The following is a 230,686-nucleotide window of genomic DNA, read 5'->3' as shown; positions in this document are numbered from 1 at the left end:
AACTGCAAGGAGAGAACAATGAAAGACTTACAAAAATTAGTGGGTAATTTAAATAAATCAGGCGCGCTGAGTGGTTTTTTAGGGGGTGTTGCTGGGGGTGGACTAACAAGTTTAATGGGCGGAAAAAGTAAAAAGAGCAGTAAAAAAGTCGCTAAATATGGTGCGCTAGCTGCTGTCGGTGGCCTTGCTTGGAAAGCCTATAAACAATACTCAGATCAAAAAGCGGCTCCCGTACAGCAAACTAGTTCACGTGGTTTTGATTTTACCCCCGCCACGCTGCCCGAGCAGTCATTTAATGATGTAATCGACGATAATCATAGTGATGGGCAATTATTACTGATGCGCGCTATGATTGCAGCCGCCTATGCAGATGGCCATATTGATGAAACCGAAAGACAAAAAATCTTCGCACAAGTAGAAACAATGCAATTGTCTGTGCAAGAAAAGGCCATGCTGTTTGATGAGCTAAGAAAACCAATGCAACTGTCAGAGTTAGTTGCCGCTGTGCCTAACGCACAAATGGGCATTGAAGTATATGCAGCCAGTGCCAGCGCAATTGATTTAAACCAAGCAATTTCTAAACACTACTTAGACACGCTCGCTAACCAATTATGCATTCCAAGTGAACTGGTAATGAGCATTCACAGAGAACTTGCCGAATACCAATAAAAATGGGGCGTCTTTGCCCCATTTTTACAATTAAATCAGTGATAATTAATGCGGCTTTTTAGTGCCGTAACGCACCATATCTTTACCGTTTTCATACACTTCACTTGTCACGTAACGGCCAAGTAAAAGTTGATGTTTATCATCAAGAACCGCAATAAATGGGCGGCCATCACTATTATTGGTTGCAAGAGCAACACCGGTTACGTTCTCTAACCCTAAACCGCCAGTTTCAACTAGGCGTAAAAATGTTTCTAACTCGTCTAATGTTTCAATTACATCGTTATCGTTAATCATCTCAAATACTCTGTGATTGCTAATGGGCGTAGCATAGCAGGATTAAAAACAGGGTGCGAATAACAGCCCCTAAAGTAGCTTAGTTTTGGACTAAAAATTGACACAACGCTATTCAATTGATGATACTTTCACTATCGACAGAGGCAGTAAAGTTTAATGAGTAACCATTTAACGCTCGAATTAATGACTCCAGAGGGCAACCTTGCCGATAGCATACAAGCTATTTGGTATGCCTCAGCGCACACTCAAGGTGAACAATGGCTTGCCTGCGACGGTGCAACGGGGCTTGTGTTTCCTGTTACCGGTGACATTTTACTGGATGACAAGCCGCTTGCTGCCCCTTATGCAGTGCAAGAAACATCCACTCATGCATCTAAAATCACATTTTCACACGATGCACAGTTTTGTGGTATTCGCTTTAACCCAACGGTATTGTCTGAACTAAAGCGAAACGCTCACCCACTCCTTGCAGAGCAGTCCCTATGTGAAATTGCACAAGGTCTGCAAAATAATGCCAGCTTAGCCGCGTTTGTTACGCTTATTAGCCGCTACTTTACTGATAATAAAAACATTAACCACAGCAACAGGCACTCAAAGCACCTAATCCGTAATCTTATTGAGTTAACGCCACTCGAAACAGCTTACCAACTTGCCCCACTCAGTCAACGACAGCTCGAAAGGCAAGTTAAGGAGCAATGCGGTGTCACCCCTAAGTATTTTGAGCGTATCTACCGGGTAAAACTTGCTAAACAAGCAATTAAAGATAACCCTGAAATGAGCTTTGCAGATATTGCACTTGAATGTGGCTTTACCGATCAACCTCATTTAATTAAAGAATTCAAAGCGATAATGCACATCACCCCAGCAAAATACCGCAAGTTATTAAAAGACTCTCAAACTAAACAAACAAAGCTTATTTTGCGCTAATCCCCGAAATAACGAAGCCAATAATTAAAGTACCACTGGGCTGTTTAATTTTCTGTGCTAGACAGACTTGATACTGAGCGATTTTATTTGCGCTTGGCATTTATCCATAGGATAGTTAAGGCAAGCCTACTAAACGTGCTGTAACTAAATAGGATAATCATGAAAAAAGTTTTACTTGCCACCAGCTTAATTGCCTCGTCATTTACTGCATTTGCAGCCAATTTAACCGTTGAAGAACTGCGTATTGAAAAAGCCAGCAAAGCCATGCCAAAGGTGTTGAGTGCTTTTTCTGATGAAGTGAACCAATTTGAAAAACAGTGGCAAGCTGCCGCTAGTTATCAGCAAGCAAGTGACCTTATTGATGATTACGCTAAACAATTATGGCGCGATGCCAAAGCGCGTATAATTAAAACCAACAGCTTCGACGACCGAGAGCTGTATTGGGCGCGTTTACTTTCAAGCAAAATTATTCGTACCAGCAACCCCCAGTTTGCAATGACCGATAGTGAACAAACCGCGTTATTAACAATGCTTGAAAATGGCAGTCGTGGCCGCACCGACCTTGATTACAGTAAAAAAACCGACAAACGCATTTTAATTACAGGTTTTGATCCGTTCTTATTAGATAGAAATATTAATCAAAGTAACCCATCAGGTGTTGCGGCATTATTACTTGATGGCCAAGTGATTAATTACAATGGCATTAGCGCTGAGATCAATACGGTGATGGTGCCAGTACGCTACGAAGACTTTGACCAAGGTATTATCGAATCATTACTTGCGCCATATTACGCACTTAACAATGTCGATATGATTGCCACTATCAGTATGGGCAGCAAAGACTTTGATCTTGAACGCTTTCCGGGTAAACGCCGCAGTGTAACGGCGCCCGATAACGCCAATATTGTGTATGGCGGCACTGCCACTGCACCGAAAATTTCGAGCCTAAACGACCGCCCTCTTCCGGGCAATGAGTTTGTGACTTTCAGCTTACCAGTTAAGCAGATGCAACAAGCCAAAGGGCCATTCCCAATCAACGACAATCACAAAGTCGTTACGCTTGAAAAAGCATTTGAGCCACAATCACTTAAAGAATTAGAAGGTGCGATTGCAGTAAAAGGCGGTGGCGGCGGCTACTTATCAAATGAAATTTCGTATCGTAGTATTCGCCTACGTGATGAGCTTAATTCAGACATCCCTACAGGGCATATTCACACCCCACGTATTCAACAATTTGAGCCAGAAACAGAAGCAAAAATTGTTAAGCAAATTAAAGCAATGCTTGAGCAAAGCTTAGTTGCAATTTAAAGCGTTAAGCTCAGCTATAAAGTAATAGCTGAGCTTCACCCAACAACGCAGCAGTTGCGGCCTTGCTTTTTCGCTTTATAAAGCGCTTCATCTGCTATTTTAAACAAGCTATCTGAATCAAACGCCTCATTAGCAGCCTTACTGGCAACACCTATCGATAAAGTAACATAGCTTAAGTCTGTGCGACCATGGTGGGTAATGTGAGCTGATTCAACGGCGCTTCTTAGCGCTTCAGCCACTTTAAGTGCCTCCTGCTTATCGGTATTGCTGAGGACAATAACAAACTCTTCGCCGCCATACCGAGCAACAAAATGATTACTTGGTTGGGTATGTTCTTTAAGAAGATTGGCGACTTCACAAAGCGCTTTGTCACCTTGATCATGCCCATAATAGTCATTGTAGAGTTTAAAATGATCAATATCGGCGACAATCATTGAGATAGGCTGCGATGCTAACTCTGTATCGCTGGCAAGCTTTGCAAAATGTTTATCTAATGCCCGACGATTGGCAAGCATCGTCATTGAATCGGTGTTACTGATATGTTTTAACTTCTGGTGGCGCTCTAGTATTTCTGCGCGTTGGTTTTCTATCAAAGTAAATAGTTCATTCATACCTCGCCCGAGCTGGTGCAATTCGTTATTGCCAAAGTACTCATCCCGAGCGCTAAAATCGTTATTACTGATTGCTGAATTCACCAATGTATAAAGCTTTCTGAGTGGCCTTAAAACCTGTTGATTTATATATAAATAAAACAAAATAAACACAGATCCAGATATCAATAAACCGGTAATTAAAGAGCTATCAAACAAGCTTCGGTCGTAAGTCCGTTCACGGGATGCGATAGATAACACAAATAGTAAGTCTCCTGCTTGATCATTGACTCCTAAGTAAAGCCGTCGATTGTGTTGAGTCGTCTCGGCTGCACTCCTTTTTTCATCAAACACCCTAATTAGATGCTCCCTATATTTAGGTGCTTCATCAATGCCATAAAAGCTAATATCATTTGCTAACCCTGGTGTTAGATTTTCGACAAAGTCTTCATCAATAATGCTCCAAAGCAATAATGTCGCCACAAATTCACCAGTGCCATCGGACTTAGTTACATTGTAAGCGACGGTGACGGCAGGCGTTTTATCTATGGTAATAAACCGGACTTTATGAGTTAACTCAGATTGGCTATTGTCTATATCGCCAGATAAGATTATTAGGTTGTTTTCTATCAACAAATTTGGGGTTTCTAAAATCGTTGGTGAGTAAGGTTTATAATCATTATTAAAACTGCCACCGCCGATAATATTTGCCTGTGTATCATATAAATACCAGCCATTTACGTCTAATCGTTGTAATGCGTCTGCAATAACATAGTCACTATTAAACCACTGAGTATCACGTTGCTGTGCAGCTTCATACATGGTATCCCAAGCAGCGCTGTCAAAGACCATTTTTGACAGCGCATCAAGCTCTTGCTGAAGCTGTGACTCCACTCGCTGAATATCAATCCGATCATTTTGTTTTGTCATCGCTTCAAAAGTTGGCAATATCCAAAAATGCCTGATGATTGTTTGCGCCAATAAAATAGCAAAGCACGCCGCGGTGAAAGCAAGTAATAAGCGTTTTTTGAGCCTCGCACCAATCACCATAAAATACCAAACCAAGCAGAATAAAAAGTACATTAGTATTAAAAAGTATAACCACGTTTACTCAGTTTGCTTGCCAAGCTTTAATAAATCAGTCTCATAAAGGCAGAACCTCTACTAAAGTTGGTGACTGAGAAATTGTAAAATCCCTGTTTATATCTAAACTTTTAGTATGAAGTTTTGAAGGGCTATTGTATGAAAGGTATCGTCTTTACCGAGTTTTTAGAAATGGTCGAAAATGAGTTTTCTTATGTGGTCGCAGACAAAATCATTGAAGAAAACTCGCTTGCTTCAAATGGAGCCTATACCAGTGTTGGTAATTACGACAACGCTGAAATGATCATGCTTATTACTTCGTTAAGTAAGCACGTAAATATGCCTGCAGAACAATTAGCCACGCACTATGGTAAGTATTTGTTAAATCGTTTTTTTATCCTTTTTCCTCACTTTTTCACCAGTGTTTCAACTACGTTTGACTTTTTAGACACCATCGACCGCCATGTTCATGTAGAAGTTAAAAAGCTTTATAGCGATGCTGAGTTACCAAGCTTTGAAACAAAGCGTATTAGTGAGCGCAAAATGCAAATGTTCTATCGTTCTGGAAACCCATTCGCCTGTTTAGCTGGCGGATTAATTGAAGGTGCGTGTGAAAAGTTTAATGAAAAGATTACGATTCAAAAGGATATAAGCGCTGATCATATGTCGGCAACCTTTACCCTAACAAAAGAAGCTTAATGTGGATGAAGAACTCTACAAACGTAGAATAGAACGAGAGCGCCAGGCTCGAAAACAAGCCGAAGCGCTTTTAGAACAGAAGTCCTTAGAGTTATATGAAGCCAATATGACGCTAAAACATGCCGCCGAAAATCTAGAAAAAGAAGTTATCCTTCGCACCCAAGATTTGAATAAAGCAAAAGAGTTGGCCGATGCAGCCAATCAAGCTAAATCAATGTTTTTAGCCAATATGAGCCATGAAATCCGCACCCCTATGAATGCAATTTTAGGCATGGCACACCTCGCCCTCGATACTGAATTAACCGACAAGCAATATGATTACGTCGAGAAAATCCAACTGTCGGCCAAATCACTGCTTGGGATTATTAATGACATTCTCGATTTTTCTAAAATAGAGGCCAACAAGCTTGAACTTGAAAACAATGATTTTAACTTAAATGACTTTCTTGCGAACCTTGCTAATTTAGCCAGTAGCTTAATTGAGAAAAATAACATCGAAGTCATTTTTGAAATTGACGATGACATACCCGAGTTTTTAATCGGTGATGCACTTAGACTCAATCAAGTATTATTAAATTTACTAAGCAATGCGATTAAATTTTCGAACCAGCAAGATGTCACGCTAAAAGTAACAAGAACATCACAAACCGATACCTCTATTTGTATTAATTTTCAGGTCATTGACCAAGGCATTGGTATGTCTCAAGAGCAAGTTAATAGTGTGTTTAAGCCTTTTTCACAAGCCGATGTTTCAACAACTCGTAAATTTGGTGGCACGGGTCTTGGTCTTGTTATCAGTAAAAAAATTATCGAGCTTATGGGAGGTCATATTGAGGTTAAAAGCCAATTAAACAAAGGGAGTTGCTTCAGTTTTGATGTGTTATTTTCGATATCGGTTATGCAAAGCTGCCACGACACAGATATTTTCAAACATAAACGCGCTCTTATTATTGAGCAAAGCGACCAACCTGAAACTATTTTAAACACCATGCTCAATGCATTAAACATTAATGTGCAGACGATTGATTGCCAGGATGAAAAGCTTTCTAACGTTGATATTAGCCACAACTACGATTTTATTTTTTTAGACTGGCACGTACTAAACTGTGAACAAAATAACATTTTAGAGAACCTCAAAAAGCAGCTTTCTATCGGCATTAAAAATACCATTATCCTCGCTTCTTATGAAAACCAAGAAGTTAAAGATACCCTGAATACGCTTGATAAAACCGTTGAAGAAATATTACTAAAGCCGATTATTAAAGGAAACTTACTAAAAACCCTCGAGCATGTGATGGGTATTGCCACGAAAAAAGATAACAGTGTCGACAACACATGCTTTAAAAAGCTCGCTGGCTCAAAAATACTCCTTGTTGAAGACAACCCACTTAACCAACAAGTTGCATCGCAAATTCTACGCTCAAATGGCTTTGTGGTTGATATTGCCGAAGATGGCATTGCAGCGATTGAAGCTGTAGAAAAAGGCACATTCGATTGTATTTTGATGGACTGCCAAATGCCAAGAATGGATGGTTATACCGCGACGAATAAAATTAAACAGCAATCAAAGTTTGCCCATATTCCAATCATCGCCATGACCGCCAACACTATGGAAGCCGATCTAACTAAAGCGAAAGAATCAGGCATGCAAGGCTACATAGCCAAACCAATAGAAGTGCAAACCATGTTTGAGGTCATTGCTGAGCATTTAACGCAAAAGCCACTGTAATTTCTAGTCAGTGAACTCTATAATTTTTTGTTCAACTAATGAGTTACTCTGCTTACGAAACTCATTTGGGTTAACTCCAACAATGCTTTTAAAAACACGGTTAAAGGTAGCAAGCGAAGAGAAACCACTTTCCATTGCAATACTCAAAATACTCCAATGACTTGCTTCGTCTTTAAGTAACAGCCCTTGTGCATGCTTTACTCGGTACTGATTAATAAATAAATTAAAATTAGTTGCTTTAAAATGATAGCGAATAGCGCGGCTAATCTTATACTCAGGTACAGCTAATGCTTGTGCAAAGTCGGAAATTTTCAAATTAGTTTGCAAATAAACCTGCTTATTGATGAGTGCTTCTATGCCAGTAATAAGCTCAGCCTCTACCTCTTTATTTTCAGGTTGTTCAGCCTGATTGGTAGCTTTCACTACCTTTTCAGGGTTCAACACTTCAATATCAGCAGATTCAGGCACGCTGCTGTGGGCACGTTTTTGCAAAAACATCACGAACTGCATTGCAAGTACAATTAACAATGCAGATGAGGTAATTATAAGCGGTTCAAATTGTTGAAATTCGCTTTCACTGAATAAAAACTTAGGCAGAATGCTGGCATTAAATACCGCTAAAAAGTAGCAACTAGCAAAAATATTTGCCTGCAACTTTTGTGTTTGTGTTTTCTCTTTATAACCCCGTAATGCTTCCCAAAAAGACAGCACCAAAATACTAGACGATAGCAACACCGTTATTTCGGCCATACCTTGCTTTAAACGCCACATGAATTGGCTATCAGGGAAAACTTGCACATCAGCACTCACCAAATAATGCCAAGTTTGGTTGAACATAATTAAACCGGCAATAGTGCCTGCTACAGCAATATGTACCTTAGAAATAGGCTTATGCTTACGAAATAAAGTGCGTGATATAAGCCAAGACATATTACAGGTTGCGCAGGTAAATAAGCCAATTAAATAACTATAAACACCAATACTTGGTGCACTGATTTTTTGCACCCCAACCATGCAGAGCGAACCACAAAATACAGCAAACAGATAATGAATAAGCTGCTTCTCTTTTTTCATGCCATTTAGCAGCATTAGCCCCATACAAACAAAAACGAGTAAGTAATAAGGGGAAGTATTTTGCATAACCCGACATACCTTACATTGGGAGTGTGATGAATTATTTACCAATCTGGTAAGTTTACTTTTTCAAAATCAACATAGCAAAAAGAGTTTGTTAGTGAATGTGTCAAACCCTGTGTGAGTTCTCATAAATAAACACAACATTTCGTAGATCAAATTTCAAATCTGAGAAGAAATCTTGCTCTAGCCCTTTATATTAGCGGCATTAGAAAAATATAATGGAATTGATGATGTTTAACAAAAATAGCAAACTCACACCTTTTAAAGCGCTCGAATACAGTAAAAAGCTTTGGTTTATTAGCCTGCTAATGGCGCAAACTTGCTTTGTGATTTACCTCATTCTTGGTTATGGAATGACAGGGTTAACTACAGGTCTATCAGGTTGGAACCGACTTAATAACACCGCCTATGTTGCTAATGATGCCACGGGGAATTTTATGTATGCAGTGCATGTATTATTTGCGGTAGTGATGATCCTTGGCGGAAGCTTACAGCTGATTGAAAAATTGAGAACAAAATACAGCGCATTTCATCGCTACAATGGCCGCGTATTTGTTGTGTTAGCTTGCTGTATTTCATTTGCTGGCATGTATTTAATGATAGTAAGAGGCACCGTTGGTAATACCTTGATGCATTCACTGACAATGTTTGGCGGCTTAGTGGTTATTGTATCAAGTATATTTGCGGTGAAAACTGCAAGGGCTCGTAACTTCAATGCTCATCAAAGGTGGGCTATACGCTTATATCTTGCTGCTAATGGTGTGTTGTTTTTTAGATTAATGATATTTGCATGGTTTTTAGTATTTGGCACTTTAGGCGTTGATACCGCTACATTCACTGGGCCTGCCGTGCTTGCCGTTAGTCTTTGCTCATACTTAGTACCACTTTTAATAGCCGAACTTGTCCGCTATGCAGCTCGCACAAATATTACGCTTATCACTATCTTTACTGCCTGTTTAATGACGCTAATATCAATCGTGTTCTTAATCGGCTTAGCTGGGGTGACTTTAGCAAACTGGTACCCTGCAATTGTTGGCTAACTAACTCTCATACTATAAAGCCACCTGAGTTGGTGGCTTTATATATAAATTTTGCGTCACTATAAAATTAATACAGTTCAAATAGCGGACGACCATTTTCGTCGTACTTCACTTCCATAACACGAGCATGACGGTTTGGATCGTAAAGCGGATCTTTTACAATCTCTTCAAGTGGACGAGTGTCTGTTTTTGGCACCACACTGGGCTCACCTACTGCGTGCTCATAGTCACGAGCATGGTAAATACACAGTGGTGTTTCACCATCTTCAGCTACTGTAAAACAGTTATGACCTGGGCCGAAAATGTTCTTTTCAACGCTTGTTTCAAGCACAGGCATACGTGTTTTAGTCCACGAATTACGATCAAGTAAATCGCTATTTTCATCGGCTTCCATATAACCCATGCAGTAACATGCACCTGTTGCGCTTGCAGAGAAAGCAATGAAGATTTTACCGTTATTTTTAAGCACTGCCGGGCCTTCGTTTACCCAAAAGTCGACGCGCTCCCAATCGTAATCTGGTGTCGTCAGCATAAACTGTGCTGTTTTTAGCTTAATAGGTGATTCCATCTCAGCTAAATACAGGTTTGATGCAGCAAATTGGCCGCCAGTTTTCTCTGCCCAACAGAAGTAACGCTTACCGTTATTTTCAAAAATAGTGGCATCTAAAGAAAAATCGGTGAACGACTTTTCATCGCCCTCAGCGGCTTGCATCATGCCAAGTTCAACCCACTCATCATTTAGCGGATCTTGGCCTTTACACTCAAGCACATACGGGCGTAATGCCCAAATATCATCTTCTTCACTGGCTGCGAAGTAGATGTACCATTTGCCATCGAGGTAATGAATTTCAGGCGCCCAGATATGGCGACTCATTGGGCCGCTGTCATGTTTAAACCAAATATCAAAGGTTTCAGCGTCTTTTAAGCCCTCTAATGTCGCAGACTTACGAAGTTCAATGCGATCATAAGTTGGTACAGAACCTGTAAAATAATAAAAACCATCACTGTGCTTATGCACAAATGGATCGGCACGCTGCTCTACTAACGGACTATTTGTTTGTAATGTCATCTTGAAACCTGATCGTTAAATTTTAATTTGTATTATTTTATTACTTTTAAGCAAGAGCACAAATATAACATTATTTTTAACAGACAGTGAAAAGAAATGTAAGCTTGAGCTGTGAGTTTCAAGATATGCGCTCTGAGCAAAGGAGTTAAAGCTAGCTCGTTATCGAAAGCATTTGGAAAAAAGGGGGCTTCCCCCTTTGTTTGGGATCACTAAAACAAGCTTTATTTAAAGCCCCTCTTAGATTTTTTAGATAAAACGAGGTCAACTGGCATAACATCGCCCGATACCTTCTTCACAATTAAAGTATGTGAGCCAGCTGATAAGTCATGTTTTTCGAACACAATACTTTGTACTTGGCGATAATTATTACCATCGAAAATAGAGAATATGCCTTGTGACTTACCATCTAAGATAACTTCAACATCGCCATGGTTAACTCCTTTTGAAGTCGCAAAAACAATGCTTGAACCACTAAAGTCATAACTAAACGACGCACCATTAACGGTTGTCATGTGTAAATCTTGTTGGTATTCGCCAGTATTTGTGTGCTCAGACCTCATCCAGTTGCCATTTTCACTATATTGAATTCGAGGGTCATTATCGTTTACCAGCTCGAGGCCTGAATAGGTTATATCACTTGTTGTGCCGAGGGTATTACCGATAGTCTGAATTTGCACCAATCGATCGGCAATCCAGCTACCATCAGGGTTAATTGCCACATCTAATGTTATCAACCCACCTTCATCTGCAATTTGTTTTACCCTATTTGCTATATCTGTGTTCGAATATCTTAAGCTGCTCTTTAAGCCTCCCCATCCTCCGTCAGAAGTGTAGGTAAATCCATGCCACTGCACTTTTGTATCCAAAGCTGTTATGACTTTTTTAGAAGAAGGAGCCTTAGGTAACTCGTTAGTTTTACCTGATGTATATTGACTGTGTGGATCTTTGGGGATAAAGCTATGCTCGTCACCAGCATGAAAACTAATCGTCGCATTTGGGTTGCCACTTCGAGCAGACTGAGCAAGTTGGTCTGCAACAGGGTAAGCATTCTTTGCCTCGAGTTTTTGTTTCGATTCATCTGCTTTAAACCAATTATCAAACCACCAGCCAGCGATGTTAGCTCCCCAAGCCTGCGATCTTTCGCTGACAAAACCAGTTATAAACCAATCAGGGTAAGGTACTTTCTTTTTTGTGCCCGTCCATCTATCTCCTGAGTGCGAAGGTAGGTAAGCAATTAGCTTAATACCTTTTAGTTTAAGTGCTTTCGCTAAATCCAAAACAAGGTCACGGGTAGGCGTGTAATCAGCCTGATTTGAGTTAACTTGAGTAATACAACCTGGTGCAATCTGTTTGCTCGGACATGCCGGTGAGTGTAAATCGTAAATGTCACTCATCGTCGACAGGTAACCACGGTTTTGAGTAATGGTAAAAATTACATAAGCATAACCAAGCTTGGCTGCTTTATCCGCATAATCGTCAACATCAAAACCATTTACATAGTTATTCCACTCGTTATAGTCTGTGATTTGATACCATGCATTATCTAAAGTGCCACCAGCAAGATAGTGATGACTAATCCCCCACTTTGCATCTTGCATCCAATTAACTTCGCTTGCTCGCAGGAACACACTCGTGTGTAAAATAGTAATTGCTACTGTTATACCAGATACAATTTTATAGGGCCGACTTTTCAAAATAACCAAACCAGATGAAAGCTAAAACTTGTTACGAGTTTAACTATTTACATTTAATCAACAATAGGATTGCTCTGGGAAATCGTCATTAAACCCAACACACCACTCAACATAAAATGGTTAAATATATGAAATTTAAAAAATAAAAAAACTTTTACTATGTGAATTTTCTGATTCGCAAAGAAACAATATGTTAGCGCTTTATATAGAATATTGATTTAAATTCGTCTTAAAATTCGCCAATACGCTTTAGTTAATAGCTGAAGTTCTAAATAATTATGTTGTAGATGATGAACCTAAACCAAAGCCTCTTTCTGGATGCTTTTTTGGATTATAAAAAAAGCCGCTACAAATGTAGCGGCTTACGACTAAGCAAGTCTTATTTAATCAAAACTATGTTTAATTAAACGAGTGATGATGCCATCTCTTTTTAAACCATAAAACTGATTATTAACATCAAGTAAATGTCCGCTAGACTGAGAAGAGATACTGTCTTGCTCAACAAAATTAGCAAGGTTTAGACGAATGACTTTTGAGTCAGTTAAAACCAGCGCAAGATTTTTTGTTTCATCGAAAACAACTTCAATGATATCAGAATCTAACCCAGCAATAGCCATACCGTGGGTCATGTCGCTACTGTAAAACACATCACCGCCGCGACTTATGACGAACTCACCATTAGGTGTAACCCAAACACGGCCATTTATTTCATAGTCACCATGATAAGGGCTGTCTCCCAATGCTTCTATATCATCACTACTAATGTCAAACTTTTCAAAATCTGATGGGTATGATCCAGTATCGGCGGCGAAAACAGTATTACCCGTTGGGTGTAAATCTAAAACCCCTTTTTGGTAAATATCTGTGTAACTGAACACATTACCGTTAAGCCCGTTAAGTGCGTATATTCTAGTATGTTGCCCTGATCCTGATGAGACAATGAGTTTGTTTTGTTGATTAATAACAAGATCAAATGGGTCAGTTGGTACTGAATACACGTTTATTTTCGCTTGTTCAGCCAAGTCAAAAACAGCAATGTAACCACTTTGATCTTCTGTATACCAATACATGCTATGCTCTTGTTTAAGCAAAGATACATAAAGTCGCGAGCTATCTTGAGACACCGTCATATTTTCAGGCATAAAATCAAACTCAAAATACTTCTCAGTTTCGCCTGTTAATAAGTCAACTAAATACAGTCGCTTTGCTTGTTTATCTGTGACATATAACTTTTGTCTCACCGAATCAACAGCTGTATCTGTCACTCTAAATTGCAATTCAAAGGCCGTGCTATCAGTCACTTGTGTTCCATAGTCAGTGCCTTGAGCTACCTCAAGTGTGATCATTTTAATATTGGAAGCACCTGTAGAGTCTTTGACTTGCAGAGTAATATTTTTGCTACCAGAAAGAGTATACTTTTTGCTGATGAGGGGATCTGAGCTAAAGTCAGTATCCCATAGATTATCGCCGTCAAGATCCCAGCGATATTGTAAGTTTGCGCCATCTTCTGAATCGGTACTTACTGAAGCATTAAATTCATAGTTATCACTTGTTGTGCCATTTTCTGGTGTATAGGTAAAATCAGCAACAGGCGCCATGTTAGTGCCGCAGATGGTGCAAGGATGCTCAATCACAACCATAGTTGTTAATGCTGACTCTGCACTCAACACTATTACTTGGTCATCATTAACAATCACATCAAATGCATTTTCTACTTCAATACTGCCAGCTTTAAACCACGTAGACAGATTAAAATAAGACACTTCACCTTTATCTGTAACAATAAAAGCTAGATTCTGTTGAGAGTCAAAGCTCAGTGCTGAAATGAGCTCATCCCCTTCTTCAAAACCTTCTAGCGTTTGTACGTAAGTCAGATTGTCAGTGCGGAATACATGACCACCACGGCTGATTAGATAGTTACCATCAGGCGTTATCCAAACACGGCCTCCTATTGTGAAATCACCATGATATGGAGAGTCTCCAACAGAGGTGATGCCAGCTCCACTAATATCAAACTTTTCAAAATCAGATGGAATTAAGTCAGTATCTGCAGCAAATACATAATTACCCGATGGGTGTAATGTTAAACGTGCAGCCTGATAAATCGAAGCACTACCAAGAACATCACCATTTTCAGCGTCAAACGCATAAATGTTCGTCCATTGCCCTGAACCTGAAGATACAATAAGTTTGTTCTGATCATTTATGACTAGATCATACGGGTCAGTTTGTATTTCAAATAAATTAACTTGGCTTTGCTTTTCTAAATCAAAGACCGCAATGTAGCCATTTTGTTCTTCACTCCACCAATATGAACTGTGATCTTGAGTAAGAAGAGCAACATAAAGTAGCTTGCCATCAGGTGATAATGTCATTCGCTCCGGCATAAACTCAAATTCGAAGTACTTTTCAGTTTCACCATCCGCTATGTCTACAACATATAATCGCTTAGCTGATTTATCTGTCACATAAAGCTTTTGTCGAGGCACGTCGGTAATTTTTGCTGTTATATTAAATTGTAATTCGTACGCAGTGCCATCAGTTACGTCATTGCCCGCATCTTCCCCTTGTGAAACATTAATTTCAACTGTAACGCTGTCTACAGCACCAACTGTATCCATTACCTGTAGTGTTACGAAATGTGTCCCTGCAGTAATGAACTTATTACTTGTATCAGAGCTCGTCGTAAAATCAGTATCCCATTGACCGTCATCATCAAAGTCCCAGCGATATTGCAGCTCTGAACTCTGTGTGTCATAACTACTCGAAGCATCAAATTCATATATATCAGTTGTTAAACCAGTATCTGGTGTATAAGTAAATTGAGCTACAGGAGCAGTATTGTCGATACAATCAGCGCATAGATAAGGTGTTTTAATCACATAAAGAGTATTATCGTTTTCGGTTACTGAGTATGTGAATTGCTCAGCAAGAAACACCTGCTGAACATCACCAGGTTGAGTAACCGTTCTGAAAACTTCTAATGACTGGAGGTTTATTAAATATATATTTCCGTTTGAACTTGCAAAAGCAACCTTGTTCTTCTCATCAAACTGAATATCATCAATAGTAAACATCCCTAATACTTGTGAAACGTGAGTCATATCAGAGACTTTAAATATATTGCCCCAACGAGAAAATACATAATCTTCTGAAACCCAAATACGCCCTCCAATACTATAATCACCATGATACGGAGAGTCACCGCGTGAAATAATCCCTTCACCGGAAATATCAAACTTTTCAAAATCTGCTGGTGATAGATCTGTATTTGCAGCAAAAACATTATTTTGTGAAGGATCTAAGCTGAGGTAAGATTGGTGTCTGATCGACTCATTACCCGTTTGATACCCTGTTTCTGCATTGTATGAAAGGATTGAGGTCCATTGATTCGATCCCGATGAAACAATCACTTTTCCCGTATTTGTAGCAACAATATCAAATGGATCTACAGCAACGCTAAAACGTGTTTTTTGCTGGAATTTATTTTGCGATAAGTTGTAAATAACAACTTCGCCACTCCCCTCTATTTCTGAGTAATATTCAAAGTCTCGATCAAGTAGCGACACATAAAGGGTATTATTTGCAATTGACATTCTTCTTGGCATTTTTGCATATTGCAGGGTTTGGATAACCTTTCCTGTATCCGGGCTAACAATATACAAAGATTTATTAATTTGGTCGGTAATGAATACTCTATTTGTAACTTTATGATAGACCATATGAGTAATATTTTTGATCGATGAATCAAGTACATGACTCATACTCAACGTCGTATCATTAATATCATCTATACCATCGTTGTCATCATCAGAATCAGCATTATCGCCGATACCATCTAAATCAAAATCAGCGCTCTCGCTGTTATCCCATGGAAATAAATCATCCCCATCAGGAACACCATCATTATCATCATCTGTATCGGAAGCATTGCTGATGCCATCTCCATCTGAATCGATAACTTTAGATGTAGATAAAGTGTTTGAAAAGTGAGATATCGCAAATTCTTTCGTTACAAAATCAGTATCAGCAATAGATGAAAAAAGACCTTTTTGTATTAATAATTGAGCAAATTCCTCAGCTGGCAACGCTAGATCAGCATTTGAAATACCTGCGCTTTCTAGCTTTTGAACAAGGTCACTATCAAGGTTTATTGAATTTGATGGGTCTTTATCTTCATCTAAAGATTGCAACAATCTAATCGTATTAAGCACCATCGGGCTGTATAAGTTTTGGCTGTCTAGAATATCAAGGGGTGTGACTACGGCTGCAGCGGTAATTGCAGGAAACTCAATACCAGCAAGAGAAAACGTAACATTATCATTTTCTTTGTATTGATATTCACCAGCGCTATTTGTTACGCCAGATTCACCTGAACTTGTCGAATAGTTCAGGCCTGCAACAGCCGAATCTAAAAAAACGCCTGTCATTAGGACTGGATCTGGCGTTGTTGTTGGGTTTTCAGTTGTAGGTTGTTCTGATTTAGAGTCTCCACCACCGCCGCCACCGCATCCGGTAAGTAAAGCAACGGGGAAGATCAACGAAAAGAGTATTTTTGAACGAGTTCCATTCATAAAACGATTCCACTTTATATAATTATTATCGGCCAATTAGTATACATTTGTTCCTAATAAAACGATAGCAATTTAACATTCATTAACAGTAACGTTTCATTTTTCGCACAAGTCTTACTGTTAATTCTATTTCATTGAATAGTGAAGAGTTCTGAAAAACTATTTCAGATTATACCTATTCGCTTAATTAAGTGGCCCATTTTGAGGCAATAAAACCTTGTTGATAGCAAGGCAAAAATTTTGTTATTTAGTTGTGCTCGGCAATTGCTCCTGCATTGCTCTACCTTCTGCATCCATGCAGTCGTAAATCAGAAAATTTTAACGCAGTTAGTAATAGGTTTAATCCCTCAAAATGATTAAGTATTATTGCGGATTGGTATTACCTATCATCATTTGTGCATTATTAACTTCACGGCTTGTTTCAGAAAGCCCTACCTTTGTGGCACCACCCACTAGCCAAACTTGGCCGTTTAACGTGACGGCTCCTAAACCGTGACGAGGTGTTTGCCATTCGAAAGTTTTGTGCCATTGCTGTTTGGTTAAATCATAGCTAAAAACCTCACGGTCTACTCCCTTGCTATGTTCACCGCCAAACACATAGATAGCATTATTAATAACAGCTGCCGCATGCCCTGCTCGTGCTTTAGGGAGTGCAGCGTTCGCTTGCCAGGTGTTTGTATCGGGTAAGTATTCGAGCATGTCAGAGATAGGCTCGCCGCCAACCGTTCTGCCACCTAGCACAAACCAACGACCGTTTACTTGTGCACTCGCTGCACTGTTTCTCGCTGAAGGTAATGGCGCGGCTTCTGTAAATGTGAAGTTGTTAGGATCAAAAACTAAATGCGCACTCACATCTAAACTATGATGCCATTGCCCATTTTTTTCATTGTTTGGGCTGCGGCCACCAGCTAAATGCACTTTACCATTAAGCACTGCGCCCACCGTTTCACTCAACGCAAAAGGTAAACTCGCCACCTTTTGCCATGCGTCAGCGCCTTCATTGAGCATTAACACATCACGACTATTGGTCCATTGCCCTCGGCTATTAACAAAACCACCAAAGGCAAATAGTCTGTTTTCTACAGCAATTAAATACGTGTGATGACGTCCTTCAGGCAAACTCGGGGCTGATTGCCAACTTGCATACTCGGGTGACCAAAAATGGACTTTTGCGGTCATCTTACCCGCTGATGCTGGCAGCTCGGTAGAGATACCCCCTGCAACCCAAATCTGTTGATTCATGACTGTTGGGTAAATTTCTTGAATAGCCTCAGGGAGCTCAGGTGCTAGCACCTCCTCTGCCGATAACGTATAAGGCAAACACGCCATAAAAAGCGGCAACAGTTTGGTTAATCGCATATAAATCCTTAATAAGCAGTTGATTAGCTAAAGACTAAGCCAGCTGTACCTATTCGTACACTGCCAAATAGTCTTACTCGAACAACGATTACTATTCCTAAATGACACCAAATTGATATATTATAACAAAACATTTGGCGTATTTTGTTTAATCTTATTAAGGGTCACTACTATGAGCAAACTTCCCGTCACCGTGCTCTCTGGCTTTTTAGGTGCAGGTAAAACCACTGTGCTCAGCCATATTTTAAATAACCGTGAAGACAAAAAAGTAGCTGTAATCGTCAATGATATGAGCGAAATAAACATCGATGCAGCAACAGTTAAAAACGATGTTTCGCTTAGCCGCGGCGAAGAAAAACTAGTAGAAATGAGCAATGGCTGTATCTGCTGCACACTACGTGAAGACTTACTCATTGAAGTACGCGCTTTAGCGCAAACAGGCCAATTTGATTATTTAGTTATTGAATCAACGGGTATTTCAGAGCCCCTTCCTGTTGCCGAAACATTTACCTTTGCTGATGAAGATGGCGTGTCACTTTCTGATGTTGCAAGGCTTGATACCATGGTCACGGTCGTTGATGCCGTTAACTTTTTAAACGACTTTAACGAAGCCAAATTTTTACAAGAAACCAACGAGCATTTAGGCGATGAAGATGAGCGAAGCGTTGCCGACTTACTCATCGATCAAGTTGAGTTTGCCGATGTCATTTTAATTAGTAAAACAGACCTAATTAGCACCGATGAACTTGAGAGTTTAAAAGCCATTTTAAGCTCATTAAATACCTCTGCAGAGCTAATTGCTATTGAGAATGGCAAAGTTGATATCAACACAATTTTGGGCACGGGCCTGTTTAACTTTGAAAAAGCCCAGCAAGCACCTGGCTGGCTAAAAGAACTGCGCGGCGAGCATATCCCAGAAACCGAAGAGTACGGCATTAGCAGCTTTACTTACCAAGCCCGCCGCCCTTTTCATCCCGAGAAGTTTTATAACTTTATTCATAACAATCAACGCGAAGGCAAATTACTTCGCTCTAAAGGCTATTTTTGGTTAGCCTCTCGACCACAATTTGCTTGCCAATGGAATCAAGCTGGCGGCATAGCCCGCTATGGTTTTGGCGGGATATTTTGGAAAGCCTTACCGAAAGATCAGTGGCCAACAGATAGCGATTACTTAGATTCAATTAACCAAGTATGGCAAGAACCCTTTGGTGATATGCGCCAAGAGCTGGTTTTTATTGGTCAAAACCTCAATCAAGCAGCGATCATTCAAGCTCTCGATAACTGCTTACTCAGCGACGATGAACTTTTAGCAGGCAAAGCGCTTTGGCAAACCCTGCCCGATCCATTTCCTGTTTGGGAGGAAGCATAATGACCGCCTACGCATTAGAGCATGACACTGATAACCTACCAACAACAGTAGCAACGGCATTAAGCCCTGTGGTGTTTTCGCAAATTTATAAACCAGAGCATAACATTGCAATTTGGCAGCGCAGCTTATCAGAGCAGCTGCAAGCAGAGGTAGCCGAGAGTATTGCAGCCAATCCTGATCTCAGTATTAACGCGGTGATCAACGAAGATTCTATTCGAACTGACATTGATAAAGCCCTCGAAAAACTTCCATCAGCGCAGGAGTTAAAAGTTGATTTAGCAAAGTTAGTTGATATGTTTTGTTATTTATTTGAATTAAAGCGCACCGGATTACGCCTAAGAGTACTTGAACGCGCCATGTGCCCACGTTTTCATGTTGACAGAGTTCCTTGCCGTTTAATCAGCACATATTGTGGAAGTGGTTCACAGTGGTTGCAAAATGCAGGACTTGATCGCACTAAACTTGGCGCAGGGCATCAAGGATTAAGCGATGAAGAGTCTGGGTTAATGACAGCAAATACTAAAATCCACTCTCTTAATGTCGGTGACGTAGCACTGCTTAAAGGCGAAACTTGGCAAAATAACGAAGGCAAAGGCCTTGTGCATCGCTCACCAGCACTTGTTGCTGGCGAAAAACGGCTACTCGTAACCCTCGATTTTATTGCTTAGTGAATGGCAAGCAGCCGTTCAGGAATCAAGGGTTTTAAACAACAAGGAAGTTGTTGCAGTAATCAAAGCTTAGGTATAATTAGTTTTTCGACTCGATTTTGGTTTTTAAATGAAAAAGCTTTCTAAAGTACAATTAAAACAGCAAGCCCTTGTATTAAATGTTGCCGACGCCCTTGAAGAGCAAGGTCGCGCAGAACTTGAAGGCATGCTGCAATGCTGGTTTGATGTGGAATACCACTTATTCCCAGGCTCATTGCTTTTGTGTTTTCAATTTGAAAACCAACAATCACTCGATGCAGCGACCCCTGAGCTATTAAAATGGCAAAAACGCCTTAGTGGCGCAATGCTAAAAAAAGGCGTGATTTTAAAAGACATGCGCAGGCATTTAGTTTTTACCCTAAAAGGCCCAGACGATTAAATGGAAGAGAGTTGCAAGTTAGCAAGTTAGCAAGTTAGCAAGTTAGCAAGTTAGCAAGTTAGCAAGTTAGCAAGTTAGCAAGTTAGCAAGTTAGCAAGTTAGCAAGTTAGCAAGTTAGCAAGTTAGCAAGTTAGCAAGTTAGCAAGTTAGCAAGTTAGCAAGTTAGCAAGTTAAAAACACTAGAGTGCCTACCACTTGTGTCAAGTAACTAGCTAACTCGTTGAGTTTTAATCTGACTTCTAACGACTGATATCTAATAGCTCCATCTTTGTTCAGCGTTGAAACGTCTCGTCCCTCGAAACTCGCTAACTTGTTGGGTTTCACTCCGTTCTACCCAACCTACCAGCATATAGCTTAAAGCTGCTTTTCCACCCCTGCTTGCTTAACATGCTCAATCAGCTCAGGAAAAAACGCTAAAAACACCGCGTCTAATTGTTGGTAGTGACGAGCAATATCGTCAGCGGCCCCTGCAAAGTTGTTGGCAAAGCGAATACGCTTGGCGATGTTATCAAGGGCAAGGCCAACCCCATCGAGGGTTTCATATTCTTTAAACCAATCATTGTTGGTCATACTAGTCACAACTTGCTGCATGCGTGAAGGCATCATGGCTTGGCGTGCATTTAAAAGACCATAACTGTGCTGTTTGAAATCAGCCAATGGTTGGTCATTAAAGCGCTGCCAATGCTGAATAAGAAAATGATCGAATGCTACATCAATCGCGACACTTGCAAAGCGTTTACGTGCTGGTGAAAAGTACTGCTTAGCCTCTTTTACAAGGGGGTGTGAGTCGGTAAACCTATCAACCAGATAATGATTCTCAAGGCCATTTTTAACCGCGTCAGGTAACTGCCCTGAATACCGACGCCCACCAAAATCCCCCAACAGATTACCAAAATGTGAATCAGCCGTCGGTTGTGCTAAATAAAGGTGAGCCAAGTAATTCAACGCATTCTCTAAATTAAATCATTTTATGCATTGTAAAAGAATACAGGTGAAAGGGTCTAGGGGCACAAGGTGCTAGTTAGCAAGATTGTATATCGAGTAGGAATGAACAATTTAATCTGAGAACACGGGGTAAACCCGCTGCTACCAGTTCGGCGGTTAAAACGCCTCCTACAACTCGGATTCAAAGACCTGCACAATCAACTAAAAACTTACAGCTTAAAGCTTCTTACTCTTTCCCCAGCAACTCGCTAACTTAGGTATTTTCAATCTAACTTCTAACGACTGATATCTAATATCTTCTAACACCTCGTATCTCGTCCCTCGAAACTCGTACCTTTCCCCTTTACTCTTTAACCTTGAAACTCGCTAACTTGTTGGGTTTCGCTTCGCTCCACCCAACATACGATAAGAGCGACCCTTTACTCTCCCGCAAACTTCAACATTCGCGTTTGGTCGGTAAGCTCAATATCCACCAGCTCGAACGGGGCTTTGGCTACTTGAGTGACTGCAAAAGGCATGGTGAAGCTGCCGTAACTATCAATCTGTTTTGCTACTTCAACCGTTGCCAGTTTGATGCGCTCACCTTTATTACCTTTGCCAGTTAACGTAGCACGAATAGCGTAGCGGCCTGAGTCGGTCACTTGCACTGGCACCTTGGCTTGGTATTTGTTATTGCCAAGCGCAGTGACTTTGGCTTTATCCATACTAATGGTTTGTGAGCTATGTACAAATGGCATTTTTATAGAGCGTTTTACCGTTTGGCCATTCACTTTAGTGTCTATACTGGCCTCAAGCTCATAGTAACCATTTGCGGCACCCAAAGTTTCAAGCGGGTAATTGAATACCGCTTCACCATTTTCGTAACGTACATCTAGCTTTTCGCCATCAGGGCTTGAAAGCGTTAACTTCACATCACTATCTTTAAAGCGCTTTTTACCCATACTAAGCTGCATAGCGACACGTTGTTGCTGATCTTTAACTTTAAACTGCGATTTAGCATGTAAAGCATTGCTCGAGCCTTTTTCAATCACGTGCAGCAAGTAGGTGTCATTATCGTTAAGCGCTTGGCTTGTTCTTAACATTGCTTTGCCATTTACCTGACCAAGCGTCAATCCAACACTGCCATCGCTAAATCCTGCATTTTCCATTTGCTCACGTGCAACCATGGCTTGCATTGGCATTTGTCTAAAGTTGTCATCTCGCACCGACAGCTTATCAAGCTGTAAGCCATGAGGCTTAAATACTTCGCCACTATCAAAGCGTGCTTTTGGTGCAATGCGAATAAAGTTATCAGCTTGGTATACAAAAACAGGCACACCGCGCTTAAGCTCTTTACCCGAAACCTTCTGCCAATATTCAACACTGTCTTTTTCAAGTGTTTGCAGTTGAGCGCTCGATGCTGGTTGAACTTGAGGAAACTGATAAACCGTTTGCTCATTTGCTTTTGCTGCGTTGCTTATAAGCATTATTGCAGCTGCGAGTGTGGTTAACTTTTTAATCATAGCTAGCTCCTAAATTCGATTTTTAAGCATGTTTGGCAAGCCAAAGCAGTTGCGTCGACTTTGCTGATGACTCAAAGGCTCACCACCTTGGGTTCGTGATTTATCGGTAAACCACACCACCCCAGCTAACGACTGAGAACTGCAATTTAAAAAACCATCTGAACAGCTATCTAACCAGTTTTGTGTTACTTCAAGGCCAACTTGATTTTGATAACCGCCACAATAGCTGTCGCTATCCCATACTGCAGATTCAACATCACTGCCTATTACGGTTTCGAATCGAGACGGTAAGCTTGGGCGGTTCGGTGTGCCATATAGCCACTGTGCGTTATACGATTCCATCCAAGATACTTGCTGTTGTTTTACTGCATCGCTGCCGTAGCCTAAAAGCCAGCCTAAACTTTGCTCAAACGAATTACCCGCAATAACTGCATCAGCCAACGGCGTGCCACCACTTGAAGGAGCTAGAGCGATGGTACGCGTGACTTTGCTAATAATATTTGGATAACGGCTATCCCATGTTGGGTTAGATAAAATCCAACGCACCACATTGCCACCGTTAGAGTGAGTGATCAGAGTTAAATCTGTGATGTTTTTATTATTGATAAATGTAGTGAGCTGCCCAGCTAAACAGCCAGATGCCGCATCTGCCCACATGTATTGATCAAAGTCACAATTAATGACCGTGTAATTACTACTATTTGGCAAACCTTGGCGAACTGTGTCGACAAAGCTGCCTGTCCAATAGTCATTATACGCATCGCTTTGCTGGCCTGTACCGTGCACAAATGCGACTCCTTGCGCAGCAAAAGCACTGTGGCTGATACCCGCTGCCAACATTAAAGCTGGCACTAGTGAGAGTGTTTTTATTTTCATGTGTGTTCCTGTTGATTGTCATTTTATCTATCAGGTTGGAGGAGTGACCTCCGACCAAAAACATAGACCAAACAGGTACGAAAGCAAGAATAAATTTACATTAATTTAACTTATGTGCGTTTTTTAAGTACAAATTATTAGATTTTAGGAGAAAAAAGAGATGCGAGGTGCTAGGTGCTAGGTGCTAGGTGCTAGGTGCTAACAGCGTAGTGTTAGTTGCGCCTCCCCCATGACTTTTTTCGGCGTTAAAACACCTCCTACGTCTCGCATCTCGCCCCTCGTATCTCGCTAACTCGTTGGGTTTTTAATCTAACTTCTAACGACTGATATCTAATATCTCCTTTTTTTGTTCGGCGTTAAAACGCCTCCTACAACTTGTATTTCGCAAACATTCCCCTTTACTCTTGCTAACTTGCTAACTTGCTAACTTGCTAACTTTTCAATCTGATAGCTGACGGCTGAAAGCTGATAGCTCTTTTGTTCATCGCGCGAAATAAATTTCACGCCTACAGTGCTAGCAAAATATAACGGTACACATTGCACAATGCGAAATAGTATCGCTGCACGAAAGTACTATATCCAGCCCTGTTTAAATTTCATACGTTGTAAACCAAATGTTAAACAGGAGAACACACAATGAAACGCCTATTGACGATGATTGCGCTATGCGCAGGTATGAGCACAACTGCTTTTGCAGCATGTAGAGATAACGTTGTACTGGTACATGGTAATACCGCCTCCCCTTCGAGTTGGAATAACACACTCAACGAATTAAAACGAAATGGGTATGTCGACAGTGAAATTTTCACCCCAGATTGGGGCTCTAAATCTTGCGCGAGTTGCAACGATCATAACGGCAGTGAAGAAACGCCCGTACGTAACGCCATTCTTACTGCAATCAACCAATCTTGCACAGGTAAGATCGATATTATCGGCCATTCAATGGGAGTTACACTCGCAGCCCAGCAAATTTATAAGCTAGGCATGGCATCAGATGTCGATACCTTTGTTGGTGTTGCAGGTGCCGCGCGCGGCCTGCTTAGTTGTGGTGTTTACCCATACAATGTGTGGAATAACACATGTGGTTACTATGGTTTATCGGTTGGCAGCCCATTATTAAATAGTATTTATGGAGAAGCATTAGGCGACAAAGTGTATTCAATAAAAAGCTACTCTGATCAAATCGTCTGCTCAACTGGCACTTGCTATGTGTACGGCATTCACAGCAGCCGATTATGGAATGAAAATGCCACCTACACCTACGTTCTCGGCCACTTTGGTTTGCAAACCGATACGTATGTAAAACAAGTGAGTTTGATTCAGTAGCTGCAAGTTAGCGAGATTGTAGCAGCGATCTTATATCGCGTAGGAATACTTATAAGGGCTAGGTGCTAGGTGCTAGGTGCTAGGTGCTAGGTGCTAGTACTCTTTCACATATATTTTGATCAGTTGCCCCTACTTAAATTCAGGTAACTGATCTTTTTCAATCAATAATTCAATACTCCTGCTTTTTCCAGTAACTGATGTTATAAATTTCTTCTTCTTAAGAACTGAAATCATTGAATGAACACTTGAAGATGCGGTTCCAAAGTAGCGCTCAAAATCACTTTCAGCAGGCGCAACCCCATTCACTTTTGTGTAGTAAAAAATAAATGCTAAATACTGACCTTGCTTTGCTGTAAACCGTGGCGACTCTTCTTTATTCATAATGAACTTTTACCCTAATCAACGATCCTTTAACTCATATAAACTTACTTAATATTGTTATGAACCGAAAGTATATTGTTGAATTATCAGAAGAAGAAAAACAAGAATTAGTAGACTATTGCAAAAAAGGCATGGTCAATGTTCGCAAGTACAAGCGGGCTGCTATTTTGTTAAAAGCTGACCGTTGTAGATATACAACAGAGCAAATATGTGAAGCTGTTCAAGTAAGTTCTTCAACCGTATTTCGAGTCAAACGCCAGTTCGTTGAAGAGAATCTAGCGGCAGCTTTGAATGAAGGTGCACGAAGTGGTGCAATGAGAAAAACTTCTGCGAAAGATGAAGCAGCGTTAATCGCCACAGCTTGCACTAAGCCACCAACAGGTCACGCTAGATGGACATTATCTTTACTTGGAGAGCAATTAGTTACGTTAACCGATTTAGATAGTATCTCGTATGAAACAATACGGAGGCGCCTTAAAGAGAATGCACTAAAACCATGGCAAAAAAAGATGTGGTGTGTGGCGACAATGGATGCTGAATATATCGCGCGGATGGAACATGTGCTCGAGTTGTATGCTGAGCCTGCAGATGAATTAAACCCTATAATTAACTTTGATGAGGCGATGAAACAACTGGTAGATGATACTCGACCAGCACAACCAATGAAGCCGGGGCAGACTAAGCGGTTAGATTATGAATATAAACGTGTAGGTGTGGCTAACTTATTTATCTTCTTCGATCGCCATCGAGGGTGGCGGCATGTTAAAGCAACAGAAAGAAAAACGAAAATTGACTTTGCTAATTGTATGAGGGATTTAGTTGATCTTCATTATCCACATGCGAACAAAATAAAAGTTGTGTTAGATAACTTATCAACTCATACAGAAGGAGCGTTATATAAAGCATTTTCTCCACAGGAAGCACGCCGGATTTTAAATAAACTAGAATTACATTACACACCAAAACACGCGAGTTGGTTGAATATGGTCGAGATAGAAATTGGTAATATGAATAAGCAATGTTTAGATAGACGTATAGCAAGTATGGAAGAACTAAAGACAGAACTCGCGGCCTGGGAATGGAGCCGGAATAAAGAAAGAACAAGTATAAACTGGATGTTTAATGTTGAATTAGCTCGTGAAAAACTTCAGAGGGCTTATGGTGCCCTCAACTAGTCAGAACTTGTGTGATGAAGTACTAGGTGCTAGGTGCTAGGTGCTAACAGCGTAGTGTTGGTTGTGCCTCCCCCATGACTTTTTTCGGCGTTAAAACGCCTCCTACAACTCGCATCTCGCAAACTTTCCCCTTTACTCTTTCTAACTCGCTAACTTTTCAATCTGAAAGATCTTATGCTCATCGCGCGAAATAAATTTCACGCCTACGAATGAGCATTTCAATTTAACTATGCACAGGCACAATCTAATCTAACTTCTAACGACTGATATCTAATATCTCCATTTCTGTTCGGCGTTAAAACGCCTCCTACAACTCGCATCTCGCAAACTTTCCCCTTTAGTCTTTCTAACTTGCTAACTTTCAATCTGATAGCTGACGGCTGAAAGCTGATAGCTCCTTTACCCTTTCCCCTTGTAACTTGCTAACTTGGGTATTTTAAATTTGAGAGCGCGGGGTAAACCCGCTGCTACCTGTTCGGCGTTAAAACGCTTCCAACAACTCGCCCCTCGTATCTCGTAACTCACTAACTTATGCTTTTATGAACCATACAGCGCTTTCATTAATTGACGCAGGTTCTTTTGATTAGTTTCCGTCTTAACAAGCGCTTTTAAACGGCTTTTAACCTCTGGTTTTGACTTCGCTTGTTGACTTAACGCCGATATAGCGGCACTGCGAATATCTTTCGGGTTACTAGCGTCAGCAAAGGCATAAATACTATCTACTTGCTTTGCGTCTAACTCATTATTACCCATTGCTTTTAAAATCGCCCCTTGCGTTTTACTATCAGTTTCTTGATTTAGTTGATTACTCAAGTAATTCAAACTGGTTTTACTTGGCATTTTTGCCAAGGCCTCTGCCGCATTTAGACGTAATCTTGGGCTGTCGCCAGCTAAATAATCACCAATAAGCTGTTGATGATCATAGTCTCCACTATTGCCCAGTGCGGTGATTAGGGCAGATGCTTTTTTATCTGTTGCACTCGAACTCAATGAATCAGCTAACTTTTGGGTTAACTGACTCGAAAACTCACTGCCCTGCTGATTTTTTGCTATAGCCCCCATTACCATTAAAGCACTGTGAGCCAGCTTAGAATTTTCTTCATCAAGACCATATGACATGGAATACTCAAAAATAGCCTCAACCTGCATATCCGTTAAAGGCTTTTCACTGTATTTTAGTGCCATTAAACTTCTAAAGCGCTGATTTGCTGAAAATAAACCAGGCTCAACAAATACCTCAGTTAGTAACTGTTTTGAATTAACTGAGTCATGTTTACCTAGGTACATAAACAATTTACTTTCTAGGGGATCAGCAATTGCCTTTGTTGAAATAAGCTCTTTTAAGCTCTGCAAATACTGATCATTGTCATAAAGAAATTGCAAAAGCGCTTTTCGATCTCCCTCTAGCCAATCCATACTTTTTAAAGCAGTGATAAACGCTTCTGTATTTTTTAAGGGTTGAGGCGGCGCTTTAGGGTAAACCCAATCTGTGCTTAAATTTTTCCATTGATTAGGGTCTTCGGGTAATTGTAGTAACCTTGCATCATCGGGTATCGATTGATTTGAACGATTTAAACTTAACGTTTGCAGTACTTCTATATTCATATTTCCATCACTACTACTGACTTGAATATGACTATTTCCGAGGGTTTTTGTTAACCAGCACTTATCGTTTTCAAAAGTAAACTCATCACTAATAATGTTCGCCGTTTCCAATTGCATTAGCTTTTTCGCAGCATTAGCGCTTTTTCTAGTGTCAGTTGGTTCTATATAGCTGAGTTTATTACGCTTTAGTTTGTTATCAGCTAAAACCGTGTAGAGTGATTTGTACTGACCAATATCATCACGTTCTTTAACCCAGTACTTATCACCCTGTAAATTTTCAGGGTGTTTTGCACGGTGAAAGGCACGGTATAAAGCAATCAGCTTCTGTTGATCGGCCGGTTTTAATTTAGCATTAAACCGATAATCTAAAACTTCACCTGAGTTATTGTTAATTTTCACGGCAAAAGGCACAGCATATTCATTGCTTGTACTTACCGTTTTATTTAACTTTGCTTGAGCTTGGTACAGCTCAAAACCCAACCAGTGAGATTTCTCTTCAACCAACAATGGCCGATAAATCAACCGCCCTTGCAAGTCAAACTGACTTTTTGAAGGGCTTTTCATCGAGATAATATTCGTATCTGCTTTTGATTGAAGTTCAGCCCAAACAGTACACTGAGGCACTGCATAAGCCGCCGAAGCATAGCCTAATAGAGTGCCAAATAATAAACTCATGTTAATTAAACGCATTATATCTTAGCCTTCAAACTAATAGTTTAAGGTTGCTGATTCGTCTAAAATTGTCCAACTTTTATCGTACAAAGTGCTGGTATCATAAATCGTTTGAGTTTTAGTTTTCGTCTTAACCGTACAACACCACTTATATTTAGGGTATTTAACATAGACATAAAATTCACCCGAAATTGCCTCAATATCATTTGTTACATCAATTCCTAAGGTTATTTTAGAATCAGTGATAGCTTTAGCTAAATCTGCATAAAGTGTGGCATTAAATGTATCTGCAATAATCAAGAAATCGATACCAACACCGCCACTTGCTATGCCTAGGTTTATTTCAGCTGTCGCATACGCATCCATGCTAGCAGTAACAATATCTCCCCCTAGGTCAATACGGCTATTGCTATAAGTTAAACCAACTCCTAAATCTAAACTTCCGCTAACACCTGCCTCAACAGTCACCGGAACAATCACAATGGTGAACGTCGTTTCAACCACTTTTTGCTCTTCGCTCCAGCTATATCCTAAAGATTTGTCTAAGGCCGATAACGTATCGCCCTCGTCAATTAACGTATCACCCAGCACACTAAAGTTTGCTGCATAAGTAATTTCACCATCACTTACATTGGCACTCGCTTCAGCACTAGCACTTACCAAACTTGCTGATTTATCAAATAAATAAAGGTCTAGATCTGCTTCAACTAACCCCTCAGCTGAACCACCATTACTAGAAGAAACATTCATATAGCTATAAAAAGAAGGGCTGATAGCCACAGCATCACTGTCACCATAGGTCGCACTCCAACTACCAACTTTAGCCAAGGTTGTTGCTGCTGCAGCTGTAGTCTGCATCGCTGATACTGAAGCTATTGTAGTTTTATTACTATTTAGTTCTGCCGATTCTGCGGTACTCACTTCATCATGATAAAGCGCATAAGGTACCTCAACGGTAATACTATTATTGTCACTGTGAGCTTCAATTTCTTCTGAGTTATCATGGAAGGTAAATGTCATGCTAAAGCTGTTTTCGCCACCATCGTGATCAAAATTATCGTGTATCGCTTTGAGCAATACACCATTCACAGCAACATCCCAAGGAAAGTAATGAGATTGCTCATGATCAGGAAACTTAATACGCATCGTCTCCATATAAGCTTGCGCTTGCTCATTCCATAAGTGAGCATGATAAGTGGTTTCGCCGATGGTTATCGTTGCACTGATGTCAGCCTCATTGACAGAATTGCCAAATTTGGTGGCATTAATAAAGCCGATTAAATCAGGTATTTTTTGCGTAGGTTCACCAGTTCCTGTGGTATCTCGTTTACCCGGACCAGGAAAAACAGCATAGCCGTCGCCAACTTTAAGTTTATCTAAAACAAAATCATGATAATGACCATCGCCAATGACTACCGAGCTATAGGTGCTTTCGTCACCAGACTCAATGCCCCGCGACTTATTATCTGTTACATCAACTTCATTTGAGATCACCCCGCTTGTGTCAACAAAAGCGGCAATGACAAATTCACCCGTAGCGAGATCTTCGTTTGGCAAAATTAATGTTGCACTATGGTTTTGCTCGCCTTCTTGTAACTGCTCGATATCAAACTCACCTAAATCGTAGCCATCTGGCTCATCTTCAGTTTCAAGCTCAGCGACTTTACTTCTTTCAATCAAAATAAAGGAAACACCTACATGCTCATTCGTTAATAAGGTTGTTTCTGTGCTGAAATCAACAGTAATCTGTTGCCCTGGTTGATAAACGTTATCAGACACTGGGGTCATCGATTTCAACGCTACATTAGCAACAGCTTCTTGTTCAGTAGAGTCATCATCAGAACACCCAACTAGTGAAAGTAGGGATAAAGCCAATACAGCACTAATCCTTTTAGACTGATTCATATCACGATTCCTAATTATTGATTGTAATTTCGACAAACTATTAATTAATAAAACTCATACTTCTACTCAAAATCCGACAGACTTATTTTCGAAACGGTTAAGCTTTAACCCACCCAAACTGGGGTACAAAAGGTTCATATTTCAAAGGGTAAATCACAATAATGGATGAATTATGGAGGGATGCAAAACAACCAAAATTATTAAATGCGAGGGACGAGGAAGGAGATATTAGATATCAGTCGTTAGAAGTCAGATTAGATTGTGCCCGCACATAGTTAAATTGAAATGCTCATCCGTAGGCGTGAAATTTATTTCGCGCGATAAACATAAGAGCTATCAGATTAAGAACAAAAGTTAGCGAGTTACAAGGGGAAAGTTTGCGAGTTCGGGGAACTTTCCCCTTTCTCCTTTCCCCTCGCTAACTTATCGAGTTTCGCAGTGCTCTACCTTACACGCTGTTATTAATACCCTTCAAACCTTGTTGCACAACCAATGCCTATGCACTCAACACCACTGTCGAGTTCTAACAGCTCTAAACTATAGCTTTTGCTAACATCTACCTTTTGTAGTGGATTATTAAAAAGACTGATATCTACTAAATTTTCATGCTCACGTAAATCAATGTTTTTTAACTTGTTATTCGGCAAAAAGAGCACTTGGAGCATGGGGTTTGCTGTTAAATCGATAGTGCTTAAGTGGTTATTACCGGCGTAAAGTGCAGTTAACTTTTTATTATGGCTTATGTCTAAAGCGCTAAGCTGGTTGGCATCTAGGTTTAGTTCGCTGAGCATCTTGAACTTGCTTAAATCTAGGTTTTTTAACTGATTATTTGCAAGCTCAAGGTTACGAATACCACTCGGTATATTTACTTTTGTGAGCTTATTGCCCGACAGATTAAGTTGATACAGTTCAGAATTAACAAGCGTCAATTCGCCTGTCAGCTTATTATCTTTAAGATCAAGCCATGTAAGTTTACTGTTAGTGCTTACATCAAGCTTTGAAAGCTTATTACCACTCAGCATTAAAGTCTCTAACTCTTCGTTGTTACTTACATCAATACTCGTAAGGCTGTTTTGGCTTAAATCAACACGGAAAAGCTGGCTGTTGTGACTTATGTCGATTTCGGTCAGCTGGTTTGGCACTTTCTTATCGGCAGGTCTACTTGTAATGCCACCAATTTCACCAACTATGAAGCTATCCCCTTCATTGCTGAGGTTGAGTTTTATTAAGTTACTAAAATACTCAAGCCCTTTGGCTGAGGTAATACCGCGATCTCTGCAATGTATTTTTGTCACCTCACCCACCGTTTTATAGCCACTTTCTTGTAAACACGCTAAGAAATTAGCATCAGCAACCACAGTCTCTATTGGTGTATCGTCATTAGCCGAAGCACCAGCAACCCCAAGGTTTAACACAAGCAAACCGGCTAAAGCCCTTTTAATGTGCACAAAGTTCCCTTTTAACATTATTTCACCTTAAATTTTCAACAACATAATCAGGTGGTTAAGTAAGAGGTTTCACCACCCAACAACAAAGCATGCATAATACAGGTTATTTGATTGTTGTACCCATATAAATACAAGAAAATATTCCTAAGTTGTCATTTAAGGCTTTTCGCGCGAAATAAATTTCACGCCTACGATACCGGGGTGAACCGTAATAATGTAAGGCACAATCTTACTTAAAACTTGTGGTTTAAAGCTCCTTTACTCTTCCCCCTCGAAGCTCGCTAGCTTGAGTATTTTTAATCTAACTTCTAACAACTTATATCTAATAACTCTTTGTTCGGCGTTAAAACCCCTCCTACAACTCGAAACTCGCTCCTCGTAACTTTACCCTAGTAACTCGCTAACTTGTTGGGTTTCGCTCCGCTCTACCCAACCTACAAGCTAATAGCCCCCTTTACTCTCGCTAACTTTTTCCAACAAAAAAGCCGTTACATTCCTGCAACGGCTTTTTGGCATTTGAATTTAATTGTCACACTCTAATAAAGCTTGTGACTAAGCAGATGCTACCAAAGGCTTTCAGAGCAACATTTTCGAATTAAGTTTGTGAGTTGGGGAGAATTTCTAAAATTGTATCTGAGCAAAGCTTAATAAAGTTTGTGACCAATACGATGTGATCGATAGCTGAAAGTTTACCTACTTTTCGTAATGCCCATGTTTAATATCCTTTGATATGTTCAACTTAATGCAAAAGGTAACTTGGTGGATTACATAAGTTTTGATTGTTTAATGGGCAGCTATGAGTGATTAGCAGACATTAACGTAACAATCCTAACCAAGTTATTTCGGGGTCTGAAGGTATTATCCCTGTAGGATTTATATGCCTATGAGATACATAATAATGTGTTTTCATGTAGTCTATATTAACGGTCTCACGAATACTCTTAAAGCTTACCAAGTCTAACATGTACCTATAGAGGTTTTTAAATGCCTGTAGGGGTTTTAGATTTGCTTTGAAATGAAGCTCATAAACAGCTTCCATTCGAACTAAGGTTGGTAATAAGTAAAAATCGGATAAAGTTATCTTGTCTCCAAATAGATATGATGATCTTCCTAATCTCTTATCCAAATCATCTAAAGCTTTAAAAAACTCAAAGTTAGCTAAATCATAATCCGATTGATTTGTTGCAAACCCAACGTGGTATACCTTTCGGTTAATATGACGATGTAACCAGATGTTCATTTCTCTAATCTCGCTTTCTAATGCTTCTGGCATTAAAGAAACTCTATTCTTGGCCAAAGATAGCCAGTTTGAAGCTATATTTTCTGCGATAAATGCGGAGTCAGTCTGGACTATTACGTTAGAACTCTTATCCCATAAAACAGGTACAGAAACTCTTCCTGAGTAATCACTTTTTGTTTCCAAGTACAGATCAGTCAAATGACTCTTTTCATTCAATGTGTCAGGAAAGTCTTCATTAAACAGCCAACCTTCGTCATAACGCTTAGGAGCAACTGAAGATAGAGAGATGGCATCATTAAGACCCAAATAATTTATAACTAACAAAGGACGATGAGCAAAAGGACATGCAAGCGACATGTACAGATGATACCTATCTTCTTTAGTAACTATTTCCGCTGATAAACTATCTTCAAAAGAAAGTTCAGTCGCATCTTTATTGTTTTTCCAGATACCTTTGTCTAAGACAGCCATAACATACTCCTATATATAATTTTATGAAAATCAAGCGGAAAGCATTGAGCGGAGCATCCAAGCTGTTTTCTCATGTTCTCGCATCCGATCCGAAACAAGTGACGCTGATGATTCATCTTCAGCACTTTGTGCTAGATTCAATGCAGTGCGGCAAGTTTTCACTAACTGTTCATGACCTAATGTTAAGATTCTGACCATATCATTAGCCTTTGGGATTTCTTCAAGTTCAGCAATAGAACTCAAATTAGCAAACGCTTTATATGATCCCGGAGCTATTTCACCAAGAGAACGTATGCGCTCTGCAATTTCGTCAACAGCTACCGCTAGTTCTGTATATTGCTCTTCAAACATTAAATGTAACTCCCTAAAATGCATTCCAGTTACATTCTAGTGAAAGTTGTGGGTTAGCAAATAAAGGGTGTATGAATCCGCTAGAAAATATTTAAGCGAATCAGCAGCTTATGCACATCTTTCTTCTTTAATTCCGATATCTATATTCATTTTCATTTCGCCATATTCAAGGTTGAAAGTATGAGTTAACTATAGAAATCTACTTAAGATAGATAAACAGTGGTTTAGTGATATAATTATTTACCAATGGTAAACAATGAGTGAGTTCAATGGATAAATTAAGGGCTATAGAGGTATTTAGGCGTGTAATAGAGCTTGGTAGTTTTAAAGCTGCCGCAGAGGACTTAAATTTATCCAAAGCTGCTATCAGTAAAAATATTAATGAATTAGAGGACTTTTTGAAAACAGCTCTAATCAATCGAACTACGCGAAAGCTTCATATTACTGAGAGTGGTCAGATCTATTACGATCAAGTTAAAACCATACTAGATAATTTAGCCAGTGCAGATTTGTCTATTATTGAGTCATCTGACGTACTTAGAGGCTCTCTTAAAATCAGTATTCCTATGACGTTAGGAGTACTGAAAATAAATCCAATCATTTGCGACTTTATGAAACAACACCCAGATGTTTCAATAGAAGTTGTTATGAGTGACAGCTATATAGACTTGGTAGAGCAAGGCATAGATATCGCAATTAGGGGTGGAGGATTACTTAAAAATTCAAGCCTAAAATCACGTAAGCTATTAGACATTGAAAGAGTACTATGTGCGGCCCCAGAGTATTTGAAAAATTCTCCTAAATTGGAGCTTCCAGAAGACATATCATTTCACAACTGCCTAATCTACACGCTTTCATCTTCTAAAAGTTGGAAATTTAATAAAGGTGAGGAGACGCAGATAATTGATATAAGTCCTAGCTCATACGCTGTAAATAATGGCTTGGGCTTAAAGCAGGCAATTATATCTGGATTAGGTATGACGCTAACTCCTAGGATGTTTGTAGCAGATGAGTTAAGTAATGGTGAAGTTGTAGCGTTACTACATGATTGGGAAGCAGAAACACATGCTCTTTATGCTGTCTATCCATTTCATAAAGAGCAGTCACCTAAAATAAGAACTTTTATTGATTTTTTGGTTGAACACTTATCTAACTAAAATGATTTGGCTTTCGCTGTACTAACTTTTTGTAAATAAATATAGGTTTTGTGATAACACCATTTACCAGTAGTAAACAAACAGCCATCATCTCGGTGAATAAAACTAAGCTTTTTTGATTTATATTTTATCATCAGTAAACTATAAGTTAACTAGGATCGGGTTTTTCTCTAGTTAGTCTGCTTCTAAACTGTTTCGTGTTAAATGAACCGCATCAAATTGATGCCATATCGGAGCAATTATTATGAAGAACTTATTGAACATGGTTTTTATAACCATACTTACAACCTTGAGTGTATCACCAGCATTTGCAAGTCAACCTTCAACTAAAGGTCAGTTAACCTTATCGTTTAGTGACGGCAGAGCTGATGTGAACGGTATTGAAGCCGTTAACCAACACCTTTTAAAAGTAGGGGTGAGAGTGAGTACTTTGCCGCTACCTAAAGAAGCAAAGCCAATTCTTAAAGCTTCAACTAAAAGAGCTGTAACTGAAGAGGAAAGTGAAAAACTATTATCTTTGTTTTCTCTTCATAGAGGCCAGTTATTAGATGAAATAAGAAAAGCAGGACGCAAGCCTGAAGTACACCGTGGCGGTTATTTGTCTACTTCAGAGATAGGCGTGGCACCGTACCCTAAAGTGTACGATATGAACGCTATGACAACTGATATTAAACAATACCTACAGAAAAAGTTTGGAAAACTTCACGTTAACAGTTCTAATTCTGGTGCTGGAATTGATGAGGTAATGACTATCGTTTCAGGTGGTTCTTGGACTTGGTTCTTTGTTTTACCTGATAATGTAGTAGGTAAGTTGACTCTTGGCTACGTGGGCTTGGATAGCAAAGCTTGGCGAATCAGCTACCCCGGCTTAGTCTCTCATGGTGGTTACTTAGACTCAGATTATGGGTTAGTAGTTGCGTACGCTCACGGACCAAAACACTTTGTCATGCGATATGAAGAACCGAGTATAGAAGGCACTGAGACACTAAATGATAATCCTTGGATCGATTTTTCAGGTGACAAACCTAAACTGCTAAATGTCGCTAAGTAATTTTCTGAATTTATTTAAAATAAAGCGGGTCGTCTAAAGACCCGTTTTTTTGTAAAAGCTTACAAGGTCCTCTATTGGCACATCAGAGCCACCCAGTAAACATCAATTTATCGATTAAAATTGCTCAGAAAGCAAAAAAGGTGGCAAAAACCACCTTTTTAAAATCTACCGCTCACAAACTTAATTCAATTCACAAACTCTATTAAATCGCTCACAAACTTCATTAAGCATCAACATTAATCAAACCTTAGTCACGGTATGTCTCAACCGCTGGGCATGAACAAACTAGGTTACGGTCGCCGTATACGTCATCGATACGGGTTACTGTAGGCCAGAATTTGTCTTTTGCTACGCTTGGTACTGGGAATGCTGCGTAGAAACGGTCGTATGCACGATCCCACTCATTGCCTAGTACGTCTGCTTGTGTGTGCGGTGCAAACACGAGCGGGTTGTTCTCAATTGACCATTCGCCAGATGCGATACGGTCGATTTCTGACTTGATTGACACCATTGCTTCGATGAAACGGTCGATCTCAACTTTAGACTCAGACTCAGTTGGCTCAATCATTAGTGTGCCAGCTACTGGGAATGACATAGTTGGTGAATGGAAGCCGTAATCTTGTAGACGTTTAGCTACGTCCATTTCTGTTACGCCTGTTTGCTCTTTGATTGGGCGTAGGTCAACAATACACTCGTGCGCAACGCGGTTGTTACGGCCACGGTATAATATTGGGTAGTGCTCGCTTAGCTTCTCAGATAAGTAGTTAGCGTTCACGATAGCCATTTCTGTTGCTTGTTTTAAGCCTTCAGAGCCCATCATGGCAATGTATGCCCACGAGATTGGTAAAATAGCTGCTGAGCCGTAAGGAGCAGCAGAAACAGCACCGTTACCGATGTTTGTGCCAGCAACATTAATTACGCTGTGGTTAGGCATAAATGGCGCTAGATGAGATTTAACACCGATAGGGCCAACACCTGGACCACCACCACCGTGTGGAATACAGAATGTTTTGTGTAGGTTAAGGTGCGATACGTCAGAACCGATTGAACCTGGGCTTGTAACACCTACTTGCGCGTTCATGTTTGCGCCGTCCATATACACTTGACCGCCGTGCTGGTGCACGATGTCACAGATTTCACGAATTGTTTCTTCGTAAACACCGTGTGTAGATGGGTATGTGATCATGATACAAGATAGGTTTTCAGATACCTCTTCGGCTTTCGCTTTAAGGTCTGCCATATCAACGTTACCGTTTTTATCACAGTCAACAACCACGATTTTCATGCTTGCCATTTGTGCAGACGCTGGGTTTGTACCGTGCGCTGAACTTGGGATCAAACATACGTTACGGTGACCTTCACCGCGTGACTCGTGGTATTTACGAATCGCGATTAAGCCTGCGTATTCACCTTGTGCACCTGAGTTAGGTTGTAGTGAAACTGCATCGTAACCTGTGATGTTTACTAACCAATCATGTAACTCAGTCATCATGATTTGGTAACCCGCTGCCTGATCAAGTGGGCAGAATGGGTGTAAGTTTGCAAACTCAGGCCAAGTGATTGGGATCATCTCAGCTGTCGCATTAAGTTTCATCGTACATGAACCTAATGAGATCATTGAGTGGTTAAGCGCTAAGTCTTTGTTCTCTAGGCGCTTGATGTAACGCAGCATTTCAGTCTCGCTGTGGTACGAGTTGAAGTTAGGGTGCGTTAAAATTTCGTCATCGCGTACTAGGCTTGCAGGAATAGAGTTGCTGCCGTTTACTTCGATTTCGTTTGCTAGTGCGTCAACGCTTAGGCCGTGGTCTTCACCTAAGATGATGTCGAATAACTCAGCTACGTCTGCACGGGTTGTTGTTTCTGATACAGAAATTGAGTATTCACCTGCGCGGTTAGACGCAAAGTTAACGCCGTTTGCTACTGCACGTGCAACGATTTCGTCTTTGTTATCAGCAACAACAGTCAGTGTATCGAACCATGTGTCGTGCTTAAGGTTTACGCCTTTCGCTTTTAAGCCTGCCGCTAAGATGTCTGCAAAACGGTGGATACGCTCAGCGATAGTTTTAAGGCCTTGTGGACCGTGGTAAACCGCGTAGAACGCTGCCATGTTCGCTAGTAGAACTTGCGCTGTACAGATGTTTGAGTTGGCTTTTTCACGACGAATGTGTTGTTCACGTGTTTGCATTGCCATACGTAGTGCGTCGTTACCTAAACGGTCTTTAGAAACACCAATAATACGACCTGGTAGTGAACGCTTGTACTTGTCGCGTGTTGCGAAGAATGCAGCGTGTGGACCACCGTAACCCATAGGTACACCAAAACGCTGTGCTGAACCAAGCACTACGTCTGCACCTAGTTTACCTGGTGCTTTAAGCAGTAATAAGCTCATGATGTCTGCAGCAACACAGGCAATTGCTTTTTTGCTTTGTACGCCAGCGATTAAATCAGTTACGTCAGTGATTTCACCGGTTGTTGATGGGTATTGGAATAACGCACCAAAAATGTCGTGGTCTAGTGCTTCTGCTGCTTTACCAACGATAACGTCAAAACCGAACTGCTCTGCACGAGTTGCAACAACGTCGATTGTTTGTGTGTGTACGTCTTCAGCGATGAAGAATGTGTTTGATTTAGACTTAGCAACACGCTTTGCAAGGCCCATTGCTTCTGCCGCAGCCGTTGACTCGTCAAGTAATGACGCGCTTGCTAGATCAAGACCTGTTAGGTCTAGGGTCATAGTCTGGAAGTTTAATAATGATTCTAAACGACCTTGTGCAATCTCTGGTTGGTATGGTGTATACGCAGTGTACCAGCCTGGATTCTCAAGTACGTTACGTAAAATTACGTGTGGTACGTGAGTTGGGTGGTAGCCTTGACCGATGTATGATTTGAACACTTTATTTTTGCTTGCTACTGATTTTAAGTAGCTTAGTGTTTCAACTTCAGTGCGGCTTTCGCCAATTGATAAACCTTGCTCTAAGCGAATGCTTGCAGGTACCGTTTGACCGATCAGCTCTTCAACACTCGATACTCCAAGAGCGCTCAGCATGTCGCTTACTTGCGCTGGGCTTGGCCCAATGTGACGGCGAATAAAATCTTGCTTTTGCTCTAATTGTTCAAGAGATTTGGCGTTTGACATTTGTCCAGATTCCTATGATCCAAAAAAGTGGTTACTGCCAATGGGTAACTGGCAATAACTTAAAAACGTGTTGATTTAGTAACTTACAGCGTATGGAAAGGTAAGCTATAAAATCATAAAAGCCCCTGTGAAACCCAAGCTACGCATTTAATTAGCTGGGGATCTAGACGGGGCTTTTAGTCGGCGTGACTAATTAATTAGTCTTCGTCGATTGTGTTAGCGTAGCCTTCAGCGTCTAACAGGTTATCAAGCTCTGATGTGTCAGATGCTTTGATACGGAATAACCAACCGTCAGTGTACGGGTCGTTATTTACTGTTTCAGGCGAATCTTCAAGATCTTCGTTGATTGCAACGATTTCACCGCCGATTGGTGCGTAGATGTCTGATGCTGCTTTTACAGACTCAGCTACTGCGCAGTCTTCACCCGCGTCAACTTCATCACCAACTTCTGGTAATTCAACGAATACCATGTCGCCAAGAAGTTCTTGTGCGTGCTCAGTGATACCTACAGTAAACGTACCGTCACCTTCGTCGCGAACCCACTCGTGTGAAGTAGCATATTTTAATTCGCTTGGGATATTGCTCATCTTTTTGTTCCTTTGGTTTATATTGGGTGATAACACCAAATTTTTTATAGTTTAGATAACTGATTTGCCGTTACGTACAAAGCAAGGTTTAACAACCTTAACGTTAACCAGTTTTTTACGCATCTCTACTTGGGCTGTTTCGCCAGTTGAACGCGGAACGCGTGCTAGCGCAACACTGTGACCAAGAGTTGGTGAGAATGTACCAGAGGTAATCACCCCTTCACCACCTTCAACGATGACTTTTAAACCGCTACGCAATACGCCTTTTTCTTCAAGCACTAAACCAACTAGTTTATCTGTGCTCTTGTCAGCGCGTTGCTGTTCTAATACTTCACGACCGATAAACTTACGATCTTCTGGCTCCCATGCGATTGTCCACGCCATGTTTGCAGCAAGTGGAGAAACACTTTCGTCCATATCTAGGCCGTAAAGGTTCATACCCGCTTCAAGACGTAACGTATCACGTGCACCTAGACCCGCTGGCGCTACGCCTGCGTCTAGAAGTTGTTGCCATAAATCAGCAGCTTGATCGTTAGGTACTACGATTTCATAACCATCTTCGCCAGTATAGCCTGTTGTCGCAATAAATAAATCACCTGCTTGCACACCAAAGAAAGGCTTCATACCTTCAACAGCAGCTTGTTGCTCTGCGTTAAGTACTGTTGCTGTTTTAGCACGTGCGTTAGGGCCTTGAACGGCAATCATTGCAAACTCAGGACGCTCAGTAACTGTTACTGCGAAATCAGCCGAAACGTTAGCTAAATGCGCTAAATCTTTTTCACGTGTCGCTGAGTTAACAACTAAACGGTAGTTTGTTTCTGAGAAGAAGTAGATGATAAGGTCGTCGATTACGCCGCCTTCTTCGTTAAGCATACCTGTGTAAAGTGCTTTACCCGGTACAGTTAACTTAGCAACGTCGTTTGCAACTAGCTTACGTAAGAACGCTTGTGCTTGCTCGCCTTGAACATCAACAATTGTCATGTGAGATACGTCAAACATACCTGCATCTGTGCGAACCGCATTATGCTCTTCGATTTGTGAGCCGTAGTTGATTGGCATTTCCCAGCCGTGGAAATCAACCATTTTTGCGCCAGCTTCAAGGTGCTTAGCATGTAAAACTGTTTTAGAAGTCATAATATTCCTTCACTTTTAAATTAACCCACAAGTTGTGGGGCGTGGCCTCAATTTAATGAGGGGGAATAACATGGGCGGCGATTATACATTAGTTGCACAGTTGTCACACCCAAATTGCGATTTTGTAACTAAAAAACAGCTAAACACTCAAGTGCGTAGCTGTTTTAAAAATTTTATGTTTTAAGCAACGTTGGCTAAGGCTAAATCAAAGCCGAGCTGCTGTAAGTGCGTTTGCCATTTATCAAGCTCTGCTTGGCGCGCCACCAGCTGAAATTGCTGTGTTGCTTGGTTATCTATGGCGGTAATAAATACCTCACCGCTTTGTGCACCATAGCAGCTGCGCATGTCTGATAAACGCAGTCCCGGCGTTAGCTTAAAGCTGTCGACCAAGGCGTCAAACGCTTGCTCACCACTTAGGGTTAGCGCGCTTAAATCGTCACGCATTACATAATCAATGTCGTAACGTAGTTGTTGCTCATTAATAAGCGACTGTAATTGCACGCTGGCATCTTTACCTAATACAAAACGAAATGCGGTTTCGTTAAAGTAGTACAGGGCATAAGCGTAGCCGCTTGTTAGGTCATCGTCTAATGAACTACGTAAGCCTAAACCGCTGGCGGTTAGCTTATTAATATCAAGACCTAAAATAGCCGTTAAAAATGGGATTGCTTCAGTGCCACTAAAATCCATAATGGCAGTATCGCTATTAGCTTGTAGCACGTTGTCTGCTGGGGTCTCAGCTTGGCTGTGGCGAGCAAACATTATTGGCGTAAAAGTCATATGTGACACCTATCAATCATTAATGGCTGAAGTATATTGCGCCGTGCTAGCAACAACAAATTGTAATTATTTATCAATTGATAAATAATGCTTATATATACAGCCCTATAAATAGAATTTTTTAATGAAAAACATTTCTACCGATAGTTTACGTACTTTAGTCACCGTTGTTGAAGTTGGTGGATTTGCCAAAGCGGGTGAATTATTAGGGCTATCGCAACCGGCTGTGAGCTTACAAATAAAGCGCCTTGAAGACATGCTGGGCCATAAGCTGTTTAAAAAGCAAGGTCAGCGCCAAGTGCTTAATCAATATGGCGAATTGCTTATGCCATTAGCAAAGCAAATGCTGCAACAAAACGATGCCATTTTGCAGCAGTTCACCAGCGAAAACGTGACCGGTAAAGTGCGCTTGGGGATCCCCAGTGAATTTGCTGCACGTATTTTACCGTCGATCATTGGTGACTTCGTGGCCCTCTACCCTGACGTATCGCTCGAAGTGCGTTCTCGTTTGAGTAAGCATTTATTGTCGGTCTCGCGCCAAGATCAATTCGACTTAGTGTTGGCATTAAACGAAGAGCTCGAATCAGCCAAGTTCCCAATTTTTATGCAAGACCAACTAGTATGGGTGGGTGATTTAAACCTTGCACAAAACGATGTGGTAACGCTTGTAACCGCCCCAGAGGGATGTATTTATCGCCGCCGCGCAATCGAAGCACTACAAAGTGCGGGTATTAAATACCGCATTGCCTACAGTAATGCCGACTTAACCGGCCTAACTGCGGCATTAAAAGAAGGCTTAGGCATTACGGTACTCGCAAAAAGCACCGTACCGAATGAGCTTAACTACCAACTACAAACCAAAGACCTCCCCGAGCTTGGTCAAATCGGTATTAGTTTAATTAAACGCACCGACGACCCCGGCACTGCCGTAGACAAACTCGCTGAATTCATCGCCCTACGCTTGACGTAGGTGTGAGTTGCGAGTTAGCAAGTTAGCAAGTTAGCAAGTTAGCAAGTTAGCAAGTTAGCAAGTTAGCAAGTTAGCAAGTTAGCAAGTTAGCAAGTTAGCAAGTTAGCAAGATTATAACTGCGAATTTATATCCCGTGATTCAAGGAATAATCACAAAGAGGAAAAGAGACGCTACGCTTTAGAGGAAAGTAATTATTAGTTTTTTGGGTTACTCATTCACTTCTCATGGTCTTCTCTTTGTGCAAAAGAATACTGAACCACATAGAAGAACTGTAAATTACGCGGGGTAAACCCGCTGCTACCGGTTAGGCGTTAAAACGCCTCCTCCACCTCGGAACTCGTACCTTTACCCTTTACCCTTTACCCTTTACCCTTTACCCTTTACCCTTTACCCTTTACCCTTTACCCTTTACCCTTTACCCTTTACTCTTTCTAACTTGCTAACTTGCTAACTTGCTAACTTGCTAACTTGCTAACTTTTAATCTGATAGCTGACGGCTGAAAGCTCCAAGCGTTAAGTTTTACTTAACACCTTCCCAAATCCAATATCGTAATACAATACTACTGTATTTCTTATACCTTATTTAATTCAAAAGCTTACAGTTCAGACCTGTTTTAGTACAAATAGGATTGATTCGCATTATTTTACATGTTTAAATTGCGCCCGTTAAAAATATCTAAACACTACAGGACACACAATGACACCTAAGTTTATTGTTTCTACGCTTTCGACTGCGGTCGCTTTATCTCTAAGCGCTAATGCTTTTGCAAAAGATGTAACTAAAGAAGAGAAGAACTTCGAACAAATCACTGTAATTGGCTCTGCATCTGCAATTAACGATATTCCTGGCTCTGCTACTTTTATTGGTGAGCAAGAACTAGAAAAGTTTGAATATACTGATATCTCACGTGTTTTAAGTGCTGTACCGGGTGTATATGTACAAGAAGAAGACGGCTATGGCCTTCGTCCTAACATCGGTATGCGTGGTACGGGTACGGGTCGTAACGACAAAATCTCAGTAATGGAAGATGGTGTACTTGTAGCACCAGCACCGTACTCTGCGCCTTCTGCTTACTACTTCCCTACAATGGGTCGTATGGAGTCTATCGAAGTACTTAAAGGTGCGGCGTCTGTTAAGTATGGCCCACGTACAACAGGCGGTGTTTTAAACTTAGTTTCTCGTAGCTTACCGACTGAAGGTTCTAAAGGTTTACTTAACGCTGAACTTGGTAGCGACGGTTTCTATAAAGGTCATGCATACTTTGGTAAAAAGAAAAACAATGCTGCGGGCCTTGTAGAAGTATTCACTTACGGCGCAGATGGCTTTAAAGATTTACCAGTTGGTAGCGATAACACTGGCTTTGAAAAGAACGATTTCTTATTAAAGTTTGGTTTTGACTTTGGTGATAACGAAGCCCACAGCCTAGAAATGAAGTTAAAGTACTCAGATGAGCGCTCTGACGAAACGTACATGGGTTTAACAGATGCTGATTATCAAGCAAACCCATACCGTCGTTATGCGGCTTCGCAAAAAGACGAAATGAACACGCAGCACAATGCATATCAAATTAACTATGCATACCGCTTTGGTAAAGGTTACGAGTTACTTGCTACAGCTTACCTAAACGACTTCCACCGTAACTGGTATAAAGCAAGCAAAGTGGGTGTAAGCGATTTAGAAAAATACAGCGAGTTTGAAGCAAACCCAACGAGCGAAGGTATTGAAGGCGTTGCAGTAAAAGCAAACAACCGTGATTACCAAGCAAAAGGCTTACAAACTGAGTTCCATATTCCTGCTGGCGATCACTACATCACTGTGGGTGCACGTTACCATGAAGATGAAATGGACCGCTTCCAATGGCAAGACAAATACACGCTTAATCAAGACCTATCAATGACGCTAACTGAAAAAGGCGTACCGGGTTCTGATAGCAACCGTGTAGACAGTGCAGAAGCGACGACCCTATTCATTCAAGATGAGTGGACAATTGATGCGTTAGTTATTAGTGCAGGTCTTCGCTACGAAGACATCACAATCAAACGTGTTGAATGGGCAAAGTCTGATCCATCACGTGCTAACGGCTTAACAAAAGATATCAGCAACGACACTGAGATCTTAGTACCATCACTAGGTGCTACTTACACTGTAAGCGATAACCTAACGCTTCTTGCTGGTATTCAAAAAGGTTACGCACCAGCAGCCCCTGGTAATGCGGATCAAGAAGAAGAAGAGAGTGTTAACATTGAGCTTGGTGGTCGTTACGATTACGCGGGCATTCAAGGTGAAGTGATCTACTTTAACTCTGACTACACAAACATGCACGGTAACTGTACTGCCGCTGTTGGTTGTAACGACAACAACATTGGCGACCAATACAACTACGGTGAAGTATCTGTGTCTGGTTTTGAGCTAAGCGCAGGTAAAGTATTTGCTACTAACGCAGCTTCATTCCCAGTACGCTTAACTTACACTTACACTGATTCTCAGTTTGACAATGCGTTTGAATCAGATCTTTGGGGTAGCGTAGAAAAAGGCGATGCAATGCCATACGTGCCTGAAAACCAGTTAGCGCTTTCAGTGGGTGCTACGTTCTCAAGCTTCGTATTCGATACGCAAATGCGTTATGTGTCTGATGCACACGCAGATTTAACAGACTCAGGTCGCAATGCAATCGACAGCCGCGTGGTATGGGATTTAGCAGCTAAATACCTCATCGATGACAAACAAAAAGTATACCTAACAGTAGATAACCTGTTTGACAAAACCTACGTTGCAAACCGTGCAAACGGCGGTATTCAACCAGGTAAACCACGTACCCTACAACTAGGTTACAGCTACTCGTTCTAATAAAACGACTTAGCGAAATATCAAAAGCCGTGTGATGAAAATCCCACGGCTTTTTTGTGGGTGAGAGTTGCGAGTTTTCAAAATTGTAGCAGCGATTTTATATCGCGTAGGAATGGTTAAAGGTGCTAGGTGCTAGGTGCTAGGTGCTAGGTGCTAGGTGCTAGGTGCTAGGTGCTAACAGCATAGTGTTTTTTTTGGGGTTAGAATACCTCCCCCTTTGACTTTTTTCGGCGTTAAAACGCCTCCTACAACTCGCATCTCGTAAACTTTCCCCTTTACTCTTGCTAACTGGCTAACTTTTCAATCTGATAGCTGACGGCTGAAAGCTGATTGCTCTTATGTTCATCGCGCGAAATAAATTTCACGCCTACGGGTATGCATTTCACTGAGACTGCGTGCAGGCTGATCTGACTTATAGCTTAATGCATAAGGCTCTGTTGATTTAATCTAACTTCTAACCACTGATATCTAATATCTCTTTTTCGGCGTTAAAACGCCTCCTACAACTCGTATCTCGTCCCTCGAAACTCGCTAACTTGTTTATTTACACACAAAAAAGCCGCGGTGATGGGCGTACCGCGGCTTTGCCTAACTTGAAAAATTAGTTTGCAGGGTTATTTCCAACTTCTCATCTTATGGCCTTTTAAGGCGTAGAATAAAATGAATACATAACTTGGGATCATCACAATGTAAGCGCCTTGTGCGCCTAGGCCTGCTACGTTTCCTAAACCGATTAATAATGGGCCTAGTGCACCACCAGCAATACCCATGATCAATAAGCCTGATGCAGTGCCTGTTAAGCGACCTAAGCCAGCTAAAGCCAGTGGCCAAATTGCAGGCCAAACCATGGCATTAGCAAAGCCTAATAACGCAATGCATAACAATGGGTCTGGTAATTGTGGGCCACCAAATGGCACTAATAATAGGTTTGAAATAATGAACGAGTCATTGCTACCAAGTACCACTAACAACACGGTGATAATACCGGCAATACACGACATTAATAACGCCGTTTGTTGGCTCATAAAACGTGGAATAGTCAAAATACCAATCGCGTAACCAATCAACATACACGCCATGGTGTAAGAGGTCATAACTGAGTAATCAGCAACGCCAATTTGTAATGCGTACGAGCCAATGGTGTCTGCTGCAATAACTTCAACAGCAACATATAAAGCAATACCCACCACACCTAAAACTAAGTGAGGGTGCGCAAGGGCTTCTTTAATTTCGCCTTTACCGTTTGATGTTTCGTCTTCATCAAACACTAAGTCTGGTAATGGTGCAAATTTCGCAAACGCAGCAAATAACATGATTAAACCTGCAATCAATACATAAGGCATAATCAGGCTATTTGCCATCATGTCTTTTTGCTCTTGCGATAATTTACCTGCACCATCAACAACGCCGCTCACGACTACAGCAGCAAAAATAACAGGCACAATAACACCCGCAAATTTGTTTAATAAGCCCATGATACACACACGTACAGCGGCTGATTTCTCAGAGCCCATTTTCACCACGTATGGGTTAACAGCCGTTTGTAGCACGGTTTGTCCAACACCTATCATTAACTGTGCGAACAAGAAAATTTCGATCATTTGCAGTTTTGCAGCGGGAATATACATCAGCGCCGATAAAGCCATAATCGCACAGCCAATCGCCATGCCATTCTTATAACCAACGCGTTTGATCAGCATCGCCGATGGGATGCCTGCAACTGTTACTGCAATATAAAAAGAAGAGATGATAAACGAAGCTTGTAACGGCGAAAGCTCAAGCATTTGCTGCAAAAATGGTGTGATTGCACCATTAAGCCACGTTATACACCCTAAGATAAAAAACATTGAGCCGGCCAATACCATTGGCAGCCAGATGCTTTGTTTTGTGTTGTTGTCACACTCAACCGTTGCTTCCATAATTGTTCTCTTAGTTTAATTATTTTTATTTGGTTGGAGATTATAGCGCGATAAAGCTGCTTAATTTCCATACCAATCACAAAAATTTAATCATACACTAACAAAAATGACAGCGCTATCATTTTGCGTTCATATAAGTGCAAAAAAGCCGCAGCTAATTGCTTAGCTGCGGCTTAAACTAAATAGTAACAACTAGTTAGATGTTATTTACCAATCGCTTCTTTTGCGAACAAATGTTTAATTGGGCCAAGGTTATCAACTAGGCTTAAGCCAACGCCACGTACGAGTTTTTTCAGTGGGTTAGCGCCTGCAAATAGCTCTTTTAAGCCTTGCATCATGGCAATGTGTTTTTGCGCATCAAGCTTGCGAGTACGTTCATAATCACGCGACTGTGCGTGCACTAGCAAACTCACCTTGCTCATTACTTAATAGCTCAATCAAATAGGCGGCGTCTTTAAGGCCAAGGTTCATGCCTAAACCGGCTAATGGATGAATGGTATGCGCTGCATCGCCCATTAAAACCACTTTGCCCGACACCCACTGCTGGGCATAACGCATCTTAAGTGGAAACGCCATGCGCTCACTTTGCACTTCACATAAACCACATTGGCCATCGAGTGCTGCCATAACCGCTTTATTAAAGTGGCTATCATCAAGCGCTAAAAGTGTGTCGCAATGCTCTGGGCTTGTTGACCAAACAATTGAGTGCGTCTGTTTATCTGGCAAGGGTAAAAACGCCAGCGGCCCGGTTGGCAAAAACACTTGGCGTGCCGTGTTGTTATGCTCATCAGCGGTTTTGACCGTGGCAACAATGGCGTGATGGTCATAATCTTTAAAAGTAATTGGCATGTTGAATTGCTTGCGAATAGCCGAGTTAGCACCATCAGCCGCCACTAATAGTTTAGCAATCACAGGCTCGCCGCTTTCAAGGGTAATAAACACATCAGAGTCGGTTTGATGAATTTGCTGATAGCGGGTTTCGAACAATAAAGTGGCATTACTTTGCTTTTCAAGTTCGCTAATTAACGCGTAGCGAATAATGTCGTTTTCGACGATATGACCGAGCTGCGGTAAGTCGAGATCGTTATGATCAAAATGAATTTTGCCAAAGCTGTCTTGATCACGTACATCCATCGACGTATAGGGTGTAGCACGTTGTTTAATGATCTCTGGCCATACATTTAATGACTCAAATAAACCCTGACTAGCCAGGCTCAATGCGCTCACGCGAAGTGCATAATCATCACCCGGTAAGGTTTGATTTTTACTCGCATCAATCACCACAACGCTGATATCTGCTTTTGCTAACCCAAGTGCTAGCGTAAGGCCAACACAACCACCACCGACAATACAAACTTGTGCTTGTTTCATATCCGTTTACCTTGCTTAACCTGACCCATAAGCTGTTTTGCCAGCGGGGTTTTTAACGAGGAGAATAAATCCATTGAGAAAAGGCCAATGCTGCGACCCAGCGCGAGCAATCGCGATGAGTTTGAAAACAAACGCACTAGGCTGTCTGTGAGTGTCATCACGGTCGTAATATCTTTACTGCGAGTTTGGCTGTAATAACGGGTAAAGCCGTAATCACCAAGATCGCTTCTATTTGCCATATCACACAATAATTGCACATCACGCAGGCCTAAATTAAAGCCCTGCCCGGCAATTGGGTGAATAGCATGCCCTGCATTACCAATTAATACTGTACGATGGCTACTCAATGATTCGGCTTTACCATACACAAGCGGATAACTTGCACGCATACCCACTTTATTAAATGAACCGCCGCAGTAACCAAATGCTTTTTGCAACTCAGCTAAAAAGGCATCGTCTTCAAGTGCCATATGGTGCTCAATTTGCTCAGGTTCCATGCACCACACCAGTGAGTATCGGTTATTGCTCATTGGCAACAATGCCATTGGGCCGTGCTCAGTAAAACGCTCAAAGGCATGATGATGATGACCACCAGCCACTTCGATGTTGGCAATAATCGCCGCTTGCTGATATGCGCGGGTATTAAATTCAATATTAGCTAGTTTACGGCTTTGCGAATGAGCACCATCGGCAATCACCACAAGCTTTGCGCTTAACTGCTCGCCCGAGCTCAGCGTGATGTTGGCACAGTCGCTTTGGTATTCAAGCTTGGCAACCGTATCAGGGCAAAACAAACTAACATCAGTACGCGTAAGTTGCTGATGAAGGCTGCGCCCAAATGGGTTCACTTCGACCACATAACCAAGGGCATCATGACCGTATTCTTGGCAATCAATATGCGTTTTACCAAAATGACCACGATCAGATACAGTGACTTTTTTAATCGCTGCCGCAAATGGCGCTTGGCAATCAAACGCATTGATTGATTTTAAGTACTGAACAGACTGTTGAGCAAGCGCAATGCTTCTATCATCAAAGCTAGGGTGATAGTCTGCGCTTACTTCATTTGCCTCAATTACAGCGATTGATAACTGCTTATTGCTCTGTTTTAGGCCCAGTGCACAACTTGCACCCGCCATTCCACCGCCGATAATGACAACATCAAACTGCTTTGCCACGCTTGCTCCTAGCCTTTGTTTGCTTGCATCACTGCTTCAATGTCACTAATGGTTTTAGGAACCGAAATGGTCAGGTTTTCATGGCCATCTTGAGTGACAAGTAAGTTATCTTCAATACGAATACCGATGCCTTTATATTGCTCTGGTGCTTTTGCATCTTCGCTAATATATAAACCCGGTTCGATGGTGAGCACCATGCCCGGCTCAAATACTCGCTCTTTTTCATCAAGCTTGTATTCGCCAACATCATGTACGTCTAATCCTAACCAATGACCAAGACCATGCATGTAAAACGCTTTACATGCTTGGTTTGCCATAAGCTCATCAAGCTCGCCGGTTAAAATACCTAAATCAATAAGCCCTTGCGTTAATACCGTTGAAGCCAGTTCATTTGCTTTAGATAAACTACCGCCCGGCTTAACTTGGCTAAATGCTGCTTCTTGAGCTGCTAATACAATGTTGTAAAGCGCCGCTTGTGGTTCGCTAAACTTGCCATTGATTGGGAAAGTACGTGTAATATCTGCCGCATAACCTTCAAGTTCACAGCCAGAATCAATTAATACTAAATCGCCATCTTTTAGCTCAGCATCATTTTGTGTGTAGTGCAAAATATTGGCGTTATCGCCACTGCCGACAATCGTGCCATAAGCAGGATGACGAGCACCATTCATTGCATAATGATGATGAAGCTCTGCTTCTAATTGGTATTCAGTTGCACCAGGTTTGGCAAACTGCATAGCGCGAATATGGCCTTGTGCACTAATTTCGCACGCTGTACGCATAATGTTTAATTCTGCGTCAGATTTAAACAAACGCATCTCATGCACTAAACCACGAATATCTTTAATGGTATGTGGGGCTTTATAGCCTTTTTTAGGTGCGCCGCGAAGGGTACTTAATAAATCCCAAATTTTTGCATCAAAATTTGCGTAAGTGCCTTGTGCATAAAATAAAATCTGCTGGCCGTTCACCAAATCTAATAATTGTTCATCTAGTTCACTAAGTGGACAAGTTGCGTCGAATAAGTACTCAGATTTAGCTTTTTCGAAGCCAATTCTACGGCCATGCCAAATTTCAGCTAGTTTGTCTTTGTTACGGCAAATTAGGGTACTTGGTGTATCGCTCGACGGGCAAAGCACTAAAACCGCATCCGGTTCGTTAAAGCCTGTTAGGTAGAAAAAGTCACTGTCTTGGCGAAATGCATATTCAGTATCACGGCTACGTGTTACTTCTCCTGCCGCAGGAATAATAGCGACACTGTTTTTATCCATCATCGCAAGCAAGCGCTCGCGACGGGCTTTAAATTCAGCTTTATCGATTGCAATAGACGACATGCTAAACCTCTGTAATTTGATTAGTGAAGAGTCTTCTTAGGGTTTTTATCTGCTGGTTCTTTACCTAGCTCAGCAAAACACAACAGCGCAGAAACACGTACATACTCAATCACTTCGTGCAGTGCTTGGCTGTCTTCTTCGGTCTCTTCAAACATGGTATCTAGACGGGTAATTTCACTAAAATCGCTGATCACTTCTTTCACATCAGCTGATAACTTGCCGTAGTCTTTTTGCTTTAAACCAAAACCAAGCATAAAACCCGATACCCAAGATACTAAGCCATTGGCTTGATCAAGCAGTGTTTCATCATCGCTTGGTAAGAATAGGTCAAACTGAAATTCTTCATCACTAAAGCTGGCAACAACCTGAGAATACACGTTAGCAAAAAAGGCTTTTAAATCTTTACTGAAGGCAATGCCGTCGTTGAATACATCGCTTAATAAACCTAAGTATTCGTCGGCTTCAATATTGATGCCACAGGCTAATAAACCACTGATCACACCATGGGCTTCGGCTGGTGCGACAAAAATTTCATTCTTTTCTAATAACAATTGGGCTTGTTGGTAATCAGGTAACGTGCTCATAACTTTTTCTTTGTTCGGCTAAGTAACGTCATGCTACCACTCGATAAATCTCAACTCCAATTAATTGTATGATTGAGGTCAAAAAGCAATCTGAAAAGTAAATAAGCAGTTAAAGGTGGGGAAAAACTACGCGAACGATCCGCTTTTTTTGCTTATATGGTTTAAGGATTGAAACTTGTCTTATATACTGAAGGTGTTCCCTAGGGTGCAGGAGCTTGGTTAAGTCCCTGAGCCGATAAATTTTATGTTAGGGTTTCTGTTCGTTTGCTATTGTGCAGGCTCGGCATGTACCGAGAAGCCTACGGCATACCGCAGATTCCCGCCCTGAAACCTCAAGGTTTCAGGACTGACACCGGGCACCGCATACTTGGGGAACACCATTTCTATTTAGTTTCAAGTTTCAAGTTTCAAGTTTCAAGTTTCAAGTTTCAAGTTTCAAGTTTCAAGTTATCAATACTTTCCCTATATTTCACTTTTACAAGAAATTTTAGTTTTCGGCGTTGAAACGCCTCCTACATCTCGGCACTCGTTAACTTTACTCTTTCCCCTTGCTAACTCACTAACTTTATTCTTTTAAAACAAAAAACGCGGGATAAATCCGCTGCCACATCGTTACCTGTAGCAGCGGGTTTACCCCGCGTCCTAGAACCTAGCTCCTAGCGCCGAATCTCAACCAAGCGCTAACTGTTAACTTCGAACCCTACTTAAACCATCCCTGAAAGCGCTCCATTAATAGATAATTAACTGGCACTAATAGCAAGGTAATAAGCGTTGCGAAGATGATCCCAAAGCCCAGGCTTACGGCCATTGGAATAAGGAATTGTGCTTGCGTTGCTTTTTCAAATAACAGCGGCATTAAACCAATAAAGGTGGTTAAACTGGTTAGCATTACTGGACGAAAACGTGCCGCACCGGCAAGCTTAACGGTTTCAAGTAAATCGCCGCCCTCTTCGCGCTTCTTATTGATAAAATCGACCAATACTAGTGAGTCATTCACTACAACACCTATCAAGGCTAGCATGCCAAGTAGGCTCATAATGGTTAACTCCATGCCCATTACCCAGTGACCCATTACCGCACCTATCATGCCAAACGGAATAACACTCATCACAATTAATGGCTGCATATATGATTTAAACGGTATCGCTAATAACGCATAAATAATAAAGAATACAAACACCAAGCCCCAAGCGAGTGAACCAAATGATTCACGCTGCTCTTTAGCTTCACCTTCGAGCGAGTAATCAACACCTGGGTATTGCACCATTAGCTCATCTAAGTAGGTTTTTAAGTCTGCTTGCAGTACCGTCATATTGGTATTTGATTTTTCAACATCGGCTGTTACGTTCAATGTGCGATAGCGATCAATACGATAAATAGACGATGGACTTTGCCCCGGTACTAAGGTCGCCACATGCGACAATGGCACTGTGCCACCCGTTGGGGTTTTAATTAAAATATCAGTTAAATCAGCAACTGAACGACGCTCTTCAATTGGCAAACGCACCATTACACGCACATCATCGCGACCACGTTGAATACGTTGAACTTGCGCACCAAAGAACGAATTACGCACTTGCTGCGATACATCAACACGGTTTAAACCAAGTGCCAAACCTTGCTCTGTTAGCTCAATTTGCAGCTCGTCTTTACCATCGGACATGCTATCAGCAATTTCGTACACAGTTGGGTAAGTTGCTAAACGCTCTTTTACCTTTTCTGCCACAGCTTCAAGGGTGTCGATTGAGCTGCCGCTTAGCTGCACATCAATAGGGTCTGAACTGCGACCAAATTCAGCACGGAAAGTCACACTCTCTGCGCCCGGTATAATACCGATAAGGTCACGCCATTCACTGGCAAGCTCTCGAGAGCCAATATCTGATTCACGTTTTTCGGCTGGTGTAATTTCAAAGCGCACACTACCTGTATTTGACGAACCACCTCGGCCACCCGTGGTTGCCAAAATATTTAAAATCACGCTTTGGCCATCTTCATCACGATACTTGTCTTGTAGCTCTTTGGCCTTATCTGACATATCGATGATGTATTTGTTGGTCACTTCAAACGGTGTTCCAGCAGGGAATGTTAGCTCTGCGCGAACAGTTTCACTTGGAATACGCGGGAAGAATATAAACTTGGTCCAACCGCTGGTGATCAGGGTCAAAATGATAAAGAAAATACCGACGAACAAGCTGACCGTTGCTAATTTATTCTTTAGCGCAACATTTAGTAGCGGCTGATAATACTTCATAATGGCGTGTTCAAAGCCATCGGCAAAACGCTGCTGAAACTGCTGCAGTTTTGACGGATTTGCTTTTTCACTACGTAGTTTTAAGTACTTTAAGTGAGCCGGCAGAACAAATTTAGACTCAATTAAAGAGAACAGTAATACTGGAATAACGACAACAGGAATTTGCGCAAATAAGGCACCACGGTTACCTTCGATAAAAGCTAATGGTAAAAATGCGGCAACCGTTGTTAGTACACCAAAGGTAACGGGTGTCGCAACTTCTTGCGTACCACGAATAGCAGCTTGTTCACCATTTTCGGCTGTTTTTAGGTGGGTGTAGACGTTTTCACCGGTCACAATGGCATCATCAACAACAATACCGAGTACCAAAATAAAGCCGAATAAACTCATTACATTAAGCGTAATACCAAAAATTGGCATCGCTAAAAACGCGCCCATGAATGACACAGGGATACCAATAAACACCCAAAACGCAATGGCAGGACGCAAGAACAAGGTAAGTAATGCAAGAACTAAAATACCACCTTGAATAGCATTGGTTGTTAGCGTCGCAATACGGCTTTTCACGATTTCAGAGTCGTCATCCCAAAAGCTTAATTCAAACCCTTCAGGCAGCTGGCTTTGATGCTCGGTAATGTAATTTTTTACTGCATCAGCAACTTCAATCGCACTTTGCGGACCAATACGGTACACATCAATAAACGCCGCTTGCTTACCATTGAAGCGAGTACGAACTGGGGTTTCTTCGAAGTCATCGGTAATACGGGCAATGTCGCCTAAGCGAATAATGGTACCATCAGCTTGGTACTTCACCACAACTTGAGCAAACTCATCTTTACGATAGGCTTGGCCTTTTGAACGAATGAGTACATCACCCCCTTCCGTTTTTAAGTTACCTGCTGAAACATCGGTACTTGAATTACTAATTGCTGAAGAAATGTCCGATAAGCGTAAATCGTATTGGCGCAATGTATCTTGGCTTACTTCAATGGCAATTTCGTAATCTCGCACCCCACTTAGCTCTACCTGAGTGATTTCTGGCAAGCGTAATAAGTCATCACGTACATGCTCGGCATATTCTAAGGTTTCTTTTTCGCCGTATTCACTCGACACAGTAACCGCGATTACTTCACGAGTGCGGCTGCGCGAGTGCCACAACTGGTTTTTCGGCATCAACCGGAAAAGTATTGATGGCATCAACCCGGCTTTTAATATCGGCTAATAGCTCCCGTGGGTCATAGCCGGTATCGACTTCAATTGATACAGAGGCAGAACCTTCTGATGAGCGGCTAGTGATACGCTTGATCCCTTCGAGATCTTGCACCGCTTCTTCAATACGGATAGCGACACCTTTTTCAACATCTTCAGGTGTTGAGCCACGTAGGGTAACACTTACACTAATGCGGTCTGCTTCAAATGACGGGAACACTTCGAGTGGTATTTGCGTCGATACGCTAAATAGCCCCGCTAATAAAATGCTGATCAGCAATAAGTTTGCTGCAACATGATTTTTTGTAAACCAAGCTATCATTATTGCGCTCCTTGCTCACGAGCAGCGCGGCGTTGTTCAATTAGTTTTTCAACTGTAATACCTTGCTCTTTTGCTTGCTTTTCAAGCTCTTCACGGCTTGGACGCTGTGCTTTACCACGTGTAGCTTGATACGCTTCGCTTCCCATTACCGTCACTTGGGTACCTGAGCTAACTTGACCAAGCGGCGTAATCACTAAATGATCCCCTGCCGATAAGCCTTCGGCTACCATGGCATGATTAGCGTTTTGCCAAGCTAGTGAGATATTTTTACGACGCAGTACACCTTGCTCTTCAACATACACATAAGTGCCTTGGTAAATTGCGCTGTTTGGGATCACAATGGCATTTTCCACCGCCTTGCCGGTAATTTGCGCTTTGATGTACTGACCAATTTTAATTGGGTATTGATTCGCAGAAGTGGCTTTGTAAGGGTCATTAATTTGTGCAACCACGTAAAGCTGCTGTGCGCTTTCATCAATGGCCCCTTCGGTGCGAATAACTTGACCTTGCCATTGCTGTTTACCAACGAGATCTGAGCTAAATTTAACGAGTGAACCGGCACTATTTTTAGCACCATCACGAAATTGTTCTGGTAAGTTAATGAACGGCAGATCTTTATTTTTGATTGGTAAGCGAATTTCAACGCGGTCAATGGCATAAATGCTGGCAAGTTCCATGTTATTACTCACCACTTGCCCTAAATCTACGTCGCGGCTTAAAACTCGCCCCGCGTATGGAGCTGTAATTTTTGTACGCTCTAAATCAAGTTTCGCTTTTTCAAGCGTCGCTTGAGCTGACAATACACTTGCTTCGGCTGCTGCAAGTTGTGGCTTACGCAGTACCAGGCTACTTGCTTGTTCGCCCTTACCTAAGCGCTCCCAATCGGTAACTGCTTGGCGACCACGAGCTTGCTCTTCGAGTAGGCTTTGCTCAGCGGTTAATAAAGCCGCTTGTGCTGATTTTACTTCGGCGCGGTGATCTCTATCATCTAGTTGCAGCAACACATCGCCTTTTTCAAAAAAGCCACCTTCACGAAATTGCTCACTAATTTCGATAATTTGCCCTGAAGCCTGCGCGACTAACATACTTTGCGTACGTGGCTTTACGGTGCCAAAGCTATCAATCATCACCTGATAGGTTTCTGGTATTAGGGTTTTAACAGCCACATTCACTTTTGCTTTTGGCGGTGAAGAAAAGCGGTTTGCTTGAGGCGGGTTGCCTTTTATAAACATGATAAGCAGTACCGTCACAACGATCACTACCAATGGAATTAAAATTTTACGTGTCTTGCTATTCATGATTATTGCTCTGCTACTTCGCTGTTTGCTTCACTAAAATCACCACCAAGGGCAATATGTAAGTTGATTCTGTTGATAATTAATTGGTTTTTAATTTCAATTACCGAGCTTTGCGCATTAAACGAACGGTCTTGTGCATCGAGTACCGTGGTGTAGGTAACCAAACCACTTTGATATTGTTCAAACGCTAATGCCTCTGCGGTAATGGCATTTTCTTGCGCTTCTAAGGTTTTTTCGTAGCGGACTTTAAGCGCTTGCTCTTGGCTGATGGCTGTTTCAACATCGTTAAAGGCATCATAAAGTGTGGCAAGATAAGCCTGCTCTTGGCGCTTAACGTTTAGCCTTGCTTGTTCTTCATTGGCTTTTAAGCGGCCACCTTCAAAAAGCGGCATCGAAATGCTACCAATCAGCGACCACGCTAAGCTTGAAGGCGAAAATAAGTCGCTCACTCTATCTGTGCTATCACTCATTGATGCAGAAAGATTCAAGCTCGGAAAACGCTGTTTATGCGCATAAGCAAGACCAGCATCGGTGCTAAGTAATTGATACCAGCTTGCCATTAACTCAGGTTTGCGAGTAATAAGCTCTGAAGGTAAACCAAGCGGAATAGCACTATCGAGTAGTGGTAAATCTGCGCTAACGCTTAACGCGCCAGTTGGGTATTGGCCTGTTAAACGCTCTAAATCGCGAATCGATTTAGTTAACGTTGCTTGCTGCGCCGCAATGTTCGAGCGCTCAGTGTTTAGCTCATTACGAGCAAGGTAAACATCAAGCGCTTCATTTAAGCCTTGCCGATATCCTGACTCAATAATATCTAAATTTTTCTCAGCGTTTTGCTCACGCTGCTTATATAGCTCAAGTAATTTGTGGTTCGTAATAACATCAAACCAACCTGCTACCACATCAGCGACTAATTGTTGTTTGCTTTGTGCAAAGGTGGCTTTTTCAGCTAGGTATTCTAGATTTGCTTGTCGTTCTGAAGCTGATAATTTACCCCATAAATCAACTTCGTAGCTTAATTCTAGTGACGCTGAGCTGGCGTTGTTATAACTAACAGGGCGGTTATCTTTACTACGACTCGCACGTGTTGATAAATCAAGGCTTGGCCATAAATCTGCCCCAGCAGCAATAAGCTGCTGCTCTTTAATCGCAACATCGTAACCTGCTTGTAAAATAGCTTGATTATGGGCTAATGCTTGCTCAACTAAATTAAAAACTTGAGGGTCGTGCAATTGCTGCAACCAGTTATCTTCAACAGCAAGCGCCTTATCGCCCGAAGGGAGTTGCTGCCATGCACCCGGTACGGTCTTAAGTTCAGCAACTCGTTCATTGTGAGTCGGCTGGCTCGCACATGCACTTAGCAAAATTACACTTAAAGCCAATAAACTCGGCTTATATTGCCAATTCATTCTAAAAACCTGAAAAACATCTATTTATGAGTGTAATTCAAGCACCACGTTAAGTTTTGCTCAACTGACTTTACATAACATTACACTGCCTGACATTTGGGGACGATGAATGGTAGATAAATGGAGATAAGTTGCAAACTATCAGCTATCAGCTATCAGCTATCAGCTATCAGCTATCAGCTATCAGCTATCAGCTATCAGCTATCAGCTATCAGCTATCAGCTATCAGCTATCAGCTATCAGCTATCAGCTATCAGAACTTTGATCTAGCTTCTCTCTTTTACAAGAGTTTATTAGCGTGTAATAAATTTAAATATACGGATGAGCATTTATCTGAAACTGAGTGTAGGCACTTTTCAATCTGACTTCTGACTTAAGGCTTCTTTACTCTTTCCCCTTTCTAACTCGCTAACTTTTCAATCTGATAGCTGACGGCTGAAAGCTGATAGCTCTTTAAATTTCACGCCTACGGGAAGTAAAATCGTGATTTGGAGGGGACAGAAACAAAAAAGCCTCGCGATTGCGAGGCTTTGAATTAATGGTGCCCAGAGGCGGAATCGAACCACCGACACGAGGATTTTCAATCCTCTGCTCTACCGACTGAGCTATCTGGGCGATATGTAGTTTTATGCAGAATATCCACAAGGATTTTCAATGCAACTCCCGATGGCTCTACCAACTGAGCTATCTGGGAAAAACAATTAGCTAAATGCTAACTATTAAATAAATGGTGCCGACTATCCGAGTTGAACGGATGACCTACTGATTACAAGTCAGTTGCTCTACCAACTGAGCTAAGTCGGCACACTAGAGTCGTGTGCGTTTTGCACTTAATCACGTTGTGATTATAAATAATGGTGCCCAGAGGCGGAATCGAACCACCGACACGAGGATTTTCAATCCTCTGCTCTACCGACTGAGCTATCTGGGCATTTTAAACTTTCGTTTAAATATAAATGGTGCCGACTATCCGAGTTGAACGGATGACCTACTGATTACAAGTCAGTTGCTCTACCAACTGAGCTAAGTCGGCACACTAAAATCGTGTGCGTTGTGCACTATAATCACTTTAAAAGAGATTATCAAATAATGGTGCCCAGAGGCGGAATCGAACCACCGACACGAGGATTTTCAATCCTCTGCTCTACCGACTGAGCTATCTGGGCAATATTTAGTTTTATGCAGAATATCCATAAGGATTTTCAATGCAATTCCCGATGGCTCTACCGAGTGAGCTATTTGGGCATAACAAAAAGCTAGAAGCTTGATGTTTAAATAAATGGTGCCGACTATCCGAGTTGAACGGATGACCTACTGATTACAAGTCAGTTGCTCTACCAACTGAGCTAAGTCGGCACACTAAATCTGTGTGCTTGGCACTATACTGATGTTTAAATCATAAGTTAAACACCAATATACTAAATAATGGTGCCCAGAGGCGGAATCGAACCACCGACACGAGGATTTTCAATCCTCTGCTCTACCGACTGAGCTATCTGGGCAAATTTTAAACGCATTTATGAGCAACAAATTTGGTTGTCGCTGTCTGGGCGTGCGGCGTATTAAACGGGTTTTGCCCTCTCAAGTCAACTTTTTTTTGAGGATTCTAACTGTTTGCACAGTTTTCAATCAAGATTGCTGTTTTTAATAGTTTTTAGCTTATTTAATCTACAAATTTTGTACTTTTTGGTTGACCCTCATCATAAAAGAGTTACCTATGTTAAAAACGTGGTGAATTTTTCTTCATAGATGGTAGGATTGTCTAATAATCAAGAATATGCTTACTGTTGCTGTATAATTAGTTGGACTAAAGCCATGCCAAGTAAATCGAATTCACCTGTAAAAGGCCTATTACCGCTTTTTATAATCACGAATCTTGTCATCACCCTACTTGCGGTTGTTGCTTATTCTTTTTATCCAACGAGTGAATCGTCTCAGCAAGTTAGCAAACCAACCATCACAACACAGCAATTATCGAATCAGCTTTCCGCACCTCTAATTAGTGCGTTAACTATGCCTGGCCAAGACAAAGTAAAAGAAGTGCTCGATTTAAGTCAGCTACTTAATGATGGCTTTGATTACTATTTATATCGCTATGAATTTAACGGCGATGTATCGCTTGTATACGCTAGCAATAAAGAGCTAGTTGAAGCCAGTAAAGTTAATCAAAAACTAGAGCAAAACACCCTTATTCATACGGTGTTAGAGTTTAATGATCAACCTGTTGGTGAACTAATCATTAAACAACACCCGATTGTAGAGCCCATTGCGCAGTCGGCAGGTCTTGCATACGGTTTAGCCGCAATTACTTTAGTCGCACTGGCTATTTTGTCTTTTGCTTTAAGTATTTTTATTAATAAACGTTTTACGAAAAGCAGTGAGTCATTAAGCACAGAACTGATGGCTATCACTAACAATGCTGACTACCAAGCTCAAGTGAACGAAGGCCTAGATTTTGGTTTGGACTCAGTAGCAAAAAATATCAACTTGCTGCTAAATAAAGTGCAATCAGCCATAACAGAAAACAAAGCAGCACAAGCCGATTTACAAGCATTACAAAGTGGCTTAGAAACCGAAGTGCAAAATAGAACGTTGGCACTTGAGCAAGCAACTTTAAAAGCAGAACAAGCAAACGAAACCAAAACGACTTTCTTGGCAACCATGAGCCATGAAATTCGTACCCCAATGAATGGTGTTATTGGCACAATTGATTTACTTCGCCAAACAGAGCTTGATGGGGCGCAACATAGATTAAGTACAATTATTCGCGACTCTGCATTTTCGTTATTAGGGATATTAGATGACATTCTTGATTTCTCGAAAATCGAAGCGGGTAAACTGAATATTGATAACATTCCTTTTTCAGTATCAGACACCATTGAAGAAGTAGCTCGTGTTTTATCTTCAGTGGCCAAAAAGCGTGACCTTGAACTAGAGTTGGCTATTGCCCCGGATATTCCGACCAATTTGATTGGTGATACGGTGCGTGTTCGCCAAGTACTTTATAACCTATGTAGTAATGCAATTAAGTTCACCAGTACTGACGAAAAACACAAAGGCCATGTGAAAATTTCGGTAGAGGTAGCCCAAAACACCACTGATCACTATACCCTTCGTTTTAGCGTATTAGATAACGGTAAAGGTATGACCCAAGCGCAGCTTCGCGAAATCTTTAACCCGTTTATACAAGCTGAGGGCTCAATTACCCGCGAATACGGTGGGACGGGTTTAGGGTTATCGATTTGTAAGAGCTTAACGGAGCTAATGCTAGGAACGATTTCTGTTACCAGTGATTTAGGTATCGGCAGTGAGTTTGTTGTTGAACTCCCATTTAGTACTCAAGGCAAAGTTGAGTACGCACACAAACAAGTAATGAAAGACCAACGCGTTGTCGTTGTAACCAACCATGATGGTCGTAAAAAACTACTTACCCGCTATTTGTCATTTATGGGTGCTACGCCTGTCATTGCAGACAGCAGTGATAAAATCGAAGCTGAGCAAGATAAAAAAGATATTATTTGGATCCTCGATGGTATTGAAACCATGGAAGATATTAACTATATCTTACGCCGCCTACTATACACCCTAGAAGACAATAAACAGCAAGTTATTGTGTTAAGCAAACTCGATGAAGCCGCTGTTAATCATAAAAATATCTTTTACTTAAACGCTGCACCGCTATGTAAATCTAACTTTATGATGTCGTTACTTGTGGCAGCAGGTTTACATAAACCAAAACAGATTGCTTCTGCTAAGTCATTTAACGACTACCTGAGTGTTGATAAAGCCCGCGAAGAAAACAAACTTGTATTGCTTGTCGAAGATAACGTATTAAACCAGCAAGTGTTGACCGATCAGCTACATTTATTGGGTTATGGCGTCGAAATGGCTGAAAATGGTGAAAAAGGCCTCGAAGCATGGCGAGAAGGCAGGCACTCAATTATCTTGACCGATTTACACATGCCGAAAATGTCAGGCTACGATATGGTTGAAAAGATTCGTCATGAAGCATCGCAACTTGAAGATATCAATGCTCAACCATATGTGATTGCTATAACCGCCAATGCCCTTAAAGGGGAAAAAGAGCGCTGTTTAAACATAGGTATGAACGATTACATTACCAAACCTGTAGAACTAAATGTGCTGGAAGCAACGTTACATAAATGTGCTTACAAAACAAATCCAGAGGCTACCAAGCTCGAAGTTAAAAGACCCGCAGCCCCGATTGATATGACCATGCTGGCTAACTATGTAAACAATGATGAAGCTAAGAAACTACGCTTTTTCAAAATGTACTTAGAGCAAAGCAATCAACTGAGCAAAGAAGTTAACAGCGGTGTTATTGAACAAGACTTAGAGGCCATTAAATCAGCCTGTCATCAGCTCAAATCTATCTCAAAAACGATTGGGGCGATGAAAGTAGCAGAGCTTGCTGCTGAGTTTGAAGGGCGTTGTAAAGATAACGAACAACCACCTACAAGTGATGAATTAATTGCGCTAAGAGACAGCTACGAAATTGAATACTCTAAAGTGGCACAGTTCTTAAAAGAGCAAATTCAAAAAGCCGAACAAGAAACAACAAATTAAAAAAGGGCCGATTGGCCCTTTTTACATTTAATATCTTGGTTTATTTTTCTGGTGGACGGTAGCCTTCGATTTCTACCTCTTTACCTTCAAATAAGAAACCCACCATTTGCTCTTCTAAAAAAGCACGGTGCTCTGGGTCCATCATGTTTAGATGCTTTTCATTGATCAACATCGTTTGTTTATGTTGCCATTGGCCCCATGCTTCTTTACTAATGTTGTTGAAAATCTTTTCACCAAGCTCACCTGGGTATAGTTGGAAGCCTAAGCCTTCAGCTTCTTTTTGTAACTTTTGACAAAATACTGTGCGTGCCATAATTGCTCTCTACTCTTATTGCGTGATGCTATTGTAATCTATTGCGCTTAATTGTTTAACCAGCTTTTTCGTTGGCGCTGCAAGACCCACCTCGACAGACTCATCAAGCGGATACCAAACTAGTTGCCGTTCATTGATAAGATCTGGAATACTCGGCAAGGTTAAAACATATGGGTTGATAGTCAGCTCAAAATGCGAAAACACATGGGTAAAGGCCTCCAGTGCCAGCGTATTGCTAGATAAGCCATGCTGAGCTAAAAATGATTCGAGCTCAGTTAACTCGCTAAACTCAAAAAAGCCAAATAAACCACCCCATATCCCTGAGCTTGGGCGCTTTTCCATAAGTACTTTATTATCGCAAGCCAGAATAAGCTGATGACATGACTTTTTCGGCACTGCCTTTTTCGGCTTTGAATGCGGAAACTCTTTCACTTTACCTTCGTTATAAGCAAGGCATTTGCTATTTAATGGGCAAGGCTCACAGTCAAATTTACTACGTGAACAAAGGCTTGCACCTAAATCCATCATTGCCTGATTAAACTCAGTGACCGACTCTTTAGGCGTTAATTGCGATGATAATGACCAAAGCTGATTTTCGACCTTTTTCACGCCATACCAGCCTTCAACCATAAAAAAACGAGCTAATACGCGTTTAACATTACCGTCTAAAATTGGATGGTGTTGACCAAGCGATAAAGACAAGATAGCCCCTGCCGTTGAGCGACCAATACCCGGCAAGTCCATCACCTCTTCAAGCGTACTTGGAAACTCACCTCGGTATTTATCACGGACTATTTTTGCCGTTTTATGTAAGTTACGTGCACGGGCGTAGTAGCCAAGGCCAGTCCAGTGATGCAATACCTGATCTTCATCCGCATTGGCGAGCGCAATAATGTCAGGAAAGCTTTGCATAAACTTTTCGAAGTAAGGAATAACAGTGACGACTTGAGTCTGCTGTAGCATGACTTCAGAGATCCATACCTTATAAGGGGTTTTATTTAACTGCCATGGCAGCGTTTTACGGCCGTGAAGGTGATACCAGTCAACAACTTGGTTCGCAAACCAGGTTGACTCCTTATTACTTAAATTCAAAATAACATCTTTACTTACTGAAGCTCATTGCGGCCAAGTCTATTGCAGTTAGTTAGGCCAAGCAAGTCGAACGGGCTTTGCCATGCCCAAATAGCCAACGCACTGGCGCACAATTAAGCTAGAAAGATAAACCCTACTATTGTACTCAAGGCGCTGGTCAGGGATAATACGCAACCTTTTTCTATAGTCAGTGTTTTTTATCAGGCCAAATTATATGAGTGACTCAAGTAACCCAAACCTCGAGCAAGCAAAGCTAGAGGGTAAATATATCCGCACTATTCGTAGTTTCGTTAAGCGCGAAGGTCGCCTAACAAAAGGCCAAGCAGCTGCCATCGAAAAGTGTTGGCCGACCATGGGCCTTGAGCACAAAAATGGCTTGCTCGACCTAGCACAAGTGTTTGGTAACGATAACGATATCGTACTAGAAATCGGCTTTGGTATGGGTAAGTCGCTCGTTGAAATGGCTAAAAACGCACCTGAACTTAACTTTATTGGTATTGAAGTTCATCGCCCAGGTGTAGGTGCTTGTTTAATGGACGCCGATGAAGCTGGTATTACTAACCTACGTGTGTTCGAGCACGATGCTATTGAAGTACTTGCTGACTGTATTGCTGATGAAAGCTTATCTAAACTGCAATTATTCTTCCCTGATCCATGGCATAAAAAGCGTCACCACAAGCGTCGTATTGTGCAGCCTGAGTTTGCACAAAAATTACGTAGCAAATTAAAAATTGGCGGTGTTTTCCATATGGCGACTGACTGGGAAAACTATGCAGAGCATATGCTAGAAGTAATGCAAGTTGCTGAAGGTTACCAAAACCAGTCAGAAACTAACGATTACGTTCCTCGCCCAGATTCACGTCCATTGACGAAATTTGAGCAACGCGGTCACCGTTTAGGTCACGGCGTGTGGGATTTAATGTTTGAGCGTACAAAGTAAGATAAGGTAAAAGCAGCATGAGTAAGTTAACCAACCCAAGTTTATTATTACTTCGAAATGAAGACGAACTTGTTGGAAAATCAATTTTAGTGGTTAACTTTGAGCAAGATGGCTTTTTACGTGAACTTAAAACGCTTAACCCTGACGCAAAGATTATTGCGTTCAGTTATAACCACGCAAATGCCATGTATGCTAGCAAAATTGCTGGCGTACATGCTGTGGTTGATCACACCATCCCCCATGGTAACTACGATTTAGTAATCTACTATTATCCAAAAGCAAAGCCAGAAGCACTGATGTGCCTTGATAACATTCGTGCTGTTTGTCATCAAGATGCGCAACTTTTTGTGGTAGGTGAAAATAAAAGTGGTGTTAAATCAGCAGAGAAACAACTAAAAGACCACTGTGGCTTTAGTAACAAAATCGATAGTGCCAAGCACTGTATTTTGTATTTATTCTCTGAGCTTACGCTAAACGATAACTTTGCTATCAGCCGCTACCACAAACAATTCCAAGTGAAAGCCGGTGATATTGAATTTACTGCTATCAGTGTACCGGGCGTATTTAACCATGGTGCGCTTGATGTGGGCACTGCAGTACTACTTAATAATGCGCCGAGGATTAGCCAGGGTAAAGTACTCGACTTTGCATGTGGTGCAGGCATTATTGCTACTTACTTAGGTTTAAAAGCGCCTGAACTTGAATTTGTGTGTAGCGATGTAAGTGCCCTTGCAACTTACGCCACTGAGCAAACCCTTGCGCTCAATAACCTTAAAGGCGAAGCGGTATTAAGTGATGGTTTAGCAGATATTAGTGGTAAGTTTGATTTAATTATCAGTAACCCACCGTTCCATACGGGGATTGCCACAGATTACACCATTGCAGAAGCATTTCTTAGCTCAGCAAAACAGCATTTAAGTAAGCAAGGCAAGTTAACCATAGTCGCAAATAGCTTCTTGAAATACCCACCCATTTTAGAAGCGCAATTTGGTCAGTACAGCACCGACTTTAAAAACACTAAATTTGCCGTTTACTCAGCTAAGTAAAAGCTGAGTAAATAGCTTATTCGTTGCAAAAATATTTTTTAAAATATTTAGTTACTTTTTAATGTCTTTGCTAGACTAAACTCTTACTAATAACAAAAATTCTGGCCTACTATAGCGCATGTCAATATTCTCGACACAAACAAGTATTCGTAAAGCGTTGACTAACGCGGTAATGCTAGTCACTGCGTTATGCTTGTCTTTGTCTATTTCTATATCGACTTACCTAGATGTAAAAGAGCAAAAAGCGCTGATTGTCGATAAAATCTCTATCCTATCGAAAATAATCGCCTACAACGCCCAAATCACCGTGTTGTTTGACGATAACGAAACCGAATCCGAGCGCTTAAAGTCATTCGAATCTGTGCCCCTTATTAAAAATATCCACATCTATTCAATCGATGAGTTATCAAACGAGCCAGTGTTTTTTAGCAGCTTTAATGCCAATAGAACCCCGCCTGTGCCTATCAAAGTCAGTAGTATTGATAATTTATTAGAGCCACGCTTTAAAGATAAAGATATTGAGCTTATCACCCCGATTGTCTACGAAGGCAATACCATTGGTTATGTGTATGTTCGCGGTGGCTTAGACAGACTCAATCAATATATTAATCGTAAAATTATCATCGATATTTTACTTACCCTTTTCGTTTTAGTGTTGGTGTACTTTGTTGCTCGACGTATTCAAAAACGTATTGCAAACCCTATTGATGAATTAAGTAACTTGCTGCAAGACGTGTCGAAAAACCATAACTATGAAACCCGCGCGCAAAAAACCAATATCGATGAAATAAACCAGCTTGCAAGCAGCTTAAACATCATGCTTGCGCGTACTCAAAATCAAATTCAGCGTCACGAAAAAGACAAACAAGAAATTAAACAGCTCAACCAAAGCCTTGAAGAAAAAGTAAACCAGCGCACTATCGCCTTACGGGAAGCAAACCAAGAGCTACTTAATACCCTTGAGCGAATGCACCAATACCAAAACCAAATCGTCGAGAACGAAAAGATGGCATCATTAGGCCAAATGGTTGCCGGTGTTGCTCATGAGGTTAACACGCCTATTGGGTTAGGTATTACAGGCTCAACACTGTTACGTGACAAGCTGGCAGAAATACACGCACAATTTGAACAAAAAACCTTAACATCGACGCACTTAAAACGCTTTATAACGGATGGTATCGAAAACCTCGACCTAATCTATCGCAATCTAAATCGCGCCGCAGAGCTGGTATCTAGCTTTAAGAAAGTAGCCGTTAATCAAGATGTCGAGATCTCCACCAAAATCAACTTACATAACTTATTAAGTGATGTAGTCATGTCGATGCGCTCAGAAATTCAATACCGTAATCCTAAGGTCACGATTAACTGCAACAATGATGTCAGTATTGAAACCAAATCTGGACCGTTACAACAAGTGTTACAGCAGCTGTTAAGTAACTCTGTGATCCACGCATTTAGCGATGATCAAGATAACGAAATCACCTTCAATGTTGAGCGCAACGAAAGCAGTTTAATCATTCACTACTTCGATAACGGCAGTGGTGTAGACAAATCGATCCGCAAACGAATTTTCGATCCTTTCGTGACCACCAAACGGGGTGAAGGTGGCAGTGGTTTGGGCATGCACCTCGTTTATAATTTAGTGACCCAAGCACTTGGCGGTAGCATCATATTTGATGAGCTGGCTCAACAAGGCGCACATTTTATTATTACTCTGCCATTGCAAGAAGGTACAGCGTAATGAGATTTGTATGTTGTATCTTATTAGCTTTACTTGTCGTTTGCCCTGCATTTGCCAAATCACCAGACCAAGTTAAGTCAGCGTTTTTATATCAAATAGCGAAGTTCACAAAGTTTAATGATCAACTGGATCCACCTGCTATTACGTTTTGTTTTTATGATCTAGAAAAAGGTCCAGGCGCCTTCCTCAAAGATAGAAATGAACTGCAAATTAACAAAAAACCTATTCACGTTAAATTAGTGAAAAAAACCCAGCAAATTTCTGAACTTTCTCAAGTTTGTGATATCACATACATTGATGAAACATTAGAAAATGATATACTTCCACTTTGGACCGATACAATTTCATTGGATACTTTAACAATAGGTGAAAGTATCAGCTTTTTAGAAAATGGCGGTATAGCCTCACTGGTTCAAGAAGGAAATAAAATCCGACTGTATATCAATAAGCAGCACGTATTGCAGCATAACTTTAAAGTGCAATCTCGATTGTTAGCTATGGCTAAGTTTTATCCAAATTGATTTTACTTGTTAACAATTGGATCTAATCCTATAATCTCTAGTATTCGGTTTTGCTTGATAATACCGAATTTTTGTAAATAAAATTTCCGAAAAGGTTAATATACAATGCAAACGCCAGTCATTCTGATCGTAGAGGATGAAGACGTAACTCGACTAAACCTCGTTAGTTTATTTGAAGCTGAAGGTTACAAAGTTATTGAAGCCATTGATGGCGATGATATGCATGACAAGCTTACAAATAATGATGATGTGAACCTTGTAGTTATGGACATCAACCTGCCAGGTAAAAACGGGCTAATCTTAGCGCGTGAATTACGTCAAAAACGTAACGTTGGTTTAATATTCTTAACAGGTCGTGACAACGACGTTGATCGCATTTTAGGTCTTGAAATTGGTGCTGATGATTACATCACTAAACCATTCAACCCTCGCGAATTAACTATTCGTGCTCGTAACCTTATTTCGCGCACAGCCCTTGGTGGCGAAGAAGCGAATATCGAAACAAATGGTGTTATTACATTTAACGGTTGGGAACTTGATGAAAACAGCCGTTGTTTAACATCTCCAAGTGGCGACGCTAAACGTTTACCTAAAGGTGAATACCGTGCGCTACGCTTAATGCTTGACTCACCGGGCCGTATTTTCAGCCGTGAGCAATTAATCAAGCACATGACTGGCCGTGAGCTTCGCGCTAACGACCGTACTGTAGACGTAACAATTCGTCGTATCAGAAAACACTTTGAAAGCGATAACAGCACATCTGAGCTGATCAGCACCATCCATGGTGAAGGCTACCGCTTCATTGGTAAAATCGACAGCTAATTAGAATTAATCTTCTAACTGCTGTAAGAATAATTGGAGGGCGTCACGCCCTTCATTTATTTTCACTGCTAATTCATCCAGCCACTGCTGTAACTCTTCACTACTTTCTTCAAGCGCGCCGTGTTCCATCTTCTTAGCATGTAATTGCACATCGTTTAAACCTACAGAGCCAGCTGCACCTTTTAATTTGTGTGCCACCGATTTGTAGTCTTCTCTATCATCTGCCGCTAAGGCATCTGCAAGCTCAGTTTGATACTGAGGGTTTAACTTGCTAAATAACTCACAACTACGATTAAAGATCACCAGCCCCATTGAGCCTACAAAATCTTCGATAGTTTCAATATCAAGTAACTCAACACGAATACCCGATAAATCTTTTTCAGCTACCGCTTTTATTGGCTCTGGCTGACAGTTTTTCTGCTGTTTAATATCGAATAGCTCGCTGAGCATTTTATCGAGTTTAGTGGTGTTGATGGGCTTAGCGAGTGCACCTTGAATATTAATACCTGCAAGCTCTTCTTCGGCACTACGCACGTTGGCAGTCAAAGCAACGATTGGCAGGTTATCAAAATGCTCATCGTCACGAATTTGACGAGCCACTTCATCACCATTGATATCAGGTAACTGCATATCAAGCAGAACAAGGTCTAAGTCATCTTCTGTGTAGACAAACGACAGCGCATCTTCACCGGTTTCAGCCCAAATAACTTCGTAGCCACGCTGCTCAAGTAAGTTAGTAGCAATTTCGGCATTTAGCGGTACATCTTCAACTAACAGAATGTTTAAGCTGCGCACTGCATAATTTTGCTCTGTTGGCGCAATACAAAGCTTAAGCGGTATTTCAACAACAAAAACACTGCCCTCACCTTCCGTACTACTGACATGGATTTCACCTTTCATAGCACTAACAAGCGCTTTTGTTACCGCAAGGCCGATACCAGAGCCAATAGCATTGGTGCCGTTGATATCTGGCGCTTTGTAGTACATGTCAAAGATACGATGTAGCTGCTCTTGTGGAATACCTTGGCCCGTGTCGCTAACACGCATCACTAACCATGGACCATCAGGACGATTCTCACGACGACACTCAAGCTCTACATGACCTTGCTGAGTGAACTTAACGGCATTGTTAATCAGGTTCCAAACAACCTGACGTAAACGAGTCGGATCAAGGGACGCATATACATCTAGCGTTCCCTTACGTTTAATATTGAACTCTAGTCCCTTTTGTTCTGCAATTAAGCCAGCGAAGTTCACTACGTCATTAATGAAGTCAGCCACATTGACTGAGTCAGCAACAATATCGAGCTGCTCACGGTCAATTTTATCCAAGTCGATAATATCGTTAAAAATATTGCCAAGGGTTTCGGCGCTTGAAAATACCGTGTTACACCAGCTTCGTTGTTGTTTATCAAGTTCTGTATCAAGTAGCATGCGAGTTAGACCCACAATACCGTTAAGCGGTGTTCTTAATTCGTGGCTCAAGGTTGCAATGAACTTACCTTTATCTTTATAAGCTGCTTCAAGGGCTTGAGCCGCCTCTTTACGACTGGTGATATCACGGCCAAAGGCAAGCAAACCAATATACTCACCTTTTTCATTAATGAAGGGTAACTTACGCATTTCAAACCAGCGCTTTTCACCATCAACGGGGTATTCAACGTCGAGCGTCAAGGCTTGATGGGTTTGAGATACTTTTTTATCGGTGCGCAGCACTTCTGGCAAATAATCGCTTGGGTAGATGTCTTCGACACTCTTGCCAATTAGCTCATCACTGGTTTTTCCGATCACTTGTTCAAACATTTTATTACAGCCAGCAAACACGCCGTTGTTATCGCGGTAATAAAATAAATCGGGAGACGAGTCGACAATAGATCGCAATAACATGCCCTGTTGTGCAAGCTCTTGTTGGGTTTTCTTACGCTCGGCGATTTCGCGTCTGAGTTCTTCAATCGCTCTATGCTTGGCATGAAACGCCATTTTACGCTCATCAATCTCTTCGTTTAAGCGACTGATATTGTCTTTTAGTGTTTGGTTAAGCAGTTTTTCTTGTTTGGTTGCGCTATCTAAATAACTGTAAGAGGCTTCTAACTGACGAATCGAATTAAGCAGCACAGTAATTAAAATCGGTGATACTACTGCGGTAAAAAACATCACCGCCAAAACATCAACTAAAGTCACCGTACCAACCGCTACATAATAAAACATGCACGATAAGATCAGCGACATGACCAATAATAAGGCGTAACAGGCAGCGGCAGTTTTAAACTCACCGTATTTAGAAATAAAGCTTGAGAGTGTGCGAGCCCACGGACTCAAAGAAGAATCAATCATATATTAAAGCTTAGGCACATAATCGAAAAAAAACAGCATAGCTAATTTTATCACTATTCCTTTAGAAATATTCATATTGTGCGATAAACATAGAATTTTTTCATCAACGCCGCTTTTTTATATTTTTTCATGTAAAATACCGCGCTTTAATAATTGCAAAGAATGAGTATTACCATGCAAACCACAATGCCAGATATTGCTGATACGGCTCCCGCCTTACAAACAGGTAAATTAGACTGGGTTGGCATGGGCGAAATTGAACTTCCTTTCATTTTTGAAACTCGCAATATTGCCCCTGTAAATGTAATTGCCAAAGCGCGCGCTTTTGTAAACTTGCATAAAGAAGACGCCAAAGGCATTCATATGTCGCGTTTATTTCTAGCCCTTGATACCTTATCAACCGAGCAGCAAGTTAATCCGCAAACACTTGCGCAAGCACTTGATGCCTTTATTAGTAGCCATGATGATTTAAGCGACCAAGCGCAAATTGAATTTAAATTTGAGCTGCCATTACGTCGTAAATCGTTATTAAGCGGCAAAGTAGGCTGGAAAAACTACCCTATTCATCTGATCGCTAAAATCAATCAAGGCGTTTTAAGCTTTGAGCTGATGGTTGATGTAACCTACTCATCAACATGCCCATGCTCAGCGGCCCTTGCGCGTCAGTTAATTCAAAATGCATTTAGTGAAAAATTTGCAGAGCAACATGTTGATAAGCAAACTGTTCTAGAATGGCTAGGCACAACGGATGGGATTGTTGCTACACCACATTCACAGCGTTCAATTGCAAACGTGAAAGTAAAACTCGACAGCCAAATTGACAGTTTTGATGTGGTTGGCTTAATTGATGCTTTAGAAGCTGAGCTAAAGACGCCTGTTCAAGCGGCAGTTAAACGTGAAGATGAGCAAGAGTTTGCCCGCTTAAATGGTCAAAACCTCATGTTCTGTGAAGATGCTGCGCGTAAAATTAAAGGCTTACTTGAAGAGCAAAACTACGCAGATTACTGGCTGCAAATAAACCACTACGAATCACTTCATGCCCATGATGCCGTGGCAATCGCTGTTAAAGGTATCGCAGGCGGATACACAGCTTAAAAATTTCGGGTAACTTCTCACTTAGGCACGCTAATTGCTATTTATTTTCAGTGTCAATTTGTTGTTGTGGAGTTACCGTATGGAATTCGCTTTATTATCAATTTTAGTTTTAGTCGTAGTAGCCTCTGTTGTTGCGTCAAAGTTTACCGATGAAGGCGGAAACCCTTACCCTTTCACTCGTAAACAAACTGTTTTTACGCAAGTGGAGAGTGCATTTTTACATCTTCTTGAACGTGCTGTTGGCGATCAATATAAAATTGTTAGCCGCGTTAAACTCATTGATTTAATTGACTGTAAGCAAGGCTTATCTGTCAAAGCTAAGCGTGCAGCAATGGCAAAAGCCAAAAATAAACAGCTCGACTATGTGCTCATCGACAAAGACAAACTCACCATTGTTGCTGCTGTTGATTTAGTAAATAACACCAACCGCGACGGTCACAAGGCCCAGCGTGATTGGTTTGTAAGTGGCGCATTAGAAGCTGCCGGTATTCCGCATATTCGTATGAAAGTGAAATCTGGCTATCAACCAAGAGAAGTGCGTGATGCTATCATGTTTAAACTTGGTAAACCTGCAGCAGCACCAATTAGACCTTCGCGTAACCGCGTAACAAAACCAGCTGTATTATCACCATCTCAAGCAAAAGCACACTCAACGGCGCTTGCTGAAATATAGCCCGTCATAAATTTGGCAAAAGCAGACTTTAAGGTCTGCTTTTTTGTTTGTTTTAGACATTTTTAGGTATAATCACCCTATTCAACCTAAGGAATCAAATATTATGCACGTTGGTATTATTGGCGCGATGGAGCCAGAAGTAAAAATCTTACGCGAAGCGATGGTAAACCCAAGCATCATGACTAAAGCTGGTTTTACATTTTACACGGGTGAATTAGCAGGTAACAAAGTTACTTTAGTTCAATCTGGTATTGGTAAAGTAGCCTCTGCTGTTGCAACTACACTGCTAATCGATAACTTCAGCCCTGATTGTGTGATCAACACAGGTTCTGCAGGTGGTTTTGAGCCATCATTAAATGTGGGCGATGTCGTTATTTCTTCAGAAGTACGCCACCATGACGTAGACGTTACTGCATTCGGTTACGAAATCGGCCAAGTACCACAAATGCCAGCTGGCTTTGCTGCACACCCTAAACTGATTGAAGCAGCAGAGCAAAGTGTTAGCCAGATCAGTGATGTTAAAACCATGATTGGCCTTATTTGTACTGGTGATTCATTCATGTGTGACCCAGTACGAATTGAAAAAACACGCGCTGAATTCCCAACTATGCTTGCAGTAGAAATGGAAGGCGCAGCAATTGCACAGGCTTGTCACGTGCTAGAAACACCATTTGTTGTTATTCGTTCAATGTCTGACATTGCTGGCAAAGAGTCGCCGCAATCATTTGAAGAGTATATCGAAACTGCATCTATCAACTCATCTAAAATGGTTGTTGCTCTTTTAGAGAAACTGACGTCGGTGAGTTTATAAGGTGATTGCAAATATTGTTCAAAACCATTTGGACATTATTGTATTTTTTGTAGCGCTCTTTGCTGAGCGCTTTTTTCCTTTGGTAAGTTGGTATCATCCGAATACCTTTTTAAGCGTTATTTTCTCTGCCCTCGGCGAGCGTTTATACAGCCCCGCGAACCCCAAAAGTTATCAATATTTAGCCTCAACACTGGCTTTTAGCTTCACTGTTTTAGTTATAGTCACCTTGGTTGTGCTGTTTTTAGAGTTTGCCTTTTACCCCGAGTTATTAAATGGTTTAATTTTATATTTGTTACTCAGTAGCCGCGCTCAAGAGAAGAAATCATTACGTATTGCAAGGCTACTTAAGCTCAATCAAAAAGCCACCGCCAGAGAGCTAGTAGCTAGCCTTGTTGCCCGTGATGTATCGCGTTTATCTGCCCCAGGCATTTGTAAAGCAACCATGGAATCGCTGGTGCTACAAAGTGCGCGGCATTATTTTGCCGTTATATTCTTTTATCTGCTAGGCGGCGCTATCCTTGCTTTGGTTTATCGCTTACTCACATTAATGCATCAAGCATGGCGTAAGAATCGTAAGCCAAATAACCCGTTTTTAACGACCATTGCTAAGTTACTGTTTGTATTGGAGTGGTTACCCATTCGGTTAGTTGCATTAACTATTGCGGCAACCAATGCCAGCAAGCAGAGCATTCATTATATTAAGCACTATGGCAGACACTTTTATCAAACCAATACAGGGTGGCTGTTAAGTGTTACATCGGCTGCCTTGCAAGTGCAGTTAGGTGGCCCAGCCCTATACCAAGGTGAGCGCTTTAATAAAATGCGCGTCGGTACTGACCGCCTACCAAATGCCGATGATATTCCCGCTTTAGTGAATCGTTTAAATCAAGCGAAAGCATTTTGGTTACTGCTTATCATTGCCATTGAAGTCGCTACGCTGTTTATTAGCTGAGAAAAAGCACAAAAAAACCAGCCGCAGCTGGTTTTTTATACTAATTAACTTACTTAATTAAGCTAAGGTGATTTTAGCAAACTTACGTTTACCAACTTGGTAAATCTGTGTTGTGCCTTTAGCAACTTCAAGCTTAGTATCCGTTACTTTTTCTTCACCATTAATCTTTACAGCGCCTTGTTTAATCATACGCATAGCTTCTGATGTACTTGCTACAAGGTTAGCTTCTTTTAGTAAATTAGTGATGAACACAGTGTCTTCAGCAATAGTTACTGTTACTTCTGGGATCTCATCTGGCAATGCATTTTTTTGGAAACGCTTGATGAAATCTTGATGTGCACCTTCAGCAGCGTCTTCACTGTGGAAACGTGCAATCAGTTCTTTTGCTAATTCAATTTTAATGTCGCGCGGGTTTGCACCATCAGCAACACGTTGTTTAAGTGCAGCAATCTCTTCGATTGATAATGCACTTAATAAATCGTAGTAACGCCACATTAGCTCATCGCTGATAGACATAACTTTACCAAACATGTCGTTTGGCTCATCAGTAATACCAATGTAGTTACCTAATGACTTAGACATTTTTTGAACGCCGTCAGTACCTTCAAGCAGTGGCATCATGAGTACTGTTTGTGGCTTTTGGCCTTCGTCTTTTTGTAATTCACGACCCATTAATAGGTTAAAGCGTTGGTCTGTACCGCCAAGCTCAACATCAGCTTCTAATGCAACTGAGTCCCAACCTTGTACCAGTGGATATAAAAATTCGTGGATCGCAATTGATTGGCCGCCGGCATAACGCTTTTTAAAGTCATCACGTTCTAGCATACGTGCTACTGTTTGACGCGCAGCCAGTTTAATCATACCTGCTGCACCTAAGTTCTCCATCCACGTAGAGTTAAATGCAACAGTCGTTTTTGCAGGATCAAGAATTTTAAATACTTGCTCTTTATATGTTTCAGCGTTAGCTAATACATCTTCACGAGTTAATGGCTTACGTGTAACGTTTTTACCCGTTGGATCACCAATCATACCGGTGAAATCACCGATTAAGAAAATCACTTCATGACCTAGGTCTTGGAAGGTCTTCATTTTGTTGATAAGAACTGTGTGGCCTAAATGCAGATCAGGCGCAGTTGGATCGAAACCCGCTTTGATCTTAAGTTTCTTACCAGACTTTAGCTTTTCGACTAATTCGTCTTCAATTAATATCTCTTCTGCACCGCGTTTTATCTCAGCTAGAGCGGTTTGTAAATCCACTGTGTATTACTCCAAAAATTCAGCTACCGGGGCGTGGTGGCCTGTCAGGGTTATAAATATAGAGCTAAAAACTTTAAAATTTAGCTAGTTAGCACCAAAAAGCGACACTAGAAAAAAGCCTAACTTAAATAGTTTAAGAAACAGCCCTGAAGGCAGCGCGCATGATTGTTCTTTATACCGCGTTATTGCAATTTAATGAAGGTACTTTAGTTAACTAATGTTGATTTAGTTTAAGCCAAGGCATCTGCTGCAATTTTAACCAAAAAAGTTTAACGCGCAGGCCAATTCTAGCGTAAATTTACGCCAGTTTAAATCTACAAAACACTGGTATTTGCTCTATTTTAGGTATATCCTGCGATATTAGTATTTAAATTTCTTGACAGCAGAAAAGGCACGATATGGTTCACGTAGTGCACAAACTTCCCAAAAAACACAAACTGCTCATTCTCGGTTTGGTTTCTGCTATTGTCGGCTTGGCATTATTGCCTTCTGAAAAAGCCACCGCATCAAAGGATAACAGTGCTAACGCACTTGAAATTGGCAAACGCTACGAATTACAAGTTAAAGTTGATGATAACGAAAAACTAACTGAGCTGAATTCGGAGCAAGCAGCAGCAAAACTTCCAGAATACGAGCTTGTCGACCATGAAGTACGTAATGGCGATAATTTAGCACTTATCTTTAAACGTGCGGGTTTCTCAGCGCAAACATTACACAAATTAGTTAATACCAACGCTGAAACACGTAAGTTAACAAAAATTCACCCTGGCGAAATATTAAGCTTTGCAACCGCTGAAGATGGCTCTTTAGCGCAGCTTCGTTATGTGATTTCAAAAACAGATACCTTATACGTTACCTTAAATGACGAAGGGAACTACGACACCTCTATCGATAGCAAAGAGATTGAAACGCTGAGCAAATCTGCCGGTGGTGAGATCACAAATAGCTTTTGGACTTCGGGTATTGCCGCAGGTTTAAGCGAGCGTCAAATTATGAATTTTGCTGACATCTTTGGTTGGGATGTCGACTTTGCTAATGACATTCGTAAAGGTGACCAATTTGGTCTTATTTACGAAGCTCACTATGTTGATGGTGAATACATTGGCGACGGTAAAATTATTGCCGCAGAGTTTATTAACCAGGGTGAGCGTTACACTGCTATTCGTCATACCGATGGTAACTTCTATACGCCTGAAGGCCGCAGTATGAAAAAAGCTTTCTTACGTGCGCCAGTTAACTTTAAGTATATTAGTTCGAGCTTTAACCCTCGCCGTTTGCACCCAGTTACTAAAACAGTAAAACCTCACAACGGTATCGATTACGCAGCGCGTACAGGTACACCGGTTGTGTCATCGGGTAACGGTAAAGTAATTAAAGCAGGTTACAGCAAATACAATGGTAACTATGTATTTATTAGCCATGGCACTCAGTATGTAACTAAGTACTTACACTTAAATAAGAAAATGGTTAAAACTGGCCAGAAAGTAAAACAAGGTCAGAAGATTGGTACTGTTGGTGCGACAGGTCGAGTAACTGGCCCACACTTACATTATGAATTCTTAGTAAACGGTGTACACCGTAATCCGAAAACGGTCAAACTTCCTAAATCAGAGCCATTACCGCGCGATGAGTTAGCTAAGTTTAAACCGATTGCTGATAACTTCTTAGCGCAATTACAACGCAACCGCGAATTGCAATTAGCGTTAAATAAGTAAGCTTCTAATATAAAAAAGCCGCTCCAGGAAACTGCAGCGGCTTTTTTAATATCTTTAATTTTACTGCTTCCAAAGCAGTACATAGATAAGCTGTATAACTAACGAAATCATCACCAAGGGCCAAACATACTTGGCATATTTAGTTGCTTTATCAAGCCCCGTTCTAGCGCTGTACTTTTCAAGCAGTGGCACCAAAATCACTAACGCCACAAACAAACACAGCAAAATCACAAATACATTCACTAGGCTTCCTTTCTTGTAGAATTTTAAGGTTCACTATACCTAAATTGAAGGCAAAAAAAAGCGCAGTAAAATTACTGCGCCAGTCGGTTGGAAGTAAAACGACTTAATATACCCAAACCACCTCTAGGTGCGAGTTTCAGTTGGAATTAAAAGCGATTTAGGCAAGGCATTGATTGCAAGTAATAGTGGTTCTATTGTTAAAATCAATAACGCAGTATAAATCGCTTTTAAACCAACCCTTTAGGCGCTTCACAGGCACTTACTCTCATCGTTGTTACTTCTTAAAAGGGACTACCATTCTTGCAAAGTAACGCCTTGATATTAAGCACCTGTGAAACGCTGAATTCTGCATCTTGAGGCGGCTTGGGTATAATGTTGTTAGCCAACAATTGCTAACAAAATACCTGCTGCAACGGCACTTCCTAATACCCCTGCTACATTTGGTCCCATGGCATGCATCAACAAGAAGTTATGCGGGTTGCTCTCAAGGCCTACCTTATTAACCACCCGTGCGGCCATTGGTACCGCTGATACACCCGCTGCACCTACTAACGGGTTGATTGGCGATTTAGAGAATTTATTCAGGCCCTTCGCCATAAACACCCCTGATGCTGTACCAATTGCAAAGGCCAGTGCACCTAATACCAAAATACCAATCGTTTCTACGGTTAAGAACTTATCTGCCGCAAGCTTTGAGCCTACCGCTAAGCCTAAGAAAATAGTGGTAATGTTGATGATTTCGTTTTGTGCACTATTACTTAAACGATCAACCACGCCCGATTCACGCATCAAGTTACCTAAGCAGAACATACCTACCAGCGGTGTTGCTGCAGGTAAAAACAAGATGGTTAAACTAAGCACCATTAACGGAAAAACAATTTTCTCTTTTTTCGATACGGCACGAAGTTGCGGCATTTGAATTTCGCGCTCTTCTTGCGTTGTTAGTGCACGCATAATTGGCGGCTGAATAATTGGCACTAGCGCCATATAAGAATAAGCCGCTACAGCAATCGCCCCCAGTAAATCAGGTGCTAGCTTAGATGCTAAGAAAATAGCTGTTGGACCATCTGCCCCACCAATAATGGCAATTGCCGATGCGTCTTGTAGTGTAAATTCAAAGCCAGGAATATAGTTAAGTAGTATTGCACCAAATAAAGTTGCGAAAATACCAAATTGCGCAGCCGCGCCTAACAGCAACATACGCGGATTTGCTATCAGGGCACTAAAGTCTGTGAGTGCACCCACGCCCATAAAGATCAAAAGAGGGAATACCCCAGAGTCAATCCCGATATGGTACACGTAATACAAAAGACCACCCGGGTCAGATAACCCAGCAACTGGGATATTAGTTAAAATAGCCCCAAAACCAATAGGTAATAACAAAAGTGGCTCAAAGTTACGGGCGATTGCTAAATAGAGCAGCAAGCAACCAACCGCAATCATGATCAATGCCGGAAAAGTAAAGTTAGCAATACCCGTGGCATGCCAGAGGTTTAAAACACCATCCATCCTCTGTCTCCTATGCCAGCGCGATTAGCGCATCGCCAGTGGCAACAGAGTCGCCCTCTGCCACTAATACTTCTGCAACTGTGCCTGAGTGTGCGGCGCGAATTTCAGTTTCCATTTTCATCGCTTCCATAATGATAACTACATCACCTTCGTTGACGGTTTGACCTGGTTTCACTTTCACTTTGAAAATATTACCTGCCAACGGTGCATTGAGTGTTTCGCCCGCTGACGCTGACGCCGACTGTGGAATTAACTCACTGTCTTTTAGAGTTACTTCTTTAAGCTCACCACCTTGCGCTACGACGACATCGTAAACTTTACCATCAACTTTAACGCTGTACTGCTCTGCTTTTACAGGGCTTGAAACAGCAGGAGTTGCTTCAGGTTTAGCAACTTCACCCGTAGGAATTGCTTCAAATGCATCTGGGTTGTTGCGGTTTTTAATAAATTTAAGGCCTATTTGTGGGAACAATGCATAAGTAAGCACATCATCAATCACATCGTCAGCAAGCTCTAAGCCTTGCTCTTTGGCTTCGCTTAATAACTCTGCTTCTAGTTTCTCAAGCTCAGGCTCTAGCTTATCAGCAGGGCGGCACGTAATTGCTTCAGCACCCTCAAGTACTCGCTCTTGCAACTCTTTATTCATAGGCGCTGGTGTTGCACCATATTCACCTTTCAGCACACCCGCTGTTTCTTTTGTGATGGTTTTGTAACGCTCGCCAGTTAGTACATTAAGTACCGCTTGAGTACCAACAATCTGTGAGGTCGGTGTAACGAGTGGAATATAACCTAAATCTTCACGAACACGTGGGATCTCAAGTAACACTTGGTCAAGCTTATCAGCTGCACCTTGCTCTTTAAGCTGGTTTTCCATGTTAGTTAACATGCCGCCCGGTACTTGCGCTAATAAGATACGACCATCAACGCCTTTGAGGCTACCTTCAAAAGCGGCATACTTTTTACGAACATCACGGAAATAAGCAGCAATTTCTTCCAATTGGTTTAAATCAAGACCAGTATCTCGCTCTGTGCCTTCAACAATTGAAACTATGGTTTCTGTGGCGCTATGACCATAAGTCATACTCATTGATGAAATAGCCGTATCAAGCATATCGATACCTGCATCGATTGCTTTTTGGTATGTTGCAGTGCTTAAACCTGTGGTCGCATGGCATTGCATCGCAATAGGAATAGACACAGTTTCTTTTAAGCCTTTGATCAACTGCTCACAATCGTATGGCTTTAGTAAACCCGCCATATCTTTGATACAAATTGAATGGCAACCAAGATCTTCTAGTTGCTTAGCAAGTTTCAGCCACATATCAAGTGTATGCACTGGGCTTACTGTGTATGAAATTGTACCTTGAGCGTGTGCACCTACTTTTACCGCTGCTTTAATCGCGGTTTCAAGGTTACGTACATCGTTCATCGCATCGAAAATACGGAATACATCAACACCGTTTTTATGAGCTCGCTCAACAAACTTTTCGACTACATCATCAGCATAATGGCGGTAGCCTAAAAGGTTTTGCCCGCGCAGTAACATTTGCTGCTTAGTGTTTGGCATTGCAGCTTTTAGCTCGCGAATACGTTGCCAAGGGTCTTCACCTAAATAACGGATACACGAGTCAAACGTTGCACCACCCCATGATTCAATAGACCAATAACCCGCATTATCGAGTTTTTCTGCCATGGGTAACATGTCGTCTAAGCGCATACGCGTTGCCAAAAGAGACTGGTGTGCGTCACGCAATACTAATTCGGTTAGTTTTAATTTAGCCATGTTTGAGCTGCCCCGTTATTTTTGTTTATTTCGAAATTGAGCAATTGCAGCGCTGATAGCTGCAATATGTGCCTGTGGCACACCCTGTTGAGGTTGAATTTTTGCTGTTCGCGTAGGTTCTGCAGTTGCAGGATCGTCGAATCGACCCACGACTTTCGACATTAAGATCACCGCAGAAATCAAAATGCTCAGAAAAACAAACACGCCAACCATGCCTGTCACCATCAAACTGGCCGCAGTGGTGAGTAATCCACCTATATCCATACGACTCCCCTCGCTTACCTATAATAAAAAGTCATTTTTGTTAAATAATTATGCACCAATGATAACAAAGAAAATCAATTTGTATAGCACCATTGTAAATTGGTAAAACCAATTAAATTTAAAATAACATGACACACATATAATTAACACCCCACTATTCACGAATTTAAAGCCCCGTTATAGATGATATAAATAGTCAATATAGCCAGACGTTATATGCTGAACTATTAATTAATAGCAACAAAATGACTAAAAACCACACACAACAAGGCGTTAGAGCAAACCATACAAAACAAAGTTAAATTGGTCTTACCATTTTTGGTGCTTTCTTTCATTTTTCTCATGCAGCTCAATATGAAAAAATATCACTATGAATAAGTTACATGCTTACTCGTAAAAGTTACCAAATGATGACCCCTACAAATAACAACAAAACACGTAAACAACTGAAATTTAAGAGATAAACCTTCTGGCACGGAACTCGCTTTAGATATACCGAACTTAAGAAAATTTAAATAGCCAAGGAGACCACTATGTTACGCTGGACAATTACTTTTTTAGTTATCGCGTTAATCGCAGCAGTGTTAGGTTTTGGCGGTATCGCAGGAGCCGCTGCAGGCATCGCTAAGATTATCTTTTTTATATTTTTAGTATTACTTGTTATTTCGCTGGTATCAGGAGCACTTAGAGGCAGTGTCCCTAAGTAGTTAAAAGCAGATAACCATTTACTTTATTTTAAATTTACAAGGAATTTCATTATGAAAAATTCAACTTTAAAAGCCGCAACTATCGCCCTAGTTTCAGGTTTATTTATTATGGGTTGTGAAGACAACACCGCTGAAGAAGCTGGCGAACGTATTGACGAAGCAATTACTGATACACAAAATGCAGTTGAAGATGCATGTGAAGAAGTAAAAGAAGGTGTTAACGCAAAAGAAACTAACTGCTAATAACACACCTTAATTAAGAAAAGCGGCCAAGTGCCGCTTTTTTGTGTATGCGAGTTAGCGAGTTAGCGAGTTAGCGAGTTAGCGAGTTAGCGACTCTAGGCTGTAAGCTGTTTGTGTCAAGCAGTTTGCTAACTTTACTATTTCCCCTTGAAACTCGCTAACTTGTTGGGTTTCGCTCCGCTCTAACCAACCTACAGGCTCTTTTTTTAATCTGATAGCTGACGGCTGAAAGCTGATGGCTCATTTCCCCTAGAAGCTCGCTAACTTTTGGGTTTAGCTCCGCTCTAACCAACCTACCGGCTCTTTTTTTAATCTGATAGCTGATGGCTCATTTCCCTATAAACTCGCAACTTTACTCTTTCCCCTTGAAGCTCGCTAACTTGTTGGGTTTCGCTCCGCTCTAACCAACCTACGATATTACTTACAACCCATTGTAAGAGGCTTGTTTGTCGTTACACTCGCTATATGCCACTGGCCGTCAATAAAACTCACCTTAGCTACATCGCTAACAGCAAAATCACCGGGGACATTTAAGCGCGTTAAGTTACTCGCTAACTGCTGCTGGCAATATGGGCCGGTATCGCCATGCATTACAAGTACAGGCTTATTGGTGTGCTTTGCGAAGTCGCTGATGGCATCTCGGTATATTTTAAATGCATCACAATTAGAACGTTGTGATTCACTGCAAGTGGGTTTACTGGTCGGGTGGTAAATATCAGCCTGAAAGCCAAACACATAGGCCTTAGCATCCTGATGAACAAGTGCTTGTTTCAACCAAATTAAGTTGTACTTATCACGTTTGTCAGCGGCATCAAGTGCTGCGTTTTTGTCACTTTTTAAAATTTGCGAGCGGCCGTTAAAAGTGCCCGGTATATGCAAAGTACGAAATTCAATGTCATCAAACTGCCAACGAGCATTTTCTAGCATTTCAGCCTGTGTGGCATAACCCTGTAGTTGCTGTGCTTTTTGTGTATAAGCATCGTCGAACATCAAGCCTTTAACAAAGCTTAGCCGTTCAAGCTCATCAAAACGCACCGATAGCTTTTCTCGATCGCAATCTGTCCATTCATTATCACCTGGGGTGTAAATAAAAGGCTCTGTAGTCAGCGATGTTAATAACGCTTTATTTGTTTGCAAAAGCTTATTGGTGCAAGCAAGTGCTCCCGATTTCATATCACCAAGATGCATTAAAAAGCCATGGGGTGTTGCTGCGATTGCTTTAGTAATTTTTCCATCTTTGGCGAGATTAATTTCATCAATCGGGGTGTATGGCATATCGCCCATAACTAAAAAAGTATTTGTGGTCATTGCAAGTGCTAATGACATTGAACTAACAAACATACAACTTACACCTAAAAAATACAGATACCTTAAGCTCTCATAATGACAACTAAATGAAAACCAACTGCGGCAGTTTTTTTCTATCAATGTTAAACTGCTGCCAGTCGATTAAGTGAGTCCCCGAATGACATTAAGTACAACTTACACACTAGATAAACCGTATTATTACGAATGCTTTGATGAGTCTTTACCTTATTCATCACAAGCTAAGCCTAAATACCCGCTGTTGGTGTTGTTAATAACCTTAGGCTTATTAGCCTTTTATCAATTAGAGAATCATTATTTAGGCAGCTTTATGATTATGCTTGCTGTCGTTGAGTGCTTATCGTTTTATTACAAGCGCCCATGGTGGGTCACAAGACAAATGCTAAGTCGTGCATCAGGTAGCGAAGTGACTATCGTGTTTGATGATGAAGGGGTGAAGGCCGAAAACCCGCATAAAAGTTACCAATTAAGCTGGCAACAGATTAGTGAGATTATTGAAACTGAGCGAGGTTTTATTTTAAAAGCACAGCGCGGTATGCAATATATTTCTAAACAAGCGCTAAATGATGAAATAGCAGCTGAACTAAATAAAAGAGCCACTCAGTGAGTGGCTCTTAAAAATATCTGTCGCTGATTAAACGTTGCCCGGATTTGGGTTAGATTTCTCTGCTTGGATTCGCATGTAGATTTCTTCACGATGTACTGATACATCTTTCGGTGCATTTACACCAATGCGAACTTGATTTCCTTTAACACCAAGAACAGTAACTGTTACTTCGTCACCGATCATAAGGGTTTCACCTACTCTACGAGTTAGTATTAGCATTCTATTGCTCCCATGTTCCAAAAAATTAAAAGATTCCGCGTCAAAAACATTCTAATGAAATCTAGACTTAAAAGTAAGTAAAAACTCTAGATCTTATTCATTTTCAGTTAAAAAAACTTTGTGTAGCGCACGTACAGCCAGTTCTAAATACTTTTCGTCAATTAAAACTGATATCTTTATTTCTGATGTCGATACAAGCATCACTTTGATGTTTTCATCGGCAAGGGCATTAAAAAATAAACTTGCCACACCAGAGTGAGATTTCATCCCTACACCTACTGCAGACACCTTGGCAACATTGCTTATCCCTTTAATAGATTCTGCGCTGATACCATCTTGGTTACTGGTCAAAATTTCAAGCGCTTGCTCAAAATCATTCGTGTGCACAGTAAAAGCATAGTCTATTTTTTCAAAGTTATGATTAACTTGATTAATCATATCTATTTCGATGCCGAATTCTGCAAAAAGTTTCAAAATTTTTGCAAGGTTTTCCGTTCCTTGGTGCACGCCATTGACGTAAATCAAACTTTCGTCACGATTAAAGGCGATACCCGACACAATGTTTGCTTGCACATCCGGCTCCTCAAAACTGATCAAGGTTCCTTGATCCGGGTTAAAACTCGATAACACTCTGAGCGGTATATTATATTTTCCTGCGGCTTCAACACTACGAATATGCAGAACCTTAGCCCCAAGACTTGCCATTTCGAGCATTTCTTCGAAAGTGACATGGCTCATACGTCGCGCATTTGGTTCAATACGCGGGTCGGTCGTGTATACCCCATCAACATCGGTGTAAATCTGACATTCATCCGCATTGATAGCACCTGCAATCTCAACCGCAGAAGTATCTGTACCACCGCGACCAAGCGTAGTGATATTGCCTTCAATATCGCGGCCCTGAAAGCCCGCTATAATAGCAATCCGGCTATGCTCGAGTTCATGCTTAAGGCGAGTCGCAGCAATCTCTTCAATACGTGCTTTGCCAAACATATTATCGGTGCGAATGTTGACCTGATCAGCAAGTAAGCTTACCGCTGAGTGACCACGTTTAATAATAGCCATTGCGAGTAAAGAGACTGACACTTGCTCACCGGTGGTTAGCAATACATCAAGCTCACGAGCACTGGGTCGAGAATCGATTTGTTTAGCGAGTTCAATTAGACGGTTAGTTTCTCCCGACATCGCCGAGAGCACCACCACAACTTGATGGCCTTGCTGCTTGGTTTTTACAACAAGGTCGGCGACGGCCTCAATTCGCTCTATTGAGCCAACTGAGGTGCCACCGAATTTTTGGACGATAAGTGCCACTAGTGATTAAGAACGCTCAGTTAACCAACCAGTTACACTTTCTAAGGCTGCTGCAAGGTTCTCTGGCTGAGTACCACCTGCTTGCGCCATATCAGGACGACCACCGCCCTTACCGCCTACTTGTGCAGCCATGTGATTTACAAGCTCACCGGCTTTCACTTTACCTGTTAGGTCTTTAGTTACACCTGCAATTAGGCTTACTTTATCGCCATTAGCTACACCAAGGGCAATAACACCTGAACCAATCTTCGTTTTCAGGTCATCAACCATGCCACGTAGTGCTTTAGACTCAGTACCTGCAACATCAGCAACCAGCAGTTTAATACCGTTCACTTCAACAACAGAGTCAAGTAACGATGCACCTGCCGCACTTGCTAGCTTGTCGTTAAGCTGTGCAATTTGCTTCTCAAGGCCTTTTGATTTCTCAAGTAACGCAGTTACTTTTTCAAGTACTGTGCTGCTATCACCTTTAACTAGCGCTGCAACATCATTTAACTGTTGCTCTTGCTCACTTACATAAGCAACTGCTTCAGCACCCGTTACCGCTTCAATACGGCGGATACCGGCAGCGATACCGCTTTCTGATACGATTTTAAATAAACCGATATCACCAGCACGCTTTACGTGAGTACCACCACATAGCTCGATTGAGTAATCACCAATGGTTACTACGCGCACTTCGTCATCGTATTTTTCACCGAATAATGCCATCGCGCCTTTTGCTTTTGCATCTTCGATAGCCATTAGCTCAGTTTCAAGCGCAAAGTTACGACGGATTTCATCGTTTACCGCGCGCTCGATTTGACGTAATTCGTCTTTTGTTACCGCTTCAAAGTGTGAGAAGTCAAAACGTAAACGTTCAGGGTCAACTAGTGAGCCTTTTTGACTTACGTGCTCACCTAAAATTTGGCGTAATGTTTCATGCAAGATATGCGTTGCAGTGTGGTTTTTCTTGATGCTATCGCGACGTGCCGCATCAATTGTAGCCTCTGCTTTGTCGTTTGTACCAATGCGACCTTGAACACGACCATGGTGTGCAAATGCATTACCAAGCTTAGTAGTGTTAGTCACTACAAACTCACCACCAGCGACTTTTAACACACCCGTGTCACCAACTTGACCACCAGATTCAGCATAGAACGGTGTGCGGTCTAAGATTGCGATACCTTCTTGACCATCTTCAAGTACAGAAACCGATTGACCTTCTGAGAAAAGCTCAACAACAGTACCTGTGTAATGCTCTGCATCGTAACCTTTAAAGTCTGTGTGTTTTTCAGACTTAAGTTGTTGGTTGTAATCTGCACCAAACTTACCCGCTTGCTGTGCTTGCTTACGCTGAACAGCCATACACTCTTGGAAGCCATGCTCATCAATCGTCATGAAACGCTCACGCGCCACGTCTGCCGTTAAGTCAGCTGGGAAACCGTAAGTGTCGTAAAGTTTGAATACTAAGTCACCTGGGATCACATCGCCTTCGATGTCAGTTAGGCTTTCTTCTAAAATAGCTAAACCACGCTCAAGAGTTTTACCAAACTGCTCTTCTTCAATACGCAGTACTTTTTCGATAATTTCTTGTTGCTTAGCAAGCTCTGGGTACGCTTGACCCATTTGCTCAATTAGCGCAGCAACTAGCTTATAGAAGAATGCACCTTTCGCGCCTAGCTTGTTACCGTGACGAACTGCACGACGAATAATACGACGTAGTACATAACCACGGCCTTCGTTTGATGGCATAACGCCGTCAGACACTAAGAACGCACACGAACGAATGTGGTCAGCCACAACGCGTAACGATTTATCATCTAAATCTTGTGCATTCGTTACTTTAGCCGCAGCTGCAATAAGTGCTTGGAATAAATCGATTTCGTAGTTTGAGTGAACGCCTTGTAAAATGGCAGAGATACGCTCAAGACCCATACCTGTATCAACAGACTGCTTAGGAAGCGGCTCCATTGTACCGTCGGCATGGCGATTAAACTGCATGAATACTAAGTTCCAGATCTCGATGAAACGATCACCGTCTTCTTCTGGTGAACCTGGAGGACCACCCCAAATGTGCTCACCATGATCGTAAAAGATTTCAGAACATGGACCACACGGACCTGTATCACCCATTGACCAGAAGTTATCGCTAGTTGCAATGCGAATAATGCGGTCTTCACTTAGACCCACTTCTTTATGCCAAATGTTGAAGGCATCTTCGTCATCATGGTAAATGGTTACCAGTAGCTTTTCTTGCGGTAGTTTCACTACTTCAGTTAAAAATTCCCACGCAAATTTAATTGCATCTTGCTTGAAGTAATCACCAAAGCTGAAGTTACCTAACATTTCGAAGAATGTATGGTGACGCGCTGTGTAACCTACGTTTTCAAGGTCGTTATGTTTACCGCCTGCACGTACACAACGTTGTGAACTGGTTGCACGCGAGTAAGGGCGGCTTTCCGCACCTAAAAATACATCTTTAAATTGCACCATACCGGCGTTATTGAATAATAACGTGGCATCGTTACCCGGGATCAGCGAGCTTGAAGGAACAATTTGGTGTTGTTTAGAGGCAAAAAAGTCTAAGAACTGTTGCCTGATCTGTGCGGTAGTCATATGCTGCATGTGAAAATCTCACCCGTTTATTGCTGTGCTTGCATTGCAAAATCAATTTGTTCGTAATTAAAGCCTCGATACATCAAGTAGCGTACACGTTTCGCTTTTTCTTTCTGGTCGAGTTCTTTACCTGAATTTGAAAACTTCTTTAAATATGCGTCCTTTGCGAGTTCAAACCAATCGATTTCGAACTCTTCGAGCGTCTTATCTAATAATGCTCGGTCTATCCCTTTTGCCATTGCTTCGCTTTGAATGCGTTTCGCACCATGATACTTAGCTAAATGGCGGCGTACAAACCCTTCGCAGTAACGCTGTTCGTTAATAAAGTTGTGTGATTCACACCAATCTAACAAGCGCTCTGTAAACTCAGGTGTCGCCTCTTTTTGCTGTAACTTTCGCGTTAAATCTCGACGCGAATAATCTTGTCGAGACAATAACCAAAGTACGTAATTCTTTAACTTTTGTTCTTTATCATCCATTACGCGTCAAAGCGTCCTGATTGTGACTGCGCTTCAGGTGCTTTTGTTTGGTCATCACCTTTTGGCACAACCGGCATAAAAATAGCCTGAAAAGACACGAAGAAGCTAATGTAACAAATTGGCATTAAAACCAATAGTGGAATAAACGATAAAGGAATACAGATCACCATTAAAACGGCGCAAATTAGGCCATAAACACTCAATGGTGCCATATTATGGTAAAACACCATGAATGAGGTTTTTAAAACCTGAAACATATTGCTTTGTTTTTGAAAATAAACCAAAGGCACTGCATAGGCAAAAGCGGTTAAATACACACAGATAGCTAATAGAAATACCGCAACTTGCCCCATTGAAATGGTTGCCAATAAATCTGCAATGTGTGATTGGTTTTGTGGATCGAAAGTCTGGCTCGCAATAACCGCGTAGGCATCCGCAAAAATGAAATTAGATAGCACAGCTAATAAAATACCTGCCGCCATCTGATACACGGCAACGCGCACTAAACCTATACGGTTTCCCTTATTACTAAACGGCTTAAAAATATCAGCCTGACTGATAGTCCCGCCTTGCTGTTTTGTTAATACGGCTTGATAAAAACCGGCCATCAAAAAAGGAGCAACAAATGCACCCACTACTTGTAATACAGGTAGCAATAAAGACAAAAAGCCAATAATACCAATTAACAGATGCATTAAAATAAAAGTGAAGGGTTGCAGCTTAAAGATTTCCCAGCCAGCTTTGAACCACTTTACGCCTGCATTGGCTTTAAAAACACGAACTTCGATCGACATAGTTTCTCATTCAATAACGACAAAACGCACCGAGTATAACTGGGTGCGTCGCTGGTTTATAGTCACCTGTTGTGAAATTTATTCAGGCTTTTTAATTTTTTTAATATCAAGCATGTGCGAGCCATGTTTGATTTTCGTTTCGAGGTAAGCTCGGTTACCTACCACACCCGCTTTAATGTGCGCATGAGTGCCAACCACCGAATCAACTTCAATCCCGGCATCACGCAGTGCTTTAAGCTTATTTGGATTGTTAGTCATTAACTTAACATGCTTTTGGTTGAGTGCTTCAAGCATTAACACCGCGTCTGAAAAGTCACGTAAATCATCAGCAAAGCCCAAGTGGTTATTCGCTTCGTAGGTATTCATGCCTTGCGACTGTAATACGTAAGCATCAATTTTATTGTATAAACCAATGCCACGACCCTCTTGGCGTAAATATAGTAAAATACCACCTTGTTGGTGCATCATCTCGATACACTCATTTAATTGCTCACCACAATCACAGCGTGATGAATGGAATACATCGCCCGTTAAACACTCTGAATGCATACGAATTAAAGGAACGTCTTGCTCTGTATCAGCTTGATTAAACACTAAAGCAACATGTTCTTGGCCATCATTTAAGCCACTGAAAGATACGATTTCTGCAGGGATATCACTGTTTTTGCCAACATTCAGCTGGACTCTTGCTCTTACTTGCGCCACGACAAATCCAAATTAAAAAATAAATGCGATACTGCAAATGTGATTACAACAACTTGAAGGTTGTAAGGATGCAACATACGACGAGTGATAACTAATATTGAGGCAGTTACCAGCAATTCAAGTATTATACACTCAAACCACCCCAAGATACGAGCTTTGCGCCTCGCTTTAGTGACGCTAACAAAACACCTTAAAAGCTCTGCTTTTTAAAGCTAGGCTATTGAATTAAAGTGAGTTACTTAATAGGCCTCTGCAGATATTCGAAAAAATAGATTAGTTTAATCTCAATAAACCGCAAAACCTTTATCAACCACCTATCAAAATAATAAAAATAACAGTGTAATGATGAGCCTCAGCGCTGATTAATAACGTATTAAAAGCGCTAAATAAAATAATTATGAGGAATAACCAAAAAGTGATGATTGAAGCTTAAACTGCTCTGCTAACTCATCAATTATAACCCTCTGACTAAGCTTCAAATATCTTGATCGTGGCCAAACAACATTGATTGGCATGACCGCACCTGAAAAGGTATCTAAAACACTAGTTAGTCTATTACTATCTAGCTGCTCTTGAATAAGCCATGTAGGTAATTGTGCAACACCTAAACCATTAAGTGCGGCATCTAGCATCGCATCTCCATCACTGAGCATATATCTGGCATTGATGAGCTGGTTAAATGACTGCTTTTTACTATCTTTGAACAACCACGTTGGCTGCGAAGAACGCTTACTGCCAATAATACAATCATGAGTGAGCAAATCCGCTGGAGTGTCTGGCACACCATGTTGGTCAAAATAATCTTGACTACCACACACTGTTAGCTTTTGATAACCCAACAATTTTGCTACCAGATCGGCATCATCTTCTAATGTGCCGATACGTACCACCAAATCAACATTTTCATTTATTAAATTGATACGACTTTCACTAAAGTGAACCGCAAGCTCTAGTTTAGGATACTTGTTTGCTAATTTAGAAAGTATTGGCATTACATACTTACGGCCGAACGCGGCAGGTAAGTGAAGCTTTACTTGCCCTGAAACATTATGGCTACCAGCAGTGACCGCTTGCTCTAGACTATCTATTTCAGCCAGTATTTTTACCCAGCCTTCAAAATAATGCTGCCCTTCAGGGGTTGCCATAATTTTACGAGTTGTTCGATGCAATAACTTCGTGCCTAACTTACTTTCAAGCCTAGTAACAGTTTTACCAACAGCGGAGCCTGTTAAACCTAACCGATTACCAGCTGCTGTGAATGTACCCATGCGTAGTGTTTCAACAAACTCTCGAATCCCAAAGAAAGGGCTATCTTCTGGTTTCATTATGGAATCTCAGGACAGAATAAATGGAATATTAGCTAGGTTATCATTTAAAAAGAAGATAATAAAATAGTGTTCACTTATTCAGCAATAGAGAAACATGATGAGCGAACGCAAACTTCTCGATTTACTCGAAAAAGAAGAGATCCGAACTCTTCGATTAAACTACAGTCAGCTTTTAGACTCTGGTCAAATTCATAAAATGGAAGAAGTATTTACTAGCAACGCACGAGTCGAAGTAACAGTGGGTGAAATGAATGGAATTGAACAGATAAAGCAAGGATTAAAAAATGCTTATGATGAATTCGATACCCACAATAGAAAGCACTTCCCTTTTGTTCATGCCGTGATGAACCATCAAATAGTGCTAACAGATAAAACGACAGCACAGGGTGAGTGCTATCTAATTGACTTTGTTACAAGTAGAGAGCAAAGCGAATCTCCGCTTTTATTAGTGGGCCGATACTTAGATCGCTATGAAAAAGTCAACGGTCAATGGCGCATTAGTCACTCTAAACTTGATGTTGTCTGGCCAGCGAATACGGGAGATCAGTAACATGAATAATCTACCAACTAGCTTTACAAATGTATTTGCCGACAACAAATTAACGCTGGGATTGCTCACTCCCCTTGAAACGTATCCTAGCAGCCCTTTCCCCACCCTCAATGCTGATATAGCAACTGCTAAGCAGGCTGAACAAGCAGGTATTGCCAGTATTTGGTTTAGGGATGTGCCTTTTTATGACCCTAATTTTGGTGATGCTGCGCAGATGCTTGATCCATTTACTTACGCAGGTTTCATTGCTGCGCATACAAATACAATTACTTTAGGCACCGCAGGGGCAGTTTTACCATTACGCGATCCTATCATGGTTGCCAAACAAGCAGCCTCAGTAGACCATCTAAGTAATGGTCGTTTTGTGTTAGGAGTTTCAACCGGAGACAGGCCAGTTGAATACCCAGCTTTTGGTGTCGATTTTAACGCGCGTGCTGAGCGCTACAGAGAGTCAGTTGAAATTATCAAAACATTACACCAACAAAGCTTTCCTAAACACATTAGCCAACATTACGGCGAGCTTGATGGTTCACTTGACCTTTATCCAAAACCAGTAAATCAGCAGATACCCGTTATGGCCGTTGGTCGCTCTAGGCAATCATTTGAGTGGTTGGCTAATAATGTTAATGCTTGGATTTGGGCTGTTGATAATGAACAAGCCATCAGTGAAATCATTAACAACCTATCAATTGCAAGCAATAGCAACACAAGCCCACATTACGGCTATGCCACATTTTTTGATTTAGATAAAAACCCAGATGCCCCGTATCAGCGTTTTTATAATGTTGTACGAATTGGTCGAAATGCCCTTATTGAGCGACTGTTAAAACACAGAGAGCTTGGCGTAAAACACATTGCGCTAAACTTAAAACCTTCTCGAAGGGCTGCCCAAGATGTAATTGATGAATTGGGTAGCTTTGTTATTCCTGCTCTTGAAAAAGAGCAAAGAGAGCCTACTGTATGAGTACTCAAGAACAGCTCGAAAACTTAATATCTCAGTTTAAAGATAGCTGGTTACGCTCTGATAAGCACTCGTTAGCAAAGCTGTTTAGCTCTGATATCGTTTTCAAAAGCCATCACCATGGCTCTGTTAATGGGCAAAAGCATGTATCAACAACCTTGAGTGAAGATTTCAAAAACTATGCAACGAATGCTGAATTTACAAATACGTTTACTGCACACCAAAAGGATTCTGCTGCAGCAAGCAGCTACGCATATGTAGATGTAAATCATGGGCAAAAACGCTTTTTATGTGGTTGTACGTTTATTTTTCATTTCGTTTATGAAAACCAGCAATGGCTTATTAACCACATTAAATTTCAGGTTAACTGGAATAAAGGACAGCAATCCTTGCTTCCAAACTGGAACATGCTTCCCGGAGTTCAGGGCTGGCAGCTAGTTGATGGCGAACCAACAATCGTGAGTGAATTACACTCTCCTTGGGCATTAATTCGCAACTTTAAAGCTGCAGAGCCAAAGCAAGCCCTCATTGATCTCTATAACAAGTATGCATTTGCTGTTGATAACTGTGATATTAATTTACTCATTGATTGCTACAGCCAAGATATACAAGGCAGCTTTCCTCCTTTAGGTGATTTATCTGGTAGAGAAAGTGTTATAGGGAGTTTAAAAAACTTTAGACTGCTTGCGCCATTTTGGCAGCACTTTGCAAAGTTGGTCAAAATGGAGATTAGCCAAGATAAAAAAGCAGCTCGATTTATCATTGCCCGAATCATTCCCGAAAACCCCGTGAATGATGGCAATCGAAAAATCTATGCTGCTCACTATCAGTTAGCAGCAAGATTAGAGTCAGATGATAATTGGCGACTTTACGAGTCTCATTACATACCGGGTTGGTTTGATGAACAGAATTTGCCCGAGTTTATAATCTAAAAATAAAGCGCTCAATGTGAGCGCTTTTTCATAAGTACCTGCGACCGGTTAAGCTTAACCACTGTTTTTACTTAAATTAAAAATAATGATACATTAAAAATCACTAGAGACCTTGTACCTAATGATGATAATAATTACCATCAACAAGTATTAGTTCCCTCTTCTCTGGGCAAAATAATAAGGAATATTATGAAAAAGAGCTCACTTGCCTTATGTGTTGCATTACTATTTAGTCAGCAAGGCATTGCCAATGAAACGACCACCCAAGAATTTAACGACACCTACCGCGCTTATGTCGCTGCTGTAGAAAATAAGCAAGACAGTAGTGAGCTTGCCAAAAAAGCGTTTGAGCTTGGCAAAGGAATTTATGGTGAAAGCGCCGACAACACCGCTAATCTTGCTGTTAACTATGCAAACAGCCTTGCTGAATACAAACAAGAGCAACGCTTTGAGCTATATCGTACAGCCTACGAAATACTAGAACAAAACCACGGCAAGCTAAGTGTGCAAGTATATGATTCATTAATCGGCATGGCAGAATCAACTCCCTCAGCTAAGCGCGCTGATACGTATCTTGATGATGTCATTGCTATTGCTGAAAAACAAAATTCTGCCAAGCTTGTTGCTGATGCCAAAATGACCGCAGCTCGTATCCTTGCTTATAAGGGCACTGGCGAGCGCTATTACACAGCAAAGGAATATCTTGAAGAAGCCGATAAGTACTACCAAGAAAACTTACCAAATAACGCTGTCGATCGTATTAGCGCTGACTTTTTAGTTGCCGCATTTGCAGAAAACCAACGTAAATACAGCACCGCTATTGAGCGATTGAATCACGTAGTTAGCGTATTTGATCAAGAGCTAGACTTTGATCATCAAACCGAATTAAACGCCCATTCGAAGTTGGTTCATCTATACGAAAAAACAGGTAAAAGCGACGAAGCAACCAAACATTGCTTAGCAATTGCGAAAATGGTGCCGTGGAAAGAAAGCCAAGAACAAGAGCCGTTATACCGCGTGCATCCTAAATATCCAATGTCAAAAGCACAACGTATGGAAGACGGCAGTGTCGTAATGGAGTTTGAAGTAACCCCGTCAGGCTTTGTAGACAATGTAACTGTGGTAGGTTCTGAGGGTGGCTCTGCATTTGAAAGAGAAGCGGTAAAAGCAGTAAAACAATGGCGTTATGCGCCTAAGTTTGAAAATGGTCAAGCTATTGCTGCGACTTCTCGGGTGCAATTAGATTTTAAAATCAACAACTAAATAACAGGGTCGCAGTGCGACCCTTTTTATAACTTGCTTAATAAGTTATCTGCTGCGTCCTCAATTAAGTCAAGTACCTTTTCGAAACCTTGATCACCACCATAATAGGGATCTGGGATCTCGCTCTCCCCTGCGTCACCATGAGTTAAAAATAGCGACAACTTATATTGTAAGTGCTCTGGGCACAGGGCTTGTAAATCAGCAAGGTTTTGCTTGTCGGCTGCGAGAATTAAATCAAACTCATGAAAATCTGATTGAGTCACAGGTCGCGAATAAATCCCTTTAAAACTATAACCGCGCTTTTCGGCTGCTGCTTTTGAGCGTGAGTCTGGTGGGTTACCTTGGTGATAACCAATGGTGCCAGCAGAATCAACTTTGACATTGACACCCAGCGCCTTGGCACGACTACGAAGTACCGCTTCTGCAGTAGGTGAACGACAAATATTGCCTAAGCAAACAATCAAAACCTTTTTCATTTTTCGTCCTTAAAATTGCTTTAAGATTGACTCATCATAACGTTCTGCATCAAGCGAGAGATTGTATTTATCTGCAACACTATCAAGCTCTGCCTGCTTAATTGCCAACTCATCCATAGTAATAGTGTTGTCATCAAGCTGCCATAACAAACGTGATCCCGCATAGCTGTAATGAATTGCTAATAAAGCATCTGCATTGCCCTCGCGCCCTGCTGCTTTTAACTTTGGCATTTTACGGGTGATTTTATTAAGCGCTTTTTTAAGCTCCCACACATAGACAATTTCAGTCATGTAATCATGATTGCGGTATTTATTAAGCATAAAGCCCACCAGCAAACTACACACAACAACACCTAGTAGGTTCCAATGAAAATGGCTACCGCTTGGGTCAGGAAATAACGCTATTAACGTTTGTGAAATGGCTAAACTACCAACGGCTAGACCAATTACACAAGCAATAATCACTTGGTTTAAATGTTTACGGTAACGGGCTTTATCTATTTGAATAAGTTTCATAACAACCTAAAAAACTTGTGAAAAATAAAAAGTGAAAAAATTTCACCCCTTTTTTATTTGCCAGCCGTTTTAGCTATGAAAGCAATTATCCAAAGAGGAACGGCTATGCATACTTTACCACTAAACTCAGCAAGCTTGAATAACAGCAATGCTGCTTTAAAAACAACCTCAGCAATTATTGGCGGCGGTATCATGACCTTTGCAGCATTTGCATTTATGCAGTACTTAATTTCTGCCGAGCAAAGAGCCGATGTAAAAACAGGCCCAGATATCACGGTTGAAATTTATGAAGTACCCAAAGACTCAAAAGTGCAAGTAAAGCAAACATTGCCGCCACCACCAGCTGTAAAAATGCCACCGAAAACGCCACCACGCCCAGCGATTGATAACCCTGATACAGTTGTGGTAGCAGATTTAACACCAACAATGACTTTCGATAACATTGGCGACACGCTTAGCAAAAGCATTAACCAACCAACGGGAGATGCGACACCAATTGTGCGTATAAATCCTAAATACCCACCCGTAGCAGCTCGCGATGGCATTGAAGGCTGGGTGCAAATTAGCTTTAGCATTTCACCGACTGGTGAAGTGATTGACCCTGTTATTATTGATGCTGAGCCTAAACGGGTATTTGACCGTGAAGCAATTCGCGCGATTAAACGTTGGAAATATCGCCCTAAAGTTGTTGAAGGTGTGGCACAATTACAAACAAACCAAAGCGTTCAACTTGATTTTAAAATAGATGGATAACTGCCTATGCTAATGAGCATCAAGACATGGTTATTTGACAAGCCAAACACAGATTGTTTGGCGCAGTATGCCAAAACGGGCGACAACCGTTACCTTAACCAACTCGTTGCTCAATACGGGAACGATCTTTATCACTACCTAGTCACCCAAAGTGATAAAGATCTGGCCCTTGATATATGCCAGCAAACCTGGTTAAAAGTCATTGATAAACGCGACTTTTACAATGATCAAAACAACCCAAAAGCGTGGCTTTTTCGGTTAGCACGTAATTTATTAATTGATGAATTTCGTAAGCTGCAAAAGTTCGTTGAATTAGAAGACAACCAACTATTTACTGAACCTCAGGATGCAAGTTATCACTACGACTATGAAGCCTTTGATAAAGCACTTATGGCGCTTAGCTTTGTACAACGTGAAGCGCTTACCTTACAACAAGAAGGCTTTAGTCTCGAAGACATTGTTGCAATCACACAAAGTAACCCAGAGACCATTAAAACTCGGCTGCGATATGCCCGTCAAAACCTGAAACAACAACTAGGAGGCCATCATGAAGCGTAACGACGAGCAACTCGATGCTGATTTAAAAGCACATTTTCAAAAGCGTAAGGCACAGCACAGCTTAAGCACCGACGAGCTTTCACACATGCAAAAGCCACAGTCGGCAACGCCAAGGCCACAGCGCTTTTTAGGCTTACAAATGACCGGTGTTTTTGCTGCTTTAGCGATTCTTGGTTTTGTCATGCTGCAATACAACAACCGCGAGTTAACCGATGTTTATGCGGTGGATTTATCTGATTATCAATGGCTTGAGGTACACGAACTCGACGCCAAAGGCAGCTATGTGAGTAATCTTAAACAACAAAAACAAAACCTAGATGCGAACTACCAACAAGCATTAGCCAATCACCAAGCCCGCACCAGCTTCACTGGCCGTCTCGTCAGTGTTGATAATGACTGGTATATCGCCGACTGCGAGCAAAATGTCATAGTACAAATTAAACAATCACTCCTTGAAGAGCTACAAAAACACGGCACCCTTGATACTCATATTCACCAGGGTGATTTACTCGCTCTAGACCAAAACAAACAAGGGCAAATTATCGCACTCAAACAGCTGACTCATGAGGCGAAAAATTGTACATCTTAAACAATAAAGTTAGCGAGTTCCAAGGGGAAAGAGTAAAGGAGTTCGTAGGTTGGGTAGAGCGTAGCGAAACCCAACACACTCAGAGCTGTAAGATTTAAAAAAGTTAGCGAGTTCCAAGGGGAAAGAGTAAAGGAGTACCGTAGGCGTGAAATTTATTTCGCGCGATGGCCTCAATCCATACTCTGTAGGTCGGGCTTTAGCCCGTTAATGAAAAGATAATTTGTCGCCATAAATGACGACCTACGTTACAAGCAATAAAAAACCACAGACTTCTGTGGTTTTTTTACTTATAACTTAAGACTTACAGCTTAAAGCCTTTATATCACAATAATACTCGTCACTAGGTAAGCTATGAAAGTTAATGCGCCGCCGAATAAGGCGTATGGCATTTGAGTTTTTACGTGAGTTAATAAATCACAGCCTGATGCAATGGCCGATACCGCACTGGTATCTGAAATTGGCGAGCAGTGATCGCCAAACACACCACCACCTAAAATAGCAGCAATGACCAATGAAGGTGGTAACCCTAAAGCTTGAATGAGCGGTACACCAATTGGAATAAGAATTGCGAATGTGCCCCACGAGGTACCGGTGGTAAATGAAATTACCGCACCGGTTAAAAACAGTACTGGCACAACCAAGTAAATAGGTAAGAAATCACCGACTAGTCCGGCTACAAACACACCCGTACCTAGGTCTTTTAAGCTTGCGCCTAACGTGAGTGATAGCAATACAATAGACACTAATGGCAGTAACTCACCCATACCTTTAAAGCCAATATCAACCAGCTTATGGTGTGTAAATTCACGCGAGCTAATCATTAAAAAGTAAGCTACAACACAAGCTAAAATAGTTGCGTACAGCACTGATTTAGAACCACTACCGCTGGCAATATCGCCATCGCCAGTCCAGAACATAAAGCCAACCATACTACCAATTAAGGTGATAAGTGGCACAAGCATGTAACGTGCTTTTGAACCTTTTACTTCTTCGGCTACTTCTGTTTCTTGTTGTTCTAGGTTTTCTTCAGCTTGCTTAAGTGGGCCATGTACCTTGTCAAAGGTAATGGTGTAGAACACGATTAGTAAGGTAATGATGGCATAGAAGTTATAACCAATACTGCCCCACAAAACGGATACCGCCGACTCTTCCATTTCGTAATTGCCAAGTAGGCCGAGCACGTAGGCGCCCCAACCATTTAGCAAGATTAAGATACACACAGGTGCGCTGGTACTATCGATAATGTAAGCAAGGCGCGCTCGGCTCATTTTAAATTTATCAAATAAACCACGCGATAAAATCCCCGAGGTTAATACACTTAAGTTCGATTCAATGAATACCGCAATACCTGAGAACATGGTTAAGTAACCGACTTGGCGCTTACTTTTAGCAACCCCTTTGTTCATCAGCAAATTAACTGTCGCAGCCACGCCGCCAGATTCACGAATGTAGGCAAGTAAGGCACCAATTAGAATACTAAAAATAAGGATACGGCTATTACCAGGAGAGCTGGCAACCTCAATGACTCGCTCAATGGTATTGATAAAGGTGAAAAACAAGGTATTACCTTCACCATTCAGAGCAAGCAAAAACTCAGACGACGCAACCGCGACCAATAACGCCATGATCACTTCTTTGCGCCAAAACACAATTAAGATAGCAATCAAGGGTGGTAAAATTGAATACCAAGACATAAAAACCCTTTTAAATTAAGAACAACATTTTATTTTTATTATGCGAAAACTCGCTAAGCTTAATGGCTTTGCCACCAAACTCAACTTAATTCGACTAGTGATTTAATATACTCTCATAAATCAGTGAGATAATAGAGCCATACTTACCCGTTTCGAAACGCTTGCCGACAAACTGGTAATTTTCTTGCGAACCTTCAATCGGTGTATGACGGGCATTGGTTAATAGCACAATAGCAAGGTCATACTCAGGGTCAATAACGGTCACGGTGCCTGTCCAGCCAGTATGACCAAAAGCCCGCGGACTGGCATAAGGGCCGAAATGCCATTTACGTGCTTGATGCCCCGCGCGTCGCCAACCTAAACCATAGGTCTCATCACTTGCTTGGGAGTTTGTAAATTGCTCAAGTACTTGTGGCGTAAAAATTTGCTTGTTGTCGTAGCCACCGCCATTGAGTAACACCTGCATAAGCACGGATAAATCACCGGCAGTGCTAAAAAGCCCGGCATGCCCTGCTACGCCACCTAAAGCATAAAACGCTTTTTCATCATGTACTTCACCTTGCAGCACATCAGTTCGAATATTTTCAAACTCGATGCGACCACCTCGGGTATTGCCGTTAATCTCTGTGGCGGCAATGTGTGAAGCTAAAAAGCCTTTTTGCAATGGGTTATAAACCGTATGTGTTAAACCAAGTGGCTGATAAATTTGGCTCTCAACATAGGTATCGAGCGCCATGCCACTAATACGCTCTACCAGCACACCAAGTAACATATAATCGATATCAGAATATAGGTGTTTTACGTTCCGACCAGCCACAAAAGGGACGCCTGTTAATAGCAGGTTTTTAGTACGTAGGCTGTTTTGAGAAAAAAACGCTCGCCAAATTTATTGTCTTTACGATGAAAATCGACCACGGCTGGGTAACCCGCACTGTGGGTGAGTAAATCTTTTACTAAGCGCTGTTCACGGCCGCTGCCCCTAAATTCTGGTAGGTAATAAAACAGTGGCTTTTCTACGTCGAGTTTCCCTTCGCTGGCAAGCTTCATCAGCGCAAAATTAGTGGCAAACATTTTTGAATTTGAGGCTATATCAAACAAGGTATCGTTTTGCATAGCTTGTGGGCTTGCAAGTTCACTGCCATCAGCATGGTACTTTTTAGCCGCGCCATAATGGCTTAGTTTAATCAACTTGCCATCTTTAACAACGGCGAGTACCGCGCCCGGAAAGCCCTCTTTAATCTCTTGATTAATTAATTCATCAACGGCACTAAAGCGCTTTTGAGTGCTGTTTTTATCAAGCGTTGGGTAAGGAAAACGCAGGGTTAAGCTTGCCCCTTCAGGCAATACATTTTCTACTTTATAGGTGTTAATGCCATCGCGGGTGCGTTTAGCCAAACTGTATTGATATATTTTTTCGGCTGTTAATGGTGAGGCAATATTAATTTTTTCACCATTAATGAAAATATCAGCACTGGTTGCATCTTGGTTTTCAATGATGATTTCACCGCGACCTTTATAGGCTGTGAATGTGCCTCTGTCGTTAACAAGCGCGCGACTACTCGGATCAAGAGCCGGAATACGCGCTATAACTTGTGCATTGGCCAGTGTTTTTGGCGCAAGCTCAACCGCTTGCTGTTGCTGCTGATATTCTTGAAATAACCGCTCACTCTTTTTAGGAAAGTATTTATCTAATAACGCAAAAAGCACAGCGGCACTTCTTGCATCACTATTGCCACTTACATGCCAAGGCAAAAAGTGCATTTGAAAAGCACTTAAGGCATCGAGCGTTTGCGAGTCAAGCTGACCCGTTGCAATCACTTCATAGCCGTAACTGCGCAATGCTTTTTGCATTAACTCAACAGAAGGCTTTGATGAACTAAATAGCTGCCAATACTTATCAACGGTGTCGCTTTCATACCACGCACCGATACCTGCTTTATACAGTTGATACCAAGGAAAACGCGGACCTGGATCGTTCTTACGGCTTGGGGCAATATCCGAATGGCCAATAACTTGAGTTGGGCCGATATCTGGGTTCCGAGCAAGAATATCTTTGCTTAGCTTTATTAATAGCTCTATTTGCTTGGCATCATAGTCTGGAAAAATACATAACTTGCTGGCGTCATTTTCCATCACAAGCTTAGTTTCCTCAGGGATATGACAGCTTGGTACATTCACTATTTCAATACCAATTGAATGGTCATTTAAATCTTCTCGGCCTTGCCAAAAACTGCGTCCGGCGTGCCATGCTCTATCTTTTTCATCAACCAACTGAATAATTTCTAAATCGTCTTTTGGATAACTAGGGTCGCCTGATTCAGGTAATAAATAATGTGAACTTAAGCCCCCTTCATCCACGAGCGCACGCATTGATTTTTCGTAATCAATGGCGGTGTAATGCATCACTAAGAACTTAACACGATGGCTGTAATTAGCTGATTGTGTGTAGGTATATGGATTACTGGCACAGCTTACTAATAATGCCGCACTACTGAGATAACACAGCTGTTTAAGTAACGTTTTCAAAGGGGTAAAACTCATAACAGATTCATACCTGATGATTTAAGCGTTGACGATTCTCAGCAATACAGTAGCAACACCCACTTAACATGTAAAATATTTTATTTCACAAATAAAGAATAAAAAGCATACATTATCGCTAAGTTACTAAAAATAGAGCTATCTCAATAATTAGTGTTGTATCTATTATGGAATAAAACTATATTATTCCATCTAAATTAAGAAAAATATTCCAAACTTAGGTCTGCTAAAACAAAAATAAGTCGTCGTGTTAAGCAAACAATGCGCCCAAGCCCTGTGTTTATAATAGAACCATCGCTTTGCGTTTTGACTAAGTTAAGCAAACAAAGTGAGCCCTATGTCTACTTTTGTAAAAATTAAAGCCTTACGCCAATCTCTATCGAGCAGCGAAGCTAAGCTTGCTGACTTTACGTTAAATTCAGCGAATGCGATTCGTAATTTATCATCGGTTGAACTAGCAAAAGTGGTTGGTGTAAGCCAATCAAGTGTGGTGAAGTTTTCGCAAAAGTTAGGTTATAAAGGCTTCCCTGCTTTTAAACTTGCAGTAATTGATGCCCTTAACGATGAAAGCAGCGAACCAAAGCTACACGGCAAGATCACCCTGAATGACTCGCTAGAGCAAATCGCCGAAAAACTATTAAGCAGTAAATTGGCGGTGTTAACCGAAACAAAAAACCTCAACGAAGCGCCGGCAGTCGAAAAAGCGGTAGAGCTATTAAAATCAGCAAAACGTATTCTGATTTGTGGTTTAGGTGGCTCAGCGCTGGTTGCAAAAGATTTTTCTTATAAATTACAAAAACTCGGTATGCCTGCGATTGCAGAGCCAGATGGTCATGCACAACTTGCATATGTTGCGACCTTTTCGAAAGGTGATTTGGTTATCGCGATAAGTGAATCAGGTATGACTCGCGAAATTGCCGAAGTTGTTAAGCAAGCTAAGAAAAATTCAAGCTCGGTGATCTCAGTGACTAAATTTGGCAGTAGCCTTGTTGCCGACTCGGCTGATGTAAAACTTTACTCGGTTGCTGAAGGCGAGTCTGTGCGTTTATCATCGATTTTAGCGCGTACGGCGCAAGATTTTGTCATTGATATTTTGTTTATTGCCCTAACACAGTCGAGCCGCCAAGGCCGTAAGTTACTAGAACATTCTAATGAAGTTGTTGGCGAATTTAAGAATAACTAATTTATCCAATAAGGTTATATAAATACTTAAAAGCAGCTTAGGCTGCTTTTTTTGTGTCAAATTTTCGGATGCAGTTTACCACTTCACCTTCCCCTGTAAGCCTTTAAATAATTGCGATAAGCAACTGACTAAAAAGTCATAATTTCTTACAAAATTCTCCAACCAATAATTTAGCACCCAGCTAAAGCAAGCCATTGCTGAACTTTACCTAAAATGGGTTATATATTTTATTCCTAAAAACACACCTTTAAATAAAAAAATATTCTTGACCACATCCAATAACACCTGTTTAATATATGGGCAACATAATTTTAAAGTTCATAAGTCTCAATTGGGTAAGTAGTCCATCAAAGCATATAAATATAAGGACGGGAAACAATGAAACAACATGCATCCACACTCGCAATGAGCTATATAGCCAAAGCGACTAACAATGCACTTCGCGCAAAGAAAACAGCCTTAACCGGTGTTGTTATGGCCGCGGCACTCGCCAGCGCACCAGCCTTTGCAAATCTAACTGGTAGCATCAAAGGTAAAGTATCATCACCTGAAGCGCAGCAGTCACTGGCGGGGATCACCGTTACTGCAAAAAGTAACGTGATGCCAAAACCACGCACCGTCGTTACCCGCGAAGATGGTAGCTACGACTTACCGCAGTTAAAACCAGGTACTTATGAACTGACTTTCACCGATAAAAACGGTGTAACTCAAACCATGACTGTGGATGTTTTACTTGAGCAAACATCAAGCTTAAATGTCACAATGGGTGGCGCTAAAGAAAATGTTGAAGTAATCACAGTAACTGGCAGTAAGTTATTCCGCGAAGGTAAATCTGCACTCACTAACTCATTAGGTGAAGAAGCAATCAACAGCGTGCCAGTTGGTCAAGATTACCGCGACCTATTAAAACTAGTACCGGGTGTTGAACTATCTGAAAACGCAACTCTTGGCCCATCAGCCGGTGGTTCTGGTGTTGATAACTCGTACGGTTTCGATGGTGTTGATGTTTCACTCCCTATGTTTGGTAACTTAGCATCAGAGCCATCAACCCATGACGTTGCCTACGTAACTATGGACCGTGGTGGTGCAAAAGCGGTTGGTTTTAACCGTTCAGGTGGCTTCTCAATCAACACTGTATCAAAATCAGGTACTGACGAATTCCACGGTAATGTTGAATACAAAGTTCAACCTAAAAGTTTAGTGGCAACACCGACAGGTCAAGAAAGCTATGAGCTTGATAAAAGCTGGCTTACAGCGAGTTTAGGCGGCCCACTTATTGAAGACACTTTATACTTCTACACTTCTTATTTTCGTCCTGAAGAAACTCGTACCAATAAAGATACTGCCTATGGTGAAGTAAAAGACTATAAGAGTGTGCGTGATGAATACTTTGGTAAGTTAACTTGGGCACCAACAGACGATATTTTAATTAATATTTCACAGCGTACCTCAGAAAAAACCATCGAAGGTCGCTCAGTTGGCGCTTACGAAACAGACAGCGTCTCTGCAGGTGATATAGCCAACCAAGATATCTTTACTTTGGATGGCTCTTGGATTTTAGGTGACGCAACAACCCTTTCATTCCAATACAGCAAATTTGAACTTGAGTCTGGTACCACACCTGATACAGAGCTATCTGTAGTGCCATCGTTAACGGGTCAACTTGACATCAGCAATCTCGCTGAAATGGGTTACTTCAGTGTACCAAGCTTATTAGATGCTGATGATAACTACACAGCAGAGCAAATTGCTGCATTTAATGCGGGCGCTGCACCTCTAATTGCACAATACGGTTATACTGAAAACGGCGAATTGCTTGGCGGTGGTGGTGTTGGTGCGTATTACCAATACGATAATATCGACTTCTACCGTGATAGCTTCGAGTTAAACCTAGAGCATGAATTTAGCTGGGGCGATACTTACCACACGTTACATGTAGGTGGCGAATGGAAAGAAGGTAAAGAAGTACTGTCTCGCCTTTCAAATGGTTGGGGTAGCATCTCTTATGTTGGCGGCCTCGACGAGAGCTTAGAAGAAGGCAGCTCAGCACCAGTTATTTACCGTGCTCGCGTGCAACAAATGAGCTTAGTTGCTGGTGAAGACGCCGTTTCTGCTATCAACTCAGAAATGGAAACGCTGAATTTCGAAATCAACGATACGATTGAAGTAGGTGATTGGACTTACAACATCGGTGTGTTGGTGAGCCGCGATACTTGGTATGGCCAAGGTCTTAAATCGGCATCTGGTACCATCTCGGGCTATGAATTAGCACCTGGCGAAAAGTACAAAATGTACCAAACAGATTGGTCAGATATGATCCAACCACGTTTAGGTGCAACTTGGAATTATGCAGATCAAGACTCAGTATTTGCAAACTTCTCAATGTATAACCCTGAAGCAAGCTCTCTTGCACGTGCTGCATCTTGGGACCGTAATACCCGTGCCGAAATTGAAGTTGAATTTGATGAAGCGGGTAACGTAATTTATGCAGAGCCGCGCCAAGGTTCATCAGGTAAAGTATTTGCTGATGACTTAACACCTCGTCAAATCAAAGAGTTTACACTTGGTACCACTAAATATGTGGGTTCTGATTTAGTGTTACGTGCTCACGTACGTCACCGTAAAGCGTCGCACTTCTGGGAAGATATGCCAAATAATGCGCGCTTAACTGATTACTCTGGTGTTGATGCTGAAGGCGTGCCACAACATATTGCAGACAAAGGTCTCTATGTAGATAACCTAGATGACATCCGTAATGAGATTGGTGGTTCATCTTATGTTATCGCTGAAGTAGATGGTGGTGAGACTAAATATTGGGAAGCTAGCATCGAAGCTGAATACTTAGGTGAAAACAGCTACATTAATGCTTCTTATGTTTGGAGTCATTATTACGGTAACTTCGACCAAGATAACACTACCGCAACAACAGATGCTAATACCTTCATTGGTTCATCGAACTATGGTGATGGCCGCGGTCGTTACCCTTGGGATTACAAATACGGCACACTATCAGGTGATAAACCGCATAAAGTAAAAGTGTATGGTTACTACACTGTGCCATGGGATGCGAACATCGGTGCATACTTTGTATTCCAGTCGGGTAAACCTTGGGAAGCATGGGATGGTTCAATCTACGGTTACTCAAGTGGCACCACGCGCTACAGCGAGCCTGCAGGTAGTCGTCGTAGCCCAAGCCATTGGCAACTTGACTTAAACTACACCCAAGACTTTAGATTCTCAGGTGACATGGAATTACAATTCCGCGCTGATATCTTTAACGTATTTGACCGTCAAACAGGTTATAACAATAACCCTTATGTCTCGTCAGAAACCTTTGGTGAATATCGTAACTACTACAGCCCACGTCGCGTGCAGCTGTCGTTTAACTTCAAGTTCTAAGTTAATCAATCCTGTTGGGGGCCGCCATTGCGGCCCTTTTTTATGCCTCAAAAACAGTAAAAGCTTAAATTGTACAAAATGCTTTTGCTGCATCCATATTAGTCGCTTCTTTCATAAAGTAGTCGAGCTGTACCGTTCGGGTTATCGCTCGCGACTCACTGTTACTTGTACTTGCCTGCCACTGCCAATTTTTAAGCGACTCTCGCGACACATCGACAAATACCCCTTCAGGGAAGCTCTCTACAAAACGGATATCGGTGGTATTACCTTGTTTATCAATAGTAATAATAAAGCGCGCACAGCCCGTCTGTTTGGCAATTTCTGCTGCTTTAGGGTAACTAGGCTTTGTTGCGTGTTTAAGCATCCACAGCTGCTCTGCTGCGTTTTTATCATCCCGAAGGTCAAGTACATCGGTTGAGTTACTTGTTGTACTGTTTGGGAGTTGTGAGCAGCCAGCAAGTAATGCAAATGCAGCAATTAAATGAACTTTCATGGTATATCCTTACAAATCAAGTTCATGAATATAACATAGCTTTTTATAGGCATAAAAAAACGAGGCAAGCGCCTCGTTCTTATTTATCTAGTTATTATTGATACAGTAAATACGGGGAGCGCTTGCGTTTATAAGCACTTAAATCGGCTTGCCAGCTTTGCTTTATTTGTTGCTCTGTTTGGCCTGCTTCAATGGCTAAACGCAATTTATCAGTCCCTGCAAGTTTATCCATAAAATCAGCGCGTTCAAAAAAAGTTTTATCATGCGCACTTAGCTTTTGATAAGCCGAAATAAACAAGCTTAAATCTAGGCCATGAATATCAGCATCTCGTAAGTCTTGACCAAATACTTCGACCCCTTTGAATTTAGGGTGCATTGAAGCGCCTTTGATCGCCCTTGGCGTAAAGCTAAATTCGCCGAGTTTAACTGGCGAGTAACCAACAACTTGAAACGGAAAATCAGTACCACGGCCAATAGTTACAGGCGTTGCTTCAAAGAAACACAAAGATGGATATAGCGCAATTGATTGAGCATTCGGTAAGTTAGGGCTTGGCTTTATTGGTAGCTCATAAGCCATAGTACGGTCATAATTCGCAACAGGCACGACACTTAGTTCAAGCTTATCAGCGTCATTTATCCAGCCTTCACCTTTAATCATTTGAGCAAGTTCAGCCACTGTCATACCGTGTAAAACAGGAATTTCGTGCATGCCAACAAATGAGCGAAATTGCGGATCAAGGATAGGTCCATCCACATAGGCTATATTTGGGTTTGGTCTATCGAGTACCACAACCTGTTTACCATTTTCAGCGGCAGCTTCCATTACGTAGTGCATTGAGCTGATATAAGTGTAAAAACGCACACCGACATCTTGAATATCAAAAATAATGACATCTAAATCCGCAAGCATCTCAGGGCTTGGCTTTTTATTACTGCCATATATCGACACAACATCAATGCCGGTTTTAGCATCTACTGTGCTTTTAACGTGAGCACCGGCGTCATGATCGCCGCGAAAACCATGCTCTGGGGCAAATATTTTGCCGATCACTACGCCATTATCAAGTAATGCATCAACCAAATGTTGACCATTCACCACTGACGTTTGATTGACGACTAAGCCAACACGTTTACCTTTTAATGCAGGAACATAAGCTTGAAAATTGGCTGCGCCCACCTGTAAAGGCTGTGCATTTTTAGGCGCTTGTGCAGGTGTTTCTTGGCAACCCAAAAGCGCAAAACAACTAAGAACTAAAACAGCTAAAAAACGCATTATTCTTCAACCGCCTTACGTAAAAAGCCACCCGCTTTTGACAATAACTGCTTTGCTTCAGGGGCTGGTTTTCCGGTTAACACGATTAAAATGGCCAGTTTTGCACTTTGCTCAGCTTGCTTTAATGCATCCACGGCTTGTTGCTGAGAACACTCTGTTGCTTGCATCACAATACGAATAGCACGAGCGTGCAGTTTTTCGTTACTGGCATTCACATCAACCATCAGGTTTTTATACACCTTACCTGTGCGGATCATGCTGGCTGTACTTAGCATATTCAACACCAGCTTCTGTGCCGTGCCCGATTTCATACGTGTAGAGCCAGTTACAGCTTCTGCACCCACCACGGGGCAAATGCCGATTTGTGGTAAACGCATCACCGCTGAATCAGGATTGCAAGTGACACCCACAGTGACACAGCCAAGTGATTTAGCGTATTCAATTGCCGAGCAAACATAAGGAGTACGACCGCTGGCGGCAATGCCAACGACTACATCTTTACTGGTTAAATTGGCATTTTTTAAGTCTTCAATAGCAAACGTGGTGCTATCTTCAGCGCCTTCTACGGCTTTTTTAACCGCGGTGTCACCACCAGCAATAATACCGAGCACTTGCTGATCGCTTACGCTATAAGTAGGCGCACATTCAACCGCATCCAAAATACCTAAGCGGCCACTGGTGCCAGCGCCAATGTAGATTAATCTGCCACCTTGCTGAAAAGCTTCAACCACATGATCTACCGCTTCGCTAATTTGTGGGATCACTCGTTTCACAGCACCCGCTACTTTGTGATCTTCATTATTGATTTTAGTGAGGATCTCAGTGGAGCTGAGCAGATCGATATCCAAAGTGTCTGGGTTTTGTCCTTCGGAGACAATACCGTTTAACTCTTCGAGTAACTCACGTTGTTGCTTAAATACGTGCTCAGGGCTCATTGGGTTGTCCTTTTTCAATAATGTCATGGTAATGCTTTGCCGCTAAAATGGCGGCACCAGTTAATGAATCTCCCTTACAAGGAGATAATTCGTTTTGTAAGGCAAGTGGCAATAACGGTTGGCTGACTTTCGCCAAACCACCAATTAAAATCACCGGTAACGGCGAGTTACCTCGGCTTTTATTTATTAACCTAACCACCGATTCGGTGTGCTCTGTTAATACCGCTTTTGCCGCCTCACAGTCGTTTTGTAAACTAAACACCAACGGGCTAAATGCTGCATAATCCGCGGGTTTTGCTTGTTTAAGCCAACTACTAATTGTTTGACGAGTGCATCCTAGCTGCTCACTCAAACGAATCGTTAATCGGCTTTTTGGTAAATCGTAAATATCTATATCGTTTAATAATTGCTGCACAGCCATCAGGCCGATACGTGCTCCACCGCCAAAATCATCAACGGTAAAACCCCAGCCGCTCACCAACTTAGTTTGCTTTTGTGCGTTTAATCGTGCCCCGACAGCACCGGTGCCAAGAGCAATAACCACACATGGGTCACCAAGATTAGCACCATATAGTGACGTAATTGCATCGCTGGTAATTTGCAAACTGGCAAATTCTATTTCGTAAATCAGCTTGAGCATGACTGTTAATTGCTCAGCAAGACTCTGCGATGAGCCACCAGCAACACCCATAACGGTGACGATTTCACTCGGCTCTGCGCCACTTTGCTGGCAAACATCACGGGTCACTTTAACAATGTTTTCTAACGCTAAATCAAGATCATTCGAAATTGATGCCGAACCCGCTTGGGCACGAAAAGCAGCGCCACTTGCCTGCTCTTTTAGCTCTGCTAACACTTTGGTGCCACCACCATCGATGGCTAAAACATAGCGTACGGCCATTTATGCACTCTTCTCGTGCGCCGCTTTACCAAGGCAACACACCAATGTCGCAAGCAAAGTGCCAATGCACAGCTGCCAAGTAAAGCCTAAGTAAAAACGCATTGACTCAGGTAGTAGCCAGTCAATCATGTACGGCTGCATTAGTAAGGTCACCATAAAGCCCGCTATTAGCGCTGCTAACACTGAGCCTTCACTGCCTCGTTTGGTGAACAAGGTCGTAAAATACACACCTAACAAACCGCTGTACGAGAACACCATTACACTTAGCGCAAATTTTAATAATGGCATATCACTGTATTGCTGCCAGAAATAACAAAGAATAGCCATCAGCGCTAAGGCAAGGCTAACCATTGCCATCCCTACACGACCTGCTTTCACAAAATGATGATCGCTTACTTGCTTGTTATGTTTTTCTAAATACGGGCGATAGATATCTTGTACGATGACTGAAGACATCGAACTAAGCCCAGAGTTCAAAGTAGAAATAGCCGCAGCAATAATACCCACGCTGACTAAGCCTTTAACCCCGGCTGGTACTTCGTTTAATACGTAGTACATAAAGATAGTGATTTTTTCGCCATTAAATTCTTGTACGACCGTTTGCCCAGCTTCGTTATTCATTAGTGCAGGTTGCTGATAAACAATATAAAGCAGCAAACCAATAAAGATAAAAATAGCCATAACGGGGATCACCATCACCACCGATAGTAATAACGCTTTACTGCCTTCTTTTGGACTTTTACAGGTTAATAAACGGCGCGTCATGTCTTGGTCTAAACCAAATGCGGCGATGTTTAATAGCACAAACCCCGTTAACACAGAGGCCATGTTAAATACCCCTGACGGGCCAAAGTCTAAATCAAATTTAAACAGCGCAAGTTTTGAATCTGCACCAGGACTTGGCTCATTCAGCGTTGCAATAATGGTTGAAAAATCAGCCGGAATAACATTCAGCAAGCACCAAATAACCGCAATAGCCGCACTGACATAAACGATACTTTGCAGTACATCAGAATAAATAACAGCCGCGAATGCCCCCTAAAAAGGTATAAAGCAGACCCGCCAGCGCCAGCACTAAAGTCGCGATAACCACACTATCGGCATCGATATTGCCATATAGAATCATCGCCACAGCAATAGCGGCCATGTATAAACGAGCACCGCTGGCAAACACACGGCCAAATAAATACATCATGCCACTACGGCGCTTGGCTTTTGGCCCGATACGTTTTTCAAGCAGTTCATATACAGTGAACACTTTTTGCTGGTAGAACTTTGGAATTAAAAACGCCGACACCACAAATGCCGCAATAAACGCACCGATATTAGTTGCAAGGTAAGAAAAGTCACCTTGATAGCCTTGATCTGGCCCGCCAATAAACGTTGCCGCTGATTGCGAAGTCGCTAAAACAGAAATAGCCACCATCCAAGTTGGCATGCTATTTCCGCCTAGAAAAAAATCTTGGCTTGAGTTAGCGCGTTTGCGATTAAACCACCAGCCACTTAGCAATAAAATTGCACCGTAACTTGCGAATACTAGCCAATCGAGAAAAGCGTAATTTGCACTCATTTATTATCCTAACCCAAACCTTGGTGGAATATATTATTCCATCATTATGACAAAATTAAAATACTTTTATTTTATTATTTTTATTTAGCTAAGTTAGGTAATTGCCACTGACTTTGCTTTTGTTGATATTGCGCTTTGGTCAAGCTGACTAATAGCGGCTTTTTACGCTCATCTAACCAAGCAAGTAGAGCATCCATATCGCTTTCTGTCATTGCTGTACAACCTGCTGTAGGCTTACTTGGCGCACGCCATAAATGCATAAAGATACAACTGCCCGCACCATTGATATTGCTTGGGTTATGCTTAACAACAATGCCTTTTTTATAAAGGTTATCTTGGCTGTATATATCACGACGCATCCATTCTGAAGAGTCTTTTACGGCGTCTTCACCAACTTGTGCTTTATCAACCAATTGGTTGTAAAACGGTGAGCCTTTCACATCAATACAATAATCATTTGCTGTCATTGCTTGATAACTGAGGTTTGTTTGCAATGAATCTAAATAACCAAAAGCAGTACCAAGCTCAAAAATACCTGCTGGCGCTTTACCATCGCCTTCTTGTTTTTGCTGACCCGGTTGTGCAGGATGCAGCCCCACTCCCCATGCAAGGCCAGTACGACCTAGTACCACCGCATGCTGCTGGCCTTGTTGTTGCCAGCTACCTGCGCTTTTTTCAAAGCGATACAAGGTGGCATCATTGGCATCACTGTCATTGGCAACCACTACGACGAGCTGTTGATGACTGCTATCAATAACAGGTTTAGGTAACTCTTTGCTGGCACAAGCCGATAAACTCATAGCAGCAATAAGACTGACTAGTTTTTTCATGCTGGCCATACTCCGTTTGTAATTGGTTCAAGCCCCGTTATTGATTCAATGCCAAGACCTGGGGCATCCGATAAGCGTATTTGTGGGCCGCTAAATTCAACGCCCCCTTGCACAGGGTCATACTGACCAAGGGCTGGGCCATCTAAATCGATTTTACTGATTTGCTGCGCTTTGGCAGAGGCTAGATGTGCAGCCCCTGCAACGGCAATACTGCCCTCTAGCATACAACCTATCATACACTCTGCTTGGTATTGGGCTGTGATATTAGCAATCTCAATTGCTCGGCTTAAACCACCCGTTTTCATTAATTTAATATTGATAATATCAACTGCGCCAAGCTCTAAAAGTTGGATCACTTGCTTCGGTGAAAAGGCGCTTTCATCGGCCATAATCGGGGTATTCACTCGCTCAGTAATATATTTGAGACCTTGAATATCACTGCTTTTTACTGGCTGCTCAACCAACTCTAATACCACGCCTGCTTGCTCAAGTTGCTGCAGTGCAAACACAGTTTGTTTGGCATTCCAGCCTTGGTTTACATCTAAACGCAGCTGCGTTTTAGCGGCAAAGCCTGCATGGATTGCTTTTACACGCTCAATATCTTGATGAAGGTTATTGCCGATTTTTATTTTTAATACATCAAAGCCTTGCTCAACCGCTCGCTGACAGTCACTGAGCATTTTATCTATATTATCGACGCTAATGGTAATATCGGTTTTTAGCGCTGACTTACCACCGCCAAGTAACTTATATAAAGGCGCTTGATAGAGCTTGCCCCACAAGTCATAAACCGCCAGCTCTAACGCCGCTTTTGCACTACTGTTACCAACCACCGTTGATTGAATAATGTGGGTAAGCTGATTAATGTTTTCGATTTCTTGCCCCACTAATTTAGGGGCAATAAACTGCTGAATGACCGCGATCATTCCTTGATGGGTATCGCCTGTAATAACCGGAGTTGAGGCCGCAGAGCCATAGCCAATTTGGCCACATTCGGTGTCGATTAAAACCACTAAATCCTCAATAAAACTCACTTCTCTCAGTGCTGTTTTAAATGGGGTAACTAATGGCACTTTGAGCTTTGCAAAGCGAACAGCTTTAATTTTCATAATGGCCTCTAGCGAATACGCTTAATGTTATATACACGATCTAAGTAGCTGGTTTCTTGAGATAATCTAAGTGGTAATAATGGCGTGACCGACACCCCATTCAAGGCACTATTATAAAAACTACCATCGCCTTTGTTATAACCTAAGCCTTTAACGTCATGAATAACATAAGGCTCACCATGATGCTCTCCTAAGTACATCATTACATGACCCGGAATATAAATTAGATCGCCAATCGCCATGTTTTTAACCGTTGGCAACTTATCATCTGCCGCAGTATTTTTATCAAAACGACTATTTTTCCCGTATTCACTACTGCCTTGCTGCCCTGAATTACGCGGCATTAGTAGGCCAAAGCTCTTATAAATTTCACCAACAAATCCAGTGCAGTCACGGCCATTGTAATCATGACCCCAACCATAACGCTCGCCTAAAAATTTAAAGCCTTGTTTAATGAGATTCTGCTCGTTGTAGTCTAGGTAGCCTAAATTTACATCGGCAGTTTTACTTATCATTGCAGGTTTAATAACAAGTTTGCCTTGCTCATCGCGGGTAGGTAACTGTACAACATGGCTAGCATAGCTGTTTTGGCCGTTGAGCAAATACGGTACTTGCTCACTATCAACTAATGGTAAGCGTACTCCCATATCGAGCTGAACTTCTGAGAGGGTTTCATCGTTTGGCACATAAGCAGTATTGACCTTTGCACCGGTAACCACCAAAAAGTTATCTTGTTCGCGATAAGCTTTTATTTTATCTGCATCAGCAAAGGCAAGATCTTCGGCTGGCGTCCACGCTAGATAGTTGTAAGCACGTACTAACAACCATTTTTTATCTGCGCTTTGATGTAATACAGCAACCGCTTCGCCCGGAAAGATCCCGCTTTCTTGAAAGCGATCTAAGTCTTGATCAAGGCCACTATTTAAAACCCGATCCCAGGTTGGAAAAGTGCGTAATGCCGTGCGCTTAACGACCACAGCAAAGCGTACCTCATTGTTATCTAGGACTTTGTTAAGGTTTAAGTTAGCCTGATATTTAGCAAAGTCTTTCGCGGTGAGTTGTCGGCCATCGGTAAAAAAGCGCGGGCTTTTTGGAATTGAACTTGCTGAATGAATGGCGCTTGTTAGCTCGTCTTTAGTGAGCGATTTTTGAAATGATAGAGGATCAACAATGTATTTATTTTCTTTAATTAATTTCTCGTTGAAGGCTGCAATTTGCGCCTCAGTCATGATCAATTTTGCCGATGCACCTTGTGCTAGCCAGTAGCTAGGCGAAAGCTGTGACTGCGTGACCCCGATAACATCTGATTGCCAACCCTCAGCATGCATAGGTGCACTAAAAGCAACACCTAAAGTAATTGATAAAGCGATAATTGAACGACGCATAGCTGTACCTTAATTCTTATTGAACGCGTGAATCTAATAATTTTGTAAAAGCATGCTGCAACTTTTGCTGCATTTGCTTACCGACTGTTGGCAAATTGGCTTCGTCAGCCCCCAAAGTTGACTGCTGTACACTAAACGTAAACTCACGGCCACCTTGGTAATTGCCTAAACACACATGTGCCAACATTACGGTTTCTGTGGTGGAGCGTGTTTCACTTGGCCCCCAGCCAATTTTTTGCCAAACACGCCACTGCCCATTCGTTGCGCTATCGAGCACTTCTTTTGCTGAGCGACTATCATTTGGCGCAATAACATTTGCCAATGCATTTGTAACGATATGACTGATACCCACCATCATACCGCCTACAGGAGCATGTTCATCTGTATGACCTGTACCGTTAAGTAGCACATCAACATCACTTGCTTGTAAAAAAGGCATTTGCGTACTTGGTTCACGCTGATGACTAACCAGACGTTTTAACCATTCCGCTTGAGCAAGTGTGGTCATTGCTTTGTTGCCCGTTAAACCACAGCTCTCACAACGATACCCTAAATAGCCCGGATCATCACTGCTTGCTTTGAACCGAGCTATCTTTGCATCAAGCTCATTATTGACAGGGTTATGCCAGTATTCGTCTGATGGCATAAACTGCTCTGAGCCATATGCGCCGTTAAATAACAAACGCTGATCCTCTAGTTTTAGCCAGCCTTCATTAAAAAGCCCACGTAAATATTCGCGCCCTGCGACATTGACAAAATAACTGGCTATCGCATTTGAATTACCATCGGCTTTACCAAATGCTTCGTAACTATTAATACTGCTGATCAAATCAGCCAGTGCTGTATCACCGGCAAATGAAGCTGCATCAAGCTCAGGGTGGGTTTGCCTTACTTTTGACAGCGCACCGCTAAACGCTTGAATTTTTGATGAACTCCAAGGTTCATACAACTCATTATGGCTGCCGTCACTTAAGTACCGGTAAGCTAGTTGTCCTGCTTGAACTTGATAATCGATTAGAAGTAGCTTGCCCGGTTGCTCTGGGGATAAAAAATACAGCCAATCAGCCGCTACTCTGTTTTGCCAACCTGTTTGCTGGTAATTAACCTCAGCCGCTGATTTATAGCTTTGCAGCTTAGTTTCACTCTCAAGCGATAAACAACCGGTATTCGTTAAATCATTTGGCAAAATAGCAGGCGCTAACATCACCTGCTCAAAGTATTGTTGGTCGGTTAACGGGGCTGTTTTTGTGCTAGTTTGACAACCAGCCAAGAGCATCAAGCCGCAACTTATAGCCAGCCTGTTTTGATATGCACATTTCGCATACATAAAATAAAATTCCCACTTGTTATTATTTTTGGAATATTTTATTAAATCTAACACAAATTGACCATGAAGCAAATTAACTCAATTTTTTAAACGTTTTTTGCATCCAATATTAGCAATTACTCGTTTGTTGATTAGCACCTTTCAAATAAGGATCTTTCAAATGTATAAGCTATGTATCAGTGTTGTAACCTTCTGCTGCTCTTTTAACGCGTTTGCTAATATAGAAAAAAATAACGGTTTATGGTCACCGTACTGGATTAATTGGTGAGTCTATAAGCGCCTCTAGCGGTATTATTGGTCAGGGTGAAATAGAAAATAGACCCATGCTTCGATCTACTGAATTGCTGAGTTAATTCCCGGTATGGCAGTCACCCAACATAGTGGCTCAGGAAAAGCGAACCAATATTTTATTCGTGGCTTTAATCTTGATCATGGTACTGACTTTGCGACAAATATTGATGGTATGCCAATTAACATGCGCAGTCATGGTCATGGGCAAGGCTATACTGATTTAAATTTTATTATTCCAGAAACAATTGCCACCGTTAGTTATAACAAAGGTAGTTATGATGCCCGCCAAGGAGACTTTTCAACGGCTGGAAGTGCTTATTTTCATTTAACAGATAATCCAAAACATCAACAGATAAACTTTTCGGTGGGTGAAGATAATTACTTAAGGGCTGTGGGATTAGGGGCAATTAAACTAGCTAATGGCACATTGATTGGAGCAACCGAGTGGCAAGGCTATGATGGACCTTGGCAAGATGTAGAAGAAAACGTTAATAAGAAAAATGCTTTGCTACGTTTCACTAATCAGAGTAAAAAAGGCAACCTCTCAATCACTGCGATGGCTTATGATAATAGCTGGAATTCAGCGGATCAAATACCACAACGAGCCGTTGATCAAGGCATTATTTCAGAACTTGGGTCACTCGATGAAACTTTAGGAGGCAGCTCTAGTCGTTATAGTTTATCAACAAATTGGCAGGGACAAAATTTATCAGTAAATGCATACATCATCGATTATGAGCTAAATCTATACTCTAACTTCTCATATTTACTTAATGATCCAATTAATGGCGATCAGTTTAATCAACGAGACAACCGCACTATCTCAGGTGGTGCGCTAAATTATCAATTTACAGACAATCTAGGTGTTATTCCTGTTAATCACACTTTTGGAGTGGAGCTTAGAAATGATAATGTGAGTAAGGTTGGCCTCTATAATACTCAAGCCAGGGAATACCTATCAACGGTTCGAGAAGACAGCGTTGATGAGACAAGCTACGCTGCATATTGGCAAACACAACTAAGTTTAAGTCAACAACTAGAAGCAACTGTTGGTGTTAGGTATGATTATTTAGATGCGCAAGTTGATAGCGACAACAGTTTAAACTCTGGTGATGCAGATGATGATTTACTTGGTTTTAAGGCAAGCCTCACTTATTTGTTTACAGAGAATGTAGCAGGCTATGCAAACTGGGGGCAATCTTACCACTCAAACGATGCTCGAGGCGCCACCATTACTCAAGATCCAGTGTCACTTGAAGCAACAGACACCGTTGACTTATTGGTCAAGAGTGAGGGCGCTGAAGTAGGCATGCGTTACTTCGATGAGCAGCAATTTAACTTCTCCGCTGCACTTTGGTGGTTGAAACTTGATTCAGAATTACTTTTCGTCGGCGATGCAGGTAACACCGAAGCCAGCGATGCTTCAAAGCGCTATGGTTTAGAGCTGAGTGCCTACTTTTGGCTCGCAGACACATTAAGCCTAGATGCAGAAGCATCCTTTACCCACTCACGTTTAAACGTTGACAGCCAAAACGACCGTATTAAAGGAGCCGTTCCTGTTGTTGCAAGTGCAGGTGTTAATTGGCAGTTTGCTCAGCAATGGCAAACCTCATTACGACTACGTCATATTGGTAAACGTATGCTGAGCGATGATGGTAGCAAACGTTCCGAACCGCTAACTGTGGTGAATGGTTTAGTTGCTTATCAGCAAACTCACTGGAAAGCGGAATTAGAACTACTTAACTTGTTTAACAGTCATGACCACGATATTGACTATTACTATGCATCAAGATTAGCTGGCGAACCTGAACAAGGAGTCGAAGATAATCACTTTCACCCAATTGAGCCTCGCACAGTTCGAGTAAACTTGAGTTTTTTATTTTAAAGAACTTGCTCAGTGTATTTTTGTAAGTCAGTGATCAAATCACGATATAGCGTTGAGCTTTTATCCTTAATGCGGTCGAGAAAGAAATCGTCAGCAATACGGGTGATTTTTTGACGCTTCTTTTTATCACTTAACTTGCTTTGCGCAACATCCATCAGCTCGGCTATTTTCTCACGTTCATAGCCGTTTAAAGAGGGATCTGTGCTGATATCTTTTAGCATGATTAATGAGTCTATTGTTGAGCCATTTAGGGTTACCGTTAACGCTTTTGCTAAGCTTGGTAACCAGGGTTTTTCAATCTGCTCACCAATCACATAAAACATGTTTTGTGCTGTCGCTAGGTCACCATCACGTACTGCAACACTGCCAATAATGAGATAAGAAATAAGCTGCTCTTTTGGATAGCTCTGGCTCACTGTAGCAAACAGAGGATCGGTGCGAATGAAGTCAGCTTTTTGTTTAGCCATTTTACGCCAGCCTTTGTTATAAAAAGCCAAAGACTGAGCACTGTATGCTAAATATTTACCCCGCATATCAGTCGCTTTAGCAAGCGCTAAGTCGCTTTCAGCAATTGCAAAATTTTTACTTACACCAAGGCTCAAAATGTAGCTCATCATGGCATGAGTCAGTGTTGGCTCAATTGCACCTATTTGCTCTAACTGTTCTTTTTGCAGTTTGTTATAACCATACGCAATGGTATCGACACTGGTATTCGACACTCCTCTATACGTTTCATAACTAAAACTATCTTGTAGATCAGCATATTGTTGTTGCTCAGTCTTTGTTGATTTGCAACCACTTAGTAAAGCGACACAAAACAGCGAGCACGCTGCTAATTTAACAAAAGGGATGCTATTTAAAGCGGTCATCAATAATTCCTTTTTCTACTTCTATGGCATCATGTGCCAAACCTTGATATATCGGGCTATGGATTCTACTTAACGAGAATATAATATTGCTGTCATCGACAACGCTTATTGCATGCTCAGATGCATTGATTTGCACACCAGCACCATCAAATCGGCTTTCATTCAGTTTTACACCTTGTTGAGCCGAAATAGTGACATTGGTTAGTTCAACCACAGAGCGCTTAACATTTAAAGCGAGTTTAGCCCCTGATAAGCTTACATTTTCTAATCTCACTAAAGAATCTTTAATACGGATAGATTCGGCAACCACATTTTTAAGTAGCACATTATTACAGTCTTCAATAATCATATGACGGTAATGGCCTGAAAACTCGCGACTGTGCTGATCTTCACAATGAAATGTCTCGATTTGTTTATCTGAAACTTCTGCACTGGCTGGTTTTTTAACTTCCCCAGTTAATGCTCGATTTAATAAAGCTAAAAACTGGCTGGGTTGTTGCTTCATTGGCACATGGCCCACATCAGGCAAAGTAGCTAAATCACTATTGATTAGTTGGCTATTCAATACTTTTGCAGTTCGTAATGGAGCGACGGCATCTTCTTCACCCCAAATAATATGTGTTTCTATTTTCAGATTGCTGACAATCTCGCTAAAGTCTTCTTCAACTAAACTCAGTGCTGCATTCATATTCGGTGTTTCACCCATTACTAGCTTCCACGCACCATCACTACGCTGCAATAACTCTGTCAGGTATGAATCAATCGCCCCTTCTTCAATGAGTCCGGTTGTAAAATCATTGAGCTGAGCTAACTTAGTTGAGAGAAATTTAGGTAGCTTAGTATTAGGCTTAGGTACGTTGGAGATAGGCTTGATAAATGCCACTTTATGTAAAATACCCGCCGCGTCAACTAACACTAATTCATTGATTTTCTCCGGGTATTTGCCAGCAAAATACAGGCTGACCGCGCCCCCCATCGAGTGACCCACAACCGTGGTTGGTTCAGCAATATAGTGATCGACCACTTCCGCCAGTACAGCAGCATAATTGCGAGGAGAGTAACGTCCTTCGGGGCTTTCTGAGTGAGCAAAACCAGGTAAATCAATCGCAATAACATGATAATGTTTACTGAGTTCAGGAATAACCCCAAACCAATCTTGCATACCTAATACGCCTAAACCATGTACGAGCAGCAAAGGCGGCGCCTTTTTATCGCCGGCTTCTAAGACCAAAATTGATGAATTAAAAACGGACTCTTGGTAAGTACTAAACAACCAATCTACTTTAATAGGAGATTCAAATTTGAGTGCTTGGATTTGTTGTTGGTTTAATGGTTTTGATTGCGATGTAACTGGTTCGCTTTGGGCAGCAAACGAACCAAGCAAAATGCAATAAAAAAAGAATAAGTGAAATAGACGCAAGGGATATTGGTTTAATTATTATTGTGTTAGCGAGATTGTACCCTTTGTCAGTTAAATGTAAATAATGCATGAGCATGAACCTAACATTGAGAAATGCTTATTCTGAGATAGGTAGCAAGATGTGAGAGGTGTAGATCATCATTCATGGGACTGCATCTTGATGCGCGCGAAACACGTTTCACGCCTACGGGGTGCATTTTTTGTATTTTGAGTTGGGGGTTTAATTAATAGTGTGGAAGCGTGATGTTCGCGACTGAAGTCGCTCCTACGAATATTGCGATAATAAACGCGATATAAAATCGCTGCTACAGATTTATATCGTGTTTTCACGCTCCTACGCGAATTGCAGGCACAAAAAAACCGACTTCCGTCGGTTTATGTCACTTTAACTCTATTCGAGAGAAAAGTGGCGGACGCGGGAGGATTCGAACCTCCGACCGCCTGGTTCGTAGCCAGGTACTCTATCCAGCTGAGCTACGCGTCCGCAATCGTTCTGCTCGTTTTCGTCTTGCAATGACGGTGTTATTAAAACACAAAAAAACCGACAAATTGTCGGTCTGTACTTTCTAACATTGTAGTATAAATGTATAGAAAGTGGTGGGCGCAGGAGGATTCGAACCTCCGACCGCCTGGTTCGTAGCCAGGTACTCTATCCAGCTGAGCTATGCGCCCACATTCTATATTATAGTTAGTTTAAGTCTCACTAAGACTTTTCAAAAGTGGTGGGCGCAGGAGGATTCGAACCTCCGACCGCCTGGTTCGTAGCCAGGTACTCTATCCAGCTGAGCTATGCGCCCACATTTTGATTTTAGTAAAGGATGGTGGGCGCAGGAGGATTCGAACCTCCGACCGCCTGGTTCGTAGCCAGGTACTCTATCCAGCTGAGCTATGCGCCCATTCTTTACTTTACAAGAAAACCATTTAAAAAATGGTGGAGAAGGAGGGATTCGAACCCTCGATAGAGCTACAAACCCTATACTCCCTTAGCAGGGGAGCGCCTTCGGCCACTCGGCCACCTCTCCGTCTTGTGGGGCGTATAATAAAGATTTCAGAAAATATGTCAAACACTTTTCAAGGAAAATCGCTTAGATGGTTATAGATTGTCCATAACGAGCCAAAACAGCTTGTTTTTGTTTATCCTTTCGCCGTTTTTTCTTTATCACTCAACGGCTCAAGACCCGTCAATGGGATCAGTTCATCAGTTAACTCTGCGAGGTATTGATCTTGATAACCCAATTGCTGAAATTCGGCGATGCAAGCTCGATAAAAATCTTCACGTTGAGGCTCGCTTTTGTTCGTATCTGTAGGCAACGGCGAAGGCTTTTTAGTCATTATTATTAAGTCCATTTATACATTGAACGAGAATCGCGCAATGATGTCATATCTTGGCTAAAAATAATACTATTGGCCTTGGGATTTGTAGAAAAAATTTACAACTTAGTAACTTTGTTGGAAGACCAATTCAGTATTTCTTTTTAGAACAAGTAATTACAATTGAGTATTAAAATTGAGAGCAGTAAAAATCAGAAATTTCTGATAACAAAAACGCCGCTAAAAAGCGGCGTTTTCAAGACTTTTAGCTGATTAATCAGCTTGAGGACGCATGTGTGGGAACAGGATCACGTCTTTAATTGTTGGTGAGTCAGTAAATAACATCACTAGACGGTCGATACCAATACCCTCACCCGCTGTTGGCGGTAAGCCGTACTCTAACGCACGAATGTAATCTTCGTCGTAGTGCATTGCTTCATCATCACCGGCGTCTTTCTCTTCAACTTGACGCGCAAAACGTTCAGCTTGATCTTGTGCATCGTTAAGCTCAGAGAAACCATTCGCTAATTCACGACCACCTACGAAGAATTCGAAACGGTCAGTTACAAATGGGTTTTCATCGTTACGACGTGCAAGTGGAGATACTTCCCACGGGTAAGCGGTAATGAAAGTCGGTTGAATTAACTTATGCTCAGCAGTCTCTTCGAAGATTTCACATAAGAATTTACCTGGGCCCCATACGCAGTTTTCTGGGATCTTAACGTGTACTTGCTTCGCGTACGCTTTAAGCTCTTCAAAATGTTTTTCAGGGTCATTAAATACTGCAGCATCAAAGTCTGGGTTGTACTTAAGGATAGCTTCGCTCATTGTTAAACGAGCAAAAGGTTGACCAAAATCGTACTCTACTGAATCTACCACTTCACCATTTTCGTTTTTAGTTGTGTTTACAACAATTGGTGAACCAAGTACGTCTGTCGCAACAGTACGTAGCATGTCTTCAGTGATGTTCATCAGGTCAATGTAGTCAGCGTATGCTTGGTAGAATTCGATCATTGTGAATTCTGGGTTATGACGCGTTGATAAACCTTCGTTACGGAAGTTACGGTTGATTTCGAATACACGCTCAAAGCCACCCACAACTAGACGTTTTAAGTAAAGCTCAGGGGCAATACGTAAGTACATGTCGATATCAAGTGCATTGTGGTGTGTTACGAATGGACGAGCAGACGCACCACCTGGGATCACTTGTAGCATCGGTGTTTCAACTTCCATGAAGTCACGATCTGCTAAGAAACGACGGATACCTTCAACAACTTTTGAGCGAATACGGAAGGTTTCACGCGTCGCTTCATTAGTAATTAAGTCAACATAACGTTGACGGTATTTAGTTTCTTGGTCAGATAAACCGTGGAACTTTTCAGGTAACGGGCGTAATGACTTTGTCAGTAACTCATACTCTGTCATTTCAACGTATAGGTCGCCTTTACCTGATTTATTTAGTGCACCTTTAACACCGATGATGTCACCGATATCAAGTTGACCGTATTTTGCTTTTAATTCTTTTTGTACGTCTTTTGACGCGTACGCTTGAATTTGGCCTTTCATGTCTTGTAACGCAAGGAAAGGACCACGTTTAGCAAGGATACGACCTGCTACTGATACAACGTGCTGCTCAGCAACTAATTCATCTTTCGATTTATCACCAAACTCAGCTTGCAAATCAGCCGTGTAATGTTCACGACGGAATTGGTTTGGATGACCGTTGGCTGGGCAATTTTCGCGGATTGCGTCTAATTTGCCACGACGCTCAGCGATTAACTTATTTTCGTCTTGGATTTGATCAGTCATTTTTTAGCTCTTTTTTAGCTTGGTGGTTATAGGCCAGATTTAAGGCTGGCTTCAATAAATTTATCTAAGTCGCCGTCAAGAACCGCTTGTGTATTACGGTTTTCAACGCCGGTACGTAAATCTTTAATGCGCGAGTCATCAAGTACGTATGAACGAATTTGACTACCCCAGCCAATATCAGATTTAGCATCTTCTTGGCTTTGTTTCTCAGCATTTTGCTTTTGAATTTCAAGTTCAAACAACTTCGCTTTTAACTGCTTCATTGCTTGGTCTTTATTCTTGTGCTGTGAACGCTCGTTTTGGCACTGTACAACCGTATTGGTTGGTATATGGGTAATACGAACCGCTGACTCTGTTGTATTTACGTGCTGACCACCAGCGCCTGATGCACGGTAAACGTCAATACGTAAGTCTGCCGGATTAATATCAATTTCGATATTATCGTCGATTTCTGGGTAAACGAATGCCGATGCAAACGAGGTATGACGACGACCACTTGAGTCGAACGGGCTCTTACGCACTAAACGGTGAACACCTGTTTCTGTACGTAACCAACCGTATGCATATTCGCCAACAAAGCGCACTGTTGCGCCCTTGATACCAGCCACATCACCATCAGTTGCTTCAACTAGTTCAACTTTAAAGCCTTTTGCTTCACCCCAACGTAAATACATACGCAGTAGCATGTTACACCAGTCTTGGGCTTCAGTGCCGCCAGAACCTGATTGTAAATCAAGGTAAGCATCGTTTTGGTCATGGTCGCCTGAGAACATACGACGGAACTCTAGCTTTTCAAGCTGTGCGTTTAAATCGCCTAATTCAGCTTCAGCTTCAGCGAAGGTTTCTTCATCTTCAGCTTCAACAGCAAGCTCGACTAAACCTTCAACATCTTCGGTACCTGACACTAGATTATCAATGGTCTCAACGATAGCTTCGAGTGCCGACTTTTCACGGCCAAGTGCTTGAGCTCGCTCTGGCTCATTCCACACTGCTGAATCTTCAAGTTCTGCGTTAACTTCTTCTAACCGCTCTTTCTTAAGAGGGTAGTCAAAGGTACCCCCGAAGCAGTTCAGTACGTTCGCGAATTTCCTTGATTTGATTAATCACAGGATTCACTTCAAACATGTACATTACTCCAAAATGGCTGATTTACCGCGCACCGATATCGACAATAAATACGGTAAATTATCTACAAATATTAAAAACGCCCGATTTTAACAAAAAACCGAGCGTTTTATTAGCCTTTTATGTCAATTATAACGATATTTTTATGTCGCTTTTTGTAGCTCTCGAATAATCAACTGTAGCGAAAATTTACCACGGAATTCGTTTATATCGAGTTGATAAGCAGCTTTCACATAACGCACTTCGGTATCTGGCCATGCACGCACATCAACACCAAATGCAATGCCGTCAACTAACCGTCCAGATTGATGTTTTAAAACTAGTTTTAAGTGTTTTTCACCGACAATGCGCTGCTGTATTACTTCGAATACATGTTCGAACACTGGTTCTGGAAATTGCTGTCCCCAAGGGCCGGCATTTTTTATTAAGTTGGCAAATTCCATCGAAAAGCACTCATTAGGTAATTCACCATCGGTAAGTAAAATACTTTGCTTATGCTCTTCAGTGAGTGTGTCTGTCACCATTTGCTCAAACACGGTTTTAAATTCAGTAAAACACTGCTCATTGATACTCAGTCCGGCCGCCATCGCATGGCCACCAAATTTACTGATCAAATGCGGATAGAGTGTATTCACTCGCTCGAGTAAGTCTCGCATATGCAGCCCTTCAATAGAGCGGCAAGAGCCTTTTATTTCGCCGTTATCGCCAGCGGCAAAAATAATCGTCGGGCGGTGATACTTTTCTTTTAAGCGGCCAGCCAAAATACCAATGACACCTTGATGCCAATCAGCTTGATATAAACAAATGGCATCAGGCACTGACTCAGTTTTAAATGCTAAACGGTCAAGCACAGCTTGTGCCTCAGTTTGCATGCCCTGCTCTATTTCACGGCGCTCATGATTGAGGCTGTCGAGCTCTCCGGCAATACGGCGTGCTTGGTTTATATCATTAGATAACAAACAGGCTATACCTAAACTCATATCATCTAAACGCCCTGCTGCATTTAAGCGTGGCGCCAATGAAAAGCCAAAGTCACTGGCACTTAAACGGGCTGCATTGCGATTTGCCACTTCAATGAGAGCACTAATACCAGGGCGTGTTTTACCACTACGAATACGTGCTAAACCTTGATGAACTAAGGTACGGTTATTGGCATCAAGCGCTACCACATCGGCAACGGTACCAAGGGCTACAATATCAAGTAACTCAGCCAAATTTGGCATTGGCTGATGCTGAAAATATCCTTGTTCACGTAAGTGGCTACGTAAAGCAATGAGCAGATAAAAAGCAACCCCAACGCCAGCTATCGACTTCGATGGAAACTGACAATCATGGCGATTCGGATTCACGATAGCGTCGGCATCTGGTAGGGCTTCACCTTGCAAATGGTGATCTGTAACCAGCACCTTAATACCCGCTTGCTTTACAATGGCAATGCCGTCAATACATGAAATACCGTTATCAACAGTGATCACCAGCTCAGGTTGCATAGTCACGATTTGCTCAGCAAGCGCAGGACTTAAGCCATAACCTAGGCTGAATCTGTCTGGTACCAAGTAATCAAGGTTCTTTAAGCCGAACATAGCAAGACCTTGCATTAAGGTTGCTGTGCTGGTTGCGCCGTCGGCATCAAAGTCTCCGACGATTAACACGCGACTTTGAGCTGCGAGGGCTTGTTGCAATAGCACCACAGCTTTGTCGATATCTTTAAACAACTTAAAGTCATGTAATGTCGCGACGCTATTATCGAGTTCGGTGGCATTTTGCACCTGACGAGTCGCATATATTTGCTTAATTACAGGGTGTAAATGGTGTGGTAGATGCGAATCATCAACACGAGGACGAGCTTGAATTATTTTTTCCATGTCGGAAACGGTACTTCTTAGCTTAAGACAAATAAAAAAGGCCTACGACAAATAGGCCTTTTCGTTAAAAAATCAGTTATGAAGATGTTTTTGGTAAGGCATCAAGCGCTTGGCTAATTTGCGCAGCTGATTGATAACCTGGGATCATGGTGCCATCTTCTAAAATAATTGCTGGAGTACCCGACATTCCAAAGCTTTGACCTAGTTGATAGTGCTCTGCAATTGGTGCGTTACAACCAGGCACTGCAGCGACGTCTGCACCCGCTTTTGCTTCTGTTAATGCTTCAGCAGGGTCTTTAGCACACCATACATTCATTAAATCTTGGTAACCTTTACCACGTAAACCACCACGTGGAAAAGCAAGGTATTTAACGGTGATACCCGCTTCTAAGAAATCATCAAGTTCACGGTGTAACTTACGGCAGTAACCACAGCTGATATCGGTAAATACCGTGATTGAATGCTTTTCGTTTTTCGCTTTATAAACGATCATCGAATCTTCGTATTCAGCAATGCCTTCTTTGCGTACATCGCTCAGTGCATGTTCTGTTAGATTGACTCGGTTATTAAGGTCAATCAGTGTTCCTTGCATTAGAAATTGACCGTCAGGGCTTGCATACAGCACGCCTTTGTCAGTAATTAGTTCTTTAAGGCCTGCCACTGGGCTTGGATTGATTTGCTTAACGGTTACGCCTAATTCAGCAAACTTAGCAATAATCGGGGCATCAGCAGCGTCTGTTGTTGATACGCCATTGGCAAACACATTTAAGCTTGTGCCTAGTAGTGCTGTGGCTAAAACTAACTTTTTCATAAATATCCTATATCCTGATCATTTTTTATATAGACCGGTACATCTTTAAAAATCTTGCACTAAGCACGTGGATGATGTTGCTCGTGTACCGACTTCAATCTTTCATTCGCTACATGGGTATAAATTTGTGTTGTTGATAAGTCACTGTGACCTAACATCATTTGCACGACTCTAAGGTCCGCCCCATGATTAAGCAAATGCGTTGCAAACGCGTGTCTGAGCGTATGCGGTGATAACGGCGATTCAACTGATGCCAAAATAGCATAGTGTTTGATGCGATGCCAAAAAGTTTGTCGTGTCATGCCAATCCCGCGCTTAGATGGGAACACAAAGTCAGTGGCATGTTTAATCATTTGCGAACGGCCTACTTTTAAAAACTGCTCAAGCCAGTACATCGCTTCTTCACCTAGGGGAACTAAGCGCTCTTTATTACCCTTACCTTTTACAAAGACCACCGCTTGGCGCAAATTAATTTGCTCCATTCTGAGCCCCACCAGCTCTGTAACACGAAGCCCTGTGGCATATAACAGCTCAAGCATAGCTTTATCACGAAGCCCCATTGCATCTTCTATGTCTGGGGCTGCAAGCAGAGCTTCTACTTCTGCTTCTGACAGTGTTTTTGGTAATGACTGCCCAGCTTTTGGCTGAGCAATATTGACCATCGGCGAATCGGCAATGGCTTTTTCGCGCACAAAATACTGATAAAAACGCTTCAGCGCGCTGATGCTACGCGCTGTGCTGCGCGACTTCAGTCCTAAATCAACACGGTATGCTAAATACGCTTCAATATCATCTGAGCGGACAGCCAGTAGGTCTTTATCTTTTAAAAATTGGCAAAACTTTTCAAGGTCACTGCGATAAGCGGCGAGTGTATTTTCGCTAACCCCTTGCTCAAGATACAGCGTATCTAAAAATAACTCTAAATGTTCGGCGTTATTTGCTGTCATTACACCTTTTTGGGCTTGTGAATTATTATCAGCCACGCGTACTCTCATCCTTATCAAGGTATCAATTGATTATACCTTACGGTAAACTTACGCCTATCATATCAGGCAAATACACAGTGATAAATACGATGCAGATTGGTTTATTTTATGGTTCTACAACCTGCTACACAGAAATAGCGGCAGAGAAAATTCGCGATATTATTGGTCACGACATCGTGAGCCTTCACAATATCAAAGATGAACCATTAAAAAATGCAGAGCAATTTGATTTTGTTATCTTCGGCATTTCAACTTGGGATTTTGGTGAGTTGCAAGAAGATTGGGAATCAATCTGGGACGACATTAAAGATGTTAACCTAAACGGCAAAACCGTGGCTCTGTTTGGTATGGGCGATCAACAAGGTTATGGTCAGTGGTTCCAAGATGCACTTGGCATGTTACACGATGAAATTTGTGATCAAAGCATTACCTTGCTAGGCAAGTGGCCTAACGATGCAAGTTATGAATTTGAGGCTTCAAAAGCACTCACTGAAGATGGTAAACAATTTGTAGGCCTAGCCCTTGATGAAGACAGCCAATACGAGCTCAGCGATGAACGTATTGCAAGCTGGGTTGAACAGGTCATGACTGAGTACAGCGAAAGCTTGTAAACCATTAAAAAAGCCAAGCATTGCTTGGCTTTTTTAATGGTTATTCAACGCGTTGCCAATATTGATTACGATAGAAAAACGCAATATAACCGCGCACTTCTAACACCTTGCCTTGTTCTTGTGGTGTTAGTTTAAGGGTATAGGTTTTACCATTGTTTGGGTCTAAAATTTCACCCTCTTGCCAGCTACCATCACCGGCATCTTTAGCACCTTCAATAATTTGTAACCCTAAAATAGGCTGATTTTTCTTATCACCTTTACACTTTTCGCAGATTGCATCTTGTTTAGCTGGGTTAAGGATTTTTTCAACACTGCCAACCAATACACCATCTTGCTCACTAATACGTACTAAAGATTTCGCTTCATTCGTTTCTTCGTCAATGGTTTTCCAAAGACCCACAGGCGTCAATGCGGCAAAGCTCAATTGAGAAAATAATAAGGCAGATAAAGCAATTGATAAACGTAACATAAAAAACTCGTATAAAACTTAAGACTTTGGCACTATATCAGAGCTTAAACAAACACACCATTTTGCTAAGCTCTGAAATCGACACAACATTGCGAGGGAACACAATGAGTCAATTCACATTAATTACCGGTGATATTGTCAGTTACGACAGTAATCAGGTTGCCACAATAAACGCCACTGGCGAAATAAAAATAAATCGCTTTGCTGAGCCATTATTTATTCCTGATAGCGCTAAAGCTGCCATTGAACTAGGTCGGCTTGATGATAACTTGTTTAATTTAAAGAAGTTATTACGCTCAGGCTATGCCGACCCTTGCCCAACAACCCGCGTGCTAATTGAAACCACAGAGCCTTTACCTGACATCAAAGGTCTGCTGATCAAACGCCGCTTTAGCATTATTGATTTTTGCAGCGCCGAAATAGAAAAGTCGCACAGTAAAGCCGTGTTAGACGCCCTATTAGAGCTTGAATATGTTCAGCAAATTCAGCTTGATGAAGTCATGCAATTACAACCACCGGTACAATTTAGTAAACGATAAAGGTACAATGACCTTTTATTAGGCTAAACAGCTCCTTCAGTTGTAAAAGGAATAACAATGAAAAGTGCGCTACCAATAATAGCTGCCGCAAGCATTTTGCTTGTAGGGTGTGATGAGTTAGAAGTTGAAGAAACTCATAACTTTGGCGACGAAATGTATGAGAACAATTACACACTCATCAATACCACTGATTTAGAAGTGGACTATTACATGGCAAACACTGACCTGTTTGGTGATGCTCAAGAAGTTAAAGACTCTCAATACTATGTTGATACGCTTGCATCGCAATCACTTCCCGTTGATGTAACACATGCTCACAATGAACGCAGCCGCATTTCCTTTTATGTAGTCGATCACAGCGACACAAGTAACTCAGCCTCACAGATGTATCAGGTAGATCAAGATCAACCTTATCATTTTGTGGCTTGGCAAAATGAAGAAAAGCTCCGTTTAACACTCGTCAAAAAAGCCAATGATGATAAAGACGACTTTTTTGCGATTCGTATTCTTGCAACAGAAAACCTTCGCTTAAAAGTCGAAAATCAAATCGTCAATTTATATCAAAATCAATTAAGTTATTGGTACCACATTGATGACTGCGCTGATGACTTAAAAGTATCAAAGCTTAATGATGAAGATAAGCGAGTCTATGAACCAGTCTCAATCTGCAATGCATCATATGGACAGTCATACACGTTACTTTTAAGTGAAGATGGTCTTGAAGCCAGCATCGCTGAATAACCATTACATGTTTAGGTAAAAAGCTTTACATAGCTCTTTGTAATCTTGACTGTAGCTACCATCTGCAGCGTGTATAGTTAACGACGTTGTTTCGCATTCACCGCTGTTTTGGCTGAATAACAACAGACTGCGACTTGGCTGTTTTTTCTCGGTAGTACGTAACAAACAATGACGATTTAAGTACCAGCCTGCTTGCGCTGCAACAGCAATGAATTGCTCTGCCTCTACGCAAGGCAAGATCACATTCAAGCGCGTTTTACTGTGACTCAGCCTAGAACATGATGCTATTAATTCGCTGAAGCTAAGGCCATCAGTATGGCGGGCTGTATTTCGAGCATGATTATCACCTTTTAGGCTCGCATTAAAATAAGGTGGGTTGGTGATGATCGCATCAAAAGGCTCTGCTGCGCTAAACGACTGTACTGCTCCTTCGAAAAGGTTTATTTCTGGCCAAGGGCTAGCCGCAAAGTTATCTCTGGCATCATTACAGGCACCCGCGTCAATTTCGATGGCACTTACTTTTGCTTCAGGCGTTCTTTGTTTTGCCATTAACGCCAATAATCCTGTGCCTGTGCCAATGTCTAAAATGCCCTTAGCACCACTTACATCAGCCCACGCCCCTAACAAAATACCATCAGTCGATACTTTCATCGCCGTGCGCGTTTGCGTTACTGTAAATTGTTTAAACACAAAGCCTGACATTTTTTCACCTTTTCATTCACCACAGCCGCGTTAACGCGTATAATTAGGCTCAATTGTCCTCTATTTATGTCACTCTATGCAATTTTCTGAATTTGATATCGATAACAAGCTGTTAAATGCCATTAATAAAATGGGTTTTGATACGCCAACCAGTATTCAACAACAAGCGATCCCTGAAGCTCTTCAAGGTCGTGATATTTTGGCATCTGCCCCTACTGGTACGGGTAAAACAGCCGCGTTTTTGATCCCTGCAATTCAATACTTGCTTGATTTCCCGCGTCGCGATCCTGGCTTTGCGCGCGTATTGATCATGACACCAACCCGTGAACTTGCTTATCAAATTCATGAGCAATGCGAATTACTTGCAGCACAAACTCATCTTAAAATTGGGGTTGTGACAGGTGGTATAAACTACGGGACACACAGAGAAATATTCGAAAGCAATAACGACATTCTCATTGCCACACCAGGGCGTTTAATGGAGTACCTTGAAACAGAGAACTTCCATGCTGAAAATGTTGAAGTGCTTATTCTTGATGAAGCTGACCGCATGTTAGACATGGGTTTTCGTAAAGAAATGCTTCGTATTTGTGATGAAGCACGTAACCGTCGCCAATGTTTCTTATTCTCAGCCACCCTTGAAGGTGACAGCGTTGAGTTATTTGCAGAGCGTATATTAAACGATCCGGCACTCCTTGAAGCCGAATCTTCACGTAAAGAGAAAGGCAAAATCCACCAATGGGTTCACCTTGCGGATGACTACGACCACAAACTTAAAATGTTGGTTGAAACGTTAAATGGTGACGACATCCATAAAGCAATTGTGTTTGTTAAAACTCGTGAGCGCTTAGAAACATTAATTGGTGAATTAAACAACGAAGGCCTTCGTGTTGCTTGGTTACGCGGTGAAATGCCACAAGATAAACGCATGAAAGCGATGGAAAACTTTCACTCAGGTCGTAATAATATCTTAGTTGCAACGGATGTTGCTGCACGTGGTATTGATGTTGCTGATATCAGCCATGTTATCAACTTTGATATGCCTCGTACCGCAGACGTTTACGTACACCGTATTGGCCGTACTGGCCGCGCTGGTAAAAAAGGTATTGCGATTTCATTTGTTGAAGCACACGACGTGGCAATTTTAGGCAAGGTTGAGCGCTACATCGAACAAAAGCTTAAACGCCGAGTGATTAAAGGCTTTGAGCCACAGCACAAAGAAGCGAAAATCCCCTCTAAAAAGAAAAAAGATCCAGTAAAAATGAAGGCTAAGAAAAAAGCCAAAGCTAAAGTGAAGAAGAAAAAGTAGCTTTATTACCCTTACTGAAAAAATGCCGAGCTTGTCTCGGCATTTTTGTACCCTACCCGTTTTTACCTAATGAGTGTGTAATTAGTTCACACTTTATTACCCGCCCATCCCATTAACACAAATAAAACCCATTAAAATCAACAAGTTAAACATTGGAATAATAATTGTAACTGGTTCAGCAATAGTTCACAGCAGACTACATTAACGAGGGAATTGTATGAGCCGCTTCAAATTAACCGTAGTACTTACATCACTAAGCTGTCTTTTTTTACTTGCATGCGCAACGAACGTAAGCGCCAATACCAGCGTGCTAACAACTAGCACATCGGCTCAACCGCGCTTACAGCAAATGGCACTGCAGAAATTAACAAGCAATCCTAATTTTCGAATTGAAAACCTACAAGTGATTGTTGATGGTGATACTGTTGAACTAAAAGGCATTGCAGAAACAGGCTTTCAACGAGCTTTAGCACAAAAATTTTTAGAGCACAGCCAAGGTGTGATGCAGATAAAAAACAACCTTAAAGTGAGTAAGCTCAATCACCCATCACTTTAAGGCTAGATTTACAGAGGGGCTTGAGATTATGCGCCGCTTGCTTGTAGGTTGATAAATTTCGCAAGCTCTTCTGGTTGACCCATCAGCATTTGAATTTGCTGATTAATCTCCATCATGCCTTTACCTTCAGGTAATTTTGCCGACACAGAGAAAGACGATAAGCCATTCACAAAATTAGTGATCGCTGTGGCAAGTTCTTCACTCACAGGAACTTGCTGTAATTGCATGGCTACCACTTGCTTAAATTGCTCATGCGTCATACCTTGCGCAGTTAAGAAGCTATCGACCACGGCTTTAAGTTCACCTTCATCAGCTATCGACAGATTAATACGACGCGGCTCTAACTGAGTGAGTGCTGCCATCATCTTTGATTGCTGTTGTAATTGCTGCTCTAAGGTTAGCTGGCCATCCGCTGCTTCATTTTGCATTTGACTCGCAGCAAGTGATGCTTCCATTAACGCTGTGGTTTCAGCTAAACCAAGATTGAAATTCACATCAGCCACCTCATTCGCAGTCACTTTAAGTGCAAAGTCACTGTCGCCTGAGTCTTTATTGTAATCAAGTGATGAATTTACGTTATAGCTTGTTGATGCTAGCTTGTTATTTGAGTTTTCTGGTAGCTGCGCTAAGAACTCATCGCTAAAACGAAAGTTAGTCATCACAAAGCCTGTGTGCGGTGGTATCGCATCAACTTCATAACCTGACACATCAATGCTGTCGATAGTTGCAACAGGCTCATTACTTAAACTATTTGAAACAGTGATATCAGATAACTGCATACTGCTATCAAAAATACTTGCTGAGATATCACTGTATTTAATATCTACACCGCTTTGAATTGATAACGCACTAATTTGCTTATCAACCACCTTTTTCACTTCCTGTGTAGCTGCGTAATTTGCGTAAGCTACGCCACCGACAGCCGCAGCAACAACCGCTGCAATAATTAACTTCTTCATTTTATTTCCTTTAATTGGTGTAATTTTTAGCAGTGTATCATTAGTTGATTAACGACAATAGTTCATGCACCGTTTTCACCGGCGTGATCTTCGCCCCAAGGCCTTCCATTGATTTATGGTAATTGCGATGCGGGATAAAAATCTCGGTAAAACCATGCTGAGCAGCTTCTTTGACTCGAGGTACGCCACTGTCGATTGGTCTTACATCACCATTTAAACTTAGCTCGCCCATAATACAGGTGGTGCGGGGTACAACAAATTCGTTCAAACTGCTTAATAACGCTGTTACTAATGCTAAATCGATACAGGTTTCTGACTCATCGATTTTTAAGCCACCGACAATGTTGAAAAAAGTGTCGTGAAAGATTTTTGTTTTTGTGTGCTTACGTAAAATGCCCGTCAGCATCTTGATGCGGTTCATGTTTAAACCAACACATACTCGTTGCGGGAATTCAGCTTCAGTTTCTGTGGTTAAACATTGGATTTCGAGTAGTAAATTACGGTTACCTTTACGGATACAAGTAATAGCAGAGCCCGGAGATTCTGTACTAGAGCCTGACAAAAAGATTTCACTTGGGTTATCAACGCTCAGCATTCCGCGCTCACACATTCTGAAAATACCCACGGTGTCGATATCGCCAAAACGGTTTTTATTAGCACGTAAAGTTCTGATTTGCCCATCGTTAGTATCGATATGCAATAAAGCATCAACGATATGCACGAGTGTTTGCGGCCCTGCAATTTCGTTATTTTTGTTAACATGGGCAATGATGAACATAGTTACATCATTTTGCTTACAGTATTGTGTTAAAGCTTGCGCTGCACTTTTAACCTGCGATGGCGAGCCTGGGCTACCATTTGCCGTTTCTGTTATCACGGCCTGAATTGAGTCAATCACAGCGAACTTAATTTTGTTTTTATCAAGTTCTTCAATGATGGCTTCAACGCTGGTTTCAGACAGCAAGTACAGCTCGTCTTCGTTGTAATCTAAACGTAGGCGATTCACACGGTTTTTGAACTGCGATAGAGACTCTTCAGCTGTACAGTACAAAGACGGCATAAGTTTTGACATACGTGCGACTAAATCTGAGAGCAAGGTAGTTTTACCGGCACCTGGGTCGCCTGAGATAATGTTAACTGAACCTGTCGTAACACCACCACTCAATACCCTGTCTAGCTCACCGATTTCGGTAAGGCGTTTTTCGGCCTCTGTGGTCGCCACTTCATTGATTTTCTTTGAGCCACCACCTGCGATACCAGCATAACCTGCCACTGCCGCACGGCTTGCCGCTTGTTTTGATTGCCCTGCTGAAGGCTTAAATTCTGCCAGCGTATTCCATGCTCCGCATTTACACTGTCCTTGCCAACGCTGATAGTTCATGCCGCACTCAGTGCAGACAAATTCGATTTTTGCTGATTTTGCCATTCGGCCTTACCTATTTTTGTAGCTGATTTGTGACTATTTCTGTATTTTCAAGCATATAATAGCTAAAGTAAAACTTATGACTCAGACGATTAAGTGTGAGTCATTTTTATAATCACAAAAGATAATATGTTGTAACTTGACCCCCTGAAAAACGCTTAATTTAGCTAAGTGCTTAATTAAGAAATAGTTAAGGGCACAGTTTTTGCTTACAAATAAAACTTTACAGTGCTTGCCATTTAATTGGCGAATACATATAACAATAACGAATAAAATAAAAAAGTAGTTACACTGCTTTGGCTTTCAATAGCCCGTTAGTATACCTACTTTTTTAGATAGACGGTGATGGTTTTATAAATGGCTGAAGACATACTGCTTAAATATGAAAGCCTAGTTGAAGAACTAAAGGCACATTTAGGCACTCCCCAGTTCGACAAACTGTTTAAATCAAAGACAGCTAGCTTAACTAAGCCAGAGCAGTTTCTGATCAAAATGGAAATGTCGCGCTTATCTCAGCCAGTGGCACGCTTTATTGATTTACGTGGTCAAGTAACCGGACAAGTCAAACCCTACGAATATGATGGCAAGCAACACTTTATGGACGATACCGCCATTGAAGTGTTTGAAGATGCTATAAAACGCCACGGTGGTTACACACTTGCCGTTTACGAAGCGGTAATGAACACCGAAAATAATCACCGAGTGATGCAAAAAAAGCCGCAGAACAAGCGTTAACGGACGATAGTACAGCCACAGAACAATCTGCCAAGGTTATTAAGTTTGCATCCTATGAAAGTCGCCGCGAAGAGCGGATGAACTATTCAATTAAAATCACCGTTGAGCTTGATAAAGACAGTAAAGTTGCGGCATCTACCTCGGATATCTCCCTAAGTGGTGCGAAAATAAAATTAGCGCCTCGCTATCAAGTTAAAAAAGGCCAATTAATTGGTCTGCGCTTAGTCGGCCTAGAACAAGACTTTGAGCTGGGCTTAAAAAACGGTATTCAATATGAAGTAGTTGCGGTAGAAAAAGTCTCTCGTGAGTACAATCATGTACGCTTAAAACGCACTTTTATTGAAAATAATGAAAAGTTTGATGAGTTCTTAGAAAGCTTTATTCATGGCAACAAACGCCGCTATAAAGTGAACTTAGACAATACCTTAGATGCGGTTGTATCGAAAGGCTACGAGCAATACTACATTCCACGTGTTACCTCGTTTTACACTTTTTTAAGCTTACAAGGCGATAAGCTTTACCCTAGCCTTGCGCTCACTACTGAGAATAATATTTTTATTCAGCGCTATTTTTGTGATGAACGTAAGTTGTCATGCTTATACAGCATTATAAATCAGCAGCGCTTAGGTCATCTACTCAGCTCACCCGATGCCGTAAAAGAAGAATACCTGTATACCTTCACTCACACCGTAGCGGGCAAGATTTATTATTATTCAGCCACTCGAACTGAGCTTGAGAGTCAGCCACAACTGAGAGATTTATTCCTCGGATTTGGTAGCCAAAAAGACAGCTGGCAATGCTTTAAGCTTCAGTTGATGCCAAGCCACCCAGAAGATTCATACATTCCGCTATCTCTACCTAGCAGTGCTGGCAAAAACATCGAAAAACTTAATAAGCCTCCTACACCACGGGTGCAAGGGCTGATCAAAGATGTAAAATACTTACTGATCCTGACCTCAATTGGTACTAAGTCTGAACAACAAACGTACCAGCAACTTGATTACAATAAAGATGCAGTAAATCAGCTTAAGCAATTTGGTCACAGTAAACATAAAACGCCTCCTCATTTAGAGCCAGTGGCGCTTGAATATGTGAACCTTCGGGCACATAAACGCTACTTATACAAAACCGCAGTCTCAATCACTCAAGGTGAAGAGCTTATTACTGGTCACACCCGTGACTTATCTGTGATGGGCTTACAAATAGAGTGTGACCATCCGGTTGAGTTCAAAAAAGGCGATATCATTAAGTTAAACTTGCCTGATTTGCAAAAAATTACCAAAAAGCATGATTTAACAAATTTGGCTTATGAAGTGATGGCAGTGAGTAAATCACTGACAACCGTGAACTTAAAAGTGCATCGTATTGGTGACTTACCCCATATGGCGATTAAGTTTTTCACTGTATTAATCGATAACAACAAAGACAAATTACGTGTTTGTGAAGAAACCCCCAAAATTCCGGGGTTATCGACCGCACTTAGAAATATGGTGACCAAAAGCGTATGCCAATTTCCGTTTTATTTACACAAAGAAGCAGCTCACTTTAAAGCTGGCGCTATTGGCCAAGGCTTATACCCTAGCCCTCTTCATGTATTGCTGCAAAACTTTGCGTTATTAAATGAGACAACCAGCATTGATGGATTCTTATCAACGGATCAAATCACTGAGGTGATCACCCCGTTAATCAAAGACCGCAGTCGCCAAGATCCCCCCTTACCATTTACCCTGTTTGTTCGCTTTGATCCGCGCCAAGCTGTGATCAGCGATGCAATTACCAGTCGTTGTATTAGTGAAGATGACTACAAACCACAAACTTTGTTTGTGAAAAAAGCGCTGAAAAACGATTTAGTCTTTGTGTTTCGCTTGTATGTGTCACGGACTGGCCGCCCAGATATTGATTACTTAGCAAATGAGCTGAAATACATTAGTCAGTACGCATTACACAAAGCAAAAGACCTAGAAGAAGCGCTATGGGCAGTAGCCGGTGTGGGTGATTTGATTGATATAACCGAAGAAGCGCTTACTCATTTTGATATTGACCAAAAGCTGATCACGCAAATGAGTAAACGCAAAGCGACTTGGTTAAAGCGAGTAATCTAACGGTAGAGAGAGTAAGTAAGCAACTTGCAATAATGAGCCTTCATTGATTGCTGTTTGTGCTTGCTCAACCACTTTCGGTTTACCGTGCACAGCAACACCAAGCCCTGCCGCAGCCATCATTTTTAAATCATTAGCACCATCACCCATGGCAACACTTTGGCGGTTATTTAAAGTCAGCTTTTCTTCAATTCGTTTAAGTACACGGGCTTTTTCCTCTGCATCAACAATCGTGCCTATAACTTTGCCTGTTAAACGATTATCTTTAAATTCGAGAGTATTCGCATGCACTTCATCTAAATCAAGCAGTGACTGCACTTGCTCTGCAAAAGGTACAAAGCCACCCGATGCGATTGCTAAATGCCAGTTATGCGCTTTTAGGTATTGGCATAATTCACTCACGCCCGGCATAAGCGGTAAACGCGCTTTTAAGCCATCAATTAAATCTACATCGATGCCCTCAAGCTTCGCGACACGCTGCTTTAAGCTTTGTGCAAAGTCGAGCTGACCAGCCATAGCTTGCGCCGTCACAGCGGCAACTTCGTCATACACATCGGCAAGGCGTGCAATTTCGTCGATACACTCAATAGTAATGGCTGTTGAGTCCATATCCATCAGTAATAAACCCGGTTCATTCACCGTGGGTGGATTCGTTAATTGCACCAGTTGAATACCCAATTGCTTAGCAAAAACAACTAATACCAGCGGACTTAGTACGCTTGTTGTATCGCTATGAAAGCTCCACGCTGCAGGCAAATCGGCAATAGGCTGATAGCAACAAAGCGATAAATTGCTAGCCCCTTGCGCTGCTAAAAATTCGCTAATCGCAAGTAACTGCTCAGCATTAAGCTCATTACCAAAGGCAACACTGAACACGCCTTGATTTGCTTTTGGCGTAAAGTCTGTTGTAATAAGGTGTTTGTTTTCAATTTTATACCAGCAATTTAGGCTGATTTGTTCTGCTAAATTTGCTGAAGGTGTAGCAGCTAAGCTAAGCTGTGACATAGTGGCTCCACATTAGACTTATGTCTGTCCTTGGTCGTGCATTTGCTACTCGCACTCAAGGGGCTGTTAAAGTTATCATGTTGTACCATCAAATTTAAAAGCTGTCAGTAACGTATACGGTGACTATGAAAAATAACCAACTTAAAATTCCCTTTTCAGCCACTTATCGCCAACGTGTTGTGCGCTTGAGCTTGGCTGCAGCCTGTTTTGTGCTGTTAAGTTGGGTTGCCATGAATAGTAGCTTTCAAAGCCACCAATTACTTTATGATAGCGCTGACAGCACAGCGATAAGCTTAACCAAGTTTATGGCACTAAATGCAAAAACCCCACTGCAAGAAAAAAACAAACCCGAGTTAAATGCGTTATGTAATCATATTGCTGAAGATGAGTATGTGTTAGCGGCAACGATTTACGATCAACAAGGTATCCAAATTGCTGCCAGCGATAATTGGCAAAGTCACCACACCTTTGGTTTATTACCCGATTCAACGCCGGGTATTAGCAAACTCAAAACCCCATTTGTAGAACCAGTGATAAGTGATGATGAAAGACCAATTGGTTTTGTGTCAATTACCTATTTAACGCAGGCTTCTATTGCAACTAGCCACAGTAGTTTTCATGATTTGGGCCGCCAAGTATTATTAATGTTAGTGATCACCTGTATTTTTACTTGGCAGTTAGGCCGTGGGTTAAAACACTGGCAAATCAACCGTTACATCAAAAAAAGCGCTGAGCAAGAATCATAAAGTTCAGCAGCCAGTTGCAGCTTTGCATCCCCTGTCGCGCCTTTAAGCTCACATAAATAAGTGAATACATCACGCACCTTTAGCGGCGTATTAACTTGGCCTTGAAAGCCAGCTAACGGCATTGATGGCGAGTCGGTTTCAAGCACTAAATGCTGTGGCTCAATTGCGCTTATGACTTTACGAGTTTTCTCAGCGCGCGGGTAACTTATTACACCTCCGACACCAAGCTTAAACCCTTGTTTAATATAACTCTGAGCTTGTTGTTCTGAGCCTGAGAAAGCATGAATCACACCACCAAACTTTGGTTTACAGCGTTTAAATGAGCGAGCAATTAAATCATGGCTTTGTCTGTGATGCACAATCAGTGGTAGAGCGAGTTGATTGGCAAGCTCTATTTGCCCTTCAAAAAGCTGTGTTTGCTTATCGAGGTTGTCGATACTGCGATCAAGTCCGCACTCGCCGATGGCAATAAACTGCCCTGAATGGGTTTTTGCTAACTGCTCCAGTTCAGCGAGATGATGAGTTCGGTGATCAGATAAAAAATAAGGATGTAAGCCTAAAGCAATTGAAATACTTGGCTCTGATTTAGCAAAAGAGAATAGTTTTGTAGATTGTGCCAAGCTCACACCCGGCACAATAAAATGCTCGATCCCTACTTGCTTGCATGCTGTGATGAGCTCTGTGCGAGTTTCATCAAATTCGCTAAAATCAAGGTGACAGTGGGAATCGATAAAACGCATTTACGGATTTAAGCGACCAAACTGCCAACTTCCATCGGCTTGGCGTTGATACATAAAGCGGTCGTGTAAGCGGTGTGCACCACCTTGCCAAAATTCGATTTTAGTTGGCTCAACACAATAGCCTCCCCAAAAATCAGGTAGTGGAATTTCACCCTCTGAAAACTTTTGCTTCATTTTCGCAAATGTTTCCATTAATACCTTACGTGATGACACTGGACGACTCTGCTGAGATGCCCATGCAGCTAACTGACTTTCTTTTGGACGCGATAAAAAGTACTTAGCCACAGCGGTTGTTGGTAAAGGTTTAGCTTCACCATAAACAATGACTTGTCGCTCCATATGATGCCATGGGAAATGCAGAGAAATTTTGTTATTACCTTTGAGCTCCTGCGCTTTGCGCGACCCGGTATTGGTAAAAAACACAAAACCATTTTCATCAAGATGCTTTAACAGCACAATACGCCGCGACGGCTGACCATGCTCATCAACCGTTGCAACGACCATCGCCGTAGGATCAGGCAGATTAGTGGCAACAGCTTGCTCAAGCCATTTTTCAAACTGCTTGATTGGAGATGCATCAAGCATGTCTTCAGATAAACCATCCTGTATATATTCACGGCGAATATCTTCAAGTTTCATAAAATTCCCTCTATCGCTACTATCAGCTATCAGCTATCAGCTATCAGCTATCAGCTATCAGCTATCAGCTATCAGCTATCAGCTAAAGATTAATCAAGGTTGTTGAGCTGTCAATTTGTTGGGTTTCGCTACGCTCTACCCAACCTACGAAGCTATGAGTTCTTAAACTTTCTGCAAGTGTAGGAGTGCTTTCAAAGCGAACTACACGAAGCAGAATTCACCTAAGTACTTTAGCCTAAGACAAGGCGGAAAACCGACTTATCCCTATGAGTTCTTAAACTTTCTGCAAGTGTAGGAGTGCTAGCAAGGCAATGAGTTTATTTATGCCAAGGAGCATACGTGTTTTGTATGTGACTTAGGCTAAATAAACTCATTAACGCAGCTAAAGCGAACTACACGAAGCAGATTACATTTGCTCCATTACTTCGATACCTAGCAGGTCCAATCCTGATTTCAGTGTCTTCGCAACCAAATTACACAGTACTAAACGGCTGTCACGAACACTTGGCTCTACGCCTTCTTTTAGAACTGGGCATGCTTCGTAGAACGTCATGTATAGGCTTGCTAGTTCGTATAGGTATCCACATAATACGTGCGGTGTCGCTTCGCTGATCATTAGATCGAGTACTTCTTCTAACTGAAGAAGTTTAAGTGCCAGCGCTTTTTCTTGTGGCTCGTTGATTGCAACGTCAGCTGTTAATGACGCTGCATCGATACCTGATTTACGGAAAATACTGCGAACACGTGTGTATGCATATTGTAAGTAAGGCGCTGTCGCACCTTCAAAGCTCAGCATTGTGTCCCAGTTGAAGATATAGTCGCTAGTACGGTGCTTAGAAAGATCCGCATATTTCACTGCGCCAATACCTACTTTACGGGCAATTTCGCTACGCTCTTCGTCGCTTAAATCTGACTCACGCTCAGCAAGTTTAGCTGCTGCACGAGTGATCGACTCTTCAAGTAAATCAGCAAGTTTAACCGTACCGCCAGTACGTGTTTTGAATGGCTTACCATCGTCACCCATCATGGTGCCGAATGGGCAGAATTCATAACTTGTTTCATCACGTAATAAACCTGCTTTACGTGCTGTTAGCTCAACTTGATTGAAGTGTAAGCTTTGACGTGCATCTACAAAGATTAAGATACGATCAGCACCCAGTTTATTTGAACGGTAATCACAGGCTGCTAAGTCAGTTGTCGCGTATAAGAAACCACCACCTGATTTCTGTACGATAAACACTGAAGGCTCACCGTCTTTGTTAGCAAGCTCATCTAAGAACACCACTTGTGCACCATTAGATTCAACAGCAATGTTTTTGTCTTTTAATAGTGCGATGATGTTTGCAAGTTCACTGTTGTATGCACTTTCAGCCATGATGTCATCTGCTGTAAGTGTTACGTTTAGACGCTTGTAAACTTCTTCAGAGTGCTTTACAGAAGTCGCGATGAATAACTTCCAAAGCTTTTCACAGTGTGCATCGCCGCCTTGTAATTTAACAACGTAATTACGGGCTTTGTCGGCAAAGCCTTCTTCATCATCAAAGCGTTTTTTCGCATCACGATAGAAAGTTTCAAGGTCAGCAAGCGCCACTTTGTCTAAATCAACACCTTGATTGATTTGATCTTCTAAGTGCGCGATTAACATACCAAACTGAGTACCCCAGTCACCCATGTGGTTTTGACGAACAACTTCATCACCACGGAACTCAAGAGCACGTACAACTGCATCACCAATGATGGTTGAACGTAAGTGGCCTACGTGCATTTCTTTAGCAAGGTTAGGTGATGAATAATCAACAACCACTTTTTGCGCTGTTGCATGAGGCGCAACTGCTAGCTTTTCGTCTTCGTTTGCTGCTTTTAAGCTAGCTGATAAAAACTCAGGCTTTAGGTGAATATTGATAAAACCCGGGCCCGCGATTTCAGTTTTTTCTGCGATATCAGCAAGGTCTAGGTTATCGATAATTTTTTGTGCAAGTTCACGCGGGTTTGATTTTAATTTTTTAGCCGCGCCCATTGCGCCATTGATTTGGTAATCACCAAACTGTGGACGTGTGCTTTGTGTTACCGCTGGGTTAGTGTCTTCAGGTAACCCTGCTGCAACCATAGCAGCAATTGCTTTGTCGATTAAAAGAGTACGAATATTCATTGTAATTTTTACCTTTCTGGCCCGCTGTACGGGCACTTAAATTTGAAGCAGACTTAGCGTATTAGTTTTCGCGTGTATGGTTAAACTTGATATCTGGATAGCGTTCCATCGACAAGTTTAGGTTTACACGGCTTGGCGCGATATAAGTAAGGTTATCGCCACCATCAAGCGCTAAGTTGCTTTCGCACTTACGCTTAAACTCTTCAAGCTTTTTGGTATCGTCTGAGCTTACCCAACGTGCAGTGTTAACACTCACACCTTCGTAAATCGCATCTACGTTGTATTCTGCTTTTAAACGCGCAACAACCACATCAAACTGTAGTACACCGACCGCACCAACGATAAGGTCGTTATTGATAAGCGGTCTAAATACTTGCACAGCACCTTCTTCAGATAGCTGAACTAAGCCTTTTAACAATTGCTTTTGTTTTAATGGATCTTTTAAGCGAATACGGCGGAATAATTCTGGTGCGAAGTTAGGAATACCACCAAACTTCATTTTTTCGCCTTGTGTGAAGGTATCACCAATTTGAATTGTACCGTGGTTGTGTAAACCAATGATGTCACCCGCGTACGCATCATGCGCTCGCTCACGATCACCAGCCATAAAGGTTACCGCATCAGAAATACTGACTTGCTTACCAATACGCACATGGCTCATTTTCATACCTTGGCTATATTTGCCAGATACAATACGCATAAAGGCAATACGGTCACGGTGTTTAGGGTCCATGTTCGCTTGGATTTTAAATACGAAGCCAGAGAAGTTCTCTTCTGTTGCTGCTACTTGGCGGTCTTCTGTTTCGCGAGGTAATGGTGCAGGTGCCCACTCAGTTAAACCATCAAGTACATGGTCAACACCAAAGTTACCTAATGCCGTACCAAAATACACCGGTGATAGCTCGCCCGCTAAAAACAGATCTAAGTCAAATTCGTGTGATGCACCGACAACTAGCTCAAGTTCTTCACGCAGCTGCTCTGCAAGTTCGCTACCAATCGCCGTATCAAGCTCAGGATTATCTAAGCCTTTAATAACACGCACTTCTTGGATTGTGTGGCCTTGACCTGTGCTATACAAAATCGTTTCTTCACGGTGAATGTGATACACACCTTTAAACTCTTTACCACACCCAATCGGCCAAGTGATTGGCGCACAGGCGATGTTAAGCTCAGTCTCAACTTCGTCTAATAACTCCATTGGATCACGAATATCACGGTCACACTTATTCATGAAAGTTACAATAGGCGTAGTACGTAAGCGTGTTACTTCCATTAATTTACGAGTACGATCCTCAACACCTTTCGCCGCGTCGATAACCATTAGACACGAGTCAACCGCCGTTAATGTACGGTAAGTATCTTCAGAGAAGTCTTCGTGTCCAGGAGTATCAAGTAAGTTAACCAGACGCTCATTGTAAGGAAATTGCATAACAGACGTAGTTACCGAGATACCACGTTCTTTTTCCATTTCCATCCAGTCTGATTTTGCGTGCTGGTTTGAGCCACGACCCTTTACGGTACCCGCTTTTTGAATCGCTTGTCCGAATAACAGAACTTTTTCTGTAATGGTGGTTTTACCCGCATCCGGGTGCGAGATGATCGCAAAGGTGCGTCGTTTATTTATTTCGGTAGTTAAATTAGACATGTAAGCTGCTTTTAGTCATAACAAAGCGCACTTAACTGCCTTATAAATTATAAAGCTCGGTGCGCACTGTAAAAATAAAATAGAATTGCCGAGTATTATACCTTGTTTGTCTTAGCCAAAAAAGCAGCGATTGTAAGTAATTATTCACCTTTGCTTTGCTATTTTCGTTGTTCACTTTTTTGCTAAGCTTGTGTAATCAAGTTGTAACGCATACTATTGATAAATTGCACGGAGGGATATCAATTTTAGGTCATGAAAACCAGTAAGCTCAGTATTCGATTATTATGGTATATCACACCATTAGTGATCTTACCTTTGTTGTTTTTAGGTGGCTTTACGTTAACCAATGTGACCAATTCAACAAAAAAACAAGCTGAGCTAATTGTCAGTCGCTTTGTTGAGCAGCAACAGCAAAAAATCTTCAATTACATTGACTCATTTCATTCGATTACTCGGTTACTTTCGACCTCTCCGGTATTGGCAGACTTTTTAGCCCGCGAACCCGAATCAAAAAATCAATATATTGAGCGCCTTGGCGAGTTGATGAATGTATTCGCCAGCTATTCAGAAGCTTACCCTGATATTGTGAGCATCAACTATGTTGCCCCAGATGGTAAAAGCGATGCGTTTTATTCAAGTCAATTAACCCCAGCTCCCGACAGCTACCCGTTTTTTGATCAAGTGCTGCAGTCAAACTTGCGTCAACAGCAATTTATGATCCCCAAAGAAGATGGCTCAACTAGCCTGTACTTTGTGCACCCAATTTATAATATCGATTACTACTTAAAACAGCCGCAGCAGCTAGGGTTTATTGTTGTTCATGTTGAACCATCAATACTAAACGCCAGCATTTTAGAAGCGCCATTTAATAACACCTTAAATTTGTTTTTGACAACTAAGGGGCAGATTTTATTTAGCTCAGACTATGACTTACGTGGCAGCTATTTAAGTGAATATGAGCTTGAACAAATTAAGCGGTTGGCTGATTACGGTAAACTAGCCAGTATTGAACTATCGAGTATCGACAAAGAAGAGCGCATTATCTACGCGGTGCAAATGACCGATGGTGATTACTTTATCTCAACCACTCCCAAAGATTTGCTGTATCAATCAGGGAAAGCCATCAGCTTAATTACTGCGTTAATTGTAATTATCTCTGTGATTTCACTGCCTATTTTGATCTACATAGTGGTGCGCAACTTACTACTCACCCCAGTCGAATTATTAGGGGCTGCAAGCCATCGGGTGGGTGATGGTGATTTATCTGTGTACTTGCCAGCCCATACAAACGATGAAGTAGGCGTGCTTTTCAACGACTTTAACCACATGGTGAACCAAATTCGTCATTACCAAGACGAGCTTGAGGAATATAAGCATCACCTAGAAGAAAAAGTAGAAAGCCGTACCAAAGCGCTCGAAGCAATGAATAGCAAGCTAGAAGTGGCCATTGCCCAAGCTGAGCAAGCCAACCAACTGAAAAGCCGCTTTTTAGCGAATATGAGTCATGAAATTCGCACCCCACTAACCGCAATTATGGGCTTTACAGAGCAGCTCCTGCACAACAAAGATGCGGTGAATGATGAGCAGCATTTAAGTACTATTTTACGTAATTCTAAGCACTTACTTGAGCTTATTAATAACATTCTTGATTTATCAAAAATTGAGGCTGAAAAACTGGCTGTTGAACGCGGCCCATGCAATGTGGTGCAGCTTATCCATGATATTGATTCGATTATTCGCCCGCTGGCTAATGAGAAGCAACTGGCGTTTAATATTAACTACCAGCTGCCAGTACCCAAAACCATTAATAGCGATACCACACGTTTAAAACAAATTTTAATCAATATTGCCAGCAATGCGGTCAAGTTCACTGAGAAAGGCAGCATCTCAATCGATATTAGTTACAACAGCAATAAACAACATTTACAATTTGCGATTCAAGATACCGGTATTGGTATGTCAGAGCGTGAGGTTGAACGGGTGTTCAAACCGTTTGAACAAGCCGATGCGACGACCACACGCCGCTTCGGCGGTACAGGCCTTGGCTTATGTATATCGAAGAACTTAGCCCAGTTGCTAGGCGGTGATGTGCAACTTATTAGCGAACCTGGAAACGGCAGTTGTTTTACCGTACAAGTTGCTGCTCATTTAAATGCCGAGCAGTTACAAAATGAAGGCTTTATTCATAGCTATGAGCAGCTCTCACCAAGTAAAGACGTTCAGCTGTCATTCGCGGCGAATAGCTTTGATGCCAATATTCTGGTAGCCGAAGATAACCCAGATAACCAGTTACTGATCAAACTACTGTTACAAACTTGGGGGCTTGAGCCTGACATCGCGAAAAATGGGGCTGAAGCAGTAGAAATGGCATTGGTAAATGATTATCAGCTGATCATCATGGATATGCAGATGCCTGTCATGGGCGGCTTAGAAGCAACGCAAATGTTACGTCACGCAGCCTATGATGGCCCTATCATTGCGCTTACGGCCAATGTAATGAAAACCGATGTCGATACCTACATAGAGGCTGGCTGTGATGAAGCACTAGCCAAACCAATCGACAAAGATGCTCTAGAGCAAGTGCTTGTAAGCTACCTACACATTGAAAAAGACAGTCAAAACAAGTGGGAAAACTTACTAAAAAGTGAGAAGTTCCAACAAATTAACGACAACTACCGTTCAAAACTACCTGATTACTTATCTCAAGTCGTGCAGTTGTATCGTGCTAAAGAGTGGGAAGCACTCCGCTCATTGGCGCACAGCCTAAAAGGCAGTGCGGGGTGTTTTAGTTTTGAAGCAATTCATAAGACCGCAGGCCAACTTGAAAATGCATTACGCAGTAATCAAACAGAGCAAGTTGAACAATGTTACAACGCACTTATCGATGCCCTTGAAGAGGCATCTTAAAGGGAAAAGCTCATCCCCATTAAAATAGCGTCTTCGTTGCCTGTCGCGGTTGGGTAATAGTTCTTACGCACCGACATATGTGCAAAGCCAGCGCTTTCATACAGGCCAATAGCGGGTGCATTAGACTCACGCACTTCTAAGAAAAGATTTTCAGCTTGGTGCTGCTCGCCGTGCTCAATAAAGGCATTTAACAATTGCTTAGCAATGCCCTGTCCTTGGTGCTTTGGCGCAACACAAATATCCATTAAGGTGTAATCAGGGCCCGCTTGTTCACCGATATAAAATCCAAGCATGTCATCGCCTTGAAAAGCAGCCAGATTAAAGTAACGCCCAGCTAAACACGACAGCATGGTTTTCTCTGTCCATGGGTGACTATGGCAGGCGTTTTCAATAGCCATTAACTGGCTAATATAGCTTGCATCTACAGGTTTAAAGCTTATCAAGTTGCTCACCGATTAAAGACCAAAGTTGTTTTTTCTGTTCACTATTAAGCTTCTCGCTAGGTAAAGCTAAACAGCCTTGTTGCCAACTAATACTTGCTGCTTTGACGATTTGAGTGATCACTAACGGCGCAAACGCTTTTTCGAGATCTTGGTGAAACTGTAACGGTAGCGTGAGGGTTTCTTGTTGAGTGTTTGGCATCTGTTCGCCAGAAATATCAGGCGCAGTTCGATAGTGTTGATTTAACTCTAAAGATTGTACAGAGAATATCGCGACGTAACTTGGATTCATAACAACTCAATCATGATTAAGAGCAAGTAATATAGGAAGATTTGCGATTAAAGTAAAGAAGGAAGAAATGGCAGGGGCGGAGAGATTCGAACTCCCAACCGTCGGTTTTGGAGACCGCTGTTCTACCAATTGGAACTACGCCCCTGCAATGTCGTCGAATTATATAGAGCTTTTTTCAAAGGTAAAGTAAAAAAACACAGTTTTTAGTTTAACTGCTTCTTAAATAAACAAAACGGCGAATTAGCAAGCTAATTCGCCGTTTTTATACCAATTCAGGTCAGAATAACAAAATTATTCCCACTCGATTGTTGCCGGTGGCTTACCTGAAATATCGTAAACAACACGAGAGATACCATCGATTTCGTTGATGATACGGTTTGAAACCACACCTAAGAATTCATAAGGTAAGTGTGACCAACGTGCCGTCATAAAGTCGATTGTTTCTACACAACGTAGTGATACAACCCAGTCGTATTTACGTGCATCACCCATTACACCTACCGATTTAACGGGTAAGAATACAGTGAATGCTTGGCTTACTTTATGGTAAAGCTCAGCTTTGTGTAGCTCTTCGATGAAGATTGCATCTGCGCGACGTAGTAAATCACAGTACTCTTTCTTGATTTCACCAAGTACACGAACACCTAAACCAGGACCCGGGAATGGGTGACGGTATAGCATGTCGTAAGGTAAGCCAAGCTCAAGACCAATTTTACGTACTTCATCTTTAAATAGCTCACGTAATGGCTCTACAAGACCCATTTTCATGTCGTCTGGTAAACCACCAACGTTGTGGTGAGACTTGATTACGTGTGCTTTACCTGTTGCTGATGCAGCAGATTCGATTACGTCTGGGTAGATAGTACCTTGACCTAACCATTTAGCATTTTTCAGCTTTTTAGCTTGCTCATCGAATACTTTAATGAAGGTATGGCCAATCGCTTTACGCTTATCTTCTGGGTCTGATTTACCAGCTAAGTCTGCTAAGAATTGATCTTCAGCATCAACCTTAACAATGTTTAGGCCAAACTTGTTGCCAAACATGTCCATAACTTGCTGACCTTCGTTTAAACGAAGAAGACCGTTATCAACGAATACACACGTTAGCTTGTCGCCGATTGCACGGTGAATAAGCATAGCCACAACAGATGAATCAACACCACCTGATAAACCTAGGATAACTTCGTCATCACCCACTGTTTGCTTAATACGCTCAATAGCATCATCGATGATTCTAGCTGGTGTCCATAGCTTTTCACAGCCACAGATATCAATTGCAAAACGCTCAAGTAAACGTTGACCTTGATGAGTGTGAGTTACTTCTGGGTGGAACTGTACGCCGTAGAAACGCTTTTCTTCCCATGACATTGCCGCATGTGGACATGTTGATGTTTTAGCAGTTGTTTTGAAAGTCTCTGGTACTTCCATCACTTTATCGCCGTGGCTCATCCAAACGTCAAGTACGCCAGCACCGCCGTCAGTAATGTGGTCTTCGATAGCATCGAATAACGCACAGTTACCTACTTTCTCAACTTGCGCATAACCAAACTCTTTCTTATCAGAGCTGTGTACGCTACCACCCAGTTGCATTGCCATTGTTTGCATGCCGTAACAAATACCAAGTACTGGAACGCCTGCATTAAATACATACTCAGGAGCACGTGGGCTGTTTTCAAGTGTTGTAGACTCAGGGCCACCCGACAAAATAATACCTTGTGGATTAAATTCGCGGATTTGCTCTTCAGTTACATCCCATGCCCATAGCTCACAGTAAACACCAATCTCACGTATACGACGTGCGATTAACTGTGTGTATTGCGAACCAAAATCTAAAATGAGAATTCGTGAATCGTGAATGTCTTTGCTCATGGAGTATCTCGTTAGTCAGGAACTGCTCTCCCAAAGGGAGATGATAAATAAATTAGGGCTAGCAAAAGCTAGCCCATGTAATTTCAATACCTTAAGGTAATTAACCTAGGCGGTAGTTTGGCGCTTCTTTAGTGATCTGTACGTCGTGAACGTGTGACTCACCCATACCCGCTGAAGTAACGCGAACAAATTGAGGTTTTGTATTTAATTCTTCAATTGTTGCACAGCCTGTTAAGCCCATTGCACTGCGAAGACCGCCCACCTGTTGGTGAATGATTGTCGCGATAGGACCTTTATAAGCAACACGGCCTTCGATACCTTCAGGAACAAGCTTGTCTGCTTCGTTCGATTTTTGGAAGTAACGGTCTGATGAACCTTCTTTTTGGTTCATAGCGCCAAGGCTACCCATACCACGATAAGACTTATAGTAACGACCTTGGTATAGCTCAACTTCACCCGGTGCTTCTTCAGTACCCGCTAACATTGAACCCACCATTACACATGATGCACCGGCAACAAGTGCTTTTACGATGTCACCTGAGAAACGAATACCACCGTCAGCGATAACAGGAATATCGCGGCCTTTTAAGCCTTCAACTGCGTCAGAAATCGCTGTAATTTGTGGTACACCACAACCTGTTACGATACGAGTAGTACAGATAGAACCTGGGCCAATACCTACCTTAACAGCGTCAACACCCGCATCAGCAAGGGCAATCGCACCTTCAGCTGTTGCAACGTTACCTGCTACGATTTGTAGATCTGGGTATGCTTGACGTGTTTGAGCAACACGGTCGATTACACCTTGTGAGTGACCATGTGATGTATCGATAAGTAATACGTCAACACCTGCTTCAACAAGAGCTGCGATACGCTCGTCAGTACCAGGACCAACACCAACAGCGGCACCTACACGAAGACGACCTTGCTCATCTTTACATGCGTGTGGCTTGTCTTGTGCTTTTTGATAATCTTTTACAGTGATCATGCCTTTTAGCTTAAATGCATCATCAACAACAAGAATTTTTTCGATACGGTGCTCGTGCATTAGACCTAAGATCTCATCACGGTCTGCACCTTCTTTAACAGTTACCAACGAATCTTTTTTCGTCATCACTGTAGAAACAGGCTGCTCAAGTTTCGTTTCAAAACGCATATCACGGCTTGTAACAATACCTACAAGGTTATTGTCAGCGTCGGTTACAGGGAAACCTGAAAAACCTTTTTCTTCTGAAAGTGCGATAGCATCAGCAATTGTAAGATCCGCAGTCACAGTAACAGGGAAAGAAACAATGCCCGCTTCGTACGTTTTAACTTTACGTACGTTTTTAGCTTGCTCTTCAATTGTCATGTTTTTGTGGATGAAACCTAAACCGCCCTCTTGCGCTAGAGCAATCGCTAAGCGTGCTTCAGTTACAGTATCCATAGATGCTGAAACTAGCGGCAAGTTAAGATTGATACCACGCGTTAAGCGAGTTGAAATATTTGCCGTGTGTGGCAAAACAGTAGAATGACCTGGTACAAGTAGTACGTCGTCAAAGGTAAGAGCTTCTTTAGCGATTCTTAGCATAGTGCAACTTCTCACATGTGGATCTGAGTATAAGGAATTGCGGCCAAATTTTATCAGCGTTATGAGCACGAGTAAATAAAATTATTCATTTATTTGTGTTAAAGTACACAGAGAATTTTTTACTGGGGTTTTTAATGGCTTTTACGCACACAACACAGCCTGTTTATACGGTCTCGCGCCTAAATAAGGAAATTCGCCATGTTTTAGAACAAGGCTTTTCGTCGCTTATCTTAAATGGTGAAATTTCTAACTTTATAGCCCCAGCATCTGGACACTGGTACTTTACTTTAAAAGACGACCGAGCACAGGTAAAAGCAGCGATGTGGCGCGGCAATAATCGCGGCCAAACTTTTCGCCCGAGCAATGGTGCACAAGTAACCGTGCGTGCCCGCGTATCTTTATACGAACCTCGTGGTGATTATCAACTAATTGTTGAACACATGGCTCCTGCGGGTGAAGGTTTATTAAAACAAGAATTTGATGCGCTTAAAATGCGCTTAGCTGCCGAAGGCCTGTTTAGCTCAGCCCACAAAAAACCATTACCAACCAATATTAACCGTGTTGGGGTGATCACCTCAGCCACAGGAGCAGCTATTCGCGATATTCTGACAGTGCTTAAACGCCGCGCTCCGCAGCTTGAAGTTGTGATTTATCCAGCAATGGTGCAAGGCACAGATGCCCACAGCCAATTGATAGAAAAAATAAGCATCGCCAACCAGCGTAACGAAGTAGATGTGCTTATACTAGGCCGCGGTGGTGGTTCACTTGAAGATTTATGGTGTTTTAACCATGAGCAACTAGCCCGCGCTATTTTTGCCAGTCATTTACCCATCGTTAGCGCCGTTGGTCACGAGGTCGATACCACGATTAGTGATTATGTCGCCGATATTCGCGCCGCAACCCCGTCTGCAGCCGCAGAACTTGTTAGCCCAAATACCGAAGAGCTACATAACAAGGTTACGCAGTTAGTTAGGCACTTAAATCACGCCTTTAAACACGCTTTAGCAGTAAAGCGCAGTACCGCGACTCAATTTGAACACCGCTTACAGCTTTGCCATCCGCGTAATCAACTTAACCAACAAACGCAAAAACTAGACGAACTTAGTTTAGCCTTACACAGCGCAATGCGTGGCAAAATCCAGCGATATGAGCGAGTACTTGCCAACCTAACACCACGCTTAATGCAACGTTCACCCGAAAAGCAGTTAGCGAAAAGCGAGCATCAACTGGCGCAATTACATGCAAGACTTACACAAGCGATGCAGCAGCAACTTTCAAGTTCTCGAAACCAGCTTTCATTACAAGCGAGCCGTTTAGATTCTGTGAGCCCGCTTAGTGTGTTAGCGCGTGGTTATAGCATTACTAAAAACCAGCACGGTGGCGTGGTGAAATCAGTTAACGATGTAAGTTCTGGTGAGCTTATAACCACCGAACTCGCTGATGGTCAACTACAATCAAAAGTTGTTTGATATTACTGTGTGCTTGCGATGATTGTTAGACTATCGTCACTTGAGGTGGTGGAGGTAAATTTGAATTGTTTCCACCAGCTTTGCTCCATCATTTTATCGGTCAGGTTGCGCCAATAATGACTTGGCAAGTCATCACTCCCCTCAGGTTGCAATAGCTTAAACTGACACACCGAGCTTTTGCATGAAGAAACACTGAGCTGTGGTTGCACTGGCAAATCTGCCATGATTAAAAAATCACTCATGGCTGTTTCAACTTGGTAGGCCCACGCCTCATCCCGAGCTTGCTCTTCAAACAAGGTATAAAGCTCATCTAGATGTGAGTCGATTTGCTGTGGAGGTATTGCACTTGAACGGTAACTGGCAATCACCGCTTGTTGGTTTTCAACTTGCAACTTTAGCTCTGCAACTTGTTGCTCAAGCTCGCTTTTGCTAGGCGCTACCGCAACGTCTGAATTAACTTCAGAGACTTCTTTATTTATGACAGATGTAGCTTGCTGAGCTGGGACTTCCACAGCTTGCAGTTCAATAAATTCTTGCTGATAAGTTTGAGGCTGTTGTTGTGGAGTAGATTGAAAAAGTGACATAGCGACAGCGCCACATATAAATGACGCTGTAACAGCTAATCCGAAGAATAATTTAGACAATTCCATTGCTCTTTTATAGTGTAAAACTACAACATAGCACTGGTGTGAGAGGCATTACTAGCGGTAGTCGTACCATCGTCTAAAAAGTTTTGGTTCATGCTTTCTGCTGGACAGGGACAGCTCGGTTTGCCGACCACTTTAGCAGGTACCCCAACCACTGTCGTGTGCGCTGGAACCGCACTTAACACGACAGAGTTTGCACCAATACGCGCCCCCTCTCCTACTTCGATGTTACCCAGTACTTTTGCGCCTGCGCCAATCAAAACACCGGCGCGGATTTTAGGATGACGGTCACCTTGCTCGTTTCCTGTACCACCTAAGGTTACAGATTGAAGAATCGATACGTTATCTTCAATAACCGCTGTTTCACCAATTACAATCCCAGTTGCATGGTCAAACATAATACCATGACCAACTTTACAAGCAGGATGGATGTCAACGCCAAATACTTCTGAGGTTCTGCTTTGAATGAAGCGAGCAAGCTCTTTTCGGTTTTGCAGCCATAAGCAGTGTGCGAGTCGATGTGCTTGTATTGCATGGAAGCCTTTAAGATTCAAAATTACAGTTAAGTAACTATCGGCCGCAGGGTCACGATCTTTAACTGCTTTTATATCATGGGCTACATGCGTCAGCATTAGGTCACATTTAACAAAGGCTTGGTCGAATAATTCTCGAATAGTAAATGCCGATACCACTGCATCAGCAAGCTTATTTGCCACAATAAAGCTGAGTGCCGAACCTAAGCATTCATGATTCAACACGCACGAATAAACGTGACTTGCTAAAAGCGGTTCACGGGAAACGACTTCGTTTGCTTCATCTCGAAGCTTTTGCCAAATTTCATGACGCATAATATTGCCTTTCTGGTTGTACCTAACTGCTAAGCCTTAAGTTTAACGGATTTGTAGCAAGATGTACTAACCCGTTGTTTATTTGTTCTGGTTATATCTAATAACCATAGTAACAATACCTATTTTTACTCTTTTTGCTGTGCTTTTTTGCCAATCGCATATGACAGTAGCAAATTCTGATACCATGGGCATGATTTAATTAAAGTGCTTATTTTTCAATGACAAAACAGATATGACATCTTGCCTGTCATATGCCAAAATAGGAACTGGCATATCGCTGACGGCGTAAAAAACAAAAATAATCATTAAATTTACATCATCAACTAAACAAGGAAACGATGATGAAAAACGACGTACTAAACTCACTTAAGCTAGGCAATAAATTTTACTTTCAAGATGGTGATAACCAAATCGCCTGCTTTGGTCACATCATGAGCGGTAAAGAAAAAATATATGTAAACGACGAATTGGTTAGTGAAAAGCGCAGCTTCGGCTTTAAAAGCCATCATGACTTTAACTACCAAGGTAATGCTTACGCAGTCAAATTTGAGATGAAAAATATACTGACAGGCAAGGTTGAATGTTCGTTCTATAAAGCCGGTAAATTAGTAAAACAGAGCACACAAACCTCACTTACTGATAATCCAAAACAAGTGGCTTTGGTTACCTTAGGCTGTTTTCTTGGTGGCGCAATATCTGGTTATGCAGTTGTTACTTTTATTGAACCATTTCTTGGGAAGTAAGTAATGCAATTGAATCCCAATACAATAAAAGCTCTCAGGCTTAAATTCGATTGGACGCAGCAGCAACTGGCCGATGCTTGTGATGTAAGCCTACGTACTATTCAACGAGTTGAAAAAGAAGGTGCGGCATCAAAAGAAACCACCATGAGCCTATGTGCAGTGTTTGAAGTACGCCAAGGCGAGCTTATTAAGCTTGATGACGAAGCACCAGAACAAAGCACAACACATGCAGTGAGTAAGCAAAATCTCGCTGCAATCGTAGCGGTTTCTTCGTTTGTCAGTTTTGCCCTTGGTATGGCAACCGTATTTATTATTTTTTAGGAGTGAAAGATGACCAAAGAACAACGCGGCTACGCTACACTTATCGGCTTTGTAATAGCAACCATGCTATTTGCGCTAGGTGTTAAAATTGGCGCAATGCTTTAGTATTTCCAAGCATATAAATAAAATATAACTGTCAGAACTGAGCGTTGAGCTAGGTGCTGGCAGTTTTTACATATCAGCACCTACAAATATCTGTAGATATCTACTTTCAAATAGCCAAGCTATAAATAAAAGACAACACCTTATTAATTGTTATTTATGCAAACCACGGTGAAAACCCAGCATTTATTGCTAATCTTAAAGAAGTGGCAATGGCTAGGAACGAATGTGGTTGAATCAAAAGAGTTTCTAAAATCAATACTCGATACGATCTCAAAGCATATTGTTGTAATTGATGAAAAAGGTGATATTCAATTTGTGAATCGCAGTTGGCAAACCTTTGGCGATGAAAATAATTGCCAGTGTAATACCCAGTGGGAAGTTCAAAACTACCTCGCAATATGTAAATCAGCTGCACAGCAAGGTGATGAGTTTGGTGCACAAGCTTTATCTGGTATTAGTCAGGTTATAAACCAACAATTAACTGAGTATTACCTCGAATATCCATGTCATAGCAATACCGACAAGCGTTGGTTTTTAATGCGAGCAGTGCCCTTCGAGCATGCATCAAAACGCTTTATCGTCATCAGCCATATAAATATTACCGAACGTAAAATCGCCGAGCAGCAAGTACAAGAACTTGCCCGTATCGATGGTCTCACACAAATAGCTAATCGACGTCATTTTGATGATTTTTATAAGCAAGAGTGGAGTCGCTGTGCACGTTTAAAGCACCCCTTGTCGTTAGCCATGATTGACCTTGATAACTTTAAGTCTCTTAACGACAACTTTGGTCATTTGGTGGGTGATATCTGCTTAAAAGAAGTGGCAAAACTATTACCAGATTATACTCGCAGACCTGGTGACTTGTGCGCTAGATACGGCGGTGAAGAATTTGTACTGGTACTCGGTAATACCCAATGCCATCAAGCAAAAAGACTCATGACTCATTTCATGGCGGCGCTATATACACTTCAATTACCAGAGCTTGCCGGTCATCCTTTGACGGTTAGTATTGGTTTAGCAACTATTTACCCTAGTAGCAGTGATGATGCCATGTTACTCATTGAAATGGCTGATAGCGCGCTTTATCAAGCAAAAGAAGCAGGCCGAAATCAGCTTGTGATTGCTGATAACATCGAGCCATTAAACATAGAACAATGCCCCTAGTAAGGGGCATTGATTAGAGTCTATTAATCCAGTTATTACTGAAATACTTTTTCGACATCAAGTACTGCAATATTTTTTGCAGGTATTGCAAGCTTATAGTCTGCAATCACTTTATCTTCAGCAACAAGTTCTGCTGGTTTTTCAGCGTTATACACCATAGGTGATGTTTGCTCTGAGGCTAGACGTTTTTGCATGTCTTTGCCGTCACCAGTAATAAACACATAGTGAATATTCTCTGTTTGCAAGTTATCGCGAATAACACGGTTAACATCATCAAGGGTTAGCTTTTCAAGCTTGCCGCGCACATAGTCAACAAAGCTCTCTGTGTTATAGAACTCACTATCAAGCGCATAACCTAATTGGCGATCTTGGCTTGCAACCATTTGTGGCACAAAGTTAATTAAGAAGTTACGAGTCGCTTCAAAATCTTCTTTGCTGATGCCATTTTTAATCAGCTTATCAAGCTCGAATAATGCCGTACGTGTTGCAAAGTGCGCATCGTTATTTGAACGAAGCGGACGTAACCACACTTGGAAAATTTGCTCTGAACGACCTAAGTTAGCATCAGGTTTAGTTTGGAACATACCGCGCGGGAAGTACTCAATATATGCATAGTCTCCATAGTTCATACCACGGGTTTGACGAATGCGCTGATACAAGAAGCTGTTTGAGCTGCGGTGTTCGCCAAAGTACGAGCGCACTAACCAAAGTGCGGTCCAGTCATCACTGCTACGAATTGTATCGATTGGGAAACCAAATGACACAGCGGTAGATTGCGCTGATTTTTCAACAATCGTTGCATGATGCCCTTTTAGCACTGGCGCATCAGGGATCGTTAAGCGGCTTTCTTTACCTTGTGGAAGCGATGTTAAATCTTTCATCATAGTCGATTTAACATCACTCGGAATAGCACCAATTAAACCCACGGTTAGCTTAGATTGGGTAAACTGGTTAGCATAAAACGCTTTTACATCATCAAGCGTCAGCGCTTCTAGATCTGATAAATCACCATAGTTATAGCTTTCATACGGATGGCCTTTGTAAAGCTTATGATAAAGCACTTCTTTACCTAGCTCTTCGTCATTTGACGCTTTCAAACCTGCTTTAATGCTATCAATAAGCTCTTTTTTCAGACGCTTGAAATCATCTTCTCTAAAGCCAGGATTTAACAACTGGTCGCTAACAAGTGCATACCACTTAGCTGCATTGTCTTTATGTACACGGCCGCGTAAAGAAATCATCTCTTTATCGATTTGATAGCCAAAGCTTCCCGCCAGTGGGTATAGCGCTTTTTGAATATCTTTGTAGCTCATGGTTTCTGAGCCACCTTGCGCTAGCATCGCAGCAGTGAGTGCCGCTAAACCTTTTTTACCATGTGGATCAGCTGCTGCGCCGGTATTAAATAACCAGTTAACATCAACCAGTGGTGAGCTATTTGTTTTATCAAGTACTTTAAAGTGACGTTCTGTTGGGGCTTGCTCAATACTAGCGACCAAGGCATTTAAGTCAACTTCTTGCTCAAAACCAGCCACTTTATCAAGCGCCGACATTGTCACTGTGGTACGACTTGAATCAACAAAATATTTGTTTGCTACCGCTTTGATATCTTCTGGAGTAATACTATCAGCAGTGGCGTAAAGTTGGTTAATCACCTCTGGGTCGCGCTCAAAATGCATGTAGCTTGCAAGCGTTGAAGCAATTGACTGCGATGAGTCTAAGCCATTAATGAAGCTGTATTTTAAGTTAGATTTTAAATCAGCTAACTTTTGTGCATCAACTAACTCAGTACGTGCTTGTGCATAAGTACGGTTAATCGCATCACGGGCTTTAGCAAGGTCCGCTTCGTTTTCTACTTTTACAAACACATGTAATAAACCCGGATCTTTAGTATCTGGGTTATAGGTAAACATTTGGCTGGCAATTTGTTTATCAACAACAAGCTCTTGATAAAGTGCCGAGTTGTTAGAGAAATACAGCTGCGAGATCAAATCAAGGGCTGCACGGTCTTTTTGAGTAGGATCCCATGCCGTGCCTTTGTATGACACAAGCAACCAGTGACCTGGTAAACCATCATTTTTCTCATGGATGTATTTTGCTGCTTGTTGTTTAGGCTCAACAGGAATATCTGCTTGGTAATCACCTTTTTTCCAATTACCCCAATGCTTTTTAACCATTGCCATGGTTTCTTGTGGATCAACATCACCAACAATGACTAAAGATACATACTCAGGCTTATAAAATTTAGCGAAAAACTCTTTACCGTAAGCCATTTGATCAGGCATGGCTTCAATGTCTTCAAAAAAGCCCATAGTGGTGTGCTTATAGGTATGCTTTTCGAATGCTTCGTTACGAACGGCAGAAAGTAACTTGCGAATTGGGCTAGCATTATTCTTTAAATATTCACCTTTTACAGTCAGCGCTTCGGTGCGGAACTGCTCTTCGCTGTAAGTCAGGTTTTGGAAAATATCAGCTTCGATTTCAAGTACTTTATCTAAATGCTCTTTTGAAAAGTTTAAATGGTAGTTAGTGTAATCATTGGTTGTGTATGCACGATTATCAACGCCTGAGTTCTTTAAAATATCTGAATACACATCTTGCGGAAATTTTTCAGAGCCTTTAAACATCATATGCTCAAAGAAGTGTGCAAAACCGGTTTTACCTGCTTCAACTTCATTACGCGAACCAACCGATACCGGAATCTGCAGTGATACGACATCTGGGTAATCGGTTTTTACTACCATCACGCGAAGGCCATTCTCAAGCTCTTCTAATAGGTAATCTTGGCTAAATACACGGCTATCGTCTTGGCTTACTAGCTGCTCAATTTCGACTTCTTTAACCATGTTTGACTGTGAATTACTTGCACAGCCACTCAGCGCCAGTGTTACAGCAACACTGGTTGCTAATAATCTAAATTTCATAATGTTCCCTTGTTAGTTATTTTTCTCATCTTTATTGCTGCTTGATTATGCATCAAAGTGCCAGAAAATATGAGGGTCAGCACAATTATTTATGTAAACAGGTGTGTCAATTTAGCGAAACGCCCAGCATTCAACTTGAGTAAAATTCATAGTGATTGAAAAACTTTCAAGAAAAAAATCTATCTAGACGTCTAAATGGCTGCTATATTGTTTGGCATAGACATTAGCACGAGCTGGAATGAGGATTATGGCTTTATCATTACAAGAGAAAATTGAAGACACCAACCAAGGCGTCTACCTAATTGGTACCACACCGCCAAAGTCTGGTACTGATAAAGCACAGCTTGAAACTATTGCCCAAAAGCTACTTGGTCGTTTACACGAAATTGAATACGACGGTGTAATCATTTACGACATTCAAGATGAAAGTAGCCGTATTGCAAAGCCGCGTCCTTTTCCGTTTAAAGAGACTGTCGATCCTCGTGAATACAGTCAGTTACTTCGCAATCTATCGCAACTAGATGTAATCACTTATAAAAGCGTAGCCCAGCGTGGTGAAGCTGAATTTAGTGAGTGGTTAAATGAAACACGCAATGACTTTGAACTAAAAAATTTAGTGCTAGTAGGCAGTCCATCATCTGATGGTGACATCAAATTGAGCCTACCTGATGCGTATAAAGCTTTAGCAAAGCAAGACAGTGATGTGTTTTTAGGTGGCGTTACCATTGCCGAACGTCATGCCAGCAAACGCAATGAACATGAGCGTTTAGTTGAAAAAACAGCACAAGGTTGTAAGTTTTTCATCTCGCAAGCCGTTTACAATGCCCAAGCGACGATTGATTTGATCACTAGCTATGCGCGTAGCTGTAAAGCACAAGGCACAACACCAAAACGCATTATTCTAACGTTTACCCCGTGTGGTGGTGAAAAGACCTTGGAATTTATGGAGTGGTTAGGTATTTCGGTGCCTGAAGCTACCAAATACCGTATGTTAGATTCGGAAAACACCTTGAGTGAATCAGTGCGTATTTGCCGTGAAAATCTCGATTTAATTTTACAAAGCTGCGCGCATTTAGATGTACCGCTAGGTTTAAATATTGAGAGCTTAACCAACCGTAAAGAAGAAATTGATGCGTCAATTAACCTTTACCGATTACTTAAAGCGACCATGGAATTAAACCTAGCTGAAAAGCAAATAGCTTAACGTGCTACCTTAAAGGCTTGCTTTTTCTCATACATATCTTCATCTGCTCGTTTTAATAGCTCAGCAAAGTTTTCTTTTGGCTGAGCTATTACCCCAGAGCCAATACTTAAACTCGTGACAGGAATGCCACGCTTCTCTAAATTCACTTGGAAAGTGGTATTGAGCTTATCAGCGATACTATCTATGCAATCACCGGGCTGAACTTGCAATAACGCAATAAACTCATCGCCCCCTAGGCGGCCAATAATATCGGTTTCACGTAGGCATTCTTTCATGGTGTCAGCTAAACAAATCAGCGCGAGATCGCCCACTTCATGGCCATACGTATCATTGAGTGGCTTAAAGCTGTTTATATCGATAAATAGACAACTAATATCAAAACCAAGTCGTTTCGATATATTTAATTTATGTTGGCAAAGCAGGTCTATTGCACGGCGATTATAAATATTGGTCAGTGAATCAAGCATGGCAATTTCACGCATTTGCGTAAAGTTGTCTAACAGTGCAAGGTCATCTTCAACCATATCGCGAAGCTGCTCGATTAGTTCTAAAAAGCTCTGTTGATAATGGGTTTGTTTAAAATCCATAACACAAAAGGTGCCAAAGGGCTCGCCACTTGGCCAGCTAATTGGCACCCCAAGATAAGACTCAAAACCATCTTTTACCAGAGGGCTGTCATCCCATTGACTATCTTGACTGGCGTGATCAACATAAAGCGGTGCCATGTCACGCAGTACTTTTTTGCAGAAGATATTATCGTCGGCGCTTAATTCAGCCCCGGCATCATAGGGGTTTTCTTGTTGCTCACTGGAGACGATAATACGATAAACATCATCTGTTTTATGAACGATGAAGCCTGCGGGAGCAGAAAACAGCTCAGTCATGAGATCAATTGTTTTCTGCCACTTTTCTAAGGAGAACTGTTTATCAGCGCGGCGGAACGTCCATTTATTCTCTTCTAACATACTAAACTCTCAACTTTAGCCGGAGGATAGTCTAAATATACGCCAAATTTAGGAACGTCTCCTACTTTTTTGCCCTAAAATACGCTTTTTATCGCGTGAGCGGCGTGCCTTATTCGTATTTTTACGAACTTGCTTTGGCTCTTTGGTTAAATCAGGCTCATAGCCTGGTAACCACTGCGGTGTGAGTCTGGTGTCGAGTAAGATATCTATTTCGTCTAATAGCCACTGTTCATCGATGCTAACCAGCGACATCGCCATCCCTTTCTCACCAGCACGCCCTGTACGACCAATACGATGTACGTAGTCCTCAGCCACATAAGGCAGCTCATAGTTAATCACATACTTTAATGAGGCAATATCAAGACCACGCGCAGCAACATCCGTCGCTACCAGTACTCTTGTCGCACCTGATTTAAAATTTTGCAGTGCTTTATCGCGCGCACCTTGGCTCTTATCACCATGAATAGACTCGGTTTTTAAACCGTCTTTACACATTTCTTTAGCAAGCACATCGGCGGTTTGCTTAGTGCGAGTGAATATCAGTACTTGCTGCCAATTTTTCATGCCAATCATATGTGATACCAGCTCACGCTTACGGTCTTCATCAACCGCATAAACTAGCTGCTCAACTTCAACCGCTGCTGAATTGCGTTTATTCACTTCAACTAGTTTAGGATCATTTAATAACTGCTTACTGAGTTTAAAGATGCTGTCGTCAAATGTGGCTGAAAAAAGTAAGGTTTGGCGTTCTTTTGGCACATGGCGCAAGATGCGGTTAATTTCATCTATAAAGCCCATATCAAGCATGCGATCAGCTTCATCGAATACCAAGGCATTGATACTTGAAAGTTTAATACTGCCTTTGATCACATGATCAAGTAAGCGCCCAGGGGTTGCTACCACAACCTGTGCCCCTTTTATGGCTTTAATTTGTGGGCCAATACTGGCGCCGCCATAAGCCAGTGCAGCCTTTATATCAGTATGCGCAGCATAGCGCTCTACACTTGCAAATACTTGCTGAGCGAGCTCTCGGGTTGGTGTTAAAATCAGGATTTTGACAGCATCTGGAAGTACTTCAGCAGATAACAAATTGTGTAGTAGTGGTAAAACAAACGCGGCGGTTTTGCCCGTTCCCGTTTGTGCACTCCCCATGACATCAGCACCCGCTAAAATAAGGGGGATTGTTTGCGCTTGAATTGCAGTAGGAGTGTGATAGTTCTCTTCTAGCAAAGCCGTTAGCAATGCAGGGGCAAGATTTAATTCTGAAAAGGTCGCTGCTGACATAGTCTGAAGTACATTTAGCTATAAAAGCGCTATTGTACGCGGAACATCAGCAACAAAAAAGGCGCAATAAGCGCCCTTTATACAATCTGTAATGACTACACCGGTTTAAGTGATTCTTTACGTTGATTATAAAAACTAATTAAGTCATCAACCGTTGCTTGGCAATAGTCACGAATGCCAGATACAAGCATATGCTTTTCACCTGAACCTACTTTCTCACCATTTTCTAACAGATCAAAGCGAAGCGTAATTTTGCCGCGTTTGCCCGTAAACTCAAAATCAGGCTCAGCAAATTGTAATTCAGGTGCACTGATATCAAGGCGATCAAGGCTAATCAGCATTGATTCGTAAATCACCATTGGACGCGCTGGGCTGATCATCACATCCTGCTTACCCATCAATGGAATGATAACATGCGGGAAGGTCGTGCCAGAGAACTCAACATAGTTTTTGATTAAGTTATTTGTTAACTCAGGGCACTGGCTAACAGCGCCTTCACGTTTCACTTTTAACATGACTTTTTCGCCATCGGTGATCGCAAATTCATCAGCACCTTCAGGGAAAGTCAGCTTTGAATTTTCATCAACCATACCTGCAAACGTGAATTCCATTTTTTCACTGATGCCATAGCGGTTTAAAACCAGCGAAAAAAGTAAATCGCCCGGCACACAAAACTTTTTAGCATCTTTATCGTGTAACGGATTGAAATCATCAGCCACTAACTTGGCGAAACGACAGCCTTGTTCACGTGAGATAGAAACGTAATCAGCATGTTGCTGATAATAAGGACTTAACATAATTGTTCACTGCTTAAACTACTTATAACCTGACTATACTACCAGATAAAATGAAAATAGAGGTCGAATCTGTTAATTATTAATCACGTACTCAGCAAATGTTAAATTACATCAGCTAAAATAATGGTTTCGACAGGGAAAATTTAAATTGTATCAATTTGTACGAAACAATTAACAAATAACCCAGAATAGTAAACACTTATGCCCAGCTAAAAGATAGTGAAAAACTATTAGCTAAAACTAAATATAAATTCAGTTTTCTTTTTAAAACAACAAGCTAACTTTAGAGCAATAAGAAAATACGCCAATAGGCTGAAAATACTGGCTTTGCATAGCACCTATTTGTAGCTATAACGATAAATAAGGTATGATAGACCCGCTTTTTTATCGTGTAATCGCCACTCATAGGCTGCATAAATAATAATTATAATAAGCGGCATACAAATGAGTACTCAAAGTGAGTTGGGCGGGTTACATCAACTTTCGATGGTTATTGTTACTTTGAAAAAAAGACTATTAAAAAACAGAGACTTGGTTAAATGATAAACCGATTAAGTTGGCTATTACTGTTTTTTTGTCTTTGTTTTTCGTCGCTTTGCTTAAGCGATGACAATCCCGAGCAACCTTTTTTTAAAGTCTCTCCCACGGTGTGTGTGACAGACACGAAACAAAAAGCCTGTGAATTTAATATACAGATTCATTTTCGTGTTGCTCCCTTTAAAGAGCTTTGTTTAGAGATAACTCAGCGTCCACACTATACGCAGTGTTACAAACAAGGTGGTTTAATTGTCGAGAAATTAACGATTAAGACTGAGCATCCGCTGACGGTCAAATTAATTAATCCATTGAACAATCAAGTTGTTAAGCAACAACTACTGTCAATAGCAAGCTATGAAGCTAAAGATTACCGTATAAAGCGGCGCTTTGGCTGGAGTTTATAATGCAGCATATTTTTTTAATTGAAGATGATGTGAAATTAGCAAGCTTAATTCAAACGTTTTTGTTAAAGCATGGCTATACCATAGATGTATTTAATACTGCCGAGGCGTATCGTAGCAGTGAAATCACCTTCATGCCTTCACTTATTATCTGTGATGTGATGCTACCGGATGGCAATGGTTTTGAGTTAATTTCTCAATTGAAAGAAAAATACAGTTGCCCTGTCATTTTTCTAACGGCGCTGGATTCTGTGCAATCACAAATTAAAGGATTAAACCTAGGTGCTTACGACTACCTTGTAAAACCCATTAAGCCTGAATTGTTACTCGCCAAGATAAAAACGATTATTGCCCACACCGTTGGCCAAGATAACTTTTCACACCAAATTGATATTTTGCGTATCGATACTAAAAAACGCGATATCTACTTTCACAATACAGCGTTGAATCTCAACGAAAGTGAATTTGAAATCATTGCTTACCTTGCTAAAAATACCCCACAACCGGTTTCTCGCGAAGTATTATTCAAGCATGTTATTGGCCGTGAGTATGACGGACTTGACCGAGCAATTGACTTAAAAATTAGCCGTTTACGCAAAAAGCTCAAAGAAACCATTAGCGATCAAAAAGAAGCGTTAGATATCAAGTCTGTACGAGGTAAAGGATACAGCTTGGATATTTCAAAAATATGAAGCAGCAATTTTTTAAGCTGTATTTAATTATCACAGTAAGCTTAATTGCTTTAGTTTTAGCTTTTGGCCAGCTTTATAATCAGTTTTTTTCTGAGCAGATCCCCAGCGTGCAAATTAGTGTCGCAGAGCTTGCGAAAATTGCAGAACAAAAAGAAATGAGGATCAGCTCCTTTAATCAAAATGAGCTTGTATTACCTAATTCATTACAAGCCAGTTTCGATAAAGATGGTATTATCACCGTCACCGAAAACAATCAGCAGTTTATATACTTAAAAGGAGGTAATGGCAGCATCCAAAAAGTTGGCTCTATTTCTTTGATTTCGCAAGCAAAGACTGACTGGTTTGCATTTTTTGCCTTTTACTTTTTACTTGGTGCGATGATCTTATTATTCATTCGCCCGGTATTTCGTGATTTAAGCTTATTACAACGCGCAGCCCATCGCTTTAGTAAAAAACCGCAACGCATAGAGCTTGATATAAAACCCAATTCGTCTATTGCGCCATTGGCCAGCACCTTCACCCATATGTCTGAGCGCATCAATAAGTTTGTTCAGCTACATAACGACTTATCGCGTATTATTTCTCATGAAATACGCACCCCCTTACCCGTATGCGATTTGCTTTGTCGATTGCCGATTTGAAATCACAAGAAAGTAGCCAAATTGAGCGCGATATTGATGAGATTGAATTACGACTAGAGCAGTACTTATCGTTCGCTCGCTTAGAGCACCAGCAAAGTGTGTTTAATCAGGAGAAAGTTAACTTAGCTAAACTGATCAACATAGAAATTGCTAAATTTGATTTATATAAAGAACTTAAATTCATTCCAGCGCTTGAGGTAGACACAGCTTATTGCGAAGCAAGCTTTATGGCTATTGCAGTACAAAACTTACTGATCAACGCCACAAAATACGCAAAAAATACTATTTATATAAGAAGTGCAGAACAAGCAGGTTATTACTTTATTAGCATTACTGATGACGGACCGGGCTTACCAATTAATGCGGATGCGCTCATTGAGCCTTTTAAACAAGGTGAAGGAGATAAGCTTGCAAGTGGCTATGGATTAGGACTTTATATTGTGCATCGTATTGCCAGCTGGCATGGCGGTAAAATTAGCTTAGCTAACAGCTCACAAACAGGTGGTGCAGAGATCACCATTCGTTGGCCTAAAAGTGGTAAGTAATACCTGTAAAACCTGAGAAGTAACCGTTTTTATTGATCATGTGTGAGTTAGCTAAGTTGCTATCAAGCCATGTATGTTTGAGTTTGAAATCAAGGCTGAAACTATCGCTGATCGGATATTCGTAACTTACTTTTAAGTAGTAGTTGGTGGCACTTTCTAAGTTGTAGCTTAGTAAACGAGTTTTGCTTTCTGATGGAGCTACTGTGTAGTAGTAGTCGATCAGCTCTTCATTTTTATAATTAATACCCGCTTCAATGCCAGCATTACCAGAAAACAGTTCAAATACTTGATAGCCGTTGAACAAGATTTCATAACCATTGTGAACATTGGTTACATCATGAACATACGCCGCGCTTAACCAAATACCATCGTAGACGTTTACTGCTGATGATAACCCTGCCATATAAGAAAGGTCACGTTCTATAGGCGTTAGGTTAATCGGTGATGCGGTAGGTAATGTCGGTCGCCCAGAGCTCGAACGAACAACACCAGTGGCATAGAGTTTATCTACCCCATCCAGCTCAAAGAAAAAGCCATCATCATTAAAGCGCCCCAGTAAATCAACGTAGAAGTTCTCTGTTTCATAGAGGCTGTAGCCTAAAGAAAAGTCATCGAAATACCAGTTATCACCATAATAAGCAAAGCTTGGCAGGATTGGCGAAGTGACGTCATCGGCATCAAGTACCGGGTTCTCAATGCCCCCGTAACCCACTGTGATGCAGGCATGGATTGTCGACTTTTTAATTAATTGTTGCTGTTTAACATCAGCCTGCGCAAACGCAGTTGATGCAGATAAACAACACACTAAGCCAAACAATTTCTTCATTAACGCAATTCACCTTTATGTCATAATTAAGAATTATTATGACAACTCTATACTACTAAAAACTATTTAGTCTTTACCCAATCGGGAACGATCATATCGTTTGCGCGCTTTATTGTATAATTTTTTTGACCAACAAAACGGCGTAGACAGCTGATTTACGCCCCACATTCAAACTAACACACTGAAAAAAATATAAAATAGCTTGTACATTTTGCTACATAGGTTTTCAGTTGTTAGTTATTCTTTTTGGTTATTAAAATGTACGACTTATTTTTGCTAGACCAAAAAAAGGGCCCGAAGGCCCTTTGTCACATAACATACTTAGGGAGTACTTAGCCTCGTTTTACGCGGCGACGAACACCTGCAAAACCAGCTAATAGAACAGTTAACCATGCAAGTGAACCACTTGATGATTTCGCTTTTTCTTCAGGAACCACGGTTGTTTCTTGTGCCGTTACCGTTACAGCTACACCTAGCTCCATGGCTTCTACACCATCACTAACCGTTACAGTAAACTGATGCTCACCAGCCGTTAAGCCTGATACTTCAGTGATTGCTGATGTTGGGCTTGCGATTGTACCTGGGCCTTCCCATGAGAAAGTTAACTCATCGTTATCTAAATCATGTGATGCTGATGCATCTAGGGTAATCATGCTGCCTTCTGTAACTTGCTGAGCACTTGCTTCAACAACCACTACCGGTGCGTCGTTAACTGCTTCAACCGTTAACATAAAGGTCGTGCTTGCAGCATCTGAAGGGTATTCAATATCAGATACCATCACAGTTACTTCTGTCTCACCAGAGAAGTTCTCATTTGGTGTAATCGTGACTGTATCGCCATCAACTTCATAGGTTACATCATCAGAAATTACCGAGATTTCATTCTTCGAGTTTTTCTCATCAATATGATGAACTTCAAAGCTAATCGGTGTTTCTTCTGTTGTTACCATGTCATCAAGCGCTACCACAGTGATGTTGCCTGGAATGGCTAGTGTTGCTGTTGAAGTCATGTCGTTAAGACCTGAGATTGCTGCTTTAGCTGCAACTTCAAGTGTTTGACCTGCTGCAGACGGCGTAACTTCGGCCCAAGCAGTCACTTCAAATTGTGATGACTCTGGACCTACATAGTCCATACACACCACGTAACCATCGCTGATCACTTCATCTAGGTTGTTATAAGCGATTTGAATACCACGGTAGTTTTCAAGTGGACCATACTCATACTGGGCACCACGGAAACCTTGTAAACCGATACTACCTGCAGGACGTGTCGACCCATAATCTAGGTTATCGTATGCATAGTAAATTTCATGCTCACCTTTACCAAAGCGTGTATTTGCATTAAATAACACTTGGAAATCAAATGAGTTATCACGTTTAGTGTAAGTGTATTTACCTGTTGTGCGGTCATACACTGGATCATCGTAGTCTGATGCGTTATCCCACTCAACAATACCCCAACCGGTAGTGGTACTTGCAAGTGAAATACCTTCGCTAGACGATAAACCAACTGACATTACTGAGCGTAATAAGCCATTATCAGTGAACTCCCAACCACGCCATAATGGACCCATGTTCTCATATGGGAATGAGTTATAAGGGAACGGATTATGTACAGGGTAGAAGTAACGGCTACCATTGGTATTCACTGTACCCATACCACGAATTTGGATTATCGAGTTTTGGATATTGGTATTTTCAGCATTGTTATACAGGCTAAATGTGTCATAAGCACCGTTGTATAAACTTGCGATTGGTAACGAATAACCACTACGTGAGTTGTAAAGATTGTTTTCATCGAAACCAGATAGAATTGGCGTAATACCAAACTCTGATAAATCAACATAGCCACCCGGGTTTGAGTTACCAAAATCAGGCGTACGACACATTTCATCGGTAATGTTATCTGTCACGATATAATCAGGCTCAACATCGCGGGTATCTGCTTGCGTACCTGTTACAATCACTTTACCGTCTGCTATTTCAACATTGATTTCTGATGCTGTTGAAACAGCAACGTTTTCAGCTTTGATATCAAGACCAGCAGGGATAGCAAGTTCTAATGAGAACTCACGATCAGCACCTGAGTTATTCGCTAACACTTCAAACGTGTAAGGAATCATATCGCCTACTTTTGCACCTGTATATGGCGCATCAAGGTGAGCAACATCGTTACCGCGGTTTAGCTTAAATGGAATAGACCCTAGGTTGCCATAGTTCACAGCCGAAGTACCTACATCTAATAGTGAGTAGTACACGCTGTCAGCATCAAGATCCATGTCCCAGTTTACTGTCATTTCAACGGTATTTTGGCCATCACTACCCGGCAAACTTGCAGTCATACCTGATGCAACTTGGTCTGATACAACCGCGGTCGCAATTTCAAAGGTTTCTTCAACTGCATCTACTGATGATTTATTGGTGTTATAAACAACAACCCAATACTCGCCTTCTTCTGGATTATTGATATTACAGAAGTTTTTATAAATCTTATGGTTAGATACACACAAGATTTCGTCTTGTGGCTGTACAATACCATCACCGTTGTAGTCTTTACCTACATAGATGATAGGATTACCTACATTTAAAGTGCCTTCAAGTTCAGACTCAACACTCACTGCTTCTGCAATTAAGCGTTTTGAATTTGCAGGTACCGTTACAAATTTAGCAAAGGTTGCTTCATCTAGAATATCTGCCGCATCCACTTCGTCTGTGCGATTCATAGCCCAAGGGAAAGTTCGGTCATCATCTTTTGGTAAAGTCACCGTGGTGATGTCAGCTTTTATAGGCTGATATGCACGTGCTACAGGTGCTTCAACACTTGGTAAGACGATACCTTTAGCAACATAAGTACCTACGTTTGAGTGAGCTGTCGTCTCTAATGATGATGGTAAGTTACCACGGTCATATTTAAACGCGACAGGCCAATGTGCATCTGGAATGTCCGCTTCTTCAGCTTGGAAAACAAGGTTTGTATGAAGCTCAACTTCAGAGTTACTAAACCAATCTTGGGTATCCATGATTGATGCTTTAACTATGATTGTTTGTGTTTCACCTTTTTTCAGCGTGAAGGTTTTCGGGAAGATATCAATGTTTACGCCATTTTGCTTACCCTGCGTATTTACGTCAAACGCCCAGTTTTCTACATCTTCGTGGCTTACCGTCCAGGTACCATCTTCTGTCGCTTTAATGGTACGAACCCACTGACACTCAGGTGCACATGAGAAGTTAACTAGGTTTGGTAAGTTTAATTTATGTGGCGTACCACCATTATATGGATCAGCAGCTAAGAAGTTATCCGCGCTTTCATCCATTACAAAGCCCGCTTTAGCAGCCAATGCAACATTGATGCGACCTGCACCTGAACGGTAGATTTTCGCATCTGCTACAACATCACTTTCGCTATTTAAACGGTGATATTTAACAACGTTTTCAGCGGTCATTGATAATGCAGATTGAATTTCAGCCGCCGTCCACTCTGGGTGAATTTGACGTAGTAACGCCATTGAACCGGCAACATGTGGTGATGCCATCGACGTGCCGCTGATCGCTGCATAGTCTTGACCATGTGGAGTTACAAACGGATGCTCATCAGAGTATGCCGCGTAAATATCAACACCTGGTGCTGCAAGCGTTGGAGCCAAAATTTCGATGTTTGAATATGATGGACCACGTGATGAGAAGGTTGCTAACCAATCCGCATCTTCTGCATCAACACGACGCTCAATCACCGTTGGCTTAATAGTGATCATGTGACCAAGTTCTGAGTAGCTATCTACCCAATCCTCTAAACCATCTTCTGGATAAACACCATTCCATTGATCATAAGTAAAGTGCACACCTGGTAATGAGTAACCTTCAGGTACAGTACCTTGGTCACGATCACGGTTAAACATGATGAAGCCATCTGCACCACCGGCTTTTACATGATCAACTTTTGCAGTACGGGCATTGGCTGCTGAGTCGTTTGGATCGTGGCGTTGACAGATAACAATCACATTAGTGCTACCATCAGCCGCACCTGCGATCTCAGTACCATCTTTGTAGAAATTAAAGGTATTTTCTGGGTAATCAGCTGTACAGTAACCGTTGTAATCTTTAAAGCCATCTACGTCTGCATAGTCTTTAGCCCAAACAACAACACCGGTAATTTCTTCGCTATTAATTGAACCACCAACAAGTCCTGTTTCTGACCAGCTAGGAACTTCTGAACCCAGTGTATCGTCTGCAAAGCCAGCAAATTCGACGGCAGTTTCAACAGCGACAGTGCGACCATGCGTTGTTGCTGCAACTTGTGCAAGCCAAGGTGACGAGTTATCTAAATAACCAAAACATTCAGCTGAACCACATGATTGACCACTGTTACCCGCAGCCGCTGCAACGTTGATACCCGCTTCGCGTGCTGCTAAGAAAGCAAGTTGTACCGGATCGGCCCATACATTTGAATCGGCACCACCAATTGAGAAGTTGATTACATCAACACCATCAGAAATAGCATCTTCAATACCTGCAACTAGTGCTTCGCCTGGACAGCCTGCATATTCATCACTTGATGGGTAGCATACTTGATAAGCAATAATATTTGCGTGAGGCGCAACACCCGAGATTTCAGGGAAAAGATCTTCTTTTAAGATATTACCATCAGTGTTTTCACCATAACTAGGAAGCATAAACGGTACATTTTTAACCACGTTACCAGCTGCTGTTGAAGCTACGTGTGAGCCGTGGCCTTGGTAATCTTCACCAATTGCAGGCCAGCCTGGGATCATGGCATCAAATGCATCCGTGATCACATCATAAGAACGCACACCGATTAATTTATTATTACATTGGATTTCTTCTGGCTCTTCAACACAGTCACCTACATAAACACCTGGACCAAATGGGTTTTCATGTTCGTAACCATCACCACCTACAGCTGCAAATGAAGGGTGATCTGAGTTAATACCTGTATCGATGATACCAACGATTTGCCCTTCACCTTTCCCCTTGATACCACTAGGAACGCTTGAGCCATCCCAAATTTGATCAGCGCCGATATGCTTAGGGCCTTCATCAGAAAGAAGATCATAGTTTTTCGAACGCATCACAGAAACAACTGAGCCTAGTTCAGCAACTCGCATTGCTTCTTGCTCTGTCATTTTTACAGAGAAACCATTTAATGCTTTAGTGAATTGACGACGCATCTCTGTGCGACCTGTCACCGCAGTCACGTTTTGCATTACAGTACGTTGTTTTGAAAGTAATTTATTTTGATAATCAGTTACAGCAGAGACCGCCGCTTGACCTTTTTCAAATACTTTTGAAACGCCTTGTGCTTGAAGTGATTGTGATAATGGCGAAGTTAAATCGCGTGCTTCAAGAGCGACTGAGTTATCACGTAAACGGATAATATAAATATGCTCACCATCAATGCCTTCTTCAGCAAATTTATTTGCTTTGCTATTTAGCTGAACATTCAAACCATCGTTTTGCAGCATGTTGCTAGAGTCACCTTGGTTAATCTCTTTGCTAAATGCTTTTACTTCTTCAAATGTGATGTTTGGTGCTTTTAATTGGTGTTTAACTTGATTGTTATCAACACCCACTGCGTGAGCAGCACTAGCACTGTAGAGAGCTGCGGCAACAGCAATCGAGAGTGTTTTCACTTGCATAAAGTATCCCCTGGATAGTTAATTAGAATAATTATTCAAGCTTGTGAACATCCATTTCACTGCTTGCGATTACAATATAACCACAGGGACAATTAAATTTAGGTGTACATTTGTGTAGCGTTTTGTACATACCGTTAACATTAAAATTACCTTACAGCTGTAAAAACATACTCCCATACCAATGTAAGGTAATAATAATAAACGAAAAAAGGGCCAGAAGGCCCTTTTGTTAAATCACTCATTTTTGCAAAGATTAGTCGCGTTTTAGCTTACGACGTCTTACTCCAGCAAAACCAGCAAGTAGTACAGTGAACCATGCAAGTGAACCACTTGAACCTTTTTTAGAGTCATCCTCTGGTTCAGGCGTTACTTCTGTTGGTTTCTCAACGCCATCTGAGTTCACCGTTAACACAAACGATGTTTGCGCTTTATCAGATGGATTTTCGATATCTGATACCACCACAGTTACCTCAATGTCACCATAGAAGTACTGATCTGGTGTAATCGTCACAGTATCGCCTTCTACAACGTAGCTTGCATTTTCAGCAATAATTGAGATTTCATTTTTAGAGTTTGTTTCGTCGATGTGATGTACTTCAAAACTGATTGGTGTCTGCTCTTCAGTTACCATATCATCAATTGCTACAACAGTGATGTTACCTGCAACTTCAATGGTATTTGTCACAACTTTGTCAGCTGTTCCCGACATTTGCGTACGTGCTTCAAACTCCATTGTTTGCCCTGCACCGCTTGGTAAAACTTCCATCCACGCAGTAACTTCAAACTGTGAAGATTCAGGGCCAACATAATCCATACAAACAACTAAGTTGTCTTGAATCACTTCATCTAGGTTGTTAAATGCAACATCGACACCCAAATATTCACCTAGCGGGCCATATTCGTTGATAAAGCCTTTATAACCATTTATACCGATACTTCCTCGGCCATCTGTTGAGCCAAAATCGACATTATCATAGGCAAAGTAAATTTCATGCTCACCTTTACCAAAACGAGTTTTAGCATTGAAAATAGTTTGAAAATCAAAGGTGTTATCGCGACGAACCGATGTATAAGAACGAGTCGCTCGATCATACACAAAATCACCGTAATCTCCTGCATTGTCAAATTCGATAATCGCCCAGCCAGATGATGTACCGGCTACCGTAATACCTTCAGATGAACTTAACCCCATTGATTGAATATCTTTATTATCAAAAGTTTGCCCACGCCATAAAGGCGCTATATTTTCATATGGATGTGACTCATAAGGGAACTGGCTATGTGTAGGAACTAAATAACGAGACCCTAAATTATCAATCGTACCAATACCTTTTACTTGTACAAAGTTATTGTACCAATTAACAACATCATAGTTATTATACAAACTTACATGATTCCATTGGCTTCCCCAAATTTGTGATACTGGAATAATCCAACCGCGACCATAGTTAGGCATACCTGAACTATCAAAGCCTGATAAAACAGGAGGCATACTAAATTGACTTAAGTCGACATAACCACCCGGGTTTGAATTACCAAAGTCAGGAGTACGACACATTTCATCGCTAATGCTGTTTGTCACAATGTAATCAGGTGTTAGGTTGCTTGTATCTTGTTGTGTACCGCTTAGAATCAACTTACCATCAGTGACTTCAACATTAACGTGCGAAGTACTAGAGATAAGTACATTGTCTTTATGAAGCGCTAAGCCGCTAGGAATTTCAAGCTCAAAATTATAGTCGCTATCAACACCCGAATTGTTTGCAAGCACTTCGAATGTAACTGGAATATAATCACCTGCTTTCACTTTTGCTTTAGGTGAGTCTACATGAATAGCATCTTTACCACGCGTTAACTTCAGTGGAATTGAGCCTAAATCGCCCATATTTGTAGTCGAACTGCCAACATCTACCAATGAGTAATAGACGCTATCAACCTCCATTTCCATTTCCCAGTTAATGCTCATATCCACAGTATCAATACCATCGCTTTTCGGTAACGATGCTGTCAACTTATCTGACACTTGGTTATTGACTACAGCCGACGCAAGAGTGAATGATTCAGCAATCTCACCATCCGGATACTTTGAATTGAAAGGGTTATAAACTACAGCCCAATACTCACCTTCTTCAGGGTTGTTAATATTACAGAAGTTATTGAAAATTTTATGATTTGATACACATAATATTTCATCTTGAACTTGAATTTGTCCATCGCCATTATAATCCTTACCTACATAAATAAGGGCATTGCCTTTATCACCCAAACCGGCAAGTTCTGATTCAGAACCCAAAATTTCGAATGTTAAGCGCTTACTGTCTGCAGGGACCGTAATGAACTTTGTGAAGGTCGCTTCATCAATAACTTGCGAAGCTTCTTCAGCACCTTCAACACGATTAAGATACCATGGGTAGGTCTTATCATTATCTTTAGGTAACACGAATGTTTCAATATCCGCTTTCACAGGCTCATAAGCGCGTGCAACCGGTGCTTCAATCGTTGGTAGTTTAATGTTAGGTGCGGTAAATGAGCCTTGGTCAGTGTGAACTACTTTATCTAGGCGCGCTGGTAAGTCACCACGATCATGCTTAAACGCCATCGGCCAATGCGCATCAGAAATGCCTTCTTCCGCCGCTTTAAAATGTAAGTGTGAGTGTAGCTCAACTTCAGAGTTACTAAACCAATCTTGGGTATCCATGATTGATGCTTTCACAACGATGGTCTGTGTCTCACCTTTCTTCAACGTAAATGTTTTTGGATAAACTTCAATGTTTACACCATTTTGAACTGCTTGATTATTTGTATCAAATGACCAGTTCACCACATCGCCATGCTCAACTGTCCACGTACCGTCTTCAGTTGCTGTGATAGTACGAACCCACTGACACTCAGGCGCACAACTAAAATCAACTAGGTTAGGTAAGTTCAATTGATGTGGAGTACCACCATTGAATGGATCTGCTGCTAAGAAGTTCTCTGCTGTTTCGTCCATTACAAAGCCGACTTTAGCAGCTTTAGCAACATTAATACGACCCGCACCAGCACGGTAGATTTCAGCAGTATCAACGACGTCAGTTTTATCATTTAAACGATGGTATTTAACGACGTTTTCTGCTGTCATGGTTAATGCTGACTGCACCTCAGTTGCAGACCAATCAGGGTGAATTTGGCGTAGTAACGCCATGGCACCTGCAACATGCGGTGAAGCCATAGAAGTACCGCTAATTGCGTTATAATCTTGGCCATGAGGCGTTGTGAACGGGTGCTCATCTGAGTAAGCAGCTAAAATATCTACACCTGGAGCAGCTAAAGTTGGCGCAAGAATTTCAACATTAGAGTAAGACGGTCCACGTGATGAAAATGTTGCTAACCAGTCAGCATCGTCTTCATTTACTTGTCGCTCAATCAAGGTCTCTTTGATTGTGATCATGTGGCCTTTTTCTGAAGAACTATCAACCCAGTCTTCTAAACCATCTTCTGGGTAAACACCATTCCATTGATCATACGTAAAGTGCACACCCGGTAATGAGTAACCTTCTGTCACAGTAGCCTGATCTCTATCGCGGTTAAACATGATGTAACCATCTGCACCGCCTGCTTTTACGTTATCTACTTTTGCAGTACGTGCATTTGCATTAGGATCGCTTGGTTCATGGCGTTGACAGATTACAATAACATTGGTGCTACCATCCGCTGCACCTGCGATTTCAGTGCCGTCTTTGTAAAAGTTAAAGGTATTTTCTGGGTACTCTGCAGTACAATAGCCATTGTTATCTTTGTAGCCATTTACATCTTCATAGTCTTTAGCCCAAACAACCACACCGGTAATTTCTTCGCTATTGACCGCACCACCAATTAAGCCAGTCTCTGACCAGCTAGGTACTTCTGAACCAAGCGTTTCATCAGCAAAACCTGCGAATTCTACAGCCGTTTCAACGACAACAGAACGACCATGGGTTGTAGCAGCTACCTGAGCAAGCCACGGCGATGAGTTATCAAGGTAGCCAAAACATTCAGCTGAGCCACATGCTTGACCACTGTTACCTGCGGCTGCCGCAACGTTGATACCCGCTTCTCGCGCTGCTAAGAAGGCAAGTTGTACAGCATCAGCCCACACATTTGAATCAGAACCACCGATAGAGAAATTGATTACATCAACACCATCAGAAATCGCATCTTCGATACCTGCAACCAATGCCTCACCCGGACAACCCGCATAGTCAGCACTGTCTGGGTAACACACTTGATAAGAGATGATGTTTGCGTGCGGTGCAACGCCTGAGATTTCTGGGAAAACATCTTCTTTGATGACAACACCGTCAGATTGCTCACCTAATCCCATTACCATGTAAGGTACGTTTTTAACTACGTTACCCGCTGCTGTTGAAGCAACGTGAGAACCGTGACCGCCGTAATCTTCACCAATGGCTGGCCAGCCTGGGATCATGGCATCATAAACATCAGTGATCACGTCATAAGAACGTACACCAATTAGTTTGTTATTACATTGAATTTCCTCAGGTTCTTCAACACAGTCACCAACGTAAACACCGTCGCCAAACGGATTTTGGTGCTCATAGCCATCACCGCCAACGGCTGCAAAGGATGGGTGATCAGTGTTAATGCCGGTATCAATAATACCAACAATTTGACCTTCGCCTTTACCCTTAATACCACTTGGTACACTACTACCATTCCAAATTTGATCAGCACCAATATGCTTTGGACCTTCATCAGATAATAAGTCGTAATTTTTAGAGCGCATTACTGTTTCAACAGTACCTAGCTCTGCAACACGGCGAGCTTCTTGCTCGGTCATTTTCACTGAGAAGCCGTTTAATGCTTTTGTGAATTGACGACGCATTTCAGTACGGCCTGTTACGGCTGTTACAGAGCTCATTACTGTTTGTTGCTTGTTAAGTAATTTATTTTGATACTCAGTCACCGCAGCAATTGCCGGTTGGCCTTTTTCAAATACTTTACTTACACCTTGTGCTTTCATGGTACGGGCTAGTGGTGACTCAAAATTACGTGCTTCTAGTGCAACTGAATTTTCACGAAGTGTCACAATATAAACATGCTCGCCATCAAGGCCTTCTTCTTTAAATTTGTTCTTTTGGCTATTAACTTGCACGTTTAAGCCGTCGTTTTGCAGCATATTTTGCGAGTCAGCAGTATGGAACTCTTCTGTTAACTTGACGATTTCTTCAGTTGTGAAACTAGCTGGCTTTAAAACATTAGCTTGTTTAAATGGTTGGTCTACGCCGACAGCATGGGCTGCACTGGCACTATAAATTGCTGCTGCAACAGCAATCGATAAGGTCTTAACTTGCATAAGTATCCCCTGGATAGTTGGTAAGTATAGTTATTCAAGATTTGTGAATATCCATTTCACCACTTGTATAGACAATTCAATCACAAAGGGGGTTGAAAGAAAGCTACATGCGTGTAGCATTTTGTACTTAGGGTTAACAGTTAAATTACCAAAATAACAACAAACTCCATTTTAAGCTTATAAAACAAGCCATAACGCTAATCTAAATTTGTCAGCCGCTATTAGAATGTGAACTTTTTATCGTTTTATTTAAGAGCTAATTAATCGACAAAGTTAACAAACATGCACATTCAGTTACATTTTCAAGCGCATTTTAGTCATATTAAAATGCCTGATTAAATGCATTTATGCAGTTTTAGCCAACAATTTTTTACAACACATAGGTACTTTTAGCGATAAAATAAGAAAACTAAATTGAGGTGAAAAACATGACTAGACTACTAATTTTACTCATCACCTTTGCAACTTTGTCAGCCTGCGGCAACATAGGTATAAGACTAAACAGCCCCTATAATTTTTTTACCTATGAATTTGAAAAACAGCGATTACAAGAATTTATAAGCGAACAACAGGCTATTGAAAGCGGCGCCTATTATTTAGGTGAGGTTGAAGGGCTTAGTTGTCTTGGTGAACGCTCAGTGCAATCTGGTGGCTACAACCCCACTGAGGTAAATAGTATCGCTATTGAGCAGCTAAAACTTGAAGTGATAAATAGAGGCGGTAATGGCTACTGGGTAGAAAGCTGTAAAGACTTTACCAGTGACTATCAAAACTGCGATGTTGCCACTGTATGTAAAGGTAAGGCGTATAGTTATTGAGGCCAACTTCGCTTTATTTATTACCGAGCTGGCACTTTTAACAGCTACAGCTATAAACAAAAAACCGAGCATAGCGCTCGGTTTTTGGAAGTTACATCACGATTATGCTTGTGGATAATCGCGGTATGCACGCTCAATGTTTTTAGCTTGCTTTTTAGACACACCAATATGCGCTAATGCTACACGTAAACGAGCACGTGATAAGTCAGAGCCTAAAATCTCCATCGCATCAAGTACTGATGTTGAAGATGTCTTACCGGTGATCGCCACAAAGATTGGCTCAAGAAAGTCTTTAATCTTCAATTCATGGAAAGTGGCCACTTCTTTTGCGATAGCAAAAATCGCTGGTTTTTCCCAACTGCGTAACCCTTCTAATTGCCAAATGAAGAACTGTAATGCTTGGCGCGTTGCATCTTCACCCGCTTTACCTGCTGTTAATAGCGCAGGATCATAGCTTGGGATACCACCTACGAAGTGACCCGCTAGGTCAACCATGTCAGAAAGCGTATTAATACGCGTTTTTGCTTCTGGTAATACTTTAGCGAATAGCTCAGTATTAAATTTCCAATCAACAAAACGTTGCATTAGCTCTGCATCAGACAAGTTTTCACGGATCCACATCCCGTTCAACCAACTAAGCTTATCGATGTCGAAAATTGGGCCACCAAGCGACACACGTTTCATATCAAAGTGTTCAATCATCTCTGCTAACGTGAACTTTTCACGCTCGTCTGGCATTGACCAACCCATACGGCCTAAATAGTTTAATAGTGCCTCTGGTAGGTAACCCATTTCTTTATAGTAGTTGATTGAAGTTGGGTTTTTACGCTTCGATAATTTTGACTTATCAGGGTTACGAAGTAACGGTAAGTGACCGAGTACTGGCGCTTCCCAACCAAAATCTTCGTATAATTTTAATAACTTAGGCGCTGAATTGATCCACTCTTCACCACGGAAAATGTGGCTAATCTGCATGTGGTGATCATCAACAACGTTGGCAAGGAAGTAAGTTGGGAAACCATCCGCTTTAAGTAACACTTGCATGTCTACGTTTTCCCATGGGATCTCAATGTCGCCACGTAGGTAGTCGTTAAACTTGAATGTGCCTTCGCTTGGGATTTTCATACGGATTACGTAAGGCTTACCCGCTTCAAGGTTTGCTTTAATTTCATCTTCAGAAAGATTTAAACCACGACCATCGTATTTAGGTCGTAGGCCTTCGGCCATTTGCTCTTCACGCATTTGGTCTAGCTCTTCGCTGGTAGCAAAACAGTAAAAAGCTTTACCCTGTTCAACTAACTGATGCGCGAATTTCTTATATAAATCGCTACGCTCAGACTGACGGTATGGACCAAACTCACCGCCTACATCTGGACCGTGATCCCAGTTTAAGCCTAACCACTTCAAGCTATCCATAATAGCTTGCTCTGATTCTGGCGTACTACGAACTTGGTCTGTATCTTCAATACGTAACACAAACTCACCGCCTTGCTGCTTAGCAAAACAGTAGTTAAATAATGCGATGTATGCAGTACCTAGGTGCGGGTCGCCTGTCGGTGACGGAGCAACACGGGTGCGAATTGTCATGGTTATATCTCTCAAAAGACAATTAAAAATTTGCCCAAATGCTAGCACAGCACGGGCTATAATCGAAGTGAAAAGCCGCTTTAAGCAGCGACTTTATCTAAATAAGCAATGATATCGTTTGATTCATACAACCAAGTTACTTGGCCGTTTTCTTCAATACGTAAACAAGGCACTTTTACTTTTCCGCCCTGCTCTAAAAGCTCTTGGCGAAATTGCTCGTTGCCTTTGGCATCACGAGTTTCAACTGAAAGACCTTGGCGTTTAATTGCACGACGTACTTTCACGCAAAATGGACAAGCTTTAAATTGATATAGCTTAAATTGTGATGTCACTGAATCAAGCGCCGCTTGCTCTGCTGCTGGACGCTTCTTACTACGTGGTGTGAATACAAAATCAAAAAACAAAATGATGCGGCCTAACAACCAACGAACAAACTTCATCTTACCTTCTCAATAGGGCTCTAAAAAATAGTGGGCAATTTTAACACAGCAAAGCGCGCTGCAACACCTTAAAACAGCTCTATTGAATCATCTTGAGGTTGGCTTTGTTGAATATCTAATTCGGAATAGGCAGTCACGCAATTGCGGCCCATATTTTTAGAATGGTATAAGGCTTTATCGGCTTTTTGGACCAGACTGGCAACCATTTCGAACTCGTAGATTGGCATAAAACCGCTACTCACTGTTAAGTTACCGACTTGCGGGAAGGGGTACTCTGCTACGCAGCCACGAAAGCGATTAAGGGCATTGCGTGCATCGAGCTCGTCACTGGCTTGAAATAACACAGCAAATTCTTCGCCGCCGTAGCGAAAAACATAATCTTCAAAGCGAAAGTTATTTTTTAATAGCTGTGCCACTAACAAGATCACTTCATCGCCAATAACGTGACCATAGTTGTCATTTACGCTTTTAAAATGGTCGATATCGACCATCGCCAAATACCAATGACGCTGCTTTGAGTCATGGCTATCAAGCTCTACGGCTGCACTAGCTGCAATTTCAATCACCTTTTTATCAAAGGTTTGCCTGTTTAACAGCTCAGTTAAAGGGTCAAGTTGCGACTTATAAAGTAACGACAGTTGATTAGCATAGATGTTCAGCATGTAGATGGCGAGCATGCTACAGCGCTCTGAAAGCTCTTTTTCAGACTCAATAACCAGTACACCAACCACATTGCCCATGTAATAAATAGGCACATAAGTAGAAATAAAGCCGTAGTTGCGACTGATGCGAATTTTATTACGGCTTACTTTTTCGATGAGCTCATTGACTTCATGTTCACTGAGCTCTTCGATAACTGAATCTTTATTTAGCAGCCTGGCAGGCAGGCCAGGTTTAAAAAACTTATTGATGTAAATAGCGAAACGAGAAAATTCATCTAATTCGCTCACGGCATTAATAAGCGCCTGATCGAGCTCAGGCTCTTCTTCTTGTTGGGTAATGTCTACAACCCAGTCATGTCCGCAAGCGTTAGCCGCCATTTAAAAGTCCCCAAAACCGTATATAACTTTAGTTTAGTTAATTTTATCAGAATTACTAAAAAACTATAACAAAATCATATCATCTCGGTGAATTACTTCACTGCTTGGTGCAAATGCAAGCAACTGGGTAATTTGCGACGAATGACAGCCTTTAATTTGATCAATTTCTTGGTGATTAAAATTAACAAGACCTTTAGCAATACATTGTCCTTGGCTTGTCACCACTTCAATCACATCACCGCGCTCAAACTGCCCTCGCACACTTTTTACGCCTTTTGCCAAAAGACTTGCGCCACGTTCTTTAAGCGCAAGGCTTGCGCCGTCATCAATCACTAATTGCCCCGTGCTTTTAGGCCCTGCAAGTAGCCACTTTTTACGGCCATCTTTTGGTGCAGTGAGTTTTAAAAAGCGCGTACCTGGAAGCTTATCAGCCATGCAATTTAAAATCACATTCTTGCCTGCGCCTTTGGCAATAATCACTTCAACACCGGCACGACGAGCAATATCGGCTGCTTGCAGTTTGGTTGCCATCCCCCCAGTACCTAGGGTGGTGCCACTGCCACCAGCGAGCTCTCTGAGTTCATCATTAATATGTGACACTTCATTGATTAGTGTTGCATTGGCATCAGAGCGAGGATCGCCTGTAAATAAGCCTTCTTGATCAGTTAACAATAACAGCTTTTCAGCATTCGCTAATATTGCGACTAAAGCAGATAAGTTATCGTTATCGCCGACTTTAATTTCGGCGGTGGCTACAGCGTCGTTCTCGTTAATAATTGGCACCACATTGTGCGCTAGAAGTGCATTTAAGGTATCGCGGGCATTTAAGTAACGTTCACGGTCCTCGACATCGGCGCGAGTCAGTAGCATTTGTCCAACATTCACACCATACAAAGCAAACAGACTCTGCCAAATATGAATAAGCTGTCCTTGGCCGATTGCGGCGAGCATTTGTTTTTCAATCAAAGAACGACCACAGGGGGTAATGAGTTGCTCGCGACCTGCAGCAACCGCGCCGCTTGATACTAAAACAACCTGATAACCCTGTTTTTTTAATTCACAACATTGGCGAACAAGTTCAACCATGTGTGCTTTATCTAATTTGTCGGTACCGCCTGTCAGCACGCTTGTGCCCAGCTTTACAACAACGACGTGTGGCCTTTGCATTTGATTCTTATATTCTGTAATTAAAATAGAGAATTTATATATACCAGCTAACAGTTTTTGAACAAGTTAAAAAAATTCATGCTAGGATCGCGCTCTCGTTTTTTTACTCAATAGCGACACCTATGCCAGCCAGTTTATGCTTAATTATCGCGACCTTTTTATGGGGTAGCTCCTACATTGCATTAAAGCATGCAATCAATGTTTATGATCCTGTGTTAGTCATTTTCTTAAGAATGCTAACCACGTTATTGATTAGCTTATGTTTATGGCGCTATGTGATCCGCTTTGAGTTCAAACCAGGTGACTGGAAGTACTTAATTGGTATGTCACTGGCTGAGCCTTGCTTTTATTATTTATTTGAAGGGCATGCTCTTGAATACACTTCAGCATCGCAAGCTGGGGTAATTGTCTCTTGTTTACCAATTATCGTCGCTATTTTGGCGTTCTTAATATTAAAAGAGTACATCAGTAAAGCCATCGTCGTTGGCTTTACCTTGTGTATTGGTGGCAGTATTTTATTAACGCTATTATCACCAAGCACTGAGCAAGCCCCTAACCCACTACTTGGTAACTTTTTAGAATTGATGGCAATGGTGTGCGCCGCGTTTTATACCGTGAGCGTAAAACACTTAGTCACTCGTTACTCACCGCTGACCTTAATAGCAATTCAAGGGTTTAGCGGTAGCTTATTCTTTGCGCCTTTTTTATTTTTCATCGAACTACCCAGCGAAAATCAGCACGATTTAAGTGCCCTATTGAGCATTTTATATTTAGGCTCATGTGTCACTTTAGGCGGCTATGGCATGTACAACTACGCCATTAGTAAAGTGTCGGTATTAACCGCTGCTGCTTATTCAAACCTCATTCCAATTTTTGCGTTAATTTTGTCAGCCATTTTACTTGGCGAAGTACTCACACTTTGGCAATGGGTGAGTATTGCAGTGGTATTTGCCGGTGTTATTGTTAGCCAACGTCATCAAGAGCTGAAAGTTGATGTAGACGACGATAATTTTTCAGCCGATACTAATAGCCTAAACTCAGTTCCAGAAGCTAACGAGTCAAAAGGGTAACAGGTTAATAAATAAAGGCCTGATTGTGCTAAAAAGCCCTGTTCGCTTTGATGAATAACATCAATGCTACGAACTTGATAGTGCTCAATCTGGCCACTTTGCAACTGCATACTGAATTGCTCACCCACTGCGACATGTTTTAGAAATGCAAAGTGGGTGTCGTTATGGCCCGCAATCAACACCCCTTTTGAGCTGCCAAGTTCACCGCTTGGCAAAAAATGCCCGGGGGCAAACGCAAGGTTTCGCCCCGATGCACCGGCAAGTACAGTCAACTCTTGCTGCTGGCTTGGCCAATTTATGTGTGCAGTGACATAACCATCGGCGTAAAACCAAGGTCTTACTTGCTCATTAGGACTTTGCAAAGCTTGCTGCCAAGCTGATTCAATCAATGCCTGTGCAAGCCAAGCTTTCGCCTGCATATAACCGCCATTAACAAACAATGCGATACCAAGTAAGGCGCAGCAAACTGGCAGCGCTTTTTTTAGCGTCGCCATTGCCATAACCACGAGAAAGAAAGCAACAACAACCCAAGCAACATAAACACCCGGCTTTGTCCGTCGGTTTGTGGTAGCGTCATGCCGTTAGGAAGTTTATTTCGTACTTGCATTGAACGCTCTGCAATCTCATTACCCGCGTAGTTATCAACTGCAATAAAGGCCGTAAAAGGGCTAAGTAAATGATGCTGAAGTGCTAATGCTTCAACTTCTGCGCGTACCGTTTGTTTTTCGTTATAAAGCAGCAGTGACTTAATTTTTTGTCTGGCCCAGAGTCTAGCGATACCTTCGCCGTTTGCAGCATTGGCTGTTGCTAAATTAATCGTCATTGGCCCTGTGTTTGTCTGCCCCTTTAATGTTAAGTGCTGGCTGCCATCAAGCTTCACGGCAACCAAAACCGGCTCTGAAAAATACAAGTCAGGTAATGGCGATGGCCAATACTCAAGGGCTTCTTTGTCGCCTTCAAGAGCAAGCTCTGTAACCGCAGGATGCGCCAACTTATCAAAAAGCAACTGCATTTTTGGCTGTACTTGATTTGTGCTACTAATAAAAGTGAATGTACCACGGCCAATATCAGCAGCTCTGGTCATAAAAAAGCTATTGGGCGCGCTACCAATACCGACGGTAAAGAGTCGGCTGTCACCTAAATCTGTTTGAATTTGTTTAAATAGCTGCGTTTCGTTACCTACACTACCATCGGTTAAAAACACCACTTGGCGTACAAAGCCATCATGCTGTTTACCATCAAGTACCTGAGTCAGTGCTTTTGCTATTTCGGTGCCGCCATCGGCTTGTAAACCATAAATAAAACGCTCTGCACGACGAATGTTAAAGTCACTGGCAATCATTGGCGTGTCACTTAATACCGACACTTCGTTATCAAAGCCGATGATGTTAAAACTATCATTTTCATCCAATAACGAAAGGGCATAAAACAAGGCTTGTTTAGCCTGCTCCATAGATTGACCATGCATTGAGCCGGAGGTATCTACAACAAACACCATTTCGCGAGGTAGACGAGCTTGCGAGATAAAGTGGTCGCTTGGCGGTACTAACATCAGTAAACCATATTCTTGCCCTGCTACTGTTTCGGTAAAAAATGCAGCCTGAGAGTGGGCTTTATCAAGGGGTTTAAATGTCAGCTCAAAGTCTCTATCCATTGGAACATCACGATTAAGTGATAACTGGTACCGACCAAAACTTGGGTTATCGATTTGCATACCCGCTAAATTAGCACTGATATCACTGAGTTCAAGGCCAATATCCATCGAAATAGCAAGGTTTAGGCTCGCATCAGACTCTTGGCTTTGTGCACGATGAAAAACAGGCTTTAGCCACGCTGATGCCACTTGCGCAGTGTCAGCTGTTGGCTCACGCTTTTGCTCTGTGTCTTTTTGTTCTAGATACGCTTTTTGCTGCAGTTCTGCCGTTAACGGTTCGTAACGCGGTGTAATCGTTGTCGGAAAACGCAGTGAAAACACACCATCACGAAAACCGATGATTTCTTGGTATTGCAGGGTAATTTCAATCTCTTCCCCAGCGCCAAGGTTTGCTACATCGGTTGAGAAAATGTTCGCACGTTGCTGGCGAACTAAAGCGGCGCGTTTACCCTGTTTTTGAGCTTGCTCAAATTGCTGTTCAGCCTCCTGTTTAAGGGCAATATTACCGGTGATAATACGCTCACCAATTTGCATTTGCATGGCATGAACTGCACTTTCATCAGGTAACGGAAACACATAACGGGCATTTACTGCAAACGGGTGCGGGTTTTGATAACGTTGTTTAACAACAACATGATTAATAAGCCCTGTGAGCGTCATAGTGACATCGTTTTTCACTAATAAGCCCGACGACACTTGGCTGTTTGAATCATCATAAAAACGCAGTTCGGCACTGGCATTGGCCGCAAATGCAGGGTTAACTGCATAGCCTAATAAGAGGATAAAAAGGCCCCCAAAAAGGAGCCTTTTGGTACGGTTACTCAACATAATATGTCACTCCATCGACGGATGAATTAATGGTTACTTTGCGCTGTACGTAAGCTGCTTTGTGACACAGGGCGTGTCGTTAAGGTTACGCGGCGGTCAAACACGTTGTCTTCGTAGTTATTTGAATCGGCAACACTTTGCTGCTCACCAAAGGCAGTTGCGGTTAAGCGCGTATGAGGCACACCTTGTTTAATTAAGTAGCTTTGCACTGCATTTACACGTTGTTTTGAAAGCATTAAATTAGCCAACTCATCACCACGCTGATCTGCAAAGCCATTTAAGTCGATAGCCAGATTTGGCTGAGCAATCAGTAACTGTGCAACTTTGTCGAGTTGATTAGCAAAGTGCGGGGCTATTTCGCTAGAGCCGGTTTTAAACTGCACCGTCATCGCCAATAGGGTGTTCAATTGGGCTTGTAACAACTGCTCTTTTTCGTCAGCTAATAATTCAAGCTGCTCACTTAGCGCCGCGTTATCGGCAATCACTTGTTGGTAATCTACGGTTTGCTCTTTCATTACAACTAATGCGTGAGCTTGTTCATCAATGGTATTTTCTGCCGCTTCTTTTTCGCCAATTAAGCCACCAGCAAACGCGCCAATAAATGCCCCCACTGGGCCGCCGACGATGCCGCCAACAACTGCGCCAGCACCTAAGCCAATAGCTGTTTCTTTTGGTGTTTCTTGTTTACTTTGACTCGCAGCATCTGCAAAAGGGGCTACAGATACAGCAGATGTAATGAAAGCGGCAATAATTAATTTTTTCATGGTTTAATCCTTTTTCTACTTAATTGCTTGGCAACATTGGTTGGTGTTGCGAACTTGGTATGGAGCAATTAAAACAAGTCGAAATGGCAATAAAGGGGATCAAAAAAGGCAAACTGCTGAGCAATTGTGGCAGAAAAATGGCAATCGCGTTTTTGCCAGTACGCAAGGCAAAAAATTAGGTATAGTTCGCTATAGAAAGAATTTAAGTAAGTATTAACAATGAAGAAAATAGCAATCGTTGAAGATGAAACAGCAATCCGCGAAAACTACACAGAAATGCTCAGCGCTCAGGGCTATCAGGTTGTAGGCTTTGCTGACAGAGCTAGTGCTGAACTGGCATTTAGTCAATCTTTACCAGATTTAGCCATTGTTGATATTGGCCTTGGCCATGAAGTGGATGGTGGTTTTTTACTTTGCCAAACATTACGCAGTCTTTCTAAAACCTTACCAATTATATTTTTAACCGCCCGCGATAGCGAAATTGATACCGTTTGTGGCCTGCGCATGGGTGCTGACGATTACTTAACCAAAGACATCAGTATGGCGCATCTTGCTGCTCGCATTGGTGCCTTGTTTAGACGCCTTGATGCCTTCGATCAACCCGCCGATCAAACCGCTCTTTTGCATCGCGGCCTGTTAAAGTTAGATACCCAGCGCATGCAGGTTTTTTGGCAAGAGCAACTGGTTGATTTAACTGTGACAGAATTTTGGATGGTACATTCACTTGCACAGCGTCCAGGCCATGTAAAAAGCCGCAACGAATTAATGAGTGATGCGAGAATTTATGTTGATGACAGTACTATTACCTCACACGTAAAACGCATTCGTAAAAAGTTTATTGCTTTAGATGATGCATTTGACTGCATTGATACCGTTTACGGTATGGGTTATCGCTGGGAGCAAGCTTAATGCTGCGTTTGGGGCTTAGAACTAAGTTTATTTTCTTATCCTGCTTTTTATTTTTATTGCCTTGGCTTGGCTATGAATATGTTTGGGAAATGGAAAAGTTCTTAAGACAAGGGCAAGAAAAAACCTTAGTGGGCACCACCCGCGCACTTGCAACGGCATTACATGAGCGCCCTGCTTTGTTTGACTCGCAAACCAACTTTTTAGATCAAGTTGTAAAAGGCCGAGATTTATATGCCTATAATCTGAATAACCCGATTCAACTTGATGGCAAACTGTCTGAGTGGCAGCCTTATCAAAGCTTATTTTGGCATTATGACAAACGCTACTTACAGGGGTTAAGTAATGATCATCAAGATAGTGATCTAAGTTTTGATCACATGGTAGGCAAATACGAAAACTACCTTTATGCGGCATTTAAAGTCACTGATAGCTCACTGGTGTATCGTGCTAAAAATGTGCTCAGCTTTACCCGTAATGATCACTTACAGATCATGTTAAAAACACCTGAAGGTGAATTTAAAAGCTATGTGGTGGCCGCCCGTCAAGATGGTTGGGTTAATGCCTTTGATGCTTCGACACAAGAGCCGGTCACTAAAATTCAAGGCTATTTTAAAAGCACCGACACGGGTTACAACATAGAGCTGCGTTTTCCGCTTTCGATGCTAGGTAATAAGCTTGGTTTTGCTATTGAAGATTGGGATGAAGACAAGGTTGAGCCTCAGCTTATGTCGACCTCAAACCTACAAAATCCCAATGATATCGGCTCTGTTTTAGTACCTTCGCCAGAAATTAACCGTATTTTGAAAGGCATGGGCCACAGTGGCAGCCGAATTTGGGTCGTAGATAACCATCATCGCGTACTTGCACAATCAGGCTCAATTCATCATGCCGATGGCGTTTGGGCAGACGGCCTAAAAGAGGAGCCCGCAACAACCTGGTGGCAACGCTTTGAGCAAGATTACTTACACCCACTTTACTATAAAATTTTAACTCGTCCAGAAAATGAGTTTATTGATACCTTACATGATGTCGCGACGATGCAAGGTACTCACATAGCCAGTGCTTTAGATGGTAAACCTGCATCATCATGGCGCTTAACTCCAGATAACAAAGCCGTTATTTTATCGGCGGCCTACCCTATTTGGATCCAAGACAAAGTCATTGGTGCAGTAATCGCAGAAGAAACCACCAATGGCGTGCGCACCCTACGTAATAAATCGTTAGAAAAGCTCTTTAATGTCATTTTAGCGGTGATGCTTGTAGGCACTGTGACACTGTTCTTTTTTGCTTCAAGAATTTCCAGCCGTATTCGCCGCTTACGTGACAACGCCGAGCAAGCCATTGATGCCCAAGGGCGGATCACCGGCAAAATTACTTATGCCGATTCGAATGACGAAATTGGCGACCTTTCTCGCAGCTTTGCCAACATTGTTAGCCGTTTAAGTGGTTATACTGATTACTTAGAAAATATGTCATCACGACTCTCCCATGAACTTCGTACGCCCGTGGCTGTTGTGCGCTCATCGCTTGAAAATTTACAAATGCAGCCGCAATCTGAACTGAGTCAAAAATACCTCGACCGTGCCAGTGAAGGGGTTGAGCGGTTAGGTAAAATTATTACCACCATGAGTGAAGCAACGCGCCTTGAACAAAGTATTCAAAGTGCCGAGGCAGAAGAGTTTGACCTGACCAAGGTGATCACCGGCTGCATGCAGGGCTATCAAATAACCTATGGTGAAAGCCTATTTACCTTGTCGCTTTGTAAAGAGCCGTTAAATGTTAGTGGCGCACCAGAATTTATTGCCCAATTACTCGATAAGCTCATCAACAACGCACTTGAGTTTAAAACCTCGCAAAGCACAATTTCAGTCAGCTTAACCAAGCAAGAGCACCATGCATTATTAACAATTAGCAACCAAGGACCTCTGCTCCCTGACGGTTTAGTTGAACACATTTTCGACTCAATGGTCTCGGTGAGAAGTCAGCAACATCAGCAGCAGCCACACTTGGGTTTAGGTCTTTATATTGTAAGGCTTATTTGCGATTACCATCACGGTAAAGTATTGGCCGAAAATTTAGCTGATGGCACAGGTGTTGTGTTTACTGTGGAGCTGCCTATTAAATAAGCATATTTGCGTTACATATGATTACAGTTTAATGACTGGGTATTCACCGATAATTCAGATTACAGGACGTAATATTTGTAATACAAAAGGCAAATTATTCTTTGGAGGGCATCATGCGATCTGGATTACAACGTGAAGAGATTGAATTCATTATGGGGCTATTTAGCTATAATGAAGCAACCGATAAACCAGCGGCTCCAAAAAAGCAGCCTGTAAAAGCTGACACAAAAAAAGTTGATACAGCGCAATATAAAGCAAACTACAAAGCAACTTATTTGACCTGAGTAAGCTGAGATCATTACAATGGCGCACCTTTGGAATATAACGCCTTGTAATGAAAAAACACTCACCTAAAAAAGAACTGATTTTACTGCCCGTTTTATTCGTGGCTATTTTACTTTGTGTTGCAGGTCACTTCCTACTCCAGCCCAACTACCAAGACAGCCATACCGTTGAGTATTTACTCGCTGCACTGCCATTTGCTTTGTTTGGATTGGTGATTATCGCCTTTAAAGTTGCCAGTAAAAACGATAACCAAGAATAGCTTATACCAATTCGCTTAATTAAGTGGTCTATTTTGAGGCAAGAAAACCTCGTTGATAGCAAGGCAAACATTTCGTTATTTAGTTGTGCTCGGCAATTGCTCCTGCATTGCTCTACCTTCTGCATCCATGCAGTCGTAAATCAGAAATTTTTAACGCAGGTAGCGACAGGTTTAATCCCTCAAAATGATTAAGTATTATTGCGGATTGGTATTACAGAACGTGATAGCCAAACCAATCGGGCTTCATTGCTTGTGTTTGCCCGCTTGGTGTTAATTTGATTGATAAGTTGCTATCAAGCAAGTCAATCGCAAAACAATCGTCTACATCGTGTAAATCATCTTTATGAAGATGAGTCATTCCAGCCAATAAAGACTCTTTAGCGCGTTGCTTTGCTTCTTCACTGCTACGCGCAACGTACAATGCAAAATCATGTTGCTCCGCAAGACTATCAGCTCGGTAAGCACCTAAATTCACAAAATATAGTTTTTCAGCTTGGCTATGCGGGGTATCAACCACTTCGACCTGATAGCCATCGATGTGCTGAATTTGCATGTAGCTATCCATGTGCACTTTGCTTTTATCACCCACCCACTGTGCTTTTAGTTTTGAGTAAGTTTGCTCAATGTTATCGCCTACGACAAATCGAACGTCGTGCATTTCAATGTGGCAACCTTGAATACGACCGCCCAGATAGACTAAAAAAAGCGCCATGTTTTTCCTTATATTAAGCTTTCAACATTAATGTTGTGCTTTTTAATTAATTTATAAAAATCTGAGCGATTACGTTTCGCAAGCTTTGCGGCTTCAGCAACATTACCCGCTGACATTTTCAGCATATTAATTAAATAATCTCGCTCAAATTCTTTTTTTGCATCGTTTAACGAAAGCGGCTCAGCAATACTTACATTACTATTTAATGCACTCTCTACTAACTGAGCGGCAATCACTTTACCCGGTGTAAGAGCTACTACTTGCTCTATCACATTTTGTAATTGACGAATATTACCCGGCCAGTCATAGCGAACCAAAGCATGCATTGCATCATTGGCAAACTGCTTTTGATCTTGCCCCATACGTTTAGCAATTAGACCTGCAAAATGCTGTGCTAGCAAACTGATATCTTCTCGGCGTTCACAAAGCGGAGGCAATTTTAAGTTCACCACGTTTAATCGGTAATATAAATCTTCACGAAACTGCTGATTATTGATTGCCTCAGGAAGATTCTTATGAGTCGCCGACACCACCCGCACATCAATTGGGATCTCTTCTTGAAAGCCCACAGGACGAATGGTTTTCTCTTGTAAAACCCTCAGCAGTTTTACTTGTAAATTTAGCGGCATATCACCAATTTCGTCTAGAAAAAGGGTACCACCTTGTGCTTGTTGAAACAAACCTTGATGGTCTTTGACTGCACCTGTAAATGCGCCTTTTTTATGCCCAAATAATTCAGACTCTAAAAGCTCTCCCGGCACTGCGCCGCAGTTAATTGCCACAAATGGCCCGTCACTAACATGGCTGTGTTGATGTATTGCTTGTGCAAGCAGCTCTTTACCTGTGCCGCTGGCACCGGAGATCAATACATTCACTTGCGTTGGACCAAGCAATTTAACTTGCTCAAGTAGATGCAACATCGCGCCGCTACGGGTGACAATATTTGTTTGTGTGGGTGTTTCATCACCATGTACACCATGGATCTCGATAGCTTTAGCAAGGCTGTCGAACAGCTCATCTTTATCAACCGGTTTGGTAATAAATGCAAATATACCTTGCTTCGTCGCTTCCACTGCATCAGGTATCGAACCATGTGCTGTCATCATAATCACCGGCATTGAAGGATAACGACTTTGTAACTGGCGATGCAAAGCCATGCCGTCCATTTCATCCATTCTTAAGTCGGTGATCACCGCATCATAGGTTTGGTTTTTTAGCGTTTGTAGTGCCTCAATGCCACTTTCAACTGTACTAACCAAATAGCCTTTAGACTCAATTCTAATCGCTAGTAACTTTAATAAACTCGCATCGTCATCTACTAATAAAACCCGTGGTTTTGTTACTTCATTCATGATTACTGCTCCTTGGTTTCTTCACGTAGCAGAAGTTGTTGTTCGATAGTCGCAAGCGACGATAAGGTTTTTTCCATTTCATCACTCAGTGCTTGCTTAGCTTGTTTTGCCGCTAAATTCTGTTGTAAATATTGCTTTTGTAACCATAGATACTGCTTAATATCATCTGGCCAATAAAAAGCATGGTCACTTTTTTCAAGCTGATTAAGGGCTTTTTCTGGCTCTGAAGCACCGAGTAAACAAATTGACTCAAACAGACGCTTTAGCTCATTTTCTCCGACATAATTTGCTTTATCAGAAGCCGCTTTAAAGCCACCACACTTGGCTGCATGCCAAGCAATGACTTTACTTGCAGGCGGGTATAACGGCTCACTTTTCGGCCGAGGCTTGGGATTAGGTTGCCCTTGAGGTTTCACTTCTGCTGTCGGCTCTACTTGCTCTGCCTCAACATGCTTTTGCGTGATCGTGCACCCTGTTATAAAAAGTGTGCCTATAACAAGCATAAAACTGGCTTTATTCGCTAAGCCCATATCAGTTAACTCCTTGGGTTAATTGAATTGGTAAAATGGCTGTAAATACACACCCTTGTGGCTCATTATCTGTAATAGAGAGCTTACCGTTTAATTGTTCAACGGTTTCTTTTACTATGGTTAAACCGAGTCCGCTGCCCATTTCAGTATGTTGTTTTGCATTTTTGCCTTGGTAAAAAGCCCCAAATACAGCGGCTTTTTCAGTATCCCCTATCCCTACACCTAAGTCGCTGACACTCAAAATTAACTGTCCCTGTTTTAAGCTTGCTTTTATTGTCACTGACTCATGTTCCGGCGAAAACTTTAACGCATTTGAAGTCAACTGAATGAGCACCATTTCAAGTAGCTCAATTGAGATAAACAAGGCTTTATTTGGTAACTCGTTCACCCACATAATGGATAAGTCACGCGCTGATAATCGGTGCTCAAAATGACGCTCAATTTTATTCATCATCAAGTTAAAGTTAAGCTCGCTTAGGCTTTGCTTACTCGTGCGAATAGCGTTGTAACTCAATAAGCTTTCAATCATGGCTCTGAGCCGCACCATACTTTGCGTTATTAGCCCAAGGACAGCTTGCTGCTCACTATTGATTGGGCCAACAATTTCATCTGCGAGTAAGTCTGTGCCTTCAACCATCGAAGCTAGGGGCGTTTTTAATTCATGTGTCACATGGCGTAAAAATGTATCTTTTTGCTGCTCAAGCATATGTAGCTGTGCTTGAACCCACTCTAGTTTGTTACCTAATTCAACTAACTCTGACGAACCTCTAACTTGAATTTTTTGCTGCCAATGGCCTTGTCCAAGTTTATCAATTACATTTGTGAGTTCCCTGAGCCGTCCGCTGATCCGCCAAAGAAACCCGCCCCCGACCAATAACGTGAGTGGAATTAACGCAACTAACCAATTAATAAATGAAGCTTGAAGTGCTTTTAATTGCTGCTGATTTTTTGTGATGCGTAATTCATTTTGCTCTTTGAGCCAATTTGTTTGCTCACTGATAAGCTTACTAGCGGGTGCAAACAGCTCACCATCTTGCTTTTGTTCTATTAATAAATGTTGATGCGCAAATTGTAATACTTCAGCCAATTGCCGCCACTGCGAGACATAATCAGCGGTTGGGCTTAAGAAAATGAGCTCATCGACACTTTGCAGTGACGATTGCCACTTGTTGGCAATTAAGCTATCGAGGGATTCACTTTTAAGCACCCAGTTTTGTCGAGTTGCTCGTTCAAGGCTATTTAAGTCTTGTTTGAGGTTATTAAATGCTTTGGTAATTTCGTAATTGTCACCGACGATTTCTTGAGTCACTGCAAGCTGCTTATTGAGCGCATTTAAAAATAAAATCACCACCAAGGATAACGGCAGCAAAGACAGCAAAATGCTACAGACGAACTGGCCAATAAGACTAGGTCGCCAATTGAGTAACTGTTTTATTTTTATCGCTACTTTATTTTGCATATTCACTCTCAACATAATTGCAGATGCTGATTATTAGTGAACAAACTTAGACACTCGCTGAATCCGACCTTAAAAAGGACTGATTTTCACCCAAAAACCGATACAAAGTTGCTATTTAGCAACAAGCTAACTCATTGAAATAAAATGGATAAACTTTTAGCACCTGAAAATCGTTGCAAAAAAGACACAACACCCTGTAACTATTTCGCATTCAAAACCACATAAATCCAATAACCAATTGATAATTAAGTACTTTTAAAATTGGCACTGATTTTGATTAGTACTAAGCAAATTAGTTATTTAGGACACAAAATGAAAGTAACGGCCTTGGCAGCCACCCTGCTTATAAGTCTCATCTCGTTAAGTAGTTATGCACTTGATTTGCAAACAACGTTTAACGAACTCGATAAAGACAGTAATGGTTTTTTGAGTGAAGCAGAAGCATCTGAAGATGCATTATTACATGGTAACTTTACGCAAATTGATAGTAACCAAGATGGCCAAATTTCATTTTCTGAGTTTCAGTCGTTTATTCAATAGGAGATTGTAATGAAACAACTATTAGCTGCTTTCTCGCTGATGTTTTTAGTTATTAGCGCAACCGTTTTAGCATCACAAATGGATGTTCGATTTGCTAAGTTTGATATTAACGCCGACGGCGAGATTTCATTAACTGAAGCAACCAAACACGATAACCTACTTAAGCAATTTGCCGATATGGATGAAAACGGCGATCAGGTTCTGTCTGAACAAGAGTTTGAAAAATTCAAACCTTAACGGCTTAAAGTGCTTGCCATAATCCCAGAGGGAATGTGTAAACGGATTTAAATTTTGGGAGTTAAATTATGGCAAGCACTTTTATTTATAAAGGGGTGTAATTATGAGTATGAATAAAGGAGTGTAACTATGAGAATTTTCTGGCTTGCTTCATGTACCTTAATTACTATAAGCTTCAATAGCTTAGCATTGGATGTAAAACAAAGATTTGATCACCTTGATAAAGATAAAAATGGCTTTTTATCTGTGCAGGAACTGTCATCGCAACCGCACTTGCAAAAACGCATGGCGCAGTGGGATACTGATAAAGATCAACAAATCTCGCTCCTTGAATTTAAACACTATTTAACAAACAAGAGTTAAAGTAATGTCAAAATTAACCTTTGCCAGCCTAATTTTATGTTGTGCATCTAGCACAGTGAGTTTTGCTGCAGATAGTATTGGTGAAAAATTTAAACAACTTGATCGTAATGACGATGGTTACCTGACTCGTTCAGAGTCTGCTAGAGATCCAGCTCTGTGGTCACGTTTTAAAAACTACGACAGCGATAAAGATAATAAATTATCGCTCAGTGAATTTAAGGTCTACGCAAGCAAATAAAAATACCAATATCATTATTTACTTGCTACTGAGTTGCAGTTTACTGCAACTCTGATACTGTTTTCATAAATCAATAAAAACTATTAGAAGATTATGAAACTCATCATCAGCTTACTAGCAACAGCTTCACTTAGCTGCTTTGCCAACACCACTGTTATCTATAATGTAAATGGCTACACGCCTACCTACAAAGGCGAAACCCAACACTTTTCAGCACTGGTTTTTAAAGACGGTAAAGTCGTAAAAACAGGCAATGACTCAATTAAAAATAGCTTCCCTGACGCCACCGCAATTGATGGCAAGCAAGCCACGTTATTACCTGGCTTAGTCGATGCTCACGGCCATGTAATTGGTTTAGGTAATAACCTTTCACAACTTGATGTCAGAAATACGAACTCGGCAGATGAGGTTGGCAAAATGCTGGCTGAGTTTGCCAAAGATAAACAAGGTTGGATCATTGGTCGCGGTTGGAATCAAGAGCAATGGCCTGGCGGTGAGTTTCCAACTGCAGCTGATTTAGACAAATATGTAAAAGACAAACCTGTGGTGCTTTCTCGCGTTGATGGTCATGCAGTGTGGGTTAACTCAAAAGCCATGGAACTTGCTGGTATCGCCAAACAAACTTCCTCTCCCGCCGGCGGTGAAATTTTAAAGCTAGATTCTGGCTTACCTTCTGGGGTATTCATTGATAAAGCCGAAACGCTTGTTACACAACATGTACCAAAAGCAAGCCATGCCAGCATTAATACGGCATTAGATAATGCAGGTAAACATCTACTAAGTTTGGGTATTACATCAACCCATGATGCAGGTATCGATTACGACACGTGGCAAGTGTACAAGCAGCGCTCTGAGCAAAATACCCTTCCGGTTAGAATCGTTGCCATGCTAAGTGCAGCTGACCCTCAACTAGAAACCATGCTCAAAGCGGGCAAATATAAAGACATGAATGACATGCTGTCGATTCGAAGTGTCAAAGTGTATGCGGATGGTGCTTTAGGCAGTCGAGGCGCAGCCCTTATTGAGGAATACGCAGATCGTAAAAATCACCACGGCTTAATGCTTGAAACCCAAGAAAAGCTTGAGCAGCTATTCAACTTAAGCTTTGCTCATGGCTTTAGTGCGAACACCCATGCAATTGGTGATAAAGCCAATCACGTGGTGCTCGATGCTTATGAAAATGTGTTTAAAAAAACCGGTGGCATTTTACTTCGTAACCGAATTGAACACGCACAAATTGTGACTCCTGAAGATATCCCTCGTTTTAAAACGTTAAAAATTATTCCTTCAATGCAGCCTGTTCATGCAACCTCTGATATGCATATGGCAGAGCAGCGCCTGACTGAAAAACAACTTGAAGGGGCGTATGCTTGGAAAACCTTTTTAGCACAAGGCTCAGTGATTGCAGCTGGTTCTGACTTTCCAGTAGAGCTTGCTAACCCATTTGATGGCTTATATTCAGCTATTACAAGAATGGATCACAATCAATTGCCTGAAGGCGGTTGGCGACCAAAAGAGCTCCTATCGCGTGATGAAGCTTTGCGTGCATTTACTTTAGGCAGTGCTTATGCTGCACATCAAGAATTTAAGCTTGGCAGCTTAGAGCAAGGCAAATGGGCTGACTTTATCTTGATTGATAAAGACTATTACAAAGCGCCAGTCTCAGAGATCCACGATATAAACGTGACACAAACTTGGATTGCGGGCGAGCTGAAATATAAAAAAGAGGAATAATGCTATTTAGCGTCAGCTTTTTGCTGACGCTTTAATTTAACGATGTGGTAAATATTCACAAATGCCAATAAGCCATTGGTGAAGGCAACCGGAACGGCACCAATTGCTAGCCCGTAGAAGGTAAATGCAATACACCCTGCTAGGTTAAGCCAACGTAGTTTTACTACATCGCTCATTGTCAAAGAAGCAACCAACAGTGCTGACGCTAAATAGCCTAAATATTCCCAACTCAATTGTTCTCTCCTAGGCTTTAGGTTAGCATTGGAGCTTGTCATTTTTTTGACGCACTCTGTGCTAGTTTGACAATAAAATAAAAAAGCTAACTTACTAAAAACCTTGTAAAGCTTAAGAATAATCTTGGCTTTAAAATCATTACACGGGAAATGAAGGTATCAGTAACGTGAAACACCTTACTAGCAAGTTAGCGTAAATTCTTAGAATCTTAATGCTAACGTCATTAAGATGTAATAAATAGGACAATTGTCCGAAGAGCGGCGTTAATGTTTCAATATCATTTTTCAAGCTATCTTGTTGACCAATTACTGACATTTGCTGGCAGTAGTTTTCAACAAGCTAAAAAAGAAGTGCTGATCCACCAAGATCAACCTTTGTCAAAACTCGTATTAGTGAGAAGCGGCACTGTGTCGTTCAGCTATGACGTGGGTAATGGCCGACGCCTTCTTTTGGGCCAGCTTGATTGTAACAACACATTGATTGGTGAAATTGAAGCACTGAATAACTACCCGTGTATCTACACAGTTACGTGCTTTAGCGATGTAAGTTATAACCTAATTGAACTTAAACATTGGCGCGCACTACTCTTAGAAAAGCCAGAGTTAAGCTTGTACACGGCGCAAACAATTGCCGCTAAATTCCAAGAAAACCAAAAAATAAACTTAGATAAACTGCTATTACCACTTAGCTACAACATAGCTAAAGATTGCTTATTAAGAGCTGAAAACAGTAACCCAACGTTACTGCGTGCCTACCCTACCGTAAATGCCGAAGCAGAACGCTTTGCCACCACCGAAAGAGCATATAGACGCGTAGTTACAGAATTAGTTGAAAAAGGCTTAGTGCAGAGAAGTAATCAAGGTTTACAAGTAGTAGATATCGACAAGCTTAGCGACTACGTCGAAAGTTTTGCGCAGTTATAAATGTGTTACAAATTTTTCTTAAATGCTTTAAAATAATATTACCAAACTGAAAAGCAAAGTCAGCACAAGTTCAGTTGGATAATCTATAAATATTCATAGAGTTAAGCTTTTTAACAGCAAAGCTCTGTATTATAATTTTGCAAAGCGGTGTGTTGTCACAAGTTACGCCTGAAAGATGAGACAGAACTTTCTTATTTTATTAATGAAAGTATATATAATGTTCACTTGACGTATATATAATGTACGCTTATCCTTCAATAACAGATAACCATGTGTGGCGTTTTTTCGGTGCACAAACCGGTACTATTTGCTCTAATAAAAGTCTGATTACTTTACGAGAAAGGAAAGAAAGGTAACGATTATGGGAAACAATGAATTTAAACTAACCAAGCTAGCGCTAGCGTTAGGTGTCACTTTAAGCTTAAGTGGTTGTTTGAGTGATGACGACAAAAACGACACAGTGCCTGAGCCACCAGTACCTACAGTAGACGTTCCTGTGGCTGATACCCCTGAGGATTTAACGTTCTACGTTTCAGGTAACGTAGTTCAAAAATCAACAGGTAACCCAATTGCTGCAACAATTATGTTTTACCAAGATGGTGCTCCTTCTGAAAATGTTGTCGATATCGACGGTAACGCTATTACCTCTATTACAACTGAAGATGGTTCTTTCACATTCAACTTAGCATCATCTGATGTTTCTACGCTTAAAATGATTGTTTCTTCAGATGAGTTCATTTCTAAAACTTCGATTTTAGATTTCTCTGAAGTTGATAGCTCTGAACCTTTTGAAGCTTTCGTCCAACTTACGAAACTTGATTCAACTGTAACGTCAGCTTCTGGCACTGGTACAACTACTTCTGGTCAACTTGCTGAAGAACTAACTGTATCAGCAGATGCAGACTCAAGCTCAGCTTCTGTTGCAATTGGTACAGATGTTGTTTTACAGGATGCAGATGGTAATGCAATCGCAGACGGTGATATTAGCTTATCTGTAGTTACTGCTGATGTTGACGCAGCTTCAGGTAAAGCGAAAGCAATTGACCTTATCCCTGATGGCTTAAATGAATCAAGCACAACTACTGTTCAAGTTCCAGTTTCGATGATGAATATTGAAATGAAAGCTGGAGATTCAAAAGTTAAAAACTTCTCTAGCCCAATCTCTCTTACGGCATCATTACCAGCAACAGTTAATGGCCAAGCGATTTCTGAAGGCGATTCTCTAAGTGTAATGTCTTATAACGAAGATACTGGTGAGTGGGCAACTGAAGATTCTGTAACAGTAGACGCTGATGGCAACGCAACAGTTTCTACTAATCACTTATCTGGCTGGCCTTTCCTTTGGAGCTTCCCAGCTTGTACTGCGGTACCAACTTTCGCATTAGGTGGGTACCCTGGTAGCGTACCATTAATCATTGATATTGATACTCCTCAATTCTCATACAGCCGCCGTATTAAATCTGGCAGCGGTAACCTATTCTTACGTGCAGCAGCTAAGTATGGCTTATGGAATACTTTAAATGCTCGTATCTCTGTACGTGATTTACTTGGTAATTCATGGGGTTTCAGCTCACAATTAGTATGTGGTCCAATTTCAATTCCAGTTGTTCAACCTTACGAAATCGTTAGTGAGAATATCAATGTAACTTATTCTTGTTCTAACGCGAGCGAAGATTTCCAAGATAATACGTACCCATTCACAGGTGCTTTAGTTAAGTATGCACAAGCAAACAGAATTAAAACAGCTGCAACGGGTTCTGACGGTTCATACAGCTTAACAGGCCTACAAAGTGGTCAACAGTATGATGTTGTATTCACTCCACGTGGTGTTGACGTTGATCAACAAACATTCACTATTACAGCTGATGGCACTGATGAGACATTCAACGTCGTTCGTGATAACTGTGAATTAGAAGAAGTTCCTGTAACTGGTGGTACTGGTTCAACTGGTTCTACTGGTGGTAACGGCTAATCAAATTTAGTTTGTTAAAGTTTTAAAAATACCTCCTCTGGGAGGTATTTTTTTATCTAAATTTCTTCCTACACCAACAATCCTATTTTTTAAAATAATTAAACAGATCATTAGCAACTTCCTTGACGTAAAAGTGTATGGCTACTAGCATTAATTTTCATACAAATACAGTAAAAATTAACTTTACAAGGAAAGTGACTATGAAAAAGTCTAGCTTTAACTTATCTAAACTCGCTTTAGCAGTAAGCACTACGCTGATATTAGCTGGCTGTTTTAGTGATAATGATAACAATGAAACCGTACCTGAACCCCCTACCCCCACACAAAATGTAGCAGTCCCGCCAGTTGCAGCAGCCGTGCAAGCTGGTGCATTAACAATCAACATCGCAGACCTTACAGGTCAACCATTACCGGACTCTGTCACTGCAATGATATCATTTACCTCAAGTGAGGATGGGCTTTTATCTGGTGGTGGTGAAGAGCTGACAGATAGTGATAAATCAACAACAGGAAGTGCATTTGCCTTTACTGTCGAGTCAATTCCTGCAGAAGGCAGTACCTATGAGTTTATAATTAGCGCTGAAGGGTACCTAAATAATAATGCCTCTATAACCTTGTCCTCTAGTGATAATATTGGTGCTAAAGAAGTTCGTTTAACACCACGAGAGCTGAGTGATTCTGATGTTGCTGTTGCTGCTGCGACTGAAGCAGTTTCATCATTAAAAGGGGAGTCAGGGGAAGATGTTACTGTAACTTATGATCCATCAACAGGACTATCACTAGATGGCGCTGACAAAATAGTATTAAAACAAGAAATCGATAGTTCAAAAGCAAATATTGCTGTTGGCAGTGCTACTGTAAAACTTAAAAACGGAACTAAGTTTCTTGATAAAGATGGAACAGCATTAACCTCTGCTCCTCAAATGACCTTGGCTTATTTTGCAAATGAAGCAACAAGAAATAATACAGAAACAGAAGATAACGCCCTAGAAAGCTCTTCACTAGATGCTTTTCCTGGTGGACTTTCATTGTCTGTCACAGCTCCAAATAGCGATACAGAACAAGTTGAAGGCTCATTTACATCAGGTGGTTTTGTTGCAATAGAACTAGTTGATGATGAAGGAAACAAAGTTAGTACGTTTGGTGAAGATGATGGTGGTGAACCTATTTCAATTGAAGTCGCAATGCAGGTTGATAAAAACACCTTGAATCCTTGCCCTGTAACATACGATGAGGCTTCAACAGACAGTCTTTCAGCCCAAGCAGAAGCGAATGGTTATGCGAATGGTGTTTGTACTCTTGAAAGTCCAACGTCTAGAGATTTAGCTGTAAATGATATTTTTCCTGTTTGGAGCTATGATGAAGACACGGGAAAATGGTCGTTTGAGAATTATGGGTTAGTACAAGATAGTGGTGCAGCAAATACATTTGATGTTGAAGTCTCTGTTAATCACCTGTCTTATTGGAACTTGGATTATTTCACATATCGAATAGGCGCTTCAAAGTGCCCAGGAAATACTCTTTCATTTAATGTAGTTGATGTAAATAATGACCCAAATACTTTACGTGCAGACCTCTTAATCGAAGCCAAGGGTTATCGCCAACGAATTTATAATTATGGAGGAAACTATTCAGAAGGAACCTTCAGAAATCCTCCATCGTTCCCTGCATCTATTAAATTTATTCGCGGTAGTAAAAATGTTTTAGATGGTATTGTTGGCGAAGCGAGCGCTGATGGAGTGGTTTCAAAATTATCTTTTGATAATTTATGTGACTTAAATGGTAAAACTATTAAGCTTAATGTCACACCTCCAACAATGGTTTCACAGCAATTCAAGTCTCAGTTGGTATGTAGTAATACTGAAGATTTTGATGTTGATGCATCCCCTGTAGCTACGCCAGCGATTGTATATATCTACGATACTAGTTGGATGTGGCAAGGTAGAGTTTATACAGGAGCTAATGGGCTAGGTAATTTTAACCTAGAGGAAGGCTCTAATTACTATGTTGGCTATTTCAATTACACAAACTATAGCTGGAATGTAAAAGAAATTACTGCAAGCAATACAGTTGAAAATTTAGATATACCCACTATCTGTGAAGTTGAAGAACAACCTATTACAGGTGGTACAGGATCAACGGGTTCTACTGGTGGTAATGGCTAATTTTTAACACTAGAAATAACTATTTAAACCGCGCTTTTGCGCGGTTTTTTACTGCCTTTTAAACTAAACCTTCTCTATAGTGATAAGCATCAATAAATTTATGCAACTTAAACTATTACTCTTAATTACAGACAATAAAAAAGGCTCACTAGGAACCTTTTATGAAACATCTGGACAAGATTACTTTTCCAGTAAAATGTCGTGGATATTCGCTAAATCAGACTTACCTTCGATGATTTCATCTGGCGTTAGGCCTGAAAGCTCATGAGGGAACACAAGCCACTCTTCAGACTCATGAATATAATAATCTGGCACCATGTCTACCTTTGAGTTTTTCGGCTTGTAGTATGGGCATGCAACGCGGATATCACGTGGTAGGTTCAAACGCATTAGCTCAGAAAGCTTTTCTTTTAATGCAACAATACTACGACCAGAATCGAATACGTCATCAACGATTAGTAATGAGTTATCTGCATTGGCATTTTCAATGATGTAATGCAAACCGTGAACTTTGATCTCTTTAGATTGCTGGTTAATACCGTAATACGAAGAAGTACGCACTGCGATATGGTCAGTTTCGATACCTTTGTAATCGTAATACTCTTGAACTGCGATACCAATTGGAGCACCACCACGCCAAATACCAATGATGAAATCAGGACGGAAACCATCTTCATAAACTTGTGCCGCAACACGAAATGAATCTTCAAGAAGCTGCTGCGCAGTGATATAGCACTTATCTGACATAAATAGAGACCCCAGTGTGAATGATCATTCAAGTGTAGCTAATTTAATAAAAACTAACCACAGGATGAGAAAATGTGGGGCGGGATTTTATACTAATTTACTCAAAAAAGCTTGTATCAGTTTGTAAAATTACCTGTTAGATCAAAAAAGCCCCTTAACTTAGATAAAATTAAGGGGCTTAATGAAAAAGATAATTGCTTAGGCTTTTTCTAATAAGGTTCTTGCAACGGTACGCATACCTTGTGTTGTTGCACCTGCAGCCCACTCACTTGTGCTACCCATGTTAAATGCAGCAGCAAGGTCAATGTGCACCCACCCTTTGCCTTCATTTGGTACAAAGCGTGATAAGAAACCAGCCGCATTAGAAGCGCCACCGTAACCACCGCCTTTTTGAGGACGGCTATTTGCGGTATCTGCATATGGCGATGGGCAGTTTTGTTGGTGCCATTTTTCAAGTGGTAATGGCCAAGCAGCTTCCATTTCTTGCTCTGCAAAGTCTTGTACGTCACGTACAAGCTCTTTATCAAGACCAAACAATGCATTGTACTCTTGACCAACAGCCACAAGCGCAGCGCCTGTTAGTGTTGCAGCATCAATGATTAATGGCGCACCAGACTCACCTGCAGCCATTAAGCCATCAGCAAGCACTAAACGGCCTTCTGCATCGGTGTTAACGATTTCAACCGTTGTACCATTCTTATAAGTAAGGATATCGCCAAGTTTATAAGCATGACCTGAAATAAGGTTTTCTGCACAACATAAGAATAATTTAATGCGTTTGTTGATACCACGGCTGATAGCTAGCGCTAAGCCCGCAGTTACTGTAGCAGCACCACCCATGTCACACTTCATACCTAACATGCCTTCACTTGGCTTGATAGAGTAACCGCCTGAGTCAAAAGTAATGCCTTTACCAACTAAAGCAGCCGCAACAGGTGCGTTCTCGTCACCCGTTGGGTTGTAATCTAATGCTAATAATACCGGTGGACGCTCACTACCACGACCTACCGCGTGAATACCAATCCACTGTTGCTCCAATAAAGCATCACCTTTAATGATTTGGTAGCTTACGTGCTCAGGCGCTAATGACTGAATAAACTCCGCCGCTTTACCGGCTAGGCTTTCTGGGAAAATATCATCCGCAGTGCCATTGATCATTTGACGAGCCCACGTCGCTGCTTGCTTTAACGAAGTCAGCTCTTTGCTGTCTGTTTTTGCATTTTCAGCAAACTCAATTGCGTCTAAATTCTTTGGTGATACAAAACCTTGATAAAAAGCCCACTGTGTTTCTGTGCACCAAACATCGCCTACTAAGGCAATATTTTTTAAGCCTTGATTAGCTAACGTACGTGCTGCTTTTTGTACGTTTTTAAGTGTATCTTGCTCAGTTAAATGAACAGTTGCGCCTTGTTCAGTAAAAGAAAGAGCGGCTTTTTCGCCCCAATGTGCGGCAGCGCCCTGCTCGCTAAGTTGAACTAGAAATTTTTCTGACATGTTAGAATACTCTTTGCGCTAAAAATGTTGTTCGAGTTTACTACAGCCAACGTCAGTTCCCAACAGCTTGCGATAAATAGCGTTATGAAGTGTGGTTTAATCTGCGTAATGAATCACTTACAATAAAGAAAAACCAATCAAGTAGAGTCATGAAGTTTACTCCTGCATTACAATCAGCCACCTTAATTAAACGTTACAAGCGCTTTTTAGCTGATTTAAAAACGGCTGACGGCGAAGAGTTTACAGCACACTGCGCTAATACCGGCAAAATGACAGGCTGTGCAGAGCCTGGCTTTAACGCTTTTTATTCAACTAGCGATAATGCCAAACGCAAATATCCTCATTCACTGCAATTAACCCAGAACCAGTTTAACCAATTGATTTGTGTAAATACGGCTATTGCAAACAACGTTGTGCAAGAAGCGCTCGAAGCAGGCACGATTGCTGAACTTGCTAACTACCAAACCATTGCTGCAGAGGTGAAATACGGCCAAGAAAACAGCCGCATCGACTTTTTATTAATAGATGATCAAAAGCCTCATTGTTATGTTGAAGTTAAGTCAGTGACCTTACTGTCGCAAACAGAGCCTCATTCTGGGCAAGGGTATTTTCCCGATGCAAAAACTGAGCGTGGCCAAAAGCACCTTCGAGAACTTGTAGAAATGGTGCAACAAGGACATCGCGCGGTCCTTTTATTTGCTGTTTTACATGAAGGCATTAACCAAGTAAGTGCGGCAACTCATATTGACCCTAAATACGCACAACTTTTAACTGATGCAATTGAAAAAGGCGTTGAAGTTATTGCTTACAAAGCAAAAATATCTGCTGATGAGATAAAAATACAGGAAAAATGCCCATTCATCACCTAAGCTACTCTTTTACTAAAACGACAATAAAAGCACGATTTAAGTTGTATTATTTTTTTTGCCCATATAACTTAGCAAATTTAAAAAATTTACGGATAGTTAAGGGCTTATAACACCGCCCATAATTATTTGAGCAATCATTAGTCCGAGGTCAAGAGGATTAATTAAAAATAAATTTGCCTCAATCTAATGATTCTGCTATTTATAGCCGCCGGCTAACGCTGGGCAAAATATTAAGGATTTAGGAGAAAGTTATGCCAGACCAAAAAAACTAGGGTTATTGGCTCAGGCCGGGTTGGAACCATATCAAGAACAGCCAGGTGAAGAGTATATGAATGATGCACAACGTGCTCATTTTAAAACAATTTTAGAAGCTTGGCGTAACGATTTACGTAACGAAGTAGACCGTACTAAATCGCATATGCAAGACGAAGCAGCTAACTTTCCAGATCCAGTAGACCGTGCAGCACAAGAAGAAGAATTCTCATTAGAACTTCGTACTCGTGACCGTGAGCGTAAACTGATCAAGAAAATTGAGAAAACGATTCAATTAATCAAAGAAGACGATTTTGGTTATTGTGAATCTTGTGGTATCGAAATTGGTATCCGCCGCCTAGAAGCGCGTCCTACAGCTGATTTATGTGTAGACTGTAAAACGCTTGCGGAAATTAAAGAAAAACAATCTGGACGCGGTTAATATCCTTTAATTAGCCCATGTCTACCACAGCCGTTAACACGCCAACGCGTGAATATTGTGGCCGTTTTGCGCCATCACCTTCTGGGCCATTACATTTTGGTTCACTTATAGCGGCTGTGGGTAGTTTCCTTGATGCTAAAGCCAATCAAGGAAAATGGTTAGTACGCATTGAAGATATCGACACAACGCGTGTTGTCAGTGGTGCTAGCGACGATATATTACACACCTTAGAAGCTTACGGCCTGCATTGGGACGAATCCGTCATATACCAAACCCAACGTCATGAACAATATCAAGCTATTGTTAATGAACTAATCTCACAAAACTTAGTTTATGCATGTCACTGCACTCGTAAAGAAATTAAAGCTATCGGGGGAATTTATCAAGGCCATTGCCGAGATAAAAGTCATGGGCTTTCTGACTCAGCACTGCGTTTAACCCAGCAATTTGCGACCAGCCACTATCATGATTTAATTCAAGGTGAGGTGCGTATTGATAGCCAACTTGCCAAAGAAGATTACTTAATAAAGCGTAGCGATGGTTTATTTGCCTACCAACTCGTTGTAGTGGTTGACGATATTGCACAAGGTATAACACATGTTGTGCGCGGCGCTGATTTACTAGAGCCAACCGCACGACAACTTAGTTTATTTAAGCAGCTTAATAAACCTGCGCCCGATTACGCTCATCTACCTTTAGCAGTTGCGAAGCCTGGTTTTAAGCTGTCTAAGCAAAATTACGCCCCCGCAATAGCAAAATCAGATCCTAAGCCCGCTTTGTTCGATGCTTTTCGCTTTTTAGGACTAAAGCCAGAAAGCGCTCTTTTATCGTTAAATATCGAACAAATGTTAGCTTGGGCTGTTGAAACTTACCGCCTTGAACACATCCCAAAGGTGCAAGAAATACAGGTCAGCGAAAATCCAAACTCTCCTTTTTGTGACTTTGTTACTATTGAAAAATAAATTGCCAATTTTAAAGGCCGAGTAACTTAATTTTTCTGCCCTGCTGGTATATGATAGCGACCCAAAGTGTGCGAATCATCAACAGCTTATTTTAGCGCCAAGTAAAATACACTGATTACACGTCAATCTCACATCGGCGAAGTAACAAACAAACGCTATACTTGATGAGTCGCAAAGTCCGCGTCGTAGGAGACAGATTATTATTTCCAAGCTTTTTCAATTTTGTCGGCAGATTATTGGCCCAAATGCCACGACATCGAGTGATGCTTTACCAACGAGCGAGTTACCTTTGGTGATCGAGCGCAGTGAACACGGTATTTCACGCAAACAATTTAGCCCAAATGCAATCAAAGTATTGTACCGCCTAAAAGAAGGTGGTTTTGATGCCTACCTAGTTGGTGGTTGTATTCGAGATATATTGTTAGGCCAACAGCCAAAAGACTTCGACGTTGTAACAAACGCAACGCCTGAGCAAATCAAAAAGCTATTTCGTAACTGTCGCCTAATTGGTCGTCGTTTTCGTTTAGCGCATATTGTATTTGGTCGAGAAATTATTGAAGTAGCGACCATGCGCGGTCATCACGAAGCTGACGAAAGTAAAAATCAAATTAGCCAATCAAGTGAACACGGACAACTCCTGCGCGATAATGTCTACGGCAGTATCGAAGAAGATGCCGAACGCCGCGACTTTTCAATTAACGCACTGTATTACTCAATAAACGATTTTTGTATTTATGACTATGCCAATGGTATTAGCGCAATAAAAGCAAAACAAATTGAATTGATTGGCGACCCAGAAACTCGTTACCGTGAAGACCCTGTGCGTATGTTACGTGCGGTGCGTTTTGCTACCAAACTGGGAATGAGCATTGCGCCTGGCACCGAAAAACCAATTAAAGGCCTTGCTAATTTACTTGACCATATTCCGCCTGCTCGTTTATTTGAAGAATCACTTAAATTGTTCTTAAACGGTAAAGCTGAAGAAAACTACCTAATGCTACGCCAATATGGCTTATTCAAAGCATTATTCCCAGCGCTTGATAAAATCTTAGATGCCAATCCTGATGGCCTAGAGCATGCGTTTATCCTGCAAATGTTTAAAAACACCGATAAGCGTATCAATGCAGATAAAAAAGTCACGCCAGCCTTTATTTTTGCAGCCTTATTATGGTTCCCATTACTCAGTATTGCTAAGAAGTTACAACAACGCGATCAACTTTCAGAGTACGATGCATTTGCACAAGCAATGAATAAAGTGCTTAGTGAAAGTGCACAACATGTCGCGGTTCCAAAACGCTTCACTTTGGGTGCTCGCGATATTTGGCATATTCAGCAGCGTCTTGATAAACGAGGCGGTCAGCGCGCTTACAGGCTCACTCAACAGCCTCGCTTCAAAGCTGCCTATGACTTTTTATTACTGCGTGTACAAGCCGGTGAAGAGCAACATAAAGAACTTGCAGATTGGTGGACAGCTTACTTGAGCCAAGACATCAATGGCCAAAAAGAGATGGTTAAAAATTTAGGGCACCAAGGTGGCCCAAAACGCCGTCGTCGCCCTCGTAAGAAAAAAGTAGACTAAGCATGCAGACTGTTTATTTAGGTTTAGGTGCTAACTTAAATGCACCACGCAAACAGATACATGACGCTGTCGCTGCCCTAAAAGCATTAAAAGGTGTTGAGTTTGTTTGTGTATCTCATGATTACGCAAGCAAACCCATGGGACCGCAGGATCAACCAGATTATGTAAATGCGGTCGCGTGTGTTAAAACCGCACTTGAGCCTGAACAATTGCTTGATTTAACTCAAGCCATTGAACTTGAACATGGCCGTGTTAGAAAAGAAGAACGCTGGGGTCCTCGTACCCTTGATATAGATATTTTATTGTTCGGTAATGACGTGATAGACACCCCTCGCTTAACTGTGCCTCATTATGGCTTAACAGAGCGAGAATTTGTTGTTTATCCATTATTTGAGATAGCACCAACGCTTGTACTACCGAATAATCAATCACTTGCTGATATAACAAAAACGTTGCCTTTAAACGATTTACAACAACTCCCTCAGCAGTAATCAACCAAGGCTAAGCCTTAGAGGAAATTATGTCTAAAATCACCGTTTCAACTCTCAATAAAATGAAACAAGAACAACAAAAAATCACCGCATTAACGGCTTACGACGCCAGCTTTGCTAAATTGTTTCATGATAATGGCGTCGAGGTGATTTTAGTCGGTGACTCACTAGGTATGGTATTACAAGGTGGTGATGACACATTAGCGGTAACCAACAGTGAGATTGCTTATCATACACGCCGCGTACGTGCAGGTAGCCGAGAGCTATTTGTTATTGCTGACTTACCCTTCATGACCTATGCCAACCCAACTGATGCCTGTAAAAATGCAGCAGAGCTGATGCGTGCTGGGGCAAACATGATCAAGCTTGAAGGCGGTGAATGGCTTCACGACAGCATTCGTGCAATGACCCAGCAAGGTATTCCTGTATGTGGCCACCTAGGCTTAACACCTCAGTCAGTGCATGTATTTGGCGGTTTTAAAATTCAAGGCCGTGAGCAATCTCAAGCCGATAAAATGGTCAGTGATGCAAAAGCACTTGAGGCGGCAGGTGCACAGTTACTTGTTTTAGAATGTATTCCAAGTGAGCTTGCTAAACGTATTACTGATGAATTGAATATTCCTACCATTGGTATTGGTGCGGGTAATCAAACCGATGGTCAAATCTTAGTAATGCACGACCTAGTTGGTATTTCTGCAGGCTATATTCCTAAGTTCTCAAAGAACTTTTTATTAGAAACCGGCAATATGCCAGCAGCAGTGCAAAAGTATTGTGAAGATGTAAAAAGTGGTGCTTTCCCAAGTGCCGAACACGAGTTTAAATAAATGCAATCAATCACTGAAATTAAATCGTTACGCAGTCAAATCAAAGCTTGGCGTCAAGCTGGACTGAGCATTGCGCTAGTACCTACTATGGGCAATTTACACCAAGGTCACTTTTCACTTGTTGAAAAAGCCAAGACGCTTGCTGATAAGGTTGTTGTGAGTATCTTTGTAAACCCGATGCAATTCGGTGCTAATGAAGACCTTGATAGTTATCCGCGTACACTAAACGAAGATAAGCAAGGTTTGGCTGAACTTGGTACTGATATCGTGTTTACTCCCTCGGTTGAAACAATTTACCCAAATGGTTTAGGCGAGCAAAGCTTTGTCGATGTACCGGGTGTTTCTATGGGTTACTGTGGAGGCTCGCGTCCTGGTCACTTTAAAGGCGTTGCAACCGTTGTTACTAAGCTATTTAATTTAGTACAACCTGACTTTGCTTGTTTTGGTGAAAAAGATTTTCAGCAGCTGCAAGTTATTAAAACAATGACGCGCGATTTATCTATCCCAGTTGAAATTGTTGGCGTACCTACTTGCCGCGAAATCTCAGGTTTAGCAATGAGTTCTCGTAATGGCTATTTATCTGATGAGCAAAAAGACACCGCAAAAGTGCTGTTTGCCACCCTAAATAATACAGCAACAGCACTTAAGCAAGGCAGCAAAGACATTGCAGCACTTGAGGCTGATGCAAAAGCACAGCTTGAAGATGCAGGCCTTAAGCCTGACTACTACGCAATTGCAGAGCGCTCAACATTAAAGCCTGCAACAACAGCTGACAAACAACTTGTTATTTTAGCTGCTGCTTATTTAGGCTCAGTACGTTTAATTGACAATTTACAAGTTGAGCTGGATTAAATAGCAACAATCTGGGTAAGATGGATTGCAAAGAAAAGACATAAACTAGGGATAAGCATGAAAAAATTACCAGCAATTGCAGCAACATTATTTGCAATGACATTACTGTCTGCCTGCTCAAACAAAATTGAAAATCCAGAAATGCAGCAATGTGCTCAGCAAAACTATCAATGTGAAGCGAGCTGTGAACAGCAAAGCACCGCTGATGGTTTAGTTCATAAAGTCTGTAGCAACAAATGCATTGAAGCTTACAACCAATGTAAAGCCAATGCAGAAAAGTTAGGTGAAGTTAAATAACACGGCTTGCCTTTCTAAGGCACTGAAAACCTGTTCGGTGCCTACACTCCCCTCCTCGATTACAATTTCGCTTGCAAAATTAAGCCTCTGGTAATTTTGTTCATATTTTTGTTTATCCTTTAAGCTATTCATATTAGGGCAAGCTTTCGTTCATTAAACTTCTCCATATTGGTGACGAATAAACAACGACTACCGTGTAATTGTTTCTCACTAATTTCAAAATTTTACTCTTCGCATTTCGCTGTACCAACTCAAAGCCATTGAGATTATTAGTTTTTATTTTGGGTTCAGTAATTGCTAAGAGATATGAATGAATTAATGTGATTTACGGCTAAAGGAAAATTGAATGAGACCAGAAACCCGAACTAAGCTCTTCAGCGCTGTTAAAAAGAAGACCTTCTTGGGCGTATTATTAGCCATGAGTGCAGGTCATAGTTACGCAGTTGAAGATCCAGACCAGCCAAAAGCGACTGAAACAGAACAAACAGCCGTCAAGGTTCAAGCAACCGAAAATGAAAAACAGCAAGTAAAGGAAAATGCTGCTGAGCTTAAGCCTGCAATGATCACTATTCCGCAAGAAAAGTTATTTGAAGTTATCACTGCACGTGCGAAAAAATTAGCCTCTGAGCCGTATGTAGCGCCTAAAGAGTTAGAGCTTGAAGCATTAACTAGCATTGGTTATCAGGACTACCGTGCAATCCGTTTTCGTACTGAGCAAGCAATTTGGAAAGATCAAAGCCTGTATGAAGTGCAGTTATTCCACCCTGGCTTTTTATATCGCTCACCGGTGGCGATTAATACCCTTGAGCAAAATGCTGAAGTAAAAAGTTTACCTTTTAAAACAGATTACTATCGTTACGATGCAACCGCTGCTCCGTTAGAGCAAGAGATCAGCACCGCTATTGCTAATACACAACTTGGACATGCAGGTTTTCGTTTACACTTTCCACTGAACAACAACCAGTACAAAGATGAAGTGGCTGTGTTTCAAGGTGCTTCATATTTTCGTTTAGTTGGCCCGCACCAAGTATATGGTCTTTCAGCGCGTGGTCTTGCGGTTGATACAGCACTCAGTTCAGGTGAAGAATTCCCCGTGTTCAAGGAGTTCTGGTTAGTAAAACCGGCACCCGAAGATACCACTATCGTGCTCTATGCATTATTAGATAGTCCATCAGTGTCGGGAGCCTATCGTTTTGAATTAACACCTTCGACTAACACTGAAGTGAAAACTCAAATGCAAATTTTTGCCCGCAAAGACATTAAAAAGCTCGGCATTGCCCCGCTAACAAGTATGTTCTACCACGGTGAAAATAGTACTAAGTTTTTTGATGATTACCGACCTGAAGTTCATGACTCTGATGGCCTTTTAATGCAATCAGAACAAGGTCAATGGGTTTGGCGCGCACTAAATAACCCAAAGAAGCTAAGTGTCACTTCATTTAGCTACGAGAACCCGAAAGGGTTTGGTCTTGCACAGCGAGACCGTGATTTTAATAACTATCTTGATACTGAGGCCCATTATCACAACCGCCCTAGCATGTGGATTGAGCCAATGGGTAACTGGGGTAAAGGACGCGTTGAGTTAGTTGAGATCCCAACAGATACAGAAACCAACGACAATATTGTTAGCTACTGGGTGCCAGAACAGCCAATGAAAGCCGGTGACAACTTAAGCTTTAGTTACAAGCTTTCAACTTTCAATGCCACGCTCGCAACTCAAGATAAAGCAAGTGTGTTAAGAACCCGAATTGGTAGTGCTGCACTTCCGGGTGAGAAGAATCCGCCACCGAAAAGTCATCGTCAATTTACCGTAGATTTTAGTGGTGAAACCATTAATCAACTATCCGCTAATTTTGCCATGATGGCCGATTTAACCCTGTCTTCAGGTCAAATAAGCGATAAAACGGTACAGCAGTTACCAAACAATCAAGGATGGCGCGTAGCCTTTAAAGTGGCGCCAGAGGGAGATAAGCCAGTTGATATGCGCTTATCGTTAAAACTACGTGATAAAGAAATCAGCGAGGTATGGAGCTATGTCTGGTATCCAAACGACGTCCAATAGTAAAGCATTAGAAGCAACAGCAATGCCTTTTAAGAAAACCCGCGCTTGGCTTTTTTCGAGCCTAGCGCTCACCATTACCGCCTATGGCGTATGGATCATGTTCGATATTTTAAATTCTAACGGCATGACACCGCTTGAGTACGCTTTACTAGCATTATTTACAGTCACCTTCGCGTGGATTGTTACAGCCTTTTGTAGTGGCTGTATGGGCTTTATCCTGCAATTATTTCGTATTGACCCGTTGACCTTAAAACGTCAAAAACCAATCGAGATTGATCAGCATGCCTTAAGCCAAACTAAAACAGCCATTGTTATGCCTATCTATAACGAGGATACCGAGCGTGTCATCGCCGGTTTTGAGGTTAGCCTTCGCTCGCTGGCAAAAACAGGGCAAATGCCACATTACGACTTTTACTTGCTAAGTGATACGCAAGACCCTGAAATTGCTCGTAATGAACTTAAAGCATGGAATGCTCTTACTAAGCGTTTAGGTAATTTAGCAGCGCATACTTTTTATCGTCGCCGCGAAGACAACAAACACCGTAAAGTAGGCAACTTAACCGACTTTTGTGAGCGTTGGGGCAGCCAGTACGATCACATGATTGTGCTTGATGCCGATAGCATCATGACGGGTCAATGTATGCTTGAACTGACTTCTAGCATGATCAGCAATCCAAAATCAGGCTTGATCCAAACGATCCCGATCCCGGTTCGCCAAGACACGTTTTTTGGTCGCTTTTTACAGTTTGCATCGATTTTATATAGCCCAATGTTGGCAACCGGTTCTGCTTTTTGGCAAACAAACCAAGCAAACTACTGGGGTCACAATGCGATTATTCGCGTTGAAGCATTCACAAAATGCTGCGGCCTGCCGGTTTTAAAAGGCAATGCCCCATTTGGTGGCGAAATTCTAAGTCATGACTTTGTTGAGGCTTCACTGCTACACCGTAGTGGTTGGGATGTGTTGCTGCTTAGCGATGTTGAAGGTAGCTACGAAGAAGTGCCAAGTAACATTCTCGATTACGCGATTCGTGATAGACGTTGGGTGCAAGGAAATATCCAGCATTTAGGTTTATTGCCTAAATCAGGCCTGAAGCTAATGAGTAAAATGCACTTTTTATTCGGTGCTACGGCGTATATCTCATCGTTAATTTGGTTATCGATGCTGGCATTAAGTACCTTAGATGCAGTGACTCGGGCACTAAATAGCGACGTGTACTTTAACCATGCTTATCAACTTTTCCCAACCTGGCAAATTGCCAAAACGGATTTAATTGATTCGTTGTTATTCATTACTGCCGTGCTGCTGTTACTGCCTAAATTAATGGGTGTTATTGTGACTTTAGTGCACCGTAATAAAGCCTTTGGTGGCACGATGAAGCTAATTGCAGGTTCACTCATCGAAACGGTTTTTGCCATTGTAATTGCGCCGCTAATGATGGTATTCCATAGCTATTTTGTCGTGTGCGTATTTTTAGGTAAAAAAGTTAGCTGGGATGCACAGCCTCGTGAAGGCAGAATGGTGCCGTGGAAAGAAGCGATTGGTTATACGCTATTTTCGACTATTACTGCGATTATTTGGGGCTCGGTTGCTTACTATTACACACCGACATTCTTTTGGTGGTTATCACCTATTTTAGTGGGCCTTATTTTAGCAGCGCCAATTGTACGCTACTCAAGCAGCATCGGCTTAGGTGTTAAAATGCGTAAAATGGGTTTATTTTTATGCCCAAGTGAAGTTGAAAACGATGATACCTTAGCGGCACTTCGTGTACATCAACAAGAGATTGGTTTGCCTAAAGATGAGCACGCTGACTTTAGTGTGCCAGCATTGCCTAATGAATACCCTACGGTAATGCCAATTCAAAGCTTTAAGGCACCTTCGGGTAAAAAGCGTAAGCAAGTACGCCTTGCCCAGCAACGCATTAAGGCAAAACTATTTGCCAAAAGCTAAACGAAAAAAACCGCTCAATGAGCGGTTTTTTCATCTATGTCTGTATGGTTGTTACAGAAGGCCTAGCTTTTTAAGTTCAGCTGTTGCCATTTTGCCTGAAAGTGGCACATAACCATCTTTCTCAACAATTTTTTGACCGTCTACAGAAAGAACCATTTTTAAGAACTCTGCATCAATTGGTGCAAGAGGCTTGTTAGGGTGCTTGTTCACATAAACGTATAAGAAACGAGATAGTGGGTATTTACCAGTTGCTACGTTTTCTAATGTCGCATCAACAAAGTTATCGCCTTTCTTAGCAAGTGGTACTGTACGTACACCTGATGTTTTATAACCGATACCTGAGTAACCAATCGCATTCACTGAAGAAGAGATTGACTGTACTACAGATGCAGAACCAGGTTGCTCGTTTACGTTGTTACGGAAGTCACCTTTACAAAGTGCTTTCTTCTTGAAGTAACCGTAAGTACCCGATACTGAGTTACGACCGTAAAGTTGGATATCTTTTGCAGCCCAATCACCTTCAAGACCTACTTCGCTCCAACGGTTAACTTCTGCTTCAGCACCACATTTACGTGTAGAAGAGAAAATCGCATCAACTTGGTCAATACGTAAACCTTTGATTGGGTTGTCTTTATGTACGAATACAGCTAGAGCATCGATTGCAACACGTACTTCAGTTGGCTTGTAGCCGTAACGTTTTTCGAAAGCTTCGATTTCTTTTGACTTCATACGACGGCTCATTGGGCCGAAGTTTGCTGTACCTTCAGTTAATGCTGGAGGAGCAGTTGAAGAACCCGCTGCTTGGATTTGGATGTTTACGTTTGGATAGAAGCGTTTGTACTCTTCTGCCCAGAACGTCATCATGTTAGCAAGAGTGTCAGAACCAACAGATGAGAAGTTACCAGAGATACCACTTGTTTTAGTGTACTCAGGCATATCTTTATCAACTGCAGCTGCTTGTGCTGATACAAATGTTGTTACAGCCACACCCATTGCGGCAACGAGATTTTTGAATTTCATAGGGGTTACTCCGATTTGTTCGTCCCATTTCCTAACTGCGGTCTACTCTAATGATACTAGATGACAGTTAGATTACCCTTAAATGACATTTTTATGACTTTGCCGTTTTTTTAATATTATCTGTTATACGCACGACTTTTTCGCTCCCGAATGCGAACGCAAAGGTCGAGCCTTGTCCTAATTTACTGCTGATATCTAAACGACTATCATGCCTTGTAAGTACATGTTTTGTAATCGCTAAACCTAATCCAGACCCACCTGTTGTGCGGCTACGCGCTTTATCAACGCGATAAAAACGTTCCGTTAAACGGTTAATATGTTCAGCAGCAATACCATCACCATTATCGGTCACACTAAACGCGGCTTGGTTATTTTTAAGCTGCCAATCAACTACAATCTTGCCACCGGGCTTGGTGTAATGAATGGCGTTAAACACAAGATTAGAAAAGGCACTTCGCAATTCGTCTTCAGCCCCTTTAATATCTAAACTTGCATCAACATTAAAAATAAGCTCATGACCTTTATCTTGGTTTAATGACTGTGCTTCGGTTTGAATATAGGTAAGTAGCTGCGGCACATTAACCGGCTTATCGTTATCTTGGCGACGCGCCCCTTCAATACGCGATAGCGAGAGTAATTGATTAACCAAACTGTCCATACGCTTACATTGTTCAAGCATGGTTGTTTGCGCTTTTTGCCACATTGCAGGAGGTGGTAAGCTATCTGAATCAAGCATTTCTAAGTAGCCTGTCACCACCGTAAGTGGTGTTCTCAGCTCATGAGAAACATTCGCCACAAAATCTTTGCGCATCTGCTCAAGTTGCTTTAAGCGAGTAACATCACGTACCACCATCATCAACTGCGAACTTGCATAGGGCATCACACGAAACTCTAACGTTTGATCGTAGCTGTGGCCACCATCAAGCTCGAGCGGTTCATCGAAACAGGCTTTATGCATATACTTAGCAAACTTAGGATCGCGAATAAGATTATCTAAGCGCTGTCCATGATCAGTCGGCCATTTTAAGCCTAATACCTTTAACGCCAGTTGGTTACACCAAATGATGCTGAGATCTTTTTGTAACACCACCACCGCATCAGGCACAGCTTCGGCACCATCACGAAAACGGCGAATTAAATCAGCCAGCTCATTGCGTTTTTTACGGTTGCGATGTTGTAAGTGATAGATCCCTTCAAATACTTGCTCCCACGCTCCCTCACCTTCCGGTGGATTAAAACTACGTTGATTTAGGAGCCAATCGCTGAGGCGATATAATTGATGATAATGCCAAATTAGAAGTGCAAAAGAGCCTAAAAATAAAAGCAAAAAAGGCGCACCTACAAGTACGCCAACTAATAACAAGGGTAAGAAATACATAAACAGGCGTTTTGCTAACGCCTGTTTATTCACTACTCGATACATACACTCACTTTACCTTAAGTATGTAAATTAGCTTGTTAAGGTCATTCCAATGACACTTATAATTTACTTGAAAAACGATAGCCAGCACCGCGAACTGTTTGTACTAAACGGTCATGTCCTAATGGTGCAATCGCTTTACGTAGACGACGAATATGTACATCGACTGTACGGTCTTCTACATATACATTTGTTCCCCATACATGATCAAGTAATTGTTCACGGCTGTAAACACGTTCTGGATGAGTCATGAAGAAATGCAGTAATCTAAATTCTGTAGGACCCATATCTAATTCACTCCCTTCTGAGGTTACACGGTGTGAAATAGGGTCAAGGCGTAAACCATGAACTTCAATGGCTTCTTCTAATGAGGTTGGTGAAACACGGCGAATAACCGCTTTAATGCGCGCCATTAATTCTTTAGGAGAAAATGGTTTTGTTACGTAGTCATCAGCACCTACTTCAAGGCCGCGCACTTTATCTTCTTCTTCACCGCGAGCTGTCAGCATGATGATAGGAATTTGACGAGTGTATTCGCTTTGCTTAAATTTCTTAGCAATTTGAATACCGCTACCACCAGGTAACATCCAATCTAATAAAACCATATCTGGGTATGGCTCTACCATAGCTTCAATTGCAGAGTCATAATCTTCTGCTTCAATTGCTTGAAAACCATTTTGCTCTAGAACAAAAACCAGCATCTCTCTGATAGGCGCTTCGTCATCGACGACTAGTACTTTACGTGACATTCCAATTTATCTCTTTCGTTAGCGAACTGGTTTCATTATTATGACTAAGTATGACATTTTTATGAAAGTCTAACGAGTAATTCAAAAAGCGCAAAAAAATCAATGCAAAAATAGCCAGTTTTTACGCTTTAATAGTGAATTTAAGATTAAAAGTCATACCTTAAAGTGACTGCCACGTGATCTTCATCAGTATTATTATCTAGTGAAAATTGCGTATACCACATATACATACGTGCTTGTTTTGACAGGCTTCGTTCAACCCCAACAGAAGTACCACTCCCCGAATCTTTCAACTTACCAAAGCTGCCATCAGTATCTTGGTATTGCGCCAATAACTTATATTTATCGATTTTGTAAGATGCACTCACTAAATAGCCATCTTCTTTGTCAGAACCTGTGACTTTTTCACTTTGTTGATACATACCGCCTACCGTCAAATCGCCTAATTTACCTTGCGCCGTAAATCGCGTTGTATCGTAGCCGGCTACTTTACTGTCGTGGGCAACACTTACAAAGTAGGGTGCATTTTTAAATTTACTATCGCCATACATAAAGGCTGCAGAGATACCGGTTTCTTCATCTTGTTTAGAATTATCTTCAGCGATATAGGTGACCACAAATTGCATATTGCCGACAATAGGCGAGCTATAATGAACCACATCGCCGAGGCGATTTTCACCATTAAACAAAGCTTTAATATCACCATTAAAGTCGTTCATTAAATCAATTTTACCTTGCGATACTTTTAATGCCGTATCATGACGGCCGAGCACCACCTGACCATAACTTCCTTGTAAGCCAACGTATTGATTACGCGCGGTAATATTTTCTTCTGTTTTACCATCGCTATCTTGATCAGCCGCATTTACTGCAAATTCAAACTTATATACGGCTTTTAACCCATCACTTATTTCACCGCTACCTTTAATACCCATACGTGAGTTGTAGCTTTCAACAGACGTTTTACTGCCCTCCCCGGTGTCGCTATTGGCAATCCCTAAATGGGCCCGACCATACACATCTACGGCTTCGGCAACACTATGAAAAGAAATAAAGCACATTGCAAAGCTCGACAACATCATGGCAGGTTTGTTCATGGTAGCGATCCTTAATTTAAGCAGTAACTTAAAAATCGAACATAAAGGGCTTTTGGTCAAGGCAAGGTGGCTATATTTCACACAAAAATCACGGATCACTGATCTACTAACCAAATCAGATCAGGATCAGGTTTTTACTAAGTTGATCAGCCCGAGATCAGTATTTTACTTAGAGAATAAGATAACTTGTTGATTTAATGTTAAGGGGATCAGTATTTAGTTTAAAAGCTGAGCAAAGAAAAGCCGATGATCAGTGCGTAACTAGTAAAATAATGATCCGTGAAAGCGAAGGTTAGTAAAACACTGATCCTCACGAACATGAGTAAGTAAATCGCTGATCCGCCTTGATCGAATCATAAAAAAACCGGCATGTAAGCCGGCTTTTTCAATTTTTTATCAATTACTTGATTTGTGGATCAAGTTCACCTGATAAATATTTAAGGTGCATATCATCTAAAGAGATAGGCTTGATCTTAGCTGCTTGACCCGCAGTACCAAAGGCTTCGTAACGAGCAACACAGATCTCAGTCATTGCTTTCGTTGCTTCTGCTAAGTATTTACGTGGATCGAAGTTAGCTGGGTTTAAAGCTAAGTGACGACGAATTGCACCTGTTGATGCTAAACGAAGATCGGTATCGATATTTACTTTACGAACACCGTACTTAATACCTTCGATGATCTGCTCTACTGGTACACCATACGTTTCAGGGATTTCACCACCGTATTGGTTGATCACTTCTAACCACTCTTGTGGCACAGAAGAGGAACCATGCATTACCAAGTGCGTGTTAGGAATGCGCGCGTGGATCTCTTTGATGCGATCAATCGCTAAGATATCGTCTGTAGGCGGACGAGTGAACTTGTATGCACCATGTGATGTACCACAAGCAATAGCCAGTGCATCAACTTTAGTTTTACGAACGAAATCAGCTGCTTCTTCAGGATCTGTTAGCATTTGATCAGTAGACAATTTACCTTCTGCACCTACGCCGTCTTCTTCACCTGCTTCACCTGTTTCAAGTGAACCTAAAACACCTAGCTCGCCTTCAACAGACACACCACAAGCATGTGCCATTTCAACTGTTTGACGAGTTACATCAACATTGTATTCGTAGCTTGAAGGGGTTTTACCATCTGACATCAATGAGCCATCCATCATTACTGATGAAAAGCCTAACTGGATTGAACGCTGACATACACCTGGTGAAGTACCGTGGTCTTGATGCATTACAACTGGAATATGAGGCCATTCTTCAACGGCTGCTAAAATCATATGACGAATAAAAGGGGCGCCAGCATAGGCACGTGCGCCTGCTGAACCTTGTACAATTACTGGGCTGTTTGTTTTGTCAGCCGCTTCCATAATTGCGCGCATTTGCTCTTGGTTATTAACGTTAAACGCAGGTACGCCGTAACCATTTTCAGCTGCATGATCAAGAAGTTGTCGCATACTGATTAAAGCCATTTGGTATTCTCCAAATTGTATCGACAGTAGTTCCCTACTATCTAGTTTGAACGGATAAGTTATTTTTTGATGCATCACTGCATCACGAAAAGCTCGCGCCTACCGTAAAAGCTGTAAATAAAACGAGGGTGAGAGGTATTTTATTAACAGCTAAACCAGCGTAATTACTTAATAACTACGCTGGCATTCGCACTAATTACTTAGCGCGCTCTTCAAGCATAGCAACTGCTGGTAATTTTTTCCCTTCTAAAAATTCAAGGAAAGCACCACCACCGGTTGAAATGTAAGAAACTTTATCGGCAATGCCGTATTTATCAATCGCTGCAAGCGTATCACCGCCACCAGCAATCGAGAATGCATTTGAGTTGGCAATCGCATCAGCAATAGCACGTGTGCCGTTGCCAAATTGGTCAAATTCAAATACACCTACTGGACCATTCCATACAACGGTGCCCGCATTAGCAATGATTTTTGCTAATTGGTTTGCTGTATCAGGACCAATATCGAAGATCATGTCTTCGTCTGTTACTTCACTCACATCTTTTAGTGTTGCCACTGCAGACTCAGAGAACTCATTACCTACAACAACATCAGTTGGTACCGGGATTTCACCGTTATTAGCTTTTGCTGCAGCACTTAATTTGTTTGCTTCATCAATTAAATCAGCTTCAAATAAAGATTTACCTACAGGGTGACCTGCTGCTGCGATAAAGGTATTCGCAATACCACCACCTGTTACAAGTTGGTCAACCACTTTAGAAAGTGAATCAAGTACAGTTAACTTAGTTGATACTTTAGAGCCACCAACGATAGCAACTAATGGACGAGCTGGGTTATCAAGCGCTTTACCTAGTGCGTCTAGCTCTGCTGCAAGTAATGGACCTGCACATGCAACATCAGCAAATAAACCCACACCATGAGTCGATGCTTGTGCACGGTGAGCCGTACCAAATGCGTCCATTACGTAAACATCACATAATGCAGCAAGTTTTTTAGACAGTGCTTCGTCGTTTTTCTTTTCGCCAGCGTTAAAACGTACGTTTTCGAAAACAACCACTTCGTTATCAGCAACGTCTACGCCTTCTAGGTAGTCTTTTTCAAGACGAACTGTTTGCTCAAGGGCATCATTTAAATAATTAACCACAGGGGCAAGTGAAAACGCTTCATCATATTCCCCTTCCGTAGGGCGGCCAAGGTGTGACATCACCATTACTTTAGCGCCTTTTTCTAACGCTAATTTAATAGTTGGTAATGCTGCACGAATACGCGCATCAGAGGTCACTTTACCTTCTTTTACAGGCACATTTAAATCTTCACGAATTAACACGCGTTTGCCGTTTAAATCTAAATCTGCCATTTTAATGACCGACATGGACTTCTCCTTAGTTAACGATACTAATATTATATTTATAAATTATTGGCTTACAGCCATCATCGCACGCGCAGTGTCGAGCATACGATTCGCAAAGCCCCACTCATTATCGCACCACACTAACAACTTTATCAGTCGTTTATGACTAACACGTGTCTGAGTGCCATCTATGATACAAGAATGTGGGTCATGATTAAAATCTACCGATACCAATGGCTCTTCTGTGTAGCTTAAAATACCGTCAAGACGGTCTTTTGCTGCTAACTTAAGTGCCTGATTGACAGTCGCTAAATTCACATCGGTATTCACTGTTACGCTTAAATCCATCGCCGTCACATTGATAGTTGGTACCCTAACTGCAATGGCTTCAAAGCGACTATGAAACTTAGGCAAAATACGCTCAATACCACGAGCAAGCTTTGTATCTACCGGAATAATAGACTGGCTTGCGGCGCGGGTACGACGTAAATCATGATGATATGCATCGATGACTTGCTGATCATGCATCGAGGCATGAATCGTCGTAATGGCCCCAGATTCAATCGAAAATGCGTCATCTAACACTTTAATCACTGGCACAATACAGTTTGTGGTACATGAACCATTTGAAACAATCGTATGTTCAGCTTTTAATTCATCATCGTTAATACCATACACAATTGTGGCATCAACATCTGCATCTGCAGGCTGCGAAAACAATACTTTTTTTGCACCAGCGTTTAAGTGTAGCTCAGCATGTTCACGTGAGTGATACACCCCAGTACATTCAAGAACCACATCAACATCAAGTGTTTGCCAAGGCAGTTCTGCTGGGTTTTCTTCTGCAAACAAAGCAATAGAGTCATTAGCAACCGTTAAAGTATCTTCGCCAAGATTAACTGGAAATGAAAAGCGGCCGTGAGATGTATCGTATTTAAGGAGATGGGCAATGCCCTTAGGGTCGGCTAATTCGTTAATAGCGACAATTTTGATTTGATCTTCAAGCCCTGATTCATACAGAGCACGGACGATGTTGCGCCCGATTCGACCAAAACCATTAATTGCAAGTTTGATTGCCATGAAGAAGAAAATCCACTCTATTTGCTTGCAGATAAAGGCAGCTGCCTTTTAGATGGCGGTATTGTAATCGACCTGAAGAGTTTTTATAAGAGGTCAGCAAAAATAAAAGTTGCTTAGTATGTTTTAGATGGCGCAGTTTTGGTAATCGACCTTACACATTATTATAAGAGGTCAGGTGAAATAAAAGTTGCTTAGCATGTTTTAGATGGCTCAATTTTGGTAATCGACCTTACACATTTTTATAAGAGGGCAGGTAAATAAAACTACTTTAACAACTCTAGATGACTCAATTTTGATAATCTACCTTTGAAGTTTTTATAAGAGGGCAAGGTAAATAAAACTGCTCTAGCAACTTCTGTCTCTCTTTATTCCTTTATAGCCAGCGACGAACAGATTTTTTGTATTGTTGGTATGCTAACCCAAACTTCTCTGCCATAAACGTTTCTTCTGGCATTATTTGGAATCGATTCATGTAAAGAATAAATACCGGCAACATAATAAAACTCGCAATGTTACCAAGATAAATTCCCCAACCAACTAGCATTAGTAACATACCAACATACATTGGGTTACGGCTAATTTGATAAACACCACTTGTAACAAGACTCGCTGACTTTTCTGGAATTCGAGGGTCAACAGTCGTGCCTTGCTTACGAAATTGATAAACCCCTAATAAAGCAAACATCACACCTGAAAATGCTATGAGTAGTGCTACAAAAGATGATGCAAAAAACGAGAAGCTAAAACTCATAAACAAGTAAGCTGTGCCCCACATCATCAACGCAATGATCAACAGCAGCACAACTGGGGGCACTTTTAATTCTAACTGATTCACACCAGCTCCCCTACTTTCAATGCCTTACCTCGACTAATTTGATGACACTGTGCTAAGAATAACTCGGCCGTTGCCATCGCATCAGTAAGGGCATGGTGCGAGCTGTAATGCGGTAAGTTGTAGCGCTTACGGCATTCGCTAAGTGTTAAATCATCGTGCCCAATTTCGTGGCCTTGCTGGTGCAGGCGTTTTTTTCAATAACAAAGGTATCAAGAATTAAACGCGCTTTTGCATCTAAACCAAGCGTTCTGCAGGCCTGTTTTAAAAACCCCCAATCAAGTGCCGCGTTATGAAACACTAAAATGCACTCACCAAAATGCTGATGCAGCTTGCCAAGAATGGTTTCGAGGCTTTCACCTGTATCTATGTCTTGTTTTGCAATACCATGATAAATCGGACTTTGCTCTAAGCTTTGCACGTCTTTATTTATTAAGTGCTGCGCACCGCTGAGTTTAATGCATTGATCTTCTATCATCACCCACGCCACCGAGACAATTTCGTGCTGGCGAGGATCTAGGCCCGTTAATTCCATGTCTATCACTACGTAGCGCTCTTTATAGGCATCGGATGCCAAGAGTTGCTTGCGCGCTAAATACCGACTTAACCAGCGTTTAACCATACCCTCTCCTATAAACTACCGCGAGCAAACTTAAATGCGGCGGCTTGTTGCGCCTGCTTAACCAAATAAAATGCTTCTTTTAATTGATGTCGCTCCAATGAATTCAAGGCATTAGGGTTAATACAGTTGCTAGGCAATCCCTCTTCGTTAATTTGCGTGCCTAAACGCAGTTGAGTTAAAAAGCGCCAACAGTCTTTTAAGTTATATAGGTCATCTTTATTGAGTAGCGAAAACTTCATTAACGCGTCAATGCGCTCTTGCGTATTAGCGCGCTGAATACCCGCTTTGAGAGAATATAAACGCACGATGTCGTTGATGATCACCACACCACGTTTTTTTAAATCAAGGTACTTATGCTGCTTTTCGTCTTTTTCTAATTTGAACTGATTGAACAAACCAATGGGTACAGGGGTATTTTTAATGTCGCTCGCCATAGCCGCATAGAATAAGTCATTTTTAGAAATGCGTTTTAGCTGCTCACAAAAGCGCGCATATAAGGTAGTGGAACCTTCAATAAAACGTAAATCAAAAAATATCTTACAATTGAGCATCGCCTCTGGTGTCGGTGAAGTGATCCACTTATGAAACTTTTCTGTCCAATCGTTTATGCCCATTCGACACGCTGTATTGCTCGCCATAATATTGCCAGGGCAACGTTTTATACCGCACTCAATTAAATGCTCACAGACATACTCGCCCATGCGCTTATAGTAATCATGTTGTTCGTCTGTTAGATCATCAGGTAGCAACAGGCCATTATCTTGGTCTGAATGCAGTGTTTGCTCTTCTCGTGCTTGTGAACCAAAACAAATAAAGCTAAAACTGGTTGGTGCCGCGCCATTATCTTCTTGAAATAAACGGATCAAACGCGAAGTCAGTGCATC

Annotated in this window: 184 protein-coding genes, 13 tRNA genes, 1 other RNA gene and 8 pseudogenes (1 of these 206 running past the window's edge); 82 read left to right on the top strand and 124 right to left on the bottom strand. The window is 41.6% G+C overall.

Going from position 1 to position 230,686, the window contains the following annotated elements:
* Positions 1-18 precede the first annotated feature (18 nt).
* The gene (locus tag P4S60_RS04025) at positions 19-669 is read left to right on the top strand and encodes a tellurite resistance TerB family protein (protein WP_337115082.1); all 651 of its coding nucleotides are present in this window, start codon (positions 19-21) and stop codon (positions 667-669) included.
* 45 nt (positions 670-714) lie between these two features.
* Here P4S60_RS04025 and P4S60_RS04020 read toward each other — a convergent pair whose 3' ends face one another.
* Positions 715-963: a hypothetical protein gene (locus P4S60_RS04020; protein ID WP_054560719.1), complete on the bottom strand. Its 249-nt coding sequence runs from the start codon at positions 961-963 to the stop codon at positions 715-717.
* A 156-nt stretch (positions 964-1,119) separates the two neighbouring features.
* Between P4S60_RS04020 and P4S60_RS04015 the strand changes: the two genes are divergently transcribed.
* Positions 1,120-1,890: an AraC family transcriptional regulator gene (locus tag P4S60_RS04015; protein WP_337115081.1), complete on the top strand. Its 771-nt coding sequence runs from the start codon at positions 1,120-1,122 to the stop codon at positions 1,888-1,890.
* 159 nt (positions 1,891-2,049) lie between these two features.
* Entirely contained in the window at positions 2,050-3,198 is a 1,149-nt protein-coding gene (locus P4S60_RS04010; protein WP_337115080.1) for a hypothetical protein, read from the top strand.
* A 35-nt stretch (positions 3,199-3,233) separates the two neighbouring features.
* Here the strand turns inward: P4S60_RS04010 and P4S60_RS04005 are convergent, their stop codons facing one another.
* A complete protein-coding gene (locus P4S60_RS04005) occupies positions 3,234-4,838 on the bottom strand; it encodes a sensor domain-containing diguanylate cyclase (protein WP_337115079.1) in 1,605 nt (534 codons plus the stop codon).
* Between the two features lie 192 nt (positions 4,839-5,030).
* Between P4S60_RS04005 and P4S60_RS04000 the strand changes: the two genes are divergently transcribed.
* Both P4S60_RS04000 and P4S60_RS03995 read left to right on the top strand, forming a co-directional pair.
* Entirely contained in the window at positions 5,031-5,570 is a 540-nt protein-coding gene (locus P4S60_RS04000; RefSeq protein WP_337115078.1) for a heme NO-binding domain-containing protein, read from the top strand.
* A gap of 1 nt (position 5,571) precedes the next feature.
* Positions 5,572-7,299, top strand: coding sequence for a response regulator (locus P4S60_RS03995; protein WP_337115077.1), 1,728 nt, complete (start codon positions 5,572-5,574; stop codon positions 7,297-7,299).
* Between the two features lie 3 nt (positions 7,300-7,302).
* Here P4S60_RS03995 and P4S60_RS03990 read toward each other — a convergent pair whose 3' ends face one another.
* On the bottom strand, positions 7,303-8,439 hold the full coding sequence (locus P4S60_RS03990; protein ID WP_337115076.1) for a helix-turn-helix domain-containing protein: 1,137 nt from the start codon (positions 8,437-8,439) through the stop codon (positions 7,303-7,305).
* A gap of 227 nt (positions 8,440-8,666) precedes the next feature.
* On the opposite strand from P4S60_RS03990, the gene P4S60_RS03985 reads away from it, so the two are divergent.
* Positions 8,667-9,476: a DUF2306 domain-containing protein gene (locus P4S60_RS03985; RefSeq protein WP_337115075.1), complete on the top strand. Its 810-nt coding sequence runs from the start codon at positions 8,667-8,669 to the stop codon at positions 9,474-9,476.
* Positions 9,477-9,543: 67 nt separating this feature from the next.
* On the opposite strand, the gene P4S60_RS03980 is transcribed toward P4S60_RS03985, so the two are convergent.
* The 4 genes from P4S60_RS03980 to P4S60_RS03965 form a co-directional block, all read right to left on the bottom strand.
* Entirely contained in the window at positions 9,544-10,545 is a 1,002-nt protein-coding gene (locus P4S60_RS03980) for a family 43 glycosylhydrolase (protein WP_058585593.1), read from the bottom strand.
* Positions 10,546-10,766: 221 nt separating this feature from the next.
* Positions 10,767-12,143, bottom strand: a complete 1,377-nt coding sequence (locus P4S60_RS03975; protein WP_337115074.1) for a hypothetical protein — start codon at positions 12,141-12,143, stop codon at positions 10,767-10,769.
* 479 nt (positions 12,144-12,622) lie between these two features.
* The gene (locus tag P4S60_RS03970; protein ID WP_337115073.1) at positions 12,623-16,813 is read right to left on the bottom strand and encodes a PKD domain-containing protein; all 4,191 of its coding nucleotides are present in this window, start codon (positions 16,811-16,813) and stop codon (positions 12,623-12,625) included.
* 363 nt (positions 16,814-17,176) lie between these two features.
* Positions 17,177-18,172 carry a Kelch repeat-containing protein gene (locus tag P4S60_RS03965; protein ID WP_337115072.1) on the bottom strand — a complete coding sequence of 332 codons (996 nt, stop codon included), beginning with the start codon at positions 18,170-18,172 and terminating at the stop codon, positions 17,177-17,179.
* 172 nt (positions 18,173-18,344) lie between these two features.
* Between P4S60_RS03965 and zigA the strand changes: the two genes are divergently transcribed.
* The 3 genes from zigA to P4S60_RS03950 all read left to right on the top strand — a co-directional run bounded on the left by zigA (position 18,345) and on the right by P4S60_RS03950 (position 20,627).
* Positions 18,345-19,541, top strand: a complete 1,197-nt coding sequence (gene zigA / locus P4S60_RS03960) for a zinc metallochaperone GTPase ZigA (protein WP_337115071.1) — start codon at positions 18,345-18,347, stop codon at positions 19,539-19,541.
* On the top strand, positions 19,541-20,209 hold the full coding sequence (locus P4S60_RS03955; RefSeq protein ID WP_337115070.1) for a DUF1826 domain-containing protein: 669 nt from the start codon (positions 19,541-19,543) through the stop codon (positions 20,207-20,209). The genes zigA and P4S60_RS03955 overlap by 1 nt, the downstream gene beginning before the upstream one ends.
* A 109-nt stretch (positions 20,210-20,318) precedes the next feature.
* Positions 20,319-20,627, top strand: coding sequence for a hypothetical protein (locus tag P4S60_RS03950; RefSeq protein WP_058585610.1), 309 nt, complete (start codon positions 20,319-20,321; stop codon positions 20,625-20,627).
* Between the two features lie 354 nt (positions 20,628-20,981).
* On the opposite strand, the gene P4S60_RS03945 is transcribed toward P4S60_RS03950, so the two are convergent.
* The 3 genes from P4S60_RS03945 to P4S60_RS03935 form a co-directional block, all read right to left on the bottom strand.
* On the bottom strand, positions 20,982-21,572 hold the full coding sequence (locus P4S60_RS03945) for an acyl carrier protein phosphodiesterase (protein ID WP_337115069.1): 591 nt from the start codon (positions 21,570-21,572) through the stop codon (positions 20,982-20,984).
* A 419-nt stretch (positions 21,573-21,991) separates the two neighbouring features.
* Positions 21,992-23,074 carry a DUF4785 domain-containing protein gene (locus P4S60_RS03940; protein WP_337115068.1) on the bottom strand — a complete coding sequence of 361 codons (1,083 nt, stop codon included), beginning with the start codon at positions 23,072-23,074 and terminating at the stop codon, positions 21,992-21,994.
* Between the two features lie 9 nt (positions 23,075-23,083).
* Complete coding sequence (locus P4S60_RS03935; RefSeq protein WP_337115067.1) at positions 23,084-23,950, bottom strand: hypothetical protein; 867 nt, start codon at positions 23,948-23,950, stop codon at positions 23,084-23,086.
* A 636-nt stretch (positions 23,951-24,586) separates the two neighbouring features.
* Here P4S60_RS03935 and P4S60_RS03930 point away from each other — a divergent pair.
* Positions 24,587-25,276, top strand: coding sequence for an esterase/lipase family protein (locus tag P4S60_RS03930; RefSeq protein WP_337115066.1), 690 nt, complete (start codon positions 24,587-24,589; stop codon positions 25,274-25,276).
* Positions 25,277-25,405: 129 nt separating this feature from the next.
* On the opposite strand, the gene P4S60_RS03925 is transcribed toward P4S60_RS03930, so the two are convergent.
* Positions 25,406-25,657: a LexA family protein gene (locus tag P4S60_RS03925; RefSeq protein ID WP_337115065.1), complete on the bottom strand. Its 252-nt coding sequence runs from the start codon at positions 25,655-25,657 to the stop codon at positions 25,406-25,408.
* Between the two features lie 59 nt (positions 25,658-25,716).
* Here P4S60_RS03925 and P4S60_RS03920 point away from each other — a divergent pair, with 59 nt between their 5' ends.
* A complete protein-coding gene (locus P4S60_RS03920) occupies positions 25,717-26,832 on the top strand; it encodes an IS630 family transposase (RefSeq protein ID WP_337115064.1) in 1,116 nt (371 codons plus the stop codon).
* Positions 26,833-27,369: 537 nt separating this feature from the next.
* On the opposite strand, the gene P4S60_RS03915 is transcribed toward P4S60_RS03920, so the two are convergent.
* The 5 genes and pseudogenes from P4S60_RS03915 to P4S60_RS03895 form a co-directional block, all read right to left on the bottom strand.
* Positions 27,370-29,127, bottom strand: coding sequence for a HEAT repeat domain-containing protein (locus tag P4S60_RS03915; protein WP_337115063.1), 1,758 nt, complete (start codon positions 29,125-29,127; stop codon positions 27,370-27,372).
* Positions 29,128-29,145: 18 nt separating this feature from the next.
* Positions 29,146-31,014 carry a hypothetical protein gene (locus P4S60_RS03910; RefSeq protein ID WP_337115062.1) on the bottom strand — a complete coding sequence of 623 codons (1,869 nt, stop codon included), beginning with the start codon at positions 31,012-31,014 and terminating at the stop codon, positions 29,146-29,148.
* Between the two features lie 461 nt (positions 31,015-31,475).
* Complete coding sequence (locus tag P4S60_RS03905; protein WP_337115061.1) at positions 31,476-32,480, bottom strand: leucine-rich repeat domain-containing protein; 1,005 nt, start codon at positions 32,478-32,480, stop codon at positions 31,476-31,478.
* A gap of 796 nt (positions 32,481-33,276) precedes the next feature.
* Positions 33,277-34,173 carry a glutathione S-transferase C-terminal domain-containing protein gene (locus P4S60_RS03900; RefSeq protein ID WP_337115060.1) on the bottom strand — a complete coding sequence of 299 codons (897 nt, stop codon included), beginning with the start codon at positions 34,171-34,173 and terminating at the stop codon, positions 33,277-33,279.
* 30 nt (positions 34,174-34,203) lie between these two features.
* Positions 34,204-34,674, bottom strand: a pseudogene (locus P4S60_RS03895) (Dps family protein).
* Positions 34,675-34,793: 119 nt separating this feature from the next.
* Between P4S60_RS03895 and P4S60_RS03890 the strand changes: the two are divergent.
* The gene (locus P4S60_RS03890; RefSeq protein WP_337115059.1) at positions 34,794-35,681 is read left to right on the top strand and encodes a LysR family transcriptional regulator; all 888 of its coding nucleotides are present in this window, start codon (positions 34,794-34,796) and stop codon (positions 35,679-35,681) included.
* Between the two features lie 244 nt (positions 35,682-35,925).
* Positions 35,926-36,732 (top strand): hypothetical protein, encoded by an 807-nt coding sequence (locus tag P4S60_RS03885; RefSeq protein ID WP_337115058.1) that lies wholly within the window; start codon positions 35,926-35,928, stop codon positions 36,730-36,732.
* A gap of 247 nt (positions 36,733-36,979) precedes the next feature.
* On the opposite strand, the gene gcvP is transcribed toward P4S60_RS03885, so the two are convergent.
* The 4 genes from gcvP to P4S60_RS03865 form a co-directional block, all read right to left on the bottom strand.
* Positions 36,980-39,868 (bottom strand): aminomethyl-transferring glycine dehydrogenase, encoded by a 2,889-nt coding sequence (gene gcvP / locus P4S60_RS03880; RefSeq protein WP_337115057.1) that lies wholly within the window; start codon positions 39,866-39,868, stop codon positions 36,980-36,982.
* 197 nt (positions 39,869-40,065) lie between these two features.
* Positions 40,066-40,455: a glycine cleavage system protein GcvH gene (gene gcvH, locus P4S60_RS03875; protein ID WP_062570365.1), complete on the bottom strand. Its 390-nt coding sequence runs from the start codon at positions 40,453-40,455 to the stop codon at positions 40,066-40,068.
* A 51-nt stretch (positions 40,456-40,506) separates the two neighbouring features.
* The gene (gcvT, locus tag P4S60_RS03870; RefSeq protein ID WP_063700514.1) at positions 40,507-41,589 is read right to left on the bottom strand and encodes a glycine cleavage system aminomethyltransferase GcvT; all 1,083 of its coding nucleotides are present in this window, start codon (positions 41,587-41,589) and stop codon (positions 40,507-40,509) included.
* A 180-nt stretch (positions 41,590-41,769) separates the two neighbouring features.
* The gene (locus P4S60_RS03865; RefSeq protein ID WP_188726905.1) at positions 41,770-42,369 is read right to left on the bottom strand and encodes a hypothetical protein; all 600 of its coding nucleotides are present in this window, start codon (positions 42,367-42,369) and stop codon (positions 41,770-41,772) included.
* 124 nt (positions 42,370-42,493) lie between these two features.
* Here P4S60_RS03865 and P4S60_RS03860 point away from each other — a divergent pair, with 124 nt between their 5' ends.
* Positions 42,494-43,339: a LysR family transcriptional regulator gene (locus P4S60_RS03860; protein ID WP_054560757.1), complete on the top strand. Its 846-nt coding sequence runs from the start codon at positions 42,494-42,496 to the stop codon at positions 43,337-43,339.
* A 698-nt stretch (positions 43,340-44,037) separates the two neighbouring features.
* Positions 44,038-46,188, top strand: a complete 2,151-nt coding sequence (locus P4S60_RS03855; RefSeq protein ID WP_337115056.1) for a TonB-dependent receptor family protein — start codon at positions 44,038-44,040, stop codon at positions 46,186-46,188.
* 614 nt (positions 46,189-46,802) lie between these two features.
* Here the strand turns inward: P4S60_RS03855 and nagP are convergent.
* The 5 genes and pseudogenes from nagP to P4S60_RS03830 form a co-directional block, all read right to left on the bottom strand.
* Complete coding sequence (gene nagP / locus P4S60_RS03850) at positions 46,803-48,107, bottom strand: N-acetylglucosamine MFS transporter NagP (protein WP_337115054.1); 1,305 nt, start codon at positions 48,105-48,107, stop codon at positions 46,803-46,805.
* A gap of 203 nt (positions 48,108-48,310) precedes the next feature.
* A pseudogene (locus P4S60_RS03845) lies at positions 48,311-49,478 on the bottom strand (FAD-dependent monooxygenase).
* Positions 49,475-50,656 carry a 2-octaprenyl-6-methoxyphenyl hydroxylase gene (gene ubiH / locus P4S60_RS03840; RefSeq protein WP_337115052.1) on the bottom strand — a complete coding sequence of 394 codons (1,182 nt, stop codon included), beginning with the start codon at positions 50,654-50,656 and terminating at the stop codon, positions 49,475-49,477. The pseudogene P4S60_RS03845 and the gene ubiH overlap by 4 nt, the downstream one beginning before the upstream one ends.
* An 8-nt stretch (positions 50,657-50,664) precedes the next feature.
* The gene (pepP, locus tag P4S60_RS03835; RefSeq protein ID WP_337115051.1) at positions 50,665-51,990 is read right to left on the bottom strand and encodes a Xaa-Pro aminopeptidase; all 1,326 of its coding nucleotides are present in this window, start codon (positions 51,988-51,990) and stop codon (positions 50,665-50,667) included.
* Positions 51,991-52,010: 20 nt separating this feature from the next.
* A complete protein-coding gene (locus tag P4S60_RS03830) occupies positions 52,011-52,574 on the bottom strand; it encodes a UPF0149 family protein (RefSeq protein ID WP_063700525.1) in 564 nt (187 codons plus the stop codon).
* 194 nt (positions 52,575-52,768) lie between these two features.
* On the opposite strand from P4S60_RS03830, the gene ssrS reads away from it, so the two are divergent.
* Positions 52,769-52,952: non-coding RNA, 6S RNA (gene ssrS / locus P4S60_RS03825), on the top strand.
* 322 nt (positions 52,953-53,274) lie between these two features.
* Here the strand turns inward: ssrS and P4S60_RS03820 are convergent.
* The 3 genes and pseudogenes from P4S60_RS03820 to P4S60_RS03810 form a co-directional block, all read right to left on the bottom strand.
* A pseudogene (locus P4S60_RS03820) lies at positions 53,275-56,356 on the bottom strand (efflux RND transporter permease subunit).
* Positions 56,356-57,654 carry an efflux RND transporter periplasmic adaptor subunit gene (locus tag P4S60_RS03815; protein ID WP_337115050.1) on the bottom strand — a complete coding sequence of 433 codons (1,299 nt, stop codon included), beginning with the start codon at positions 57,652-57,654 and terminating at the stop codon, positions 56,356-56,358. Before P4S60_RS03815 ends, P4S60_RS03820 begins: the two are co-directional and overlap by 1 nt.
* 2 nt (positions 57,655-57,656) lie before the next feature.
* The gene (locus P4S60_RS03810; protein ID WP_337115049.1) at positions 57,657-59,063 is read right to left on the bottom strand and encodes a TolC family protein; all 1,407 of its coding nucleotides are present in this window, start codon (positions 59,061-59,063) and stop codon (positions 57,657-57,659) included.
* Between the two features lie 131 nt (positions 59,064-59,194).
* On the opposite strand from P4S60_RS03810, the gene P4S60_RS03805 reads away from it, so the two are divergent.
* Entirely contained in the window at positions 59,195-59,428 is a 234-nt protein-coding gene (locus P4S60_RS03805) for a hypothetical protein (RefSeq protein ID WP_337115048.1), read from the top strand.
* A 174-nt stretch (positions 59,429-59,602) separates the two neighbouring features.
* On the opposite strand, the gene P4S60_RS03800 is transcribed toward P4S60_RS03805, so the two are convergent.
* The 7 genes from P4S60_RS03800 to P4S60_RS03770 form a co-directional block, all read right to left on the bottom strand.
* Positions 59,603-59,678, bottom strand: a tRNA-Phe gene (locus P4S60_RS03800).
* Between the two features lie 113 nt (positions 59,679-59,791).
* A tRNA-Thr gene (locus P4S60_RS03795) sits at positions 59,792-59,867 on the bottom strand.
* Positions 59,868-59,918: 51 nt separating this feature from the next.
* A tRNA-Phe gene (locus P4S60_RS03790) sits at positions 59,919-59,994 on the bottom strand.
* Positions 59,995-60,020: 26 nt separating this feature from the next.
* Positions 60,021-60,096 (bottom strand) — tRNA-Thr (locus P4S60_RS03785).
* A 57-nt stretch (positions 60,097-60,153) separates the two neighbouring features.
* Positions 60,154-60,229 (bottom strand) — tRNA-Phe (locus tag P4S60_RS03780).
* Between the two features lie 114 nt (positions 60,230-60,343).
* Positions 60,344-60,419 (bottom strand) — tRNA-Thr (locus tag P4S60_RS03775).
* A gap of 70 nt (positions 60,420-60,489) precedes the next feature.
* Positions 60,490-60,565 (bottom strand) — tRNA-Phe (locus P4S60_RS03770).
* A 313-nt stretch (positions 60,566-60,878) separates the two neighbouring features.
* Between P4S60_RS03770 and P4S60_RS03765 the strand changes: the two genes are divergently transcribed.
* On the top strand, positions 60,879-63,650 hold the full coding sequence (locus tag P4S60_RS03765; RefSeq protein WP_337115047.1) for a hybrid sensor histidine kinase/response regulator: 2,772 nt from the start codon (positions 60,879-60,881) through the stop codon (positions 63,648-63,650).
* Positions 63,651-63,690: 40 nt separating this feature from the next.
* Here the strand turns inward: P4S60_RS03765 and P4S60_RS03760 are convergent, their stop codons facing one another.
* Together P4S60_RS03760 and mutY are read right to left on the bottom strand one after the other, a co-directional pair.
* Positions 63,691-63,963, bottom strand: a complete 273-nt coding sequence (locus tag P4S60_RS03760; RefSeq protein WP_063703501.1) for an oxidative damage protection protein — start codon at positions 63,961-63,963, stop codon at positions 63,691-63,693.
* A gap of 15 nt (positions 63,964-63,978) precedes the next feature.
* On the bottom strand, positions 63,979-65,055 hold the full coding sequence (gene mutY, locus P4S60_RS03755) for an A/G-specific adenine glycosylase (RefSeq protein ID WP_442961473.1): 1,077 nt from the start codon (positions 65,053-65,055) through the stop codon (positions 63,979-63,981).
* Between the two features lie 214 nt (positions 65,056-65,269).
* Between mutY and trmB the strand changes: the two genes are divergently transcribed.
* From trmB to arcA, 5 genes are all read left to right on the top strand, one after another.
* Entirely contained in the window at positions 65,270-65,995 is a 726-nt protein-coding gene (trmB, locus tag P4S60_RS03750; RefSeq protein WP_063703496.1) for a tRNA (guanosine(46)-N7)-methyltransferase TrmB, read from the top strand.
* A gap of 17 nt (positions 65,996-66,012) precedes the next feature.
* Entirely contained in the window at positions 66,013-67,041 is a 1,029-nt protein-coding gene (locus P4S60_RS03745; RefSeq protein ID WP_337115046.1) for a methyltransferase, read from the top strand.
* 118 nt (positions 67,042-67,159) lie between these two features.
* Positions 67,160-68,782, top strand: a complete 1,623-nt coding sequence (locus tag P4S60_RS03740) for an ATP-binding protein (protein ID WP_337115045.1) — start codon at positions 67,160-67,162, stop codon at positions 68,780-68,782.
* The gene (locus tag P4S60_RS03735; protein ID WP_119852302.1) at positions 68,782-69,303 is read left to right on the top strand and encodes a YfiR family protein; all 522 of its coding nucleotides are present in this window, start codon (positions 68,782-68,784) and stop codon (positions 69,301-69,303) included. Before P4S60_RS03740 ends, P4S60_RS03735 begins: the two co-directional genes overlap by 1 nt.
* 105 nt (positions 69,304-69,408) lie before the next feature.
* Complete coding sequence (gene arcA / locus P4S60_RS03730) at positions 69,409-70,125, top strand: two-component system response regulator ArcA (RefSeq protein WP_054551295.1); 717 nt, start codon at positions 69,409-69,411, stop codon at positions 70,123-70,125.
* Between the two features lie 6 nt (positions 70,126-70,131).
* Here the strand turns inward: arcA and arcB are convergent, their stop codons facing one another.
* A complete protein-coding gene (arcB, locus tag P4S60_RS03725; protein WP_337115044.1) occupies positions 70,132-72,459 on the bottom strand; it encodes an aerobic respiration two-component sensor histidine kinase ArcB in 2,328 nt (775 codons plus the stop codon).
* 174 nt (positions 72,460-72,633) lie between these two features.
* Between arcB and folE2 the strand changes: the two genes are divergently transcribed.
* From folE2 to P4S60_RS03705, 4 genes are all read left to right on the top strand, one after another.
* Complete coding sequence (gene folE2, locus P4S60_RS03720; protein ID WP_337115043.1) at positions 72,634-73,554, top strand: GTP cyclohydrolase FolE2; 921 nt, start codon at positions 72,634-72,636, stop codon at positions 73,552-73,554.
* A 79-nt stretch (positions 73,555-73,633) separates the two neighbouring features.
* Positions 73,634-74,227, top strand: a complete 594-nt coding sequence (locus P4S60_RS03715) for a DUF2726 domain-containing protein (protein WP_063703483.1) — start codon at positions 73,634-73,636, stop codon at positions 74,225-74,227.
* A 103-nt stretch (positions 74,228-74,330) separates the two neighbouring features.
* Complete coding sequence (gene mtnN, locus P4S60_RS03710) at positions 74,331-75,038, top strand: 5'-methylthioadenosine/S-adenosylhomocysteine nucleosidase (protein WP_337115042.1); 708 nt, start codon at positions 74,331-74,333, stop codon at positions 75,036-75,038.
* Position 75,039: 1 nt separating this feature from the next.
* Entirely contained in the window at positions 75,040-75,990 is a 951-nt protein-coding gene (locus tag P4S60_RS03705) for a cobalamin biosynthesis protein CobD/CbiB (protein ID WP_119852303.1), read from the top strand.
* A 57-nt stretch (positions 75,991-76,047) separates the two neighbouring features.
* Here P4S60_RS03705 and tyrS read toward each other — a convergent pair whose 3' ends face one another.
* Entirely contained in the window at positions 76,048-77,247 is a 1,200-nt protein-coding gene (gene tyrS / locus P4S60_RS03700; protein WP_063703477.1) for a tyrosine--tRNA ligase, read from the bottom strand.
* A 398-nt stretch (positions 77,248-77,645) separates the two neighbouring features.
* On the opposite strand from tyrS, the gene P4S60_RS03695 reads away from it, so the two are divergent.
* Positions 77,646-78,962 carry a peptidoglycan DD-metalloendopeptidase family protein gene (locus tag P4S60_RS03695; protein ID WP_337115041.1) on the top strand — a complete coding sequence of 439 codons (1,317 nt, stop codon included), beginning with the start codon at positions 77,646-77,648 and terminating at the stop codon, positions 78,960-78,962.
* 60 nt (positions 78,963-79,022) lie between these two features.
* Here P4S60_RS03695 and P4S60_RS03690 read toward each other — a convergent pair whose 3' ends face one another.
* From P4S60_RS03690 to P4S60_RS03675, 4 genes are all read right to left on the bottom strand, one after another.
* The gene (locus P4S60_RS03690) at positions 79,023-79,205 is read right to left on the bottom strand and encodes a hypothetical protein (protein WP_105174788.1); all 183 of its coding nucleotides are present in this window, start codon (positions 79,203-79,205) and stop codon (positions 79,023-79,025) included.
* A 378-nt stretch (positions 79,206-79,583) separates the two neighbouring features.
* On the bottom strand, positions 79,584-80,714 hold the full coding sequence (locus tag P4S60_RS03685) for a sodium ion-translocating decarboxylase subunit beta (protein WP_337115040.1): 1,131 nt from the start codon (positions 80,712-80,714) through the stop codon (positions 79,584-79,586).
* A 10-nt stretch (positions 80,715-80,724) separates the two neighbouring features.
* Entirely contained in the window at positions 80,725-82,497 is a 1,773-nt protein-coding gene (gene oadA / locus P4S60_RS03680; RefSeq protein WP_337115039.1) for a sodium-extruding oxaloacetate decarboxylase subunit alpha, read from the bottom strand.
* Positions 82,498-82,512: 15 nt separating this feature from the next.
* A complete protein-coding gene (locus P4S60_RS03675; protein WP_063703466.1) occupies positions 82,513-82,761 on the bottom strand; it encodes an OadG family protein in 249 nt (82 codons plus the stop codon).
* A 533-nt stretch (positions 82,762-83,294) separates the two neighbouring features.
* Here P4S60_RS03675 and P4S60_RS03670 point away from each other — a divergent pair.
* Positions 83,295-83,468 carry a DUF1328 domain-containing protein gene (locus tag P4S60_RS03670; protein WP_064971747.1) on the top strand — a complete coding sequence of 58 codons (174 nt, stop codon included), beginning with the start codon at positions 83,295-83,297 and terminating at the stop codon, positions 83,466-83,468.
* 51 nt (positions 83,469-83,519) lie between these two features.
* Complete coding sequence (locus P4S60_RS03665) at positions 83,520-83,711, top strand: hypothetical protein (RefSeq protein WP_337115038.1); 192 nt, start codon at positions 83,520-83,522, stop codon at positions 83,709-83,711.
* Positions 83,712-84,128: 417 nt separating this feature from the next.
* Here P4S60_RS03665 and P4S60_RS03660 read toward each other — a convergent pair whose 3' ends face one another.
* The gene (locus tag P4S60_RS03660; protein WP_337115037.1) at positions 84,129-85,052 is read right to left on the bottom strand and encodes a hypothetical protein; all 924 of its coding nucleotides are present in this window, start codon (positions 85,050-85,052) and stop codon (positions 84,129-84,131) included.
* A 124-nt stretch (positions 85,053-85,176) separates the two neighbouring features.
* Here P4S60_RS03660 and P4S60_RS03655 point away from each other — a divergent pair, with 124 nt between their 5' ends.
* Positions 85,177-85,644: a YcxB family protein gene (locus tag P4S60_RS03655; RefSeq protein WP_337115036.1), complete on the top strand. Its 468-nt coding sequence runs from the start codon at positions 85,177-85,179 to the stop codon at positions 85,642-85,644.
* A gap of 27 nt (positions 85,645-85,671) precedes the next feature.
* On the opposite strand, the gene csrA is transcribed toward P4S60_RS03655, so the two are convergent.
* The 7 genes from csrA to P4S60_RS03620 form a co-directional block, all read right to left on the bottom strand.
* Positions 85,672-85,863 (bottom strand): carbon storage regulator CsrA, encoded by a 192-nt coding sequence (gene csrA, locus P4S60_RS03650; protein WP_036970495.1) that lies wholly within the window; start codon positions 85,861-85,863, stop codon positions 85,672-85,674.
* Positions 85,864-85,956: 93 nt separating this feature from the next.
* Positions 85,957-87,174: an aspartate kinase gene (locus P4S60_RS03645; RefSeq protein WP_337115035.1), complete on the bottom strand. Its 1,218-nt coding sequence runs from the start codon at positions 87,172-87,174 to the stop codon at positions 85,957-85,959.
* Between the two features lie 6 nt (positions 87,175-87,180).
* A complete protein-coding gene (alaS, locus tag P4S60_RS03640; RefSeq protein WP_063703458.1) occupies positions 87,181-89,781 on the bottom strand; it encodes an alanine--tRNA ligase in 2,601 nt (866 codons plus the stop codon).
* A 17-nt stretch (positions 89,782-89,798) separates the two neighbouring features.
* Positions 89,799-90,251 carry a regulatory protein RecX gene (locus tag P4S60_RS03635; protein WP_063703456.1) on the bottom strand — a complete coding sequence of 151 codons (453 nt, stop codon included), beginning with the start codon at positions 90,249-90,251 and terminating at the stop codon, positions 89,799-89,801.
* Entirely contained in the window at positions 90,251-91,045 is a 795-nt protein-coding gene (locus P4S60_RS03630) for a BPSS1780 family membrane protein (RefSeq protein WP_337115034.1), read from the bottom strand. Before P4S60_RS03630 ends, P4S60_RS03635 begins: the two co-directional genes overlap by 1 nt.
* Before the next feature lie 78 nt (positions 91,046-91,123).
* Entirely contained in the window at positions 91,124-91,750 is a 627-nt protein-coding gene (locus P4S60_RS03625; RefSeq protein ID WP_054551277.1) for a GTP cyclohydrolase II, read from the bottom strand.
* A 395-nt stretch (positions 91,751-92,145) separates the two neighbouring features.
* Positions 92,146-93,075 carry a LysR family transcriptional regulator gene (locus P4S60_RS03620; protein WP_217876067.1) on the bottom strand — a complete coding sequence of 310 codons (930 nt, stop codon included), beginning with the start codon at positions 93,073-93,075 and terminating at the stop codon, positions 92,146-92,148.
* 100 nt (positions 93,076-93,175) lie between these two features.
* Here P4S60_RS03620 and P4S60_RS03615 point away from each other — a divergent pair, with 100 nt between their 5' ends.
* The 4 genes from P4S60_RS03615 to P4S60_RS03600 all read left to right on the top strand — a co-directional run bounded on the left by P4S60_RS03615 (position 93,176) and on the right by P4S60_RS03600 (position 96,784).
* Positions 93,176-93,628 (top strand): nuclear transport factor 2 family protein, encoded by a 453-nt coding sequence (locus P4S60_RS03615; RefSeq protein WP_337115033.1) that lies wholly within the window; start codon positions 93,176-93,178, stop codon positions 93,626-93,628.
* Between the two features lies 1 nt (position 93,629).
* On the top strand, positions 93,630-94,592 hold the full coding sequence (locus P4S60_RS03610) for a TIGR03571 family LLM class oxidoreductase (protein ID WP_337115032.1): 963 nt from the start codon (positions 93,630-93,632) through the stop codon (positions 94,590-94,592).
* Positions 94,589-95,521, top strand: a complete 933-nt coding sequence (locus P4S60_RS03605; protein ID WP_337115031.1) for a nuclear transport factor 2 family protein — start codon at positions 94,589-94,591, stop codon at positions 95,519-95,521. The genes P4S60_RS03610 and P4S60_RS03605 overlap by 4 nt, the downstream gene beginning before the upstream one ends.
* Before the next feature lie 189 nt (positions 95,522-95,710).
* The gene (locus P4S60_RS03600; protein WP_337115030.1) at positions 95,711-96,784 is read left to right on the top strand and encodes an energy transducer TonB; all 1,074 of its coding nucleotides are present in this window, start codon (positions 95,711-95,713) and stop codon (positions 96,782-96,784) included.
* Between the two features lie 26 nt (positions 96,785-96,810).
* On the opposite strand, the gene P4S60_RS03595 is transcribed toward P4S60_RS03600, so the two are convergent.
* Both P4S60_RS03595 and P4S60_RS03590 read right to left on the bottom strand, forming a co-directional pair.
* A complete protein-coding gene (locus P4S60_RS03595; protein ID WP_337115029.1) occupies positions 96,811-97,260 on the bottom strand; it encodes a low molecular weight protein-tyrosine-phosphatase in 450 nt (149 codons plus the stop codon).
* A 9-nt stretch (positions 97,261-97,269) separates the two neighbouring features.
* The gene (locus P4S60_RS03590; protein ID WP_337115028.1) at positions 97,270-97,776 is read right to left on the bottom strand and encodes a DUF3087 domain-containing protein; all 507 of its coding nucleotides are present in this window, start codon (positions 97,774-97,776) and stop codon (positions 97,270-97,272) included.
* A 105-nt stretch (positions 97,777-97,881) separates the two neighbouring features.
* Between P4S60_RS03590 and P4S60_RS03585 the strand changes: the two genes are divergently transcribed.
* The 3 genes from P4S60_RS03585 to P4S60_RS03575 are packed head-to-tail and all read left to right on the top strand — an operon-like array spanning position 97,882 to position 99,676.
* Positions 97,882-98,529 (top strand): energy transducer TonB, encoded by a 648-nt coding sequence (locus P4S60_RS03585; RefSeq protein WP_337115027.1) that lies wholly within the window; start codon positions 97,882-97,884, stop codon positions 98,527-98,529.
* Positions 98,530-98,535: 6 nt separating this feature from the next.
* Positions 98,536-99,087, top strand: a complete 552-nt coding sequence (locus tag P4S60_RS03580; RefSeq protein WP_337115026.1) for an RNA polymerase sigma factor — start codon at positions 98,536-98,538, stop codon at positions 99,085-99,087.
* Positions 99,077-99,676 (top strand): hypothetical protein, encoded by a 600-nt coding sequence (locus P4S60_RS03575; protein WP_337115025.1) that lies wholly within the window; start codon positions 99,077-99,079, stop codon positions 99,674-99,676. The genes P4S60_RS03580 and P4S60_RS03575 overlap by 11 nt, the downstream gene beginning before the upstream one ends.
* A gap of 317 nt (positions 99,677-99,993) precedes the next feature.
* Here the strand turns inward: P4S60_RS03575 and P4S60_RS03570 are convergent, their stop codons facing one another.
* On the bottom strand, positions 99,994-101,370 hold the full coding sequence (locus tag P4S60_RS03570) for a Na+/H+ antiporter NhaC family protein (RefSeq protein WP_063703429.1): 1,377 nt from the start codon (positions 101,368-101,370) through the stop codon (positions 99,994-99,996).
* Between the two features lie 94 nt (positions 101,371-101,464).
* A pseudogene (gene pbp4b / locus P4S60_RS03565) lies at positions 101,465-103,911 on the bottom strand (penicillin binding protein PBP4B).
* Between the two features lie 337 nt (positions 103,912-104,248).
* Between pbp4b and P4S60_RS03560 the strand changes: the two are divergent.
* Both P4S60_RS03560 and P4S60_RS03555 read left to right on the top strand, forming a co-directional pair.
* Positions 104,249-105,094 carry a MurR/RpiR family transcriptional regulator gene (locus P4S60_RS03560; protein ID WP_054560797.1) on the top strand — a complete coding sequence of 282 codons (846 nt, stop codon included), beginning with the start codon at positions 104,249-104,251 and terminating at the stop codon, positions 105,092-105,094.
* Positions 105,095-105,472: 378 nt separating this feature from the next.
* The gene (locus P4S60_RS03555; RefSeq protein ID WP_337115024.1) at positions 105,473-108,493 is read left to right on the top strand and encodes a carboxypeptidase regulatory-like domain-containing protein; all 3,021 of its coding nucleotides are present in this window, start codon (positions 105,473-105,475) and stop codon (positions 108,491-108,493) included.
* Positions 108,494-108,557: 64 nt separating this feature from the next.
* On the opposite strand, the gene P4S60_RS03550 is transcribed toward P4S60_RS03555, so the two are convergent.
* From P4S60_RS03550 to P4S60_RS03510, 9 genes and pseudogenes are all read right to left on the bottom strand, one after another.
* Positions 108,558-108,986 (bottom strand): energy transducer TonB, encoded by a 429-nt coding sequence (locus tag P4S60_RS03550; RefSeq protein ID WP_337115023.1) that lies wholly within the window; start codon positions 108,984-108,986, stop codon positions 108,558-108,560.
* A 94-nt stretch (positions 108,987-109,080) separates the two neighbouring features.
* Complete coding sequence (locus P4S60_RS03545) at positions 109,081-110,259, bottom strand: exo-beta-N-acetylmuramidase NamZ family protein (protein WP_337115022.1); 1,179 nt, start codon at positions 110,257-110,259, stop codon at positions 109,081-109,083.
* A complete protein-coding gene (murQ, locus tag P4S60_RS03540; RefSeq protein ID WP_442961472.1) occupies positions 110,259-111,221 on the bottom strand; it encodes an N-acetylmuramic acid 6-phosphate etherase in 963 nt (320 codons plus the stop codon). Before murQ ends, P4S60_RS03545 begins: the two co-directional genes overlap by 1 nt.
* Complete coding sequence (locus tag P4S60_RS03535) at positions 111,184-112,095, bottom strand: BadF/BadG/BcrA/BcrD ATPase family protein (RefSeq protein WP_337115021.1); 912 nt, start codon at positions 112,093-112,095, stop codon at positions 111,184-111,186. The genes murQ and P4S60_RS03535 overlap by 38 nt, the downstream gene beginning before the upstream one ends.
* Positions 112,096-113,665, bottom strand: a pseudogene (locus tag P4S60_RS03530) (sodium:solute symporter).
* An 80-nt stretch (positions 113,666-113,745) separates the two neighbouring features.
* On the bottom strand, positions 113,746-114,495 hold the full coding sequence (locus P4S60_RS03525; protein WP_337115020.1) for a L,D-transpeptidase family protein: 750 nt from the start codon (positions 114,493-114,495) through the stop codon (positions 113,746-113,748).
* Positions 114,492-115,604, bottom strand: a complete 1,113-nt coding sequence (locus P4S60_RS03520; RefSeq protein WP_337115019.1) for a dipeptide epimerase — start codon at positions 115,602-115,604, stop codon at positions 114,492-114,494. Before P4S60_RS03520 ends, P4S60_RS03525 begins: the two co-directional genes overlap by 4 nt.
* A gap of 8 nt (positions 115,605-115,612) precedes the next feature.
* A complete protein-coding gene (locus tag P4S60_RS03515; RefSeq protein ID WP_337115018.1) occupies positions 115,613-116,989 on the bottom strand; it encodes an SH3 domain-containing protein in 1,377 nt (458 codons plus the stop codon).
* 16 nt (positions 116,990-117,005) lie between these two features.
* Complete coding sequence (locus tag P4S60_RS03510; RefSeq protein ID WP_337115017.1) at positions 117,006-118,265, bottom strand: hypothetical protein; 1,260 nt, start codon at positions 118,263-118,265, stop codon at positions 117,006-117,008.
* Between the two features lie 412 nt (positions 118,266-118,677).
* On the opposite strand from P4S60_RS03510, the gene P4S60_RS03505 reads away from it, so the two are divergent.
* Complete coding sequence (locus P4S60_RS03505) at positions 118,678-120,492, top strand: TonB-dependent receptor (protein ID WP_337115016.1); 1,815 nt, start codon at positions 118,678-118,680, stop codon at positions 120,490-120,492.
* On the opposite strand, the gene P4S60_RS03500 is transcribed toward P4S60_RS03505, so the two are convergent.
* From P4S60_RS03500 to xerD, 13 genes are all read right to left on the bottom strand, one after another.
* Positions 120,489-121,361, bottom strand: a complete 873-nt coding sequence (locus P4S60_RS03500; protein WP_337115015.1) for a hypothetical protein — start codon at positions 121,359-121,361, stop codon at positions 120,489-120,491. The two genes, P4S60_RS03505 and P4S60_RS03500, sit on opposite strands and share 4 nt — an antisense overlap.
* Complete coding sequence (locus tag P4S60_RS03495; RefSeq protein ID WP_337115014.1) at positions 121,345-122,781, bottom strand: alpha/beta fold hydrolase; 1,437 nt, start codon at positions 122,779-122,781, stop codon at positions 121,345-121,347. The genes P4S60_RS03500 and P4S60_RS03495 overlap by 17 nt, the downstream gene beginning before the upstream one ends.
* Before the next feature lie 407 nt (positions 122,782-123,188).
* Positions 123,189-123,265 (bottom strand) — tRNA-Arg (locus tag P4S60_RS03490).
* 111 nt (positions 123,266-123,376) lie between these two features.
* A tRNA-Arg gene (locus P4S60_RS03485) sits at positions 123,377-123,453 on the bottom strand.
* A 48-nt stretch (positions 123,454-123,501) separates the two neighbouring features.
* Positions 123,502-123,578, bottom strand: a tRNA-Arg gene (locus P4S60_RS03480).
* Positions 123,579-123,600: 22 nt separating this feature from the next.
* Positions 123,601-123,677: transfer RNA gene (locus P4S60_RS03475), tRNA-Arg, on the bottom strand.
* A gap of 33 nt (positions 123,678-123,710) precedes the next feature.
* Positions 123,711-123,803: transfer RNA gene (locus tag P4S60_RS03470), tRNA-Ser, on the bottom strand.
* Between the two features lie 112 nt (positions 123,804-123,915).
* On the bottom strand, positions 123,916-124,113 hold the full coding sequence (locus P4S60_RS03465) for a hypothetical protein (RefSeq protein ID WP_054560810.1): 198 nt from the start codon (positions 124,111-124,113) through the stop codon (positions 123,916-123,918).
* A 252-nt stretch (positions 124,114-124,365) separates the two neighbouring features.
* Entirely contained in the window at positions 124,366-125,901 is a 1,536-nt protein-coding gene (gene lysS, locus P4S60_RS03460) for a lysine--tRNA ligase (RefSeq protein WP_337115013.1), read from the bottom strand.
* Positions 125,902-125,927: 26 nt separating this feature from the next.
* A protein-coding gene (gene prfB / locus P4S60_RS03455; protein ID WP_105181232.1) for a peptide chain release factor 2 occupies positions 125,928-127,026 on the bottom strand; the annotation gives its coding sequence in 2 pieces (ribosomal slippage) (positions 125,928-126,950 and positions 126,952-127,026; 1,098 coding nt in all).
* Positions 127,027-127,169: 143 nt separating this feature from the next.
* Positions 127,170-128,891, bottom strand: coding sequence for a single-stranded-DNA-specific exonuclease RecJ (recJ, locus tag P4S60_RS03450; protein WP_337115012.1), 1,722 nt, complete (start codon positions 128,889-128,891; stop codon positions 127,170-127,172).
* A 76-nt stretch (positions 128,892-128,967) separates the two neighbouring features.
* Positions 128,968-129,702, bottom strand: a complete 735-nt coding sequence (gene dsbC, locus P4S60_RS03445; RefSeq protein WP_337115011.1) for a bifunctional protein-disulfide isomerase/oxidoreductase DsbC — start codon at positions 129,700-129,702, stop codon at positions 128,968-128,970.
* Positions 129,703-129,761: 59 nt separating this feature from the next.
* A complete protein-coding gene (gene xerD / locus P4S60_RS03440) occupies positions 129,762-130,649 on the bottom strand; it encodes a site-specific tyrosine recombinase XerD (RefSeq protein ID WP_229677541.1) in 888 nt (295 codons plus the stop codon).
* Between the two features lie 128 nt (positions 130,650-130,777).
* On the opposite strand from xerD, the gene fldB reads away from it, so the two are divergent.
* On the top strand, positions 130,778-131,299 hold the full coding sequence (gene fldB / locus P4S60_RS03435; RefSeq protein WP_054551247.1) for a flavodoxin FldB: 522 nt from the start codon (positions 130,778-130,780) through the stop codon (positions 131,297-131,299).
* A 40-nt stretch (positions 131,300-131,339) separates the two neighbouring features.
* On the opposite strand, the gene P4S60_RS03430 is transcribed toward fldB, so the two are convergent.
* A complete protein-coding gene (locus P4S60_RS03430; protein ID WP_337115010.1) occupies positions 131,340-131,768 on the bottom strand; it encodes a DUF2147 domain-containing protein in 429 nt (142 codons plus the stop codon).
* Positions 131,769-131,872: 104 nt separating this feature from the next.
* On the opposite strand from P4S60_RS03430, the gene P4S60_RS03425 reads away from it, so the two are divergent.
* Entirely contained in the window at positions 131,873-132,307 is a 435-nt protein-coding gene (locus tag P4S60_RS03425; RefSeq protein ID WP_337115009.1) for a hypothetical protein, read from the top strand.
* Positions 132,308-132,364: 57 nt separating this feature from the next.
* A complete protein-coding gene (locus tag P4S60_RS03420) occupies positions 132,365-133,048 on the top strand; it encodes a hypothetical protein (RefSeq protein ID WP_337115008.1) in 684 nt (227 codons plus the stop codon).
* A 3-nt stretch (positions 133,049-133,051) separates the two neighbouring features.
* Here P4S60_RS03420 and P4S60_RS03415 read toward each other — a convergent pair whose 3' ends face one another.
* On the bottom strand, positions 133,052-133,750 hold the full coding sequence (locus P4S60_RS03415) for a tRNA1(Val) (adenine(37)-N6)-methyltransferase (RefSeq protein ID WP_337115007.1): 699 nt from the start codon (positions 133,748-133,750) through the stop codon (positions 133,052-133,054).
* Positions 133,751-133,826: 76 nt separating this feature from the next.
* On the opposite strand from P4S60_RS03415, the gene srmB reads away from it, so the two are divergent.
* Together srmB and P4S60_RS03405 are read left to right on the top strand one after the other, a co-directional pair.
* Positions 133,827-135,059: an ATP-dependent RNA helicase SrmB gene (gene srmB / locus P4S60_RS03410; RefSeq protein ID WP_105181234.1), complete on the top strand. Its 1,233-nt coding sequence runs from the start codon at positions 133,827-133,829 to the stop codon at positions 135,057-135,059.
* Positions 135,060-135,276: 217 nt separating this feature from the next.
* A complete protein-coding gene (locus P4S60_RS03405; protein ID WP_119852332.1) occupies positions 135,277-135,615 on the top strand; it encodes a BON domain-containing protein in 339 nt (112 codons plus the stop codon).
* Between the two features lie 26 nt (positions 135,616-135,641).
* Here P4S60_RS03405 and P4S60_RS03400 read toward each other — a convergent pair whose 3' ends face one another.
* Positions 135,642-136,574, bottom strand: coding sequence for a hypothetical protein (locus P4S60_RS03400; RefSeq protein ID WP_337115006.1), 933 nt, complete (start codon positions 136,572-136,574; stop codon positions 135,642-135,644).
* A 40-nt stretch (positions 136,575-136,614) separates the two neighbouring features.
* Positions 136,615-138,000, bottom strand: a complete 1,386-nt coding sequence (gene radA, locus P4S60_RS03395; RefSeq protein WP_337115005.1) for a DNA repair protein RadA — start codon at positions 137,998-138,000, stop codon at positions 136,615-136,617.
* A 354-nt stretch (positions 138,001-138,354) separates the two neighbouring features.
* On the opposite strand from radA, the pseudogene P4S60_RS03390 reads away from it, so the two are divergent.
* Positions 138,355-140,834, top strand: a pseudogene (locus tag P4S60_RS03390) (PilZ domain-containing protein).
* Here the strand turns inward: P4S60_RS03390 and serB are convergent.
* On the bottom strand, positions 140,817-141,836 hold the full coding sequence (gene serB / locus P4S60_RS03385) for a phosphoserine phosphatase SerB (RefSeq protein WP_337115004.1): 1,020 nt from the start codon (positions 141,834-141,836) through the stop codon (positions 140,817-140,819). The pseudogene P4S60_RS03390 and the gene serB sit on opposite strands and share 18 nt — an antisense overlap.
* Positions 141,837-141,961: 125 nt before the next feature.
* On the opposite strand from serB, the gene P4S60_RS03380 reads away from it, so the two are divergent.
* Positions 141,962-142,582, top strand: coding sequence for an AhpA/YtjB family protein (locus P4S60_RS03380; protein WP_054560826.1), 621 nt, complete (start codon positions 141,962-141,964; stop codon positions 142,580-142,582).
* Here the strand turns inward: P4S60_RS03380 and P4S60_RS03375 are convergent.
* The 4 genes from P4S60_RS03375 to prfC all read right to left on the bottom strand — a co-directional run bounded on the left by P4S60_RS03375 (position 142,549) and on the right by prfC (position 147,755).
* Positions 142,549-143,322, bottom strand: a complete 774-nt coding sequence (locus P4S60_RS03375) for a TatD family hydrolase (RefSeq protein ID WP_337115003.1) — start codon at positions 143,320-143,322, stop codon at positions 142,549-142,551. The genes P4S60_RS03380 and P4S60_RS03375 overlap by 34 nt on opposite strands.
* Positions 143,323-143,961: a pyridoxamine 5'-phosphate oxidase gene (pdxH, locus tag P4S60_RS03370; RefSeq protein WP_337115002.1), complete on the bottom strand. Its 639-nt coding sequence runs from the start codon at positions 143,959-143,961 to the stop codon at positions 143,323-143,325.
* Between the two features lie 406 nt (positions 143,962-144,367).
* On the bottom strand, positions 144,368-146,110 hold the full coding sequence (argS, locus tag P4S60_RS03365) for an arginine--tRNA ligase (protein WP_337115001.1): 1,743 nt from the start codon (positions 146,108-146,110) through the stop codon (positions 144,368-144,370).
* Between the two features lie 61 nt (positions 146,111-146,171).
* Entirely contained in the window at positions 146,172-147,755 is a 1,584-nt protein-coding gene (prfC, locus tag P4S60_RS03360) for a peptide chain release factor 3 (protein WP_337115000.1), read from the bottom strand.
* A 252-nt stretch (positions 147,756-148,007) separates the two neighbouring features.
* On the opposite strand from prfC, the gene P4S60_RS03355 reads away from it, so the two are divergent.
* Positions 148,008-150,662 (top strand): hybrid sensor histidine kinase/response regulator, encoded by a 2,655-nt coding sequence (locus tag P4S60_RS03355; protein WP_337114999.1) that lies wholly within the window; start codon positions 148,008-148,010, stop codon positions 150,660-150,662.
* On the opposite strand, the gene rimI is transcribed toward P4S60_RS03355, so the two are convergent.
* The 5 genes from rimI to guaB all read right to left on the bottom strand — a co-directional run bounded on the left by rimI (position 150,659) and on the right by guaB (position 154,833).
* Positions 150,659-151,105, bottom strand: a complete 447-nt coding sequence (gene rimI, locus P4S60_RS03350; RefSeq protein ID WP_337116817.1) for a ribosomal protein S18-alanine N-acetyltransferase — start codon at positions 151,103-151,105, stop codon at positions 150,659-150,661. The genes P4S60_RS03355 and rimI overlap by 4 nt on opposite strands.
* Positions 151,092-151,394: a hypothetical protein gene (locus P4S60_RS03345; RefSeq protein ID WP_337114998.1), complete on the bottom strand. Its 303-nt coding sequence runs from the start codon at positions 151,392-151,394 to the stop codon at positions 151,092-151,094. The genes rimI and P4S60_RS03345 overlap by 14 nt, the downstream gene beginning before the upstream one ends.
* Positions 151,395-151,462: 68 nt before the next feature.
* Positions 151,463-151,539, bottom strand: a tRNA-Trp gene (locus P4S60_RS03340).
* A gap of 146 nt (positions 151,540-151,685) precedes the next feature.
* Positions 151,686-153,263, bottom strand: a complete 1,578-nt coding sequence (gene guaA / locus P4S60_RS03335) for a glutamine-hydrolyzing GMP synthase (RefSeq protein WP_337114997.1) — start codon at positions 153,261-153,263, stop codon at positions 151,686-151,688.
* A 100-nt stretch (positions 153,264-153,363) separates the two neighbouring features.
* Positions 153,364-154,833 (bottom strand): IMP dehydrogenase, encoded by a 1,470-nt coding sequence (gene guaB / locus P4S60_RS03330; protein WP_105174811.1) that lies wholly within the window; start codon positions 154,831-154,833, stop codon positions 153,364-153,366.
* 134 nt (positions 154,834-154,967) lie between these two features.
* On the opposite strand from guaB, the gene xseA reads away from it, so the two are divergent.
* On the top strand, positions 154,968-156,302 hold the full coding sequence (gene xseA / locus P4S60_RS03325) for an exodeoxyribonuclease VII large subunit (protein WP_337114996.1): 1,335 nt from the start codon (positions 154,968-154,970) through the stop codon (positions 156,300-156,302).
* Positions 156,303-156,304: 2 nt separating this feature from the next.
* Here xseA and P4S60_RS03320 read toward each other — a convergent pair whose 3' ends face one another.
* Both P4S60_RS03320 and cysE read right to left on the bottom strand, forming a co-directional pair.
* Positions 156,305-156,952, bottom strand: a complete 648-nt coding sequence (locus P4S60_RS03320) for a hypothetical protein (protein WP_337114995.1) — start codon at positions 156,950-156,952, stop codon at positions 156,305-156,307.
* A 20-nt stretch (positions 156,953-156,972) separates the two neighbouring features.
* Entirely contained in the window at positions 156,973-157,797 is an 825-nt protein-coding gene (gene cysE / locus P4S60_RS03315) for a serine O-acetyltransferase (RefSeq protein WP_063703348.1), read from the bottom strand.
* Between the two features lie 341 nt (positions 157,798-158,138).
* Here cysE and P4S60_RS03310 point away from each other — a divergent pair, with 341 nt between their 5' ends.
* The 3 genes from P4S60_RS03310 to P4S60_RS03300 all read left to right on the top strand — a co-directional run bounded on the left by P4S60_RS03310 (position 158,139) and on the right by P4S60_RS03300 (position 160,133).
* Positions 158,139-158,540 carry a hypothetical protein gene (locus tag P4S60_RS03310; protein WP_337114994.1) on the top strand — a complete coding sequence of 134 codons (402 nt, stop codon included), beginning with the start codon at positions 158,139-158,141 and terminating at the stop codon, positions 158,538-158,540.
* Between the two features lie 3 nt (positions 158,541-158,543).
* On the top strand, positions 158,544-158,861 hold the full coding sequence (locus P4S60_RS03305; protein WP_337114993.1) for a helix-turn-helix transcriptional regulator: 318 nt from the start codon (positions 158,544-158,546) through the stop codon (positions 158,859-158,861).
* Positions 158,862-159,122: 261 nt separating this feature from the next.
* Positions 159,123-160,133, top strand: a complete 1,011-nt coding sequence (locus P4S60_RS03300; RefSeq protein WP_337114992.1) for a sensor domain-containing diguanylate cyclase — start codon at positions 159,123-159,125, stop codon at positions 160,131-160,133.
* 35 nt (positions 160,134-160,168) lie between these two features.
* Here the strand turns inward: P4S60_RS03300 and P4S60_RS03295 are convergent, their stop codons facing one another.
* Positions 160,169-163,054 carry a M16 family metallopeptidase gene (locus tag P4S60_RS03295; protein WP_337114991.1) on the bottom strand — a complete coding sequence of 962 codons (2,886 nt, stop codon included), beginning with the start codon at positions 163,052-163,054 and terminating at the stop codon, positions 160,169-160,171.
* Positions 163,055-163,301: 247 nt separating this feature from the next.
* Here P4S60_RS03295 and P4S60_RS03290 point away from each other — a divergent pair, with 247 nt between their 5' ends.
* Positions 163,302-164,258, top strand: coding sequence for a methylenetetrahydrofolate reductase (locus tag P4S60_RS03290; protein WP_119852347.1), 957 nt, complete (start codon positions 163,302-163,304; stop codon positions 164,256-164,258).
* On the opposite strand, the gene P4S60_RS03285 is transcribed toward P4S60_RS03290, so the two are convergent.
* The 3 genes from P4S60_RS03285 to P4S60_RS03275 form a co-directional block, all read right to left on the bottom strand.
* Positions 164,255-165,223, bottom strand: a complete 969-nt coding sequence (locus tag P4S60_RS03285; protein ID WP_337114990.1) for a sensor domain-containing diguanylate cyclase — start codon at positions 165,221-165,223, stop codon at positions 164,255-164,257. The genes P4S60_RS03290 and P4S60_RS03285 overlap by 4 nt on opposite strands.
* 48 nt (positions 165,224-165,271) lie before the next feature.
* Positions 165,272-166,507, bottom strand: a complete 1,236-nt coding sequence (locus P4S60_RS03280; protein ID WP_337114989.1) for a DEAD/DEAH box helicase — start codon at positions 166,505-166,507, stop codon at positions 165,272-165,274.
* A 95-nt stretch (positions 166,508-166,602) separates the two neighbouring features.
* Positions 166,603-167,304: a DUF3581 family protein gene (locus P4S60_RS03275; RefSeq protein ID WP_337114988.1), complete on the bottom strand. Its 702-nt coding sequence runs from the start codon at positions 167,302-167,304 to the stop codon at positions 166,603-166,605.
* A 539-nt stretch (positions 167,305-167,843) separates the two neighbouring features.
* Between P4S60_RS03275 and P4S60_RS03270 the strand changes: the two genes are divergently transcribed.
* The 4 genes from P4S60_RS03270 to P4S60_RS03255 are packed head-to-tail and all read left to right on the top strand — an operon-like array spanning position 167,844 to position 170,120.
* Positions 167,844-168,245 (top strand): DUF3019 domain-containing protein, encoded by a 402-nt coding sequence (locus P4S60_RS03270; protein WP_337114987.1) that lies wholly within the window; start codon positions 167,844-167,846, stop codon positions 168,243-168,245.
* A complete protein-coding gene (locus P4S60_RS03265) occupies positions 168,245-168,934 on the top strand; it encodes a response regulator transcription factor (RefSeq protein WP_063703328.1) in 690 nt (229 codons plus the stop codon). The genes P4S60_RS03270 and P4S60_RS03265 overlap by 1 nt, the downstream gene beginning before the upstream one ends.
* Positions 168,931-169,575 (top strand): hypothetical protein, encoded by a 645-nt coding sequence (locus tag P4S60_RS03260; RefSeq protein WP_337114986.1) that lies wholly within the window; start codon positions 168,931-168,933, stop codon positions 169,573-169,575. The genes P4S60_RS03265 and P4S60_RS03260 overlap by 4 nt, the downstream gene beginning before the upstream one ends.
* On the top strand, positions 169,572-170,120 hold the full coding sequence (locus tag P4S60_RS03255; protein ID WP_337114985.1) for a sensor histidine kinase: 549 nt from the start codon (positions 169,572-169,574) through the stop codon (positions 170,118-170,120). Before P4S60_RS03260 ends, P4S60_RS03255 begins: the two co-directional genes overlap by 4 nt.
* On the opposite strand, the gene P4S60_RS03250 is transcribed toward P4S60_RS03255, so the two are convergent.
* From P4S60_RS03250 to P4S60_RS03240, 3 genes are all read right to left on the bottom strand, one after another.
* On the bottom strand, positions 170,104-170,946 hold the full coding sequence (locus P4S60_RS03250; RefSeq protein ID WP_337114984.1) for a MipA/OmpV family protein: 843 nt from the start codon (positions 170,944-170,946) through the stop codon (positions 170,104-170,106). The genes P4S60_RS03255 and P4S60_RS03250 overlap by 17 nt on opposite strands.
* A 332-nt stretch (positions 170,947-171,278) precedes the next feature.
* Positions 171,279-176,600 (bottom strand): S8 family serine peptidase, encoded by a 5,322-nt coding sequence (locus tag P4S60_RS03245; RefSeq protein ID WP_337114983.1) that lies wholly within the window; start codon positions 176,598-176,600, stop codon positions 171,279-171,281.
* Positions 176,601-176,853: 253 nt separating this feature from the next.
* On the bottom strand, positions 176,854-181,935 hold the full coding sequence (locus tag P4S60_RS03240) for a S8 family serine peptidase (protein WP_337114982.1): 5,082 nt from the start codon (positions 181,933-181,935) through the stop codon (positions 176,854-176,856).
* A 428-nt stretch (positions 181,936-182,363) separates the two neighbouring features.
* On the opposite strand from P4S60_RS03240, the gene P4S60_RS03235 reads away from it, so the two are divergent.
* The gene (locus P4S60_RS03235) at positions 182,364-182,753 is read left to right on the top strand and encodes a hypothetical protein (RefSeq protein ID WP_337114981.1); all 390 of its coding nucleotides are present in this window, start codon (positions 182,364-182,366) and stop codon (positions 182,751-182,753) included.
* 102 nt (positions 182,754-182,855) lie between these two features.
* Here the strand turns inward: P4S60_RS03235 and gltX are convergent, their stop codons facing one another.
* The 4 genes from gltX to proB all read right to left on the bottom strand — a co-directional run bounded on the left by gltX (position 182,856) and on the right by proB (position 186,987).
* Complete coding sequence (gene gltX, locus P4S60_RS03230; RefSeq protein ID WP_337114980.1) at positions 182,856-184,340, bottom strand: glutamate--tRNA ligase; 1,485 nt, start codon at positions 184,338-184,340, stop codon at positions 182,856-182,858.
* 80 nt (positions 184,341-184,420) lie between these two features.
* A complete protein-coding gene (locus P4S60_RS03225) occupies positions 184,421-184,780 on the bottom strand; it encodes a glutathione S-transferase N-terminal domain-containing protein (protein WP_054560852.1) in 360 nt (119 codons plus the stop codon).
* A gap of 68 nt (positions 184,781-184,848) precedes the next feature.
* A complete protein-coding gene (locus P4S60_RS03220; RefSeq protein ID WP_337114979.1) occupies positions 184,849-185,820 on the bottom strand; it encodes a GGDEF domain-containing protein in 972 nt (323 codons plus the stop codon).
* Positions 185,821-185,883: 63 nt separating this feature from the next.
* Positions 185,884-186,987: a glutamate 5-kinase gene (proB, locus tag P4S60_RS03215; protein ID WP_337114978.1), complete on the bottom strand. Its 1,104-nt coding sequence runs from the start codon at positions 186,985-186,987 to the stop codon at positions 185,884-185,886.
* A 122-nt stretch (positions 186,988-187,109) separates the two neighbouring features.
* Here proB and P4S60_RS03210 point away from each other — a divergent pair, with 122 nt between their 5' ends.
* Positions 187,110-188,057 carry a DMT family transporter gene (locus P4S60_RS03210; protein ID WP_337114977.1) on the top strand — a complete coding sequence of 316 codons (948 nt, stop codon included), beginning with the start codon at positions 187,110-187,112 and terminating at the stop codon, positions 188,055-188,057.
* Here the strand turns inward: P4S60_RS03210 and P4S60_RS03205 are convergent.
* The 3 genes from P4S60_RS03205 to pdsO are packed head-to-tail and all read right to left on the bottom strand — an operon-like array spanning position 187,964 to position 191,303.
* Entirely contained in the window at positions 187,964-188,551 is a 588-nt protein-coding gene (locus P4S60_RS03205; RefSeq protein WP_337114976.1) for a class GN sortase, read from the bottom strand. The two genes, P4S60_RS03210 and P4S60_RS03205, sit on opposite strands and share 94 nt — an antisense overlap.
* Positions 188,539-190,539 (bottom strand): marine proteobacterial sortase target protein, encoded by a 2,001-nt coding sequence (locus tag P4S60_RS03200; protein ID WP_337114975.1) that lies wholly within the window; start codon positions 190,537-190,539, stop codon positions 188,539-188,541. Before P4S60_RS03200 ends, P4S60_RS03205 begins: the two co-directional genes overlap by 13 nt.
* Positions 190,540-190,565: 26 nt before the next feature.
* The gene (gene pdsO, locus P4S60_RS03195) at positions 190,566-191,303 is read right to left on the bottom strand and encodes a sortase-associated OmpA-like protein PdsO (protein ID WP_337114974.1); all 738 of its coding nucleotides are present in this window, start codon (positions 191,301-191,303) and stop codon (positions 190,566-190,568) included.
* 219 nt (positions 191,304-191,522) lie between these two features.
* Between pdsO and pdsR the strand changes: the two genes are divergently transcribed.
* The 4 genes from pdsR (at position 191,523) to P4S60_RS03175 (ending at position 194,882) form a co-directional block, all read left to right on the top strand.
* Complete coding sequence (gene pdsR / locus P4S60_RS03190) at positions 191,523-192,212, top strand: proteobacterial dedicated sortase system response regulator (RefSeq protein ID WP_337114973.1); 690 nt, start codon at positions 191,523-191,525, stop codon at positions 192,210-192,212.
* On the top strand, positions 192,212-194,338 hold the full coding sequence (pdsS, locus tag P4S60_RS03185; RefSeq protein WP_337114972.1) for a proteobacterial dedicated sortase system histidine kinase: 2,127 nt from the start codon (positions 192,212-192,214) through the stop codon (positions 194,336-194,338). The genes pdsR and pdsS overlap by 1 nt, the downstream gene beginning before the upstream one ends.
* A 113-nt stretch (positions 194,339-194,451) precedes the next feature.
* Positions 194,452-194,622 (top strand): hypothetical protein, encoded by a 171-nt coding sequence (locus P4S60_RS03180; protein WP_156426462.1) that lies wholly within the window; start codon positions 194,452-194,454, stop codon positions 194,620-194,622.
* 50 nt (positions 194,623-194,672) lie between these two features.
* Positions 194,673-194,882, top strand: a complete 210-nt coding sequence (locus tag P4S60_RS03175; protein ID WP_054551195.1) for a hypothetical protein — start codon at positions 194,673-194,675, stop codon at positions 194,880-194,882.
* Positions 194,883-195,093: 211 nt separating this feature from the next.
* On the opposite strand, the gene P4S60_RS03170 is transcribed toward P4S60_RS03175, so the two are convergent.
* The 4 genes from P4S60_RS03170 to P4S60_RS03155 are packed head-to-tail and all read right to left on the bottom strand — an operon-like array spanning position 195,094 to position 198,935.
* Positions 195,094-195,594, bottom strand: coding sequence for a DUF1543 domain-containing protein (locus P4S60_RS03170; protein ID WP_337114971.1), 501 nt, complete (start codon positions 195,592-195,594; stop codon positions 195,094-195,096).
* Between the two features lie 8 nt (positions 195,595-195,602).
* A complete protein-coding gene (locus P4S60_RS03165; RefSeq protein WP_337114970.1) occupies positions 195,603-196,946 on the bottom strand; it encodes a sigma 54-interacting transcriptional regulator in 1,344 nt (447 codons plus the stop codon).
* A 2-nt stretch (positions 196,947-196,948) separates the two neighbouring features.
* On the bottom strand, positions 196,949-197,476 hold the full coding sequence (locus P4S60_RS03160) for a hypothetical protein (protein ID WP_337114969.1): 528 nt from the start codon (positions 197,474-197,476) through the stop codon (positions 196,949-196,951).
* A 1-nt stretch (position 197,477) separates the two neighbouring features.
* Entirely contained in the window at positions 197,478-198,935 is a 1,458-nt protein-coding gene (locus P4S60_RS03155; RefSeq protein WP_337114968.1) for a sensor histidine kinase, read from the bottom strand.
* A gap of 312 nt (positions 198,936-199,247) precedes the next feature.
* On the opposite strand from P4S60_RS03155, the gene P4S60_RS03150 reads away from it, so the two are divergent.
* From P4S60_RS03150 to P4S60_RS03130, 5 genes are all read left to right on the top strand, one after another.
* Positions 199,248-199,475, top strand: coding sequence for a cag pathogenicity island protein Cag25 (locus tag P4S60_RS03150; protein WP_062564862.1), 228 nt, complete (start codon positions 199,248-199,250; stop codon positions 199,473-199,475).
* A gap of 9 nt (positions 199,476-199,484) precedes the next feature.
* Positions 199,485-199,712 carry a hypothetical protein gene (locus tag P4S60_RS03145; RefSeq protein WP_337114967.1) on the top strand — a complete coding sequence of 76 codons (228 nt, stop codon included), beginning with the start codon at positions 199,485-199,487 and terminating at the stop codon, positions 199,710-199,712.
* 129 nt (positions 199,713-199,841) lie between these two features.
* Positions 199,842-200,075 (top strand): EF-hand domain-containing protein, encoded by a 234-nt coding sequence (locus P4S60_RS03140; protein ID WP_063703291.1) that lies wholly within the window; start codon positions 199,842-199,844, stop codon positions 200,073-200,075.
* A 4-nt stretch (positions 200,076-200,079) separates the two neighbouring features.
* Positions 200,080-200,313, top strand: coding sequence for an EF-hand domain-containing protein (locus tag P4S60_RS03135; protein WP_337114966.1), 234 nt, complete (start codon positions 200,080-200,082; stop codon positions 200,311-200,313).
* 93 nt (positions 200,314-200,406) lie between these two features.
* On the top strand, positions 200,407-202,047 hold the full coding sequence (locus P4S60_RS03130; protein ID WP_337114965.1) for an amidohydrolase: 1,641 nt from the start codon (positions 200,407-200,409) through the stop codon (positions 202,045-202,047).
* Between the two features lie 2 nt (positions 202,048-202,049).
* On the opposite strand, the gene P4S60_RS03125 is transcribed toward P4S60_RS03130, so the two are convergent.
* Positions 202,050-202,280: a YgjV family protein gene (locus tag P4S60_RS03125; protein WP_062564860.1), complete on the bottom strand. Its 231-nt coding sequence runs from the start codon at positions 202,278-202,280 to the stop codon at positions 202,050-202,052.
* Positions 202,281-202,547: 267 nt separating this feature from the next.
* Between P4S60_RS03125 and P4S60_RS03120 the strand changes: the two genes are divergently transcribed.
* The 3 genes from P4S60_RS03120 to P4S60_RS03110 all read left to right on the top strand — a co-directional run bounded on the left by P4S60_RS03120 (position 202,548) and on the right by P4S60_RS03110 (position 207,341).
* Positions 202,548-203,204, top strand: coding sequence for a Crp/Fnr family transcriptional regulator (locus P4S60_RS03120; protein ID WP_054560870.1), 657 nt, complete (start codon positions 202,548-202,550; stop codon positions 203,202-203,204).
* 361 nt (positions 203,205-203,565) lie between these two features.
* Positions 203,566-205,176 carry a hypothetical protein gene (locus P4S60_RS03115; protein ID WP_337114964.1) on the top strand — a complete coding sequence of 537 codons (1,611 nt, stop codon included), beginning with the start codon at positions 203,566-203,568 and terminating at the stop codon, positions 205,174-205,176.
* Between the two features lie 200 nt (positions 205,177-205,376).
* A complete protein-coding gene (locus P4S60_RS03110) occupies positions 205,377-207,341 on the top strand; it encodes a hypothetical protein (protein WP_337114963.1) in 1,965 nt (654 codons plus the stop codon).
* 180 nt (positions 207,342-207,521) lie between these two features.
* Here the strand turns inward: P4S60_RS03110 and P4S60_RS03105 are convergent, their stop codons facing one another.
* Together P4S60_RS03105 and pepB are read right to left on the bottom strand one after the other, a co-directional pair.
* On the bottom strand, positions 207,522-208,088 hold the full coding sequence (locus P4S60_RS03105; protein WP_063703281.1) for a phosphoribosyltransferase: 567 nt from the start codon (positions 208,086-208,088) through the stop codon (positions 207,522-207,524).
* Positions 208,089-208,286: 198 nt separating this feature from the next.
* Positions 208,287-209,582, bottom strand: coding sequence for an aminopeptidase PepB (gene pepB, locus P4S60_RS03100; RefSeq protein ID WP_337114962.1), 1,296 nt, complete (start codon positions 209,580-209,582; stop codon positions 208,287-208,289).
* A gap of 149 nt (positions 209,583-209,731) precedes the next feature.
* Between pepB and sfsA the strand changes: the two genes are divergently transcribed.
* From sfsA to mdoH, 10 genes are all read left to right on the top strand, one after another.
* On the top strand, positions 209,732-210,451 hold the full coding sequence (gene sfsA / locus P4S60_RS03095) for a DNA/RNA nuclease SfsA (protein WP_337114961.1): 720 nt from the start codon (positions 209,732-209,734) through the stop codon (positions 210,449-210,451).
* A gap of 229 nt (positions 210,452-210,680) precedes the next feature.
* Positions 210,681-211,145 carry an RNA polymerase-binding protein DksA gene (gene dksA, locus P4S60_RS03090; RefSeq protein WP_337116816.1) on the top strand — a complete coding sequence of 155 codons (465 nt, stop codon included), beginning with the start codon at positions 210,681-210,683 and terminating at the stop codon, positions 211,143-211,145.
* Positions 211,146-211,162: 17 nt separating this feature from the next.
* Positions 211,163-212,107 (top strand): tRNA glutamyl-Q(34) synthetase GluQRS, encoded by a 945-nt coding sequence (gene gluQRS / locus P4S60_RS03085; protein ID WP_337114960.1) that lies wholly within the window; start codon positions 211,163-211,165, stop codon positions 212,105-212,107.
* Positions 212,108-212,399: 292 nt separating this feature from the next.
* A complete protein-coding gene (gene pcnB / locus P4S60_RS03080) occupies positions 212,400-213,686 on the top strand; it encodes a polynucleotide adenylyltransferase PcnB (protein WP_229677565.1) in 1,287 nt (428 codons plus the stop codon).
* 2 nt (positions 213,687-213,688) lie between these two features.
* A complete protein-coding gene (gene folK / locus P4S60_RS03075) occupies positions 213,689-214,177 on the top strand; it encodes a 2-amino-4-hydroxy-6-hydroxymethyldihydropteridine diphosphokinase (protein WP_337114959.1) in 489 nt (162 codons plus the stop codon).
* Positions 214,178-214,206: 29 nt separating this feature from the next.
* Positions 214,207-215,001, top strand: coding sequence for a 3-methyl-2-oxobutanoate hydroxymethyltransferase (panB, locus tag P4S60_RS03070; RefSeq protein ID WP_337114958.1), 795 nt, complete (start codon positions 214,207-214,209; stop codon positions 214,999-215,001).
* Positions 215,002-215,853, top strand: a complete 852-nt coding sequence (gene panC / locus P4S60_RS03065; protein ID WP_138625489.1) for a pantoate--beta-alanine ligase — start codon at positions 215,002-215,004, stop codon at positions 215,851-215,853.
* 96 nt (positions 215,854-215,949) lie between these two features.
* The gene (locus P4S60_RS03060) at positions 215,950-216,150 is read left to right on the top strand and encodes a hypothetical protein (RefSeq protein WP_370625252.1); all 201 of its coding nucleotides are present in this window, start codon (positions 215,950-215,952) and stop codon (positions 216,148-216,150) included.
* Positions 216,151-216,496: 346 nt separating this feature from the next.
* Positions 216,497-218,212 carry a glucan biosynthesis protein gene (locus P4S60_RS03055; protein ID WP_337114957.1) on the top strand — a complete coding sequence of 572 codons (1,716 nt, stop codon included), beginning with the start codon at positions 216,497-216,499 and terminating at the stop codon, positions 218,210-218,212.
* Positions 218,184-220,166, top strand: a complete 1,983-nt coding sequence (mdoH, locus tag P4S60_RS03050; RefSeq protein ID WP_337114956.1) for a glucans biosynthesis glucosyltransferase MdoH — start codon at positions 218,184-218,186, stop codon at positions 220,164-220,166. Before P4S60_RS03055 ends, mdoH begins: the two co-directional genes overlap by 29 nt.
* A 51-nt stretch (positions 220,167-220,217) precedes the next feature.
* On the opposite strand, the gene P4S60_RS03045 is transcribed toward mdoH, so the two are convergent.
* From P4S60_RS03045 to P4S60_RS03000, 10 genes and pseudogenes are all read right to left on the bottom strand, one after another.
* Entirely contained in the window at positions 220,218-221,186 is a 969-nt protein-coding gene (locus P4S60_RS03045; protein WP_063703264.1) for a PstS family phosphate ABC transporter substrate-binding protein, read from the bottom strand.
* A gap of 91 nt (positions 221,187-221,277) precedes the next feature.
* Positions 221,278-222,609 (bottom strand): phosphate regulon sensor histidine kinase PhoR, encoded by a 1,332-nt coding sequence (gene phoR, locus P4S60_RS03040; protein ID WP_063703263.1) that lies wholly within the window; start codon positions 222,607-222,609, stop codon positions 221,278-221,280.
* 56 nt (positions 222,610-222,665) lie between these two features.
* Positions 222,666-223,355: a phosphate regulon transcriptional regulator PhoB gene (gene phoB / locus P4S60_RS03035; RefSeq protein ID WP_036970740.1), complete on the bottom strand. Its 690-nt coding sequence runs from the start codon at positions 223,353-223,355 to the stop codon at positions 222,666-222,668.
* A 146-nt stretch (positions 223,356-223,501) separates the two neighbouring features.
* Positions 223,502-224,452: a porin gene (locus P4S60_RS03030; RefSeq protein WP_337114955.1), complete on the bottom strand. Its 951-nt coding sequence runs from the start codon at positions 224,450-224,452 to the stop codon at positions 223,502-223,504.
* Between the two features lie 400 nt (positions 224,453-224,852).
* Positions 224,853-225,917, bottom strand: coding sequence for a class II fructose-bisphosphate aldolase (fba, locus tag P4S60_RS03025; protein WP_063703260.1), 1,065 nt, complete (start codon positions 225,915-225,917; stop codon positions 224,853-224,855).
* 196 nt (positions 225,918-226,113) lie between these two features.
* Positions 226,114-227,289 carry a phosphoglycerate kinase gene (locus tag P4S60_RS03020; protein WP_337114954.1) on the bottom strand — a complete coding sequence of 392 codons (1,176 nt, stop codon included), beginning with the start codon at positions 227,287-227,289 and terminating at the stop codon, positions 226,114-226,116.
* Between the two features lie 42 nt (positions 227,290-227,331).
* The gene (gene epd / locus P4S60_RS03015; protein ID WP_063703258.1) at positions 227,332-228,348 is read right to left on the bottom strand and encodes an erythrose-4-phosphate dehydrogenase; all 1,017 of its coding nucleotides are present in this window, start codon (positions 228,346-228,348) and stop codon (positions 227,332-227,334) included.
* A 373-nt stretch (positions 228,349-228,721) separates the two neighbouring features.
* Positions 228,722-229,183: a methyltransferase family protein gene (locus P4S60_RS03010; protein ID WP_337114953.1), complete on the bottom strand. Its 462-nt coding sequence runs from the start codon at positions 229,181-229,183 to the stop codon at positions 228,722-228,724.
* Positions 229,180-229,802: pseudogene (locus tag P4S60_RS03005) on the bottom strand (3'-5' exonuclease). The gene P4S60_RS03010 and the pseudogene P4S60_RS03005 overlap by 4 nt, the downstream one beginning before the upstream one ends.
* 8 nt (positions 229,803-229,810) lie before the next feature.
* A pseudogene (locus P4S60_RS03000) lies at positions 229,811-230,686 on the bottom strand (DUF294 nucleotidyltransferase-like domain-containing protein) (it continues 962 nt past the right edge of the window).

It is taken from the genome of Pseudoalteromonas sp. Hal040 (assembly GCF_037162425.1).
GTDB lineage: Bacteria > Pseudomonadota > Gammaproteobacteria > Enterobacterales > Alteromonadaceae > Pseudoalteromonas > Pseudoalteromonas gelatinilytica.
Note: the sequence above shows the minus strand (reverse complement) of the source record. Positions and strands in the feature narration are given on the sequence as shown.

Bases quoted from the DNA above. Each gene is read 5' to 3' on its own strand.
- P4S60_RS04025 (WP_337115082.1), top strand. From the start codon at position 19: ATGAAAGACTTACAAAAATTAGTGGGTAATTTAAATAAATCAGGCGCG.
- P4S60_RS04020 (WP_054560719.1), bottom strand. From the start codon at position 963: ATGATTAACGATAACGATGTAATTGAAACATTAGACGAGTTAGAAACA.
- P4S60_RS04015 (WP_337115081.1), top strand. From the start codon at position 1,120: ATGAGTAACCATTTAACGCTCGAATTAATGACTCCAGAGGGCAACCTT.
- P4S60_RS04010 (WP_337115080.1), top strand. From the start codon at position 2,050: ATGAAAAAAGTTTTACTTGCCACCAGCTTAATTGCCTCGTCATTTACT.
- P4S60_RS04005 (WP_337115079.1), bottom strand. From the start codon at position 4,838: ATGGTGATTGGTGCGAGGCTCAAAAAACGCTTATTACTTGCTTTCACC.
- P4S60_RS04000 (WP_337115078.1), top strand. From the start codon at position 5,031: ATGAAAGGTATCGTCTTTACCGAGTTTTTAGAAATGGTCGAAAATGAG.
- P4S60_RS03990 (WP_337115076.1), bottom strand. From the start codon at position 8,439: ATGCAAAATACTTCCCCTTATTACTTACTCGTTTTTGTTTGTATGGGG.
- P4S60_RS03985 (WP_337115075.1), top strand. From the start codon at position 8,667: ATGTTTAACAAAAATAGCAAACTCACACCTTTTAAAGCGCTCGAATAC.
- P4S60_RS03980 (WP_058585593.1), bottom strand. From the start codon at position 10,545: ATGACATTACAAACAAATAGTCCGTTAGTAGAGCAGCGTGCCGATCCA.
- P4S60_RS03975 (WP_337115074.1), bottom strand. From the start codon at position 12,143: ATGCAAGATGCAAAGTGGGGGATTAGTCATCACTATCTTGCTGGTGGC.
- P4S60_RS03970 (WP_337115073.1), bottom strand. From the start codon at position 16,813: ATGAATGGAACTCGTTCAAAAATACTCTTTTCGTTGATCTTCCCCGTT.
- P4S60_RS03965 (WP_337115072.1), bottom strand. From the start codon at position 18,172: ATGCGATTAACCAAACTGTTGCCGCTTTTTATGGCGTGTTTGCCTTAT.
- zigA (WP_337115071.1), top strand. From the start codon at position 18,345: ATGAGCAAACTTCCCGTCACCGTGCTCTCTGGCTTTTTAGGTGCAGGT.
- P4S60_RS03955 (WP_337115070.1), top strand. From the start codon at position 19,541: ATGACCGCCTACGCATTAGAGCATGACACTGATAACCTACCAACAACA.
- P4S60_RS03950 (WP_058585610.1), top strand. From the start codon at position 20,319: ATGAAAAAGCTTTCTAAAGTACAATTAAAACAGCAAGCCCTTGTATTA.
- P4S60_RS03940 (WP_337115068.1), bottom strand. From the start codon at position 23,074: ATGATTAAAAAGTTAACCACACTCGCAGCTGCAATAATGCTTATAAGC.
- P4S60_RS03935 (WP_337115067.1), bottom strand. From the start codon at position 23,950: ATGAAAATAAAAACACTCTCACTAGTGCCAGCTTTAATGTTGGCAGCG.
- P4S60_RS03930 (WP_337115066.1), top strand. From the start codon at position 24,587: ATGAAACGCCTATTGACGATGATTGCGCTATGCGCAGGTATGAGCACA.
- P4S60_RS03925 (WP_337115065.1), bottom strand. From the start codon at position 25,657: ATGAATAAAGAAGAGTCGCCACGGTTTACAGCAAAGCAAGGTCAGTAT.
- P4S60_RS03920 (WP_337115064.1), top strand. From the start codon at position 25,717: ATGAACCGAAAGTATATTGTTGAATTATCAGAAGAAGAAAAACAAGAA.
- P4S60_RS03915 (WP_337115063.1), bottom strand. From the start codon at position 29,127: ATGCGTTTAATTAACATGAGTTTATTATTTGGCACTCTATTAGGCTAT.
- P4S60_RS03910 (WP_337115062.1), bottom strand. From the start codon at position 31,014: ATGAATCAGTCTAAAAGGATTAGTGCTGTATTGGCTTTATCCCTACTT.
- P4S60_RS03905 (WP_337115061.1), bottom strand. From the start codon at position 32,480: ATGTTAAAAGGGAACTTTGTGCACATTAAAAGGGCTTTAGCCGGTTTG.
- P4S60_RS03900 (WP_337115060.1), bottom strand. From the start codon at position 34,173: ATGGCTGTCTTAGACAAAGGTATCTGGAAAAACAATAAAGATGCGACT.
- P4S60_RS03890 (WP_337115059.1), top strand. From the start codon at position 34,794: ATGGATAAATTAAGGGCTATAGAGGTATTTAGGCGTGTAATAGAGCTT.
- P4S60_RS03885 (WP_337115058.1), top strand. From the start codon at position 35,926: ATGAAGAACTTATTGAACATGGTTTTTATAACCATACTTACAACCTTG.
- gcvP (WP_337115057.1), bottom strand. From the start codon at position 39,868: ATGTCAAACGCCAAATCTCTTGAACAATTAGAGCAAAAGCAAGATTTT.
- gcvH (WP_062570365.1), bottom strand. From the start codon at position 40,455: ATGAGCAATATCCCAAGCGAATTAAAATATGCTACTTCACACGAGTGG.
- gcvT (WP_063700514.1), bottom strand. From the start codon at position 41,589: ATGACTTCTAAAACAGTTTTACATGCTAAGCACCTTGAAGCTGGCGCA.
- P4S60_RS03865 (WP_188726905.1), bottom strand. From the start codon at position 42,369: ATGACTTTTACGCCAATAATGTTTGCTCGCCACAGCCAAGCTGAGACC.
- P4S60_RS03860 (WP_054560757.1), top strand. From the start codon at position 42,494: ATGAAAAACATTTCTACCGATAGTTTACGTACTTTAGTCACCGTTGTT.
- P4S60_RS03855 (WP_337115056.1), top strand. From the start codon at position 44,038: ATGACACCTAAGTTTATTGTTTCTACGCTTTCGACTGCGGTCGCTTTA.
- nagP (WP_337115054.1), bottom strand. From the start codon at position 48,107: ATGGAAGCAACGGTTGAGTGTGACAACAACACAAAACAAAGCATCTGG.
- pepP (WP_337115051.1), bottom strand. From the start codon at position 51,990: ATGTCGTCTATTGCAATCGATAAAGCTGAATTTAAAGCCCGTCGCGAG.
- P4S60_RS03830 (WP_063700525.1), bottom strand. From the start codon at position 52,574: ATGAGCACGTTACCTGATTACCAACAAGCCCAATTGTTATTAGAAAAG.
- P4S60_RS03815 (WP_337115050.1), bottom strand. From the start codon at position 57,654: ATGAATAGCAAGACACGTAAAATTTTAATTCCATTGGTAGTGATCGTT.
- P4S60_RS03810 (WP_337115049.1), bottom strand. From the start codon at position 59,063: ATGAATTGGCAATATAAGCCGAGTTTATTGGCTTTAAGTGTAATTTTG.
- P4S60_RS03765 (WP_337115047.1), top strand. From the start codon at position 60,879: ATGCCAAGTAAATCGAATTCACCTGTAAAAGGCCTATTACCGCTTTTT.
- P4S60_RS03760 (WP_063703501.1), bottom strand. From the start codon at position 63,963: ATGGCACGCACAGTATTTTGTCAAAAGTTACAAAAAGAAGCTGAAGGC.
- trmB (WP_063703496.1), top strand. From the start codon at position 65,270: ATGAGTGACTCAAGTAACCCAAACCTCGAGCAAGCAAAGCTAGAGGGT.
- P4S60_RS03745 (WP_337115046.1), top strand. From the start codon at position 66,013: ATGAGTAAGTTAACCAACCCAAGTTTATTATTACTTCGAAATGAAGAC.
- P4S60_RS03740 (WP_337115045.1), top strand. From the start codon at position 67,160: ATGTCAATATTCTCGACACAAACAAGTATTCGTAAAGCGTTGACTAAC.
- P4S60_RS03735 (WP_119852302.1), top strand. From the start codon at position 68,782: ATGAGATTTGTATGTTGTATCTTATTAGCTTTACTTGTCGTTTGCCCT.
- arcA (WP_054551295.1), top strand. From the start codon at position 69,409: ATGCAAACGCCAGTCATTCTGATCGTAGAGGATGAAGACGTAACTCGA.
- arcB (WP_337115044.1), bottom strand. From the start codon at position 72,459: ATGATTGATTCTTCTTTGAGTCCGTGGGCTCGCACACTCTCAAGCTTT.
- folE2 (WP_337115043.1), top strand. From the start codon at position 72,634: ATGCAAACCACAATGCCAGATATTGCTGATACGGCTCCCGCCTTACAA.
- P4S60_RS03715 (WP_063703483.1), top strand. From the start codon at position 73,634: ATGGAATTCGCTTTATTATCAATTTTAGTTTTAGTCGTAGTAGCCTCT.
- mtnN (WP_337115042.1), top strand. From the start codon at position 74,331: ATGCACGTTGGTATTATTGGCGCGATGGAGCCAGAAGTAAAAATCTTA.
- P4S60_RS03695 (WP_337115041.1), top strand. From the start codon at position 77,646: ATGGTTCACGTAGTGCACAAACTTCCCAAAAAACACAAACTGCTCATT.
- P4S60_RS03685 (WP_337115040.1), bottom strand. From the start codon at position 80,714: ATGGATGGTGTTTTAAACCTCTGGCATGCCACGGGTATTGCTAACTTT.
- oadA (WP_337115039.1), bottom strand. From the start codon at position 82,497: ATGGCTAAATTAAAACTAACCGAATTAGTATTGCGTGACGCACACCAG.
- P4S60_RS03675 (WP_063703466.1), bottom strand. From the start codon at position 82,761: ATGGATATAGGTGGATTACTCACCACTGCGGCCAGTTTGATGGTGACA.
- P4S60_RS03670 (WP_064971747.1), top strand. From the start codon at position 83,295: ATGTTACGCTGGACAATTACTTTTTTAGTTATCGCGTTAATCGCAGCA.
- P4S60_RS03665 (WP_337115038.1), top strand. From the start codon at position 83,520: ATGAAAAATTCAACTTTAAAAGCCGCAACTATCGCCCTAGTTTCAGGT.
- P4S60_RS03660 (WP_337115037.1), bottom strand. From the start codon at position 85,052: ATGTTTGTTAGTTCAATGTCATTAGCACTTGCAATGACCACAAATACT.
- P4S60_RS03655 (WP_337115036.1), top strand. From the start codon at position 85,177: ATGACATTAAGTACAACTTACACACTAGATAAACCGTATTATTACGAA.
- csrA (WP_036970495.1), bottom strand. From the start codon at position 85,863: ATGCTAATACTAACTCGTAGAGTAGGTGAAACCCTTATGATCGGTGAC.
- alaS (WP_063703458.1), bottom strand. From the start codon at position 89,781: ATGCAGCATATGACTACCGCACAGATCAGGCAACAGTTCTTAGACTTT.
- P4S60_RS03635 (WP_063703456.1), bottom strand. From the start codon at position 90,251: ATGGATGATAAAGAACAAAAGTTAAAGAATTACGTACTTTGGTTATTG.
- P4S60_RS03630 (WP_337115034.1), bottom strand. From the start codon at position 91,045: ATGTCGATCGAAGTTCGTGTTTTTAAAGCCAATGCAGGCGTAAAGTGG.
- P4S60_RS03620 (WP_217876067.1), bottom strand. From the start codon at position 93,075: ATGAAACCAGAAGATAGCCCTTTCTTTGGGATTCGAGAGTTTGTTGAA.
- P4S60_RS03615 (WP_337115033.1), top strand. From the start codon at position 93,176: ATGAGCGAACGCAAACTTCTCGATTTACTCGAAAAAGAAGAGATCCGA.
- P4S60_RS03610 (WP_337115032.1), top strand. From the start codon at position 93,630: ATGAATAATCTACCAACTAGCTTTACAAATGTATTTGCCGACAACAAA.
- P4S60_RS03605 (WP_337115031.1), top strand. From the start codon at position 94,589: ATGAGTACTCAAGAACAGCTCGAAAACTTAATATCTCAGTTTAAAGAT.
- P4S60_RS03600 (WP_337115030.1), top strand. From the start codon at position 95,711: ATGAAAAAGAGCTCACTTGCCTTATGTGTTGCATTACTATTTAGTCAG.
- P4S60_RS03595 (WP_337115029.1), bottom strand. From the start codon at position 97,260: ATGAAAAAGGTTTTGATTGTTTGCTTAGGCAATATTTGTCGTTCACCT.
- P4S60_RS03590 (WP_337115028.1), bottom strand. From the start codon at position 97,776: ATGAAACTTATTCAAATAGATAAAGCCCGTTACCGTAAACATTTAAAC.
- P4S60_RS03585 (WP_337115027.1), top strand. From the start codon at position 97,882: ATGCATACTTTACCACTAAACTCAGCAAGCTTGAATAACAGCAATGCT.
- P4S60_RS03580 (WP_337115026.1), top strand. From the start codon at position 98,536: ATGCTAATGAGCATCAAGACATGGTTATTTGACAAGCCAAACACAGAT.
- P4S60_RS03575 (WP_337115025.1), top strand. From the start codon at position 99,077: ATGAAGCGTAACGACGAGCAACTCGATGCTGATTTAAAAGCACATTTT.
- P4S60_RS03570 (WP_063703429.1), bottom strand. From the start codon at position 101,370: ATGTCTTGGTATTCAATTTTACCACCCTTGATTGCTATCTTAATTGTG.
- P4S60_RS03560 (WP_054560797.1), top strand. From the start codon at position 104,249: ATGTCTACTTTTGTAAAAATTAAAGCCTTACGCCAATCTCTATCGAGC.
- P4S60_RS03555 (WP_337115024.1), top strand. From the start codon at position 105,473: ATGAAACAACATGCATCCACACTCGCAATGAGCTATATAGCCAAAGCG.
- P4S60_RS03550 (WP_337115023.1), bottom strand. From the start codon at position 108,986: ATGAAAGTTCATTTAATTGCTGCATTTGCATTACTTGCTGGCTGCTCA.
- P4S60_RS03545 (WP_337115022.1), bottom strand. From the start codon at position 110,259: ATGCGTTTTTTAGCTGTTTTAGTTCTTAGTTGTTTTGCGCTTTTGGGT.
- murQ (WP_442961472.1), bottom strand. From the start codon at position 111,221: ATGACATTATTGAAAAAGGACAACCCAATGAGCCCTGAGCACGTATTT.
- P4S60_RS03535 (WP_337115021.1), bottom strand. From the start codon at position 112,095: ATGGCCGTACGCTATGTTTTAGCCATCGATGGTGGTGGCACCAAAGTG.
- P4S60_RS03525 (WP_337115020.1), bottom strand. From the start codon at position 114,495: ATGAAAAAACTAGTCAGTCTTATTGCTGCTATGAGTTTATCGGCTTGT.
- P4S60_RS03520 (WP_337115019.1), bottom strand. From the start codon at position 115,604: ATGAAAATTAAAGCTGTTCGCTTTGCAAAGCTCAAAGTGCCATTAGTT.
- P4S60_RS03515 (WP_337115018.1), bottom strand. From the start codon at position 116,989: ATGCGTCGTTCAATTATCGCTTTATCAATTACTTTAGGTGTTGCTTTT.
- P4S60_RS03510 (WP_337115017.1), bottom strand. From the start codon at position 118,265: ATGCTCTTGGCTGGTTGTCAAACTAGCACAAAAACAGCCCCGTTAACC.
- P4S60_RS03505 (WP_337115016.1), top strand. From the start codon at position 118,678: ATGGCAGTCACCCAACATAGTGGCTCAGGAAAAGCGAACCAATATTTT.
- P4S60_RS03500 (WP_337115015.1), bottom strand. From the start codon at position 121,361: ATGACCGCTTTAAATAGCATCCCTTTTGTTAAATTAGCAGCGTGCTCG.
- P4S60_RS03465 (WP_054560810.1), bottom strand. From the start codon at position 124,113: ATGACTAAAAAGCCTTCGCCGTTGCCTACAGATACGAACAAAAGCGAG.
- lysS (WP_337115013.1), bottom strand. From the start codon at position 125,901: ATGACTGATCAAATCCAAGACGAAAATAAGTTAATCGCTGAGCGTCGT.
- recJ (WP_337115012.1), bottom strand. From the start codon at position 128,891: ATGGAAAAAATAATTCAAGCTCGTCCTCGTGTTGATGATTCGCATCTA.
- dsbC (WP_337115011.1), bottom strand. From the start codon at position 129,702: ATGAAAAAGTTAGTTTTAGCCACAGCACTACTAGGCACAAGCTTAAAT.
- xerD (WP_229677541.1), bottom strand. From the start codon at position 130,649: ATGACAGCAAATAACGCCGAACATTTAGAGTTATTTTTAGATACGCTG.
- fldB (WP_054551247.1), top strand. From the start codon at position 130,778: ATGCAGATTGGTTTATTTTATGGTTCTACAACCTGCTACACAGAAATA.
- P4S60_RS03430 (WP_337115010.1), bottom strand. From the start codon at position 131,768: ATGTTACGTTTATCAATTGCTTTATCTGCCTTATTATTTTCTCAATTG.
- P4S60_RS03425 (WP_337115009.1), top strand. From the start codon at position 131,873: ATGAGTCAATTCACATTAATTACCGGTGATATTGTCAGTTACGACAGT.
- P4S60_RS03420 (WP_337115008.1), top strand. From the start codon at position 132,365: ATGAAAAGTGCGCTACCAATAATAGCTGCCGCAAGCATTTTGCTTGTA.
- P4S60_RS03415 (WP_337115007.1), bottom strand. From the start codon at position 133,750: ATGTCAGGCTTTGTGTTTAAACAATTTACAGTAACGCAAACGCGCACG.
- srmB (WP_105181234.1), top strand. From the start codon at position 133,827: ATGCAATTTTCTGAATTTGATATCGATAACAAGCTGTTAAATGCCATT.
- P4S60_RS03405 (WP_119852332.1), top strand. From the start codon at position 135,277: ATGAGCCGCTTCAAATTAACCGTAGTACTTACATCACTAAGCTGTCTT.
- P4S60_RS03400 (WP_337115006.1), bottom strand. From the start codon at position 136,574: ATGAAGAAGTTAATTATTGCAGCGGTTGTTGCTGCGGCTGTCGGTGGC.
- radA (WP_337115005.1), bottom strand. From the start codon at position 138,000: ATGGCAAAATCAGCAAAAATCGAATTTGTCTGCACTGAGTGCGGCATG.
- serB (WP_337115004.1), bottom strand. From the start codon at position 141,836: ATGTCACAGCTTAGCTTAGCTGCTACACCTTCAGCAAATTTAGCAGAA.
- P4S60_RS03380 (WP_054560826.1), top strand. From the start codon at position 141,962: ATGAAAAATAACCAACTTAAAATTCCCTTTTCAGCCACTTATCGCCAA.
- P4S60_RS03375 (WP_337115003.1), bottom strand. From the start codon at position 143,322: ATGCGTTTTATCGATTCCCACTGTCACCTTGATTTTAGCGAATTTGAT.
- pdxH (WP_337115002.1), bottom strand. From the start codon at position 143,961: ATGAAACTTGAAGATATTCGCCGTGAATATATACAGGATGGTTTATCT.
- argS (WP_337115001.1), bottom strand. From the start codon at position 146,110: ATGAATATTCGTACTCTTTTAATCGACAAAGCAATTGCTGCTATGGTT.
- prfC (WP_337115000.1), bottom strand. From the start codon at position 147,755: ATGTCTAATTTAACTACCGAAATAAATAAACGACGCACCTTTGCGATC.
- P4S60_RS03355 (WP_337114999.1), top strand. From the start codon at position 148,008: ATGAAAACCAGTAAGCTCAGTATTCGATTATTATGGTATATCACACCA.
- P4S60_RS03345 (WP_337114998.1), bottom strand. From the start codon at position 151,394: ATGAATCCAAGTTACGTCGCGATATTCTCTGTACAATCTTTAGAGTTA.
- guaA (WP_337114997.1), bottom strand. From the start codon at position 153,263: ATGAGCAAAGACATTCACGATTCACGAATTCTCATTTTAGATTTTGGT.
- guaB (WP_105174811.1), bottom strand. From the start codon at position 154,833: ATGCTAAGAATCGCTAAAGAAGCTCTTACCTTTGACGACGTACTACTT.
- xseA (WP_337114996.1), top strand. From the start codon at position 154,968: ATGGCTTTTACGCACACAACACAGCCTGTTTATACGGTCTCGCGCCTA.
- P4S60_RS03320 (WP_337114995.1), bottom strand. From the start codon at position 156,952: ATGGAATTGTCTAAATTATTCTTCGGATTAGCTGTTACAGCGTCATTT.
- cysE (WP_063703348.1), bottom strand. From the start codon at position 157,797: ATGCGTCATGAAATTTGGCAAAAGCTTCGAGATGAAGCAAACGAAGTC.
- P4S60_RS03310 (WP_337114994.1), top strand. From the start codon at position 158,139: ATGAAAAACGACGTACTAAACTCACTTAAGCTAGGCAATAAATTTTAC.
- P4S60_RS03305 (WP_337114993.1), top strand. From the start codon at position 158,544: ATGCAATTGAATCCCAATACAATAAAAGCTCTCAGGCTTAAATTCGAT.
- P4S60_RS03300 (WP_337114992.1), top strand. From the start codon at position 159,123: ATGCAAACCACGGTGAAAACCCAGCATTTATTGCTAATCTTAAAGAAG.
- P4S60_RS03295 (WP_337114991.1), bottom strand. From the start codon at position 163,054: ATGAAATTTAGATTATTAGCAACCAGTGTTGCTGTAACACTGGCGCTG.
- P4S60_RS03290 (WP_119852347.1), top strand. From the start codon at position 163,302: ATGGCTTTATCATTACAAGAGAAAATTGAAGACACCAACCAAGGCGTC.
- P4S60_RS03285 (WP_337114990.1), bottom strand. From the start codon at position 165,223: ATGTTAGAAGAGAATAAATGGACGTTCCGCCGCGCTGATAAACAGTTC.
- P4S60_RS03280 (WP_337114989.1), bottom strand. From the start codon at position 166,507: ATGTCAGCAGCGACCTTTTCAGAATTAAATCTTGCCCCTGCATTGCTA.
- P4S60_RS03275 (WP_337114988.1), bottom strand. From the start codon at position 167,304: ATGTTAAGTCCTTATTATCAGCAACATGCTGATTACGTTTCTATCTCA.
- P4S60_RS03270 (WP_337114987.1), top strand. From the start codon at position 167,844: ATGATAAACCGATTAAGTTGGCTATTACTGTTTTTTTGTCTTTGTTTT.
- P4S60_RS03265 (WP_063703328.1), top strand. From the start codon at position 168,245: ATGCAGCATATTTTTTTAATTGAAGATGATGTGAAATTAGCAAGCTTA.
- P4S60_RS03260 (WP_337114986.1), top strand. From the start codon at position 168,931: ATGAAGCAGCAATTTTTTAAGCTGTATTTAATTATCACAGTAAGCTTA.
- P4S60_RS03250 (WP_337114984.1), bottom strand. From the start codon at position 170,946: ATGAAGAAATTGTTTGGCTTAGTGTGTTGTTTATCTGCATCAACTGCG.
- P4S60_RS03245 (WP_337114983.1), bottom strand. From the start codon at position 176,600: ATGCAAGTGAAAACACTCTCGATTGCTGTTGCCGCAGCTCTCTACAGT.
- P4S60_RS03240 (WP_337114982.1), bottom strand. From the start codon at position 181,935: ATGCAAGTTAAGACCTTATCGATTGCTGTTGCAGCAGCAATTTATAGT.
- P4S60_RS03235 (WP_337114981.1), top strand. From the start codon at position 182,364: ATGACTAGACTACTAATTTTACTCATCACCTTTGCAACTTTGTCAGCC.
- gltX (WP_337114980.1), bottom strand. From the start codon at position 184,340: ATGACAATTCGCACCCGTGTTGCTCCGTCACCGACAGGCGACCCGCAC.
- P4S60_RS03225 (WP_054560852.1), bottom strand. From the start codon at position 184,780: ATGAAGTTTGTTCGTTGGTTGTTAGGCCGCATCATTTTGTTTTTTGAT.
- P4S60_RS03220 (WP_337114979.1), bottom strand. From the start codon at position 185,820: ATGGCGGCTAACGCTTGCGGACATGACTGGGTTGTAGACATTACCCAA.
- proB (WP_337114978.1), bottom strand. From the start codon at position 186,987: ATGCAAAGGCCACACGTCGTTGTTGTAAAGCTGGGCACAAGCGTGCTG.
- P4S60_RS03210 (WP_337114977.1), top strand. From the start codon at position 187,110: ATGCCAGCCAGTTTATGCTTAATTATCGCGACCTTTTTATGGGGTAGC.
- P4S60_RS03205 (WP_337114976.1), bottom strand. From the start codon at position 188,551: ATGGCGACGCTAAAAAAAGCGCTGCCAGTTTGCTGCGCCTTACTTGGT.
- P4S60_RS03200 (WP_337114975.1), bottom strand. From the start codon at position 190,539: ATGTTGAGTAACCGTACCAAAAGGCTCCTTTTTGGGGGCCTTTTTATC.
- pdsO (WP_337114974.1), bottom strand. From the start codon at position 191,303: ATGAAAAAATTAATTATTGCCGCTTTCATTACATCTGCTGTATCTGTA.
- pdsR (WP_337114973.1), top strand. From the start codon at position 191,523: ATGAAGAAAATAGCAATCGTTGAAGATGAAACAGCAATCCGCGAAAAC.
- pdsS (WP_337114972.1), top strand. From the start codon at position 192,212: ATGCTGCGTTTGGGGCTTAGAACTAAGTTTATTTTCTTATCCTGCTTT.
- P4S60_RS03180 (WP_156426462.1), top strand. From the start codon at position 194,452: ATGCGATCTGGATTACAACGTGAAGAGATTGAATTCATTATGGGGCTA.
- P4S60_RS03175 (WP_054551195.1), top strand. From the start codon at position 194,673: ATGAAAAAACACTCACCTAAAAAAGAACTGATTTTACTGCCCGTTTTA.
- P4S60_RS03170 (WP_337114971.1), bottom strand. From the start codon at position 195,594: ATGGCGCTTTTTTTAGTCTATCTGGGCGGTCGTATTCAAGGTTGCCAC.
- P4S60_RS03165 (WP_337114970.1), bottom strand. From the start codon at position 196,946: ATGAATGAAGTAACAAAACCACGGGTTTTATTAGTAGATGACGATGCG.
- P4S60_RS03160 (WP_337114969.1), bottom strand. From the start codon at position 197,476: ATGGGCTTAGCGAATAAAGCCAGTTTTATGCTTGTTATAGGCACACTT.
- P4S60_RS03155 (WP_337114968.1), bottom strand. From the start codon at position 198,935: ATGCAAAATAAAGTAGCGATAAAAATAAAACAGTTACTCAATTGGCGA.
- P4S60_RS03150 (WP_062564862.1), top strand. From the start codon at position 199,248: ATGAAAGTAACGGCCTTGGCAGCCACCCTGCTTATAAGTCTCATCTCG.
- P4S60_RS03145 (WP_337114967.1), top strand. From the start codon at position 199,485: ATGAAACAACTATTAGCTGCTTTCTCGCTGATGTTTTTAGTTATTAGC.
- P4S60_RS03140 (WP_063703291.1), top strand. From the start codon at position 199,842: ATGAGAATTTTCTGGCTTGCTTCATGTACCTTAATTACTATAAGCTTC.
- P4S60_RS03135 (WP_337114966.1), top strand. From the start codon at position 200,080: ATGTCAAAATTAACCTTTGCCAGCCTAATTTTATGTTGTGCATCTAGC.
- P4S60_RS03130 (WP_337114965.1), top strand. From the start codon at position 200,407: ATGAAACTCATCATCAGCTTACTAGCAACAGCTTCACTTAGCTGCTTT.
- P4S60_RS03120 (WP_054560870.1), top strand. From the start codon at position 202,548: ATGTTTCAATATCATTTTTCAAGCTATCTTGTTGACCAATTACTGACA.
- P4S60_RS03115 (WP_337114964.1), top strand. From the start codon at position 203,566: ATGGGAAACAATGAATTTAAACTAACCAAGCTAGCGCTAGCGTTAGGT.
- P4S60_RS03110 (WP_337114963.1), top strand. From the start codon at position 205,377: ATGAAAAAGTCTAGCTTTAACTTATCTAAACTCGCTTTAGCAGTAAGC.
- P4S60_RS03105 (WP_063703281.1), bottom strand. From the start codon at position 208,088: ATGTCAGATAAGTGCTATATCACTGCGCAGCAGCTTCTTGAAGATTCA.
- pepB (WP_337114962.1), bottom strand. From the start codon at position 209,582: ATGTCAGAAAAATTTCTAGTTCAACTTAGCGAGCAGGGCGCTGCCGCA.
- sfsA (WP_337114961.1), top strand. From the start codon at position 209,732: ATGAAGTTTACTCCTGCATTACAATCAGCCACCTTAATTAAACGTTAC.
- gluQRS (WP_337114960.1), top strand. From the start codon at position 211,163: ATGTCTACCACAGCCGTTAACACGCCAACGCGTGAATATTGTGGCCGT.
- folK (WP_337114959.1), top strand. From the start codon at position 213,689: ATGCAGACTGTTTATTTAGGTTTAGGTGCTAACTTAAATGCACCACGC.
- panB (WP_337114958.1), top strand. From the start codon at position 214,207: ATGTCTAAAATCACCGTTTCAACTCTCAATAAAATGAAACAAGAACAA.
- panC (WP_138625489.1), top strand. From the start codon at position 215,002: ATGCAATCAATCACTGAAATTAAATCGTTACGCAGTCAAATCAAAGCT.
- P4S60_RS03060 (WP_370625252.1), top strand. From the start codon at position 215,950: ATGACATTACTGTCTGCCTGCTCAAACAAAATTGAAAATCCAGAAATG.
- P4S60_RS03055 (WP_337114957.1), top strand. From the start codon at position 216,497: ATGAGACCAGAAACCCGAACTAAGCTCTTCAGCGCTGTTAAAAAGAAG.
- mdoH (WP_337114956.1), top strand. From the start codon at position 218,184: ATGTCTGGTATCCAAACGACGTCCAATAGTAAAGCATTAGAAGCAACA.
- P4S60_RS03045 (WP_063703264.1), bottom strand. From the start codon at position 221,186: ATGAAATTCAAAAATCTCGTTGCCGCAATGGGTGTGGCTGTAACAACA.
- phoR (WP_063703263.1), bottom strand. From the start codon at position 222,609: ATGTATCGAGTAGTGAATAAACAGGCGTTAGCAAAACGCCTGTTTATG.
- phoB (WP_036970740.1), bottom strand. From the start codon at position 223,355: ATGTCACGTAAAGTACTAGTCGTCGATGACGAAGCGCCTATCAGAGAG.
- P4S60_RS03030 (WP_337114955.1), bottom strand. From the start codon at position 224,452: ATGAACAAACCTGCCATGATGTTGTCGAGCTTTGCAATGTGCTTTATT.
- fba (WP_063703260.1), bottom strand. From the start codon at position 225,917: ATGGCTTTAATCAGTATGCGACAACTTCTTGATCATGCAGCTGAAAAT.
- P4S60_RS03020 (WP_337114954.1), bottom strand. From the start codon at position 227,289: ATGTCGGTCATTAAAATGGCAGATTTAGATTTAAACGGCAAACGCGTG.
- epd (WP_063703258.1), bottom strand. From the start codon at position 228,348: ATGGCAATCAAACTTGCAATTAATGGTTTTGGTCGAATCGGGCGCAAC.